The 222,800-nt window shown below is 63.8% G+C and carries 219 protein-coding genes and 2 tRNA genes (1 of these 221 running past the window's edge); 102 read left to right on the top strand and 119 right to left on the bottom strand.

The genetic code is table 11. From position 1 onward, the window contains the following. Together AC07OK_RS13545 and AC07OK_RS13540 are read left to right on the top strand one after the other, a co-directional pair. Positions 1 to 2,027: the 3' portion of an ABC transporter permease gene (locus AC07OK_RS13545; RefSeq protein WP_494690782.1), read on the top strand. Its footprint begins 364 nt before the window's first position; 2,027 of the gene's 2,391 nt are visible here — the last part of the coding sequence; its start codon lies beyond the left edge, outside the window; it ends in the stop codon at positions 2,025 to 2,027. A 13-nt stretch (positions 2,028 to 2,040) separates the two neighbouring features. Then, positions 2,041 to 4,470: an ABC transporter permease gene (locus AC07OK_RS13540; protein WP_494690781.1), complete on the top strand. Its 2,430-nt coding sequence runs from the start codon at positions 2,041 to 2,043 to the stop codon at positions 4,468 to 4,470. A gap of 68 nt (positions 4,471 to 4,538) precedes the next feature. Here the strand turns inward: AC07OK_RS13540 and AC07OK_RS13535 are convergent, their stop codons facing one another. Beyond that, positions 4,539 to 5,396: an FKBP-type peptidyl-prolyl cis-trans isomerase gene (locus AC07OK_RS13535; RefSeq protein ID WP_494690780.1), complete on the bottom strand. Its 858-nt coding sequence runs from the start codon at positions 5,394 to 5,396 to the stop codon at positions 4,539 to 4,541. 117 nt (positions 5,397 to 5,513) lie between these two features. After that, entirely contained in the window at positions 5,514 to 7,394 is a 1,881-nt protein-coding gene (locus AC07OK_RS13530) for a potassium transporter Kup (protein ID WP_494690779.1), read from the bottom strand. Between the two features lie 227 nt (positions 7,395 to 7,621). Here AC07OK_RS13530 and rarD point away from each other — a divergent pair, with 227 nt between their 5' ends. Continuing rightward, positions 7,622 to 8,497 carry an EamA family transporter RarD gene (gene rarD, locus AC07OK_RS13525; RefSeq protein WP_494690778.1) on the top strand — a complete coding sequence of 292 codons (876 nt, stop codon included), beginning with the start codon at positions 7,622 to 7,624 and terminating at the stop codon, positions 8,495 to 8,497. Positions 8,498 to 8,579: 82 nt separating this feature from the next. After that, positions 8,580 to 10,247, top strand: coding sequence for an energy-dependent translational throttle protein EttA (gene ettA, locus AC07OK_RS13520; RefSeq protein WP_116991210.1), 1,668 nt, complete (start codon positions 8,580 to 8,582; stop codon positions 10,245 to 10,247). Positions 10,248 to 10,300: 53 nt separating this feature from the next. On the opposite strand, the gene AC07OK_RS13515 is transcribed toward ettA, so the two are convergent. Both AC07OK_RS13515 and AC07OK_RS13510 read right to left on the bottom strand, forming a co-directional pair. Then, on the bottom strand, positions 10,301 to 10,888 hold the full coding sequence (locus AC07OK_RS13515; RefSeq protein ID WP_494690777.1) for an outer membrane beta-barrel protein: 588 nt from the start codon (positions 10,886 to 10,888) through the stop codon (positions 10,301 to 10,303). Between the two features lie 183 nt (positions 10,889 to 11,071). Next, complete coding sequence (locus AC07OK_RS13510) at positions 11,072 to 11,677, bottom strand: alpha-ketoglutarate-dependent dioxygenase AlkB family protein (RefSeq protein WP_494690776.1); 606 nt, start codon at positions 11,675 to 11,677, stop codon at positions 11,072 to 11,074. A gap of 43 nt (positions 11,678 to 11,720) precedes the next feature. Here AC07OK_RS13510 and AC07OK_RS13505 point away from each other — a divergent pair, with 43 nt between their 5' ends. Next, the gene (locus AC07OK_RS13505) at positions 11,721 to 12,308 is read left to right on the top strand and encodes a putative pterin-binding protein (RefSeq protein WP_494690775.1); all 588 of its coding nucleotides are present in this window, start codon (positions 11,721 to 11,723) and stop codon (positions 12,306 to 12,308) included. A 3-nt stretch (positions 12,309 to 12,311) separates the two neighbouring features. Here AC07OK_RS13505 and AC07OK_RS13500 read toward each other — a convergent pair whose 3' ends face one another. The 6 genes from AC07OK_RS13500 to AC07OK_RS13475 form a co-directional block, all read right to left on the bottom strand. Next, positions 12,312 to 12,674 carry a hypothetical protein gene (locus tag AC07OK_RS13500; RefSeq protein ID WP_026334793.1) on the bottom strand — a complete coding sequence of 121 codons (363 nt, stop codon included), beginning with the start codon at positions 12,672 to 12,674 and terminating at the stop codon, positions 12,312 to 12,314. A gap of 235 nt (positions 12,675 to 12,909) precedes the next feature. Beyond that, on the bottom strand, positions 12,910 to 13,734 hold the full coding sequence (locus AC07OK_RS13495; RefSeq protein WP_494690774.1) for a Rossmann-like and DUF2520 domain-containing protein: 825 nt from the start codon (positions 13,732 to 13,734) through the stop codon (positions 12,910 to 12,912). Next, the gene (locus AC07OK_RS13490) at positions 13,734 to 14,351 is read right to left on the bottom strand and encodes a DUF924 family protein (RefSeq protein WP_494690773.1); all 618 of its coding nucleotides are present in this window, start codon (positions 14,349 to 14,351) and stop codon (positions 13,734 to 13,736) included. The genes AC07OK_RS13495 and AC07OK_RS13490 overlap by 1 nt, the downstream gene beginning before the upstream one ends. A 9-nt stretch (positions 14,352 to 14,360) precedes the next feature. After that, the gene (locus AC07OK_RS13485; protein ID WP_494690772.1) at positions 14,361 to 15,107 is read right to left on the bottom strand and encodes an MgtC/SapB family protein; all 747 of its coding nucleotides are present in this window, start codon (positions 15,105 to 15,107) and stop codon (positions 14,361 to 14,363) included. A 24-nt stretch (positions 15,108 to 15,131) separates the two neighbouring features. Continuing rightward, a complete protein-coding gene (locus AC07OK_RS13480; RefSeq protein WP_494690771.1) occupies positions 15,132 to 15,389 on the bottom strand; it encodes a hypothetical protein in 258 nt (85 codons plus the stop codon). Further along, the gene (locus AC07OK_RS13475; RefSeq protein WP_494690770.1) at positions 15,386 to 17,200 is read right to left on the bottom strand and encodes an aminopeptidase P family protein; all 1,815 of its coding nucleotides are present in this window, start codon (positions 17,198 to 17,200) and stop codon (positions 15,386 to 15,388) included. The genes AC07OK_RS13480 and AC07OK_RS13475 overlap by 4 nt, the downstream gene beginning before the upstream one ends. Before the next feature lie 208 nt (positions 17,201 to 17,408). On the opposite strand from AC07OK_RS13475, the gene AC07OK_RS13470 reads away from it, so the two are divergent. Beyond that, the gene (locus tag AC07OK_RS13470) at positions 17,409 to 17,621 is read left to right on the top strand and encodes a hypothetical protein (protein ID WP_494690769.1); all 213 of its coding nucleotides are present in this window, start codon (positions 17,409 to 17,411) and stop codon (positions 17,619 to 17,621) included. 398 nt (positions 17,622 to 18,019) lie between these two features. Here the strand turns inward: AC07OK_RS13470 and AC07OK_RS13465 are convergent, their stop codons facing one another. After that, the gene (locus AC07OK_RS13465) at positions 18,020 to 18,709 is read right to left on the bottom strand and encodes a Crp/Fnr family transcriptional regulator (protein ID WP_217941407.1); all 690 of its coding nucleotides are present in this window, start codon (positions 18,707 to 18,709) and stop codon (positions 18,020 to 18,022) included. A 139-nt stretch (positions 18,710 to 18,848) separates the two neighbouring features. On the opposite strand from AC07OK_RS13465, the gene AC07OK_RS13460 reads away from it, so the two are divergent. The 9 genes from AC07OK_RS13460 (at position 18,849) to AC07OK_RS13420 (ending at position 28,121) form a co-directional block, all read left to right on the top strand. Further along, positions 18,849 to 20,795, top strand: coding sequence for an AMP-binding protein (locus AC07OK_RS13460; RefSeq protein WP_494690823.1), 1,947 nt, complete (start codon positions 18,849 to 18,851; stop codon positions 20,793 to 20,795). Between the two features lie 21 nt (positions 20,796 to 20,816). Continuing rightward, positions 20,817 to 21,650 (top strand): ABC transporter ATP-binding protein, encoded by an 834-nt coding sequence (locus AC07OK_RS13455; RefSeq protein ID WP_116991432.1) that lies wholly within the window; start codon positions 20,817 to 20,819, stop codon positions 21,648 to 21,650. Between the two features lie 2 nt (positions 21,651 to 21,652). After that, positions 21,653 to 22,549 (top strand): branched-chain amino acid ABC transporter permease, encoded by an 897-nt coding sequence (locus AC07OK_RS13450; RefSeq protein ID WP_217941699.1) that lies wholly within the window; start codon positions 21,653 to 21,655, stop codon positions 22,547 to 22,549. Positions 22,550 to 22,568: 19 nt separating this feature from the next. Next, positions 22,569 to 23,627, top strand: a complete 1,059-nt coding sequence (locus AC07OK_RS13445; RefSeq protein WP_116991223.1) for a branched-chain amino acid ABC transporter permease — start codon at positions 22,569 to 22,571, stop codon at positions 23,625 to 23,627. Positions 23,628 to 23,661: 34 nt separating this feature from the next. After that, positions 23,662 to 24,972: an ABC transporter substrate-binding protein gene (locus AC07OK_RS13440; protein ID WP_494690768.1), complete on the top strand. Its 1,311-nt coding sequence runs from the start codon at positions 23,662 to 23,664 to the stop codon at positions 24,970 to 24,972. After that, the gene (locus AC07OK_RS13435; protein WP_494690822.1) at positions 24,972 to 25,820 is read left to right on the top strand and encodes an ABC transporter ATP-binding protein; all 849 of its coding nucleotides are present in this window, start codon (positions 24,972 to 24,974) and stop codon (positions 25,818 to 25,820) included. The genes AC07OK_RS13440 and AC07OK_RS13435 overlap by 1 nt, the downstream gene beginning before the upstream one ends. A 20-nt stretch (positions 25,821 to 25,840) precedes the next feature. Then, positions 25,841 to 26,188, top strand: coding sequence for an MmcQ/YjbR family DNA-binding protein (locus tag AC07OK_RS13430; RefSeq protein WP_494690767.1), 348 nt, complete (start codon positions 25,841 to 25,843; stop codon positions 26,186 to 26,188). A gap of 6 nt (positions 26,189 to 26,194) precedes the next feature. Beyond that, positions 26,195 to 27,451 carry a phenylacetate--CoA ligase family protein gene (locus tag AC07OK_RS13425; RefSeq protein WP_494690766.1) on the top strand — a complete coding sequence of 419 codons (1,257 nt, stop codon included), beginning with the start codon at positions 26,195 to 26,197 and terminating at the stop codon, positions 27,449 to 27,451. A 100-nt stretch (positions 27,452 to 27,551) separates the two neighbouring features. Further along, the gene (locus AC07OK_RS13420; RefSeq protein WP_494690765.1) at positions 27,552 to 28,121 is read left to right on the top strand and encodes a hypoxanthine-guanine phosphoribosyltransferase; all 570 of its coding nucleotides are present in this window, start codon (positions 27,552 to 27,554) and stop codon (positions 28,119 to 28,121) included. Positions 28,122 to 28,124: 3 nt separating this feature from the next. On the opposite strand, the gene AC07OK_RS13415 is transcribed toward AC07OK_RS13420, so the two are convergent. Beyond that, on the bottom strand, positions 28,125 to 29,315 hold the full coding sequence (locus tag AC07OK_RS13415) for a tetratricopeptide repeat protein (protein ID WP_494690764.1): 1,191 nt from the start codon (positions 29,313 to 29,315) through the stop codon (positions 28,125 to 28,127). A 77-nt stretch (positions 29,316 to 29,392) separates the two neighbouring features. On the opposite strand from AC07OK_RS13415, the gene AC07OK_RS13410 reads away from it, so the two are divergent. After that, entirely contained in the window at positions 29,393 to 30,493 is a 1,101-nt protein-coding gene (locus AC07OK_RS13410) for an AraC family transcriptional regulator (protein WP_494690763.1), read from the top strand. Between the two features lie 78 nt (positions 30,494 to 30,571). Beyond that, positions 30,572 to 32,041 (top strand): amidohydrolase family protein, encoded by a 1,470-nt coding sequence (locus AC07OK_RS13405; RefSeq protein ID WP_494690762.1) that lies wholly within the window; start codon positions 30,572 to 30,574, stop codon positions 32,039 to 32,041. Here the strand turns inward: AC07OK_RS13405 and AC07OK_RS13400 are convergent, their stop codons facing one another. The 3 genes from AC07OK_RS13400 to AC07OK_RS13390 all read right to left on the bottom strand — a co-directional run bounded on the left by AC07OK_RS13400 (position 32,042) and on the right by AC07OK_RS13390 (position 34,240). After that, the gene (locus AC07OK_RS13400; protein ID WP_494690761.1) at positions 32,042 to 32,995 is read right to left on the bottom strand and encodes an NAD(P)H-dependent flavin oxidoreductase; all 954 of its coding nucleotides are present in this window, start codon (positions 32,993 to 32,995) and stop codon (positions 32,042 to 32,044) included. A 109-nt stretch (positions 32,996 to 33,104) separates the two neighbouring features. Beyond that, positions 33,105 to 34,013: an MBL fold metallo-hydrolase gene (locus AC07OK_RS13395; RefSeq protein WP_494690760.1), complete on the bottom strand. Its 909-nt coding sequence runs from the start codon at positions 34,011 to 34,013 to the stop codon at positions 33,105 to 33,107. Further along, the gene (locus AC07OK_RS13390) at positions 34,010 to 34,240 is read right to left on the bottom strand and encodes a DUF1289 domain-containing protein (protein ID WP_494690759.1); all 231 of its coding nucleotides are present in this window, start codon (positions 34,238 to 34,240) and stop codon (positions 34,010 to 34,012) included. Before AC07OK_RS13390 ends, AC07OK_RS13395 begins: the two co-directional genes overlap by 4 nt. 87 nt (positions 34,241 to 34,327) lie before the next feature. Between AC07OK_RS13390 and AC07OK_RS13385 the strand changes: the two genes are divergently transcribed. The 4 genes from AC07OK_RS13385 to AC07OK_RS13370 all read left to right on the top strand — a co-directional run bounded on the left by AC07OK_RS13385 (position 34,328) and on the right by AC07OK_RS13370 (position 36,909). After that, a complete protein-coding gene (locus AC07OK_RS13385) occupies positions 34,328 to 34,741 on the top strand; it encodes a CopG family transcriptional regulator (protein WP_494690758.1) in 414 nt (137 codons plus the stop codon). 33 nt (positions 34,742 to 34,774) lie between these two features. After that, positions 34,775 to 35,962 carry an extracellular catalytic domain type 1 short-chain-length polyhydroxyalkanoate depolymerase gene (locus tag AC07OK_RS13380; protein ID WP_494690821.1) on the top strand — a complete coding sequence of 396 codons (1,188 nt, stop codon included), beginning with the start codon at positions 34,775 to 34,777 and terminating at the stop codon, positions 35,960 to 35,962. Between the two features lie 86 nt (positions 35,963 to 36,048). After that, on the top strand, positions 36,049 to 36,606 hold the full coding sequence (locus tag AC07OK_RS13375) for a TetR/AcrR family transcriptional regulator (protein WP_494690757.1): 558 nt from the start codon (positions 36,049 to 36,051) through the stop codon (positions 36,604 to 36,606). A 15-nt stretch (positions 36,607 to 36,621) separates the two neighbouring features. Further along, a complete protein-coding gene (locus AC07OK_RS13370; RefSeq protein ID WP_494690756.1) occupies positions 36,622 to 36,909 on the top strand; it encodes a YciI family protein in 288 nt (95 codons plus the stop codon). Position 36,910: 1 nt separating this feature from the next. Here AC07OK_RS13370 and AC07OK_RS13365 read toward each other — a convergent pair whose 3' ends face one another. From AC07OK_RS13365 to AC07OK_RS13345, 5 genes are read right to left on the bottom strand one after another with little or no spacing between them, the layout of a single operon-like run. Next, positions 36,911 to 38,044, bottom strand: a complete 1,134-nt coding sequence (locus AC07OK_RS13365) for a response regulator (protein WP_494690755.1) — start codon at positions 38,042 to 38,044, stop codon at positions 36,911 to 36,913. Between the two features lie 13 nt (positions 38,045 to 38,057). After that, complete coding sequence (locus tag AC07OK_RS13360; protein ID WP_494690754.1) at positions 38,058 to 41,120, bottom strand: hybrid sensor histidine kinase/response regulator; 3,063 nt, start codon at positions 41,118 to 41,120, stop codon at positions 38,058 to 38,060. 12 nt (positions 41,121 to 41,132) lie between these two features. Continuing rightward, the gene (locus AC07OK_RS13355; protein WP_217941425.1) at positions 41,133 to 41,339 is read right to left on the bottom strand and encodes a cysteine-rich CWC family protein; all 207 of its coding nucleotides are present in this window, start codon (positions 41,337 to 41,339) and stop codon (positions 41,133 to 41,135) included. A gap of 7 nt (positions 41,340 to 41,346) precedes the next feature. Beyond that, complete coding sequence (locus AC07OK_RS13350; protein ID WP_217941426.1) at positions 41,347 to 41,592, bottom strand: zf-HC2 domain-containing protein; 246 nt, start codon at positions 41,590 to 41,592, stop codon at positions 41,347 to 41,349. 36 nt (positions 41,593 to 41,628) lie between these two features. After that, positions 41,629 to 42,204 (bottom strand): sigma-70 family RNA polymerase sigma factor, encoded by a 576-nt coding sequence (locus AC07OK_RS13345; RefSeq protein ID WP_217941427.1) that lies wholly within the window; start codon positions 42,202 to 42,204, stop codon positions 41,629 to 41,631. Between the two features lie 145 nt (positions 42,205 to 42,349). Between AC07OK_RS13345 and argB the strand changes: the two genes are divergently transcribed. Together argB and AC07OK_RS13335 are read left to right on the top strand one after the other, a co-directional pair. After that, a complete protein-coding gene (argB, locus tag AC07OK_RS13340) occupies positions 42,350 to 43,243 on the top strand; it encodes an acetylglutamate kinase (RefSeq protein WP_020704010.1) in 894 nt (297 codons plus the stop codon). Positions 43,244 to 43,297: 54 nt separating this feature from the next. Further along, positions 43,298 to 43,372, top strand: a tRNA-Thr gene (locus tag AC07OK_RS13335). Between the two features lie 21 nt (positions 43,373 to 43,393). Here AC07OK_RS13335 and AC07OK_RS13330 read toward each other — a convergent pair. Then, positions 43,394 to 44,281 carry a TraB/GumN family protein gene (locus AC07OK_RS13330; RefSeq protein WP_494690753.1) on the bottom strand — a complete coding sequence of 296 codons (888 nt, stop codon included), beginning with the start codon at positions 44,279 to 44,281 and terminating at the stop codon, positions 43,394 to 43,396. Between the two features lie 58 nt (positions 44,282 to 44,339). Here AC07OK_RS13330 and AC07OK_RS13325 point away from each other — a divergent pair, with 58 nt between their 5' ends. The 3 genes from AC07OK_RS13325 to pabB are packed head-to-tail and all read left to right on the top strand — an operon-like array spanning position 44,340 to position 47,543. Then, complete coding sequence (locus tag AC07OK_RS13325; protein WP_494690752.1) at positions 44,340 to 45,068, top strand: pyrimidine 5'-nucleotidase; 729 nt, start codon at positions 44,340 to 44,342, stop codon at positions 45,066 to 45,068. Positions 45,069 to 45,109: 41 nt separating this feature from the next. Continuing rightward, a complete protein-coding gene (slmA, locus tag AC07OK_RS13320) occupies positions 45,110 to 45,703 on the top strand; it encodes a nucleoid occlusion factor SlmA (protein WP_494690751.1) in 594 nt (197 codons plus the stop codon). Further along, entirely contained in the window at positions 45,693 to 47,543 is a 1,851-nt protein-coding gene (pabB, locus tag AC07OK_RS13315) for an aminodeoxychorismate synthase component I (protein ID WP_494690750.1), read from the top strand. The genes slmA and pabB overlap by 11 nt, the downstream gene beginning before the upstream one ends. A gap of 73 nt (positions 47,544 to 47,616) precedes the next feature. On the opposite strand, the gene AC07OK_RS13310 is transcribed toward pabB, so the two are convergent. Next, the gene (locus tag AC07OK_RS13310) at positions 47,617 to 47,976 is read right to left on the bottom strand and encodes a DUF1428 domain-containing protein (RefSeq protein WP_494690749.1); all 360 of its coding nucleotides are present in this window, start codon (positions 47,974 to 47,976) and stop codon (positions 47,617 to 47,619) included. A gap of 120 nt (positions 47,977 to 48,096) precedes the next feature. Here AC07OK_RS13310 and AC07OK_RS13305 point away from each other — a divergent pair, with 120 nt between their 5' ends. Next, a complete protein-coding gene (locus tag AC07OK_RS13305) occupies positions 48,097 to 48,870 on the top strand; it encodes a substrate-binding periplasmic protein (RefSeq protein WP_494690748.1) in 774 nt (257 codons plus the stop codon). Here the strand turns inward: AC07OK_RS13305 and ftrA are convergent. Continuing rightward, a complete protein-coding gene (ftrA, locus tag AC07OK_RS13300; protein WP_494690747.1) occupies positions 48,867 to 49,823 on the bottom strand; it encodes a transcriptional regulator FtrA in 957 nt (318 codons plus the stop codon). The two genes, AC07OK_RS13305 and ftrA, sit on opposite strands and share 4 nt — an antisense overlap. A gap of 97 nt (positions 49,824 to 49,920) precedes the next feature. Here ftrA and AC07OK_RS13295 point away from each other — a divergent pair, with 97 nt between their 5' ends. Next, on the top strand, positions 49,921 to 50,346 hold the full coding sequence (locus AC07OK_RS13295; RefSeq protein WP_494690746.1) for a rhodanese-like domain-containing protein: 426 nt from the start codon (positions 49,921 to 49,923) through the stop codon (positions 50,344 to 50,346). A 119-nt stretch (positions 50,347 to 50,465) separates the two neighbouring features. Here AC07OK_RS13295 and AC07OK_RS13290 read toward each other — a convergent pair whose 3' ends face one another. Together AC07OK_RS13290 and AC07OK_RS13285 are read right to left on the bottom strand one after the other, a co-directional pair. Next, positions 50,466 to 50,723, bottom strand: a complete 258-nt coding sequence (locus tag AC07OK_RS13290; protein WP_494690745.1) for a hypothetical protein — start codon at positions 50,721 to 50,723, stop codon at positions 50,466 to 50,468. Between the two features lie 80 nt (positions 50,724 to 50,803). After that, a complete protein-coding gene (locus AC07OK_RS13285) occupies positions 50,804 to 51,406 on the bottom strand; it encodes a glutathione peroxidase (protein ID WP_494690744.1) in 603 nt (200 codons plus the stop codon). A 206-nt stretch (positions 51,407 to 51,612) separates the two neighbouring features. Between AC07OK_RS13285 and AC07OK_RS13280 the strand changes: the two genes are divergently transcribed. Further along, a complete protein-coding gene (locus AC07OK_RS13280) occupies positions 51,613 to 52,635 on the top strand; it encodes an extracellular catalytic domain type 2 short-chain-length polyhydroxyalkanoate depolymerase (RefSeq protein ID WP_494690743.1) in 1,023 nt (340 codons plus the stop codon). Here AC07OK_RS13280 and gabD read toward each other — a convergent pair. The 4 genes from gabD to AC07OK_RS13260 are packed head-to-tail and all read right to left on the bottom strand — an operon-like array spanning position 52,632 to position 58,075. Next, positions 52,632 to 54,086: an NADP-dependent succinate-semialdehyde dehydrogenase gene (gabD, locus tag AC07OK_RS13275; RefSeq protein WP_494690742.1), complete on the bottom strand. Its 1,455-nt coding sequence runs from the start codon at positions 54,084 to 54,086 to the stop codon at positions 52,632 to 52,634. The two genes, AC07OK_RS13280 and gabD, sit on opposite strands and share 4 nt — an antisense overlap. Positions 54,087 to 54,098: 12 nt before the next feature. Next, positions 54,099 to 54,941, bottom strand: a complete 843-nt coding sequence (locus tag AC07OK_RS13270; RefSeq protein WP_494690741.1) for a polyphosphate kinase 2 family protein — start codon at positions 54,939 to 54,941, stop codon at positions 54,099 to 54,101. Between the two features lie 12 nt (positions 54,942 to 54,953). Next, positions 54,954 to 56,564 carry an NAD(P)-binding protein gene (locus tag AC07OK_RS13265; protein ID WP_494690740.1) on the bottom strand — a complete coding sequence of 537 codons (1,611 nt, stop codon included), beginning with the start codon at positions 56,562 to 56,564 and terminating at the stop codon, positions 54,954 to 54,956. Beyond that, entirely contained in the window at positions 56,564 to 58,075 is a 1,512-nt protein-coding gene (locus AC07OK_RS13260; RefSeq protein WP_494690739.1) for a polyamine aminopropyltransferase, read from the bottom strand. The genes AC07OK_RS13265 and AC07OK_RS13260 overlap by 1 nt, the downstream gene beginning before the upstream one ends. A 65-nt stretch (positions 58,076 to 58,140) precedes the next feature. On the opposite strand from AC07OK_RS13260, the gene AC07OK_RS13255 reads away from it, so the two are divergent. Genes AC07OK_RS13255 through speD form a run of 5 tightly spaced genes read left to right on the top strand, consistent with a single transcriptional unit; the run spans position 58,141 to position 61,611 of the window. Then, complete coding sequence (locus AC07OK_RS13255) at positions 58,141 to 58,527, top strand: DUF350 domain-containing protein (RefSeq protein ID WP_494690738.1); 387 nt, start codon at positions 58,141 to 58,143, stop codon at positions 58,525 to 58,527. 15 nt (positions 58,528 to 58,542) lie between these two features. Beyond that, the gene (locus AC07OK_RS13250) at positions 58,543 to 59,571 is read left to right on the top strand and encodes an SPFH domain-containing protein (protein WP_494690737.1); all 1,029 of its coding nucleotides are present in this window, start codon (positions 58,543 to 58,545) and stop codon (positions 59,569 to 59,571) included. After that, a complete protein-coding gene (locus tag AC07OK_RS13245; RefSeq protein ID WP_494690736.1) occupies positions 59,571 to 61,037 on the top strand; it encodes a DUF4178 domain-containing protein in 1,467 nt (488 codons plus the stop codon). The genes AC07OK_RS13250 and AC07OK_RS13245 overlap by 1 nt, the downstream gene beginning before the upstream one ends. Then, positions 61,034 to 61,216 (top strand): hypothetical protein, encoded by a 183-nt coding sequence (locus AC07OK_RS13240; protein ID WP_492923053.1) that lies wholly within the window; start codon positions 61,034 to 61,036, stop codon positions 61,214 to 61,216. Before AC07OK_RS13245 ends, AC07OK_RS13240 begins: the two co-directional genes overlap by 4 nt. After that, positions 61,213 to 61,611, top strand: a complete 399-nt coding sequence (speD, locus tag AC07OK_RS13235; protein WP_494690735.1) for an adenosylmethionine decarboxylase — start codon at positions 61,213 to 61,215, stop codon at positions 61,609 to 61,611. Before AC07OK_RS13240 ends, speD begins: the two co-directional genes overlap by 4 nt. Here speD and AC07OK_RS13230 read toward each other — a convergent pair. Both AC07OK_RS13230 and AC07OK_RS13225 read right to left on the bottom strand, forming a co-directional pair. Then, positions 61,604 to 62,074: a hypothetical protein gene (locus AC07OK_RS13230; RefSeq protein WP_494690734.1), complete on the bottom strand. Its 471-nt coding sequence runs from the start codon at positions 62,072 to 62,074 to the stop codon at positions 61,604 to 61,606. The two genes, speD and AC07OK_RS13230, sit on opposite strands and share 8 nt — an antisense overlap. A 131-nt stretch (positions 62,075 to 62,205) precedes the next feature. Beyond that, positions 62,206 to 62,835 (bottom strand): glutathione S-transferase family protein, encoded by a 630-nt coding sequence (locus tag AC07OK_RS13225; protein ID WP_494690733.1) that lies wholly within the window; start codon positions 62,833 to 62,835, stop codon positions 62,206 to 62,208. 80 nt (positions 62,836 to 62,915) lie between these two features. On the opposite strand from AC07OK_RS13225, the gene AC07OK_RS13220 reads away from it, so the two are divergent. From AC07OK_RS13220 to AC07OK_RS13205, 4 genes are all read left to right on the top strand, one after another. Beyond that, positions 62,916 to 63,725, top strand: a complete 810-nt coding sequence (locus AC07OK_RS13220) for a DUF6597 domain-containing transcriptional factor (protein ID WP_494690732.1) — start codon at positions 62,916 to 62,918, stop codon at positions 63,723 to 63,725. Continuing rightward, complete coding sequence (locus tag AC07OK_RS13215; RefSeq protein ID WP_494690731.1) at positions 63,722 to 64,570, top strand: PhzF family phenazine biosynthesis protein; 849 nt, start codon at positions 63,722 to 63,724, stop codon at positions 64,568 to 64,570. The genes AC07OK_RS13220 and AC07OK_RS13215 overlap by 4 nt, the downstream gene beginning before the upstream one ends. A gap of 228 nt (positions 64,571 to 64,798) precedes the next feature. After that, positions 64,799 to 65,851, top strand: coding sequence for a ribosome small subunit-dependent GTPase A (gene rsgA / locus AC07OK_RS13210; protein WP_494690730.1), 1,053 nt, complete (start codon positions 64,799 to 64,801; stop codon positions 65,849 to 65,851). Positions 65,852 to 65,923: 72 nt separating this feature from the next. Next, on the top strand, positions 65,924 to 66,151 hold the full coding sequence (locus tag AC07OK_RS13205; protein ID WP_494690729.1) for a DUF433 domain-containing protein: 228 nt from the start codon (positions 65,924 to 65,926) through the stop codon (positions 66,149 to 66,151). Positions 66,152 to 66,173: 22 nt separating this feature from the next. On the opposite strand, the gene tet is transcribed toward AC07OK_RS13205, so the two are convergent. Then, entirely contained in the window at positions 66,174 to 67,364 is a 1,191-nt protein-coding gene (tet, locus tag AC07OK_RS13200) for a Tet(A)/Tet(B)/Tet(C) family tetracycline efflux MFS transporter (RefSeq protein ID WP_494690728.1), read from the bottom strand. Positions 67,365 to 67,559: 195 nt separating this feature from the next. On the opposite strand from tet, the gene AC07OK_RS13195 reads away from it, so the two are divergent. Both AC07OK_RS13195 and AC07OK_RS13190 read left to right on the top strand, forming a co-directional pair. Beyond that, on the top strand, positions 67,560 to 68,114 hold the full coding sequence (locus AC07OK_RS13195) for a hypothetical protein (protein ID WP_494690727.1): 555 nt from the start codon (positions 67,560 to 67,562) through the stop codon (positions 68,112 to 68,114). Between the two features lie 38 nt (positions 68,115 to 68,152). After that, positions 68,153 to 69,034, top strand: coding sequence for a helix-turn-helix transcriptional regulator (locus tag AC07OK_RS13190; RefSeq protein WP_494690726.1), 882 nt, complete (start codon positions 68,153 to 68,155; stop codon positions 69,032 to 69,034). Between the two features lie 94 nt (positions 69,035 to 69,128). Here the strand turns inward: AC07OK_RS13190 and AC07OK_RS13185 are convergent, their stop codons facing one another. The 15 genes from AC07OK_RS13185 to AC07OK_RS13115 form a co-directional block, all read right to left on the bottom strand. Then, positions 69,129 to 69,359, bottom strand: a complete 231-nt coding sequence (locus tag AC07OK_RS13185; protein WP_494690725.1) for a hypothetical protein — start codon at positions 69,357 to 69,359, stop codon at positions 69,129 to 69,131. Between the two features lie 84 nt (positions 69,360 to 69,443). Next, positions 69,444 to 69,866 (bottom strand): F0F1 ATP synthase subunit epsilon, encoded by a 423-nt coding sequence (locus AC07OK_RS13180; protein WP_026334777.1) that lies wholly within the window; start codon positions 69,864 to 69,866, stop codon positions 69,444 to 69,446. Between the two features lie 60 nt (positions 69,867 to 69,926). Then, a complete protein-coding gene (atpD, locus tag AC07OK_RS13175; RefSeq protein ID WP_026334776.1) occupies positions 69,927 to 71,327 on the bottom strand; it encodes a F0F1 ATP synthase subunit beta in 1,401 nt (466 codons plus the stop codon). Between the two features lie 29 nt (positions 71,328 to 71,356). Then, positions 71,357 to 72,232, bottom strand: a complete 876-nt coding sequence (atpG, locus tag AC07OK_RS13170) for a F0F1 ATP synthase subunit gamma (protein ID WP_020703974.1) — start codon at positions 72,230 to 72,232, stop codon at positions 71,357 to 71,359. 60 nt (positions 72,233 to 72,292) lie between these two features. After that, entirely contained in the window at positions 72,293 to 73,834 is a 1,542-nt protein-coding gene (gene atpA / locus AC07OK_RS13165) for a F0F1 ATP synthase subunit alpha (RefSeq protein WP_020703973.1), read from the bottom strand. A gap of 62 nt (positions 73,835 to 73,896) precedes the next feature. After that, complete coding sequence (locus AC07OK_RS13160; protein ID WP_494690724.1) at positions 73,897 to 74,442, bottom strand: F0F1 ATP synthase subunit delta; 546 nt, start codon at positions 74,440 to 74,442, stop codon at positions 73,897 to 73,899. A gap of 2 nt (positions 74,443 to 74,444) precedes the next feature. After that, positions 74,445 to 74,915: a F0F1 ATP synthase subunit B gene (locus tag AC07OK_RS13155; protein ID WP_020703971.1), complete on the bottom strand. Its 471-nt coding sequence runs from the start codon at positions 74,913 to 74,915 to the stop codon at positions 74,445 to 74,447. A 42-nt stretch (positions 74,916 to 74,957) separates the two neighbouring features. Then, a complete protein-coding gene (gene atpE, locus AC07OK_RS13150; RefSeq protein WP_008443432.1) occupies positions 74,958 to 75,233 on the bottom strand; it encodes a F0F1 ATP synthase subunit C in 276 nt (91 codons plus the stop codon). A gap of 62 nt (positions 75,234 to 75,295) precedes the next feature. Further along, positions 75,296 to 76,096 (bottom strand): F0F1 ATP synthase subunit A, encoded by an 801-nt coding sequence (gene atpB / locus AC07OK_RS13145; protein ID WP_116991268.1) that lies wholly within the window; start codon positions 76,094 to 76,096, stop codon positions 75,296 to 75,298. A gap of 21 nt (positions 76,097 to 76,117) precedes the next feature. Next, entirely contained in the window at positions 76,118 to 76,483 is a 366-nt protein-coding gene (locus AC07OK_RS13140) for an ATP synthase subunit I (protein ID WP_036622994.1), read from the bottom strand. A gap of 291 nt (positions 76,484 to 76,774) precedes the next feature. Beyond that, a complete protein-coding gene (locus AC07OK_RS13135) occupies positions 76,775 to 77,662 on the bottom strand; it encodes a ParB/RepB/Spo0J family partition protein (protein WP_494690723.1) in 888 nt (295 codons plus the stop codon). A 9-nt stretch (positions 77,663 to 77,671) separates the two neighbouring features. Further along, positions 77,672 to 78,442, bottom strand: coding sequence for a ParA family protein (locus AC07OK_RS13130; RefSeq protein ID WP_026334773.1), 771 nt, complete (start codon positions 78,440 to 78,442; stop codon positions 77,672 to 77,674). A gap of 111 nt (positions 78,443 to 78,553) precedes the next feature. Then, positions 78,554 to 79,204, bottom strand: a complete 651-nt coding sequence (rsmG, locus tag AC07OK_RS13125) for a 16S rRNA (guanine(527)-N(7))-methyltransferase RsmG (RefSeq protein WP_494690722.1) — start codon at positions 79,202 to 79,204, stop codon at positions 78,554 to 78,556. Then, entirely contained in the window at positions 79,201 to 81,132 is a 1,932-nt protein-coding gene (gene mnmG, locus AC07OK_RS13120; protein WP_494690721.1) for a tRNA uridine-5-carboxymethylaminomethyl(34) synthesis enzyme MnmG, read from the bottom strand. The genes rsmG and mnmG overlap by 4 nt, the downstream gene beginning before the upstream one ends. A gap of 168 nt (positions 81,133 to 81,300) precedes the next feature. Beyond that, positions 81,301 to 82,065 carry a sulfite exporter TauE/SafE family protein gene (locus AC07OK_RS13115; RefSeq protein WP_494690820.1) on the bottom strand — a complete coding sequence of 255 codons (765 nt, stop codon included), beginning with the start codon at positions 82,063 to 82,065 and terminating at the stop codon, positions 81,301 to 81,303. 145 nt (positions 82,066 to 82,210) lie between these two features. Here AC07OK_RS13115 and AC07OK_RS13110 point away from each other — a divergent pair, with 145 nt between their 5' ends. Further along, on the top strand, positions 82,211 to 83,377 hold the full coding sequence (locus tag AC07OK_RS13110) for an iron-containing alcohol dehydrogenase (protein WP_494690720.1): 1,167 nt from the start codon (positions 82,211 to 82,213) through the stop codon (positions 83,375 to 83,377). A 3-nt stretch (positions 83,378 to 83,380) separates the two neighbouring features. Here AC07OK_RS13110 and AC07OK_RS13105 read toward each other — a convergent pair whose 3' ends face one another. From AC07OK_RS13105 to AC07OK_RS13070, 8 genes are all read right to left on the bottom strand, one after another. Further along, on the bottom strand, positions 83,381 to 85,438 hold the full coding sequence (locus AC07OK_RS13105) for a 3-hydroxybutyrate oligomer hydrolase family protein (RefSeq protein ID WP_494690719.1): 2,058 nt from the start codon (positions 85,436 to 85,438) through the stop codon (positions 83,381 to 83,383). A 120-nt stretch (positions 85,439 to 85,558) separates the two neighbouring features. Then, complete coding sequence (locus AC07OK_RS13100) at positions 85,559 to 86,542, bottom strand: branched-chain amino acid ABC transporter permease (protein ID WP_494690718.1); 984 nt, start codon at positions 86,540 to 86,542, stop codon at positions 85,559 to 85,561. 10 nt (positions 86,543 to 86,552) lie between these two features. Next, positions 86,553 to 87,437, bottom strand: a complete 885-nt coding sequence (locus tag AC07OK_RS13095; RefSeq protein ID WP_494690717.1) for a branched-chain amino acid ABC transporter permease — start codon at positions 87,435 to 87,437, stop codon at positions 86,553 to 86,555. 92 nt (positions 87,438 to 87,529) lie between these two features. Next, entirely contained in the window at positions 87,530 to 88,738 is a 1,209-nt protein-coding gene (locus AC07OK_RS13090; protein ID WP_494690716.1) for an ABC transporter substrate-binding protein, read from the bottom strand. Between the two features lie 63 nt (positions 88,739 to 88,801). Further along, the gene (locus AC07OK_RS13085; protein WP_494690715.1) at positions 88,802 to 89,509 is read right to left on the bottom strand and encodes an ABC transporter ATP-binding protein; all 708 of its coding nucleotides are present in this window, start codon (positions 89,507 to 89,509) and stop codon (positions 88,802 to 88,804) included. Further along, positions 89,509 to 90,279: an ABC transporter ATP-binding protein gene (locus AC07OK_RS13080; RefSeq protein WP_332852705.1), complete on the bottom strand. Its 771-nt coding sequence runs from the start codon at positions 90,277 to 90,279 to the stop codon at positions 89,509 to 89,511. The genes AC07OK_RS13085 and AC07OK_RS13080 overlap by 1 nt, the downstream gene beginning before the upstream one ends. Positions 90,280 to 90,402: 123 nt before the next feature. Next, positions 90,403 to 92,031, bottom strand: a complete 1,629-nt coding sequence (locus AC07OK_RS13075; protein WP_494690714.1) for a GMC family oxidoreductase — start codon at positions 92,029 to 92,031, stop codon at positions 90,403 to 90,405. A gap of 29 nt (positions 92,032 to 92,060) precedes the next feature. Then, positions 92,061 to 93,098: an NAD(P)H-dependent flavin oxidoreductase gene (locus AC07OK_RS13070; RefSeq protein ID WP_494690713.1), complete on the bottom strand. Its 1,038-nt coding sequence runs from the start codon at positions 93,096 to 93,098 to the stop codon at positions 92,061 to 92,063. Between the two features lie 389 nt (positions 93,099 to 93,487). On the opposite strand from AC07OK_RS13070, the gene AC07OK_RS13065 reads away from it, so the two are divergent. The 3 genes from AC07OK_RS13065 (at position 93,488) to AC07OK_RS13055 (ending at position 97,963) form a co-directional block, all read left to right on the top strand. Then, complete coding sequence (locus AC07OK_RS13065; RefSeq protein ID WP_494690712.1) at positions 93,488 to 96,280, top strand: bifunctional diguanylate cyclase/phosphodiesterase; 2,793 nt, start codon at positions 93,488 to 93,490, stop codon at positions 96,278 to 96,280. Positions 96,281 to 96,611: 331 nt separating this feature from the next. Next, complete coding sequence (locus tag AC07OK_RS13060) at positions 96,612 to 97,319, top strand: 5'-methylthioadenosine/adenosylhomocysteine nucleosidase (protein ID WP_494690711.1); 708 nt, start codon at positions 96,612 to 96,614, stop codon at positions 97,317 to 97,319. 2 nt (positions 97,320 to 97,321) lie between these two features. After that, positions 97,322 to 97,963 (top strand): formylglycine-generating enzyme family protein, encoded by a 642-nt coding sequence (locus tag AC07OK_RS13055; protein WP_494690710.1) that lies wholly within the window; start codon positions 97,322 to 97,324, stop codon positions 97,961 to 97,963. Between the two features lie 55 nt (positions 97,964 to 98,018). Here the strand turns inward: AC07OK_RS13055 and putA are convergent, their stop codons facing one another. Beyond that, a complete protein-coding gene (gene putA, locus AC07OK_RS13050; protein ID WP_494690709.1) occupies positions 98,019 to 101,672 on the bottom strand; it encodes a trifunctional transcriptional regulator/proline dehydrogenase/L-glutamate gamma-semialdehyde dehydrogenase in 3,654 nt (1,217 codons plus the stop codon). 212 nt (positions 101,673 to 101,884) lie between these two features. On the opposite strand from putA, the gene AC07OK_RS13045 reads away from it, so the two are divergent. Beyond that, complete coding sequence (locus tag AC07OK_RS13045; protein WP_008443393.1) at positions 101,885 to 102,340, top strand: Lrp/AsnC ligand binding domain-containing protein; 456 nt, start codon at positions 101,885 to 101,887, stop codon at positions 102,338 to 102,340. Positions 102,341 to 102,396: 56 nt separating this feature from the next. Then, complete coding sequence (locus AC07OK_RS13040; protein WP_494690708.1) at positions 102,397 to 103,962, top strand: methyl-accepting chemotaxis protein; 1,566 nt, start codon at positions 102,397 to 102,399, stop codon at positions 103,960 to 103,962. Here AC07OK_RS13040 and AC07OK_RS13035 read toward each other — a convergent pair whose 3' ends face one another. Further along, positions 103,963 to 104,931: a LysR family transcriptional regulator gene (locus tag AC07OK_RS13035; protein ID WP_494690707.1), complete on the bottom strand. Its 969-nt coding sequence runs from the start codon at positions 104,929 to 104,931 to the stop codon at positions 103,963 to 103,965. 170 nt (positions 104,932 to 105,101) lie between these two features. On the opposite strand from AC07OK_RS13035, the gene AC07OK_RS13030 reads away from it, so the two are divergent. Further along, entirely contained in the window at positions 105,102 to 105,383 is a 282-nt protein-coding gene (locus AC07OK_RS13030) for a hypothetical protein (protein WP_229224665.1), read from the top strand. A gap of 67 nt (positions 105,384 to 105,450) precedes the next feature. Here the strand turns inward: AC07OK_RS13030 and AC07OK_RS13025 are convergent, their stop codons facing one another. The 5 genes from AC07OK_RS13025 to AC07OK_RS13005 form a co-directional block, all read right to left on the bottom strand. Beyond that, positions 105,451 to 106,044 (bottom strand): chalcone isomerase family protein, encoded by a 594-nt coding sequence (locus AC07OK_RS13025; protein ID WP_494690706.1) that lies wholly within the window; start codon positions 106,042 to 106,044, stop codon positions 105,451 to 105,453. A gap of 132 nt (positions 106,045 to 106,176) precedes the next feature. Beyond that, positions 106,177 to 106,434, bottom strand: coding sequence for a YfhL family 4Fe-4S dicluster ferredoxin (locus tag AC07OK_RS13020; RefSeq protein ID WP_494690705.1), 258 nt, complete (start codon positions 106,432 to 106,434; stop codon positions 106,177 to 106,179). 12 nt (positions 106,435 to 106,446) lie between these two features. Continuing rightward, the gene (gene coaD / locus AC07OK_RS13015; protein WP_026334762.1) at positions 106,447 to 106,944 is read right to left on the bottom strand and encodes a pantetheine-phosphate adenylyltransferase; all 498 of its coding nucleotides are present in this window, start codon (positions 106,942 to 106,944) and stop codon (positions 106,447 to 106,449) included. Positions 106,945 to 107,052: 108 nt separating this feature from the next. Then, positions 107,053 to 107,709 carry a 16S rRNA (guanine(966)-N(2))-methyltransferase RsmD gene (gene rsmD, locus AC07OK_RS13010; RefSeq protein ID WP_494690704.1) on the bottom strand — a complete coding sequence of 219 codons (657 nt, stop codon included), beginning with the start codon at positions 107,707 to 107,709 and terminating at the stop codon, positions 107,053 to 107,055. Between the two features lie 53 nt (positions 107,710 to 107,762). Further along, positions 107,763 to 108,644: a DUF6279 family lipoprotein gene (locus tag AC07OK_RS13005; RefSeq protein ID WP_494690703.1), complete on the bottom strand. Its 882-nt coding sequence runs from the start codon at positions 108,642 to 108,644 to the stop codon at positions 107,763 to 107,765. Positions 108,645 to 108,684: 40 nt separating this feature from the next. On the opposite strand from AC07OK_RS13005, the gene glmU reads away from it, so the two are divergent. Continuing rightward, positions 108,685 to 110,049, top strand: coding sequence for a bifunctional UDP-N-acetylglucosamine diphosphorylase/glucosamine-1-phosphate N-acetyltransferase GlmU (glmU, locus tag AC07OK_RS13000; protein ID WP_494690702.1), 1,365 nt, complete (start codon positions 108,685 to 108,687; stop codon positions 110,047 to 110,049). A gap of 371 nt (positions 110,050 to 110,420) precedes the next feature. Here glmU and AC07OK_RS12995 read toward each other — a convergent pair whose 3' ends face one another. Beyond that, positions 110,421 to 110,873 (bottom strand): Lrp/AsnC family transcriptional regulator, encoded by a 453-nt coding sequence (locus AC07OK_RS12995; protein ID WP_494690701.1) that lies wholly within the window; start codon positions 110,871 to 110,873, stop codon positions 110,421 to 110,423. Between the two features lie 139 nt (positions 110,874 to 111,012). Between AC07OK_RS12995 and glmS the strand changes: the two genes are divergently transcribed. Next, the gene (glmS, locus tag AC07OK_RS12990) at positions 111,013 to 112,842 is read left to right on the top strand and encodes a glutamine--fructose-6-phosphate transaminase (isomerizing) (protein WP_494690700.1); all 1,830 of its coding nucleotides are present in this window, start codon (positions 111,013 to 111,015) and stop codon (positions 112,840 to 112,842) included. Positions 112,843 to 112,956: 114 nt separating this feature from the next. Here the strand turns inward: glmS and AC07OK_RS12985 are convergent, their stop codons facing one another. The 3 genes from AC07OK_RS12985 to AC07OK_RS12975 all read right to left on the bottom strand — a co-directional run bounded on the left by AC07OK_RS12985 (position 112,957) and on the right by AC07OK_RS12975 (position 115,884). Then, complete coding sequence (locus AC07OK_RS12985) at positions 112,957 to 114,216, bottom strand: gliding motility protein GldB-related protein (RefSeq protein ID WP_494690699.1); 1,260 nt, start codon at positions 114,214 to 114,216, stop codon at positions 112,957 to 112,959. 153 nt (positions 114,217 to 114,369) lie between these two features. After that, positions 114,370 to 114,876 (bottom strand): hypothetical protein, encoded by a 507-nt coding sequence (locus tag AC07OK_RS12980; protein ID WP_494690698.1) that lies wholly within the window; start codon positions 114,874 to 114,876, stop codon positions 114,370 to 114,372. Positions 114,877 to 114,927: 51 nt separating this feature from the next. Next, positions 114,928 to 115,884 (bottom strand): LacI family DNA-binding transcriptional regulator, encoded by a 957-nt coding sequence (locus AC07OK_RS12975; protein ID WP_494690697.1) that lies wholly within the window; start codon positions 115,882 to 115,884, stop codon positions 114,928 to 114,930. Between the two features lie 291 nt (positions 115,885 to 116,175). On the opposite strand from AC07OK_RS12975, the gene AC07OK_RS12970 reads away from it, so the two are divergent. The 9 genes from AC07OK_RS12970 to AC07OK_RS12930 all read left to right on the top strand — a co-directional run bounded on the left by AC07OK_RS12970 (position 116,176) and on the right by AC07OK_RS12930 (position 128,131). After that, entirely contained in the window at positions 116,176 to 118,677 is a 2,502-nt protein-coding gene (locus AC07OK_RS12970) for a TonB-dependent receptor domain-containing protein (protein WP_494690696.1), read from the top strand. Positions 118,678 to 118,743: 66 nt separating this feature from the next. Beyond that, entirely contained in the window at positions 118,744 to 120,765 is a 2,022-nt protein-coding gene (locus tag AC07OK_RS12965) for a kojibiose hydrolase (RefSeq protein ID WP_494690695.1), read from the top strand. A gap of 70 nt (positions 120,766 to 120,835) precedes the next feature. Beyond that, positions 120,836 to 122,809 (top strand): hypothetical protein, encoded by a 1,974-nt coding sequence (locus tag AC07OK_RS12960; RefSeq protein ID WP_494690694.1) that lies wholly within the window; start codon positions 120,836 to 120,838, stop codon positions 122,807 to 122,809. A gap of 67 nt (positions 122,810 to 122,876) precedes the next feature. Continuing rightward, positions 122,877 to 124,106: an ABC transporter substrate-binding protein gene (locus tag AC07OK_RS12955; protein WP_494690693.1), complete on the top strand. Its 1,230-nt coding sequence runs from the start codon at positions 122,877 to 122,879 to the stop codon at positions 124,104 to 124,106. Continuing rightward, a complete protein-coding gene (locus AC07OK_RS12950) occupies positions 124,103 to 125,002 on the top strand; it encodes a carbohydrate ABC transporter permease (RefSeq protein WP_494690692.1) in 900 nt (299 codons plus the stop codon). The genes AC07OK_RS12955 and AC07OK_RS12950 overlap by 4 nt, the downstream gene beginning before the upstream one ends. Continuing rightward, on the top strand, positions 124,999 to 125,823 hold the full coding sequence (locus AC07OK_RS12945) for a carbohydrate ABC transporter permease (RefSeq protein WP_494690691.1): 825 nt from the start codon (positions 124,999 to 125,001) through the stop codon (positions 125,821 to 125,823). Before AC07OK_RS12950 ends, AC07OK_RS12945 begins: the two co-directional genes overlap by 4 nt. Before the next feature lie 12 nt (positions 125,824 to 125,835). Next, on the top strand, positions 125,836 to 126,945 hold the full coding sequence (locus AC07OK_RS12940; RefSeq protein ID WP_494690690.1) for an ABC transporter ATP-binding protein: 1,110 nt from the start codon (positions 125,836 to 125,838) through the stop codon (positions 126,943 to 126,945). Between the two features lie 85 nt (positions 126,946 to 127,030). Beyond that, positions 127,031 to 127,420, top strand: a complete 390-nt coding sequence (locus AC07OK_RS12935) for a YybH family protein (RefSeq protein WP_494690689.1) — start codon at positions 127,031 to 127,033, stop codon at positions 127,418 to 127,420. Positions 127,421 to 127,483: 63 nt separating this feature from the next. Further along, positions 127,484 to 128,131: a TMEM175 family protein gene (locus AC07OK_RS12930; protein WP_494690688.1), complete on the top strand. Its 648-nt coding sequence runs from the start codon at positions 127,484 to 127,486 to the stop codon at positions 128,129 to 128,131. A gap of 7 nt (positions 128,132 to 128,138) precedes the next feature. On the opposite strand, the gene AC07OK_RS12925 is transcribed toward AC07OK_RS12930, so the two are convergent. The 4 genes from AC07OK_RS12925 to AC07OK_RS12910 form a co-directional block, all read right to left on the bottom strand. Next, entirely contained in the window at positions 128,139 to 128,819 is a 681-nt protein-coding gene (locus tag AC07OK_RS12925; protein ID WP_494690687.1) for a Fe2+-dependent dioxygenase, read from the bottom strand. Positions 128,820 to 128,887: 68 nt separating this feature from the next. After that, a complete protein-coding gene (locus AC07OK_RS12920) occupies positions 128,888 to 131,263 on the bottom strand; it encodes a catecholate siderophore receptor Fiu (RefSeq protein WP_494690686.1) in 2,376 nt (791 codons plus the stop codon). A gap of 216 nt (positions 131,264 to 131,479) precedes the next feature. Then, a complete protein-coding gene (locus AC07OK_RS12915; protein WP_494690819.1) occupies positions 131,480 to 134,989 on the bottom strand; it encodes a response regulator in 3,510 nt (1,169 codons plus the stop codon). Between the two features lie 91 nt (positions 134,990 to 135,080). Continuing rightward, entirely contained in the window at positions 135,081 to 135,827 is a 747-nt protein-coding gene (locus tag AC07OK_RS12910) for an alpha/beta fold hydrolase (RefSeq protein ID WP_494690685.1), read from the bottom strand. Positions 135,828 to 136,071: 244 nt separating this feature from the next. Here AC07OK_RS12910 and AC07OK_RS12905 point away from each other — a divergent pair, with 244 nt between their 5' ends. Genes AC07OK_RS12905 through fnr form a run of 3 tightly spaced genes read left to right on the top strand, consistent with a single transcriptional unit; the run spans position 136,072 to position 137,571 of the window. Then, the gene (locus tag AC07OK_RS12905) at positions 136,072 to 136,251 is read left to right on the top strand and encodes a YgaP family membrane protein (protein ID WP_494690818.1); all 180 of its coding nucleotides are present in this window, start codon (positions 136,072 to 136,074) and stop codon (positions 136,249 to 136,251) included. Then, positions 136,248 to 136,766, top strand: a complete 519-nt coding sequence (locus AC07OK_RS12900) for an RNA polymerase sigma factor (RefSeq protein ID WP_494690684.1) — start codon at positions 136,248 to 136,250, stop codon at positions 136,764 to 136,766. Before AC07OK_RS12905 ends, AC07OK_RS12900 begins: the two co-directional genes overlap by 4 nt. 46 nt (positions 136,767 to 136,812) lie before the next feature. Further along, entirely contained in the window at positions 136,813 to 137,571 is a 759-nt protein-coding gene (gene fnr / locus AC07OK_RS12895; RefSeq protein ID WP_494690683.1) for a fumarate/nitrate reduction transcriptional regulator Fnr, read from the top strand. Between the two features lie 7 nt (positions 137,572 to 137,578). On the opposite strand, the gene AC07OK_RS12890 is transcribed toward fnr, so the two are convergent. The 11 genes from AC07OK_RS12890 to AC07OK_RS12840 form a co-directional block, all read right to left on the bottom strand. Beyond that, the gene (locus AC07OK_RS12890; RefSeq protein ID WP_494690682.1) at positions 137,579 to 138,112 is read right to left on the bottom strand and encodes a FixH family protein; all 534 of its coding nucleotides are present in this window, start codon (positions 138,110 to 138,112) and stop codon (positions 137,579 to 137,581) included. Between the two features lie 9 nt (positions 138,113 to 138,121). Then, positions 138,122 to 139,507 carry a cytochrome c oxidase accessory protein CcoG gene (gene ccoG, locus AC07OK_RS12885; protein WP_494690681.1) on the bottom strand — a complete coding sequence of 462 codons (1,386 nt, stop codon included), beginning with the start codon at positions 139,505 to 139,507 and terminating at the stop codon, positions 138,122 to 138,124. Next, positions 139,504 to 140,436 carry a cytochrome-c oxidase, cbb3-type subunit III gene (gene ccoP, locus AC07OK_RS12880; protein WP_494690680.1) on the bottom strand — a complete coding sequence of 311 codons (933 nt, stop codon included), beginning with the start codon at positions 140,434 to 140,436 and terminating at the stop codon, positions 139,504 to 139,506. The genes ccoG and ccoP overlap by 4 nt, the downstream gene beginning before the upstream one ends. After that, positions 140,429 to 140,593: a cbb3-type cytochrome oxidase subunit 3 gene (locus tag AC07OK_RS12875; RefSeq protein ID WP_332852647.1), complete on the bottom strand. Its 165-nt coding sequence runs from the start codon at positions 140,591 to 140,593 to the stop codon at positions 140,429 to 140,431. Before AC07OK_RS12875 ends, ccoP begins: the two co-directional genes overlap by 8 nt. Before the next feature lies 1 nt (position 140,594). Continuing rightward, positions 140,595 to 141,221: a cytochrome-c oxidase, cbb3-type subunit II gene (ccoO, locus tag AC07OK_RS12870; RefSeq protein ID WP_494690679.1), complete on the bottom strand. Its 627-nt coding sequence runs from the start codon at positions 141,219 to 141,221 to the stop codon at positions 140,595 to 140,597. A gap of 14 nt (positions 141,222 to 141,235) precedes the next feature. After that, positions 141,236 to 142,663 carry a cytochrome-c oxidase, cbb3-type subunit I gene (ccoN, locus tag AC07OK_RS12865; protein ID WP_494690678.1) on the bottom strand — a complete coding sequence of 476 codons (1,428 nt, stop codon included), beginning with the start codon at positions 142,661 to 142,663 and terminating at the stop codon, positions 141,236 to 141,238. Positions 142,664 to 142,760: 97 nt separating this feature from the next. Continuing rightward, positions 142,761 to 142,916 (bottom strand): cbb3-type cytochrome oxidase assembly protein CcoS, encoded by a 156-nt coding sequence (gene ccoS, locus AC07OK_RS12860; protein WP_494690817.1) that lies wholly within the window; start codon positions 142,914 to 142,916, stop codon positions 142,761 to 142,763. Next, the gene (locus AC07OK_RS12855) at positions 142,916 to 145,423 is read right to left on the bottom strand and encodes a heavy metal translocating P-type ATPase (protein WP_494690677.1); all 2,508 of its coding nucleotides are present in this window, start codon (positions 145,421 to 145,423) and stop codon (positions 142,916 to 142,918) included. Before AC07OK_RS12855 ends, ccoS begins: the two co-directional genes overlap by 1 nt. Then, the gene (locus AC07OK_RS12850) at positions 145,402 to 146,163 is read right to left on the bottom strand and encodes a sulfite exporter TauE/SafE family protein (protein ID WP_494690676.1); all 762 of its coding nucleotides are present in this window, start codon (positions 146,161 to 146,163) and stop codon (positions 145,402 to 145,404) included. Before AC07OK_RS12850 ends, AC07OK_RS12855 begins: the two co-directional genes overlap by 22 nt. Positions 146,164 to 146,170: 7 nt before the next feature. Further along, a complete protein-coding gene (gene hemN, locus AC07OK_RS12845) occupies positions 146,171 to 147,604 on the bottom strand; it encodes an oxygen-independent coproporphyrinogen III oxidase (RefSeq protein ID WP_494690675.1) in 1,434 nt (477 codons plus the stop codon). A 2-nt stretch (positions 147,605 to 147,606) separates the two neighbouring features. Continuing rightward, a complete protein-coding gene (locus AC07OK_RS12840; RefSeq protein ID WP_494690674.1) occupies positions 147,607 to 149,238 on the bottom strand; it encodes a methyl-accepting chemotaxis protein in 1,632 nt (543 codons plus the stop codon). Positions 149,239 to 149,357: 119 nt separating this feature from the next. On the opposite strand from AC07OK_RS12840, the gene AC07OK_RS12835 reads away from it, so the two are divergent. Beyond that, positions 149,358 to 150,143, top strand: coding sequence for a glutamate racemase (locus AC07OK_RS12835; protein ID WP_494690673.1), 786 nt, complete (start codon positions 149,358 to 149,360; stop codon positions 150,141 to 150,143). Here AC07OK_RS12835 and AC07OK_RS12830 read toward each other — a convergent pair. Together AC07OK_RS12830 and AC07OK_RS12825 are read right to left on the bottom strand one after the other, a co-directional pair. Continuing rightward, entirely contained in the window at positions 150,140 to 152,218 is a 2,079-nt protein-coding gene (locus tag AC07OK_RS12830) for an EAL domain-containing protein (protein WP_494690672.1), read from the bottom strand. The genes AC07OK_RS12835 and AC07OK_RS12830 overlap by 4 nt on opposite strands. A gap of 91 nt (positions 152,219 to 152,309) precedes the next feature. Beyond that, positions 152,310 to 153,248 (bottom strand): DUF808 domain-containing protein, encoded by a 939-nt coding sequence (locus AC07OK_RS12825; RefSeq protein ID WP_494690671.1) that lies wholly within the window; start codon positions 153,246 to 153,248, stop codon positions 152,310 to 152,312. Positions 153,249 to 153,397: 149 nt separating this feature from the next. Between AC07OK_RS12825 and AC07OK_RS12820 the strand changes: the two genes are divergently transcribed. After that, positions 153,398 to 154,039, top strand: coding sequence for a LysE family transporter (locus AC07OK_RS12820; RefSeq protein WP_494690670.1), 642 nt, complete (start codon positions 153,398 to 153,400; stop codon positions 154,037 to 154,039). A gap of 88 nt (positions 154,040 to 154,127) precedes the next feature. Beyond that, positions 154,128 to 156,089 (top strand): DUF6600 domain-containing protein, encoded by a 1,962-nt coding sequence (locus tag AC07OK_RS12815; protein ID WP_494690669.1) that lies wholly within the window; start codon positions 154,128 to 154,130, stop codon positions 156,087 to 156,089. Positions 156,090 to 156,351: 262 nt separating this feature from the next. Here AC07OK_RS12815 and AC07OK_RS12810 read toward each other — a convergent pair whose 3' ends face one another. Next, a complete protein-coding gene (locus AC07OK_RS12810) occupies positions 156,352 to 156,837 on the bottom strand; it encodes a phage regulatory CII family protein (RefSeq protein ID WP_494690668.1) in 486 nt (161 codons plus the stop codon). 86 nt (positions 156,838 to 156,923) lie between these two features. On the opposite strand from AC07OK_RS12810, the gene AC07OK_RS12805 reads away from it, so the two are divergent. The 4 genes from AC07OK_RS12805 to AC07OK_RS12790 all read left to right on the top strand — a co-directional run bounded on the left by AC07OK_RS12805 (position 156,924) and on the right by AC07OK_RS12790 (position 159,708). Further along, on the top strand, positions 156,924 to 157,727 hold the full coding sequence (locus tag AC07OK_RS12805; protein WP_494690667.1) for a hypothetical protein: 804 nt from the start codon (positions 156,924 to 156,926) through the stop codon (positions 157,725 to 157,727). 1 nt (position 157,728) lies between these two features. Further along, a complete protein-coding gene (locus AC07OK_RS12800; RefSeq protein ID WP_494690666.1) occupies positions 157,729 to 158,514 on the top strand; it encodes a DUF2491 family protein in 786 nt (261 codons plus the stop codon). Between the two features lie 26 nt (positions 158,515 to 158,540). Continuing rightward, positions 158,541 to 159,353, top strand: coding sequence for a hypothetical protein (locus AC07OK_RS12795; protein WP_494690665.1), 813 nt, complete (start codon positions 158,541 to 158,543; stop codon positions 159,351 to 159,353). A 79-nt stretch (positions 159,354 to 159,432) separates the two neighbouring features. Continuing rightward, the gene (locus tag AC07OK_RS12790) at positions 159,433 to 159,708 is read left to right on the top strand and encodes a DUF493 family protein (RefSeq protein WP_494690664.1); all 276 of its coding nucleotides are present in this window, start codon (positions 159,433 to 159,435) and stop codon (positions 159,706 to 159,708) included. On the opposite strand, the gene AC07OK_RS12785 is transcribed toward AC07OK_RS12790, so the two are convergent. Then, positions 159,709 to 160,608: a transcriptional regulator GcvA gene (locus AC07OK_RS12785; protein ID WP_494690663.1), complete on the bottom strand. Its 900-nt coding sequence runs from the start codon at positions 160,606 to 160,608 to the stop codon at positions 159,709 to 159,711. 122 nt (positions 160,609 to 160,730) lie between these two features. Here AC07OK_RS12785 and yfcF point away from each other — a divergent pair, with 122 nt between their 5' ends. The 3 genes from yfcF to lipA are packed head-to-tail and all read left to right on the top strand — an operon-like array spanning position 160,731 to position 163,079. Next, a complete protein-coding gene (gene yfcF / locus AC07OK_RS12780; protein WP_494690662.1) occupies positions 160,731 to 161,360 on the top strand; it encodes a glutathione transferase in 630 nt (209 codons plus the stop codon). 14 nt (positions 161,361 to 161,374) lie between these two features. After that, positions 161,375 to 162,061, top strand: coding sequence for a lipoyl(octanoyl) transferase LipB (gene lipB, locus AC07OK_RS12775; protein ID WP_116991328.1), 687 nt, complete (start codon positions 161,375 to 161,377; stop codon positions 162,059 to 162,061). A gap of 31 nt (positions 162,062 to 162,092) precedes the next feature. Beyond that, positions 162,093 to 163,079 (top strand): lipoyl synthase, encoded by a 987-nt coding sequence (lipA, locus tag AC07OK_RS12770; RefSeq protein WP_494690661.1) that lies wholly within the window; start codon positions 162,093 to 162,095, stop codon positions 163,077 to 163,079. A gap of 219 nt (positions 163,080 to 163,298) precedes the next feature. On the opposite strand, the gene AC07OK_RS12765 is transcribed toward lipA, so the two are convergent. After that, positions 163,299 to 164,312, bottom strand: coding sequence for a hypothetical protein (locus tag AC07OK_RS12765; protein ID WP_494690660.1), 1,014 nt, complete (start codon positions 164,310 to 164,312; stop codon positions 163,299 to 163,301). A gap of 277 nt (positions 164,313 to 164,589) precedes the next feature. On the opposite strand from AC07OK_RS12765, the gene AC07OK_RS12760 reads away from it, so the two are divergent. From AC07OK_RS12760 to AC07OK_RS12745, 4 genes are read left to right on the top strand one after another with little or no spacing between them, the layout of a single operon-like run. After that, entirely contained in the window at positions 164,590 to 164,826 is a 237-nt protein-coding gene (locus AC07OK_RS12760) for a type II toxin-antitoxin system Phd/YefM family antitoxin (protein ID WP_494690659.1), read from the top strand. Continuing rightward, positions 164,826 to 165,203 (top strand): type II toxin-antitoxin system VapC family toxin, encoded by a 378-nt coding sequence (locus tag AC07OK_RS12755; RefSeq protein WP_494690658.1) that lies wholly within the window; start codon positions 164,826 to 164,828, stop codon positions 165,201 to 165,203. The genes AC07OK_RS12760 and AC07OK_RS12755 overlap by 1 nt, the downstream gene beginning before the upstream one ends. A gap of 58 nt (positions 165,204 to 165,261) precedes the next feature. Continuing rightward, entirely contained in the window at positions 165,262 to 165,531 is a 270-nt protein-coding gene (locus AC07OK_RS12750) for a type II toxin-antitoxin system Phd/YefM family antitoxin (protein WP_494690657.1), read from the top strand. Then, positions 165,528 to 165,614, top strand: coding sequence for a hypothetical protein (locus AC07OK_RS12745; RefSeq protein WP_494690816.1), 87 nt, complete (start codon positions 165,528 to 165,530; stop codon positions 165,612 to 165,614). Before AC07OK_RS12750 ends, AC07OK_RS12745 begins: the two co-directional genes overlap by 4 nt. Before the next feature lie 11 nt (positions 165,615 to 165,625). Here AC07OK_RS12745 and AC07OK_RS12740 read toward each other — a convergent pair whose 3' ends face one another. The 5 genes from AC07OK_RS12740 to AC07OK_RS12720 all read right to left on the bottom strand — a co-directional run bounded on the left by AC07OK_RS12740 (position 165,626) and on the right by AC07OK_RS12720 (position 171,856). Next, positions 165,626 to 166,747, bottom strand: a complete 1,122-nt coding sequence (locus AC07OK_RS12740) for a HupE/UreJ family protein (protein WP_494690656.1) — start codon at positions 166,745 to 166,747, stop codon at positions 165,626 to 165,628. Beyond that, positions 166,744 to 167,919 carry a tetratricopeptide repeat protein gene (locus AC07OK_RS12735; protein ID WP_494690655.1) on the bottom strand — a complete coding sequence of 392 codons (1,176 nt, stop codon included), beginning with the start codon at positions 167,917 to 167,919 and terminating at the stop codon, positions 166,744 to 166,746. Before AC07OK_RS12735 ends, AC07OK_RS12740 begins: the two co-directional genes overlap by 4 nt. A 60-nt stretch (positions 167,920 to 167,979) precedes the next feature. Next, positions 167,980 to 168,222 carry a hypothetical protein gene (locus tag AC07OK_RS12730; protein WP_494690654.1) on the bottom strand — a complete coding sequence of 81 codons (243 nt, stop codon included), beginning with the start codon at positions 168,220 to 168,222 and terminating at the stop codon, positions 167,980 to 167,982. Further along, entirely contained in the window at positions 168,219 to 169,745 is a 1,527-nt protein-coding gene (locus AC07OK_RS12725; RefSeq protein ID WP_494690653.1) for a DUF4331 domain-containing protein, read from the bottom strand. Before AC07OK_RS12725 ends, AC07OK_RS12730 begins: the two co-directional genes overlap by 4 nt. 95 nt (positions 169,746 to 169,840) lie before the next feature. Then, positions 169,841 to 171,856, bottom strand: a complete 2,016-nt coding sequence (locus AC07OK_RS12720) for a TonB-dependent receptor (RefSeq protein ID WP_494690815.1) — start codon at positions 171,854 to 171,856, stop codon at positions 169,841 to 169,843. Positions 171,857 to 172,001: 145 nt separating this feature from the next. On the opposite strand from AC07OK_RS12720, the gene AC07OK_RS12715 reads away from it, so the two are divergent. Genes AC07OK_RS12715 through AC07OK_RS12695 form a run of 5 tightly spaced genes read left to right on the top strand, consistent with a single transcriptional unit; the run spans position 172,002 to position 175,164 of the window. Next, on the top strand, positions 172,002 to 172,589 hold the full coding sequence (locus AC07OK_RS12715) for a sigma-70 family RNA polymerase sigma factor (protein WP_494690652.1): 588 nt from the start codon (positions 172,002 to 172,004) through the stop codon (positions 172,587 to 172,589). Next, positions 172,586 to 173,290: an anti-sigma factor gene (locus AC07OK_RS12710; protein ID WP_494690651.1), complete on the top strand. Its 705-nt coding sequence runs from the start codon at positions 172,586 to 172,588 to the stop codon at positions 173,288 to 173,290. Before AC07OK_RS12715 ends, AC07OK_RS12710 begins: the two co-directional genes overlap by 4 nt. A 57-nt stretch (positions 173,291 to 173,347) precedes the next feature. Continuing rightward, positions 173,348 to 173,770 (top strand): PaaI family thioesterase, encoded by a 423-nt coding sequence (locus AC07OK_RS12705; protein WP_494690650.1) that lies wholly within the window; start codon positions 173,348 to 173,350, stop codon positions 173,768 to 173,770. A 10-nt stretch (positions 173,771 to 173,780) separates the two neighbouring features. Continuing rightward, positions 173,781 to 174,254 (top strand): group I truncated hemoglobin, encoded by a 474-nt coding sequence (locus tag AC07OK_RS12700; protein WP_494690649.1) that lies wholly within the window; start codon positions 173,781 to 173,783, stop codon positions 174,252 to 174,254. 19 nt (positions 174,255 to 174,273) lie between these two features. Beyond that, positions 174,274 to 175,164 carry a DUF3034 family protein gene (locus AC07OK_RS12695; RefSeq protein WP_494690648.1) on the top strand — a complete coding sequence of 297 codons (891 nt, stop codon included), beginning with the start codon at positions 174,274 to 174,276 and terminating at the stop codon, positions 175,162 to 175,164. An 11-nt stretch (positions 175,165 to 175,175) separates the two neighbouring features. On the opposite strand, the gene cynS is transcribed toward AC07OK_RS12695, so the two are convergent. The 6 genes from cynS to AC07OK_RS12665 form a co-directional block, all read right to left on the bottom strand. Beyond that, positions 175,176 to 175,619: a cyanase gene (gene cynS, locus AC07OK_RS12690; RefSeq protein ID WP_494690647.1), complete on the bottom strand. Its 444-nt coding sequence runs from the start codon at positions 175,617 to 175,619 to the stop codon at positions 175,176 to 175,178. Positions 175,620 to 175,689: 70 nt separating this feature from the next. Further along, a complete protein-coding gene (locus tag AC07OK_RS12685; RefSeq protein WP_494690646.1) occupies positions 175,690 to 176,205 on the bottom strand; it encodes a peroxiredoxin family protein in 516 nt (171 codons plus the stop codon). A 50-nt stretch (positions 176,206 to 176,255) separates the two neighbouring features. Next, complete coding sequence (locus AC07OK_RS12680) at positions 176,256 to 176,906, bottom strand: BON domain-containing protein (protein ID WP_494690645.1); 651 nt, start codon at positions 176,904 to 176,906, stop codon at positions 176,256 to 176,258. After that, positions 176,899 to 177,495 carry a phosphoheptose isomerase gene (locus AC07OK_RS12675; protein ID WP_020703882.1) on the bottom strand — a complete coding sequence of 199 codons (597 nt, stop codon included), beginning with the start codon at positions 177,493 to 177,495 and terminating at the stop codon, positions 176,899 to 176,901. Before AC07OK_RS12675 ends, AC07OK_RS12680 begins: the two co-directional genes overlap by 8 nt. A 57-nt stretch (positions 177,496 to 177,552) precedes the next feature. Further along, positions 177,553 to 177,903 (bottom strand): YraN family protein, encoded by a 351-nt coding sequence (locus AC07OK_RS12670; RefSeq protein WP_494690644.1) that lies wholly within the window; start codon positions 177,901 to 177,903, stop codon positions 177,553 to 177,555. A 7-nt stretch (positions 177,904 to 177,910) separates the two neighbouring features. Then, on the bottom strand, positions 177,911 to 179,344 hold the full coding sequence (locus AC07OK_RS12665) for a penicillin-binding protein activator (RefSeq protein ID WP_494690643.1): 1,434 nt from the start codon (positions 179,342 to 179,344) through the stop codon (positions 177,911 to 177,913). A gap of 10 nt (positions 179,345 to 179,354) precedes the next feature. On the opposite strand from AC07OK_RS12665, the gene rsmI reads away from it, so the two are divergent. Further along, positions 179,355 to 180,263, top strand: a complete 909-nt coding sequence (rsmI, locus tag AC07OK_RS12660; RefSeq protein WP_494690642.1) for a 16S rRNA (cytidine(1402)-2'-O)-methyltransferase — start codon at positions 179,355 to 179,357, stop codon at positions 180,261 to 180,263. Here rsmI and AC07OK_RS12655 read toward each other — a convergent pair whose 3' ends face one another. Continuing rightward, on the bottom strand, positions 180,264 to 180,890 hold the full coding sequence (locus AC07OK_RS12655) for a hypothetical protein (protein ID WP_494690641.1): 627 nt from the start codon (positions 180,888 to 180,890) through the stop codon (positions 180,264 to 180,266). It abuts the gene before it with no gap. A gap of 123 nt (positions 180,891 to 181,013) precedes the next feature. On the opposite strand from AC07OK_RS12655, the gene AC07OK_RS12650 reads away from it, so the two are divergent. The 3 genes from AC07OK_RS12650 (at position 181,014) to AC07OK_RS12640 (ending at position 186,548) form a co-directional block, all read left to right on the top strand. After that, positions 181,014 to 181,090 (top strand) — tRNA-Pro (locus AC07OK_RS12650). Between the two features lie 337 nt (positions 181,091 to 181,427). Continuing rightward, a complete protein-coding gene (locus tag AC07OK_RS12645; protein ID WP_494690640.1) occupies positions 181,428 to 184,193 on the top strand; it encodes a TonB-dependent receptor in 2,766 nt (921 codons plus the stop codon). Further along, positions 184,194 to 186,548, top strand: a complete 2,355-nt coding sequence (locus tag AC07OK_RS12640; protein ID WP_494690639.1) for a beta-galactosidase — start codon at positions 184,194 to 184,196, stop codon at positions 186,546 to 186,548. A gap of 12 nt (positions 186,549 to 186,560) precedes the next feature. Here AC07OK_RS12640 and AC07OK_RS12635 read toward each other — a convergent pair whose 3' ends face one another. The 11 genes from AC07OK_RS12635 to AC07OK_RS12585 all read right to left on the bottom strand — a co-directional run bounded on the left by AC07OK_RS12635 (position 186,561) and on the right by AC07OK_RS12585 (position 198,684). Continuing rightward, positions 186,561 to 187,472 carry a hydroxymethylglutaryl-CoA lyase gene (locus AC07OK_RS12635; protein WP_494690638.1) on the bottom strand — a complete coding sequence of 304 codons (912 nt, stop codon included), beginning with the start codon at positions 187,470 to 187,472 and terminating at the stop codon, positions 186,561 to 186,563. Position 187,473: 1 nt separating this feature from the next. Then, the gene (locus AC07OK_RS12630; protein WP_494690637.1) at positions 187,474 to 188,406 is read right to left on the bottom strand and encodes a 2-hydroxyacid dehydrogenase; all 933 of its coding nucleotides are present in this window, start codon (positions 188,404 to 188,406) and stop codon (positions 187,474 to 187,476) included. Between the two features lie 11 nt (positions 188,407 to 188,417). Continuing rightward, the gene (locus tag AC07OK_RS12625; protein WP_494690636.1) at positions 188,418 to 190,454 is read right to left on the bottom strand and encodes an acetyl/propionyl/methylcrotonyl-CoA carboxylase subunit alpha; all 2,037 of its coding nucleotides are present in this window, start codon (positions 190,452 to 190,454) and stop codon (positions 188,418 to 188,420) included. Between the two features lie 64 nt (positions 190,455 to 190,518). Then, positions 190,519 to 191,568, bottom strand: coding sequence for a biotin synthase BioB (bioB, locus tag AC07OK_RS12620; protein WP_494690635.1), 1,050 nt, complete (start codon positions 191,566 to 191,568; stop codon positions 190,519 to 190,521). Between the two features lie 17 nt (positions 191,569 to 191,585). After that, on the bottom strand, positions 191,586 to 192,368 hold the full coding sequence (gene bioD, locus AC07OK_RS12615; protein ID WP_494690634.1) for a dethiobiotin synthase: 783 nt from the start codon (positions 192,366 to 192,368) through the stop codon (positions 191,586 to 191,588). A gap of 1 nt (position 192,369) precedes the next feature. Continuing rightward, positions 192,370 to 193,554, bottom strand: coding sequence for an 8-amino-7-oxononanoate synthase (gene bioF / locus AC07OK_RS12610; protein ID WP_494690633.1), 1,185 nt, complete (start codon positions 193,552 to 193,554; stop codon positions 192,370 to 192,372). Between the two features lie 2 nt (positions 193,555 to 193,556). After that, positions 193,557 to 194,897, bottom strand: coding sequence for an adenosylmethionine--8-amino-7-oxononanoate transaminase (gene bioA / locus AC07OK_RS12605; protein ID WP_494690632.1), 1,341 nt, complete (start codon positions 194,895 to 194,897; stop codon positions 193,557 to 193,559). A gap of 13 nt (positions 194,898 to 194,910) precedes the next feature. Then, positions 194,911 to 195,696 (bottom strand): enoyl-CoA hydratase/isomerase family protein, encoded by a 786-nt coding sequence (locus AC07OK_RS12600; RefSeq protein WP_494690631.1) that lies wholly within the window; start codon positions 195,694 to 195,696, stop codon positions 194,911 to 194,913. Positions 195,697 to 195,698: 2 nt separating this feature from the next. Continuing rightward, positions 195,699 to 196,568, bottom strand: coding sequence for a dienelactone hydrolase family protein (locus AC07OK_RS12595; protein ID WP_494690630.1), 870 nt, complete (start codon positions 196,566 to 196,568; stop codon positions 195,699 to 195,701). 13 nt (positions 196,569 to 196,581) lie between these two features. Then, positions 196,582 to 198,204 (bottom strand): carboxyl transferase domain-containing protein, encoded by a 1,623-nt coding sequence (locus AC07OK_RS12590; protein WP_020703867.1) that lies wholly within the window; start codon positions 198,202 to 198,204, stop codon positions 196,582 to 196,584. A gap of 45 nt (positions 198,205 to 198,249) precedes the next feature. After that, positions 198,250 to 198,684, bottom strand: a complete 435-nt coding sequence (locus AC07OK_RS12585; RefSeq protein ID WP_494690629.1) for a YchJ family protein — start codon at positions 198,682 to 198,684, stop codon at positions 198,250 to 198,252. A gap of 166 nt (positions 198,685 to 198,850) precedes the next feature. Here AC07OK_RS12585 and AC07OK_RS12580 point away from each other — a divergent pair, with 166 nt between their 5' ends. Both AC07OK_RS12580 and murQ read left to right on the top strand, forming a co-directional pair. Beyond that, complete coding sequence (locus AC07OK_RS12580; protein WP_008443158.1) at positions 198,851 to 199,591, top strand: GntR family transcriptional regulator; 741 nt, start codon at positions 198,851 to 198,853, stop codon at positions 199,589 to 199,591. A gap of 10 nt (positions 199,592 to 199,601) precedes the next feature. After that, on the top strand, positions 199,602 to 200,483 hold the full coding sequence (murQ, locus tag AC07OK_RS12575) for an N-acetylmuramic acid 6-phosphate etherase (RefSeq protein ID WP_494690628.1): 882 nt from the start codon (positions 199,602 to 199,604) through the stop codon (positions 200,481 to 200,483). A gap of 6 nt (positions 200,484 to 200,489) precedes the next feature. Here the strand turns inward: murQ and AC07OK_RS12570 are convergent, their stop codons facing one another. Then, a complete protein-coding gene (locus AC07OK_RS12570; RefSeq protein ID WP_494690627.1) occupies positions 200,490 to 200,996 on the bottom strand; it encodes a GNAT family N-acetyltransferase in 507 nt (168 codons plus the stop codon). Then, on the bottom strand, positions 200,993 to 201,283 hold the full coding sequence (locus AC07OK_RS12565) for a type II toxin-antitoxin system TacA family antitoxin (RefSeq protein ID WP_494690626.1): 291 nt from the start codon (positions 201,281 to 201,283) through the stop codon (positions 200,993 to 200,995). The genes AC07OK_RS12570 and AC07OK_RS12565 overlap by 4 nt, the downstream gene beginning before the upstream one ends. A gap of 64 nt (positions 201,284 to 201,347) precedes the next feature. On the opposite strand from AC07OK_RS12565, the gene AC07OK_RS12560 reads away from it, so the two are divergent. The 7 genes from AC07OK_RS12560 (at position 201,348) to AC07OK_RS12530 (ending at position 207,724) form a co-directional block, all read left to right on the top strand. After that, positions 201,348 to 202,616, top strand: a complete 1,269-nt coding sequence (locus tag AC07OK_RS12560) for an MFS transporter (RefSeq protein ID WP_494690625.1) — start codon at positions 201,348 to 201,350, stop codon at positions 202,614 to 202,616. A 42-nt stretch (positions 202,617 to 202,658) separates the two neighbouring features. Further along, on the top strand, positions 202,659 to 204,311 hold the full coding sequence (locus AC07OK_RS12555; RefSeq protein WP_494690624.1) for a glycoside hydrolase family 10-like protein: 1,653 nt from the start codon (positions 202,659 to 202,661) through the stop codon (positions 204,309 to 204,311). A 17-nt stretch (positions 204,312 to 204,328) separates the two neighbouring features. Beyond that, the gene (locus AC07OK_RS12550) at positions 204,329 to 205,228 is read left to right on the top strand and encodes an N-acetylglucosamine kinase (protein ID WP_494690623.1); all 900 of its coding nucleotides are present in this window, start codon (positions 204,329 to 204,331) and stop codon (positions 205,226 to 205,228) included. A 22-nt stretch (positions 205,229 to 205,250) separates the two neighbouring features. Continuing rightward, a complete protein-coding gene (locus tag AC07OK_RS12545) occupies positions 205,251 to 206,126 on the top strand; it encodes an N-acetylmuramoyl-L-alanine amidase (protein ID WP_494690814.1) in 876 nt (291 codons plus the stop codon). A gap of 17 nt (positions 206,127 to 206,143) precedes the next feature. Then, on the top strand, positions 206,144 to 206,755 hold the full coding sequence (locus AC07OK_RS12540; protein ID WP_494690622.1) for a M15 family metallopeptidase: 612 nt from the start codon (positions 206,144 to 206,146) through the stop codon (positions 206,753 to 206,755). A 91-nt stretch (positions 206,756 to 206,846) separates the two neighbouring features. Then, entirely contained in the window at positions 206,847 to 207,221 is a 375-nt protein-coding gene (locus tag AC07OK_RS12535) for a type II toxin-antitoxin system TacA family antitoxin (protein ID WP_494690621.1), read from the top strand. Then, positions 207,218 to 207,724, top strand: a complete 507-nt coding sequence (locus tag AC07OK_RS12530) for a GNAT family N-acetyltransferase (RefSeq protein WP_494690620.1) — start codon at positions 207,218 to 207,220, stop codon at positions 207,722 to 207,724. The genes AC07OK_RS12535 and AC07OK_RS12530 overlap by 4 nt, the downstream gene beginning before the upstream one ends. A gap of 3 nt (positions 207,725 to 207,727) precedes the next feature. On the opposite strand, the gene AC07OK_RS12525 is transcribed toward AC07OK_RS12530, so the two are convergent. Continuing rightward, positions 207,728 to 208,705, bottom strand: a complete 978-nt coding sequence (locus AC07OK_RS12525) for an aldo/keto reductase (RefSeq protein ID WP_217941552.1) — start codon at positions 208,703 to 208,705, stop codon at positions 207,728 to 207,730. An 83-nt stretch (positions 208,706 to 208,788) separates the two neighbouring features. Between AC07OK_RS12525 and AC07OK_RS12520 the strand changes: the two genes are divergently transcribed. Beyond that, positions 208,789 to 209,712, top strand: coding sequence for a LysR family transcriptional regulator (locus AC07OK_RS12520; RefSeq protein WP_494690619.1), 924 nt, complete (start codon positions 208,789 to 208,791; stop codon positions 209,710 to 209,712). A gap of 10 nt (positions 209,713 to 209,722) precedes the next feature. Here AC07OK_RS12520 and AC07OK_RS12515 read toward each other — a convergent pair whose 3' ends face one another. Together AC07OK_RS12515 and AC07OK_RS12510 are read right to left on the bottom strand one after the other, a co-directional pair. After that, a complete protein-coding gene (locus tag AC07OK_RS12515) occupies positions 209,723 to 210,691 on the bottom strand; it encodes an aspartyl protease family protein (RefSeq protein ID WP_494690618.1) in 969 nt (322 codons plus the stop codon). A 10-nt stretch (positions 210,692 to 210,701) separates the two neighbouring features. Beyond that, a complete protein-coding gene (locus AC07OK_RS12510) occupies positions 210,702 to 211,595 on the bottom strand; it encodes a LysR family transcriptional regulator (RefSeq protein ID WP_494690617.1) in 894 nt (297 codons plus the stop codon). A gap of 116 nt (positions 211,596 to 211,711) precedes the next feature. Between AC07OK_RS12510 and AC07OK_RS12505 the strand changes: the two genes are divergently transcribed. Beyond that, positions 211,712 to 212,404: a glutathione S-transferase family protein gene (locus AC07OK_RS12505; RefSeq protein ID WP_494690616.1), complete on the top strand. Its 693-nt coding sequence runs from the start codon at positions 211,712 to 211,714 to the stop codon at positions 212,402 to 212,404. 2 nt (positions 212,405 to 212,406) lie between these two features. On the opposite strand, the gene AC07OK_RS12500 is transcribed toward AC07OK_RS12505, so the two are convergent. Together AC07OK_RS12500 and AC07OK_RS12495 are read right to left on the bottom strand one after the other, a co-directional pair. Next, positions 212,407 to 213,960 carry a D-alanyl-D-alanine carboxypeptidase/D-alanyl-D-alanine-endopeptidase gene (locus AC07OK_RS12500; RefSeq protein WP_494690615.1) on the bottom strand — a complete coding sequence of 518 codons (1,554 nt, stop codon included), beginning with the start codon at positions 213,958 to 213,960 and terminating at the stop codon, positions 212,407 to 212,409. Positions 213,961 to 213,971: 11 nt separating this feature from the next. Next, positions 213,972 to 215,210 (bottom strand): nucleoside recognition domain-containing protein, encoded by a 1,239-nt coding sequence (locus tag AC07OK_RS12495; RefSeq protein ID WP_494690614.1) that lies wholly within the window; start codon positions 215,208 to 215,210, stop codon positions 213,972 to 213,974. Positions 215,211 to 215,318: 108 nt separating this feature from the next. Between AC07OK_RS12495 and AC07OK_RS12490 the strand changes: the two genes are divergently transcribed. Continuing rightward, on the top strand, positions 215,319 to 217,043 hold the full coding sequence (locus tag AC07OK_RS12490) for an ABC transporter substrate-binding protein (RefSeq protein WP_494690613.1): 1,725 nt from the start codon (positions 215,319 to 215,321) through the stop codon (positions 217,041 to 217,043). Between the two features lie 20 nt (positions 217,044 to 217,063). Next, complete coding sequence (locus AC07OK_RS12485; protein WP_494690612.1) at positions 217,064 to 217,981, top strand: YihY/virulence factor BrkB family protein; 918 nt, start codon at positions 217,064 to 217,066, stop codon at positions 217,979 to 217,981. A 337-nt stretch (positions 217,982 to 218,318) separates the two neighbouring features. On the opposite strand, the gene AC07OK_RS12480 is transcribed toward AC07OK_RS12485, so the two are convergent. From AC07OK_RS12480 to AC07OK_RS12470, 3 genes are all read right to left on the bottom strand, one after another. Next, positions 218,319 to 218,669: a gamma-glutamylcyclotransferase family protein gene (locus AC07OK_RS12480; RefSeq protein WP_494690611.1), complete on the bottom strand. Its 351-nt coding sequence runs from the start codon at positions 218,667 to 218,669 to the stop codon at positions 218,319 to 218,321. Between the two features lie 94 nt (positions 218,670 to 218,763). Further along, positions 218,764 to 219,009 (bottom strand): DUF1272 domain-containing protein, encoded by a 246-nt coding sequence (locus AC07OK_RS12475; protein WP_494690610.1) that lies wholly within the window; start codon positions 219,007 to 219,009, stop codon positions 218,764 to 218,766. Between the two features lie 39 nt (positions 219,010 to 219,048). Further along, positions 219,049 to 219,228 carry a hypothetical protein gene (locus AC07OK_RS12470; protein ID WP_494690609.1) on the bottom strand — a complete coding sequence of 60 codons (180 nt, stop codon included), beginning with the start codon at positions 219,226 to 219,228 and terminating at the stop codon, positions 219,049 to 219,051. A gap of 121 nt (positions 219,229 to 219,349) precedes the next feature. On the opposite strand from AC07OK_RS12470, the gene AC07OK_RS12465 reads away from it, so the two are divergent. The 5 genes from AC07OK_RS12465 (at position 219,350) to arsH (ending at position 222,720) form a co-directional block, all read left to right on the top strand. Further along, complete coding sequence (locus AC07OK_RS12465) at positions 219,350 to 219,820, top strand: Lrp/AsnC family transcriptional regulator (RefSeq protein ID WP_494690608.1); 471 nt, start codon at positions 219,350 to 219,352, stop codon at positions 219,818 to 219,820. 110 nt (positions 219,821 to 219,930) lie between these two features. After that, entirely contained in the window at positions 219,931 to 220,245 is a 315-nt protein-coding gene (locus AC07OK_RS12460; RefSeq protein ID WP_494690607.1) for an ArsR/SmtB family transcription factor, read from the top strand. Beyond that, a complete protein-coding gene (locus tag AC07OK_RS12455; RefSeq protein ID WP_494690606.1) occupies positions 220,242 to 220,724 on the top strand; it encodes an arsenate reductase ArsC in 483 nt (160 codons plus the stop codon). The genes AC07OK_RS12460 and AC07OK_RS12455 overlap by 4 nt, the downstream gene beginning before the upstream one ends. Next, positions 220,724 to 222,004, top strand: coding sequence for an arsenic transporter (locus AC07OK_RS12450; RefSeq protein ID WP_494690605.1), 1,281 nt, complete (start codon positions 220,724 to 220,726; stop codon positions 222,002 to 222,004). Before AC07OK_RS12455 ends, AC07OK_RS12450 begins: the two co-directional genes overlap by 1 nt. An 11-nt stretch (positions 222,005 to 222,015) precedes the next feature. Beyond that, entirely contained in the window at positions 222,016 to 222,720 is a 705-nt protein-coding gene (gene arsH / locus AC07OK_RS12445; RefSeq protein ID WP_494690604.1) for an arsenical resistance protein ArsH, read from the top strand. Positions 222,721 to 222,800: the final 80 nt, after the last annotated feature.

The following is a 222,800-nucleotide window of genomic DNA, read 5'->3' as shown; positions in this document are numbered from 1 at the left end:
GCACCATGTTCGGCATCGTCGCGCTGCAGGGCGACCTGGGCGCCGCGCTGGCGCAGCCCGATGGCCTGGCGTTGACGCGGACCGGCGCACAGAAACTGTTCGGCGCCAATCCGGCGATCGGGCAAACCGTCCGCGTCGACGGCACGGTATTGCAGGTACGGGCGCTGATGCCCGATCCGCCGGCCAACAGCAGCCAGCAGTACGAGGCATTGGTCGGCACCGGCAGCAGCGCCTGGCCGGAGCGCGAAACCGCGATCAGCGAATGGGGGCGCGGCATCGTCTACATGAAACTCAAAACCGGCGCCTCGATGCCGGCTTTGACGGCGCTGCTGCAGGAGGCCAGCGAGAAAGCGCCGGCCAATCAGAGGGTGAAAAACAGCTCGTTGGGCAAAGGCCTGAACGGCCGCAACGTCGCCGATATCAGCCTGCTGCCTTTGCACGACGCCTACTTCGACGAAGGCCTGGCCAACAGCCGCGCGGGCGAGCAGTACGGGCAGCGCAGCAGCGTCTTCGGGCTTGCGGCGGCGGGTTTGCTGATCCTGCTACTGGCGGCGATCAACTACATCAACCTGGCGACGGTGCGCACCCTGCGCCGCCAGCGCGAGATCGGCATCCGCAAGCTGCTGGGCGCCAGCTCGGCGCGGGTGGTGCGCCAGTTCCTCAGCGAGGCGGCGCTGACATCCGTGCTGGCGACCATCGCCGGCCTGGTGCTGGCGTGGCTGCTGCTGCCGACCTTCGCGGAGCTGGTGAATCGTCCGCTGGCCGGCATGTTCACGCCCACGCGCTGCGTGATCGCACTGGCGTTCGGCCTGTTCATCGGCGTGTGTGCCGGCGCCTATCCTGCCTGGCTGGCGCAGCATGCGTTGCCCGGACCTGCGCTGGCTGGCCGCGGCAACAGCGAAACCGCCGCCGGCCTGTGGGTGCGGCGCGTGCTCACCGTGCTGCAGTTTTCCAGCGCGATGGCGCTGTCGGCGACGGCGCTGGCGGTCGGCTGGCAGACGTACTTCGCCACCCACGCCTCGCCGGGATTCGATCCCGCGCACCTGCTGGTACTCGACCTGCCATCCGATGCGGAGGGCAAGCAGGGAGCTGTCGCGTTCATGGAGCAGCTGGCCCGGCTGCCGCGCGTTGAAGGCGTGTCGTCCATTTCGGAGGCGGTGGGCCGCGACGGCATGAAGCTGACCAACACCGTGACCACCAGGGACGGCCGCGAGATACCTCTGGAGGGCAAGAACGTCAGCGCCAACTGGTTTGAAGTGAGCCGCCTGCAGGCGCTGCACGGACGCCTGTTCAGCGCATCGCAGGATGTCGACTATGGCAAGGCCCCGCGTGTGGTGGTCAACACCGCCGCCGCGCTGGCGCTGGGGTATGCGGCGCCGCAGGACGCGGTCGGCCAAGTGGTACCGGGCGGCATGGAGATCGTCGGTGTTGCGCCTGACGTCCGCTATCAGGGACTGCACCAGCCATCGAAGGCGATCGTCTATTTCGTCCGTCCCGGCGGCGTGCTGACGATACGCACCAGCGACAACCTGGAGACGGCGTACAGCGAGATCGAGCCGTTATGGCGCCGCCACTTCCCCAACGCCATCATGGAGATGAAGACGCAGCAGGCCGTGCTCGAAGAACGCTACGCCACCGAAGCGCGGCTGATCCGGATACTGGCCGCCACCAGCGTGATCGCCATCGCCCTGGCGGCCTTCGGCATCTATGTGCTGTCGGCCTACAGCGTGCAGCGCAGCCGGCGCGAGATCGTGATGCGCAAGCTGCACGGCGCCGGCCGCGTCGACATCGCGCTGATGATGGGCCGCGAATTCTCGGCGCTGGTGGGCGCCGGTGCGCTGATCGGCCTGCCGTTGGCGGCGGTGGCCATCCAGCGCTACCTGGCCACCTACACCGAGCATGCGCCCATCGGCGTCTGGACGCTGGCGGCGGCACTGGCGATGGCCCTTCTGGTGGCGCTGCTGGCCACCACCCGCCATACGGCGACGGCCTTGCGCATGTCGCCCGCATTGGCACTGCGCGACTAAATCGGAGACTGACATGAAAACTAGCGACTTTCGCATCGGCTGGCGCCTGCTGCTGCGCCATCCACTGCATTCCGCCGTGGAGATACTGGGACTGGCGACCGGCTTCGCCGTCTGCTTTCTGCTACTTGGGTTTGTGGCCTACTCCTTCAGCTACGACAGCGACGTGCCGCAGCGCGAGCGCGTGTTCGTCATCAAGCACCGGCTGAACTTCATCCCGCAGCCGCAATGGATGGAATACACGCCGTTCGCGCTGCGCGAGGTGGCGCTGCGCAGCGGCGTGCCGCTGGAGGCCAGCGCCTGGTGGCCGCGCCAGACCACGCTGCAACTGCACGGACGCATGCAGCAACTGGAGGTCACGGCGGTCGACCCGGCATTCCAGTCCATCAGCGGCCTGCCGGCGCTGGCCGGCGACCTGCGCGCGGCGTTGACCCAACCCGACGGCCTGGCCGTAACGCAGCAGACCGCGCTGCGTCTGTTCGGCGCCACGCAGGCGCTGGGACGCACCATCGAGATCAATCGCCAGGCGCTGCAGGTACGGGCCGTGCTGGCGGACCGTCCGGCCAACAGCACGCTGCAATTCAACGCGCTGGTCGGCGTGGGCAGCGCGTTGTGGCCGGAGAAGGAGCGCCAGGACGCGCTGTCGAACTGGATGGGCATCGGCGGCCGCATCTACGTCAAGACCGGCCAGGGCGTCAGTCCTCAGGCCTTGCAACGGGCGCTGCAAGATGCGATCGACCACGCGCCGTGGGCCAGCCTGGCCACGCCTGAGATGAAGGCGGCGCTGGGCCAGCGCAAGATGGTCGATGTCGGCCTCGGTCCGCTGGCCGACGCCTACTTCGACCGCAGCGTCGCCAACACCATGGGCACCGGCCCGCGTGGCGACATGCGCGTGGTGCTGGCGCTCGGCGCCACCGGCTTGCTGATACTGCTGCTCGCCGTGGTCAACTACGTCAACCTGGCGACGGTGCGCACCTTGCGCCGCCAGCGCGAGATCGCGGTGCGCCGCGTGCTTGGCGCCAGCACGCGCCAGCTGCTGGCGCAGTTCATGGCCGAATCAATGCTGCTGTCGGTGGCCGCCGCCGCGCTGGGCGTGCTGCTGGCGTGGCTGCTGCTGCCGCTGGCCTCCGACCTGCTGGAGCGCCGCCTGGACGGCATGTTCACGCCGGCGGCGATCGGCGTGTGCCTGCTGGCCGGCGCCCTGGTCGGCACGACGGCCGGCGTCTATCCGGGCTGGCTGGCGCGCGGCGTCGACATGGGCATCACCCTGGCCCACCGCAGCGGCGAGACCGCCGGCGGCATGTGGCTGCGCCGCAGCCTGACGGCAGTGCAGTTCGGCGCGGCGATGAGCATGGGCAGCGTGGCATTGGCGATCTTGTGGCAGACGCAGTTCGCGGCAAACGCGCCGCCGGGCTTCGATCCCGAGCCGCTGCTGGTGGTGGAGATGGCGGAGAACCTGCGCGACAATCCCGCCGCCCGCGCGCTGCGCGACGCCATTGCGCAACTGCCCGGCGTGGCCGGTGTGGCGGACAGCCGCGACGTGCCGGGCCGCGACGACCAGACCGGCACCCACGGCAGCACCACGGTCAAGCGTGTGGACGGCAGCAGCGCATCGCTGTCGGTGCATTTTGTCGGGCCGGATTTCTTCAACGTCTATGGCCTGAAGGCCCTGGCCGGACGCCTGTTCGACCCGCGTATCGAAGCAGCGGCCGGCGACGGCGAGCAGAACGTCGTGCTCAACCAGGCGGCAGTGCGGGCGCTGGGCTGGTCGTCCGCGCAGCAGGCGGTGGGCCAGCGCATCGGCGGCACGCAGTTACGCATCGCCGGCGTGACGCCCGACCTGCTCTGGGAAACGCTGCGCGATCCGGTGCGGCCGACCATGTACCAGATCACCAAGGACAATCAACTGCTGACGGTGCGCATGCGCGCCGCGCCGGATGCGCACAGTCGCGCCGCGCTGGAGCAGGACATCGCCTCCGCCTGGAGCCGCTACTTCCCGGCCAGCGAGCCGGTGCTACGCCGGGCCGGCAGCTACTACGCGCAGGCCTATGCCGACGATGTGCGCATGGCCAGGCTGCTGGCCTGCGCCACGGCGGTGGTGTTCGCGCTGGCTGCCTTCGGCATCTACGTGCTGGCGGCGCACAGCGTGCAGCGCCGCGCGCGGGAGATCGTGCTGCGCAAGCTGCACGGCGCCGGCCGCAGGGCGATCGCGGTGCTGGTCAGCCGCGAGTTCCTGCTGCTGACAATGGCCGCCGCCGCGGTCGGGCTGCCGCTGGCGTGGCTGGCCATCGAGCGCTATCTGGCGGGCTTCGCGGCGCGCACGCCGCTGGGCGGCTGGGCGCCGGCGGCGGCGCTGGCGTTCACGCTGCTGATCGTGGCGCTGGCCACCGCCCGCCACACGCTGGCGGCGATGCGCATCGCACCGGCGCAGGCGCTGCGCGACTAGGCTCCTGAACAAAAAAGGCCGGTTCCCACTACAGGGGAACCGGCCTTTTTCATTTGTATCCGACCCGATTACTTGACCGAGACAAGTTGCAACTGGAAGATCAACGTCGCATTCGGAGGAATCGGGCTTTTGCCGGCAGCACCATAAGCCTGGTCAGGCGGGATGGTCACGGTGCGCGTGCCGCCAACAGCCATGCCGATGACGCCGTTGACGAAGCCTGAAATATTACCGGTGCCGGTGGTCAGAACCAGCGCATAGGGATCGGCAGGCGCCGCATTGGCGTCGAACTGCGGGCCCTTGTGATCGGCGCGTGTGCCGTCATACACCCAGCCGATGTAACGCACAGTCACGGAGCTTCCGCTCACGGCAACCGCGCCGGTGCCAGGCACGTCATTGACTATTGTCAGCGCCGTCGGCGGCGGGTCGTTCGGGATGACGATGCCCGGGATGACGTCGACCAGCTCAAAATCGTAGACCATCGGCGAATTGGCGGGAATCGCCGGATAGATGCCTGTCGCGGCGCGCGTGGCGGCGCCGTACACCAGGTTGGCCGGCAGGATCGCGGTGCGCTTGCCGCCTATTTTCATGGCGGCGACAGGGGCTACGCCGAGGATGGACTGGTCCCAGCCCACCACTACCGCGCCCAGGCCCACCGTGAACGGCGAAGCCGGCTTGCCGGTATCGACCGAGCTTTCCACTTTGGCGCCTTTGAAATCGGCCTTGGTCGAGTCATACAGGTAACCGGTAAAGTTGATCACCACAATGTCGCCCGACTTCGGGGCGGCGCCGGTGCCGACCACGGTATCGGTCAGTTTGAACGCTGGCTGCACCACCACCACCGCCACCGGCGCTTTCGAACCGCCGCCGCAGGCCGTCAGGGCCGCTACACAGGCAACGGCAGCAAAATATTGAAACATCGATTTCATGATTACCTTTGATGAGTATTCGTATTGGTCGCACATTCGGAGCAGAAGTTTAGCAGACCATGCCGCTTCCGCTCCGGGCGCTACATTCGGTTACATCTTTTAGCGCCGTGTGTGTGCTTAAATTTCCACTTGCGTGCCAAGTTCGATCACGCGGTTGGTGGGAATCTGGTAGTAGTCGGCGGCGCCGCGGGCGTTGCGCGACATCGTCACGAACAGGTGTTCGCGCCAGGTCGACATGCCGGCGCCAGGGGTCGAGATCACCGTCTGGCGGGCGATGAAGAACGAGGTCTCCATCATCTCGAACGGCAGGCCGAGGCAATCGCACTGGGCCAGCGCCTTCGGAATATCCGGTTCGTCCTTGAAGCCGTAGTGGACGTTCACCTGGTAGCACTGGTGGCCCAGGTCCGTGACCTTGACCTGCTCGGCCACCGGCACGAACGGCTCTTCCACCACGTGCACCGTGAAGAACACCACGCGCTCATGCAGCACCTTGTTGTGCGACAGGTTGTGCAGCAGCGCGTGCGGCACGCCGTCGCTCTCGCCGCGCAGGAAGATGGCGGTGCCATAGACCCGCGTCGGCGGCGCCACGAACAGCGAGGCCAGGAAGTCTTCCAGCGGAATCGCGTGCTTCTGCAAGTTCTGGAACACCAGCTCGCGGCCGCGCTTCCAGGTCAGCATCACCGTGAACAGGATGATCGCCAGCAGCAGCGGGAACCAGCCGCCGTGGAACAGCTTGAGCGAACTGGCCGAGAACAGCAGCAGGTCGATCACGATGAAGAAGCCGGTGGAAGCAAAGCACACCCACAGCGGCAGGTTCCAGCGGAAGCGGATCACGAAGAAGGTCAGGAAGGTGGTCGCCAGCATGGTCGCCGTGACCGCGATGCCGTAGGCGCCGGCCAGTTTCTCCGACGAGCCGAAACCGACCACCGCCATCAACACCACCGCCAGTTGCAGCCAGTTGACGATCGGGATGTAGATCTGGCCGATCTCGGTGGCCGAGGTGTGCAGCACGCGCATGCGCGGCAGCAGGCCCAGGGCGATGGCCTGCTTGGTCATCGAGAAGGTGCCGGAAATGGTGGCCTGCGAGGCGATCACCGTCGCCAGCGTCGACAGCGCCACCAGCGGGTAGACGCTCCAGGCGCCGAGCTGCTGGAAGAAGGGATTGGCGATCGCTTCGGGATGGGTCAGCAGCAGCGCGCCCTGGCCCAGGTAGTTCACCGCCAGCGACGGGAACACGATCATGAACCAGGCGAAGCGGATCGGCCGCGCGCCGAAGTGGCCCATGTCGGCATACAGGGCCTCGGCGCCGGTGAAGGCCAGCACCACGGCGCCCAAGGCGACGAAGGCGATCATGCGGTTTTCAAACATGAAGCGCAGCGCGTGCAGCGGGTTCAGCGCCCAAAGGATCTGCGGCGCCTGCACGATGTTGACCAGGCCCATGACCGCCAGCGCGGCAAACCAGACCACCATCACCGGGCCGAACCAGCGACCGATGCCGGCCGTGCCGTGGCGCTGCACCGCGTACAGCGAGACCAGCACGATGATGGTCAGCGGCACGATGTACTGTTCCAGCCCCGGCGTGGCCACTTCCAGACCCTCGATCGCGCTCAGCACCGAAATGGCCGGCGTGATCACGCTGTCGCCGTAGAACATGGTGGCGCCGATCACGCCCAGCAGCATCAATGGATAGTGCCAGCGCGGCGCCTTCTTGGTGACCGAGTTCAGGGCCAGCGCCATCAGCGCCATGATGCCGCCCTCGCCGCGGTTGTCCGCGCGCAGCACCAGGCTGACGTATTTGAGCGAGACGATGGTCGTCAGGCCCCAGAAAATCAGCGAGATGATGCCCAGCAGGTTGAACTCGTTCAGGACCAGGCCGTGTTCGGGATCGAAGATGGTTTTGAGGGTGTAAAGGGGACTGGTACCGATATCGCCGTAGACGATGCCTACCGCAGCCAGCGTCAGAGCGACGAGGCTGCTTTTCTTATGTTGCTCGGTCAAGATTGCACCTGTTGTTGTTTTGGTGCATTGCACAATAGGATAAGTATTTGCAAAAGGCAAGGAGATTTTCGCATGGAAGGGCGTTCCAAAAATTCAATATCGCCAGTGTACGCTGGTGCGGCCTGAAGCGCGAGTTTGGCGACGGGCGCGGCGGCAGGCCCGGCAGCGGCGGCGCGCCATTTCGGCGATAATGGCAGACCTTGCCCTCCGCCCCGCCGTCCGCCCCCATGAACATAGGTATTGTTTACGCCACATTCGCGTTCTTTTGCTGGGGCTTGTTCCCGTTGTATTTCCACGCCATCGGCGAGGTGCCGGCGATGGAAATCCTGGCGCACCGCATGCTGTGGTCGCTGTTGTTCCTGGGCCTGGTGCTGACCGCGCGCCAGCAATGGAAGTGGCTGCCGAAGGTGCTGCGCAATCCGCGCGTGCTGGCCAGCTTTGTCGCCTCGGCGCTGCTGTTGACGGCTAACTGGTACGTCTACATCTGGTCGGTCAACAACGGCCATGTCATCGATTCCAGCCTGGGCTACTTCATCAATCCGCTGGTCAATGTACTGCTGGGACTGCTGGTGCTGAAGGAAAAACTGCGCCGCGGCCAGTGGATCGCCATCGGCGTGGCCACCAGCGGCGTGCTGTGGCTGACCTGGTCGGCCGGCCAGGTGCCGTGGATCGCCCTGATTTTGGGCTTCACCTTCGGCGGCTACGGCCTGCTGCGCAAAACCGCCGCGCTGGCGGCGCTGGAAGGCCTGTCGCTGGAAACCATGCTGCTGTTCCCGCTGGCGCTGGTGTATGTGGTGTGGCTGACCTGGCACGGCCATAACACCTTCATCAACACCCCGTACGACAGCACCCGCTGGCTGCTGGCGGCGGCCGGGCCGATCACCGCGATACCGCTGGTGATGTTCGCGGCCGGCGCGCGCAAGATCCCGATGTCGGTGCTGGGCCTGCTGCAATACCTGTCGCCCACCATGCAGGCGCTGCTGGGCGTGTGGGTGTTCCATGAAAGCTTCCCGCCGGCGCGGCTGATCGGCTTCGCCATCATCTGGAGCGCGTTGGCGCTGTATGTGGCCGAGGGGCTGTGGGCCGGCAAACGCGCTAAATAGTGGGCGGACGGCGGGATTTATCGTATCCTGTCGTCCTTCCTTGCGTTTCTACGCAATTAAAAAATTCTTACTGAGATTCTCAATGGCAAATTACGTCTACACCATGAACAAGGTGGGCAAAATCGTCCCGCCCAAGCGCCAGATTCTGAAAGATATTTCGCTGTCCTTCTTCCCGGGCGCAAAAATCGGCGTGCTGGGCCTGAACGGCTCCGGTAAGTCGACCTTGCTGAAAATTATGGCAGGCATCGACACCGACATCCAGGGCGAAGCCGTGCCGATGCCGGGCCTGAACATCGGCTACCTGCCGCAGGAACCGCAGCTCGATCCCGAAAAAACCGTGCGCGAGGAAGTCGAATCGGGCCTGGGCGAAGTGTTTGAGGCGCAAGCCAAGCTGGAAGCCGTGTACGCCGCCTATGCCGAGGAAGACGCCGACTTCGACGCCCTCGCCACCGAGCAGGCGCGTCTGGAAGCGATCATCTCGACCTCCGACGGCGGCAACCTGAACCTGCAACTGGAAATGGCCGCCGACGCGCTGCGCCTGCCGCCTTGGGACGCCAAGATCGGCGTGCTGTCCGGCGGTGAAAAGCGCCGCGTGGCGCTGTGCAAGCTGCTGCTGTCCAAGCCGGACATGCTGCTGCTCGACGAACCGACCAACCACTTGGACGCCGAGTCCGTCGATTGGCTCGAACAGTTCCTGCTGCGTTTCCCCGGCACCGTGGTCGGCATCACCCACGATCGCTACTTCCTCGACAACGCCGCCGAATGGATTTTGGAGCTGGACCGCGGCCATGGCATCCCGTGGAAGGGCAACTACTCGTCGTGGCTGGACCAGAAGTCCAACCGCCTGAAGCAGGAGGAGTCGACCGAGTCCGCGCGCCAGAAGGCGCTGCAGAAGGAATTGGAATGGTCGCGCCAGAATCCGAAGGCGCGCCAGGCCAAGTCCAAGGCCCGCCTGGCCCGCTTCAACGAGCTGAGCGAGTACGAATACCAGAAGCGCAACGAGACCCAGGAGATCTTCATCCCTGTGGCCGAGCGTCTGGGCAATGAAGTGATCGAGTTCAAGAACGTGTCGAAAGCGTTTGGCGACCGCCTGCTGATCGACAACGTGTCGTTCACGATACCGCCGGGCGCCATCGTCGGCATCATCGGCCCGAACGGCGCCGGTAAATCGACCCTGTTCAAGATGATTGCCGGCCTGGACAAGCCGGACAGCGGCGAAGTGGTGATCGGCCAGACCGCCCGCATCTCGCTGGTGGACCAGAGCCGCGATACGCTGAGCGACAGCAAGAGCGTGTTCGAGGACGTCTCCGGCGGCGCCGACATGCTCAGCGTCGGCCGTTTCGACATGCCGTCGCGCGCCTACCTGGGCCGCTTCAACTTCAAGGGTTCGGACCAGCAGAAGATCGTCGGCAACCTGTCCGGTGGTGAACGCGGCCGCCTGCACCTGGCCAAGACGCTGCTCAAGGGCGGCAACGTGCTGCTGCTCGATGAACCGTCGAACGATCTGGACGTGGAAACCCTGCGCGCGCTGGAAGATGCGCTGCTGGAGTTCGCCGGTTCCGTGCTGGTGATCTCCCACGATCGCTGGTTCCTGGACCGTATCGCCACCCACATCCTGGCGTTCGAAGGCAACTCGCAGGTTACCTTCTTCGACGGTAACTATCAGGAATACGAAGCCGACAAAAAGAAACGCCTGGGCGAGGAAGGTGCGAAACCAAAACGCATCCGCTACAAGCCACTGACCGTGTAAACGACGAAGGCCACCTCGATGAGGTGGCCTTTTTTCATGGTGGTGAACCGAACTTAGAAGTTGTAACGCACGCCAGCGGTGATCGCGCCGTTTTTGCGGCCCAGGTCGACGTTGTTCTTGCCGTAGTTTTCATACTCCAGCGAGACTTTCACGTTCTTGTTGATCGCATACTCGGCGCCGACCGAAGCATACAGCGCGCTCTTGTTGGCGTCGCCGTTGACGGAGGCGATGCCGGTGGTGGTGACGTCGTTGTGGTTGCGCGCCACGCCCAGCTTGCCGAACAGGGCGACCTGCTCATTCACCGGGAAGGTGCCCTTGCCTGCAACATAGAACGAGTTGGCCTTGGTCTGCACATGGCCGGCTGCGCCGCCCGTCGTGTAGTCATAACCTTTCTTGCCGAAGTCGGTATAACCGCCCTCAACCGCCCAGGTCTTGTCGATGTTGTAGCCGGCGTAGATCTTGCCGGTCGCCTTGTCGCCACTGCGGTCGGAAACGCTGGTAGCGTTCGGCACGTCGAACTTGTAGTGGCTGCCCACGACACCGGCGCCGATGTAGGCGGTGCCCGCGTCATCGGCGGCGTAAGCGGAGGTGCCAGCCAGGGCGGCAGCGGAAGCAACTAATGCGAACAGAATTTTTTTCATGGTCTTGGATCTTTCAGCAAAATGAGTGTTGGACTTGCTTGGGATCGCAGTTCTCTGAATTGCGATGGAGCCAAGATAGCACTCACGCCAACACCTGTCCGCACCGATTTAGTAAGAAGTGTGACAGGATGTAAGCCAAATAAAGACCGGCACAAATCGGCTTCTACCAAACTTAAGAGACGCTTAAGGTTCGCGCAGAATATGGCGGAAAGTGAGGTTGATGCGCGGCCCGCGCGCGCCGCGTTCCTTGTTGATGCCGTGCAGCCAGTGCTGCTGCAAGCTGCCCGCCATCAGCAGCAGGCAGCCGTCGCCCAGCGCCAGCTTGAGGGTTTTCGGCAGGCGCCGGTGCTTGAGGATGAAGGTGCGCGGCGCGCCAAAGCTGACCGAGGCGATGGCCGACTGCGGCCCCAGCTCGCGCTCGTCGTCGGCATGGAAGCCCATGCTGTCGCGTTCGTCGCGGTAGTAGTTCAGCAGCACGCTGTTGAACTGGCGGCCGGTGGCCCGCTCGACTGCCTGTTTGATGTGCAGCTGCAAGGTCGTGAACGGCAGCGGATGGAAGGTCTTGCCGGAATAACGGTAGCTGGCCTCGCCATGCCAGGCCGTCAGTCGCGGTTGCATATGCAATTTGCCCCAGACCTGGACTTGTTCCGCGCGCCAATCGGTTTCGTCGAGCAGGCGCCGCATGGCCTCGGGCGGCGCCAGGTCCAGCGCCAGCCGCTGCTGGAACCACAGTTCGCCATCCTCGATCGGGATGGGCATCAAGGCGCTGTCGTCGGCAAATAAGTCCATGCGCGTTATGATACCGGCACTACGTCAGACAGGAGAACCTCGTATGCAAAAACGCCAGTTTCTGGGCCGCGCCGCGTTGGCCGGCATGGCCGCCGCCGCCCTGCCCGCCTCGCAAGCCGCCGCCGCGAACAACGCCGGACCGGCGCTGTTGACCGTGACCGGCGCCGTCGGCAAGGTCAACCGCGGCCGCTTCGATCCGGTGCGCGACCAGATGATGCACAAGCAAAAACTCAGCTTCGACAAGGCGCACGCCTTCGACTTCGCCGCGCTGGCCGCGCTGCCGGCCGTCACCATCGAGCCGACGCTGGAATACGACGGCAAGCCGCACACGCTGCGCGGCCCGCTGCTGCTGGACGTGATGAAGGCGGCCGGCGCAACGCTGGGCGACGGCGGCAAGCTGGTGTTGCGTGCAGTGGATGGTTATGCGGCCACGGTCACCGTGGCGCAGGCGCGCGCGCAGCGCTACATCGTCGCCACCCATCTGGATGGCGCGGCGATGGCGCTGGGCGGATTGGGTCCGCTATGGGCGATCTACGATGCCGACAAGGTCCCCGAGATGGCCGCCAAGCCGCTCGCTGAACGGTTTGGTTCCTGCCCGTGGGCCTTGTATCACATCGAGGTGCAAGCCTGAGGCTTAGGCGTAGGCTTCGGCCAGGGTCATCACTCGCGGAGCGATGGTGATGCCGATGCCGGAAAACAGCGCAGTGATGGCGGCCATATTGGCTTCCATCTCTTCAGCTTTCCAGCCCTGGAACAAATCGGTGCCATCTTTTTGGAAGTGCAGGTCCAGCACCTTGCCGCGGTCCTTGTGGGTGTAGCCGCCGCTGTAGGTGTTCTTGAAACCCATCGCCGCCAACGCCGCCAGCACTTCGGCCGGAGGATTGTCCGGATCGGTGGCCATGAACACACCAAAAGTCTTGCCGGGTGGTTTGGCGGCGATATCTACGTCGTAAATCCCTGGCGCTTTCGTGACGGTCGTACTCTTCAGAAATAACATGTTCTTACCCCTATCCTATTGGTGCGCCGGCTTCGTGCTTGATTCTTCAAGAAAACATTCCAAGGAACAAGCTTATTGCTAATTCCGAGGTTTGTCGACTAATCCCGCCACTTATTTGTGAATTCGTACCAATAAAACTGCAACGCTCACTCCCGGGAAAAGCATACACCTACTTAAAATATAGTTGTTAAGTAGTAATTTGCAAGGAGATAAGAGGCGTAGCCGTCGCAGCGGCTCATTTCTGCCGTTTTCGGCGCGCCAGGTCGGCCGTGGGCGCCACCAGCGCCCGGTAAAGTTCGCCGGTTGCTCTATCCCACTGATCGACCGCCCGTTGTTGGCGATCCACAGTGACCATGTCGCCGCGCGCGATCGGACCGCTGAGCGCGGCGGCGGCGCCGAGCCGGAAAACATTGGCCATCGACTCGGTGGCCAACGGCTGCGCCATCTGGCGCGCCACCGTTTCCGGAATGCCGGCCGCCATGTAGGCGCGCAAGGCGGCGTCCAGCACCGTCACCAGGTAGTTGCTGGCGAAGACGGCGGCGGCGTGATACACGGTCTTGGCCGAGGCGTCGATCGCCACCGGCTGCGCGCCGATCGCCTGCAGGGCAGGCGTCAGCACGGCCAGCGCGGCGGCGTCGCCCTCGATGCCGCAGAAGGTGCCTGAAAATTGGGCAGCCACCGCCGCCGGATCGGCGAAGCTGCGGATCGGATGGACGCTGGCGACCAGCGCGCCCGCATCGCGCGCGGCCTGCAACTGGCCGGACGCCAGCGCGCCGCTGCAATGGAACACGATGCTGCCTTGCAGCGGCGTCGCCTGCGCCAGCGCGGCACAGGCGCCGGCGATCTGGTCGTCGCCGACGGCCAGCACATGGATGTCGGCCGGCCGCAATTGGTCGTAGCGCTCCACCGGCGCACCGCTGCCAATGAAATCTACGGCGGCCTGCGCCGAGGCGGCGGAACGCGTCAGCACCTGCTGCACCAGGAAACCACCCTGTGTCGCCAGCAAACGTCCCAACACGCGGCCGACATGGCCGGCGCCGATCAGGTTGAGGGTCGCCATCAGAAACCGGAGCCCGGCTGTTGCAAGAACGCCTGCTCCTCCGGCGTCGACGCGCGGCCAAGGATGGCGTTACGGTGCGGGAAACGGCCGAAGCGGCGTATCACCTCGCGATGGCGCTCGGCGAAATCGAGCATGCCGGCGATGGCCTGGCTGGTGGCCGGCGGCGTCGTATCGCGTCCGGCGTCCGCCATGCGGGTGTACAGGGCCACGGCCTGCTCCTGCATCGCCATATCCTCGGCGTGCTCAAACGGCAGGTAAACAAAAGCGCGCTGCAAGGGCGGCAGCGTCAGGTCCTGCTGCGCCTCGACCATATTAAGCGCCGCCTGCAAGGCTTGCGGGTCGCCGGCGAAGGCCAGCGGCGTGCCGCGGTGGACGTTGCGGCAAAACTGGTCCAGCACCAGGATGCGCGCCAACGCGGACTGCGGGCCTTCCTCGTCCCACGCATGCAGGCCGACGGCCAGCGCCTGCTCGATCAGCGGGCCGAATCGACTGCCGATCTCGCGGTCGAAATCGTCGTTCTTCTGGAACCACTCGCGGCGCGTTGCGTCGGCGGCCTGCCCTGGGGCGGGCTGGAACCAGAAATCGAATACTGCCCTGGCTTGTTCGTTCATGCTCATGTTCGTGTTTTAGTTACGTGCGTGCGACAGTTGGAAACTGTGGATACCGTCGAATTGCGCCAGCTCGGCCGACAGCACCGACATCGGCGCGCCGCTACGCTTGCTCAGCGCGATGGCGACGAAGCGCCATTCCTGCATGCCGCCGTCGCTGCCTATCATCAGCGAGCCGCCGGCGATTTCATAGCCGCGTTGAAGCGCCATCGCGCGCAGCGCCGGCTCTTGCGGCAGATAGCCGGCCTTGAAGCGCATGGTGATCGCGATCGCATGCCGGGACGGCAGCCAGGCTTCCAGCTTACTCAAAAAGATCATCGAGCCGGCGCACAGCACCGCCAGCCCCATCGCGCCGAGATAGAAGCCGATACCGACCATCACGCCAATCACCGACGAGGCCCAGATCGAGGCCGCCGTCGTCAGGCCGCTGATATTAAAGCCTTCGCGCATGATGACGCCGGCGCCGAGGAAGCCAATGCCGGTGACGATGCCTTGCACGATGCGGGTCGGATCGGAGGTCAGGACGGTGTGGCCAGCTTGGCCGCCGAACCAGTCGCCTGGATAGCCGCCGATCACCGTCAGCGCGGCGGACGCCATGCATACCAATCCGTAAGTGCGCATGCCGGCGGCGCGGCCGTGATACGAACGCTCGTAGCCGACCATCAGGCCTAACAACAGCGCACCGACCAGATTCAGCAGAATCACGCCATTGATGGCGATTTCGTGGGCGGACCAGTAGGCAAACAGGTATTCAATCGGTGGCATGCGTGGTCTCTTTCAGTGGTGACGCTACGGTGTTTTTTTAACGAGCTGTTTTTCGAACGCGACATCGAGCTTGCTGACGCGCCGGGGCGGCCCCGGCGAAATGCCGTTGACGAAGGCGACGAAATCGTCGAGCTCCAGCGGCGCGCACAGTGGCGGCTGGCCGGCGCCCTCGGTCAGGAAGAAGTGGCCGCTGCCGGTGCGCGACATCGAATACTTGGGATTACCACTACGAACCTTGAGACGGTCGACGGCCGTCGTGGCCCGGGTTGCGCGGCCGCTCATAGCGCCTCCGTGCGGGTTTCCAGCCAGGCCAGCGCGGCGCCCGACAGCAGCGGGCGCAAACGCTGGCGCACCGTGGCGTGATAGTCGTTCAGCCAACGTTTCTCGTCGTCGCGCAGCAGCGAGGGCTCGATGCAGCGGGTGTCGATCGGGCACAGGGTCAGCGTCTCGAAATCGAGGAATTCGCCGAACTCGGTCTGTCCCGCAGGACGGTTCAGCACCAGGTTTTCAATCCGGATGCCCCACTTGCCGGGCCGGTACAGGCCCGGTTCTATCGATGTAATCATGCCTGGCTCCATGGCGGTGTGCGGCTCCGGCATCGCCGATTGCGAAATCGACTGCGGGCCTTCGTGCACGTTGAGGAAGTAGCCGACGCCGTGGCCGGTGCCGTGGCCGAAGTCCATGCCTTCGGCCCACAGCGGCGCGCGGGCGATGGCGTCGAGCATCGGCGATTTGGTCCCGCGCGGGAAGCGCGCCGAGGACAGGGCGATCACGCCCTTGAGCACCAGCGTGAAATCGCGCCGGTGCTCGCCCGTGATGGCGCCCACGCCGACCACGCGGGTGATGTCGGTGGTGCCGCCCAAATACTGGCCGCCGGAGTCGATCAGCAGCAGCCCGTCGCCTTCGATGACGGAATGGTGGGCCTCGGTGGCGCGGTAATGCATGATCGCGCCGTTGGAGCGGAAGCCGGCGATGGTGGAGAAGCTGGGGCTGACGAAGCCCGGCCGGCGTGCGCGTGCGGCCGTGATTTCACGGTCGATCGCCAGTTCGGTCAGCGCTGGGCGCTGCGGATCGGCCAGCGTTTGCTCCAGCCAGGTGAAGAATTCGCACAGGGCGGCGCCGTCCTGCTCCATGGTGGCGCGCACATGCGCCGCATCGGCCTCGCTTTTCTTCGATTTGGCGAAGGTGGTCGGGTTGATCGCCTCGATCACCTGGACCGTGGCCGGTATCCACTGGCGCGTGCCGTAGGTCAGGCGGCGCGGATCGATCAGCAAGGTACTGTCGGCAGGCAGTTCGGCCAGCGCGGCGGCGGCCGATTGGTAGGACGCGACATCGACGCCATCCTCCGCCAAGATGGCGCGCAGCGCCGGCGAAACCTTGCCGTCGGCGACGAACAAGGTGGCGCGGGCCGGCCCGATCAGCGCGTGCGACAGGAAAATCGGGTTGTAATTGACGTCGGCGCCGCGCAGGTTGAACAGGTAGGCGATATCGTCCAGCGTCGAGATCAGGTGGTTTTGCGCGCCCAACTGCTGCATCGTCGTGCGCAAATTGACAAGTTTTTCAGCGCGGGTTTGGGACGCGAACGGCGGCAGATGCTCGTACACCGGTGCGGCCGGCAGCGCGGGGCGGCCGGTCCAGACTTGATCCAGCAGATCGAAATCGGTGCGCAACGTGACATTTTTCGCGCGCAGCGCCGTTTCCAGCAGCCGGGCAATGGACAGGCCGAGCACCGCGCCGTCGACCGCAGCCGTCTGGCCGGGCGTCAGGGTCGCGGCCAGCCAGTCGACATATTGCACGCTGGCGCCGGAGGTTAGTTTCATCAGCGCAATACCAGTACCGGCCAATTGCTGCTCGGCCTGGGTCCAGTAACGGGCATCGGTCCAGATGCCGGCAAACTCCGGCGTGATAATAAAAGTGCCGACCGAGCCGGTGAAACCCGACAACCACTCTCTGCCCTGCCAGCGGGCCGGCAGGTATTCGGACAAATGGGGATCGGCGGAAGGCACGATCAGGGCGTCGATTTGTTGTTGGCGCATCGCAGCGCGCAACAACGCCAGGCGCTCGACGAAGTGGGAGATATCTGGAATATGCATGGCTGAGGTCAATTTCCGTTGCGCCGCCGATGCGGCATGGCTTGTCGCCATGATACCGCGATTGCCGAAGGTACAGGTTTAGAACTTTGATTTTCCGTCCCACAGACGGCGAATCAAAAGGTTTTAATCGCTCTGCCTGTTTCGCAATACACGGAAAATCCGTGATGCCAATTTATCTGCGTGTGCGACAACTGACATGCGGCCGACCATGGCGAACCTGGAAAAAAAAACAGCTTCCGCGAAAGCGGGAAGCCATGCCGAATATCCCACGTCCCGATGTTTGGATTCCCGCTTTCGCGGCGATCCGTCGATGCGGAGAACGCTTTACTTTGGCGAAATCATCCTGAATCTATTTTCGACAGCGGAATATAAGCGACCAGCTGCGCTGAAAAATACGATGGGGTGGCTTCGCCAGAATTAACCGGAATTTATAACGAACGAAGAAGCTTACCTGTCGCAATGATACTTGCGGAACTGGTTGAAATATCAACCGGACGCCGCATATCAATAATAAAAAAAATCGTTGCTTGTATTCAATTTAATATAGCCGCCCCGATGAAACAACGTGGCGTCCATAACTCTTGGCTATCCCATTATGAAAACCTTCTTCGCAGATTTTCTACTGCCTTTGCGCCACGCGCCGCCGCAGCGAGCCAGGGCTTAACGGCCGCGCTGCGGCGGACAAAAGCTGGAATTTGGCACAAACACGCCAATAATTAGCATGAACAAGGGGCGTAAGTGCGCCTTTCGGTGCTCAAGGGCACAGCCGGATCAGGGTTGCGATGAGTGTTCCCCCCAAGAGCTTGAGGTTCCGCGAAGTCAGGCCTCGTAGCGGCGCAGGCCTTCGAGATCGAGTATGCGGATGCCGCCGTAATCAAGACTTAATAAGCCTTGTTTCTCAAGCAGCTGCAACGCCTGATTGGCGCGTTGGCGTGAGGCGCCGGATAGCAGGCCCAATTCCTCCTGCGATATCTGCACCAGTTTCTCCAATCCCGGATAAAGATGGGAATTAAACATGGAAACCAGGCAGCGCGCCACGCGGGTATCCGGATTTAATAAGCGGTCATTTTCCACCATGCCAATAAACTGTCCCAGCCGCTCATTCAACTGCATCAATAAAAACCGCGTGAATGGCAAACTGGTATCGAGCAACCAGTGAAAAGTCGACATCGGCATACGGGCGATACGGCTATCGCGCAATGCCATCGCGTCGTATTTCAGTATCTCCCGCTTTAATACCGAACCCTCGCCAAACCAGCCGCCGGGTGGTACGCCGGTAAATGACACGCTTTTACCGGCCGCCGAGAAATTCGTCATCTTGACCATGCCTTCCATAATCCCCAGCCAATGCTCGACCATTTCTCCCTTGCGGCAAACATAACCGCCCTTTGGAACAAAAGTTTCAAAGGTCTCGGACTCCACACGCGCCATTTGTTCAGGCGTCAGACCCTGGGCCCAGATCGCGGTGCGCAGTGATTCCTTGAGGGTAATTTGATGTCGATTAGGCATTATTGCAACGCAATATGGAAAGTTCGGTCAAATGTCGCCGAAAAGACAACCTGACTGTCAGCGGCACGCTAATATCATCACATAAAAAGGCTGCCGTATCAGAAGTTTAACAAGTACGAGCAAACAGCAACAGGAGACACTGGTGCATACACAGAACGAGACGTTCCCGCGCTGGCTGCTGACCCATGGTCAGCTCCGCCCAGGGAAACCCGCATTCCGGGAAAAATACCTGGGCATCTGGCAAAGCTGGACCTGGACCCAGGTCAACGACGAAGTCCGGGCGCTGGCCTGCGGCTTGGCCGCCATCGGCTTCCAGCGCGGCATGAACCTGGCCATCATCGGCGACAACCGCCCCCGCCTCTACTGGTCGATGCTGGCCGCGCAATGCCTGGGCGGCGTGCCGGTGCCGCTATACCAGGACGCCCCGGCCGCCGACATGGCCTACGTGCTGGAAAACGCCGAAATCCGCTACGCCATCGTCGAAGACCAGGAACAGGTCGACAAGTTGACGGAATTGCAAAGCCTGTACCCGCACATCGAACACGTGGCCTACGACGATGAGCGCGGCATGCGCCACTACCGCCAGCAAGGCCTGCTCTCCTTCGCCCGCCTGCAGGAACTGGGCCGGGACTGGGACAAGGCCAATCCCGGCATGTTCGACGCCGCCGTCAAAGCCGGCAAGGGCAGCGACAACGCCATCATCCTGTACACCTCCGGCACCACCGGCAAGCCGAAAGGCGTGTGCCAGACCCACAGCGCGCTGATCGCGGCCGGCACCGGCGGCGTCGGTTTCGAGCATCTGACCGACGAGGAAGACATCCTGTCCTACCTGCCGATGGCCTGGGTGGGCGATTGCCTGTTCTCGTTCGCGCAGGCGATGACGGCCGGCTTCACCGTCAACTGCCCCGAATCCGGCGACACCGTCATGACCGACATGCGGGAAATCGGCCCTACTTATTACTTCGCCCCGCCGCGCGTGTTCGAGAACATGCTGACGACCGTGATGATACGGATGGAGGACGCCGGCGCCATCAAGCGCCGCATGTTCCATCACTTCATGGCGGTGGCGCGCCGCAGCGGCGCCGCCATCCTGGACGGCAAGCCGGTGCCGCTGTCGGACCGCCTGGCCTACGCGGTCGGCAAGGTGCTGGTCTACGGCCCGCTGAAAAACGTGCTGGGACTGTCGCGCGTGCGGGTCGCCTACACGGCCGGCGCCGCAATCGGCCCGGACCTGTTCCGCTTCTACCGCTCCATTGGCGTCAATCTGAAGCAGTTCTACGGCTCCACCGAAACCTGCGCTTATATATGTCTGCAGCCGGACGGCCAGATCAAGTTCGACAGCGTCGGCCTGCCGGCGCCCGGCGTCGAAGTCAAATTGGCGGACAACGGCGAGGTCTTGGTCAGGTCGCCAACATTGATGGACTGTTACTACAAGCGCCCCGACGCCACCAGCGAAGCGATCGACGCCGAAGGCTACTTCCACACCGGCGACGCCGGCCTGTTCGACCACGAAGGCCACCTGAAGATCATCGACCGCGCGGCGGACGTGGGCAAGATGAACGGCGGCGCCATCTTCGCGCCCAACTATGTGGAGAACAAACTCAAGTTCTTCCCCTTCATCAAAGAGGCGGTGGTGTTCGGCGACCGGCGCGACGAGGTCTGCGCCTTCATCAATATCGACATGGAAGCCGTGGGCAACTGGGCCGAACGGCGCAGCATCGCCTATTCCGGCTACACCGACCTGGCCGCGCACCCGCAGGTGTATGGCCTGGTGCGCGACTGCATCGAGCAGGTCAACGCCGACCTGGCGGCCGAGCCGATGATGAGCGACACCCAGATCCACCGCTACCTGGTGCTGCACAAGGAGCTCGATCCCGACGACGATGAGCTGACCCGCACCCGCAAGGTGCGCCGCAAGTTCATCGCCGAGAAGTATGCGGTGCTGATCGAGGCGCTCTACAACGGCAAACAGTCGCAGTACATCGAAACGCAGGTCAAGTTCGAGGATGGACGCAGCGGGCTGGTGGCGGCGGACCTGAAGATCGAGTCCTGCAAGACTTTCCCTGCCATCCAGGCGGCGGCCTAGGTCGGAATGGAGGAAACGACCATGCAAATGAACGAACCAGACACCCACTTCGGTGCGGATGCAGACCCCGGCCGCCGGAAAATCGGCCCGGTGATCCTCGACCTGAAAAACATCTCGCTGTCGTTCGGCGGCGTGAAGGCGCTGACCGACATCTCCTTCGACGTCAAGCAGCACGAAATCCGCGCCATCATCGGCCCGAACGGCGCCGGCAAAAGCTCGATGCTCAACGTGATCAACGGCGTGTACCGCCCGCAGCAGGGGGAGATCATCTACCGCGGCGAACACCGCAAGAACATGGACTGCCACGCGGCCGCCAAATCCGGCATCGCCCGCACCTTCCAGAATATCGCGCTGTTCAAGGGCATGACGGTCCTCGACAACATCATGACCGGCCGTAACCTGAAGATGAAATCGAACTTCCTGATGCAGGCCCTGTACTGGGGCCCGGCGCGGCGCGAGGAGATCGCCCACCGCGTCAAGGCGGAGGAGATTATCGACTTCCTGGAGATCCAGGCGATCCGCAAGACGCCGGTGGGCCGCCTGCCCTACGGCCTGCAAAAGCGCGTGGAGCTGGGCCGGGCGCTGGCCGCCGAGCCGGAGATCCTGCTGCTCGATGAACCCATGGCCGGCATGAACGTCGAAGAGAAACAGGACATGTGCCGCTTCATCCTCGACGTCAACGACCAATTCGGCACCACCATCGTGCTGATCGAGCATGACATGGGCGTGGTGATGGACATCTCGGACCGCGTGGTGGTGCTCGACTACGGCAAGAAAATCGGCGACGGCACGCCCGACGACATCCGCTGCAACCAGGACGTGATCAATGCCTACCTTGGAAAGGCCTGCGAATGAACGTGAATTTTTTCTTTGAGGTGCTGATCGGCGGCCTGCTGTCCGGCGTGATGTACGCGCTGGTGGCGATCGGCTTTGTGCTGATCTACAAGGCCTCCGGCGTGTTCAACTTCGCCCAGGGCGCGATGGTGTTCTTCGCCGCGCTGACCTGCGTCGGCATCGTCGACAAATTCGGCGTGTCGCTGTGGGTGGCGATCCCGCTGACCATCGTCATCATGATCCTGCTCGGCATCGCCATCGAGCGCGTGGTGCTGCGGCCGCTGGTGAACCAGCCGGAGATCACGCTGTTCATGGCCACCATCGGCCTGGCCTTCTTCATCGAAGGACTGGCGCAATTGATGTGGGGTTCGCAGGTGCACAAGCTGGACTTGCCGATCGAGGACGTGCCGTCCGAATACCTGATGAACAAATTTAACATCCTGGTCTCGCAGTTCGACATCATGGCGGCCGCCGTCTGCGGCCTGCTGGTGACCGCGCTGGCACTGCTGTTCTCCAAGACCAAAGTGGGCCGCGCACTGCGCGCGGTGGCGGACGATCACCAGGCCGCGCTGGCCGTCGGCATTCCGCTGCAGCGCATCTGGGCGGTGCTGTGGGCGGTGGCCGGGCTGGTCGCGCTGGTGGCCGGCCTGCTGTGGGGCGCCCGCAATGGCGTGCAGTTCGCGCTGACCTTCGTGGCGCTGAAGGCGCTGCCGGTGCTGATCCTGGGCGGCTTCACGTCGATGCCGGGCGCGATCGTCGGCGGCCTGATTATCGGCGCCTCCGAAAAAATGGCCGAGGTGTATATCGGCCCGCTGGTCGGCGGCGGCATCGAAGGCTGGTTCCCGTATGTGCTGGCGCTGTTGTTCCTGCTGGTGCGGCCGGAAGGCCTGTTCGGCGAAAAAATCATCCGCAGAATCTGAGAGAGTAAAGGTAAAAACGATGCTCTACCGCGAAGCAGGACAATTTAAAACCAGCTATCAGGCCGACAGCCAGATCTTCCCCATCCTGCAGGACCGCATCGCGCTGTTCGCATTGCTGGCCGTGGCGATCGTGGTGGTGCCGCTGTTCGCGTCGCCGTACGCCTTGTCGGCGATCCTGATCCCCTTCCTGATTTTCTCGCTGGCCGCGCTGGGGTTGAACATCCTGACCGGCTACGCGGGCCAGCTGTCGCTGGGCACGGCGGCCTTCATGGCGGTCGGGGCCTTCGCCTCGTATAACTTCCTGGCGCGGCTGCCAGGCCTGCCGGTGCTGCTGGCCTTTGTGCTGGGCGGCTTGAGCGCGGCGATGGTCGGCATCGCCTTCGGCTTGCCGTCGCTGCGGATACGCGGCTTCTACCTGGCCGCCTCCACGCTGGCCACGCAGTTCTTCGTGGTGTGGTGCCTGACCAAGATCCCCTACCTGACCAACTACAGCAGCTCCGGCGTGATCACCGCGCAGAAGATCGCCATCCTCGGCTACCAGTTCGACACGCCGAGCCGCAAATACCTGCTGGTCCTGGGCGTGGTGGCCGTGATGGCACTGCTGGCCAAGAACATGATCCGCTCCAACGTGGGCCGCTCGTGGATGGCGGTGCGCGACATGGACGTGGCGGCCGAGGTGATCGGCTTTCGCCTGATGCGCACCAAGCTGCTGGCCTTCGCCGTCAGCTCCTTCTACTGCGGCGTGGCCGGCGCGTTGTACGCCTATGCCTACCTCGGCACGGTGGAGCCGGAAGCCTACAACCTCGACCTGTCGTTCCGTATCCTGTTCATGGTGATCATCGGCGGCGTCGGTTCGGTGCTCGGCTCCTTCCTGGGCGCGGCGTTCATCGTGCTGCTGCCGGTGTTCCTGAATATTTTCGCGCACAGCCTGGCGCTGCCGACCAGCGTGGCGTCCAACCTGGAGCTGATGGTGTTCGGCGCCCTGATCATATTTTTCCTGATCGTGGAGCCGCACGGTCTGGCGCGTTTATGGCAAATCGGTAAAGAGAAACTGCGTCTGTGGCCATTCCCGCACTGAGCACATACAAAACAATAACCTGGAGGAGTAGACAATGAAGCGCATCGCATCCCTGGTACTTGGACTCACACTGGCATCATCCATTCCGGCATGGGCGCAACCCGCCGCCGCGGACCAATACGTCGCCCTGCCCTCGTATCGCGTAGGCCCTTATGCGGCGGGCGGTTCCGGCTTCTACGGCGGCATCATCGACTACTTCAACCTGGTCAACCTGGCGGGCGGCGTCAACGGCGTCAAGATCTCGTGGGAAGAATGCGAAACCGAATACAACCCTTCGCGCGGCGTCGAATGCTACGAACGCCTGAAGACCAAGAACGGTGGCGCCACCTTGGTCGAACCGCTGTCCACCGGCGTCGCCTACGGCGTGCTCGATCGCCTGCCGACCGACAAAATTCCGATGACGATGATCGGCTACGGCCGCTCGGACGCCGCCAACGGCAAGGTCTTCCCCTACGTATTCCCGCTGATTACCAGCTACTGGAACCAGGCCGCCGCGATGATCAAATACCTCGGCGACAAAGACGGCGGCATGGACAAACTGAAAGGCAAGAAGATCGCCTATCTGTACCACGACTCGGCGTTTGGCAAGGAACCCTTGCCGGTGCTGGAGGCCTTGTCCAAGCAGTACGGCTTCGACCTGATCAAAATTCCCGTCACACCGCCGGGCACCGAGCAGCAATCGCAGTGGCTGCAAATCCGCCAGGCCAATCCGGACCACGTGATCCTGTGGGGCTGGGGTGCGATGAACGCGGTCGCCATCAAGACCGCTCAACGCAACGGCATCCCGCGCGAGAAAATGCTGGGCGTGTGGTGGGCCGGCTCCGAAGAAGACACCGTGCCGGCCGGCGACGCCGCCAAAGGCTACAGCGCGATGACCTTCAACACGCCGGGCAACTACCCGGTGATGGACGAGATCCACAAAAAACTCTACGACGCCGGCAAGGGCAACCTGGCCGACCGCAGCCGCATCGGTTCCGTGTACCACATGCGCGGCGTCAGCGCGGCCATCCTGTGGGTGGAAGCGATGCGCACCGCGCAGGATAAATTCGGCAAGGGCAAACCGGTCACCGGCGAGCAAATGCGCTGGGGCCTGGAGCACCTGAACGTCGACGAAGCGCGCCAGAAAGCCATCGGCGCCTTCGGCATGCTGCCGGTGGTGAAGACCAGCTGCGACGACCATGAAGGCTCGGGCGCGGTCAAGGTCCAGCAATGGGACGGCAAGAAGTGGAACGCCATCACGCCGAACTGGATCGTCGGCGACAAGGCATTGACCCGCAAGCTGCTGGAGGAAAGCTCCGCAGCCTACGCGGCCGAGAAAAAACTCACCCCAGCCTGCGCAAAATGATGACAGCCGCCAGCACCGCCTCCAGCACGACGGCCGCTCCGGCGGCAGCGCCCTACCTGTCCGTAAACAACGTGGAAGTGATCTACGACCACGTGATCCTGGTACTCAAGGGCGTGTCCCTGCAGGTCCCGCAGGGGAAGATCGTGGCCCTGCTGGGCGCCAACGGCGCCGGCAAGTCGACCACGCTGAAAACCATCTCCACGCTGCTGCGCGGCGAGCGGGGCGACGTCACCAAGGGCGAAGTCCAGTTCAAGGGCGAACGCATCGACCAGCTGACGCCCAATGAACTGGTGCGGCGCGGCCTGTCGCAGGTGATGGAGGGGCGCCACTGCTTCGGCCACCTGACCATCGAAGAGAACCTGCTCACCGGCGCCTACACCCGCAGCGCATCGCGGGCGGAGCTGAAGGAATCGCTGGAGAAGGTCTACCACTACTTCCCGCGCCTGCGCGAGCGGCGCGGCAGCCAGGCCGGCTACACCTCCGGCGGCGAGCAGCAGATGTGCGCCATCGGCCGCGCGCTGATGGCCAAGCCGTCGATGATCCTGCTGGACGAGCCGTCGATGGGCATCGCGCCGCAGATCGTCGACGAGATCTTCGGCATCGTCAAGGACTTGAACAGCAAGGAGAACGTCTCCTTCCTGCTGGCAGAGCAGAACACCAGCATCGCGCTGCGCTACGCGGACTTCGGCTACATCCTGGAGAACGGCCGCGTGGTGATGGAAGGCGCGGCCTCCGAACTGGCCAGCAACGAAGACGTCAAGGAGTTCTACCTCGGCGTTTCGGGCGCCGGTCGCAAGAGCTTCCGCGACATGAAGTTTTACCGCCGCCGCAAACGCTGGCTGGCCTGAGGAACAAAGGACAACACCGCATGAATATCAAGCAGGCCAAGGCCTTGTGCCGCACCTTCCCCGGCGCGACCGAGGATACCAAGTGGGGCGCGGATCTCGTGTTCTCCGTCGGGACGAAAATGTTCGCCGTCACTGAGTTGGACGACAAGGCCAAGGGCATCAGCTTCAAGGTGGACGACGACCGCTTCCTGGAACTGACCGACCGTCCCGGCATCATCCCCGCGCCCTACCTGGCGCGGGCGAAGTGGGTGCGTGTCGACGATTTAAAAAACCTCAGCGACGCCGAAGCCAAAGAACTGCTGACGCGCTCTTATGAACTGGTGTTCGGCAAACTGACCAAGAAGCTGCAACGCGAAATACAAGGATAAACAATCATGGCCGATACCTACGACAGTCTGGAAACGCGCTCGCCCGAACAACGCGAACGCGAACTGATGTCACGCCTGCCGCAGCTGGTGGCGCGCGCCAAGGCCGCCGCCGGCTGGTCGCGCATCCTGCACGACGTCAACGCCACCGACATCAACAGCCGCGCCGCGCTGGCGACGCTGCCGGTGACGCGCAAGTCCGAGCTGCACGCCTTGCAGAAACAGCAGGCGCCGTTCGGCGGGCTCAATACCACCCCGGTCGGCCAGCTGTCGCGCGTGTTCATGTCGCCCGGCCCGATCTTCGATCCAGAGGGACGCGGCCAGGACTGGTGGCGTTTCGCGCGGCCGATGTATGCGGCCGGCGTGCGTCCCGGCGGCCTGCTGCAGAACTGTTTCTCCTACCACTTCACGCCGGCGGCTTTCATGGTCGAAGGCGGCGCCGCGCGCATCGGCTGCGCCGTGATACCGGCCGGCGCCGGCCAGACCGAGATGCAGGTGCAGGCCATCAGCCACTTGCGGCCCGATACCTACATCGGCACGCCGTCCTTCCTGAAGATCATCATCGAAAAGGCGAAGGAACTGGGCGCGGACGTCAGCAGCATCCAGAAGGCCTTGATGTCCGCCGAGGCGCTGCCTGAATCGCTGCGCAGCTGGTTCATCGGGCACGGCGTACCGCACGTGCTGCAATGCTATGCCTCGGCAGATATCGGCAGCATCGCCTATGAAACGCAGAGCGGCGGCGTTCGCGATCCCGGCATGGTGCTGGACGAGGACCTGATACTGGAAATCGTCCGCCCCGGCACCGGCGATCCCGTGCCGGATGGCGAAATCGGCGAAGTGGTCGTCACCCTCTTCAATCCTGACTACCCGCTGATCCGCTTCGCCACCGGCGACCTGTCGGCGATCCTGACCGACGTGCCGCCCTCGCCATGCGGCCGCACCAACACCCGCATCAAAGGCTGGATGGGCCGCGCCGACCAGACCACCAAGGTGCGCGCGATGTTCGTGCATCCGTCGCAGGTGCACGACGTCACCCGCCGCCATCCGGAAATCGTCAAGGCGCGGCTGGTGGTGTCCGGCCACATGGCGCAGGACGTGATGACGCTGCACTGCGAAGTGGCCGATCCGTCCAGCGCCTCCAGCGCCGTCGCCATCACCGAATCGATACGCGACCTGACCAAATTACGGGGTGAAGTGCGGTTTGCCACCATCGGCAGCCTGCCCAACGACGGCAAGGTGATCGACGACGTGCGCGATTACACCTAAGCTGCGCGTAGTTGTGGTGGAAAACCAACGGCATGCGGCGGGACGGGATATGGCGGATAATAGCGAACTTACCCCCTGTTTTTAGAAGCCGACGAAGATCATGCAAGACTTCCACCACACCCGCGCCCGCGCCCTGCTCGAGAACGCGGAAGAACTGTTCAGCAAGGCAGACGTCGACCAAGCCGTCACCGCGATGGCCGACACCCTCAACGCCCGCTTCGACCGACCGGACAGCGAATCCTTCCCGCTGGTGCTGGGCGTGATGGGCGGCGCCGTGGTCTTCACTGGCAACCTGCTGCCGCAACTGACCTTCCCGCTCGAATTCGACTACATCCACGTCAGCCGCTACGGCGACGACGACAAGGGCGGACAGGTGGTCTGGAAAGTGGTGCCGCGTTCGAACGTGGCCGGCCGCGTGGTCATCGTGCTGGACGATATCCTGGACGAGGGCGAAACGCTGGCTCACGTCAAACAGCGCCTGCTGGACATGGGTGCGTCCGAGGTGGTGCTGGCCGTCTTCGCCGACAAGGCGATCGGCAAGGCCAAGCCGTGCAAGGCCGACATCGTCGGCATCACCATCCCCAACCGCTTCGTGGTGGGTTTCGGCATGGACGCCTATGGCTACTGGCGCAACCTGCCAGGCCTGTGGGCCATCCAGACCGAGAACTAAGCCTTACGGCCGCAGGCCGTAAGCGTCGACGAATTTGCGGACGCCGTCAGGGTGTTCGCGCTTCCACGCCTCGAACTCGGGGCGCCAGGACTCCTTGTACTGCAACAGCATCAACGCGGTTTCCAGCTGGCCGGCCTTGGCCAGCATGCGCATGGTCTTCAGGTTCGGATCGGTGACTTCGCCGACGCCGTTGGCGGCCAGTTCGTCGGCCACCTGCATCGCGCCCTGCCATGACGCCAGTTCGATGGCGAAGGGCTGGTCGGCTACCTTGTCTTCGCGGTTCTTGCCACGGATATTCGCCTCCTTCATGGCGAGCATCAGCCATACCGCGCCGTCGGGGCTTTTTTGCGCGGCCGGGCCACCGAACGCTTCGTTCAGATTGACGGTGAACTTGCCGGTCGCCGGGTCCATCATCGTGCTGGCCTTGCGCTTCATTTGCAGCGCCGTCAGCGGGGTGCCGCTGGCCGCGCGCAGGGACGCCAGCTTGTCCCAATTGGGTCGCTGGCTGGGCTGCGCGGCGATGCCACTCAACAGCGCAGATTCGGCAGCCGCCCGTTTGCCCTGATGGGCCAGCGCATCGGACAGGAAACGCCACGCCTGGCCGTTCAATGGCTCCAGCACAGCGGCCTTGCGGAACCAGGCTTCCGCTTCCGGCATATTCTTCTGCACGTAAAAGGTATCGCCGATATACACCAGCACCGACGAATACCGCGGGTCCAGCTTGGCCGCCTGTTCGTATTTGGCGCGCGCCTCTTCCAGCTTGTGACCTTGGTACAGCACCTCGCCTTCCTGCGTCAGCTTCCAGGCTTCGGGCGTCGGCACGTGCAGCGGAGACTCCTTGTCGTCCAACAGTGAGCGCAGCACCTCCTGCGCCAGCGGGTCCTGGGCATCCAGGCCCAATGCCTGGCGCGCCGCGCCTTCCGATTGCTGCCGCAGCTTGGCCGCGTTGTCGCCGCTGGCATTCAACGAGGCCATTAACAACACATGGGCGATGTGCGATAGCGGCGTCGATGCCGCCGGATCGGCTTTCATCGCTGCTGAAAATTTGTTCAACGCGTCCTGGTACTTGCCCTGCGCAGCCAGCACCGAGCCGTCCTGCACCAGCGGCTGGGCTGCCTCGTTGGGCTGGACTGTGGCATAGGCATGGGTGCCGACCAGCGCCAGCAACAACGTCAAAATGCGAATTTTTTTCATCGGGCGAGCTTCACTAATTGATAAGATTGGAATTAGTATAATTGCTTTCGCCCTCGGAAAATGGCAGCATCGACGGAATGTACAATTTGATACTTTCGTGGCTCTTTCTTCTGGCGATAGGCCAGGCCTTCCTGATGACGGCGACGCTGCTCAGCGTGCGCCAACCGGAGATGCGCACCGCCAACCGGCTGTTGTCCGCGCTGCTGCTGGTGTTCGCGGCCATCATCGGCCATAACTGGCTGGGCCTCAACCACCTCTATCAGCAGTATCCGCACAGCGCGCTGGCCATCGTCACCCTGGGGCTGGCGGTCGGACCGCTGCAATATCTCTACCTGCACGCGATGCTGTCGGACCAGCCTTTGGGCCGGCGCGCGCTGCTGCACTTCGTGCCCTTCGCCGTCGCCACGCTGGCGATGACACCGTTCTACCTGCGCTCGGCCGAAGAGAAGCTGGCGTGGATGCATCAATGGCATGGCTGGCCGTGGTACCTGAGCGTGGCGGGACTGGCCAAGCTGGCCATCCTGCTGACCTACATCCGCGCCACCTACCGGCTGGTGGGCCGGGTGCCCGCCGATTCCGACCTGGTGCGCGACCTGCGGCGCCTGATGGGGATGTGGCTGGTGAGCGCGGCGCTGAGCATCGTCGCGCTGGCGATGGCGGTGCTGGATGTGGAGTGGCCGCTGTCCACCGACGCGATGGACGGCATTTCGCTGATGCTGTTCGTGTTCGCGACCGCGTTCACGGCAATGCGGCTGCCGCTGGGTTATCGTCCGCGCGCGCTGCCGCCGCCCAAACAACGCTACGCCAGCAAGCAGTTATCCACCGCCGACCGCGATGCCTTCCTCGCGCGCCTGAACGCCTGCATGGAACAGGAGCAGCCCTACCGCCACGGCGAATTGAAGCTGGAAGACCTGGCCGCGCAGGTGGCGATGACGCCGCACGAACTGTCCCAGCTGATCAACGAGAACTGCGGCGCCAATTTCGCCGATTTCCTCAACCGCCACCGCGTGGAAGCCTTGAAACAGGCCTTGCAGGGCCCCGAGCAAGCCAGCGCCAGCATCCTCGATCTGGCGATACAGTCCGGATTTAACAGCAAAAGCGCGATGAACCGCGTATTTAAAAAGCAGACCGGCATGACGCCGGGCGAGTTCCGCGACCAGGCCAAAACACCCGCGTAGCAGGTGCCAAATCATCATTTGAGACGCAAAACGCGGTGTGCGACGGCACACTGGGCTCTTCTCAACACGGAGCTTCACATGAAAACCACCCGCATTCTGGCTAGCCTTTCCCTCCTCCTCTGCGCCCAGGCCTGGGCCGGCCAGCAGACCTGGATCACCAACGTCAAGCTGGTGTCGCCGGAAAAGCTGGACCGCATCGAGACCGGCAGTGTGCTGATCGAGGACGAACGCATCGTCCGCGTCGAACGCGGCGCCGGCAAAAAAGCCCCGGCCGGCGCCCGCCGCATCGACGGCAAAGGCCAGTACCTGACGCCCGGCCTGATCGACTCGCACGTGCACCTGTTCTCGGTCCCCGGCATGAGCTTCGAGCAGGCCGACCAGAAGAAGACCATGGCCGCCGAATACTTCGCGCAGATGCCGCGCTCCTTCCTCTACTATGGCTACACCACGGTGATCGACCTGGCCGCCGGCAGCCGCGAATTCATCGACCGCGTAAAGGCCACGCCGTTGCACCCGGACGTCTACGACTGCGGCGCGCCGCTGGTATTCGCCAACGGCTACCCCTCGTCCTACGCGCCGCCGCAGAGCCGCTTCGAGATGTTCTCCAACTTTATCTACGACCCGGCGCAGGCCGACAAGATCCCCTCCCGCTTCAAGCCGGAGGACTACACCGCCGCCAAGGGCGTGGCGCGGGTCAAGGCCGATAACGCCATCTGCGTCAAAACCCACTTCGAGCACGGCTTCGGCACCATGCACAACCTGCCGGTGATGAGCCCCGGGGTGTACGCGGATGTACGGACGGCCGCCAGCAAGGACGGCCTGGTGCTGGTCACCCACGGCAATTCGTTCGAGGCACAGACCTTCGCCGTCAACGGCGGCGTCGACGTGCTGGCGCACGGCATGTGGCACTGGGGAACGATGGACAAGGAAAGGGAACTGCCGGCCGAGATCAAGCAGCTGCTCGACCAGATCGCCGAGCGCAAGATCGGCTACCAGGCGACGATGCAGGTGCTGTATGGCCTGAACGCCTACTTCGAACCGGCCTACCTGAACCACCCGGCGCTGGCCAAGCTGCTGCCGCCGGCCATGCTGGCCTGGCTCAAGACGCCCGAAGGCCAATGGTTCAAGCAGGAGCTGGCGGAAGATGAAACCGATGCGGCGGTGTTGAAGGGCATGGAAGCGCCGCTGCGCCGCCAGCAGCAGGTGGTAGCCTACCTGGCCAGCAAGGACGCCAACTTCGTGTTCGGCACTGATACGCCGTCGTCGCCGACCTACGGCAACATCCCCGGCCTGAACGGCTACCTGGAGATGCAGGACCTGCACCAGGCCGGCCTGTCGCTGGCGCAGCTGTTCAAGGCGGCCACCATCAACAACGCCCGCACCTTCAGGATCGATGCGCAGGTGGGCACCATCGAAGCGGGCAAGGTCGCGAACCTGGTGCTGATGAAGATGTCGCCGCTGGCCGATATCCGCGCCTATGACAGCATCGACACCGTCTGGGTACGCGGCAAACAGGCTGCTCGCGGCAGCCTGTCGGTCAAACAGTAATTACAGCGCCAGGCGTGCGCGCGCGGCGTCGTATTCCTGCTTCAGGCGCGCCACCATGTCGGCGGTGGTTGGCACGTCGTCCATCAGGCCCACGCCCTGGCCTGCGCCCCAGATGTCGCGCCAAGCCTTGGCGCTGGCCGAACCGAAGTTCATTGAGCTCTTGTCGGCCTGCGGCAGCGCTTCCGGGTCCAGGCCGGCGGCGACGATGGATTTTTTCAGGTAGTTGCCGTGCACGCCGGTGAACAGGTTCGAATACACGATGTCCGCCGCAGTCGATTCCACGATCGCATTGCGATAGTCGTCGCTGACGTTCGATTCCTGCGTCGCCAGCCAGCGCGAGCCGATGTACGCGAAGTCCGCGCCCATCGCCTGAGCCGCCAGGATCGCATCGCCGGTGGCGATGGAGCCGGACAGCGCGATCGGGCCCTTGAAGAATTTGCGGATCTCGCCGACCAGCGCGAACGGCGACAAGGTGCCGGCATGGCCGCCGGCGCCGCTGGCCACCAGGATCAGGCCATCGACGCCCGCTTCCAGCGCCTTCTGGGCATGGCGGATCGAGACCACGTCGTGCAGGACGATGCCGCCGTAGCTGTGGATCGCGTCCAGCATCTCTTTCGGCGGCGCGCGCAGCGAGGAGATGATGATCGGGATCTGGTGCTTGACGCAGACTTCCACGTCATGCGCCAGGCGGTCGTTCGACTGGTGCACGATCTGGTTGACCGCGATCGGGCCGACGCGCTTGTCCGGATTGGCGGCCTGGAATTCGGCCAGCTCTTTCTGCAAATCGGTCAGCCACACGTCCAGCAGCTCGGCCGGGCGGGCGTTCAGCGCCGGGAAGGAGCCGACGATGCCGGCCTTGCACTGCGCCGCGACCAGGGCCGGGCCGCTGGCGATGAACATCGGGGATGCGATAACTGGGAGGGTAAGGTTTTGCAACGCTGCTGGCAGGGCCATGGCGAACTCGCTGTCGGTGAGTTAAGGAAAATCGATTATAGATCGAAAATAGTACGACCGTGCCGAAACTAGGCGGCTTCCTCTATATTTCCTGGCGACTACTCCTCAACTACTCATTGAGTAAGTACTCACCCTCGATACGAGCCGCAGCGGCGCGCACCAGCTGGCCGACCGCCCAGGCGCCAACCTGCTCCGGCGTCTGCTTCAGGAAGTTGGTGTTGGCCTTTTCAAACACCGGCATCGCCATCAGCAGCGGCGGCACGTCCGCCAGCGGGATGCGCTGGCGCTCCAGCAGCAGGAACTTCAGCAGCACCTTCAGCGCGTTCTGCGCGTTGCGCACCGGATCGGCCTCCAGGTACTCCAGCCGCGAACGGGCCCGCGCCAGCGCGCCGGCCACGTCGTCGAACGGCTTGCCGTGGCCGGGGATCACCAGCCGCACGTCCAGTCCTTCGATCACGTCCAGCGTGGCGCGTTCCTCGGCGAAGCCGGACTGGCCGTCGAGCTCCGGGAAGATGATGCCGAAGCCGTTTTCCCACAGCGCGTCCGCCGAAATCAGCAGCCGCTCCTGCGGGCAGTAGAAGATCAGCGAATGCGGATCGTGGCCGGGCGCGCCCAGCGCCTGCCATTCCATGTCCGCCAGTGTCAGCACGTCGCCGGGGGCGATGGTGGCGTCGAAGGTGAATCGCTCGCAGCGCTGGCCGGTGGCCTTGAAGCTGAGCGCCTCCACGTCCCAGCGCCGCACCTTGTCCGCCTCGGCCACCGGGATCGAGGTGCGGCTGCCGAAATGCGCCTGCAAGGTGGCGTTGCCACCGCAATGGTCGGAGTGCAGATGGGTGTTGACGATCTGGTCGAGATGGCGGCCGTGCAGCGCATGGCGCACCAGCGCCAGCGTTTGCGGCGCGTGGCTCAGGTAACCGGTGTCGATGATGGCCGTGTCGTGGCGGCCCAGCAGCATCACGTTGTTGGACGACAGCCAACCCCGTTCAAACACCTGAATGGTATCGGGGAGCGCGTTCATTCGTCGTCGAAGTTGATTAATTGTTCACGACGGCGGATTTCCGCCCACACGCCGCGCTTGTAGTCGTCGTCCGCCTTGGACCAGGCGATGATCTCCGGGATCGTGCGCATGCAGCCCATGCAATACAGGCGGTCGGCGTCCATTTTGCACAGGCTGACGCAGGGCGACGGCACCGGTGTGGCCAATTCCGGCGCACCGGGGGAAATTAGGTTAGCTGGTTCACTCATGCCGCCATTATGCCCGCGAACGCGCTTGACTTGGTGATTTTCAAGTCTATACTACCATCCATGTAGATGGTAACCGGATGGAGACTCATGGCAAAGCAAGAATTAAAACTGAAGACCGCTGAATCGGAAAAGATCACGATCAACCTCGGTCCTATCGACCTGGGACAAATTGACCTGTTGGTGCAGGAAGGGTTTTATTCCAACCGCACCGACTTGATACGCACAGCGATCCGCAATCAGTTGAACCAGCACGCCGACGTCGTGAAACAGACGGTGGCGCGCAAAAGCCTGGTACTCGGGATGCAGCACTATTCGCGCGCCGACCTCGAAGCCACCCAGGCGGCGGGACAGCGGCTGCAAATCCAGGTACTGGGGTTGGCCAGCATCGCCAGCGACGTTTCCGTCGAACTGGCGCTGGCGACGATTGAATCCATCTTCGTATTGGGATCGCTGCACGCCAGCGCCGTGCTCAAAACCGCACTGGCAAAACGCATCCATTAAGGGAGCATCATGAAATTACCGTTGTTTTCACACATGCGCGAAGCGGCGCAAAAACTGATGAACAGAAGCGCATCGGCCGCCATCCAGCAGGCCATGGACAGCCTGCGCGGACATCCGTCCATGCGGCCGGCCGCGCCGGCGCAACCGGCGATGCGCGACATCAATCCGCCGCCACGGCCCACCGTGGAAGCGGCGCCCGAAGTCACGGCCAAGGCAGCGCCGCCGTCCGATGGCGCCAGGCCGAATCCGGCCACGCATCCGACCGAGTTCGCGCAGGATATGCTGAACCGCATGGGCATCAAGGTCGACCTGCAAGCCAATATCGACCGCGCCATCGATGTCGGCGCCATCATGCATCCGGCGCCGGAAGTGGCCTTGCCGGACGGCGCGCAATTCATCAAGAGCAGCTACACCAACCACGCCGGCACCCGCAACTACAAGCTGTACATCCCGGCCAGCTATCACGGTCAGGCGATGCCGCTGCTGGTGATGCTGCACGGCTGCACCCAGAACCCCGACGATTTCGCCGTCGGCACGCAGATGAACCAGGTGGCGGAGGAAATGGAGTGCTTCGTGGTCTATCCGGAGCAGACCGCCAACGCCAACCAGAGCAAATGCTGGAACTGGTTCAGCGCCATCGACCAGCAGCACGGCCAGGGCGAACCGTCCATCATCGCCGGCATCACGCAGCAGATCATCGACGACTACCCTGTCAACGAACGCCAGGTGTATGTGGCCGGCCTGTCGGCGGGCGGCGCGATGGCGGTCATCGTCGGCACGCTGTACCCGGAACTGTTTGCGGCGGTGGGCGTGCATTCGGGGCTGCCGTTCGCCTCGGCGCAGGACCTGCCGTCGGCGCTGACCGCCATGAAGCGCGGCGTTGCCACGCCGCGCAAGGCCGGCGACGGCTCGCAGCCCATCATCGTCTTCCACGGCGACAGCGACAACACCGTCCATCCGCGCAATGGCGAACAGGTGATCGAACAGCTGCTGCACAGCCAGCAGGGCAAACAGTCGGTGCAATCGGGCAGCGTGCCGAATGGCCACCGCTACACGCAGACCACCCACACCAAGGCGGACGGCACGCCGATCGGCGAGCACTGGGTAGTGCACGGCGCCGGCCATGCCTGGTCCGGCGGCAACGGCAGCGGCACCTACACCGACGCCAAAGGCCCGGACGCCAGCCGCGAGATGCTGCGCTTCTTCCGCACCGTCAGCTAAGCTTTTTAACAACATTCATATTGCGACAGTAGGACAATTGTCCTACAATCTCCCGACAACTCAAGCAACGGGAGGCGTGAGCACGAATGGGTACGCGCAAGCAGATCGTGGATGCCGCGAACCGGCTGTTCTACCAGCAAGGGTATGAACGGACGTCGTTCGCGTCCATCGCCGAAGCCGTCGGTATTTCTCGCGGCAATTTCTACTATCACTTCAAGACCAAGGACGAGATCCTTGAGGCGGTCCTCCAGGCGCGCCTGGGGGACACGCGCGCCATGCTGGCCGGCTGGACCGAAGCTGCGGCCACGCCCCTGGAGCGCGTGTTCCGCTTCGTCGACATCGTGGTGACCAACCGCGGCGATATCGAACTTTACGGGTGCCCGGTCGGGACCCTGAGCAGCGAGCTCGCCAAGTTGGGCCATCCTTCGCGCGCGCAGGCCGTGGGCATCTTCGGCGTCTTCCGCGATTGGTTGGGGGAGCAGTTCAAGGAACTCGGCCACTCGGCCAACGCCGACGATCTCGCCCTGCAGGTGCTGGCGTTCAGCCAGGGAGTCGCGACGCTGTCGAACGCTTTCGGCGATCGCGATTACGTGGAGCGCGAAGTGGACCGGCTGAAGACCCGGCTCATGTCACTCGACACTTAACCAAGGAGTAACCACATGTACATCATCCTGCTTCGCTTCTCTGCCAATAAAAGCCAGGCGCCCGCGCACATGGCCGCCCATCGTGAATGGCTGCAAAAAGGAATCGACGATGGCGTATTCCTTCTGGCCGGCAGCATCCGCCCCGGACTGGGTGGCGCCATCCTGGCCGCCGGGCCGGCGCCCGAGGCGCTGCAAGCCCGCATCGACCAGGACCCGTTCGTGGTCCACGACATCGTCAAGGCCGAGATCCTCGACATAGCTCCCAACCACACCGTCCCCGGACTGGCGTTGCTGGCCGAATGACTCAACCGCTAAAACGTTCGATCTTCGCGCGGTTCTGCTCCATGTCGTGATCGGAATCCGCGTAGCGTTTGGCGATGTCGATGAAGTCCTGCTGCAGTTCCAGGAAGGCGTCGACCATGTCGGGATCGAAGTGCTGTCCCCGTCCCTCGATGATGATGGCCACCGCCGCCTCGTGCGACATGCCGGCCTTGTAGACGCGGCGGCTGATCAGCGCGTCGTACACGTCGGCCACCGCCATCAGGCGCGCGGAGATCGGGATGTTGTCGCCGCTCAGGCCTTCGGGATAGCCGCTGCCGTCCCATTTCTCCTGGTGGCCGTAGGCGATCTCCTTGGCGAACTTGAGGAAGTCCACCTCCAGACCCAGCTCGCGCTCGGCCTGGCGGATCGCGTCGCGGCCCAGCGTGGTGTGGGTTTTCATGATCTCGAACTCGTTGCCTTCGAAGCGGCCAGGCTTGAGCAGGATGCGGTCCGGGATGCCAACCTTGCCGATGTCGTGCAAGGGCGCGGACTTGAACAGCAGCTCGATGTTCTTGTCGGTCAAAAAATCGCTGAAGCGCGGATTGGTGCGCAGCTTTTCCGCCAGCGTCTTGACGTAGTGCGCGGTGCGGCGGATATGGTTGCCGGTTTCGCTGTCGCGCGTCTCGGCCAGCGAGGCCATGGTGTGGATGGTCACATCCTGCAAGGCGACGATCTCGCGCGTACGCTTTTCGATTTCGGTTTCGAGGAAGTTGTTCTGGTCGCGCAGGAAGTCGTGCACCCGCTTCATCGACAGCTGGGTCTTGATGCGCGCCTGCACGATCGGCGCGGAGATCGGCTTGGTGATGTAGTCCGCCGCACCCAGGCTCAGGCCGAGCTGCTCGTCCACCGCCTCGCTCATCGCGGTGACGAAGATGACCGGAATGTCGCGCGTGGCGGGATTGGCCTTGAGCGCCTTGCAGACATCGTAGCCACTCATCCCCGGCATCATCACGTCCAGCAGGATCAGGTCCGGCTTGGATTCGCCGTTGGCGATCTTCAGGGCGCGCTCGCCGTTGACGGCGATCTTGGTGCGGTAATCGTCTTCCAGCACGGCGCACAGCAGATCGATGTTGTCCGGGATGTCGTCGACCACGAGGATCGTAGGTTTTGCGTTCATCGGCATTCTCTCTTCACAAGGCGATGTTCAATGCATCGGCGGCGGCCTTCAATTCATCCAGCGCGCCTTCAAAATCATATTGTCCCAGCATGCGCCGCATCTGGCGCGCATGTTCCGCCTGTCCGGCGGCGCTCAGCGCGCCACACAGTCGGTCCAGCAGCTTGACGGCGGCGCCGTCGTCCTGCGCCAGCAGGCGCGCCATCGCGTGCACCTGCGCCGCCAGTTCGGCCATGTCGACCGCCTGCGCGGCCGGTGCAGGTTCGGCGGCATCGGCGGCCGGCTTGCCGTCCAGCGACATCGCCATCGCAATGCGCGCCACCAGATCGTTCAACTCGCCCGCCATGTCGGCGATGGCTTCGTCGCGGCCCTTGGTCGCGCCCATCGCCAGCATCTGCTCCACCTTGCCGGCCGCGTCGGCCATGCCGCCGGCGCCGATATTGCCGGCCAGTCCCTTGACAGTATGCGCCTCGCGCGTGGCGCCGGATAAATCGTTGTTTTCGATGGCGGTGGCGATGCGCTGCATGGCGTCGATCTGGGTTTCGACAAAGCGCGACAGCAGCTTGCGCATCAGCTTAACATTCCCGCCCACCCGCTGTAGCGCGGCTTCCATGCGCAGGCCGGCCACCATCGGCAGCGACTCGTCGCGGGCCGCGCCGGGCGGCGTCTCGGCCTCCACTTCCGGCGCCAGCGGATTCTTCACCGTGACCCAGCGCGCCAGCGTCGTGAACAGCTGCGCCACGTCGATAGGCTTGGCGATGAAGTCGTTCATGCCGGCGGCCAGGCACTTCTCCTTGTCGCCGACCATGGCGTTGGCGGTCATGGCGATCACCGGCAGGTTGGCATGGCGCGCATCCTCGCGCAGCTTGCGGGTGGCGTCGTAGCCGTCCATCACCGGCATCTGGCAGTCCATCAGCACGCCGTCGTAGTCGGCCACGGCGATTTTCGCCAGCGCCATCGCGCCGTTGACGGCGATGTCGACGCGGATGCCGGCGTCGCTGAGGATCTGCTGCGCCACTTCCTGATTGACTTCGTTGTCCTCCACCAGCAGCAGGTAGGCGCCGCGCATCGCCTCTTCGGCCGCCATGTAGTCGGCGCGGCGGCGCGTGCTGCGGCAGCGGCTCAAGTCCTTGCCGAACACGGTGGAAATCGAATCGAGCAGCGTCGACGCGCTGACCGGCTTGTTCAGCATGGCGTCGATGGCGATGCCGCGCGCCTCGTCCATCAACACGTCGCGGTTGTAGGCGGTGACCATGATGAAGGCCGGCGATTCCGCGCCGGCTGCCGTGGCTTGCTCGCGGATCGCCTGCAGCGTCTCCAGGCCGTTCATGCCGGGCATTTGCCAGTCCAGCAGCACGATATTGAATGGCCGGCCTTCGCTGCGGGCCTGCGCCACCATGTCGACGGCGCGCCGGCCGCTGTCGGCGCAGGCGGCGTTGAACTGCATGGTGGCCAGCATGCCCATGAAGATTTCGCGGGCGCTGGCGTTATCGTCCACCACCAGCGCGCGCAGGCCGGAGATGTCCGGCAGCGGCAGCGGCGCCTCGACGGTGGCGACGCCGAATACCGCCGTGAAGTAGAAGGTGCTGCCGACGCCGGGCTGGCTTTCCAGCCCGATCTCGCCGTCCATCAGCTCGACCAGGCGCTTGCTGATGGTCAGGCCCAGGCCAGTGCCGCCGTGGTGGCGCGTGGTGGAGGTGTCGGCCTGCGAGAAGGCCTGGAACAGGCGCGCCTGCTGCTCCGGCGTCAGGCCAGGGCCGGTGTCGCGCACCTCCACGCGCAGGCGCACGCGCTGGTCGGGCAAGCGCTCCTGCACGTGGATCGTCACCACAATCTCGCCCTGCTGGGTGAACTTGATGGCGTTGTTGGTCAGGTTGATCATCACCTGGCCGAAGCGCAGCGGATCGCCGACCAGCGCCTGCGGCACGTCCGGCGCCACGTCGAACAGCAGCTCCAGGCCCTTGTCCTGCGCCCGCATGACGGACAGGTCGGCGATATTCGCCATCACGTCCTCGACGTAGAAATCGACCTGCTCGAAGGCCAGCTTGCCGGCCTCGATCTTCGAGAAATCCAGGATGTCGTTGATGATGCCCAGCAGGTTCTTGGCCGCGCCTTCCACCTTCTCCAGGTAGTTGCGCTGCTTGGGCGTGAGGTCGGTTTGCAGCGCCAGGTGGGTCATGCCGATGATGCCGTTCATCGGCGTGCGGATCTCGTGCGACATATTGGCCAGGAAGTCGGACTTCATCTTGGTCGCGTCCTCGGCCACCGCCACCGCGCGGCGCAGCTGCTGTTCGGCCGCCAGGCTGGCCGTCATCAGCTTCAGGGCGTGCAGCAGTTCGCCCGTCTCGTCGTGCGAAGTCACTTCGATCACGGAGCTCAGGTCGCCCTGGCCGACCCGCTTGGCGATGCCGATCGCCGCCTCCAGCGGCCGCGTGATCGAGCGCGCGGAAAAGCCGAAGCCTATCCCCACCAGCACCGCCGCGCCGCCCATCAGCGAAATCAGCATCAGCGAAAAGTTGATGTCGGCGCGCGCGCGCTCGGCGCTGGCCATCACCTGGCTTTGCTGCAGCTGGCCCAGGATCCGGATCTGCTCCAGCAGGTGATCCAGCGCCGGCAGCGCGATCGCGTTCATTTTTTCCTCGGCCTGGTCGCGGTCGTCGGCCTCCACCATGTCGGCCACGGCGATGAAGGTGTCGTAGTAGGCGGCGCGCGCCTGCTTGACCTGTTCGATCTGCGCCCGCGCTTCCGGCGTGGCGTCCAGCCTGGCCAGCAGTTCCAGCTGGGCGTCGATATCGAGCTTGATGCGGTCGATGCGGCTGTAGCTGTCGACGCGGTGCTTCTGGTCCTTCTGGATGATCAGCGTGATGATGCGGGTCGCCGCCTCGCGCGATTGCGTATCGATGGCGTTGATGGCTGCGCTGGCGGCCCAGTCCTGATGCAGGATATGGTCGCTCTCGCCGCGGATGGCATAGATGCGGCTCACGCCCACCAGGATCACGCCTATCATCAGCAGGATCAGGATGATGTAGCCGCTGCTGATGCGCGCGCGGATACCCATGTCGCTAAAACGGCGCATCATGCTTCCTTCAGGCTAGCCGGCCGGTTTGGGATGGTCGGCGGGTTGGTCCAAAATATGCTGTTTCAGACAATCCGGGCACCAGCAGCTGGCGCCCGGCGCGGACGGCACCGGCAGCGAGGCCGGCAAATACGTGCACCAGCAGGGCTGCGCCGGCGCCGACGGATCGGCGTCCACCATGGCGCAGCTGAATTGGGCGCCGCAGCGCGAACAGGTGCTCATGGCGCCCTTACGTGTGAGGATGTTCCGCGTGCTCGTCGTCGTCCAGCGGCGGCGGGCTGTCGTCGGGGAAGCGGTGCATGGCCGTGCGCAGCAGCGACATCTGGCCGTTGAACCGGGTGCAGGCGTCGCACACCATCAGGTGCAGCCGCATGCGGGTGCGTTCGATGAAGGACAAATCGCGGTCCATCCCCTCCGACACCAGCCGGTGTACTTCGCGGCAGGTCGGTTTCAAGCCGGTTTTATGTGGTTCCATGGTCGCAGACAATAAGTGAGGCGGTCAGTGGCGCGGTCACGTGGCCTGGCGGTTGCCAAACCAGTTCAAGTCCAGGCATTCGCGCAAGCGCATCCGGGCCCGGTACAGGAGCACCCATGCATTAGACGTTGTAATCGCCAGTTCCTTACAAATTTCGTCGGTTTCCAGCTCCAGCCATTCGCGCATCATGAAAATGCGGGCGGTCTTGGCGGGCAGCTTTTCCAGGCAAATCTCCAGCACCTTGAAGAAATCCTTCTGCTCCAGCGTCGCATCCGGATCGCCCCAGGCCAGCGGCTGTTCGCGGGTGTGGCCGTCGGCCTTGAACAGCGCGTCGATGGCGTCGTCCTCGGACTGGTCCTCGGCGGTGTCGATCTGGCGCTCGCGCGAGCTGGCGCGCAGGCAGTCGATGATCTTGTACTTCAGGATCCCCGTCACATAGGTGCGCAGGGAGGACTGTCCGTTGAAGCGTTCGGGTTTTTCCAGCACGGCGATCAGCGCGTCCTGGACCGCGTCTTCGGCCAGGGCCTGATTCCGTATTTGCAATTGTGCAAATCGAACAAGCAGGGGGCGCATGACTTCCAACTGGCGGTGAAGGGTATCGATAGGGCTCATATGACGGCCAGCGTATCGGATGATCTCTGAAAATACAACCGGATAGCCCTATAATGCATGGTTGATTGCAGCTTCACGCTGTAAAATTGCACAAAATTTTCTAACCGGACTCGCCATGACCCAACTAAGCAACCTTAACTTAGGCATGACTGACGACTTGACCGCGGTGGCGCCGCAGATCAAGGCGCAGATCCTGGCTGAAGCCCTGCCCTACATCCGTAATTTCCATGGCAAGACGATTGTCATCAAATACGGCGGCAACGCAATGACCGACGAGCGCCTGAAACACGGCTTCGCCCGCGATGTCATTTTGCTCAAACTGGTGGGCATGAACCCGGTCGTGGTGCACGGCGGCGGTCCGCAGATCGACAACGCGCTGAAAAAAATCGGCAAGCAAGGCACTTTCGTGCAGGGCATGCGCATCACCGACGAAGAAACCATGGAAGTGGTGGAGTGGGTGCTGGGCGGCGAAGTCCAGCAGGACATCGTGATGCTGATTAATCACTACGGCGGCCAGGCGGTGGGCCTGACCGGCAAGGACGGCGGCCTGATACGCGCCAAGAAGATGGCCATGCCGGACAAGGACAATCCGGGCCAGTTCCTCGACATCGGCTTCGTCGGCGAGATCGACGCGATCAATCCGGCCGTGGTCAAGGCGCTGCAGGACGACGCCTTCATCCCGATCATTTCGCCGATCGGCTTCGGCCAGGATGGCCAGGCGTACAACATCAACGCCGACGTCGTCGCAGGCAAGATCGCCGAGATCCTGAAGGCTGAAAAGCTGATCATGATGACCAATATCGCCGGCGTGCAGGACAAGCAGGGCAACCTGGTGACCGATTTGTCGGCGCGCGAGATCGACGAGATGTTCGCCGACGGGACGATTTCGGGCGGCATGCTGCCTAAAATTTCATCAGCCCTGGACGCGGCCAAGTCGGGCGTCAACACGGTTCACATCATCGACGGGCGAATTGAACACAGTTTATTGCTCGAGGTGTTGACCGAACAGGCTTTTGGCACTATGATCCGGTCTCACTGAAAAAACGGCGATGCACTTTTAGCCGCGATTTCAAGTGCATCGTCATACCAGTACGCCCTTTTAGCTCAGTGGTAGAGCACTCCCTTGGTAAGGGAGAGGCCACGTGTTCAATCCACGTAAAGGGCACCATCTCTGCAGCACCCTCCCCGCTTAGTAAATCCGCTCTACCGTCATGCCGCGTTTGCGCAGCAGTTCCGGCACGCTGCCGTTACCGATCAAATGCAGTATGCCGATCGCCGCCACGCTATTGTTATCGCGCGCCATCAGCTTGGCCATGCCGTCGGCCAGCGTCGGATTGCGTCCGTCCAGCAGCACCTTCTGCACGAAACGGCCGGAAAAGCTGTCGTCCATCTCGGCCTTGAGCGCCAGCGCGTCCAGCCCAATGACATCGGCCTTGCGCCAGGCGTCGGCGATCTCGCGCGCCTGGTTGGCCTGCTCCTTGTCCTCGATGCCGGCGATGGCCTCCTGCAGGAACACCAGCTGCTCGGCGGCGCTCATCTGGTCGAACAGGGCCATCTGGCTCTCGGCCGATTCCAGCTCGACCACTTTCTGGCCGCGCCCGTGCGCCTGTCGCGACAAATGGGCGTCCACCGCCAGCGCCGCCTCGTAGCCCTGGGCCGAGAACTCGCTCACCGTCAGCAGGCTGGCCAGCAGCCAGGGCTTCATCGCCGCCACGGTCTCCGGCTCGATGTTGTACTGCTTGAGCAGGCGGTCCAGCCGCTGGCGCCAGTCGGCCGACAGCTCCGGTCCCGCCGGGCCGCCCCTGACCAGCATGCCGTGGCGCTGCACGGCGCGCATCAGCGGCTGCTGGTCGCCCAGCGGATCGATCTCCAGCGCCAGCACCGGCGCCTTCTTCAACGCGGCCGAGATGCGCGGCTCCAGCGGATAGAAATCGGCCGCGCCAACGTGGATAGTGCCGAACAGGTAAAGTGTATGTCCGCCCTGCTGCACCTTGAACAAGGCGCCGTGGTTGGGGGCTTGCACCTTGTCGGCGGCCCACGCCGGCATGAACGTGAAACTGAACAAAGTCCAGAACATCACTATAATCTGGCGCTGTATGGCTTCCCGCATGGCTTCCTTAGATGACTGACTTGAAGTGAACATTATTACTCGCAACGCCCCGGTGTGGCTATTCGATCTGGATAACACGCTGCACAACGCCTCCCACGCGATCTTCCCGGCGCTCATGGCCAGGATGAACGCCTACATCGCCCATGTGCTGGGCGACGGCGTCACGCCCGCCGGCGCGGACGCCGTCAACGCCGCGCGCACGCTGTACTGGCGGCGCTACGGCGCGACCATGCTGGGATTGGTGAAGCACCATGGCGTCAAAGCGGCGCACTTTCTCGACGAAACCCATCGCTTCGACAGCCTGACCGACATGATCCGCGCCGAACGCGGCCTGCGCCAGCTACTGCGCCGGCTGCCCGGCCGCAAAATCCTGCTGACCAACGCGCCGCACCGCTATTCGACACAGGTGCTGCGCCATCTGGGCTTGCAGCGCCACTTCAGCCACCACATCTCGGTCGAATCGATGAAGGTGCACCGGCAAATGCGGCCCAAGCCGTCCAAGCTGCTGCTGCGCAAACTGATGCGCCGCCACGGACTGACGCCGCGCCGCTGCGTGCTGGTCGAGGATACGTTGGCCAACCTGCGCAGCGCCCACGCGCTGGGCATGCGCACCGCGTGGGTCACGCAGTACCTCGAAGTGGGCGACGCGGTCGGCCTGGCGCATCCGCAAAAAAGGTTAATTCGCCCCGCTTATGTCGATGTCAAAGTAAAATCTGTCAGGAATTTGCCGGCACGCCTGCATCACCTGCGCTGAATCAAATAGTTACACACCCATTCACTTATCCGCGAGATCACATGGCAAGCAACCCGCCGGGCCAGCGCCGCATGCAAATTTTGCAGGCGCTGGCGGAGATGCTGGAACAACCCAAAGGCGAGAAGATCACCACCGCGGCGCTGGCGCGCAAGCTGGAGTTTTCCGAGGCCGCGCTGTACCGGCACTTCGCCAGCAAGGCGCAGATGTTCGAGGGGCTGATCGAGTTTATCGAGTCGTCGGTGTTCGGCTTGATCAACCAGATCGCCGAGCGCCAGAACGACGGCCTGGCGCAGGCGCGCGACATCCTCGGCATGCTGCTCAACTTCGCCAGCCAGAATCCCGGCATGACGCGGGTGCTGACCGGCGAGGCGCTGGTGAACGAGGACGAACGCCTGCAACTGCGCATGAACCAGTTCTACGACCGCGTCGAACTGGCGCTGAAGCAGGCCTTGCGGCTGGCCGTGACCGAAGGCCAGGCGCACGAGGCGGAAGTGGCCGCGCGCGCCGGCATGCTGGTGAGTTTCATCATCGGCCGCTGGCACCGATACGCCAAGAGTGGATTCAAGAACAACCCGGCGCAGGACGCGCCGCTGCAAATAGCCCTGTTGCTGCCGTACGTAGAAGATGAACGCTGAATGCTTTGCACTGCTCGATGACGCCAGCCCGGAAGGTACGCAAACTCCGGGCGCGCGTTCGCGCCTGTACACCGGCCACACCGGCACCCTGCGCTGCGACGACATCGGCCAGTGGCCGCAGCTGCTGGAGCAGATGCAGGCGGCGCTGACGCGCGGCGAATACGCCGTCACCGTGTGCAGCTACGAGCTGGGCGCGGAGCTGCTGGAGCTGGACGCCTCCGCTCCCCGTGCCGCAGATGCCCCGCCGCTGGCGCAGATCCTGCTGTTCTCGCACTGCGCCCAGCTGTCGTCGGACGAGGTGGGCGACTGGCTGGCGGCGCGCTCCTTCCCGGTCGACCGTCCGTCCGGCATCGCCAACGTCCGCGCCAACATCGACCAGGAAGCCTTTAGCGGCGCCCTGGCGCGCATACACGACTACATCGAGGCCGGCGATACCTACCAGGTCAATTACACGTACAGGCTGCGTTTTGACGCCTTTGGCAGCATCCACGCGCTGTACGCGCGCCTGCGCGGCCGTCAACCGGTGCCCTACGGCGCGCTGGTGCGGCTGGAGGACGGCACGGCCATCCTGTCGCTGTCGCCCGAACTGTTCGTGCGCCACGAGGGCGGCGTGCTGACCGCGCGCCCGATGAAGGGCACCGCGCCCGCCGCGCCGCCATCGCAGCCGGCCGAAAACATCCTGCGCGCCACCACGCTGGCCGCCGATCCGAAGAACCGCGCCGAAAACCTGATGATCGTCGACCTGCTGCGCAACGACATCGCCCGCATCGCGCGGACCGGCAGCGTGACGGTGCCCGCGCTGTTCGAGGTGCACCGCTACAGCAGCGTGCTGCAAATGACGTCCACCATCATCGCCCAACTGCGCGACGACGCCACGCTGGCCGACATCTTCACCGCGCTGTATCCGTGCGGCTCGATCACCGGCGCGCCCAAGCGGCGCACGATGGAGATCATCCGCGAGCTGGAGCCGGACCCGCGCGGCATCTACACCGGCGCCATCGGCTGGTTCGATCCGCGCAAGGATGGCAAGGTGGGCGACTTCTGCATGTCGGTGCCGATCCGCACGCTGACGCTGCAGGCGCCGGACAGCCCGAACGGCGCGCGCCGCGGCGAGATGGGCGTGGGCGCAGGCATCGTCTTCGACAGCGACGCGCAGGAGGAATACGCCGAATGCCAGCTGAAGGCGCGCTTCCTCACCGGCCTGAAAAACGACTTCGAGATTTTCGAGACCATGCGCGCCACGCGGGCGGACGGCGTGCGCCATCGCGCGCGCCATCTGAAGCGGCTGGCGGCATCGGCGGCCTGCTTCGGCTACGCCTGGGACGCGGCGGCGGCCGACGCCTACCTGGACACCGCCTGCGCGATGCTCGATGCGGGCGTCGACTACCGGCTGCGATTGGCGCTCAGTTCAGCGGGCGCGTTCTCGGTGCAGCATGCGCCGCTGGCGCCGTTGACGGAACCGGTCCGCGTGCTGCTGGCGCCGGACGCCACCGAGTCCGGCGACCTGTTCCTGCGTCATAAGACCAGCATCCGCAGCCGCTACGACGCCGCCTGGCGCGAGGCCGAAGCGCAGGGCGCTTTCGATACGCTGTTCTTCAACGAGCGCGGCGAGCTGACCGAAGGCGGCCGCACCAGCGTCTTCGTGCGCGTGGACGGCCGCTGGCTGACGCCGCCCCTGAGCAGCGGCGTGCTGCCCGGCGTGATGCGCGGCGTGCTGCTGGACGATCCGCAGTGGCAGGCCGGCGAAGCCGTCATCACGCGCGCGATGCTGGCGGCGGCCGATGAAATCATCGTCTGCAACGCACTGCGCGGCGCCATGCGAGCCGTCCTGGTCAACTAAGAGCGCCACGCCAATCGGGATAGGCCGAGCGGAAGTAGGAAAATCTCGGCCTGGCTGGACCGGCGCCTCAGCATCACAGGTCGATCATCATTTCGAAGCCGCCCCAGACCATGCGCTTGCCGTCGAACGGCATGTTTTTCGGATCCATGAAGTGGGCGATGCGCGGGTCTTTCATCACCTTCTCGTTGATCTCGTCGCGCGCGGCGCGGTTGGCGTAGACGATCCACGAAAACACCACGGACTCGCCATCCTTCAAATCGACGCTGAGCGGGAACGACGTCACCTTGCCAGGCGGGACATCGTCGCCGATACATTCGCGGAATTCGAGCGCGCCGAATTCCTTCCAGACCTTGCCGCATTCAAGCGACATCTTCTTGTACGCATCAACATTTTCCTTCGGCACCGGAATCACAAAACCGTCTACATAGGACATGGCTGTCTCCTTCTCAGTTTGGAAATTCAGGGTAGCCAAATATGGCCGATTTGACAAGCAGTGCCGTGCGCGCCGTTGAATGGGGTAAGCTTGGATACCAAAGAAAATTGGGAGAGCTGCATGACGATCAACGCGGGCCGACTGTTTGCCGTTGTGGTACTCGCTGGCATGCTGGCGTCATCGGGACTGGCACGGGCCGCCCCGCTGATCCGCCTGGGCTCGGACGATTGGTGTCCGTTCGTGTGCGCGGTCGACGGCAAGCCGCCCACTGGCTATCTGGTGGAACTGACCGCGCTGGCGATGGCGCTGGAAGGGTATCGGGCGGAACCGGTGCTCATGCCGCTCAACCGCGCCATCACGCAAACGGCGCATGGCGATATCGAAGGGGTGTACGCGCCGCCGATCGATCAGCGCCTGCGCCTGAGCGCTCCCCTGGCGCAGTCGCGGGCCTGCTTCTACACGCGGGCAGGCGACGACTGGACATTCCACTCCATCGGCTCGCTCAAAAGACTCGTGGTCGGCGTGATCGACGACTACGGCTACGACGACGGGGCGATGGATGCCTATATTGCCGAAAACCGGCATAAACCGTCCCTCATCGCGCTCGCCTTCGGCGCGTCGGCCGGCACCACCAATGTGCAGAAATTACTGGGCGGACGCTATCGTGTGGTGCTGGAACATGCCGCCGTCATGGCGCAATTGAGCAAACGGCTCGACGTGGCCGACCGCGTCCGCCAGGCGGGCTGTCTCGACCACGAACTGCCCCTGACCATCGGCTTCGCGACGCAGGACATGCGGGCCGACACCTGGATCCGCGCGCTCGCCGACGGCATGCGCAAGCTGGAGGCTTCCGGCGAGCTGAAGGCGCTGCAAAAGCGCTACAAGATCGACTAGATCGTGGGGGCGAAGCGGCGGCGGTAGGCGCCCGGCGTGGTGGCGGCCAGGCGGCGAAAGTGGTGGCGCAACGATTCCTCCGACCCGAAGCCGGCGCGCTCGGCGATCTGCGCCAGCGGCACGTCCGGCACTTCCAGCATCTCCTTGACGATGGCGATACGCTCGCGTATCAGCCATTCGACCGGGCCGAGGCCGGTGGCCTGCTGGAACTGGCGCTGCAGGGTGCGCGGACTCATGGCGGCGCGTTCTGCCATGCTGCTGACGGTGTGCGGCTGTTCGGGATGGCTGCGCAGCCAGTCCATCAGCCGCGACAGGCGGCCCTGCTCGCCCTGCGCCATCGGCCGCGGCAGGAACTGCGCCTGGCCGCCTTCGCGATGCGGCGCCACCACCAGCCGCTGCGCCACCAGGTTGCCGACCTTGGCGCCGTAATCCCTACGCACCAGATGCAGCAGCATGTCGAGTCCGGCGGCCGAACCGGCGGCGGTGATGATTTGGCCGTTGTCCACGTACAGGTCGTCGGGCTGGACCTGGATCTGTGGATAACGTTGCGCCAGGCGGTCGGCGTAGCGCCAATGGGTGGTGGCGCGCTGGCCGTCCAGCACGCCGGCGGCGGCCAGCACGAACACGCCGGAGCAGATCGAGCACAGGCGGGCGCCGCGACGGTGGGCGGCGCGGATCATGTCCAGCACGGCCGGCGGCGGGACCTCGTCGGCGTCGCGCCAGCCGGGGATGACGATGGTGTCGGCCCGTTCCAGCAGCTCGGGCGCGTATGGCGCCTGCACGGTGATGCCGCCGGCCGCGCGGATAGTGCCGGGTTCGACGGCGCAGACGGCGAAGTCGTACCAGTCCACCTCCAGCTCGGGGCGCTCCAGCGCGAACAGTTCGACCGTGCAGCCGAACTCGAAGGTGCACAGGCGGTCGTAGGCCAGTGCGACAACCAGATGTTTTTTCATGACGTAATCTTAACGCAGAATGGCAGATGCGCCACTGCCGGCGACGGCGACGGCGTCGCACAATGGCGTCACTGTCCACTCATTGAAGGAGATCACGATGTCCGCCAAGTCCCTCGTCGCCGCCATACCCGCCGCCGCCAGCAGCGACGCGCTGGCCCGCTTTGAAGCCAGCTTCAGCTACGAAACCGACTGCTGGGACGTGCACGATGCGCTGACCAACGGCCCGCAGGATTTCGTCTTGCTGGATGTGCGCGGCACGGAGAAATACGCGGCCGGCCACGTGCCGGGCGCGCTGGACCTGGCGCACCGCAAGATCATCGGCTCCAGGCTGGCCGAGTTCCCGGCCGACACGCTATTCGTGGTGTATTGCGCCGGCCCGCACTGCAACGGCGCCGCCCGCGCCGCCGTCCGGCTGGCGCAGCTGGGCCGTCCGGTCAAGCTGATGCCTGGTGGGATTACTGGTTGGATAGATGAGGGCTTCGCCCTCACGACAACGGCGCAACCACATCCAGCCATTGCGTGATGGCATGCGGTGCACTCGCATTCATGCGCATATCAAAGAGGATTTGGCGCTTTGCACGCACGTGCGCCGTGGTAAAGGCATGCAGTACCGGGGTCAGTTCCGTGACCCCATTCCCGTTATTATAAAACTTCCACAAACTTCCCATCTTTGAAATAGCCTCTCGCGGTCCGGCCGTCGAGTTCGCGGATCACCAGATTGGGGTCTTGCGGATCAGCACTGAAAATTGGCGTGCCAGGCTCAGCGAGCACATCGGCTAGTGTGATCACGGCGCGCCTGCCAAAGTTGCGCGGTCGTACCAGTTGATGGGCTGTCGACGGTTTGGTCCGGAGGGTAATGCTGCCAACCGAGATATCAAGCAAGTCGCTATTGCGCGCCATGGCGCCTCCACTCTGACGATTGAGCCGCCGGGGCAGCCACTACTGGTAGACCCCGGCGCTGCTCAAAAGTTCAGCACAACTTACATCGCCAGCGCTTTTTCCACCGCGCCAACCAACTGCTTGTCGCTAGGCGTGACTTTGCTGCCGAAGTTTTCCACCACCTTGCCGTTGCGGTCGATCAGGTATTTATGGAAGTTCCAGGCCGGCGCCTTGCCGGTGATTTTGATCAGGTTGGCGAACAGCGGATTCGGCTCCTTGCCCGACACCACCGACTTGGCGAACATCGGGAACTTCACGCCGTAGGTGTTGTAGCAGAAATCGGCGATCTCCTTGCTGCTGCCCGGCTCCTGCTGGCCGAAGTCGTTCGACGGGAAGCCCAGCACCACCAGGCCCTTGCTGCCGTACTTGGCGTACATCGCTTCCAGGCCTTCGTACTGGCTGGTGAAGCCGCAGTAGCTGGCCGTGTTGACCACCAGGATCACCTTGCCGGCGTACTGGCACAGGTCCTGCGGCGACTCGTCCTGCAGGCGCTTGAAGGTCTGCTTGAGGATGACCGGACAGCTGCCCGCCGCAGCGGCCGGGGCCGCCATCGGCGCGGCGGCGGGCGCCTGCGCAAACGCGGACGCGCTGGCCAGCAACGTCAGCGAGGAAAGCAGGCATAACTGGGCAAAGGTCTTGGACATGGTGATGGGCCGAAAAAGGGAAAAAACCATTCTATGCCAAACGCCAACACCCTGCTTGCCGAGGCTGTGAATAACAATTTTATGCCCCGCGCACGATTGAGCGAAATTAAGAAAATGACACTCCCCTGCTCCACACTCGATTCCAGATCCGACGCGAGGAGACCGTGATGAGAATACTGTGTTTGCTGTGTTTGCTATGTCTGCTAATGGGCACTGCCCAGGCGCAGGTGGCGCCACTGCCGAATATGACGACCACCCAGGTCACGGTTTCCGGCCTCTCGTCCGGCGCCTACATGGCGGTGCAGTTCGAAGTAGCCTTCTCGGAAACGGTGCGGGGCGCCGGCATCATCGCCGGCGGGCCGTACTTCTGCTCGCAGGGCAGCGTGTTCACCGCCACCACCAGTTGCAGCTGTACCAGCGAGCTGTTCACCTGCCGCGTGCGCCCCGGCGCCACCCGCATCAACGACCTGATCGCCTTCACCGACTGGTTCGCCGGCGGCGGCAGCATCGACCCCACCGCCGCGCTGGCCGGCCACCATATCTGGATGCTGTCCGGCAGCGCCGATACCGTCGTGCCGCAGGCGGTGATGACCGACCTGTACTTCTACTATCGCCACTATGTCGACGCCGACCACATCTCCTACACCCGCACCTTGCCGGCCGAGCACGCGATGCCGACCGACCAGTACGGCAACACTTGCAGCACGCTGGGCACGCCCTACATCAACAACTGCGGCTACGATGCGGCGGGCGAGCTGCTACGATGGCTCTACGGCCCGCTCACGCCGCGCAACAACGGTACGCTGAGTGGCCGCCTGATCGCCTTCGACCAGTCGGATTTCCTGACGCTGCCGAGCTGGCACGGCATGGCCAGCACCGGTTATCTATACGTGCCCAAGGCCTGCGACGGCAACAGCGGCGCCGGATGCAAACTGCACGTGGCCTTCCACGGCTGCCTGCAAGACCTGGACAGCATCGACACCACCTTCGTCGAACACGCCGGCTACAACGCCTGGGCCGACAGCAACAAGATCGTGGTGCTGTATCCGCAAGCGTCGGCGATCTACCCGTACACCAATCCCAACGCGTGCTGGGACTGGTTCTCCTATGACGATCCGCGCTTTGCGCAGAAATCCGGCCACCAGATGGCGGCCGTCAAGGGCATGGTCGACCGGCTGACCGGCGTGGCGCCGGCCACCGTGCTGGTGAGGCTAGGCGCGCAGGACTAGATACCGCCGAGGCAGATGTATTTGATGACCAGGTAGTCGTCCAGCCCGTAGTGCGAGCCCTCGCGCCCCAGGCCCGACTGCTTGACGCCGCCGAACGGCGCGATCTCGTTGGAGATCAGGCCGGTGTTGACGCCCACCATGCCGCTCTCCAGCCCTTCCGCCACGCGCCAGATGCGGCCGATGTCACGCGAATAGAAATAGCTGGCCAGGCCGAATTCGGTGTTGTTGGCCAGTTCCACGGCCTGTTCGTCGGTCGTGAAGCGAAACAGCGGCGCCAGCGGGCCAAAGGTTTCCTCGGTGGCGACGATCATGTCGCTGGTGACGTCGGCGATCACGGTCGGCTGGAAGAAGCTGTGGCCCAGCGCATGGCGCTTGCCGCCTGCCAGCAGGCGACCGCCCTTGGCCAGCGCATCGGCCACGTGCTGCTCAACCTTTTGTACCGCCTTCTCGTCAATCAGCGGGCCTTGCGTCACGCCGTCTTCCGCGCCGTTGCCGACCTTGAGCTTGGCCACGGCGGCCACCAGCTTTTCAGCGAACTGCTCGTACACGCCGTCCTGCACGTAGATGCGGTTGGCGCAGACGCAGGTCTGGCCGGCGTTGCGGTACTTGGAGGCCAGCGCGCCCTCCACCGCCGCATCGAGGTCGGCGTCGTCGAACACGATGAAGGGCGCGTTGCCGCCCAGTTCCAGCGACAGCTTCTTGATGGTCTTGGCGCTCTGCTCCATCAGCAGGCGGCCCACCGCCGTCGAGCCGGTGAAGGTCAGCTTGCGCACGGTCGGGTTGGACGTCATCTCCGCGCCGATGTCCTTCGGCGTGCCGGTCACCACGCTGAACACGCCGGCCGGCACGCCTGCGCGTTCGGCCAATACCGCCAGCGCCAGCGCGCAATACGGCGTCGATTCGGCGGGCTTGAGCACCATCGGACAACCGGCGGCCAGCGCCGGGCCGGCCTTGCGGGTGATCATCGCGATCGGGAAATTCCACGGCGTGATGGCGGCGCAGACGCCGATCGGCTCCTTGGTCACCACCAGGCGGCGGTCCGGCCACGGCGAGGCCAGCGTTTCGCCGGACACGCGCTTGGCTTCCTCGCCAAACCATTCGATGAACGATGCGCCATAGGCCACCTCGCCGCGCGACTCGGCCAGCGGCTTGCCCTGCTCCGCCGTCATCAGCTGCGCCAGGTCTTCGGTGTTTTCCAGGATCAGGTCATTCCACTTGCGCAGGATGACGGCGCGTTCCTTGGCGCTCTTCTTGCGCCACGCAGGCCACGCGGCGTTGGCGGCGGCGATGGCGCGGCGCGTCTCGGCGGTGCCCATCAGCGGCACAGTGCCGAGCTGCTCGCCGGTGGCGGGATTGGTCACGGCCAGCGTGGCGCCGTTGTCGGCATCGCTCCACTCGCCGTTGATGTAGGCCTGCTGGCGCAGCAGGCTGGGATCTTTAAGTTGCAACATGGGTAAGCTCCTTTATTCGACGGTGAACGAGGACAAATCGGGATGCGGCTCGGGATACGCCAGGTCCATGCCTTCCAAGGTCTCCAGCAGCAGGCTGGCGACCACCAAATTGCGGTGGGTCTTGGAATTGGCAGGCACCACATACCACGGCGCATGCGGCGCGTTGGTCTCGCGGATGGCCTGTTCGTAAGCGCGCTGGTACTCGCCCCATTTCTTGCGCTGTTCGACGTCGGCCGGATTGAATTTCCACTGCTTGTCGGGATCGTCCAGCCGCTCCTGCAAGCGCTGGCGCTGTTCTTCCTTAGAGATGTGCAGGAACACCTTAACGATCACCGTGCCCGTCTCCGCCAGCATGCGTTCGAAATCGCGGATCTGCGCGTAACGGCGCTGGCATTCCTCGCCGTCGACCATGCCCTGCACCTTGGTGATCAACACGTCTTCGTAGTGGCTGCGGTTGAAGATCGCGATCTCGCCCTTGACCGGTACTTGCTGATGCACGCGCCACAGGTAGTCGTGCGCCAGTTCGTTGTCGGTCGGCTGCTTGAAGGCGGCGGCGCGTATGCCCATCGGGCTGATGCCGCTGAACATGGCGCGTATCGTGCCGTCCTTGCCGGCGGTGTCCATGCCCTGCAAGATCAGCAGCACCTTCTGCTTATGCTGCGCATACAGCTTGTCCTGCAAGGCGCCGATGCGGTCGAGCAGCGCGGCGATGCGCTTGCGGTCCAGCGTCTTGGCCTTGGACTTGCTCAGTTCCGGGTTGGCGGAGCGGCTGGAAAAAGCCGCGTCATCTGCATATTTATCGTGCAGTTTCAGCTTGGCGGAGGCGCCGAAGCGCTGGCGGGCGTTATGTGTCATGGGATCAGCTTATCACTTTGCGGCAAGGGTTGCGGCGCGATAGCCCCACCATGCTGCTTCCTCGAATACCGAGAAGCCCGACAGGTCGGCATGCGCGAACAGAATGGGGCCATCCACCTCACGCAGCGCCTTCATGCCGGCGTTGCTGCGGAAGTTGGGCCCCGGCGACGCCATCGCGTGGCCGCGCAGCGTGATGTCGACCCGCTCGACGCAGGAGGCGAACTGCGATCCGTAGGCTTCCTTCAAGTCGGCGCTGGCCAGCGCCAGCAGCTCCTCCGGGCTGGCCGCCTCCAGCCAGCGCCGGGCGGCGGCGGGCTTGCGGTCCGACAGGGCGACATAGGCGCTGAAGACCGTCTTCTCCGGCGGCCGCACGCGGATGTCCTGGTGCGTCGAGACGACGAAGCCCAGTCCCGGCTCGCTGTACACCACGTTGTCCCAGGACAGCGGCTGGCTGGGGCGCTCGTCGGGGAAGCGCTTGAGCAGGAAGTTCGCCACCATCCACGGCGCGTAGTCGGGTATGTGTTTGGCCGGGTCGAAGCCGTAAGCGGCGATGTTATCCACCACCCGCGCCGCGACATAGGTGGGCATCGCGCAGATCGCCTTGCGGGCGCGGACGACGTAGGTGGACGGCTTGCCGTTTTCCAGCTTGAAGCACAGCGCCTCGACGCCGTCCGCCGTGGTCTTCAGCGACACCACGGTGCCGGCCTTGCGCTGGACGCCGGCCGCGCGCTCGATGCCGGAAGCGAGCGGCTGCAAGCCTCCCGGCCAGGTGAGCCAGGCGCCGTTGCCGGCGTTGGCGGCCTGGCCCCAGCGGCTGCAGTAGTAGTGCAGCCCGGCCCAGGCCGAGACCTGGTCGTAGCGGGTGCCGTAATCGTCGCGGCAGCAGTAGTTCAGGTACCAGTGCAGCGTCGGCGACTTGTAGCCGTTCTGCTCCAGCCACTGCTTGAGCGTGATGCGGTCCAGCGCCTGCCACTGCGGATCTTCCGACGACAGCACGGTCGGGAACACGAACACGCGGCGGCCGTCGGCGCCGTGGGTCTGGCGCAGCCGCGTCACCTCGGCGAAGAAGCGCTTGTGCTCATCGCGCTCCCATTGCGGCACGCCATCGGTGGGAATGAAGCCGTCCTGCCAGTGGCCGTTGAACAGCAGCCGCTCTTCCGGCCCGTGCAGGATGAAGCGCTCGTCGTAGTAGGGCTTCTCGGCCATCGCATCTTTTTGAATGATGCCCAGGTCGGCCAGGATCTCGCGCACATGCACCGATTCCGGCGACGGCAGCGGCAGGTAGTGCGCGCCGGTCGGATATTCAAGGTCGCCGAAAGCGCCGCCGGCGGCGTTGCCGTGCGGCTGCGGGCCGTCGATCATCAGCACGTCGGTCTTGCCTAGTTTTTTCAGCTTCCACGCGGCGGTCAAGCCGGCCACGCCGGAGCCGAGGATGGCGATGTCGGTGTGGATAACTTCCGATGGCGGCGGCAAGGCGCGGCGGTCGCGCAGGAAGTGGCCCTCGTCGCGGCCCGGATAATGGACCGTTGGCGTGATCTCCTGCCAGCGATGAAATCCTGCCACGCTGCCCGCCGCCACCACGCCACTGGCGCCGGCCCATACGAGGAAGGAACGGCGCAGCATCAGCGTATCACCCTGCGCCAGTCCTGCTCGAACTCGTGCACCAGCGACTGCGTGTTGAGGCGATTCGGCTCCATCGGCAGCGCCTTCATATCCGGCGGGAAGATGAACATTTCACGCGTGGTGTCGGCGTTCAGGTAACGCATCGGCAGACGGTATTCGGTGGGCGGCTTGTAGTCCGCCTGCGGCGTGGCGAGGATGAAGCCCCATTCGCCGAACGACGGCACGTAGGCGTGATACGGATAGGTCTTCAGGCCGACTTCGCGCAGCGTGGCGTCGATGGTCCAGTAGGCGTGCGGCGCGAAGAACGGCGACGTCGATTGCACCACCATCAGGCCATTGGCCGCCAAATGCTTCTTCACCATGCCGTAGAACGGGACCGAGTACAGCTTGCCCAGCGCGAAGCTGGACGGATCGGGGAAGTCGACGATGACGGCGTCGAACATGTCATCGCTGTGCTGCAGCCAGATCGCCGCGTCGGCGTTGATGACGCGCACGCGCTTGTCGCTGAAGGAGCCGTGATTGAGCTTGACCAGCTCTTCGCGCTTGGTGAAGGCGCCCGTCATCGCCGGGTCCAGGTCGACCAGCGTGACCTGCTCGACGTTCGGATAGCGCAGGATCTCGCGCAGCGCCAGGCCGTCGCCGCCGCCCAGCACCAGCACGCGCCGCGCCCAAGGCAGCGGTTGCAGCACCGGATGCACCAGCGCCTCGTGATAGCGGTACTCGTCACGCGAGGAGAATTGCAGGTTGCCGTTGATGTAGAGGCGCAGGTCGTCCTTCCAGCGCGTGATCACCAGCCGCTGGTAAGGCGTGGTGGTGGCGTACACGATCTCGTCGCCGAACAGGCCATGCTCGCCCCAGTAGGTCATCTTGTCGGCGAAGGCGAAGCCGAAGATCAGCACGCACATCACGCTGGCGGCGCGCAGCATGCGGCCGCTGACGTTTTTCAGCTCTGTGCGAAACGCGGTAATTGTCCACAGGGCGACGCCCACATTCAACATGCCGAACAGGAAACCGGTGCGCACCAACCCCAGATACGGCGCCAGCACCAGCGGGAACAGCAGCGACACGGCCAGCGCGCCCAGGTAATCGAAGGTCAGCACGCGGCTGACCAGCTCATTGAATTCGGTCTTGCGCTCGTTGAGCGCGCGCATCACCAGCGGCACTTCCATGCCGACGAAGGCGCCGATCAGGAACACCATCACGTAGAGCAGCGTGCGGAACGGCGCCGCCATCCACGAGAAGGTCAGGAACAGCACCGCCGCCGACAAACCGCCCACCAGGCCGACCGCCAGCTCGATATCCACAAACCGCGACAACACATCCTCATCCCTGACATACTTGGAAAAGTGCGCCCCCACGCCCATGGCGAACAGGTAGCAGCCGATGATGGTGGAAAACTGCAAAATGGAATCGCCCAGCAGGTAGCTGGACAGGGCGCCGGCGATCAGTTCGTAGGCCAGGCCGCAGGAAGCGACGACGAAGACGGACAGGATGAGAATCTTTTTGGTCATTTAGCTATTTTTGCACTAATATGTTTGAGCGTTAGCAAGTTAACCACTTTAACCCAAGGTGCGCCGTGCCCGCCATCCTAAACTACCTGATTCACCTTTTGCTGGCCGCCGTGCTGCTGGCGATATTTTTCAAAGCCTACACGTGGATGACGCCTTTCGACGAGGTGCTGCTGATACGGCAGGGGAATTTCGCCGCGGCGCTATCGCTGGGCGGGGCCCTGATAGGTTTTTCCATCACCATCGCTTCGGCGCTGGTGCATACTGCCGATTACCGGGAGTTCTCCGCCTGGGCGCTCGGCGCGATGGTGGTGCAGATGCTGGCCTATGCCATCACCACGCGCGCGCTGAACATGGCGAAGGACCAGATCGAAGGCAACAACGCGGCCTTCGGCGGCCTGCTGGGCGCGATTTCCATCTCCATCGGCGCCATCAACGGCGCCTGCATTTCCTAATTAGCGAGGACCATCATGGGCTTAGGCAGCTTTATCAAGAAGCAGTTTATAGACGTACTTCAGTGGAACGAGGAAGTCGACGGCGTACTGGCGTGGCGTTATCCGATGCAGGACCAGGAGATCCAGAACGGCGGCGTGCTGGTGGTGCGTGAATCGCAGATGGCGGTGTTCGTCAACGAAGGCCAGATCGCCGACGTGTTCGGCCCCGGCACCCACAAGCTGACCACGCAAACCCTGCCGGTGCTGACCAACCTGAAAAACTGGGACAAGCTGTTCGATTCGCCGTTCAAGTCGGACGTCTATTATTTCAGCACCCGCGTGCAGACCGGCCGCAAATGGGGCACGCAGCAGCCGATCACCATCCGCGACAAGGACTTCGACATGGTGCGCGTGCGCGCCTTCGGCATGTACTCGTACCGCGTGGCCGATCCGCGCCTGTTCTTCAAGGAGATCAGCGGCACCCGCGAGGCCTACACCCGCGACGAGGTGGAAGACCAGCTGCGCGGCATCCTGATGGCGACCATGGCCAGCTCGCTGGGCAGCGCGCAGGTGCCCTTCCTCGACATGGCGGCCAACCAGGCGCTGATGGCGCAGCAGGTCAAGGGCGACCTGGCCACGGCGTTCGGCCGCTACGGCATCGGCCTCGATGAATTCAACGTCGCCAGCGTCAGCCTGCCGGAGGAACTGCAAGCCGCGCTGGACGAGCGCATCTCCGCCGGCATGAAGGGCGGCATGAGCGCCGACAAGATGGCCGGCTTCACCAAGTACCAGGTGGCCAGCGCGATTCCGATGGCGGCGCAGAACGAGGGCGGCATGGCCGGCATCGGCGTCGGCCTGGGCGCGGGCGTGCAACTGGGCCAGGTGATGGGCCAAGCGCTCGGCGCGACCCTGGCGCCGCAGGCTGCCGCAGCGCCAGCAGCACCGGCCGAGGACTCGATCGAGGCGCGGCTGGAAAAACTTAAAGGTCTGCTCGACAAGGGCTTGATCTCGGCTACCGACTACGACAGCACCAAGGCCGAACTGCTGAAAAAACTGATCGGCTAATGCAAATCGTTTCCTGTCCCAGCTGCGGCGCGGAAGTCAAATTCCGCTCGCACGCCTCGGTTATGGCTGTCTGCGAGTTTTGCAGCACCAGCGTGCTCAAAGACGCCGACTCGGTCAAGGACCTGGGCAAGATGTCGTCCGTGCTGGAGGATTACTCGCCGATCCAGATCGGCACCACCGGGATACTCGGCAAGCGCCAGTTCACGGTGGTCGGCCGCATCCAGCTGCGCTATGCGGCCGGCATGTGGAACGAGTGGTATCTGCTGTTCGATGATGCCGTCACCTCGTGGCTGGGCGATTCGTCCGGCATGTACACCGTCACCGCGCAGTACAAGGGCGAGGGCGAGTTGCCGGCCTTCGAGCAGCTGCAGCCCGGCCAGAGTTACCCGATCAACGGCGCGCCCTACATCGCCGCCGAAATCCGCACCGCCGATTGCATCGGCGGCCAGGGCGAGCTGCCGTTCAAGGTCGGCGAAGGCTACCAGGCCAAGGTGGCGGACTTCCGCCGCGGCGGCGAATTCATCACGCTCGATTACTCGGATGCCCCGCGTCCCGTGGTCTACACCGGCGTGGCGGTCACGCTGGAGAGCATGAAATGCCAGCTGCTGCGCGACGACGACACCATCCAGCGCGCGGCCGGCCGTTATCGCGGCAAGCTCGATGCGCTCGATTGCCCGTCCTGCGGCAGCGCGATCAAATACATCCCCGGCGTGACGGCGACGCTGGTGTGCCCGGCCTGCCACGCGCAGATCGACGCCGCCAGCCCGAAGGCCGAAGTGCTGGCGGCCGGCGAGCGCGTGGCCGCCGTGCCAATGACGATAGAACTGGGCGCGACCGCCAGGATCAACAACCAGGACTTCACCATCATCGGCATGATGCGCCGCGCCGACGACGAAGGCACGCAGTGGAACGAGTACCTGATGTACGGCACCCGCGCGGGCTTCTCGTGGCTGGTGGAGACCGACGAGGGCTGGTCCGGTTCCAACGTGATGGCCGAGTGGCCGGCACGCTATGCGCCCGGCGCGCAGACGGTGGTTGTGGATAAGTCGCAGTTTTCCCGCCTGTACGATTACGGCTCGGTGGTGACCTTCGCGGCCGGCGCCTTCAACTGGCGGGTGGCGGCGGGCGACCGCACGCGCGTGGAGGAATTTTCCGCCGGCCAGATCCGGCTGGCGTCCGAAACCACGGACCAGGAGATGACGTGGTCGCGCTCCTCGCCGGTATCGGCCGACCAGCTCAAGGCCTGGTTCGGCGACAAGTTCAAGGGCCGCGTGGGCGCGCCGGCGGCGGCCAAGGGCGGCAAGCGCCGCTACCGCGACACCGCCAAATACATCATCTGGTTCATGCTGGCGATTAATGCGATCCCGCTGCTGATGAATTTCTCCGGCACCTGGTTCCTCAGCCTGGTCGGCGCGGCGGCGATCTACCTGCCTGCCTGGTTTATGGATAACGAGGACAAGTCATGAGCAAATTCTTCATCTACGCGATCATCGTTTCGGTGGTCACCTCGGGCAGCAGCTGGATGCGCGCCGTGAGCGGCAGCAGCAACTACGGCAGCGGCTACCGGGGCAGCACCTGGAGCTCGAACACCGGCGGCGGCGGCGGCAGTTACGGCGGCGGCTCCGGCGGCGGAGGCCACAAGTGAAACGCGAAGCACTCCCGGACCCGGCGCAGCCGGTGGTCCACCAGCCGGCCGGCACCCATCTGCTGGCGGACCTGAGCGGCATCGCTGCTGAAAAACTGGGCAATTGCGCCGAACTGGACGCGCTGCTGCGCTCGGCGGCCGAGGCCGCGCACGCGCACGTGCTGTTCAGTCATTTTCACGGATTTGGCGAAGGCCAGGGCGTGACCGGCGTGGTGTTGCTGGCGGAATCGCACATCACTATCCACACCTGGCCCGAATGCGGCTTTGCGGCCGCCGACATCTTCATGTGCGGCAGCGCGCAGCCCGAGTTAGCGCTCACCATCATCGAAACGGCCTTGCAGCCAGCCTCCAGCCGCATCAACACGGTGCGGCGCGCGCCTCCCGCGATCAGTTGACCCGGGCCGCGCTCTGGCTGGGCGACATCAACTTCAGCGGTACTTCCTCCAGCGGCGTGCTGGCCGCCATGGTAGGCGCGGCCAGCGGGCGCACGGTCACGACGATGTTCGACGGGTAATTAAAGCCGGCGCCGGTGCTGCGGTCCACGAAGTAGCCAATGCCGCCGCCGAGCAGGATATTGCCCCACACAGCGCCATTGGCCTTGGATACCGCCGCCGCATTGCCGACGTAAGCATCCTTCTTGCAGTCGATCGCCAGGTCGCCGGTGCTCTTGTGGACCACCACGCTGGCCGGGCTGGTCAGGAACCAGCTGCCGGCATCATTGCTCAGGGTGCAGCCGAAACCGGCCACTTCCTTGCTGTCGAAAATCGTCGTCACCAAGACCGGCTGCATCTTTTCACCGATCACCGATGCGCAACCGGTCAAGGCCAGGACGCCTGACAGAGCAAGTAGTGTCTTCATGTATTTTCCCTCGTGGACCCAGTGTCCAACAAATTATCACTCAGGAAATAGAAGATGACAATCTGCAATTTTCAAAGGAACGCATAGTGAGGCTTTTTCGTCATGTCCATGGTTGATGGCCGGGCGCCGTTTCAGGCGGCGGCCTGGGCGGCGGCCAGTTCGCCGTCCTTGGCGTTGGCTGCGGCAAAGGCAGGCCGGCTCGTAACGCGCGCCACGTACTGCTCGATCACCGGCAGCTTGGGCAGCAGCTCGTAGGCGCCCATCCAGCCCATCGACGAGGCCCACAGCACGTCCAGCGCGCTGAACTGCTCGCCCAGCAGGTACGGGCCCTTCGATAGCTGTTCGATCAGCGTGTTGAACATGGTGTCGAAGTCGCCGTAGTGGCAGGACGCCTTGTCGGCCGGCGTGTTTTTCATCCACTTGTCGACGATGGCCGGCTCGAAGCAGCTGCCGTAGAAAGCCATCCAGCGCAGGTACGGCCCGCGCAGCGGATCGCCCAGCGGCGGTGCCAGCTTGGCGTCCGGGAACAGGTCGGCCAGGTACAGGTAGATCGCTACCTGCTCGGTGATGACGGCGTCGCCGTGGCGGATCGCCGGCACCTTGCCCATCGGGTTGACGGCCAGGTAGGCCGCTGCGCGGTTCTCGCCCTTTTTCATGTTCATCACGTGCAGGTCGTAAGGTGCATGCAGCTCTTCCAGCAAGGTCATGACGCCGGTGGAGCGGGAATACGGGCAGTGGTACAAAGTCAGCAGTGGTGCCATGTTATGTCTCCTGTCGATGGTGAAGAAACGCCACGATAACTCTTGCTATGATGGGGGTCTTGTAGAAACGCGAACATTGTATGCACACCGTGACGAGCCGGCCCAAGGGCGTGGTCAATCCCGCCGCAGCCGAAAAAATCTTCCGCCTGGAACGCTACCTGCCCGCCCCCGACCTGGCGCCTTTCGTCGAGTACTTCTGGCTGGTGGCGTGGCAGTTGCCCGAAGGCGTGGTCCACGTGCAGCGCACCCTGCCCTCGCCATGCATCCACCTGGTGTTCGACGCCGGCCGCACGGCGGTGTTCGGGGTGATGACGGGTGCGTTCGAATATACGCTGAGAAACAGCGGCCGCATCCTGGGCGTGCGCTTTTTGCCGGGCGCCTTCCGCAGCTTCCTGAAGCGGCCGGTGCAGTCGGTGACGGATCGCGAAATACCGCTGTCGGCGCTGTTCGATTGCGACGACGCGCAAGCCGAGCGCAGCGTGCTGACCGCGCCCGACGACGCCGGCATGGTGGAGGCGGCCAGCGCCATCCTGCGCCGCGCCCTGCCCGTGCCAGATCCGCAGACCGCGCGCATCGCGCAGATCCTGGATGCGATCCAGCACCATCCCGAGATCACGCAGGTGCGGCAGCTGGCGGATCACACCGGCATCAGCGTGCGCCGCCTGCAAATGCTGTTCAAGGAGTACGTGGGCGCCACGCCGAAATGGGTGATACGCCGCAACCGCCTGCTGGACGCGGCCGACCAACTGTCGCACGGCAGCGAGATCGACCTGGCCTCGCTGGCGCAGGCGCTGGGCTATTACGACCAGGCCCACTTCACCACCGATTTTGAAAAACTGGTCGGCAAGCCGCCCGCCGATTACCGCCGCAGTTGCAAGGAGCAAGCATGAGTCGTCGTTTCAAGCAGGTCGATGTCTTCACCACCTCGCCGTTCATGGGCAACCCACTGGCAGTGATCCTGGATGCCGAAGGACTGAGCGACCAGCAGATGCAAACCATCGCCCGCTGGACCAATTTATCCGAGACTACTTTCGTACTGCCGGCCACCGATCCGGCCGCCGACTACCGGGTGCGCATCTTCACCACGGCGGAAGAGTTTCCGTTCGCCGGCCATCCGACGCTGGGCACGGCCTACGCGCTGCTGGAGGCGGGACTGCGCCCCAAAACACCGGGTGTGCTGGTACAGGAGTGCGGCGTCGGCCTGGTGCCGGTGCGCGTCGCCGATAACGCCAGCCTGGCGTTCCGCGCGCCGCAGGCCACATTGGCGGCGCTGGATGCCGGCCTGATGCCGCTGCTGCATACCGCGCTCGGTACCGCTGCGCTGACCGAAGGCCAGCCTCCGGTCGTGGTGAATATCGGCATACGCTGGCTGGTCGTGCGGCTCGATGCCGCGGCCGATTGCATGGCTGCGGCCTTCAACGCGACAGCGATCGCTGAACTGGTGCGGCGCGCCGGCAGCGACGGCGTGACGGTCTACGGCCCGCATCCGTCCGGCGGCCCGGCGGACTACGAAGTGCGCGCGGTGTGCGTGGAAAACGGCGCGATGATCGAAGACCCGGTCACCGGCAGCGCCAACGCCTGCATCGCCCGGCTGCTGACCGGCCCGGACTACACCGTGCGCCAGGGCACGGCGCTGGGCCGCGATGGCCGCGTCACCGTCAGCTACCTCGACGGCGAACCGTGGATAGGCGGACGGGTCGTCACAGTCATCGACGGCGTGATGAAACACAATTGACTGCCCCTCATCCAGATGAGACACTGTGCGCCTTACCCAACCACAGGAGACCATAAAATGTACCAAGTAGATACTGCCCTCCTGTCGGCTGCCTGATTACGTCGGGACTCCCCCCTGTAGTGTGTTGATCCGCGCGTACTCGCGCAGCTGACTTCCCGTATTCGCCACCCATTCGCTTGATCGCGAAGGGTATCGCTCGCCTTACCGGAATCAGGAAACACAACCACCATGATCGACATCGATTTTGAATCGCTGCGCCTTATCGGCTTAACGCAAACCATCGCCAGCCAGCTTTATCTCTTGCACGACGCCCCGGCCAACGCCCAGCTGGTGCGCATCACCGAAATCCAGCGCGACTGGCTCACCGCCCACGACGGCCAGGCCGAGTTCCGCGCGCGCGTGCTGCCGGTGCTGCACGACGCAGCCCTGGCCGTCGGCGACTGGGTGCTCAGCACCACGCTGGCGCACGATGAGCGCTGGCTCAGCGCGCTGCTGCCGCCCACCACCCACATCGCCCGGCGCGGCAACGACGGCCGCCATCACAGCCTGGTCAGCAACGTCGACACGGCGCTGCTGGTGATGGGCCTGGATCACGACTTCAACCCGCGCCGGCTGGAACGCTACCTCGCCATCGTCAAGACGGCGGGCGTGGAGCCGGTGGTGGTGATGAGCAAGGCCGACATCGGCGACGATGTGGAGGAACGCATGGAGCTGCTGCGGCAACGCCTGCCCGCCAGCATTCCGCTGCTGGCCGTGAATACGCTCAGCGACGACGCGGCGGCGCAACTGGCGCCGTGGCTGGGCGTGGGGCAGACGCTGGTGCTGTTGGGGTCTTCGGGCGCTGGCAAATCCACGCTAACCAATACGCTGACGCAGGCCGGCCAGCAGACCGGCGGCGTGCGCAAGGGAGACGGGCGCGGCCGGCATACCACCACGTCGCGCTCGCTGCACCTGTGCGACGGCGGCGCCTGCATCATCGATACGCCCGGCCTGCGCAGCTGGCAACCCGATGCCGACGAGGCCAGCCTGACGGCCGCCTTCGAAGACATCGACGCGCTGGCGGCGCAATGTCAGTTCCGCGACTGCCGCCACGCCGCCGAACCCGGTTGCGCGGTGCGCGGCGCGGTCGATGAGGACCGTCTGCTGAACTACCACAAGCTCTTGCGCGAGGCGCGCCGCAGCCAGCAAACCCCGCTGGACCGCATCGCCGAAGTCGCCAAATGGAAAGTGATGCAGCGCGCCGCCGTGGCCCGCTCGAAGGACAAGCTCGGCAAACGTTAACAGACGTTTGACGCCGCAGCAGATCGACTATACTGCCTTTAGGTATAGTCGATCGACAGAGCAGGAGGACGTATGAGCCAGCAAGTCATCCATCGTGATCCGGAGATTTATAGCGGCGCCACGGTGTTCGTGGGTACTCGCGTGCCACTTTCGACACTCTTTGATTATTTAAAAGCCGGAGAGTCCCTTCAAGGTTTTCTTTCCGACTATCCATCGGTCTCAAAGAGCGCAGCGATCGCCGCACTAGTGATCGCGGAACAATGTGCAGACCGACAATGCGCAATTGAACTGACGCTCTAGCGGCCATTGGCCACCTAGATAGCTACGATGGTGACGATGCGACGGGCTTGCGCAGCAACACCGGCAGGCACAGCACATACAGGCCGGCGCCGATCAGCCACACCAGGCCAGGAAAGCTGCCGCGCGACATGAAGTAGATCGTGCTGATCGCCACCGGCCCAATCACCGTCGCCAGGCTGGCCGTGCTGGCCAGTACGCCTTGCAGTTTTCCCTGCTGCTCCGGGCCAACGCTGGCCGACACCAGCGACTGCAAGGCCGGCGCGCCGATGCCGCCAAGGCAGAACAAGGGCATCAGCGCGAACGCCATCCAGCCTTGGCTGGCCAATGCGATCAATATGTAAGCGGTGCTGTCGGCAGCTATGCCAACCATCAATGCGCGGCGTTCGCCCCAGCGTTCCGCGATCGGTCCGACCACGAAGGCCTGTGCCAAGGCGTGAAACGCGCCGAAGCCGGCCAGCGAGATGCCGATGGTCAGCGAGTCCCAGGCGAACTTGTCCTCGCCGTACAGCACCCAGACCGTACCGCCGATTTCTCCGATCAATACCAGCACGCCGGAAGCGCCGATCAGCGGCAGCAGCGACTTGAAGCTGGCCGCCCAGCGCAAGTTGGCCAGCGGATTAAAGGACATGCGTTCGGCAGGCGCGGCGTCGGCCGCGCGCGGCGTGTGCGACTCGCGCACCACCAGCAAGGTCAGCACCAGATTGACGGCGTTCATCGCGGCCGCAGCCAGGAACGGCGCCCTCACCCACCACGCACCGAGCAAGCCGCCGATCACCGGGCCGATGATGAAGCCGATGCCGAAGCAGGCGCCCAGCTGGCCGTAGCGGCGCGAGCGCTGGTCTTCCGGCGTGACATCGGCGATGTAGGCCGAGGTGACGGCCATGCTGGCGCCGCTGATGCCGGCGATCGCGCGGCCGACGAACAGCAAGGCCAGCGACGGCGCCATCGCCATGAACAGATAATCGACCACCGCGCCCGCCAGCGACAGCAGCAGCACCGGCCGCCGGCCGATGCGGTCGCTCAGCACGCCAAGCACCGGCGAGAAGATGAACTGCATCAGCGCATACAGCCCGGTGAAGGCGCCGAAGCGCCAGCCCAGCTCGGACGTATGGCCGACATCGCGCATCAGTTGCGGAATGATGGGCATCGTCAAGCCGATGCCGATGGCGCTCAGGACAACGGTGGACAGTATGGTCAGCAGCGCTCGGTTCATGGGGCTCTTTGCAGGATGTAGCCGGCGATTGTATGTCGGTGGGATTCACACCGCTGTGGCCGCTGTCACAAACTACCAGCGTTCCGTCCGAAACAGCAATTTCGGAATAGTCCCGACAACTGCCGAACAGCAGGAAAGCCTGGCTGACGTGAAAATCTCCACGCCATCCAATCTTCCCACATCAGGAGCCGCAGCATGGAACAGAAGACCCCTGCCATCATCATGCTGCACCGTGGCACGCCACGGTTGCAGCCCTGCCACGACGGCGCCGTGTTGGGCTGCTTCACCGAGGCCGGCCGGCGCGGCAACCATGTTTCACTGCGGGCTTATCCGACCACAGCTGGCGCGCGCGCAGCGCAGGCGGTGATAGCGCAAACCGAGCAGACGATGCTGTTGCAGGCACCCGATCGCATGCACGCGCTCCCGCTTCTGCCGCCAGGCGATCCGTTGCGCGAACCGCGCTGCAAGCGCGGCGTGGTGCTGGTCCACCTGTTCCACGGCGCGCGCTTCGAGCGAATCGACGAGCTGGTGGACCGTTACCGCGGTGCCGGTGTGGTCGAGGCGGGCCTGTTGGCGGCGATCGATACCGATTGCGTCGTCTGGATCGCCATCGCGCAAGACATGCAGGCGCTGGCCGCCCTGCACCCTGCCCTGCGCGCGACCGAGGCTGCGTTGGATACCCATTCCGAGCTGCTGCTGCTGGAGCCATGTGCCGCGTCATGCCTGCGCTGGATCGGGGTAAAGCAGTGATATGCTTACAAGGTCGAAGCCAATGGAGATACCAAGCCATGCTGGACCGCAGCGCCATGCAGGAGATGAATCGCGTACTCGATGTCGCGCCGCGCGTGCGTCCCGACAAGTACGGCCATGGCGCCTGCATCACCGAGCGTTGGGCCCACAGTGGCTTTACGTCCCATGTCGATCCGATGGCCGACCATGTGGTGATGACCTACTACGGGGCGCCGCAAAGAATCGAATGGCGCGACGGCAACCGCTACCAGCAAGGTGTTACGCGGCAGAAGTCGATCACGCTGATCCCCAGCGGCCACGAGGCGGCCTGGATGATCGCCGGCGAAATCGAGGTCTCGCATGTTTATTTTTCGGACGCGCGCCTGCAAACCTGCGCCGAGGCAATCGGCTATCGCGGCCCGGCGGTCCAGCTGCTGGACCGGGTGGCGCTGCCCGATCCCACCGCAAGTGCCTTGCTGGAAATTCTTTCTTCCGAAGCCTGCCGCGACGACGCCGGCAACGGCCTGTTTGTCGAGCAGGCGGTCGACCTGCTGTGCATGCACTTGGTGCGCGCGCACTTAACCACCTGCCGGGACGAAGGCAAGCGCGCCAAAGGCTGCCTCGCGAACTGGCAGGTCCGCCGCGTGACGGAATATTTGCTGGAGCGGCTGGACGAGGAAGTCCGGCTGGATGATCTGGCGAAGCTGGCCGGCTTGTCCCGCTTCTACTTTTGCGCCGCCTTCCGCCGCAGCACCGGCTTGACGCCACACCAGTGGCTGGTCAGCCAGCGCATGGCGCGCGCCCGTGCACTGGTGGCCGATCATTCGATACCGCTGACCCAGGTCGCCTTGGCCGTAGGCTACCAAACCCCATCCGCCTTCGCCGCCGCATTCCGACGGACCGAAGGGATGAGCCCCACGGAATATCGCCTGCGCTGCTGAAACCCCCGCAGCCTTTTCCAGTTTAACCCTGACAGAAGAGAACCATATGCCGATCACAAGAAGTTGCCACTAAGAGCCTGGCGGCGGGGCCAGTTCAGCAATAACAAAAATAGATGGCTTTCACCAAGGCTGCGTGCTCCGGCGCAATGGCTCCAGCCAGCCATTGATCCAAACGCGCCAACAGGCCTTTTACCCCGGCACCATTGCTGGACACTTGCTCAGCCTGCTCAAGCAGGCGGTGCTGGTACGCCGAGGGAACATAGGTCCGGATCAGAAGCGCCAGATTGGCGTTGAGTTCATCAAGTGTCATCAACTGTTGTGTCATGGTTTGATGGTACTTGATTGTTCATATACTCGACGTAAAAAAAGGCAGCCGAGGCTGCCTTTTTGCTGTGATGCTATGCGTTGCTTAGTGCTTGGCGCGCAGCTTGGCGATCGCCGCCAGCTGGCCGATGGCCGCTGCCAGTTCGGCTTGCGCTTTCGCGTAGTCGATACCAGACGAGTTGTTCGCCAGCGCTTCTTCGGCACGTTTCTTGGCCGCCGTCGCTTTGGCTTCGTCCAGATCCTTGCCGCGAATCGCGGTATCCGCCAGCACCGTCACGGCGCCCGGCTGCACTTCCAGCAGGCCGCCCGCGACGAAGACAAATTCTTCCTCGGCTTGACCTGGTACCTGGATGCGCACCGCGCCCGGACGGATGCGGGTGATCAGCGGCGTGTGCTTGGGGTAGATCCCCAGCTCGCCCTGCTCGCCCGGCAACGCGACGAATTCGGCTTCGCCCGAGTAGATCAACTCCTCGGCGGAAACCACGTCCACGTGTATAGTGTTTGCCATGTGTGTCCTGTCGGTGTGATGCAGCCCCGCTCGCGCGGGGCCGCAATCGAAACTCAATGATTAGTTGAGCTTCTTGGCTTTTTCGATAGCTTCGTCGATCGTGCCGACCATGTAGAACGCTTGTTCTGGCAGGTGATCGAGTTCGCCGGAAGCGATCATTTTGAAGCCCTTGATCGTGTCTTTCAGCGAAACGTATTTACCTGGCGAACCGGTAAACACTTCAGCAACGTGGAACGGCTGCGACAGGAAACGCTGCATCTTACGTGCGCGTGCCACCAGCAGTTTGTCTTCCGGCGCCAGTTCGTCCATACCCAGAATCGCGATGATGTCGCGCAGTTCTTTGTAGCGCTGCAGGGTCATCTGTACTGCGCGGGCGGTGTCGTAGTGCTCTTGACCGACGACCAGCGGATCCAGCTGGCGCGAGGTCGAGTCCAGTGGATCGACCGCAGGGTAGATACCCAGCGAGGCGATGTCACGCGACAGGGCGACGGTCGAATCCAGGTGACCGAAGGTGGTTGCAGGCGAAGGATCGGTGTAATCATCCGCTGGAACGTAGACGGCCTGGATCGAGGTGATCGAACCGGTCTTGGTCGAGGTGATGCGCTCTTGCAGACGGCCCATCTCTTCGGCCAGGGTAGGCTGGTAACCCACTGCGGAAGGCATACGGCCCAGCAGTGCGGACACTTCGGTACCGGCCAGCGTGAAGCGGTAGATGTTATCGACGAAGAACAGAACGTCCTTGCCTTCGTCACGGAACGATTCCGCCATGGTCAGACCGGTCAGCGCGACGCGCAGACGGTTGCCTGGTGGTTCATTCATCTGGCCGTAGACCATCGCCACTTTGGAGTTCTCTGGATTTTCCAGATCGACCACTTTGGCATCGGCCATCTCGTGGTAGAAGTCGTTACCTTCGCGGGTACGCTCGCCCACGCCGGCAAACACGGAAACACCCGAGTGCGCCTTGGCGATGTTGTTGATCAGTTCCATCATGTTCACGGTCTTGCCGACGCCGGCGCCGCCGAACAGGCCGACTTTACCGCCTTTGGCGAACGGGCACACCAGGTCGATCACCTTGATGCCGGTTTCCAGCAGCTCTTGCGATGGCGACAGTTCGTCGTACGCCGGAGGCGCGCGGTGGATCGACGCGGTCTGCTCGTGCGACACCGGGCCGCATTCGTCGATCGGGTTGCCCAGCACGTCCATGATGCGACCCAGGGTCGCTTTGCCCACTGGCACCATGATTGGTTTGCCGGTGTTCTGGATCATCATGCCGCGGCGCAGGCCGTCGGACGAACCCAGAGCAATGGTACGGACCACGCCGTCGCCCAGCTGTTGTTGTACTTCCAGGGTCAGCTCGGAGCCAGCCATTTTCAAGGCATCGAATACCTTAGGCATCGCGTTGCGTGGAAACTCTACGTCCACCACAGCGCCGATACACTGAACGATTTTGCCATCAGCCATGTTCGTTCCTTCTATATAGTTTAATTCGTTTAAACCGCAGCCGCACCGGCGACGATTTCGGAAAGTTCTTTGGTAATCGCAGCTTGGCGGGTTTTGTTGTAGATCAGCTTCAATTCGCCGATCACGCTGCCAGCGTTGTCGCTCGCAGCCTTCATCGCCACCATACGCGCCGATTGCTCGGACGCCAGGTTTTCCGCCACCGACTGGTACACCAGCGCTTCAACATAGCGCTCCAGCAGCTCATCAATCACGGTCGCAGCATCCGGCTCGTAGATGTAATCCCAGTTGTGATTACCCGCGTCGGCCTGCGTCTTCGCGGCTGGCAGTGGCAGCAACTGCTCCACTACCGGCTCTTGCTTCATCGTGTTAATGAACTTGGTGTAGCACAGGTAGACTGCGTCGACTTCGCCGTTCTGGAATTTCTCGAGCATGACCTTGACGGGTCCGATCAGTTTTTCCAGGTGCGGCGTGTCGCCGATCTGCGTTACTTGCGCAACGACAGGAATGCCCACGCGATTCAAAAAACCCAAACCTTTGTTACCGATAGCTACCGCGGCAATCTTGTTGCCGGCTGTTTCCAGCTCACGGGTTTTCGCCGTCACCATGCGCAGCACGTTGGTGTTCATGCCGCCGCACAGACCTTTGTCCGTGGTGACGACGATGAAGCCAACCGCCTTCGCCTGTTCCTTTTGCTCTTCAGCCAGGAACGGGTGGGTGTATTCCGGATTTGCGGTAGCCAGATTAGCGGCGATATTGCGAATCTTCTCACTGTAGGGACGGGCGGCGCGCATGCGATCCTGCGCTTTGCGCATTTTCGATGCGGCGACCATTTCCATCGCCTTGGTGATCTTCTTCGTATTTTCTACGCTCTTGATCTTGCCACGTATCTCTTTGCCTGCTGCCATGAGTCCTTACTCCTTCTGCGCTGCAGGCGATCCAGGGTTCAACCGGGACCGCCGTTTAGCTTAATATGCGCCGGATTTCTTGAAGTCGGCAATGGCGGCCGACAGCGCTGCTTCGCCGTCTTTGTCCAGTTGCTTCGATGCTTCAATCTTGGACAGCAGGTCAGCTTGCTTGGTCTTCAGGTAGCCGTGCAGGCCAGCTTCGAACGACAGCACTTGCTTGACCGAGACATCATCCAGGAAGCCCTTGTTCACTGCGAACAGCGAAGCGGCCATCAGGGAGATCGGCAGCGGCGAGTACTGAGCCTGCTTGAGCAGTTCGGTCACGCGGGCACCGCGGTCCAGCTGCTTGCGGGTCGATTCGTCCAGGTCGGAAGCGAACTGCGCGAACGCAGCCAGTTCACGGTACTGCGCCAAGTCGGTACGGATACCGCCGGACAGGTTTTTGATGACCTTGGTCTGGGCGGCGCCACCGACGCGCGACACCGAAATACCGGCGTTAATCGCAGGACGGATACCGGCGTTGAACAGCGAGGTTTCCAGGAAGATCTGGCCGTCGGTAATCGAAATCACGTTGGTTGGCACGAACGCCGAAACGTCGCCAGCCTGGGTTTCAATGATCGGCAGTGCGGTCAGCGAGCCGGTCTTGCCTTTGACTGCGCCGCCGGTGAAGGCTTCGACGTAGTCGGCGTTGACGCGTGCTGCGCGTTCCAGCAGACGGCTGTGCAGGTAGAACACGTCGCCTGGGTAGGCTTCGCGGCCTGGTGGACGGCGCAGCAGCAGCGAGATCTGACGGTAGGCAACTGCTTGCTTCGACAGGTCATCGTACACGATCAGGGCGTCTTCACCGCGGTCGCGGAAGTATTCGCCCATGGTGCAGCCGGAGTAGGCCGAGATGTACTGCATCGCAGCCGATTCCGACGCGGTGGCGGCGACGACGATGGTGTATTCCATCGCGCCATGCGCTTCCAGCGAACGCACGATGTTTTTGATCGTCGAGGCTTTCTGACCGATAGCCACGTAGATGCAGGTCATGCCCTGGCCTTTTTGGTTGATGATCGCATCAACCGCCACGGCGGACTTACCAGTTTGACGGTCGCCAATGATCAGCTCGCGCTGGCCACGGCCAATTGGTACCATCGCGTCGATCGACTTCAGACCGGTCTGCATCGGCTGCGAGACGGACTCACGGGCGATAACGCCTGGAGCGATCTTTTCGATTGGCGAGGTCAGCTTGGCGTCGATGGCGCCTTTGCCGTCGATCGGCTGGCCCAGGGCGTTGACCACACGGCCACGCAGTTCAGGACCGACCGGCACTTCCAGAATGCGGCCGGTGCACTTGACCGTGTCGCCTTCGGAGATGTGCTCGTAAGCACCCAGAATCACGGCGCCGACGGAGTCACGCTCCAGGTTCATCGCCAGACCAAAGGTGTTACCAGGGAATTCCAGCATTTCGCCCTGCATCACGTCCGACAGGCCGTGGATGCGGACGATACCGTCGGCGACGGAAATAACCGTGCCTTGGTTGCGTACTTCAGCGCCGCCATCAAGGCCTTCGATACGGCTCTTGATCAGCTCGCTGATTTCAGATGGGTTGAGTTGCATACTAACTCCTAAAAGTGTTTCTCTCAGCTTGCGCGAGGGGAAGAATCTGTTCTAAGCGGCGCTTACGCGACCAGCGCAACGTGCAATTGCTGCAACTTGGCGCGGACCGACGTGTCCAGCACCTGATCGCCAACAACGACGCGCACGCCACCGATCAACGCTGGATCCACGGTCACGACCGGGTTCAGCTTGCGGCTGAATTTCTTCTCCAGCGTGGCGACCAGCTCGCTCACTTGAGCCGAGCTCAGGTCGAAGGCGCTGGTGATGTCGGCGTCTGCCGCACCTTCCGTGGCGTTTTTCAACGCCAGGAATTGCGCGCCGATTTCCGGCAGCAGACTGATGCGGCCATTGTCGACCAGCATCGCCAGGAAGTTTTTCGCTTCCGTGTTCAACGGCGACTTGACCAGTGCCGACATGGCGGCGCTCACATCGCTAGCCGAAGCTTTCGGGTTGCGGGCGAATGCTTGCACCTCGGGGTGGGCACCGATCTGGGCCAGTTCGGCCACCAGTTCGGACCACGCCGCGAGGTTGAACGATTCCTTACCTGCTTGGGCTACGCGGAACAAAGCTTCCGCGTAGGGACGGGCGACGGTTGCGTTTTCTGCCATGATTACAGCTCGACAGACAGGCGCGACAACAGATCGGCGTGGGCCGACGCGTTGATTTCGCGCTTGAGGATTTGCTCGGCGCCCTTCACAGCCAGGTCAGCCACCTGAGCGCGCAGCGTGTCGCGCGCTTTGGCCAGTTGCTGATCGGCGTCGGCCTTGGCTTGCGCAATGATGCGGTCCGCTTCGGCTTGTGCATTTGCTTTGATTTCTTCTGCCACCAGTTGCGCGCGCTTTTCAGCGTCGGCAACGCGTTGCGAAGCTTCTTCGCGTGCACCTGCCAGCGCTTCGCTGGCGCGCTTCTCAGCCACTACCATCGCTTGCTGGCCTTGGTCGGCCGCAGCCAGACCGTCAGCGATACGCTTGGCACGCTCATCCAACGCTGCATTCAGCGATGGAAATACGAACTTCATCGAAACCCAGACCAACACCGCGAAGGTGATCATCTGACCGATGAGAGACATATTGATGTCCATACCTTTGCTCCTAACTAAAAGTTTCTCCTAGAAGGGAGCGAATTAATGTGCCGCCAGAACAGCTGCCAGGAACGGGTTGCTGAAGGTGTACAGCAGAGCAACGCCGACGCCGATCATCGAGATCGCATCCAGCAGACCAGCGATAACGAACAGCTTGGTTTGCAGTTGTGGCATCAGTTCAGGTTGACGAGCCGAAGCTTCCAGGAATTTGCCGCCCAGAATTGCGAAACCGAGTGCGGTGCCGATAGCGGCCAGGCCGATGATGATTGCTGCGGCCAGAACGGTCATGCTTTGTACTTGTGCGATCAGAGCTTGCATTGAATTTCTCCTAAGATTTTAAAAAAGACTACAGATACTAAAAAGTTAAAACGATTTGTTGCTTAATGTTTCTCAACCGCAAGGCTCAGATACACAACAGTCAACGCCATAAACACAAACGCTTGCAGGGTCACCACCAGGATGTGGAAGATAACCCAAGGACCACCCAGCAGCCACTGCGCCCACCATGGCAGCAGAGCGATCAGAATGAACAGCAGCTCGCCGGCGTACATATTGCCGAAGAGTCGCAGCGACAGCGACAGTGGCTTAGCCAGCAACTCGATCATCTGGAAGGCGAAGTTGACCGGAGCCAGCACGACGGCCATGAAGCCGTGGGCGTGGAACGGAGCGGTCAGCAACTCTTTACCCCAGCCGCCGAGACCTTTGGCTTTGATCGAGAAACCAATAATGCACAGCATGACGCCGAACGACATGCCGAAAGTGTGGTTGACGTCCGCGGTCGGCACGACACGCAGTTTGTGGACGCCAGCGTAGCCAAGAATCTTGGGCAGCAGATCGACCGGCAGGAAGTCCATCGCGTTCATCAGCCAAACCCAGCAGAAGATCGTGATAGCCAGCGGTGCGATGACCTTGCTCTTGGCGTGGAATGCGGAATTGACGACTTCGTTCACCAGCTCCATGACGGCTTCGACGAAGTTTTGCAGCTTGCCCGGCACACCGGCGGTCGCACGGCGCGAGGCCATGTAGAACACGCCGAGGAAGATCATGCCCAGAACGGCCGAAACCCAGAACGTGTCCAGGTTATAGGCGCCGTCGGCAGACTTCAGGTGCGACAGGTGATGCTGAATATACTCAATGGAGGTGGGCGCTTCGTGTGCCCCTACAGCGTTTTCTGTGGTCATAAAAGTATTAGATTTTGGTGATTAAATTGCGAGCAGTGAAAACCAATAAGCTAAGGTTGCCACCGCGAAACCCAAGATCAGCCATAACCAAGAGGCCGACTGAAACAGCGCCAGTGCCAAAACAAACAGCACTACCGTGATAAATATTTTCACTACTTCGGCGCGTACATGCGACCGGAAAGCTTTTTTAGCGTCATTTGTTCCGCCCGCAACAATCATCGCGTACATCAGACTCCCGATGACTGCGATTGCTCCGCCATAGGCGGCCGACCAAGCTTTGAGCACTCCACCCAAGTTCCAGGCGAGCAAGGCGAATCCAGTGGCGATGGCCAGCTGGAGGGCGACGACTTTAAACACCGGCTTGGAAATACTCGTCGAATCATTCATCTGGCGAGCTCCCTGAAAAGCCGATAAAACCCAAAGACACGGGATTATATGTGTCTTTACTGTATCACGTCAAACATTGCTGCACCGCAGCAGAGCAATTGGTGCACGAAAGCGACGCTTTTATAAACAATTCCAAGCCGGTTGCACCAAGTTGGAACCAGTTAAGCGTTTTCGTCTTTTATTGGCTCCAACGCAACATCGGGGGTCAAGTCTGACATTCGGACACGAGCTCTGCCGTAACAGCGCAGTTACGGCAGAGCTCGTGTCCGAATGTCAGACTTGACCCCGGGTTTAGGCGCGCAGGCGGGCGAGGACGCCGTCGAGGATGTCGAGGTCGGCGAAGTCGATGATCATCTGACCACGGCCTTTGGTGCCCATCTTGAACACCACCGGCGTGGCCAGCTTGTCGGACAGCTCTTCTTCCAGCCGCACGATGTCGCCGGACTTTTCTTTCTGGCGCGCTTCGGTCGGCGAGGCTTTTTGATCCTCGATAGTTTTTGCCACCAACTTTTCAGTTTCACGTACCGACAACCGTTTGGCGATGACCATATTGGCCAGGTTGATCTGCGTGGCCGCATCCACCGACAGCAAAGCGCGGGCGTGGCCCATGTCGATATCGCCGGCCATCAGCATGGTCTGCACCGGATTCGCCAGGTTCATCAGGCGCAGCAGGTTCGAGACGGCGCTGCGCGAACGACCAACAGCCGTGGCCGCCTGCTCGTGGGTGAAACTGAAGTCGGTGATCAGGCGATGGATGCCCTGCGCCTCTTCCAGCGGATTCAAATCCTCGCGCTGCATGTTTTCGATCAGCGCCATCGCGGCGGCGGCCTGGTCGTCCACGTCGCGCACCAACACCGGGAGCACTTCCAGGCCGGCGATTTGCGCGGCGCGGAAACGGCGTTCGCCGGCGATGATCTCGTACTTGATGGCGCCGGTCAGCTTGTCGCTGCCGACCGGACGCACCAGGATCGGCTGCATGATGCCCTGGGTCTTGATCGACGCGGCCAGCTCCTGCAAGCCGCCCTCATCCATACGGGTACGCGGCTGATATTTGCCGGCCTGCATTTGCGTGACCGGGAGTTCGGACGGCGTGTTGGCGTCCGCAGTGGTGATGTCGCCGTCGCCGCCGAGCAGCGCGTCCAGGCCGCGACCGAGGCCTTTGAGTTTTTTGGTTGCCATGTGATTGCCTTACATTTTCTTGATGCGCTTGACCATCTCGGCGCCGAAGGCGATATACGCCTGCGCACCCTTGGAGGATGGATCGAAGGTGACGCCCGGCAGGCCGTAGGACGGCGCTTCGGCCAGGCGTACGTTGCGGGGGATGATGGTTTTGAAGACCTTGTCGCCGAAGTGCTGCTCCAGCTGGGCCGACACTTGCTGCGACAGCGTCATGCGCGGATCGAACATCACGCGCAGCAGGCCGATGATCTTCAGGTCCGGGTTCAGGTTGGCGTGCACCTTCTTGATCGTGTTGACCAGGTCGGACAGGCCTTCCAGCGCGTAGTACTCGCACTGCATCGGGATGATGACGCCGTGCGCGGCGCACAGGCCGTTCAGGGTCAGCATCGACAACGCCGGTGGGCAGTCGATCAGGATGAAGTCGTACTCCTTGTCGACCAGCGCCAGTGCGTCCTTCAGGCGGCGCTCGCGGTTCTCCAGCGAGACCATCTCGACTTCGGCGCCGGCCAGCTCGCGGTTGGAGGGCAGCACGTCGAACTGGCCCGGCTCCGAACGCTGGCGCGCGGTGGCCACGTCAGATTCGCCCAGCATCACCTCATAGGTCGATGCGGCCAGTCCCGCCTTGTTGATGCCCGCGCCCATCGTGGCATTGCCTTGTGGGTCCAGGTCGACCAGCAGTACCCGCTGGTTCAGCTTTGCCAATCCGGCGGCCAGGTTAACCGTCGTGGTAGTCTTACCTACGCCACCCTTTTGATTTGCTACGCAAAAAATTTTCGCCATGTATTTCTTTGGGTTGTGCTTCTTAATTATTTATACTATTAAAACGATATAAACGATTTATACTGTTTATACGGAATAAACCGTATAAACCGTTTATATCGTATAAATCATTTATACAGTTTCGGCTTGGATGAAAACCAGGTGGCGCTCCGCGTCCAGCCCCGGCACTTCTAAAGGCTCCAGTTTCTGCACTTTCCATGGCTCTGGCAGTCGCTCCCGCTCCTCCGCCGGCGCCGTGCCTTTCAGGGCGATGAATCGCCCGCCCTCTTGCAGCAGGTGCCCCGACCAGTTGACGAAGTCGGAAAGGTCGGCGAAAGCCCGCGAGGTGATGACGTCGAACTTGGTCTTCACTTCCAGCTGCTCCACGCGCTTGGTGTACACCGTCACGTTGGCCAGGCCCAGCTCCGCCTTCACCTGGTTGAGGAACGCGGTCTTCTTGTGCACCGTGTCGATCATCGACACTTTCATGTCCGGACGGCTGATCGCCAGCACCATGCCCGGCAGCCCGCCCCCTGCTCCCACGTCCAGCACGTTCTGCGCGCCGGCGAAGGCAGGCACCGCCGCCAGCGAATCGAGCACATGCAAGGTGACCATCTGCATCGGATCGCGCACCGAGGTCAGGTTGTACACCGAATTCCACTTGTTCAGCAGCGCCAGGTAGTCCAGCAACTTCTCCACCTGGTCGTCGCCTAGGCCCAGCTTCAGACTGTTGATGCCTTGTTTTAAAACATCCGCAATAGCTACACGGTCAAACACCTTCATTGAACAGCCTCATCTTTTTGATTCAAAAAACCGCCGAAACCGGCCTTCTTCAGGTGCACCAGCAGCAGCGAAATCGCCGCCGGGGTCACGCCGGAGATGCGCGATGCCTGGCCCAGCGTTTCCGGACGCTGCGCGTGCAGCTTCTGGCGCACTTCCACCGACAGCGCTGTGATGTCCAGGTAGTTGAAACCTTCCGGCAATTTCAAGTTTTCGTAGTGCTCGTGGCGCTCGACTTCCTTGGTCTGGCGGTCGATATAGCCCGAATATTTGAGCTGGATTTCCACCTGCTCGCGCACCGCTCCGTCGGCCACGCCGGGACCGGCCAGCTCGCGGCCGTCGATACCGGACAGGCTCATCAGCTTGTCGTAGTCGACGCCGGGACGGGCCAGCAGGTTCGCCAGCGAGTACTCGCGCTCGATCGCCTGGCCGATAACGCGCTCGGATTCGGCCGCTTCCAGGATGCGTGGATTGACCCACGTGGAACGCAAACGCTCCAGTTCGCGCGCGACGGCTTCGCGTTTGGTCTCGAATGCCTGCCACTGCGCATCGCCAACCACGCCCAGTTTGCGGCCGATTTCGGTCAGGCGCATGTCGGCATTGTCTTCACGCAGGCTCAGACGATACTCGGCGCGGCTGGTGAACATGCGGTACGGCTCCATCACACCTTGCGTGACCAGGTCGTCGACCATCACGCCCAGGTAGGCTTCGGAACGGGCCGGCGTCCAGGCTTCGCGGCCCTGGGTTTGCAGCGCGGCGTTGATACCGGCCAGCATGCCCTGCGCCGCCGCTTCTTCGTAGCCGGTGGTGCCGTTGATCTGGCCGGCGAAGTACAGGCCGCCTACGGCCTTGGTTTCCAGCGATGCCTTGAGGCCGCGCGGGTCGAAATAATCGTATTCGATGGCGTAGCCGGGACGCAGGATGTGGGCGTTTTCCATGCCCTTCATCGAGCGCACCAGGGCGATTTGCACGTCGAACGGCAGGCTGGTGGAGATGCCGTTTGGATAGAATTCGTTGGTCGTCAAGCCTTCCGGCTCCAGGAAAATCTGGTGCGATTCCTTGGACGAGAAGCGGTGGATCTTGTCCTCGATCGACGGGCAATAGCGCGGGCCGACGCCTTCGATGACGCCGGTGTACATCGGGCTGCGGTCCAGGCCGGCACGAATGATGTCGTGGGTCTCGGTGTTGGTGTGCGTGACCCAGCACGGCATTTGCGCAGGGTGCATGGCGGCATTGCCCATCACCGAGAACACCGGCACCGGATCGAGGTCGCCCGGCTGTTCGGTCATCAGCGAGAAGTCGATGCTGCGGCCGTCGATGCGCGGCGGCGTGCCGGTCTTCAGGCGGCCTTGCGGCAGCTTCAGTTCCTTCAGGCGGGCCGACAGCGAGATCGCCGGTGGATCGCCGGCGCGACCGGCCGAGTAGTTCTGCAGGCCGACGTGGATCTTACCGTCGAGGAAGGTACCGGCGGTCAGCACGACCGCCGGCGCCAGGAACTTCAGGCCGATCTGGGTGACGGCGCCGATCACGCGGTCGCCCTCCACCATCAGGTCGTCGACCGCCTGCTGGAACAGCCACAGGTTGGGCTGGTTTTCCAGGCGCGAACGGATGGCTTGCTTGTACAGGATGCGGTCGGCCTGGGCGCGGGTGGCGCGCACGGCAGGGCCCTTGGACGAGTTCAGGATGCGGAACTGGATGCCCGACTCATCGGTGGCGATGGCCATGGCGCCGCCCATGGCGTCGACTTCCTTGACCAGATGGCCTTTGCCGATACCACCGATGGAGGGATTGCACGACATCTGGCCCAGCGTCTCAATGTTATGCGTGAGCAGCAAGGTCTTCTGACCCATGCGGGCCGAAGCGAGGGCCGCCTCGGTGCCGGCGTGACCACCACCGACGACGATGACGTCGAATTTTGTAGGAAATAGCATGTTGGAATTGGTTAAAGCGAAGGGATCAAGGTCAGATTATAGAGTCTTTTTGTGGCTGCGACTTTTTTAAGCAAAAAAATACTGTTGAATTGTTCCACGTGAAACATTGAAAAGGGGCCCTTATCGTTCCCAATAAGAGCCCCATTTTTTGTTCCACGTGAAACAGTGTCACCACCGCAACCATGCATCGTAGCCAGTTTTCAGGATCAATATCGTCACCACGACCAGGAACAGCTTGCGTACAAAACCACTGCCATGCTTCATCGCCATGCGCGAGCCGATGATGGAGCCGGCGATCTGGGCCACCGCCATCGTCGCGCCCAACTGCCAGATCAGGTGGCCGCTGTAGCCGAACCAGACCAACGCGGCAAAGTTGCACGCGACATTGACGACCTTGGCCACGGCCGAAGCGCCGAGGAAGTCGAAGCCGAAGATACGCACAAACAGGAACACCAGGAAGCTGCCGGTGCCGGGGCCGAAGAAGCCGTCGTAGAAGCCGATGCCGGCGCCGATCAGCAGCGCCAGCGTCTGCTCCCTGGTACCCGAGTGGATGGGCGCATGCACGCTGCCGAAGTCCTTCTTGGCGAAGGTGTAGATAGCCACCGCCACCAGCACCACCGGCAGCAGCAGGCGCATGAACTCGGCTGAGACCTTGGTCACCGTGTAAGCGCCAAGGAAGGCGAAGATCAGCGCGGCCAGCGCGGCCGGCGTGGCGACCGACCAGGCGATGGCAACCCGGCGCGCATAGCTGACCGCCGCGACGCTGGTGCCGAAGATGCTGGCCAGCTTGTTGGTGCCGATCAGCGTGGCGGGCGCCATGTTGGGAAACACCGAGAACATCGCCGGGAGCTGTATCAGTCCCCCGCCCCCAACCACTGCGTCCACCAAGCCTGCACCGAACGCCGCCACTCCCAACACCAGATAATCGACCATCACCTTGCCATCCTTAACGATTGCGAAGGCTACATTGTACGGAAGAAATTCGGAGCGGCTTATGCACATCCTGCATAGGCCACGGCAGGCACGAGGCCCCGGCATGAGGTAAGCTTCACGTGAAATCCACCACCCTGGAACCGCCATGACCGACTTCCCAGCGTTCGCCTTCAGCACCGTCGCCCACATCGTTTCCGAGCTCGGCGCAGCCGGACGGTTGGGTGAGCATATCGTCCAGCGCTTCCCGGCGGCCAGGCGCGCCCTGCTCGTCACCGATCCCGGCTTCCTGGCGACCGGCCTGGTCGAGACTCCAGCCGCCAGCCTGCGCGCCGCCGGCTTAGCGGTGGAGATCTATTCCAAGGTCGTGGCGGATCCGCCGGAACAGGTGGTGCTGGATGCCGTGGCGGCTGCCCGCAAGCACCGGGCCGACATCGTCATCGGCCTCGGTGGCGGCAGCTCGATGGACGTCGCCAAGCTGATCGCCGTGCTGGCCGGCAGCGACCAGCCGCTCAGCACCATCTACGGTATCGGCAACGTGCAGGGCGCGCGGCTGCCTTTGGTGCAGATTCCAACCACCGCCGGCACCGGCTCGGAGGTCACCAACATCGCCATCGTCACCACCGGCACTACCACAAAAATGGGCGTCGTCGCGCCGCAACTCTATGCCGATCTGGCATTGCTCGACGCCGAACTGACCATCGGCCTGCCGCCCATGGTCACCGCCGCCACCGGCATCGACGCGATGGTGCACGCCATCGAGGCCTACACCAGCCGCCACAAAAAGAACCCGCTGTCCGATATCTTTGCGCGCAAGGCGCTGGGCCTGCTTTCGGCCAACCTGATCCGCGCCTGCGAAAACGGCCGCGACCTGGCGGCGCGCCAGGCCATGCTGCTCGGCGCGATGTTGGCGGGACAGGCGTTTTCCAACGCGCCGGTGGCGGCGGTGCATGCGCTGGCGTATCCGATCGGCGGCATATTCCACGTGCCACATGGGCTGTCGAACTCGCTGGTATTGCCGCACGTGCTGCGCTTCAATGCGCCGGAGGCGGCCACGCTGTATGCGGAACTGGCGGAGATCGTCGTGCCCGAGGCCAGCGGCAGCGTCGAGGCGAGGGCGGAGGCGCTGGTTGTTGCGATGCAACAAATAGCCACCATCACGGGGATAGAGCGGACCTTGCAGCAGGTGGGGATCAAGGAAACGGATCTGGACCGGCTGGCGGACGACGCCATGCTCCAGACCCGCTTGTTGGGAAACAACCCCCGTACCGTCACGCGCGACGATGCGAGGGCGATCTACGCGGCAGCGTTGTAGGCCTTAGTTCGGCACATCGACCGTGGTCCCGCTGACCGTGATGGCGTTGGCGCCAGGCGCGGCGGCGATCGGCGGCACATTGGCCACGGTGATCAGCGTCGTGTTATCAGCGCGCGGCACCGTATGCACCACCTGCGACGGCGGCAACGCCACGGCCGAGCTGCGCAGGTTGGCCAGCATCGCATCCAGCGCGCGGAACAGGTAGACATGCAGCGGTACGATATTGGCCGGCAGCGCGTTGGTGAACGAGTCGAAGTGGTTGGCGTTGGTCACCTCGATGTAGCGCAGCTTGCTCGCCCCACCCTCTGCCGATGCGTTCAGGCCTACATAGGAACGTGAAGCAAAGTTGACCGGAATCAGCGTATCGCTGCGTCCCTGCACGATGATGGCCGGCTTGCCATGCAGATTGCCGGTCGCCGCCACCTCCGCCATGCCCGCCTTCACGCGCGCGCTCTGCGCTGCCAGCGTCCCGCTCAGGGCGCCGCCGGTGACGGCGTCAACCCCCGTCGCGAGCGAACGCAGGCACAGGAAGCCGTCCAGCGACTGGTCCGCCAGCGTGCTGCTCGGCGACACGCCAAGACTGTAGGCCTTGGCGCCGCCCACCGAATTCTCATAGACCACGCTGCCGACGATGCCGCTTTGCGTGGCGAAACTGCTGGCCTTTTGCGCCGCCGTGAAGGCCACCGGCGCGCCCGTCGCATCGGTCGCGGCGAACGAGAATCCGCACACCTTGTCCGTCACCGAGAATTTGCCGTAGGCGTTGGCATACGTCACCGCCACCAGGATGTTGGTGCCGGCGTGCGCCGCTTGCAGCACATCAGAGTCCACCAGCCAGCCGTAAGCCTTCAGGCGGGCCTTGGCGTCGGCCTGCTGCGACGGCAGGTCGGCGCCGGTCAGCAAGCCTTTGGCGGCCAATGCCGTGCAGCGGCCTGGCGCGGCAGCGGTGGAGGCGATGCACGGCTGGTACAGCGCGGCGTAGGTCGAGTAGTCGAACAGCGCCTTGCCCTGCCCCGTCACGTTGACGCCGCCCTGGCGCACCGTGTAGCCGGTGGCGGCCTTGGGCTGCACTTGCGGCTCGGTGGCCGCCACGCCCCCAATCAAGCCCTTGGTGTCCTGTTCCGCAGCGAGCAGGGCCGAACCGGCGCCGTTGGAAATGCTGGAGGCAATCGTTACCGTGTTCTTCGGCGTCAGGCGCACGATGTGGCTCTTATTGTCCTTGGCCAGCACGCCGTACTTTTCGTTCAGCACGTAGAAGGCGAATTCCAGCGATTGCAGCGTGACCTTGCCCCAATCCTTTTCCGGGTTCTGCTGCGAGTGCGCGTGCTTGAAGGCGATGCGCGCCGGCGACGAGGAGGCGAACGCGGCGCGGTCGGCATCACTCAATGCCGGTGCGAAGATGGCGTTCTTGCCGGCCGCGGTGCGGCTGGCGCGCACGCCGTTCTGCAGGTTCACGCTGTCGTCGTCGAAAGTGTAGAGGCCGGTGCCGCTGCCCTTGTCGGCGTAGGCCACGGCGCAGTTGTTCTTCAGGCCCCATTCGCCGGCGCTGCCGATGGCGCCGTACACGCCGCGCGATCCGCTCGAGGTGCCGGTGACGATGCAGGGATTGTTGATGTCGAAGCCGGTAGGTATCTGCACCATCAACGTGACGTTCTGGTTGCCCGTGCCGTCGTCCGAGTAGGCGATGTACTCGGTGCCGCCGATCATGCCCTGCCCCGATCCGACCGCGCCCTTGGCGTCCACGTTCGGGCCGTACAAGCTGCCGTAGCCGCTGTTGACGTTGATGTCGAGCACGGCGCGGTAGTTGGCGAAGATGGCATTGCGGCGCAGCTCGGCGGCGGTGGGATTGGCCGGGTCGGCATAGGCAGGCGTGGCGCCGGCCAGGCCGGTCGCGCCCAGGCCGGCGGTCAGCAAATCGTCGGTGGCGCCGTCGTAGGTCTTGCTGCTGATGGTGCCCAGGTACGCCGGCAGCACGTTCAAATCCTCGGCCGTGTCGTGTTCATTGGCACCGCAAGCGGTCAGCGCAATGCCGGCCAGCGCCAGCGTAATTTTGTTGATATGCATGTCATCCTCTATGTCGATAAAAGTTACAGACGGACTACTCCCACTCGGGCCGGCGGCCAGACGAAACTAACTACCGATGAAAAAAAAACGCCGGACAGAACGTCCGGCGTGTGTGCTACATCAAGCTGGCTTTTTGCCGTTGTTGAAGGCGAACTTGGCGACGATCTCGCCGACGATGCCGCGCCGGAACAACAGCACGCAAACGATGAAGATAAAGCCGATCACCATGTTGACCGCTTCGCCGATGGTGTTGAACCATTCGATGCCGGTATGGGCGACCATGAAGATGCCGAAATCGCCCAGCTTGTTTTCCAGCGCGATGATCAGGATGGCGCCCAGCATCGGACCGGCAAACGTGCCCATGCCGCCGACCAGAGTCATCAGGATCACCAGGCCCGACATGCTCCAGTGCACGTCGGTCAGCGTTTCGAAACCCTGCACCAGCATGTTGGACGCGCCGGCCAGGCCGGTCAGCGCGGCCGACAGCACGAAGGCCAGCAGCTTGTACTTATCCACATCGTAGCCCAGCGAAATCGCGCGCGGCTCGTTTTCCTTGATCGCCTTCAGCACCTGGCCGAACGGCGAATGCACGGTGCGCACGATCAGCATGAAGGCCAGCACCGCCACACCCAGCACGAAGAAGTACAGCGCGGTATCGTTGGACAGGTCGACCAGGCCCAGCAATTTTCCACGTGGAACACCTTGCAGGCCGTCTTCGCCGCCGGTGAACTCGCCGGCGCGCAGCGCGCCGAAGTACACCATCTGCGCCAGCGCCAGCGTGATCATCGAGAAGTAGATGCCTTGGCGGCGGATCGCCAGCGCGCCCATCACCAGGCCGACCAGCGCGCCGGCGACGACGCCGGCCAGCAGGCCCAGCTCGACCGGCCAGCCCCACATCTTCATCGCGTTGCCGGCCACATAGCCGGCGGCGCCGAAGAAGGCCGCGTGGCCGAACGACAGCAAACCGGTAAAGCCGATCAGCAAGTTGAAGGCGCTGGCGAACAGCGCAAAGCACAACAGCTTGGCCAGGAAGATCGGATAGCCGATAAACGGCGCCGCCAGCGCGACGGCGAAGGCGATCAGGTAACCTATATTTTTGTTCATCTACGGCCTCTTATTTTTCTTTGCCGAACAAGCCGGCAGGACGGATCAGCAACACGATGACCATCACCAGGAACACCACCGTCGACGAAAACTCGGGGTAGAACACCTTGGTCAGGCCTTCGATAATGCCCAGGCCGAGACCGGTCAGGATGGAGCCCATGATCGACCCCATGCCACCGATCACTACAACGGCGAATACGACGATAATCAGGTTCTGACCCATCAGGGGCTGCACCTGGATCACCGGGGCCGCCAGCACCCCTGCAAAGCCCGCCAAAGCGACGCCGAAGCCGTAGGTCAGCGTGACCATCAGCGGCACGTTGATGCCGAAGGCTTCCACCAGCTTGGGATTCTCGGTACCGGCGCGCAGGTAGGCGCCCAGTTTGGTCTTCTCGATGACGAACCAGGTCGACAGACACACCGCCAGCGACGCCACCACCACCCAGGCGCGGTAGTTCGGCAGCACCATGAAGCCGAGGTCGGTCGCCCCGGCCAGCGCCTCCGGCACCTGGAACGGCTGGCCGGACACGCCGTAGAACGAGCGGAACACGCCTTCGACCAGCAGCGTGATGCCGAAGGTCAGCAGCAGGCCGTAAAGATGGTCCAGCTTGTAGAGCCAGCGCAACATGGTCTTTTCGATGATGATGCCGAACACGCCGACCACCAGCGGCGCCAGCACCAGCATCACCCAGTAGTTCAGGCCGAGGTAGGCCATGCCCATCCAGGCGACAAACGCGCCCATCATGTACAGCGCGCCGTGCGAGAAGTTAATCACGTTCAGCAAGCCGAAGATCACCGCCAGGCCGAGCGACAGCATGGCATAGAAGGAGCCGTTGACCAGGCCCAGCATCAGCTGGCTCATAATCATGGGCAAGGGGTAGCCGAATATTTCCATGAGATCACAATATAAAGATCGCCGTCCCGGACGGGCAGGCGTGGCACCAGAAAAAGACCGGGCAAGGGCGCCCGGCCTGTGTACAACTCAGCTTATTTCCACAGGGAGCATTTGGTTTCCGCCTTGGTGGCGTACGCCTGGTCGCCCGGAATGGTGGCGACGACCTTGTAGTAATCCCATGGATATTTCGATTCCGACGGCTTCTTCACTTCCATCAGGTACATATCGTGCACCATGCGGCCGTCCGGACGGATCACGCCGTTCTTAGCGAACATGTCGTTGATCTTGTTCGCCTTCAGGTAGGCCATGACCTTGTCGGTGTCGTCGCTGCCGACGGCCTTGACCGCCTTCAGGTAGTTGGCCGCCGCCGAGTAGTCGGCCGCTTGCAGCATCGACGGTTCCTTTTTCATCTTCTCGAAGTAGCGCTTCGACCAGGCGCGGGTGTCGGCGTTCGCATCCCAGTACCAGCCGTCGGTCAGGTACATGCCCTGGGTCAGGTTCAGGCCCAGCGAGTGCACGTCGTTGATGAAGATCAGCAGGCCGGCCAGTTTCATTTTTTTGGTGATGCCGAACTCGTTGGCGGCCTTGATCGAGTTGATCGCGTCGCCGCCGGCGTTGGCCAGGCCCAGGATCTGCGCGCCCGACGACTGCGCCTGCAGCAGGAAGGACGAGAAGTCCGACGCCGACAGCGGATGCTTGACCGCGCCCAGCACCTTGCCGCCGTTGGCTTTCACCACTTCTGCGGTATCTTTTTCCAGCGACTGGCCAAAGGCGTAGTCGGCGGTCAGGAAGTACCAGCTCTTGCCGCCCTGCTTGACGATGGCGCCGCCGGTGCCGCGCGCCAGCGCGATGGTGTCGTAGGCGTAGTGGATCGTGTACGGCGTGCATTCCTCATTGGTCAAACGGGCCGAGCCGGCGCCGATCGAAATGAAGACTTTCTTCTTCTCGGCCGCGACCTTGGCCATGGCCAGGTTGGCGCCCGAGTTGGTGCCGCCGATCAGCAGGTCGACGCCCTGCTGGTCGAACCATTCGCGCGCCTTGGAGGCGGCGATGTCGGCCTTATTCTGATGGTCAGCGGAGATGAACTCGACCTTTTTACCGGCGATAACCACGCCGGCGTCGGCAATCGCCATCTTGATGGCCTCGGCACCGCCGGCGCCGTCGATGTCCGTGTACAGGCCGGACATGTCGGTGATCAGGCCGATCTTGATGGTGTCGCCGGAAACCTGGGCTTGGGCAGCAAAGGACAGGCCGAGTGCGCACACGGCGGTGGCTGCGATGGTGATGGCTTTAAGTTTCATTTTGTCTCCGTTGGTTCAAGAAGTAGTGTTATTGCTTATTTTTTTACACTTGCCTTGCAAACTTCAGACACCCAGAAGCTCGGTCAACACCGGCATCTTGGCGCTCAATTCCGATGCAACAAAGGTCTCGACGATCTGACCGTGTTCCATCACATAAAACCGGTCCGCCAGCGGGGCGGCAAACCGGAAATTCTGTTCCACCATGACGATGGTGTAGCCCTTGGCCTTGAGCGTGGTGATCATCCGGGCCAGGCCCTGCACGATGACCGGCGCCAGGCCTTCGGAGATTTCATCGAGCAGCAGCAGGCGCGCGCCGGTGCGCAGGATGCGCGCCACCGCCAGCATCTGTTGCTCGCCGCCCGACAGGCGGGTGCCCTGGCTGTGCTTGCGCTCTTCCAGGTTGGGGAACATCGCGTAGATTTCCTCGACCGACATGCCCTTCTGGCCGGTCGCCAGCTGCGGCGGCAGCATCAGGTTTTCCTCGGTCGACAGCGACGAGAATATGCCGCGCTCTTCCGGGCAATAGCCGATGCCGAGGTGGGCGATTTTATGCGTCGGCATGCCGATCGCCTCCTCGCCGTTGACCTTGATCGAGCCCTTGCGGGCGCCGGTCAGGCCCATGATCGCGCGCAGCGTGGTGGTGCGGCCGGCGCCGTTGCGGCCCAGCAGCGTGACCACTTCGCCGGGCTGCACCGTCAGGTTCACGTCGTGCAAAATATGCGATTCGCCGTACCAGGTCTGCAGGTTGGTAATTTCCAGAGCGGCCGTCATCAGTGGGCTCCTTCCAGTACGGCGGCTTCGGTACCCATGTAGGCTTCCATCACTTGTGGATTACTTGAAACTTCGGCGTAAGTGCCTTCGGCCAGCATCGCGCCGCGCTGCAAAACGGAGATCTTGTCGCAGATGCCGGACACCACTTTCATATTGTGTTCGACCATCAGGATGGTGCGGCCGGCTGACACTTTCTTGATCAATTCCGTCACGCGGTGCACGTCTTCGTGGCCCATGCCCTGGGTCGGTTCGTCCAGCAGCATCAGCTCCGGTTCCATCGCCAGCGTGGTGGCGATTTCCAAAGCGCGCTTACGGCCGTAAGGCATATCGACGGTGACGGTGTCGGCGAATTCGGTCAGGTCGACCTCGGCCAGCAACTGCATGGCGCGGTCGTTCAACTTGCTCAGCGACCGTTCGCTCTGCCAGAAATTGAAGCTGGTGCCGAGCTGGCGCTGCAATCCGATGCGGACATTCTGCAGCACCGTCAGGTGCGGGAACACCGCGGAAATCTGGAACGACCGGATCACGCCCATGCGGGCGATCTGCGCCGGCTTGGCGGCGGTGATGTCCTTGCCGTTGAAGAGGATCTGGCCAGAAGTCGGCACCAGGAATTTGGTGAGCAGATTGAAGCACGTGGTTTTACCGGCGCCATTGGGGCCGATCAGCGCGTGGATGTGGCCGCGCTGCACTTTTAAGTTCACATCATTGACCGCGGTGAATCCCTTGAATTCCTTGGTCAGATGCTTTGTTTCCAAGATAACGCCGGACATCCTGTCTCCTTGTTATTCTTTTCAAACTACTAAATTTTTTTAGATCATACACAGTAACAAATTGGCTAACAATACAGTATAACTACGGTCCGCTTTTGATCTAGGCCTAGCGGGCACAGGGTTTCATTTCCACTCTGAACGGATCAGTTCTGAAGCTTTCTCTGCGATCATGATGGTGGGAGAGTTGGTATTTCCGGAGGTTATGAACGGCATGACGGAAGCGTCCACCACGCGCAGTCCGTGTACGCCAATTACACGCAGCGCGCTGTCCACCACGGCGGTCGGATCGTCGGCGCGGCCCATTTTGCAGGTGCCTACCGGATGGAAAATCGTGGTGCCGATTTCGCCTGCCGCCCGGGCCAATTCTTCCTCGGTGCGGTATTGAATGCCGGGCTTGTATTCTTCCGGCGCGTAGCGTTGCAAGGCCGGCGCGGCGACGATCTGGCGCGTCAAGGTCAGGGCGGCGGCGGCGACTTTGCGGTCTTCCGGCGTGCTCAAATACATCGGCGAAATTTTCGGCGGGGCATATGAATCGGCGCTGGCGATGCGCACATGGCCGCGCGAGGTCGGCCGCAAATTGCACACGCTGGCCGTGAATGCGGGGAAGGCGTGCAGCGGTTCGCCGAACTTTTCCAGCGACAGCGGCTGCACGTGATATTGCAGATTCGGCGTGGCCTGCGCGGCGTCCGAACGGGCAAAAGCGCCCAGCTGCGAAGGCGCCATCGACATCGGACCGCTCTGGAACATCGCATATTCGAGGCCGATTTTCATCTTGCCGTACCAGCTGGCGGCCATCGTGTTCAGCGTGCGCGCACCACCGCCGAGCTTGTAGATCATGCGCAGTTGCAGATGGTCCTGCAGGTTTTCGCCGACGCCGGGCAGATCGGCCAGCGGCTCGATGCCATGCTGGCGCAAGCTGTCGGCCGCGCCGATGCCCGAGCATTGCAGAATTTGTGGAGAACCAACGGAGCCAGCCGCCAGCAGGGTTTCTTTGTCGGCGGTGGCGTTGAATTGCGTGCCGCCGCCGGTGAAAATCACGCCCTTGCACACCGGACCGCGATCGCTCATTTCGATCTGCAAACGTTCCACGTGGCAGCCGGTCATGATGGTCAGGTTGGGCCGCATCGACACCGGTTTCAAAAACGCCTTCGACGTATTCCAGCGGATGCCGCGTTTTTGATTGACGTCGAAATAGCCGCAACCGGCGTTGTCGCCGCGATTGAAGTCGTCCACTTTCTGGATGCCGACCTGCTCCGCCGCATCACGAAACGCGTCCAGGATTTGCCACGACAAGCGCTGCTTTTCCACCCGCCACGGACCGCCGGCGCCATGCAATTCGGAAGCGCCGCCGTGATAATCCTCGCTCTTTTTAAACAGCGGCAGCACCGACTCCCAGCGCCAGCTGTCATCGCCGGTCAGCTCGGCCCAGCGGTCGTAGTCGCTGCCCTGGCCGCGCATGTAGATCATGCCGTTGATGGAGGAACTGCCGCCCAGGACTTTGCCGCGCGGGTAGAGCAAGCTGCGCCCACCCAGGCCCGGATCGGCTTCGGTGCGGTACATCCAGTCGGTCCGCGGATTATCTATGCAATGCAGATAACCAACGGGAATATGGATCCACACATAATCATCTCGTCCACCCGCTTCGATCAGCAGGACATTCGCGTTTCTGTTCGCGCTCAGCCGGTTTGCCAACACGCAGCCCGCCGAGCCTGCACCAATAATGATGTAATCGTAAATGCCTGCTGATTCCAAAAACTTCTCCTCCAAGAGTGCTGTTTCGGTCAGGCGGCCGCTATCTCCGCCAGCAATGTTTCAACCAGTCTTGCCGCCGGCATCGGCCGGGCGCGCGCGACGCCGGTGCCGCACCACAGCGACATCAATTCCGTCTCGCCGCGCTTGCCCGCTTCCGCCCGGATGGCGCCGGTCAGTGCGTTTTGTATCGGATAGGCCGGGATTTGTTTTTCCACCGTAGCCATTTCAAGCATGAATCGGTTCTCCAGGCCGCGTGCATAGCGGCCGGAAAAGGTGCGCGTCAGCCGGGTCGGATGATCGCCGGCCGTCAGCAAACGCTGCTTGTAAATCGGATTGATCGACGATTCGTCGCACACCAGGAACGCCGTGCCCATTTGCACCGCCTGGGCGCCGCCATCGAGCGCGCGCTTGATATCGGCGCCATCCATGATGCCGCCAGCGGCGATCACGGGAATATGCACCGCCTCGACGATGGTCGGCAGCAGCTCGAAAGTGGTCAGTTTGGCGTCTTCCTGCGCGCCGATGAAGGTGCCGCGATGGCCGCCGGACTCGGTGCCGGAAGCGATCACCGCATCAGCGCCCCTGCTCTGCCAGGCCAGCGCCTCGTCGGCGTGGGTGATGGTGCCGATGACGAAAATACCGGCGTCATGCAGGCGGCGGATCTGCTCGGTGCTGAGGATGCCGAAGGTAAAACTGGCCACGGCAGGACGCAATTCAATCAGCGCTTCAAACTGGGCGGCAAAGTCTTCGCACCATTTGGCGGGCATGGGCACTTCGGTCCAGCCCAACGACGCGGCGATCGGCTTCAGCCATTCCATGGCGCGGGCAACTTCGTCCGGATCCGGCTTGGGGGTTTCCAGCACGAAGAAATTCAGGCAAAACGGCTTGTCGGTCAGGGCGCGGATCTGTGCGGTCTGAGTGCGGATGATGTCCGGCGAAAGTAAGGAGCAAGCCAGCGAACCCAATCCGCCTGCATTGGAAACCGCAGCCACTTGCGCGGGGGTGTTATTGCCGCCGGCAGTCGGTCCCTGGATGATGGGATGAGGAAAAATTGATGTCAAATTCATCGGATTTCTCGCATAAAGTGGCGTTTACGACATGTGGATAAGTCTATGGATATCCACAGGCACGAAATGTGAGTAAACAAAAAATTTTTGGGGACGCTTTTTCTTATCCCAAAACAGTTCTTTGCTCATACACGGCTTTCTCGCCCGCTTATGCAGCCCGTAAACGCCTGATTTTAATCCAAAATGAGCACTTATCCACAGAAAAGTGTCTGCGTTAACAACTACTACTATTTTTATATATACATCTTTAGAGTAAACCATAAACCCAAAAACCACAGGCGCACGGGCCTGAACGGCCTGATACCCCATTGGAACGGAAATAAGATTTCACCAACATCTGCTTTCCCCTATACTGGATTCGCAAACAAACAGCCCCTGGCGGAGACATTTTGTCCTCACAGCGCAAAAATATGCGGTCGCCGGCTTATCTGCGCTTTCGGCGACGTCTGATCACCGGCCTTTTCCTCATGGCTGCGCTTGCCATTGCTGTGGTCGTTTCTCAATTCCGCACCGCCTACGTCGAACGCGAACTCGCCGTCAAAACCCAGACCGAGCACTACGTCAAAGCGATGGAAGCGCATGTGCTGTACTCGATACAGTCCATCGACTTGTCGCTGATGGGATTTGCCAACGCCATCAAAGTCCTGACTGCTCAACAAAGACGCTCACCCGAAACAATGTCGGAATTGTTGTCGTCGCGCGGTTCAGGCTTCAACAGCGAATACTGGATCAGTTTCCTCGATACAAAAGGCGAAGCGGTCGCCACCTCAACTGGCAACAACATTTCCGGCACAAAATACGGAGATCGCGATTACTTCAAAGCCCATCTCGATGTCGCCATGCGTGGCAAATTGTTCATTGGCGTACCGGCAATAGGACGACGCAGCAACCAACGGCTGCTTTTTCTCAGCCGTCGAGTGGAAAGCTCCAAGGGTGAATTCCTGGGAGTGATCGTTGCGCCCCTCAACGTCAACCGCTATGTCACGGTCTTTGAAAATTCGCGCTTCAGTTCCGATATCTCGATCACGCTGATGCACAGCGGCGGCAAAGTGATCGCTGGCGTACCCAATTTCGAACAAACATTTGCCCGCGACCTGGGACCGACCGACCTGTTCGACAACGTACGTCGCGCCAGTTCGGGCACTTTCAAAACCGTCAGCAATGCCGACAGCCTCACCCGCGTGTTCAGTTATCGGGTATTTGAAAACCTTCCCTTGATCATCGTCGTAGGCAGCAACGATTTGGAATCGGCCAGACTGCTCCAGCAAAACTACCTGATTGCTGGCGCTGGTTTAATCATGTTGCTGATACTGATGGCAGGTGCCGGTCATTTTTCGCTGCGCACCTACACCAAGCAGGAAGAACGCGAGCTACGCTTTCGCGCCTTGTACGCCGCCAGTCGCGAAATGGAGCAAAAGCTGCTGGCCAACGAAGAAGAGCGCAAGAAAAACGAAGAATCCATGAAGCTGGCAGCCCTGCTTTTCCAAAATAGCGGCGAAGGCATGATGGTCACCGACGCCGATGGACGCATATTGACCGTGAATCCAGCCTTCTCCCTGCTGAGCGGCTATACGGAGAAAGAAGTCATCGGCCACCGAGGCTATGAATTGACGACCAACCGGCAGGACATCAACTTCTTCACCCGCATGTTCGAATCGATCGCCCAAACCGGACAATGGGAAGGCGAACTCTGGCACCAGCATAAAGACGGCGATGACTACCTGGTCGCGATGCGCTTCAACACCGTCTACGATGAAGTGGGCAATCCCTTCCGCTATGTCGCGCTGTTGAGCGACATCACGAAGAAGAAAGCATCGGAGGAGTTGATCTGGCGCCAGGCCAATTTCGATGCGCTGACCGGTTTGCCGAACCGGCGCATGTTCCACGAGCATCTGCGCCAGGAAATGAAAAAAACCGACCGCTCCCATCTGCCGATGGCGCTGGTTTTCATGGATCTCGACCACTTCAAGGAAATTAACGACACCCTGGGCCATGACAAAGGCGACTTGCTGCTTAAAGAAGTGGCAAGCCGCTTGTCCAGCACCGTGCGCGGCACCGATACGGTCGCGCGATTGGGCGGCGACGAATTCACCATCATCCTCAGCGAGTTGCATAACGCCGGCGATGTGGTCCGTACAGCCCAGGAAATTCTTAAGCAAATGAGCACGCCGTTTAATCTGGGCAATGACGGCGACAAGCATATTGCCCGTATTTCGAGCAGCATCGGCATCACGCTCTACCCTGAAGACGGCGCCGATGCTGAAACTTTAATCAAAAACGCCGACCAGGCCATGTACGCAGCCAAGCAACAGGGCCGCAACCGCTTCAATTATTTCGCTCCGTTCATGCAGGAAGCCACGCGTGTGCGCATGACCCTGGTCAATGAATTGCGCGAAGCGGTCAATCACAACGAATTGCGGATCTTGTTCCAGCCAATTATCGACCTGGCCAGCGGCAAGATTTGCAAGGCGGAAGCGCTGGTGCGCTGGCAGCACCCGGTGCGCGGACTGCTCAATCCTGCTGAATTTATCAGCATCGCGGAAAGCAGCGGCATGATTGTCGGCATCGGCGACTGGGTTTTCAAGCAGGCGGCACAGGAAGTGCAGAAATTACAGGCACTGGGTTTGCCTGATTTCCAGGTCAGCGTGAACAAATCGGCCTGGCAGTTCCGTGACGACGGCAGCAACTACCAGCAATGGCTGGAATTTCTCCAGGAACTGCACCTGAATGCCAACAGCATCATCATCGAAGTGACGGAAAACTTGCTTTTGGACACCGCGAACTCGGTTTCGGAGCGGATGTTGGCTTTCCAACATGCCCATATGCAGATTTCGTTGGACGATTTCGGCACCGGCTACTGCTCGGTGGCGTTTTTAAAGCGTTTCGATATCGATTACATAAAGATCGACCCAACTTTTGTCTCAAATCTGTCCAGCGGCACCGACGGCATCGTACTTTGCGAGGCAATTATCGCCATGGCGCACAAGCTGAACATCAAAGTAATCGCCGAAGGCATCGAAACACCTCAACAACTGGCGGCTCTGACAGCCGCTGGATGCGATTTAGGGCAGGGATACCTGATTTCCAAGCCGATTTCGGGCGAAGAACTGGAAAAACAGATCAAAAGCGAGCAGGCACCTGTGAATAACTCGCTGGATATCCACAGGACGACTTGTGAGTAAGGATGAAGTTGTCCAAGGGCCGCCATTTTATACAGAATTGCTCCTGAACTGGTACAGCGTTTATGCAAGCGCTTATCTTTCTCGTAAACGAATGATTTGTAAACGTATACATGACTTATCCACAGGCTTTTGGTCGTTTACTATTACTACTATTTTTATATAAATCTTTTGTAAACTACTAAACCCGTAAAACGCGAATCTGAAGGCCTGCTCGTGTTTTGAAAACACTCCTGACCACAAAAAACGTCTTAAAATCGATCGTTTTTTGTAAACTGCTGTGGACAAGCAGTACGAAATCCACAGCCTCCACCTTTACAAACCAAGGAAAACTATGCGTTTAGGCATCATCAGCGCTTTAGCTGAAGAACAGCACGGGCTGATAGAAGCCCTTGAGAGCCCCTACAAGCTCGTCCACGGCATGCGGGAGTACACGGGTGGGAAACTCTGGGAAATCGACGCTGTGTGCGTTCTGTCGCGTATAGGCAAGGTTGCAGCAGCGATGACAGCTTCCATCCTTGTGGAAAAGTTCGGAGTTACCCACATCGTCTTCACCGGGGTTGCTGGAAGCGGGGATAAAAATGTACAAGTCGGGGATATCGTCGTCGCTGAAGAGCTGGTTCAGCATGATTTCGATGCCAGCCCGCTTTTTCCACAGTTTGAGATCCCGCTGACAGGCTTGTCGCGCTTCGCGACCGACACTGCCCTGACCCAGCGATTGGCTGTCGCAGCCGCACAAACCACGCGGGTACACCGGGGATTGATCGCCAGTGGTGACCAATTCATAGGCAAACTGGCCCAAATTCAGGCGCTGAAAGCCGCTTTGCCTGATTTATTGGCAGTGGAAATGGAAGGCGCAGCGGTGGCGCAAGTGTGTTTCGAGCTGGGCATTCCGTTTGCCATCATCCGCACGATCTCGGACAACGCCAATGACGATGCGGCCGTCGATTTCATGCATTTCATCAAAACCGTGGCTTCGCGTTACGCTTTTGAGGTGATTGAAAACTTCTGCAAGGCCGCTCATCCAGCGGAAAATACGTAGAAATGGTGATCGTTCCGGCTGGGAGCATCGCCATGCGGGATGATCGAACCGGTCGCGCATGGGTGGTTGAACTTCCATCGTTTGCGATCGGCCGTTATCCTGTCACGCAAGCCGAATATGCGGAGGTCAGCGGCGCCTGGCCGGCATCCCACGATTCCCCGCACAGCCCGGTGGAAAACGTCTCCTGGATCGACGCCGTCCGGTTTTGCAATACCTTGTCGGCTCGCGCAGGATTAAGCGCATGTTACGAACTTCATGAAGACAGCGCCACTCGCATTCCCGGCAGTGACGGCTATCGCCTGCCCACCGAGGCGGAGTGGGAATATGCATGCCGTGCCGGAACCAACGGACCATGCTATGGCAAGCTCGACGACATCGCCTGGTATCGGGAGAATTCCGGCGGCCGTTCCTGTGTGGTGGGCCTGAAGCAGCCCAATCTGTGGGGACTGCACGATATGCTGGGCAATGTCTGGGAGTGGTGCGAAGACCAATACGATCCCGAGGTCTATGGCCTGTATCGGGTATTCCGGGGCGGTGGCTGGTCGGACGCCGAACGCGGCTGCCTGGCGACGAACCGCCGCCGCAGCCATCCCACGTATGCCATTGACGACCTCGGATTCCGCCTCGTCAGATCGCAGGCGTAAAAAAAAGGGCCAGGTTTTATCCCGGCCCCCAAAACAACAACAGGTGATCGTTACTTTATGCGTCCAGCGTCATCAGGCTGGCGTTGCCGCCGGCTGCCGTCGTATTCACGCACAGAGCGCGCTCAGCGAGCAAACGCCACAGGGGGATGGCGCCATCCTCGTTGGTGTCGATCAAGCCCACCAGCGCCCCGCTACGGGCCGCCAGCGAGGTGCGCAGGCCGGCGACCAGCATCGTCTCCACCAGCGCGATCTGGAAATCGCCAGCGAAGCTGTCCAGGGTGCCAACCACCTGGACGCGGTCCTTGACCGCTGCCGGCAGGTCCGCCGGCAGCAATTTGGACGATTCCGCCGTCAGCAGCGCAATATTGCCGGTCGCCAGCGTCGCTGCGATCTGGTTCAGCAGGCCGGCTTGGGTAGCGGCCGCGCACACCACGGAACCGCGCGCGACCAGCGCCAGCGTGTTGCGTTCACCGGTCGGGCCAGGCAAGACGGTCACGCTGCCCAGCATCGTGGTGCGGCCGTATTGCTCGGCCAGGGTTGCGGCGCGTTCGTGGCCGTGTGTTTTTGACCAGACTGCCAGTGCATCCAGGCCTGGCGTTGCTTGGCTCTCGTGCTGGGCGCTGGTAATGGCGCCGCGTTGCAGACGTTTCAGGTACAGCGGACCGCCGGCTTTCGGGCCGGTGCCGGATTTGCCTTCGCCGCCGAACGGTTGCACACCGACCACTGCGCCGACGATGTTGCGGTTGACGTAGATATTGCCGACATGCGCGCGCGAGGTGATGTAGTCGATGGTCTCATCGATGCGCGAGTGTACGCCCAGCGTCAGGCCGTAGCCGCTTTCGTTGATCTGCTCAATCAGCTTCGGCAGATCGGCGCGTTTGTAGCGGATCACGTGCAGCACCGGGCCAAACACTTCCTGCGTCAGTTCGGACAGCGAGCGGATTTCCAGCACGGTTGGCGGCACGAAGGTGCCGGCCGCGGTCACGCTGGCAGGCAGGTCCAGCGAGAAATAGTTCAGTGCGGTCGCCTTCAGCTTGTTGATGTGCGCCAGCAGGTTTTGCTGGGCTTCGGCGTCGATCACCGGGCCGATATCGGTCACCAGGCGGTCCGGGCAGCCGACTTTCAGTTCCTGCATCGCGCCCTTGAGCATTTTGATGGTCTTGTCGGCGATATCTTCCTGCAGGAACAATACGCGCAGCGCCGAGCAGCGTTGGCCGGCGCTGTCGAAGGCCGACGAAATCGCGTCCTGCACCACCTGTTCCGGCAGCGCCGACGAATCGACGATCATGGCGTTCTGGCCGCCGGTCTCGGCGATCAGCGGGATATCGGCGTTTTCAGCGACGGCGCGCTTGGCCAGGGTGCGGTTGATCAGCTGCGCCACTTCGGTCGAGCCGGTGAAGATCACGCCTTTGACGCGCGCGTCGGCGGTCAGCGCGGCGCCGACCACTTCGCCGCGGCCCGGCAGGAATTGCAGCGCGGCTTGTGGAATGCCCGCTTCGTGCAGCAGCTCGACGGCGCGGTGGGCGATCAGCGGCGTTTGCTCGGCCGGCTTGGCCAGCACCACGTTGCCGGCCGCCAGCGACGCGGCCACCTGGCCGGTGAAGATCGCCAGCGGGAAGTTCCAAGGGCTGATGCAGGTCACCGGACCCAGCGCTAGGGTGTTGGTCGAGCCATGCACTTCGCCGGCGTAGTAGCGCAGAAAGTCGACCGCTTCGCGCAGCTCGGCGATGGCGTTCGGCAGCGATTTGCCGGCTTCGCGGATCGCCAGGGTCATCAGTTCCATGGCGTTGGTTTCGAACAGGTCGGCGGCGCGGTTCAGTGCGGCGGCGCGCAGCGACGGTTCGGTGGTCTGCCAATCCATGGCGAAATTGCTGGCGCTGGTCAGCGCGGTTTCCACGTCGGCGGCGCTCGCTTCCACCAGTTGGCCGACGATGTCGCTCCGTTGCGCCGGGTTGGTCACGTCCTGCGTCGGCTGGCCGGTGCTCAGGCCGCCAGCCAGCAAAGGCGCGGCGCGCCAGCTGCGCGGCACGGCCAGTTCTGCCGAAATTTTACGCAGCACGTCTTCATTGGCGAGGTCGAAACCGGCCGAGTTCTTGCGGTCGCCGAACATGTCCAGCGGCAGGGCGATGCCGGTGTGCGGCAGGCCGCCCTGTTCGCGCGCCTGGGCGACCGGGTCCTTGACCAGCGATTCGACCGGGATCGCTTCGTCGACGATCTGGTTGACGAAGGACGAGTTGGCGCCGTTTTCCAGCAGGCGGCGCACCAGGTAGGCCAGCAGTGTTTCGTGGGTGCCGACCGGTGCGTAGATGCGGCACGGCTTGTCCAGATTGTTTTTGCCGACCACCTGGTCGTACAGCGATTCGCCCATGCCGTGCAGGCACTGGAATTCGTAGTCGGTCACGCCGTCGCGCTTGGCCCAGGTGTAGATCGTCGACAGGGTTTGCGCGTTGTGGGTGGCAAACTGCGGATAAATCACGCCGGTCGAAGCCAGCAGCTTTTGCGCGCACACCAGGTAGGACACGTCGGTGTAGACCTTGCGGGTGTAGACCGGATAGCCGCTCATGCCGTCGACCTGGGCGCGCTTGATCTCGGCATCCCAATACGCGCCCTTGACCAGGCGCACCATGAACTTGCGGCCACTGCGCTTGGCCAGGTCGATCAGGAAGTCGATGACGAAGGGGCAACGCTTCTGGTAGGCCTGCACGACGATGCCGATGCCTTCGAAACCGGCCAGCTCGGGGTCGTAGGCCAGCGCTTCGACCAGGTCCAGCGACAGTTCCAGGCGATCGGCCTCTTCCGCATCGATGTTCAGGCCGATGTCGTAGTGCTTGGCCAGCAGCATCAGTTCGCGCACGCGCGGCAGCAGTTCTTCCATCACGCGGCTACGCTGGGCGCGGCTGTAGCGCGGGTGCAGCGCCGACAGTTTGACCGAAATGCCGGGACCGTTCTTGATGCCGCGGCCGTTCGAGGCCTTGCCGATCGCGTGGATCGCGGTTTCGTAAGAGGCGTAGTAATTCTTGGCGTCGGCCTCGGTCAGCGCCGCTTCGCCCAGCATGTCATAAGAATAACGATAGCCGCGCGCCTCGTTGGATTGGCCGTTCTTGATCGCCTCATCGATGGTCTGGCCGGTGACGAACTGGTTGCCCAGCATGCGCATCGCCAGGTCCACGCCTTTGCGGATCAGCGGTTCGCCGCCCTTGGAAATGAGCTTGGTCAGCGCCGAGCCCAGGCCGGTTTCGCTGCTGGTGGACACCAGCTTGCCGGTGATCAGCAGACCCCAGGTGGCGGCGTTGACGAACAGCGAAGGCGATTCGCCCAGGTGCTTGCGCCAGTCGCCCTTGCTGATTTTGTCGGCGATCAGGCGGTCGGCGGTGGCGTTGTCGGGAATACGCAACAGTGCTTCGGCCAGGCACATCAGCGCCACGCCCTCTTCCGACGACAGCGAAAACTCGTGCATCAGGGCGTCGACGCCGGAGGCGCGGGTGCGCTGTTCGCGCACCGAGCTGACCAGTTTATGTGCCAATTGCTGGGCCTGTTGCAGGGTGCCGGCGTCGTTGTTCTTGATTTGTTCCAGCAGCCATTGAACGGCGCTGACTTCGTCACGGCGATAGGCCGCCGTCACTGCTGCGCGCAGGGGAATCGGGTCGCGCAGGATTTCGGCCTGCATGGCGGCGAAAGGGGTAAAACCGGTGGCTGCTGCTGCTTGCATTGATTACTCTCAGAAGGAAAATTTGGGCGCAGCTGATTACAAAAAAACGCTCTGCCTGCAAGTGCCGGCGAGCGTGAATCTGAGTCAACTGCTGATGATTCGATTGTAGTGTGATTTCTTCTGGATTAATTCTGGTATTGCAGGGGACTAGCAATAGATTGTTTTTAGTGCGACAATTTAACCAAATAATATTTATTTGGGAGTTCCCGGAAATGTTAGACAAGATCAGCAAAAAAATCTTGATGGAATTGCAGAGCGATGGCCGCATCAGCAATGTGGAGCTGGCGGCGCGGGTGAACCTGTCACCAGCCGCTTGCCTGGAACGCGTGCGCAAGTTGCACGAATCCGGCTACATCATGGGCTACACGGCCCAATTGAATCCGCAGCTGCTGGATGTGTCCCTGCTCGTCTTCATCGAAGTGGTGCTCGATCGCACGACACCCGAAGTGTTCGACGCCTTCAAACACAGCGTGCAGGTGATACCGGAAGTGCTGGAGTGCCATATGGTTGCCGGCGGCTTCGACTATCTGGTCAAAGCCCGCGTCAAGGACATGGCGGCCTACCGCGAATTCCTGGGTAAAACCCTGCTCCAGAAGGGCGTACGCGAAACGCATACCTACGCCGTCATGGAAGAGGTGAAGAATACCACCAAGTTACCCATAAAATAGCATCAGGGAAATAAATTAGTCGAGACGCCCAAGGCGCCTGGTAAAACGGGGGACAGATGAAGCTTTTGCAGCACAAGCTGGTGCAACGTGGATTGTGGATTTTGGGCGCGACGGCTGGTGGTACCTGCCTTGCATATTTGTTCAAGCTGACGGTTGGCGACGGCGCCGCGCTGGCCTATACGGCGGCCCCGGCGGCGCTGACCGGGGCCTTGCTGGCCCGGTGGGCCGCCGGCCTGAATCAGGACGAGGGCGGCGTGCGCCGCTTCGCCCAGGTGGTCGGCGACGAAATCGACGCCATCATGATCGGCGCGGCGGAAACCTCGTATTTCGTCGATTCGGTCAAAAAGAAAATCGAACTGGACGTCGGCACGGCCGAGGTGATCGTGCGCAGCGCAGCCCACAACGCGCAGGCCACCGCCGCCATTGCCGCCAATGCCGAGCGCGCCGCCAAGATCGCCGCCCAGGTGCGCGGCGAGACGGTCGCTGGCCGCACCGAGGCCGATCACGGCTTGCAACGCATCAATACGGCGCGCCAGGATGCGCAGACCGCGGCGGCCGTCATGGCCAGCCTGCAGACCAATTCCCGCAAAATCTACGGCTTTACCGAAGCCATCAGCGAAATCTCGGCCCGCACCAACCTGCTGGCGCTGAATGCGGCCATCGAGGCGGCGCGCGCTGGCGAACAGGGGCGCGGTTTTGCCGTGGTCGCCAGCGAGGTGCGCCAGCTGGCGCTGCGCACCAAGGAAGCCACCGACGAAATCAGCACCATGGTGCGCGAGATTAATCAGCAGGCCGAACAGGCCGCCACCGGCATGAATTCGCTGGCGCTGAAGGTCAGCGAAGCGGCCGGCAACGTCGAAACGGTGCATGGTTTGCTGGGCAACATCGAGCGGTCGTCGGGCGTGTCGGAGGAAGAGATCGGCGAGATCGCCCGGGCGTCGCGCGAACATGTCGCCACCACGGAAGAAATCGCCACGGCCATCGCCAGCATCCGCGACAGCCTGTTATCCACAGAGAAGGAATTGCCGCGCGCCGCCAGTTCGGCGATGGCGCTGGCGGAACGGGCTGAAGTCATCACCGGCGCGCTGGGGGAATCGTCGATCGTCACCTCGCACGATGCGATCCGCATCGCCGCGCAGCAGGCGGCCGAGCAGGTGGGACGGATTTTCGAGGCGGCTGTCGCTTCCGGCAAGATCACGCGCGATGCGTTGTTCGACCGCGGCTACACGGCTATCCCGAACACCGACCCGCCCAAGCACAAGACCCGCTTCGACGATTTCACCGACCGGGCGCTGCCGCAGTTGCAGGAAGGTTTGCTGGCGGCCATGCCGCAGCTGGCCTATGCCGGCGCTGTGGATAACAACGGCTATTTCCCGACCCACAACAAGAAGTTTTCGCAGCCGCTGACGGGCAATTACGACGTCGATATGGTCAACAACCGCACCAAGCGCATCTTCAGCGACCGCACCGGCAAGCGCTGCGGCGCAAACACCAAGCCCTTCCTGCTGCAAACCTACAAGCGCGATACCGGCGAAGTGATGCACGACTTGTCGGCGCCGATCTATGTGAACGGCAAGCACTGGGGCGGTTTCCGCATCGGCTACCGCTCCAGCCACCAGTAATCAGTAGGTATCGTTTTTGGGCGCCGTGCCCGGCGCGGTGCGCTGGGCCACGGTGTTCATGCCCTCCAGGTGCATGCGCAGCCACTTGTGGGCCGGGCTGCGGGCATCGCGCTCGTGCCACAGCATGTCCAGGTGCACGGCCGGCAAGGTGAACGGCAATTCCTTGGAAATCAGCGCGTCGGTCATGCCGGTCGAGGCGATCAGGTGGCGCGGCAGCACGGTGATCAGGTCCGAATTGGCCACCACGCGGCCGGCGGTGAAGAACTGGTTCACCGTCAGCAGGATGCGGCGCTCGCGCTGGATTTGCGCCAGCGCCTCGTCCACCAGGCCGTGCGCGCGGCCGGAAAAACTCACCAGCAGGTGATTGGCCTTGCAATAGTTGTCCAGGTTCAGCTCGACCTTGGACAGCGGATGGTCGCGCCGCATCACGCACACATAATGTCCCGAATACAGCCGTTCATGGCGGATCGGCGAGCCGGTCTCATATGATAGCTGCGCCGCCACGCCGGGGAAGAAGCCCACCGCCAGGTCGATATCGCCGCGCAGCAGCATCGGCCGCGGCTCGCGCGTGGTCAGCGGCACCATGCGCACGTTGACGCCCGGCGCTTCGCTCTCGATCGAGCGCATCAGCGACGGCAGCCAGAAGGCGGCGGTGGCGTCGGCCATCGCCATGCGGAAGGTGGCGTGGGCGGCCGAGACGTCGAAGGTTTCCGGCGCCACCGCCGCTTCCAGGCTGGCCAGCGCGCTGCGCACCGACGGCCACAGCGCCTCGGCGCGCGGGGTCGGCTTGACGCCGTAGGCGGTGCGGATCAGCAATTCGTCGCCCAGGCTCTCGCGCAGGCGCTTGATGGCGTTGGAGACGGCGGGTTGGGTCATGGCCAAATGGCCGGCGGCGCGTGTCAGGTTCTGCTCTGTCATCACGGCGTCGAAGACGCGTAACAAATTCAAGTCCAGCGTCAAAAAGCTCATGTCGGCTCGGGATGTGGGGTTGGGATCGGTACAGTATCGAGAAATATGGATTTCACGTCAATAACAAGCATCCCATTCACCAAACGAATAATTGTTATCGGGGAAGTAAATTGGATACTTATGTTGCGCTGCACTATAGTTACACTTGATTCTAAATGCAGTGCTACAACATGTCTACCATCATCTCAATCGTACAAAATTTTTCCTTGGTCGCCGCCGGTGAGCTGGCGCTGGTCAGCGGCGCCGTGTGCGCGCTGATCGTCCTGTTCAAACCGCTGCTGCGCGGCCTGGCGCGTGCCGCCATGCTGGTTATCAAGCCGAAGCGCAGCAAGGAAGAGCAGCTGCAGCGCCGCCAGATGCGCGATGCAATGATGCTCAAGCGCATGCTCAATGCGATGGAACGCGATCCCAGCCACGCCGCCGAACTGCGCGCCATGGCCGCGCGTGCCTAAGACGAATCTGCCTAAATAATAAGCAGCGGTACCGAGGGGATCACCCCGCCGGTACCGCGCCGCAGCATTACTTCTCGCCCAGCAGGGCAGGTTTCAGCGAGCTGTCGACCGGATGGTCGCCCAGCCAGATGCGCAGCACGGCGTTGTAGAACGCCATGTCCGGCATCAATTCCCCGATTTTCTTACCGTTCAGATAACACTGCGTGCCCTCGCCCGGGGTCCAGTCCAGCAGCATCTGGTCGCCCTTTTTCAGCGCCTGGATCTGTGCGAACACTTCGCCGAACTTCATCGTTTGCGGCGCGATCTTGCTGCGTTCGTTCTTGTCGGTATTGTTGTTCAGGCCTTCCAGGAAGGCTTTGCCGAAGTCTTCCGAGCTCACTTCGCGCAGCATCGTGATCGACACGCGGCGCGGGCCCTGGGTGGCCAGCACGTCCGGCACGGAGGTTTTCTTTTCGGTCAGGTACAGGCCGGCGGCGTAGACCTTGAAGATGACCTTGGTGCGCAGACCGGCGCCGTTCAGCTTCAGTTCTTTGCCGGCAACGCTGATGGTGTCGTCGAATTTAACGCCGGCCACTTCCACGGCGGCAAAGGCGGGCAGGCTGAAGCTGCCCGCCAGGAAGGCGGCCGCCATCAGGCTCTTGATGATATTTCTGCGATTCATGAGTTGTCTCCGAGGATGATAGATGCCAGCATCTCGCCCGCGATGTAGGCGTTGCTGGAATATACCACCGGGAGTCGCGCAAAAACGCGTGGCGGCGCAATTTGGCCGCACGGTCATGCTTTTTTAGGCTCGTCAGGCCTTGCTGGCGGCTTGCAAACGGTCGAATTTGTCGCGTAATTGCTCTTCGGACTCGCGCCAGGCGGGATTGAAGGGAATGCAGCTGACCGGGCACACCTGCTGGCATTGCGGCTCATTGAAATGGCCGACGCACTCGGTGCATTTGTCCGGATTGATTTCGTAAATTTCGGCGCCCATGTAGATCGCGTCGTTCGGGCACTCAGGCTCGCAAACGTCGCAATTGATACAGTCGTCGGTGATCATCAAGGCCATGATGGAACTCGCTTATTGCTCGGCGGCGGCGTTGGCGGCAATTTTCTTTTGCAGCCAGCGGTCGACCGATGGGAAAACAAACTTCGACACGTCACCGCCCAGCACCGCGATCTCGCGCACGATGGTGCCGGAGATGAACTGGTATTGGTCGGACGGCGTCAGGAACAGGGTTTCGACGTCCGGCAGCAGGTAGCGGTTCATGCCCGCCATCTGGAACTCGTATTCGAAGTCGGACACGGCGCGCAGGCCGCGCACGATGACGCGGGCGTCATGCTCGCGCACGAAATCCTTCAGCAGGCCGGAGAAACTCTGGACCTTGACGTTGGGATAGTGGCCCAGGACTTCGTTGGCGATGGTCAGGCGCTCTTCCAGCGAGAAGAACGGTTTCTTGTTCTTGCTGTCGGCGACACCCACCACCAGCGTGTCGAACAGACCGGATGCGCGACGCACCAGATCTTCGTGACCACGGGTCAACGGATCAAAAGTTCCTGGATAAACGGCTACTACCATCGCGGCTCCTTGCAGTGCACCAATATAGAACGCGCATTATGCCTGAAAATCCCTGTTTGCCTTAATTTGGGGCTGCTTGAAGCCCTTTTAGCGGCAAATGCGGGCCGTTCAAGCTGCCGTTTGCTTGTGCTTTAATAAATGGAAGAACACCATCCCGGCCTTGTCCGCCCGCAGCACTTCCCACGGCGCCATCCACTCCGGCGCATCGCCCTCGTCGAACGCCAGCGCCATGCCGGATTCGGCGTAGATCAGGCCGCCCTCTTTCAAGATGCGCGTGCACAACGGCAGGCAGCGTTCGAGGAACTCCTGCTGGTAGGGCGGATCGAGGAAGATCAGGTCGAATTTCTGGCCGCGCATGGCGGCCGACTGGGCCACGGCCAGGGCGTCGGCGCGCATGATCTGCACGTTCTCGGCTTTGAGCTTGGCCTTGATGTCTTCCAGCTGGCGCACCACCGGCACCACGGTGTCGATCATCGTCACCGCTTGCGCACCGCGGCTGGCCGCCTCGAAACCCAGCGCGCCGCTGCCGGCGAACAAGTCCAGCACCTGGGCGTCGGCCCAATTGCCGTCGCGCTGGTGATTGATCCAGTTGAAGACGGTTTCACGCACGCGGTCCGGCGTCGGCCGCAGGCCGGAGGCGCTCAGCACCGGCAGCGGCGTGCGCTTCCAGGCGCCGCCGATGATGCGCACCTGGTTGCTGTGCTGGGGACCGTGGACCGGTACTTTGGCTGGTTTCGCGGGCTTGTTGGCGGGCTTTTTTGGCATGTGGCTGTGTTCTAAGTCATTGATTCAACAGGAGCCACTATACCATACGGGCCTTAGCGGGGTTCCGCCGCCAGGTTGTTGAAGTCGTCGATCCAGCCTTGCATGCGCTTCTGCGCGTGAGCTTTCTGGGCCGGCGTGGCGATCTTGATGACGGTTAAGACTAGCTGCGCCGTGGAAGCTTCATAAGCGTCGAAGAATTGCTTGCGCTCGGAGTGTTCGAGGCGGTCGAAGGAGTCTTTGATCAGCGCGTGGATCAAGGCCATCGTCGCTTCCTTGTTCAGCTTTTCGCGCTGCACCTTTTGCACCAGCGTCAGAATGTTTTTCTGCCGGCGCATGCGCTCGTCCAGCCAGATGTCGTTGTCCAGCGGGCGCGCATCGGAAGCCTTGCGGATCTGCGCTTCCTGCTCGGCGCTGAAGTTGCCGAACCATAGCTCGAATTGCTCCATCGATTTTTTATAGCGGAACTTCAGTTGCGCGTCCGTGTCGCCCTTCATGTTTTTCTTACGGAACTCGGCGTTATTGGCGCTGAACTTCTTATCCAGCGCGGCGATCTGTCCGGGTTGCAGCGAGCGCACCAGGTCCGCCAGTTCCGGCAGCGCCTTGAACAGCAGCAGCTGGGTACGGCTCTTGACCTCGTCGTAGTCGCCCACCAGATCGGCCGCCGTCGGGTTGCCGGCCAGCTGGCGCTGTCCCGTTTGCAGGATTTGCACGTAGTCGTGCAGCTGGGTCTTGCGATGCCAGCGGAACAGCTCGTCAATATCCTTCTTGACCCAGCCTTTTTGATCGGCATTGAAGTCGACGTAAGCGTCCAGCCACCAGTACAGCAGTGTATCGCCGTGGTTATAGACCAGGCGCAGCGAGCTGCATCCGGCCAGGACCACCATCAGCACGATCAGGAAAAGGCGGCGCAGTGCGCGGTTGTAGTTATCTGGCATGTTAAACTTTCGCTTTGATTAACTCTGTGATTTGGCACCTATGAACGTAGTTATCCTCGCAGCCGGCATGGGCAAGCGCATGCAATCCGCGTTGCCGAAAGTGTTGCATCCGCTGGCGGGCAAGCCGCTGTTGTCGCACGTTCTGGATACGGCGCGCAGCTTGTCTGCCAGCCAATTATGCGTGATTTACGGACATGGGGGCGCTGCGGTGCTGGAGATGCTGGCCGCGCAGCCGGAAAAGGTTGCCACCGCACTGCAAGAACCGCAGCTGGGCACCGGCCATGCCGTCATGCAGGCCTTGCCTGAACTGGACGACAGCGCCGCCACCCTGATCCTGTACGGCGACGTGCCGTTGACCACTTCTGCCTCGCTGCAAGCGCTGGTGGACGTGGCCGGCAACGACAAGCTGGCCATCCTGACGGTGGTGCAGGACGATCCTACCGGGCTCGGCCGCATCATCCGTGAAAATGGCAAGATTGTGCGCATCGTCGAGCAAAAAGACGCGAACGAAGCCGAACGTGCCATTAAAGAGATCAATAGCGGCATTCTGGTCGTGCCCACCGCGCGCCTGAAGCAATGGCTGGGCGCGCTGAAGAACAACAATGCCCAGGGCGAGTACTATCTGACCGACATCGTCGCCATGGCGGTGGCGGACGGCGTACCTGTGGTGTCGGCCCAGCCGTCGGCCCAGTGGGAAGTGGCCGGCGTGAACAGCAAGGTGCAATTGGCCGAACTGGAACGCATCCACCAAGGCAATATCGCCCTGAAATTGCTGGAACAGGGCGTGACGCTGATGGACCCTGCCCGCCTCGACGTGCGCGGCGAACTGATTTGCGGCCGCGACGTCACCATCGACGTCGGCTGCGTGTTTGAAGGCAAGGTCGAGCTGGCCGACGGCGTGCGCGTCGGACCGCACAGCGTGATCATCAATTCCCGCATCCTGGCCGGCGCGCATATCAAGCCGTTCTGCCATATCGAAGAGGCGGTGGTGGGGGAAGTGTCCATCATCGGCCCGTATGCGCGCCTGCGTCCCGGCACCGTGCTGGCGGAGGATGTGCATGTGGGTAACTTCGTCGAAATCAAGAACGGTCAGATCGCCGCGCACAGCAAGGCCAACCACCTGGCCTACATCGGCGATGCGACGATAGGTTCGCGCGTCAATATCGGCGCCGGCACCATCACCTGCAACTACGACGGCGTCAACAAGTCCCGTACCGTGATCGAAGACGACGCCTTTATCGGCAGCGACAGCCAGCTGGTCGCTCCGGTGACCGTCGGCAAGGGTGCGACGCTGGGCGCAGGCACCACGCTGACCAAGGATGCGCCGGCCGGCAAGCTGACGATTTCCCGCGCGCGCCAGATCACTGTGGAGGGCTGGAGCCGCCCGGTCAAAAAACCGAAGTAATAGCACAGCACTCAACGCCAAACCGGGATACGTCCCGGTTTTTTTATTTGTGGATAACAATGTGGAGAAGCTTGCGCATAAGCCCTGAGGAAGTGGCGTATAAGCCCGGGAAAACTGCGGGACAACTTCCCTTGCATCAAAAAAGTGACCGCTTGCCACGGCCTGCAGCCGCGATCTACCTTGGGCTGTGGATAAGCCTGTGGGAAATCATGTGAGTAAGGCAGGATAACTTTTTACTGTGGATAAGCTTGGGTATAAGTCAGTGTAAAGCCCTGGGAAAAGCCATGGAAAACGCGGGAAAACATTTCCTGCGTTTTGCCCGGTGTGGATAAGCCTGTGCAAAAGCACCTGAACAAGGCGGGGATAAGTGGCTAAACCGCGATCCGCGTCTCGAATTTGCTGCGGAAAGTGGAAAAGTAGGCTTTGACATTGCGCACATTGGTCTGCGTGACGAACAGGCGGTGCGCCAGCGCGTGATAGGCCGGCATGTCGGCCACCTGGACGATCAGCACGAAGTCGGGCCCCGGCGCCACCCGGTAGCATTGCAACACGGCCTCGTCGGCCGCCACGTGGGCTTCGAACTCGGCCATGCGCTCGGCGGCCTGGATATCCAGTGAGATTTCCACGATCGCCGTCAGGCTGGGCCCGACCTTCTCCGGCGCCACGATGGCCACCTGGCGCTGGATCACCCCGCTCTCGGTCAGATGCTTGACCCGGCGCAAACAAGTCGGCGCGGAAACATGGACCGCCAGCGCCAGCTCGCTGTTTGTTTGCGACGAATCAACTTGCAGCGCATTCAAAATGCGACGATCCACTTCATCCATAAAAATAATCCTAAAAAATGAAATAATATTTCACGCTTTCAGCGTAATGAAAGAATATTCCAAAATATACAGGATTTAGAAAGCATATTTCAGAAGTACTGCTCTAGCATGGCTACACTTATTTTTAGCGAGGTTTTCTATGTGCGGCATCGTCGGCGCGGTAGCGCAACGCAACATCACTCCCATCCTGATCGAGGGCCTGAAGCGCCTGGAATACCGCGGCTACGACTCCTGCGGCGTCGCCCTGCACGTGGATGGCCAGTTGCAGCGTTCGCGCAGCACCTCGCGCGTGGCCGACCTGGAAAAGCAGATCGCCGAAGTCGGCATGCAAGGTTTCACCGGCATCGCCCACACCCGCTGGGCCACGCACGGCGCGCCGGCCTCGCACAATGCCCACCCGCACTTCTCGCCGACCACCGAACAGGCGCGCATCGCGCTGGTTCACAACGGCATCATTGAAAACCACGACGAATTGCGCGCCGAACTGACCGCGCTCGGCTACGTCTTCCAGAGCCAGACCGACACCGAAGTGATCGCCCACCTGGTCGACCATATGTACAACGGCGACCTGTTCGACACCGTCCAGCAAGCCGTCAAGCGCCTGCATGGCGCCTATGCGATCGCCGTGTTCTCGCGCGAAGAGCCGCACCGTGTGGTCGCCGCGCGCCAGGGCTCGCCGCTGATCGTCGGCCTGGGCCAGGGCGAGAATTTCGTCGCTTCGGACGCGATGGCGCTGGCCGGCACCACCGACCAGATCATCTACCTGGAAGAAGGCGACGTGGTCGACCTGCAACTGAGCCGCACCTGGATCGTCGACGTCGACGGCAAGCCGGTCACGCGCGAAGTCAAGACCGTGCAGGCGCACACCGGCGCGGCCGAGCTGGGCCCATACCGCCACTACATGCAGAAAGAAATCTTCGAGCAGCCGCGCGTCATCGGCGACACGCTCGAAGGCGTCACCGGCATCATGCCGGAACTGTTCGGCGACGGCGCCTACAACGTCTTCAAGCAGATCGACCGCGTGCTGATCCTGGCCTGCGGCACCAGCTACTACTCCGGCCTGACCGCCAAGTACTGGATCGAATCGGTGGCCAAGATCCCGGTCAATGTCGAGATCGCCAGCGAATACCGCTATCGCGACAGCGTGCCGCACCCGAACACCTTGGTGGTGACGATTTCGCAAAGCGGTGAGACCGCCGACACCTTGGCCGCGCTCAAGCACGCGCGCAGCCTGGGCATGGAACACACGCTGACGATCTGCAACGTTTCGACCAGCGCCATGGTGCGCGAGTGCAAACTGGCCTACATCACCCGCGCCGGCGTGGAAGTGGGCGTGGCCTCGACCAAGGCCTTCACCACCCAGCTGGCCGCGCTGTTCCTGCTGACCTTGTCGCTGGCCCAAGTCAATGGCCGCCTGAGCGAAGAGGAAGAAGAGCAGCACCTGAAAGCCATGCGCCACCTGCCGGTAGCGATCTCCGCCGTGCTGGCGTTGGAGCCGCAGATCATCGCCTGGTCGGAAGATTTCGCCCGCAAGGAGAACGCGCTGTTCCTTGGCCGCGGCATGCACTACCCGATCGCGCTGGAAGGCGCGCTGAAGCTGAAAGAGATTTCGTATATCCACGCCGAAGCATATCCAGCGGGCGAACTGAAGCACGGCCCGCTGGCGCTGGTGACAGAAGAAATGCCGGTCGTCACCATCGCCCCGAACGATGCGCTGATCGAAAAGCTGAAGTCCAATATGCAGGAAGTGCGTGCGCGCGGCGGCCAGCTGTACGTGTTTGCCGACGTCGACTCGCGCATCACCTCGGGCGAAGGCGTGCATGTGATCCGTCTGCCGGAGCACTATGGTTTGCTGTCGCCGATCCTGCACGTGGTGTCCTTGCAGCTGCTGGCCTACCACTCGGCGCTGGCACGCGGCACCGATGTGGACAAGCCGCGTAACCTGGCGAAGTCGGTTACGGTTGAGTAATTTGACGGCAGTCACGTAGACTCAGCTTCGGCCAACAAAGACGTAGCGAAAACGCCGACCCCATAGAGGTCGGCGTTTTTTATTTAAGTCGCATGTTCTTGCTGTAAGGCGCGGTTATTGCGGCCGTTGGTAACCGCTGTCGGCCAGCAGGCGCTCGAAGTCCCTGGCGTTGAGGATGTCGACGATGGCCTGCTTCTTGTCCTTGGCGTTCTGGTAGTAGGCCTGGCAGATGCGGAAGCCCATGAAGTAGCCCAGGTCGGCCGGACGTCCGCTCGCCTCGTTGGCGCCGCCGTACAGCCATTTGCTCAGGTCGCTGCCCTGCATGGCGACGAAGAATTCCTGCTTCAGTTCCGCCTCGTGCGCGTAGCCGTAGGCGTAGAGTTTTTCGTTGAAGTTGCCTTGGACGACCAGCGAGGCCACGAAGTCGGCGCCGCCCTCCTTGATGGCGTGGCCCAGCAGATTTTGTGGCGACATCTTTTGCTGGAAGTGCATCAGCTCGTGGGTAACAAGCGACGGCATCAGCGCAAAGGAATTGATGCCGTTTTTGTGCCACGGCGTCAGTTCGTCGGTCGGCACGCCCGGCGCCATGGTGAACATTTCAGTGCCGATCAGCAGACCATCCTGCGAGGCGGTGCCACCGGAATTCATGGTGCCGATCAGGAAGTACACATCGGGAAAGGTCGCCTTGTCGTACATGCTCTTGAACTTGCGCATCGCCGCGCGCACCGCAGGTTCCGACTGGTTCACTTGCAGCGTCAGCGGACGGATCGCCGCGTAGTATTTGGGCCGCTTGCTGATGGTGGCGTACAGGTTGGCGCCGCTGACGATACGGTGCGCGACAAAGCCCTGCAGTCCGACACTGCCGGCGTCCAGGTACTGCTGGTCGAGCAGCTGCGCCGGCGCGCTGGACGCCGGCAGTTGCTCGTAGACTTTCCAGAAGCGGTCGATGTCGTTGGTGATGAATTTGAATTGCCCGGGATCCGCGTGCGCGGCCTGGTAGGCCTCTTCGTTGGCGATGGCGCGCTTGACGATGGCCGGCCAGCGCGGGTTGCCGCGCAGGGGCGCAAGCTCGGGGTCCTCGTTGAGCACGTCGGCCAGCCGCATGCCTTCGGCCACGCCGCGTTCCAGTGCGGCCAGCGCCTCCGCGTGGTTGCCAGTCTTGAGGTAGGCGTCGGCCAGGAAGTACATCAGCGTGGCGTCGCGATAGCCGCCCTCGCGCGCGGCGCGGTAAGCGCTGATTGCCGCCGCGTAGTCCTTCTTCTCCAGCGCGGTGCCGGCGGCGTTGGCCAGCAGGCGCGGCGATTGCTGCGCCTGCGCTGCGCACATGGCGGCGGACAGGCACAGGGTCGCGCTCAGTAAAGTGCTCAGTTTCATCAGGTGTCTCCTTGGATTTGGAGACGCCATGATAATTGGTTAAACCACAAGGTCGAGGCCGCGACGACGCACTGCAATTTGGCGGGAATAGAATGCGGAAAAGGCGACACGAGCGTTTTTTCTCTAGTGCCGCTTCCGGTAGGCGACCGGGCGCTACTGCCCGCCGCAGGCCACCGACGACCCGTCGGGCGAAGCCTGGCAGAGCGGCGCCGCGCCGCCGCAGGCGACCTGGTGGCCGTCGGCCGAGTGCTCGCAGAATGGCGCCTTGCCGCCGCAGGCGACGTTTTGGCCATTCGCCGACTTCTCGCAAAACGGCGCGGCGCCGCCGCAGGCCACTTTGTCGCCGTCCTTCGATTTGGCGCAGAACGCCGCCGCGCCGCCGCAGGCGACTTGCTTGCCGTCGGACGAGGTCTCGCAGAAACCGGCCTTGCCGCCGCAGGCAACCGCGCTGCCGTCGGACGATTTCTGGCAGAACACGGCGGCGCTGCCGCAGGCCACCGACTTGCCATCCGGCGAGCTCTGGCAAAACGGCGGGCCGCCGCCGTTGGCGCTGCCGCTGGACTGCGCCGGCCCGGACTGCGGCACGATGGCGACGCAACCGGCGAATAGCAAGGTGGCAATCAGGGTCAAGCTGGAACGTACTGCCTGCGAAATGCGCATGGTTATCCTCAGGGTGGTTGTTGATCTTTTGCTATTGTACCCGTCCGTGCACTACGCCGGCCGCGTGCATACCGCGGTGGTGGCGCCCAAATGCAGTCGCACCGGCACCACGATTTCGCGCAGCGGTCCGCCGTCGATCAGCTGTTCGGCCAGGGTGATGGCTTCCACGGCGATGCGTTCGATGTCCTGCACCACTGTGGTCAACTCGTATGGCAGACCCGGCAGGCCGTCGAAACCGACCACCGACACCTGCTGCGGCATCTGCAAACCCAGGTCTTCGAGCGCGCCGATGGCGCCTATCGCCATTTCGTCGCTGGCGCAGAACAAGGCGGTGAAGCGCAAGCCGCCCTCCCATGCGCGGCGCACGGCGCGATAACCGCCCAACACCGAAAACTGCCCGTCCAGCTCCAGCTCCGGGCGCAGCGCGATGCCGGCCGCCGTCAGCGCCGTGCGGTAGCCGTGGCGGCGGTCGACGTCGGACTGCTGCGCGGTCGGCATGCCGACAAAGCCTATGGTTCGGTGGCCCAGTTCCAGCAGGCAGCGGGTGGCGGCCGCGCCGCCGCCGGCGTCGTCCGGCACGACAAAGGCTGCGTTCGGTTGATGTCCCAGCACCACCGCCGGCACCTTGCGTTGGGCCAGCAGCGCAAGGCGCTCCTGCACCGCTTCGGTGTTATGCAGCAGCACCGCGTCCGGCAGGCGGGCATAGGTTTCCAGCGGCGCGCTCATCTCGACGAAGCGGGTGCCCCGCTCGCCGGCCACTTGCACCAGGGCGCGCCAGAACAAGGTGAAATAAGGGCCGAAGCCGCCCTTGCTGAGGGAAATGCCGACGCTGTGGCGCGAACGCCGGCTCAATTCGCGCGCGGTCGGATCGGGCGAGTAGCCGGAGGCGTCCATCGCGGCCAGGATGCGTTGACGGGTTTCTTCGGCCATGCGGCCCTTGCCGTTCAGGGCGCGGCTGACCGTGCCCTTGGACAAGCCGAGATTCAATGCAAGTTGGTCCAACGTCATCTTCACTGCGCTTCCCCCGGCCCTGGCATGGCATCCAAAAGCGGCATGATACCGCCATTTGCCGGTTTCGCCGCATGTGTTGCTAATTGCATCGTTGAAGCGGAATGAATTGCAAATAAGTTTGGAACGCTGCATAATTATTTCGTTGCGCAACCGGTTGCGCACATAAGAAGCACCGGTTGCTCAATCGATAATTTCGGAAAATGCCTCAACCCGTCAGTGCCGATCACCGCCATGCCGCAGCGACCGCTTATACAGTTATAGTTAAAAAGATAATAGACGGAGACAAAAATGAAGAATCACAAGCGTTTTTTGCTGTCCACCATCACGCTGGCCGTTTGGGCGTTGACGCACCAGGCACAGGCGCAGGAAGTCGCCCCTGCCGCTGACAACACCCCCAGCGGCGCCGACCAGGGCCGGGCCGACGACAAGCTGAACCAGGTAGTGGTCACCGGCAACACCTCGCTCAAGCGCACCGTGCGCGAAAGCTCGGTGGCCGTCACCAGCGCCGACCGCGCCGACCTCGACCGCAAGGCGCCGCGCAGCACCGCCAGCGCGCTGGAACTGATCCCCGGCATGATGGTCGAGGACTCCGGCGGCGAAGTGTCCAACAACTACACGGTGCGCGGCCTGGCCGGCGGCGGCCAGAACTTCGTCCAGCTGTCCGAGGACGGGCTGCCAGTGTTCTACCATCCCGGCCTGGCCGACACCGTCCTCAAGCAGGAATTGTCGATCGACCGCATGGAAGCGGTGCGCGGCGGCACCTCCGGCATCCTGACGGTCAACGGCGCCGGCGCCACCGTCAACTTCATCACGGTGCGCGCCAAGGATGCGCCGGAGGGCGCGATCCGCCTGACCGGTTCCGACTATGGCACCAAGCGCATCGACCTGCGCTACGGCGGCGCGCTCGGCAACGGCTGGTACGCCGGCTTCGGCGGCTTCTACCGCACAGCCGACTCGGTGCGCGACATCGGCTTCACCGCCGACCACGGCGGCCTGCTGCGCGCCTATGTGGGACGCAAATGGGGCGACGGCGAATTCAGCGTCAATCTCAAGCTGGTCAACGACCACAACACCTTCCTGCTGCCGACCCCGTTCCAGAATCCGTCCAATCCGCAGCCGGTGCCTGGCTTCAACGGCAACTACGGCACCTTGCTGAGCGCCGACAACGGCGTCCAGGCCGGCCGCAATTCCAATGGCGTCCAGACCAACGACTTGAACGACGGCGTCGCCACCAAATCGACCTCGATCGGCTACAACTTCGAACAGCGCCTGAACGACGCCGTCACGGTGCGCTCCAAGGGCCGCTACACCGACTTCAAGAACGACTTCAACGCGGTGTTCACCTTCGACAACAACAGCATGCGCTCGGCCGCCGACCGTCTGAACCCGGCCACCAACGGCGACATCAAGGCCATGCTGGCGCGCTTCCCCGGCACCACGGCGGCCATCCGCGGCGTGGCCAGCGGCACCGTGTACGCCGGCGCCAATCTCGCCAACGTCAGCGGCAACGGCCTGCTGACGGATAACATCTCGGCCAAGAACCGCGCCTACCGCCAGAACTTCGTCAACGACCTGAGCGTCACCTGGAGCGCGGCCGGCAACAGCCTGACCGCCGGCCTGCTGACCATCGACCAGGATGAACAGGGCGGCAACGACGGCAACACCCGCTTCCTGGGCGAGGTGAGGAACAACCCGGCCCGCCTCGACATCGTCGCCATCGACGGCGCCGGCAAGGTGGTCGGCCAGCTGAGCGACAAGGGCGTGCTGGAATACAACCCGTGGGGCGTGGGCCTGAGCCGCTCCTCGCTGTCGTCGCAGAACCTGTACCTGAACGACGAGTACCAGTTCAACGAGCGCCTGCGGGTGGACGCCGGCATGCGCCTGGAGCACTTCCACTACCGTGTATGGCGTCCGCAGGGCTCGACCGTGGCGATCCCGGGATCGAGCAAGCCGGACGGCAGCGACGCCGACAACATCATGGTCAACAACACCATGCCGGCCTTCAACGGCCAGTACGACTACGTCGACAACGGCGCCGCCAACCACAGCTCGGCCACGGCCGGCGCCAACTACCTGATCAACGACAACCTGGCGGCCTATGCGCGCTATTCGCAAAGCTACCAGGCCAACAACGAGAATCCGGTGACCCACATCAGCTTTGGCGAACTGGGCGCGCGCTACCAGCGGCGCGGCTTCTCCGCCTCGCTGACGGCGTTCCGCACCAACTTCAAGAACTACCAGTTCAGCCGCCTGCTCGAGGGCGACAGCCTGGAAACCAAGATCGGCGGCGACATCATCGTCAACGGCCTGGAATACGAGCTGCAATGGAAGCCGCTGCGCTACGCCCGGGTCAACCTGACCGGCGTGGTGCAGAAATCGTCGATGAACATCAAGAGCGTCAGCGGACCGTCGGCCTCGACCATCAACACCGCCAACCTGGGCTCGCATCCCGAGCGCTCGCCAGACCAGAACTACACCATCACGCCGGCCCTGCTGCTGCCGGATAACAAGGGCGAGGTCTACCTGTCGTACCACCAGATCGGCAAGCGCTACGCCGATGCCGCCAACTCCTTCGTGCTGCCGGCCTACCACACGGTGGACCTGGGCGGGAGCTACCAGTTGACGCCGACGCTGGCGCTGAACGTGAGCGTGCAGAACCTGACCAACACCATCGGCCTGACCGAGGGCAATCCGCGCGCCGGATTCACCGAAGTCGCCGGCGGCAATTATTTCTTTGCCCGCGCCATCCTGGGCCGCAATATGCAGTTTAGCCTGACGGCATCGTTCTAAATGTGCGTCCTTGGCCGGCTGGCGCCCGCGTCAGCCGGTTTTTTTTCCCGGCGGAAGAATCCATCCATGATGAAATACCTCAGCATTGCAGCGTTGCTGCTCGGTTCGGCGGTTCAGGCCGGCGCACAGGACGATTGGACCATCGTCGCGTCCGCCATCGATCCGGCCCATTATCACGGCGTGACGCTCGCCAATGGCATGCTCGGCCTGGTGTCCTCGGCCGAACCGATGCAGATCGGCGAAGTGGTCCTCAACGGCGCCTTCGATACCTACGGCCGCGGCCGGGTCGACAACATCCTGAAGGGCTTCAACTTCATGAACGTCAAGCTCGACGTCGATGGCCAGCGCGCCGACGCCGCCCACGTGTCGGGCCTGCGGCAAACGCTGGACATGAAGCGGGCGCTGCTGGTCACCGAGTTCGACCTCAAGGACACGGTCCACGTCAGGCACAGCATCGCCGCCCTGCGCCAGCTGCCCTACACCGCGCTGGCCACGGTGGAGATCACGGCGCGGCGCGCCACCACGGTCACGCCGTCGGCGCTGATCGCGGCGCCCGACATCCTGCGCGACGTCAAGAACCTGTACGCCCAGATCGACCGCCCGCACGCGCGCATTCCGCTCATGAGCTCGGTGGGCAAGAGCCCGTCGGGCCGGCACACCATCGCCGCCGCCGTCAGCTTCATCTTCGAGCCCGGCGTCCAGCCGGAGCTGGTGCATGAGGACGGCGACTACAACAGCCATGCGACCAAATTCAGCCGGACGCTCAAGGCCGGCGAGACGTTGCGCTTCTCGGTGGTCGGGTCGATGCTGACCTCGGCCCACCTGGCCGACCCGCACAACGAGGCCGAGCGCCTGACCGTGTACGCCGCGCTGCAGGGGCGCGAGCGGCTGATGGCGGCCCACCTGCGGGCCTGGGACCAGTTGTGGCGCAGCGATATCGTCATCGACGGCGATCCGCAAACCCAGCGCGACATGCGCCTGGCGCTGTACTACCTGTATTCGTTCGCGCGCGAAGGCACGGCCTTCAGCCTTTCGCCGATGGGCCTGTCCGGCCTGGGTTACAACGGCCATGTGTTCTGGGACGCCGAGCTGTGGATGTTGCCGCCGCTGCTGGCGCTCCAGCCCGAGCTGGCCAAATCGATGCTCGAATACCGTTTCCAGCGCCTCGGCGCGGCGCGCGAGAACGCCCGCAACCACGGCTACCGCGGCGCCATGTTCCCCTGGGAGTCGGCCAGCGAGGGCCACGAGGTCACGCCGGTGCCGGCGCTGACCGGACCGTTCCAGCAGCACATCACCGGCTGCGTCGGCTGGGCTTTCTGGAAGTACTACCAGGTCACCCACGACAAGCAGTGGCTGCGGGAGCGCGGCTATCCGATGCTCAAGGAAGTGGCCGACTTTTGGGCCAGCCGGGTCGAACGCCAGGGCCCGGGCCGCTACGAGATCAACAACGTGATCGGCGCCAACGAGTGGCAGGAGAACATCGACAACAACGCCTTCACCAACGGCATGGCGATCACCGTGCTGCGCTACGCCGGCCAGGCCGCGCGCGAACTGGGCATCGCGCCCGATCCCGACTGGGAGCTGGTGGCCGCCAACATCCCCATCCTGCGTTTCGCCGACGGCACCACCCGCGAGAACGCCAGCTACGACGGCGTGCCGATCAAGCAGGCCGACGTCAACCTGCTGGCCTATCCGCTGGCGATCGTCAGCGACCCGGCCCGCGTCGCCCAGGACCTGGCCTACTACGCACCACGGCTGGCGCCGGAAGGACCGGCCATGGGGTTGTCCATCGTCGCCACGCTGTACGCCCGCGCCGGCCAGACCGAGCAGGCGTACGCCACCTTCCAGCGCAGCTACCAGGGCCTGCGTCTGGCGCCGTTCGGAGTGCTGGAGGAATACCCCGGCGGTGGCAACCCGTATTTCGCGACCGGCGCCGGCGGCACCTTGCAAGCGCTGCTGTTTGGCCTGGGCGGCTTGCATATCGACGACCAGGGCATAGGCCAGCGCAAGACCGCGCTGCCCAAGCGCTGGAAGAAGCTGGAGCTGCGCGGCGTCGGTGTCGACCGTGCGACGTTTACCCTGCCCTAGGCCCGGCATCCATTTTTCCGGCCGGCGTGCGCGCCGGCCGATTTTCCCCACCCGTTTTTGGAATCCCCCGATGGAACAGATCCACCCGCTGCCCGACCCCGCCGAACCCGCCCTGCGCTTCTCGCTGCCGGAGGGCTTGGTCGCCAATGAATTCCTGCGCCAGGGACCGGTCGCCGCCCACCTGCTGCTGAGCTCCGGCACGGAGCCGCGCCTGCTGGCCGCCTTCCCGGCCGGCAATAGCGCCACCGGCCTGTGGTTCAAGCCGGACGGGGCGCCGCTGCAGTGGAGCGGCGCCGCGCAGATCCAGGCGGTGCAGGGCCGCGACGACCAGGGCCGCCCGCTGTACGGCATCACCACCGAGATCGCCGTCGACCGCGCCATGCTGACCGTCGACCGCGCCGTGCTCAGTTCGGCGCGCGTGTTGCGCGACTACCAGCACGACAGACGCCTGCCGCTGGGCCTGCACAACGCCATCGACTTCACGGCCGACAGCGTGCGCTGGTCGCGCGACCGCCTGGACGGCGCCGCCGGCTACGCCATCGGCCTGGAAGTGCTGAACGGCCGGGTCGACACCGACGCCCACGGCCGCATCACCCTGAGCGCGGTGGCCGGCCAGAGCCTGCGTTTGCGGCTGACCGCGCTGTCGGGCGAGACCGCGCTGCAGCCGCTGCCGCCCGCCCAGCTGTTGCGCGATCCGGCGGCCGGCACCCTGCGCGCGCGCCAGAGCCTGGCCTTCCTCAGCTACCGCGACAAATTGCTGGCCGGCTCGTGGCGCTTCAACACCTATTTCGGGCGCGACACGCTGATGTCGCTATTGCTGCTGATGCCGGCGCTGACGCCGCAGGCCGTCGAAGCCGGGCTGGCGTCGGTGCTGGACCGGCTCGACCCGCACGGCGCCGTCGCCCACGAGGAAGACATCGGCGAGTGCGCGCTGCTGCACGGCGGCGGCGGCGCCCCGGTGTACGACTACAAGATGGTCGACGACGATTTCATGCTGGCGCCGGTGGCCATGGCCTATCTGCTGCAGCAGTCCGGCGGCGCGGCGCAGTGGCTGGCCGGGCCCGGCGCCGACGGCCAGCCGCGCGGCGCGGCGCTGTGCCGCAATTTCCAACTGGTGCAGCAGCTGGCCGGCGCCTATGCGCGGCGGCCGGGCATCGACACGCTGATCCACCTGAGACCCGGCCATGTGACCGGCGACTGGCGCGACAGCGCGGATGGCCTGGGCGGCGGCGTCGTCTCGTACAACGTCAACGCCATCCTGGTGCCGGCCGCGCTGCGCGCCATCGCCGCGCTGCACGCCAGCGGCCTGCTGGCGCCCTACCTGGACGACGACTGCGCCGCGGCCGCGCTGGCGCAGTTGTGGGAAGACCAGGTGCCCGGCTACTTCACGGTGCGCCGCGGCGCCGACGCGGCGCGCGCCAGCGTGCGCGCCTGCGCCGCCGAACTGGGCGTCGACGCCGCGCCGGCCCTGGCCAGCCTGGGCGTCGGCGAGCTGGCGTTCAACGCCATCGCGCTCGACGCCCAGGGCAATCCGGTGCCGGTGCTGCATTCCGACCTGGGCTTTGCGCTGATGCTGCAGCGGCCGCCGGCCGAACTGATCGAGCGCGAACTGGCCGCCGTCATGCGGCCCTTCCCGGCCGGACTGATGACCGGGGTCGGCATGCTGGTGGCCAACGGCGCCTATGCCGACGCCGCGCTGCGGCCGCTGTTCGGACCGGACCGCTACCACGGCGCCGTGGTGTGGTCGTGGCAACAGGCGCTGCTGGCGGCCGGCCTGGCGCGACAACTGGTGCGCGGCGATCTGCCCGACCGCACCCGCGCCTTGCTGGCCGAGGCGCAGCAGGCGCTGTGGGCCGTCATCCTGCCGACCCAGGCGCAGGGCAATTCCGAGCTGTGGTCGTGGACCTGGGCGGACGGCATCTACCACATGCAAGCGTTCGGACCGGGCGCCGCCACCGCCGACGAATCGAACGCGGCGCAGTTGTGGAGCACGGTCTACCTGGCGGTCCGGCCGCCATTGGCCGCCAGTACAATGGTCGCGTAGCAGTGCGTCTCATGCCGTCCACCACCATGCGCCGATCACGGCCACCGCAGTACCAGGAGACCAAGCAATGAACCATATACCAGGCCGCCTGCGCGCGGCCGCGCTGTGCGCCGCGCTGGCGATGGCGGCGCCGGGACGGGCCGCCGAGGCGGTCACGGTGGCCGTCTGGGGCTCGTCGCCCGCCGAGGTGGCGGCCTTCGACCTGGCCGCCGCCGCCTTCACCGACAGCACCGGCATCGCCGTGCGCAAGCAGGTGATCGAGGACAAGTACCAGGACGTGCTGAAGTCGCGCTTCGCCGCCAACAACCCGCCCGATGTGTTTTACCTGGACGCGTCCGAGGCGCCGGTGCTGATCGAAAGCGGCGTGCTGGAGCCGCTGGAACTGGGCGCGGCCGACCAGGCCGATTTCTACCCGCAGTTTCTGCAAGCCTTCCGCGGCCGCGACGGCAAGCTGTACGGCCTGCCCAAGGATTACTCGACGCTGGCGCTGTACCTGAATCCGCAGCTGTTGAAGCAGGCCGGCTACCGTGCGGACGACGTGCCGCGCGACTTCAACGGCTTGATGCGCTTTGCCCAGACCTTGCAGGCGCGCCTGCCGCGCGGCGTGGCGGCGATGATCATCGAGAAGGACTTGGCGCGCCATCTGGCGGCACTGGAAACCTCGGGCCAGCCGCTGATCGGCGCCGATGGCCACGCCCACTTCACCGGCAACGCGGTGGCCTACGCCTATCTGAACCAGCTGGTCACCGGCCACGTGCTGAAATACCTGTACTCGCCCAAGGACGACCTCGGCGCCGACTGGCCGGGCGCCGCCTTCGGCACGCGGCGCGCCGCGCTGATGATGGAGGGGAACTGGGTGCAGCCGGCGCTCCGGCACGACTATGGCGACGTGCCCTTCATCGCGCGCGAAATGCCGACCGTGAACCAGCGCAAGCAGACCATGGCCTTTGTGGTCGGTTATGCGGTGCCGCGCGGCGCCAGGAACAAGGCGGCCGGCCTGCGCTTCGCGCGCTACATGACCGGACCCGGCATGCGCTTGTGGGCCGCCACCTCGGGCACGCTGCCGACCCGGCGCAGCGTGGAGGCGGCCATGCAGGTGCGCAGCGCGCCGGCGCTGGCGGCGCACGTGGCCGGCGCGGCCTATGCGACGGTGTGGTCGCGCGGTATCGAACTGCCGGTGCTCAACACCAATTTCGGCAACCAGTTCCTGGCTGCCTTCAACGGCAACAAGGCCCTGCAGCAGGCGCTGGAGCAGGCCGAAGCCGTCTCCAACCGTGAAATCGAACGCCAGCGATGATGCCCTCCCTGCCCAAAATCCCGCGCGGCGCCAGCATCAGCGCCTATGCCTTCCTGCTGCCGGCGCTGCTGGTCATCAGCCTGTTCACGCTGGCGCCGATCGGCTATGCGCTGTTTGTCTCGGTGCAGAAGATGGACCTGGTGTCGGGGCGCCACAGCTTCGTCGGCCTGCGCAACCTGGCGTATCTGGTCGAGGACGACAAGTTCTGGGCTGCCTGCCGCAACACCATGACGTACGTGGCGGTGGTGGTGCCGTTGCAGACGGTGATCGCGATGGCGCTGGCCTGCGCCCTCAACGGCAAGATCCGTTTCAAGCGCAGCTTCGTCACGCTGCTGTTCCTGCCGACGCTGACCTCGTCGGCGGCGATGACCATGATCTTCATGTGGCTGTTCAATAACAACGGCCTGGTGGTGCAGTTCCTCCAGCAGCACTTCGGCCACAGCATCAATTTCCTGGGCGATCCCAAGTGGGCGCTGGGCATCATCATGCTGATGAACGTGTTCTCCACCATCCCCGGCTACATGGTGGTGTTCCTGGCCGGCCTGCAGGAGATCCCGGCCGCGCTGTACGAGGCCGCGCTGCTGGACGGCGCCGGTCCGGTCAGCCGCCATTGGGAGATCAGCGTGCCGCAGCTGATGCCGATCACCTGCTATGTGCTGACGATGGGGCTGATCGGCTGCTTCCAGGTGTTCGACCAGGCCTTCATCCTGTCCGGCGGCGAGGGCGGGCCGGAGAACGCCACGCTGACCTTCACGCTGCTGATCTACCATTTCGCCTTCAAGAACTACAACACCATGGGCCTGGCGTGCGCGCTGGCGGTGGTGCTGACCGCGATCATCTTCTGCGCCACGCTGATCCTGAACCGCTTTGTGCAACCGAATGGAGCCAACCGATGAGCCGCCGTTCCTATTCCGCCGGCGCGCTGTACGCGGTGCTGGCCGGCTACAGCCTGCTGACCCTGGCGCCGTTCGCCTGGGCCGTGCTGACCTCGCTCAAGAGCAGCCGCGAGATCGCCGGCGCCGAGCACGTCTTGCCGCAGGCGCCGACGCTGTCGGCCTACGAGATGATCCTGCACGGCCCGTTCTACCAGTGGCTGTGGAATTCGTTCACGGTGGCGCTGGCCGTCACCCTGCTCAACGTGCTGTTCAACACCATGGCCGGCTACGCGCTGGCGCGTTTCCGCTTCCGCGGCCGCGGCCTGCTGTTCCAGACCCTGATGCTGCTGGTGATGGTGCCGAGCCAGGTGACCATGATCCCGGCGTATATGATCGTCGCGCGCATGGGCCTGGTGGACACCCATTTGTCGGTGATCCTGACCTCGGCCGTGTCGATCGCCTACATCTTCATGATGCGCCAGTTCTTCATCAACTTCCCGGTTGAAATCGAAGAGGCGGCCACCTTGGACGGCTCGGGGCCGTTCCACCGTTTCTTCCACATCGTGCTGCCGATGGCCAAGCCGGCGCTGGCCACCCAGGCCATTTTCGTCTTCATGGGCATCTGGAACGAGTTCATGAAACCGCTGCTGTTCATCTCCAGCGTCGACCGGTACCTGCTGACGCAGGGCTTGAACGCAGTGGCCAAGCAGTACGCCAAGGCGTCTTCGTGGAACCTGATCATGGCCGGCTCGGTGATCTCCATCCTGCCCATCCTGATCCTGTACATCGGGCTCAACCGGCACTTCCTGAACATCAACGACCAGTCCAGCGGCATCAAGTAAAACGAGAACCCCATGACGCAAGTTAGCCTCAACCATATCGCGCTGGCCTACAACGGCCAGCACGTCCTCAACGACATCAACCTGGACATCGCGCCGGGCGAGTTCTGCGTCTTCATCGGTCCTTCGGGCTGCGGCAAATCGAGCCTGCTGCGGCTGATCGCCGGACTGGAGCCGGTCAGCGCCGGCACCGTGACCATCGACGGCCGCACCATCAACGACGTGCCGCCGGCGCAGCGCCAGATCGCCATGGTGTTCCAGAGCTACGCGCTATACCCGCACATGTCGGTGTACGACAACATGGCGTTCGGCCTGACCCGGCAAAAGCTGGACAAGGCGGAGATCGAGCGCCGCGTGATGGAGGCGTCGCGGATACTGCAACTGGACGAGCTGCTGGCGCGCAAGCCCGGCGCGCTGTCCGGCGGCCAGCGCCAGCGGGTGGCGATCGGCCGCGCCATCGTCAAGAAACCCAAGGTGTTCCTGTTCGACGAGCCGCTGTCCAACCTGGATGCCTCGCTGCGGGCCCAGACCCGGCTGGAGATCGCGCGCCTGCATCGCGAGCTGCATACGGCCAGCATGATCTACGTGACCCACGACCAGGTGGAGGCGATGACGCTGGCCGACAAGATCGTGCTGCTGCGTCCGGCCGCCGAAGCGCCGGGCCAGTCCAACGTGGCGCAGATCGGCACGCCGCTGGAGCTGTACCATCATCCGGCCAATCTGTTCGCGGCGCGTTTCATCGGCACGCCGGCGATGAATTTCCTGAGTGCCAGCCTGGCCGGCGTGACGCCGCAGGGCATCGTCGCCACCCTGCGCGGCCGTGCCTGCGAGGCCGCGGTCGATGGCGCCGACCTGGCGCCGGGGGCCGCGCTGACATTGGGCATCCGTCCCGAGCACCTGGTGCTGGGACAGGGCGAGTGGCAAGCGCAGATCGTCCACGTCGAGGCGCTGGGCGAGCACAGCTATGTGCATCTGCGATGGGCGGACGAGCAGCCGCTGCTGGTCGCCAAGACGCAGGACGACAGCCTGCGGGCGGGCGCGACGGTGGCGTTCTCGCTGCCGGCGGCCTCGCTGCATGCCTTCCGCGACGATGGCCTGGCCTTGCGCAGGCTGACGGGCAAATAGCTGGTCCGGCGCACCGCTGACGAGCGCTCCATGCTAAGCTTTTTGGCATCAGGCCAGGCTGGGCCGTACTCGGAGAGGAATCACCATGCAGACCCCGGAATCTGACACCCGCGCCGCCGAGGCGGCCCTGAGCGACTGGCACCGCGCGCTGGAGCTGCATGACTGGGGCGCGGTCGACGCCGGGCTGAGCGCGGAATTCCTCATGATCGAGCAGGACCGCATCCTGGACAAGGCCGCCGTCATGGCGCTGCTGACGTCCAGCGCCGCGCTGGGCCGGCAACGGGCCGGCCTGCACGGCTTCCGCACCCAGGCGCACGGCGATGTCGCCTGGACCACGGTCAGCAACGACGCCGTCTGGATCGCCAGCGACGGCGTGGAAACGCCCTACGGTTTTCTGGAAACGGCGGTCTTCAAACGCGACGGCGACGCCTGGCGGATCGACCGTTACCACGCGACCCGGCTGGCCAAGCGCTGAAAGTTGCAATTTCCGCATATCGCGGCAAAAATGGCTGCTGTTCAATTAACAACAGGATCAGTGATGACAGATTCAAGCCATGACGGCCAGCCGCAGATGAGCAAACACCGTATCGAAGCCCTGGTGGACGGCATCTACGCCGTCGCCATGACCTTGCTGGTGATCGATTTGCGCCTGCCCGAACATGCCCATCTGGCCAGCGAAGCGGCGCTGCAGGGCGCGCTGGTCGGCCTGATCCCCAACCTGATCTCGTGGCTGGTCAGCTTTTTCGTGCTGGCGATATTCTGGATCGCCAACCACCGCCTGTACAGCTACGTGCGGCATGCCGATCCGGGCCTGCAATGGTTGACCATACTCAGCCTGTCCGGCGCCTCGCTGCTGCCGTTCGCCTCGGCGGTCAACGGCCAGATCGCTTCGATGACGGGACAGCTGGTGTATTCCGGCGTGATGATCTGGCTCAGCGTGTCCACCTTGCTGGTGGCGCGCCACATCTACCGCCATCCCGGCCTGTGCCTGCATCCGATGAGCATAGGCGCCTACCGCGCGACGATGGTGCGCGGCTTCGGCGTGATGCTGATCGCGACGCTGGCGCTGCTGATCGGCTACGTCGCGCCGGGCAAGGCCAACTTCGTGTTCATGCTGATGTCCACGCTGCGCCCGCTGGGCGCGCGCATCGAGCGCCGCTACGCGCGCGCCGCCGTCGCCGCCTGAGCCGGGCCTAGACCTCGCTCCACTGCCGCAGCAGGTTGTGGTAGTGCCCGGTCAGGCCGACCAGTTCCGGGCAGTCGCCGAGGCGCGCGCGCAGGCTCTGGATGTTCTGGTCCAGCTCCAGCAGCAGGCTGCGGCGCATATCGTCGCGCACCATGCTCTGGGTCCAGAAGAAGGAACAGACCCGCGCCCCGCGCGTGACCGGCACGACCCGGTGAATGCTGGTCGACGGATACACGATCAAGTCGCCGGCCGGCAGCTTGACCTCATGCTCGCCATACGCGTCGGTGACGATCAGCTCGCCGCCGTCGTAGTCCTCGGGATCGCTGAGGAACAGGGTCGACGACACATCGGTGCGCAGCCATTGCCCGCTGGCGGTCACGCGGCGCAGCGCGCCGTCGACATGGGCGCCGTAGTGCTCGCCACCGGCGTAGCTGTTGAACAGCGGCGGACAGGTGCGCAGCGGCAGCGTCGCCGCGAAGAACAGCGGACTGGCCGCCAGCGCCGCCAGCACCTGCGCGCCCAGTTCCTGCGCCAGCGCCGAGTCCTCGGCCAGCTGGCGGTTCTGCTTGACCCGCGCGCCCTGGGCGCCGACCGTGCCGCGGCCGTCGACCCAGTCGGTCTGGTCCAGCCGGCGCCGCATGGCGGCCACCTGTTCGCGGCTCAGTACGCCGGGGATGTGCAGCATCATGGGAAAACTCTCCTTGAAAAAAAAAGACCCCGCCGGAATGGGCGGGGCCTGCGGTGAGAAGCTGAAAATTAGAACTTGAAGTTGGCGGTCAGGCTGGCCGAGCGCGGCGCGCCCGGGGTGTAGCGGTAGCCCGACTTGTTGATCGCCTGGACGTACTGCTTGTCGGCCAGGTTGTAGACGTTCAGGCGCAGGTCGACGTGCTTGTTGATCGGGTAGGAAGCCATGGCGTCATACACCCAGTACGAGTCGGCGAAGGCCGGGGTGCCGACCGCGCCGTCGGTGCCGCGCATCAGCTTGTCGCTGAAGCGGGCGCCGCCGCCGATTTGCAGGCCCATCGGCAGCGTGTACGAGGTCCACAGCGTGAACGCCTGTTTCGGCGTGTAGCTCAGCAGGTTGTCGCCGGAGGCGGTCACCACCTTGCCGGACACCACCTGGGTCGACATGCGGGTGTAGCCCGCGCTGATCAGCCAGCTGCGCATGAGCTCGCCGGTCACGCCCAGCTCGATACCCTGCACGCGCTTTTTGCCGGTCTGGAAGAAGTTGGCGGCGTTGTTCGGGTCGACCTCGATCTCGTTGCGCACGTCGGTGCGATAGGCCGCGGCCGATAGCGACAGTTTCTGCTTGAGCAGATCCCACTTGGTGCCGAGCTCGTAGTTGGTGGTGATTTGCGGATCGTAGTTCGGGTTGGCCGAGCTGTTGGCGGCCGAGCTCAGCGTGAAGTTGGTGCCGCCCGGCGGCGCTTTCGACGTCGCCACCAGCGCGTAGACGCTGCTGTCGGCGGTCGGCTTGTACAGTGCCGACAGTTTGCCGTTGAGCAGGTTATCCGAGGCCGTCAGCGAGTTGGCCAGCAGCGTGCCGACCGGGATGGTTTGCGGCGTGGCCGCAGCCTGCACGGTCACGCCGTTGTAGGTGGTGTTGTAGTGGTCCAGGCGCACGCCGGCGTTGAAGATCCACTGGTCGCCCAGCTTGGCGGTGTCGAACAGGTACACGCTTTCGGTGTTGGTGCTGCCGTCGCCGCGGGCGCCGTTGCGCACCAGGCTGACCTGGGCTGGCGTCACCGGCTGGCTGGAATCCGGATGGTAGATGGAAACCAGCGGCAGGCCGGTCGCGCCCGGCGCGTTGACGTTGGTGTAGTTGGTCTGCTTCTCGTTGATCAGCTCGACACCTGCGACGACCGTGTGCTTGAGCGCGCCGCCGTCGAAGTCGGCGGTGACGGTGGTCTGGTTGGTGATGATTTCGTTCAGCTGGTCTTTATAGTTCAGGTTGGTGCGCGCCATCATCCAGCTGTCCGGGTTCGAACCGGCGACGACGTTGCGCAGGTTGGCGCCGGTCGACATGAACGAGGTCAGCAGATAGTCCTGCTTGGTGCGGCCGTAGCGGGTGGTGCTTTGCAGCTTGGCGCCGCCGGCGAAGTCATGCTCGATGCGGGCGGTGAACATGTCGGCCTTGACCTTGTCGAAGTCCAGCACCGAGCCGTAGAAGTTCTTCGGATCGACCGCTTTGGCGCCAGCCATGAAGGCGAAGCTCGGGCCCAGCACCGGCGGCGTGGTGCCGGAGGCCGGCTTGAGGACGACCGGCGCCGGCGGGGTCCAGCCCGGCAGGCCGATGGTCAGCACGCCGCCGTCGGGGATGTTGTCCTGGTCGACGTGCAGGTAGTTCAGGTAGACGCGGGTCGGGCCGTTCAGGCCGAAGGCGACCGACGGCGCGATCGCCCAGCGCTTGTTCTTGACCACGTCGCGCGCCGGATTGCCGCTGTCCTGGTCGAGCAGGTTCAGGCGGAAGGCGGTGCCGGTGTCGGCGTTGATCACCTTGTTCAGGTCGGCGGTGGCGCGCTTCTGGCTGCCGCTGCCCACCGTGAGCGAACCCATGTAGGCGTCTTCCAGCAGGGGTTTCTTGCTGACCAGGTTGATGGCGCCGGTCGGCGAGCTGCGGCCGTTGTCGGTGCCGGCCGGGCCCTTGAGCACGTCGATCTGTTCGATGTTGAAGGTGTCGCGCGAGATCGAGCCGACGTCGCGCACGCCGTCCACGTAGATGCTGCCGGAGGCGTCGAAGCCGCGCATATAGATGCCGTCGCCGGTGGTGGTGCTGCCGTTTTCGCCCAGGAAGAAGGCGCCCACGCCGGGGGTGTTGCGCAGCGCTTCGGTCAGCGTGACGGCGCCCTGCTGTTCGATCAGCTCTTTCTTGATGACCGTCAGCGACTGGGCGGTGTCGACCAGTTTCTCGGTGTACTTGGCGGACGAGGCCTTGTCGGCCTTGAAGTCGTTGATGACGTCGCCACGCACCTTGACTTCCTGCAGGGTCTGGTTGCTGCCGGCCACGATCACCGGGTCGGCGCCGGCGTCGGCCGCATGGGCGGCGACCGGCAGCAGCATCACGGCCAATGCCGCGCTCATCTGTTGATTGAAGCGCGATTGCGCGTGTTTGCGACTCTTAATCATTTGCATCTTTCTTCCGAGAATGTAGGCGGCTGGCTGCGCTGGGCTACTGCGTTCTTGCGTCTGGCTGCCGGATCATGGCGATTTCATGCGGAGGATTGTAACAATGAAGTGAGTAGATGTAAATGCGAATTGTTATCAATAGCGTTTAGTTATGCGAACAACGGCGGCGCCCCGGGCGCTGGCCGGGGGCGCGCAATGCGACCGGTGGGTCGCGGCGGGCGTTCAGGATTGTTCGGTGTCGAGCCAGGCGCGGGCGTGCGCCAGTGTCTGTTCCAGTTCGGCGCGGACGGTTTGATAGCGCTGCTCGAGTTCGTCGTCGCGCTGTTCGTTGATGGCGTTTTCCGCCTCGACGGTGGCCTGGATCAGGCGCTTGGCGCCCAGCACGCCGACCGCGCCGCGCAGGCTGTGGAACAGGCGGGCGGCGTCGCGCAGCCGCCCTTCCTGCAGCGCCAGGCCGGCCAGGTCGGCCGGCTCCATGCCGGTGTCGATGGCGCCGCGCACCATCTTGAGCATCACGGCGCGGCCCTTGGCGTCCTTGCCCATCACCCGCACCAGACTGTCCATATTGAAGACGGCGGCCTCGCCGGACGCGGCCGGGACCGGCGTCGGCGCCTGGGCTGGCGCCGGCGTTGGCGCGGCGGCGGCCATGTCGGCCAGCAAATCGTCGGTGGCCGGCGTCGCCGGGGCCGGCAGGTGGCGCTGCAGCACCGCCAGCATTTCGTCGACCTCGATCGGCTTGGGGATGAAATCGGTGATGCCGGCCTCCTGGCTGCGGTGGCGCTCGGAGCCCAGCACGCCGGCCGTCATGGCGATGATGGGCAAGGTCAGGCCCAGCTGCTGGCGCAGGATGCGGGTGGCGGTGAAACCGTCCATCACCGGCATCTGCATGTCCATCAGCACCAGGTCGTAGCGGCTGGCGCTGGTGCGCAGCAGGTCGACCGCCTGGCTGCCGTCGCCCACCACGTCGAGCGTCGCGCCGGCGTGCTCGAGGATGCCGCGCGCCACCACTTGATTGAGCGCATTGTCTTCCACCAGCAGGAAGTGGTGGCCGGCCAGGCTGCCGGCGATGCCGGCCTCGGCCACCGCCTGCGGCAGGCCGTCGATCTTGGCCGCCAACGCCTGGTGCAGCGCGTCGAACAGGTTGGAGCTGGTGATCGGCTTGACCAGCACCACGTCGGCCTCCGGCGCGTTGGAGATTTCCTCCGCATGGTCGCGGGCGAAGGCGTTGACCATCACCACGATCGGCTGCTTGCCGCCGCCGGCCGCCTCGCGGATGCCCTTGGCCGTGGCCAGCCCGTCCATGCCGGGCATGTGCCAGTCGGCCAGCACCACGTCGTAGGTCTGCTTGGCCTGCTGGCTCTGGCGGTAGCGGTGCAGCGCGGCCGCGCCGGAATCGACCTCGTCGGCCTGCCAGCCCCAGGCACGGATCAGCTTGGCGATCACTTCGCGGCTGGTGCGGTTGTCGTCGGCCACCAGCAGGCGCAGCTGGCCCAGCGCCGGCTTGCGGCGCTCGTCCGGCAGCTCGGGCAGCACCTCGAACGGCAGGCTGAACCAGAAGCGGGTGCCCTGGCCCTGCTCGCTGTGGACGGCGATCTGCCCACCCATCAGCTCGATCAGGCGCTTGGTGATGGCCAGCCCCAGGCCGGTGCCGCCGAAGCGCCGCGTGATGCTCTGGTCGCCCTGCGAGAAGGCCTGGAACAGCTGCGCCAGCTGGGACTCGGTCATGCCCATGCCGGTGTCGCGCACCTCGAAGCGCAGCAGCGCGTGGTCGGCGTCGCGCGCGCTGAGCTCGATGCTGACCACCACCTCGCCGTGCTCGGTGAACTTGATCGCGTTGCCGGCCAGGTTGACCAGGATTTGCTGCAGCCGCATGGCGTCGCCGCGCAGCTGGCGCGGCACCGCCGGGTCGACGCTGATCGCCAGCTCCAGCTCCTTGTCGCCGGCGTTCATGGTCATCAGGGTGGCCAGCGAGTTCATGGTGTCATCCAGCGCGAAGGCCACCGGCGACAACTCCATGTGGTTGGCCTCGATCTTGGAAAAATCCAGCACGTCGTTGAGGATGCCCAGCAGCGACTGGCCCGACACCCGCACCATGCTCAGGTATTTGCGCTGCTGCGGCGTCAGCGGCGTGTTGCCGAGCAGGTAGACCATGCCTAGCACCGCGTTCATCGGCGTGCGGATTTCGTGGCTCATATTGGCCACGAACTCGCTCTTGGCGCGGTTGGCGGCCTCGGCGCGGTCGCGCTCGCGCTCCAGCTCGGCGGCGCGCGCCTCCACCTCCAGCGCCAGCCGGTGGCGCTCGGTGATATTGGAAATCACCGCCAGCACCTTGGTGCCTTGGTCGGTGCGCACCGCGCTCAGGTTGACTTCGATCGGGAATTCGCTGCCGTCGTGGCGCAGGCCGTACAGCACCGCGCCGTCGCCCATGCGCACCGGCTCGGCGCTGAGGCGGTCGGCAAAGAACTTCACGCGGTGGGCCGCGTGCTGGCCGCGCAGGCGTTCCGGCACCAGCATCTCCAGCGGCTGGCCCAGCACCGCCGCGCGCGGGTAGCCGAAGCAGCGCTCGCCCTCGCGGTTGAAGGTTTCGATGCGGCCGTCGACGCCGACCACCACCATGGCGTTGGGCGCGAACTCCACCAGGCTTTGCAGGCGGGCGTCGGCCGCCAGCCGCTCATGCATCAGGTCGTTGAAGGCGCTGGTCAGCTGGCCGACCTCGTCTTGCGCGTAGGTGGGCAGCGGCGTGAAGCGGCTGGGGTTGTCGCGCAGGACGACGATGGCGTCGCGCAGCTTGATCAGCGGCGCCAGCAGGCGCAGGGTGAGCCAGCCGATCAGCGCGGCCGCGGCCAGCGAGGCCAGGCCGCTCCACAGCAGCAGCCGGTACAGCACGCCGTTGAAGGGTTCGAACGCTTCCTCGGCCGGCAGCGAGGCCGCCAGCACCCAGTCCACCGACTTCAGCGCCTTGTAGCTGTTGAGGGTGCGCTGGCCGGCGCCGTTGATGCTGTCGACCGTGCCTTCGAAATCCTGCTCCAGCGCGCGCGTGGTGGCGGCGTTGGCGTGGGCCTGGCGCGGCTGCAGCATGCGGCTCAGGTCGGGATGCAGCACGTACACCGGCGTCGCCGTGCGGGTCAGCGCGAAGTAGTAGCCGGTGCGGCCGACCTTGGCGTTGCGCAGATGGCCCAGCAGATTGTCCTTGTACAGCCGCAGCACGCCCACCAGTACGCACACCACCTCGCCATGGGCGTCCAGCACCGGCGCCACCATCTGCACGATGGGCTGCTTGCCGGCGCGGCCAAGCAGCGGTTCGGTGATCATCGGCTTGCGGGTGCGCAGCACCGTCTTGAAGTAGTCGCGGTCGGCCGCTTCGATGCCGACCCGGGTCGGCACTTCCGGCAGGTCGGCGACGATCGTGCCTTGCGGGCTGAGCACCAACAGGTCGTCGAACAGCGCCAGCACCGCGCGGTCCTGGTAGTAGGCGCGCAGCTGGTCGGCGGAGCGGGCGATGGCGGGCGGCTGGTTGCGCGCCGAGACGGTGATGATATCGAGCAGCATCAGCAGCTTGTCGTCCAGCTCTTCGGCGGTGCGGTTGATCAGCGCCGTCTGTTGCGTGAACAGCACTTTGGTGTAGTCGTCCTGCATGCGGTGGGTCTGCACCACGGTCACCAGCGCGATCATCAGGACCGAGGTGATGCTGGTGGCCAGCGCAACTTTAGTCTTGATGCCGGGTGACTTCATGTCGTCCTTGGAGGCGAGGTCGGGCGGAGTATCGGAGAAATGCCAAACAGACAGCAAATTCTCCTATCAAAGCCCGGCCTTGGCAACAGGATTAACGCTGAGCAGCGGCAATGATCACTTCCGCCACCTTGGCCGGCTGCGACAGCATCGGCACGTGGCTGGTCTGCAGCGTGACGGTGGTGGCGTTCAGCTTCCTGGCGAACGCCTGTTGCAGCGCCGGCGCGATCATGCGGTCGTTGGCGGCGGCGATGTAGTAGCTGGGCTTGGTTTTCCACGCCGCCACAGTGGTGACGTCGCCGAAGGCCTTGGAATTGATCGGGCCCTGGGTGGCGGCGATCAGCGCGGCGGTGGCCGGGGACACGTCCTGCGCGAAGTTCTTGCTGACCGAGTCGGCCGGCAGCCACAGGTAGCCGGCGGCGTCGGCCTGCAGGCTGGCGATGCCCGGCGGCACGGCGTAGTCCTTGCCCAGGTTGGCCGAGGCCTCGCCCTCGGACGGCGCGAACGCGGCCACATACACCAGGGCTTTGATCTTGTCGCTGGTGCCGGCCTGGGTGATGACGGTGCCGCCCCACGAATGGCCCACCAGCACCACTTTGCCGGTCTGCGCATCGACCACGCGCTGGGTCGCGGCGACGTCGTCGGCCAGCGAGGTCAGCGGGTTTTGCACGGCCACCACCTTCAGGCCCTTCGCCTGCAGCAGCGGGATGACCTTGTCCCAGCTGGAACCATCGGCGAAGGCGCCGTGGACCAGTACGACGGTGGTGTCGGTGGCCGGGGTGGCGGCGTGGGCGCCCAGTGCGGAGGCCAGCAGTGCGGTAGCGATCAGAGTGCGTTTCATGATGTGGTCCTTATGGTTGAGTAGTGAGCTATCAAATAGTGTGCTACTTGATGTGATGAACTATAGCTCGCAATTTAATAGTGTGCAAGATAATTATTTTAAATAATTTGTGATAATTTTGCCGCTGCGCGAATCCAAACGGCCTGCGCCCGCCTCTTAGCTGCCGAGGGATTTCCTCTGCAACGAATAGGAGTGCACTATGTTCTATGTCAAAAATGTACCGAACTGGGAACGCGCGCTGCGCGTGGTGGCCGGCGTGATCGCGGCCTGGGCCGGCATCGCCCTGCTGGGCGGCCAGTGGGGGCTGGTGCTGGCGGCGTCGGCGGCTGGCATCGTCGCTTCCGGCCTGTTCGGCTTCTGCCCGATGTGCGCGCTGGTCGGCCGCCGCCTCGACAAGGCGGCCAAACAATCTGGAGGACTATGAGCCTGGCAGTACAACACTTACCGGTGCTGGACGCCGCCCATCGCGGCGATCCGGCGGCGCTGGCGCAACTGCTGCGGCTGTGCCAGCCCGACATCCGCCGCTACGCCCAGCGCAACTGCCTGGTCGGCGACGTCGACGACGCCGTGCAGGAAGCCTTGCTGGTGCTGTCGCGGCGGCTGTCGTCGGTGCGCATGCTGGCGGCGTTTTCCGGCTGGCTGTTCCAGGTGGTCAGGCGGGAGTGCCATCGGCTGGGGCGCGCCGCGCTGGGCCACGACCCGTGGGACGACGAGCGCGCCGAGCAGTGGCTGGCCAGCCAGGACACGGCCGGCCTGCGGCTGGAACTGGTCAACGCGCTGGAATCCTTGCCGGCCGATTACCTGCAGGTGGTGCTGTTGCGCGATTTCGCCGAAATGTCGATCGCCGAGATCGCCGCCGACGTCGGCCAGAGCAACGCCGCCGTCAAGAGCCGGCTGCACCGGGCGCGCAGAATGGCGCGCGAATACCTGATCGGCTAACTGCGGCATAGTCCGGAAATGACGTCCAAAGGTCTAGAATTGGGCCATGATACGAGAACTTCCCTCGCTGGTCTTGCCCAGCGCCAGCATCGAAAACCTCAAGGCCAGCTGCGCGACCTGCAGCATGCACCAGTTGTGCTTGCCGATGGGGCTGGACAACAATGATATGAACCGGCTGGACCAGATCATCGGCCGCCGCCGCAAGGTGGCGCGCGGCGCGCCGCTGTTCCGCATCGGCGACACCTTCCAGAGCCTGTTTGCGATACGGCTGGGCCATTTCAAGACCTACCAGGTCAACCGCGACGGCGTCGAGCAGATCACCGGCTTCCAGATGGCCGGAGAATTGCTGGGCATGGACGCCATCAGCGCCGACCTGCACCACTGCACCGCGCTGGCGCTGGAAGACAGCGAAGTGTGCGAGATCCCCTTCGACAGCCTGCAGCAGTTGCTGGCCGATATGCCAACCTTGCTGCGCCACTTCCACCGCATGATGAGCCAGAAAATCACGCGCGAGCAAAGCGTGATGCTGTTGTTGGGGAATATGCAGGCGACCCAGCGGTTTGCCGCCTTCCTGGTCAACCTGTCGTCGCGCTACGAGACGCGCGGTTATTCGCCGCACACCTTCCAGCTGCGCATGTCGCGCGAGGAGATCGGCAACTATCTCGGCCTGACGATCGAGAGCATCAGCCGCCTGCTGTCCAAATTTAAGAAGCAAGGCTTGCTGCGCGTGAGCAACCGCGAGATCGAGCTGCTGCAACCGGCGACGCTGAAGGCGATCACCGCCGGTACCCAGACCTGCGCTTAGTTGCCGGCTAATTATCGGCGGGCTCAGGCAGGTCAGCCTGCAGCGTCACCTGGCGTTGCGCCGGCCAGATCCAGGTGCCGGCCAGCCTCCAGTCGCGCTGCTCGCCTTCGATCAGCACCACCCAGCGGCTGCGCTCCAGCATCGGCAGGTTGATCTGGAACGCGCCGAATTCATCCGGCTGCACCACCAGCTGGATATCCTTTTCCGGCAACGTCGCGTGCGACAGGTGCACGAACAGCCGTTCGGTTTTGCCCTGGTCGCTGGCGGTGCGGCGCAGCTGGCCGCTCAGCGTGCCCTGCGTGGCGTCATAGCCTATCACCGCCGACAAGCCCAGCGATGACGCCAGGCGGTCGCGCCGCAAGTCCTGGTTGATGGCCTTGCCCTGCTTGTAGTAGTCGCCCACCACTAGCGCGTCCTGGCGCGAATAGGCCAGCCAGCCGGTGTAGGTCGCGGCCACCACCACCACGGCCGGGCCCAGCATCAACAGCCACGGCCAGCGCTGCTTCCACCACGGCGTTTGCGTCATGATCGATACGTTCATTGCGTCCCCTTAGCGCGGCACGAAAAACACCGCATGTTCCTTCACGTGCAACGACGGCTGGTCGACTGCGGTCAGTTCAATCTCGATCTTGTTCGAACCCGGATTGCCGGCGCCGTGCGCGCTGCGCAGGCGGATCGGATAGGCCTTGGTCTCGGTGCCCTCCAGCCGCACCAGCTCCGGCGTCACCTGCGCCAAGGTGGGTATGCCGCTGACGCGGATGCGGTAGGTGTGTGCCTGCTCGCTGGTGTTCATGATCTGCAAGCGGTAGACGTTTTCGATCATGCCCTCTTCCACCTCGCGCCCCATGGCGCCGCGGTCGCGGATCACGTCCAGCTTGAGCGGCGTGCGCAGCCACAGCGCCGTGCCGACCGCGACCACGATCAGCGCCAGGATGGCGGCGTAGATCTTCACCCGCGGGCGCAGCGTGCGCTGGCGGATCTCGGTCGGCGTGTAGTGCATCAGCAGCGCGCGCTCGGTGCTGTAGCGGATCAGGCCGTGCGGCTGGCCGATCTTGTCCATCACGCCGTTGCAGGCGTCGACGCAGGCGGCGCAGCCGATGCACTCGTACTGCAAGCCCTGGCGGATGTCGATGCCGGTCGGGCACACCTGCACGCACAGGCTGCAATCGATGCAGGAGCCGCCGTTGACTTCTTCCCGTTTCGACAGCGGCGCGCGCGGTTCGCCCAGTGCGTTGTCGTAGGTGATGATCAGCGTGTCGCGGTCGAACATCGAGCTCTGGAAGCGGGCGTACGGGCACATGTATTTGCACACCTGTTCGCGCAGCCAGCCGGCGTTGCCGTAGGTGGCCAGGCTGTAGAACAGCACCCAGAACCATTCCCACGGGCCGAAGCTCAGCGTCAGCACCTCGTTGCCGAGGAATTTGATCGGCGTGAAGTAGCCAACAAAAGTGAAGCCGGTCCACAAGGCCACCGCGCCCCAGGCCAGGTGCTTGGCGGTTTTTTTTGCGAACTTGGCGGCCGAGGGTGGCTGCCGGTCCAGCGCCATGCGGGCGCTGCGCTTGCCTTCGATCCGGCGTTCTATCCACAGGAAGATTTCGGTATAAACCGTTTGCGGACAGGCGAAGCCGCACCACACCCGCCCGGCCACCGCGGTGGCCAGGAACAGCAGGTAGGCGCAGATGATCAGCAGCGCCGCCAGGTAGATGAAGTCCTGCGGCCACAAGACCAGGCCGAAGATGTAGAACTTGCGCGCCACCAGGTCGAACAGCAGGGCCTGGCGGCCGTTCCACTGCATCCACGGGGTGCAGTAGAAGGCCAGCTGCGTCAGCCAGACACACAGCCAGCGCAGCCGGGCGTAGCGGCCCGAGGTTTCTCGCGGATAGATTTCCTCGCGCGCCGCATACATCTTGATCACTTGTGGTGCAGGATCGTTCATTTTGATGCCGTGACGGGTTCAGTTTTAAGCTGCGTGACGTCGTTCGACAAGCTCCATACGTAGGCGGCCAGCACGTGCACCTTGGCGTCGCCGAGGAAGTCGTCGAATGCCGGCATGGTGGTGCTGCGGCCCTTGCGGATGGTTTCCATGATGGTCTCGGCGCTGCCGCCGAATAGCCAGACCTTGTCGGTCAGGTTGGGCGCGCCGATGGCCTGGTTGCCGGTGCCGCCGGCACTGTGGCAAGCCATGCAGGCGCCGAACTTGTCCTTGCCGAACACGGCCTTGATCGGGTCGTTGGTCGAGCCGGACAGGCTCAGCACGTAATGGGCGACGTTCTCCACTTCCTTGTCCGAGCCCAGCGCGGCGCCCATAGCCGGCATCACGCCGGTGCGGCCGTGCAGGATGGTTTCCTTGATGGTCTCGGGGGCGCCGCCGAACAGCCAGTCCTTGTCGGTCAGGTTGGGGAAGCCCTTGTTGCCGCGCGCGTCCGAGCCGTGGCACTGCGCGCAATAGGTCAGGAACAGGCGTTCGCCGATGGCGTGCGCCTTGGGATCGGCCGCCACCGCCTTCAGGTCCTGCTTCTGGTATTGCGCGAACAGCGGACCGTAGTCGGCGTCGGCCTGCTTCAGCTCGGCCTGGTACTGGCCCGAGGATTTCCAGCCCAGCTTGCCGGCGTAGCTGCCCAGGCCGGGATACAGGAACAGATAGGCCAGCGCGAACACGATGGTGATGTAGAACAGCCACATCCACCAGCGCGGCATCGGCGTGTTCAGCTCGCTCAAGTCCTCGTCCCAGACGTGGCCGGTGGTTTCGCCGGCCTTGCCCTTGATCTTCGATTGCGAGTACAGCAGGATGCCGCAGCCGGCGATGCCGAGCAGCGTCAGCACCACGATGTACATGTCCCAGAAGCCGTTGGTAAAATCAGCCATGACGGTTCTCCTCGTCGTCGAACGGCAGCTGGGCCGCCTCGGCGAAATCGGCTTCCTTGTTGCTGATGAAAGCCCACCACAGGATGCCGGCGAACGTGATGAAGGAAATCACCGTCATCACGCTGCTGGCGCGGTCAAACAGGTTCTCAATAGCCATGCTAGTTCCTCGTCTTGATTAATGTGCCCAGGCCCTGCAGGTAGGCGATCAGGGCGTCTTCTTCGGTCTTGTCCTTCAGCTCGGCCGGGGCGGCGGCGATCTCGGCGTCGGTGTAGGGATCGCCCAGGCGCTTCAGGGCCTTCATCTTCGGCACTATGCCTTCCGGCACCAGCGCGGTCTGCGCCAGCCACGGATAGTTCGGCATATTCGATTCCGGCACCACGTCGCGCGGATGGGCCAGGTGGGTGCGGTGCCATTCATCGCTGTAGCGGCCGCCCACGCGCGCCAGGTCGGGCCCGGTGCGCTTGGAGCCCCACTGGAACGGCCGGTCGTAGACGAACTCGCCGGCGACCGAGTAGTGGCCATAGCGTTCGGTCTCGGCGCGGAACGGCCGTATCATCTGCGAGTGGCAGTTGTAGCAGCCTTCGCGCACATAGATGTCGCGGCCCGCCAGGCGCAGCGGCGAGTACGGTTTCAGGCCGGCGATGGGCTCGGTGGTGGACTTCTGGAAGAACAGCGGCACGATCTCGACGGCGCCGCCGACGCTGACCACCAGCGTCACCAGCGCGATCAGCAGCCAGGGGTTTTGTTCAATCCACGCATGGGTAAACTTCGGTGAAAATTTCATGCTTTGCTCCGATATCAGGCGTGGCCGGCGGCAAGCGCGGGAATGCGCTCCACGGCGGTCTCGCGGTTACGCAAGGTCATCCAGGTGTTGTAGCCCATCACGCACATGCCGCTCAGGTACAGCAGGCCGCCGAAGAAGCGCACCACGTAGTACGGATAGGTGGCTTTGACGCCTTCGACGAAGGTGTAGGTCAGGGTGCCGTCGGCATTGACCGCGCGCCACATCAGGCCCTGCATCACGCCGGCGATCCACATCGCGGCGATGTACAGCACGATGCCGATGGTGGCGACCCAGAAGTGCAGGTCGATCAGCTTGGTGCTATACATTTTTTGCTGGCCGGCCAGACGCGGCAGCAGGTAGTAGATCGAACCCATGGTGATGAAGCCGACCCAGCCCAGCGCGCCGCCGTGGACGTGGGCGATGCCCCAGTCGGTGTAGTGCGACAGCGCGTTGACGGTCTTGATCGACATCATCGGACCTTCGAAGGTGGCCATGCCGTAGAACGACAGCGAGACGATCATGAACTTCAGGATAGGGTCGGTGCGCAGCTTGTGCCAGGCGCCCGACAGGGTCATGATGCCGTTGATCATGCCGCCCCAGCTCGGCGCCAGCAGGATCAGCGAGAACACCATGCCGATCGATTGCGTCCAGTCCGGCAGCGCGGTGTAGTGCAGGTGGTGCGGGCCGGCCCACATATAGGTGAAGATCAGCGCCCAGAAGTGCACGATCGACAAACGATACGAGTACACCGGACGTTCGGCCTGCTTGGGAATGAAGTAGTAGACCATGCCCAGGTAGCCGGCGGTCAGGATGAAGCCGACCGCGTTGTGGCCGTACCACCATTGGATCATCGCGTCCTGCACGCCCGAGTAGGCGGAGTACGATTTGAACAGCGTGGCCGGCATGGCGGCGGCGTTGACCACGTGCAGGATGGTCACGGCGATGATGTAGCCGGCGAAGAACCAGTTGGCGACGTAGACGTGCTTGACCTTACGCGTCAGCAGCGTGCCGAAGAACACCACCGCGTAGGAAACCCACACCACCGCGATCAGCAGCGCGATCGGCCATTCCAGCTCGGCGTATTCCTTGCCGCGCGTGAGGCCCATCGGCAGCGTGATGACGGCGCTGAGGATGACCGCCTGCCAGCCCCAGAAGGTGAAGGCGGCCAGCTTGTCCGAAAACAGCCGCACCTGGCAGGTGCGCTGGACCACGTAGTAAGAGGTGGCGAAAAGTCCGCTGATGCCGAACGCAAAGATGACGGCATTGGTGTGTAAAGGCCGCAGACGGCCGTAGGTCAACCATGGAATGTCCAGGTTCAGCGCCGGCCATGCCAACTGGGCGGCGATAATGACGCCGACCAGCATGCCGACGATACCCCAGACCACGGTGGCGATTGCGAATTGCTTCACAATCTTGTAGTTGTAGTTCTGTGCAAGGTCCACTTGAAGTTCTCCCAAGAACGCTTTGATGATGTGTATCAAAGGTTACGTTTGCGAGACTCAAAAATCCTTGATGTGAATCAAAATTTCCCAGATCAAGTCAATCCAGTGGCGGCTTGTCATCGTCCTGCAGTACGCGCAGCGCCGGGCCGACCAGGTCGTCGAACTGGCCGCCGTCCGAGGCGCTGAAGAACACCCACAGCGCGGCAAACACCAGGATCACGCTGAGCGGGATGAGCAGGTAGAGCGCTTCCATCATCGTCCCCTTCTGAGGCGCAGCGCGTTGGCCACCACCACGGCCGAGCTGAGCGCCATGCCGACGCCGGACAGCCACGGGTTGAGCCAGCCCAGCGCCGCCGCCGGGATCGCCACCGCGTTGTAGACGCTGGCCCAGCCCAGGTTCTGGCGGATCACGCGCATGGCGCGGGCCGCCACGCGGGCGCTGTCGGCCACCGCTTCCAGGCGGCCGCACAGCAGCACCGCGTCCGCGTGGGCTTGCGCCAGCGCGGCGCCGGCGCCCATCGCGAACGAGACGTCGGCCGCGCTGAGCACGGCGGCGTCGTTGATGCCGTCGCCCACCATGGCCACCACCGCGCCCTTCTGTTGCAGGCCCTTGACGAAGGCCAGCTTTTCATCGGGCAGGTAGCCGCCGATGGCGGTGGCGATGCCGAGCTGGTCGCCGACCTGGCGCGCCAGCTGGTCGTGGTCGCCGCTCAGCAGCACCACGGTCTTGCCGGCCTGGCGGAAATAATCGACCGTGGCCTGGGCGTCCGGCCGCAGGGCGTCGTGCAGGTGGAAGCAGGCCAGCCACTGGCCGTCGACGCCGAGGTAGACCGGGGTCACGCCGCTGCCGGCGTCGTGCGGCGGCGCTGTGCCGCTCAGTTCGGCGACGAAGCTGGCGCTGCCCAGCCGGTACAGACGGTTGTGCAGCACGCCTTCGATGCCGCGGCCGGGGGCTTCGACCGCCACCACCGGCTGCCAGTCGGCGCGCGCGCCGCCCTGGGCCGCCGCCGCCGCGTTGACGATGGCGCGCGCCAGCGGATGGGCGCTGCCGGCGTCCAGCGCGGCCGCCACCTGCAGGCAGAACTCGGCCTGCATCAGGGCCAGTTGCACGATCTCCTGCAGCATCGGCCGGCCATAGGTCAGCGTGCCGGTCTTGTCGAACACCACGTGGGTGGCGCGGTGCAGCGTCTCCAGCGTTTGCGGGCCGGTGATCAGCACGCCCTGGCGCAGCAGGCGGTCGGTGGCGGCGGCCAGCGCGGTCGGCGTGGCCAGCGACAGCGCGCACGGGCACGACACCACCAGCACCGCGATCGCGATCGGCCAGGCGCGCACGGCGCTGTCGCCATCGAGCCAGTACCAGAAGCCGAAGGTGAGCACGGCGAACAGCAGCAGCGCCAGCACGAACCAGCCGGCCACCTGGTCGGCCCATTGCGCGATGCGCGGCTTGTCGCGGCCGGCGCGGTCGATCAGCTTGATCAATTGGGACATGGTGCTGTCGAGCGCCAGCCGGGTCACGCGCGCGAGGATCACGGCGCCGGCGTTGATGGCGCCGCCCGGCAGCGCGTCGCCGACGTCCTTGGCCACCGGCGCGCTTTCGCCGCTCAGCAGCGACAGGTCGAGCACGGTGCGGCCGTCGAGGATGACGCAGTCGGCCGCCACCGCTTCGCCCGGCTTGATCATGATGACGTCGTCCACCTCCAGCGCGGCGGCCTTGACCAGGGTGGCCGCGTGGCTGTCCGGGTAATCGGCCAGCAGCGTGGCCGAGGCCGGCAGCGCGTGCTGCAGGCGCTCCAGCGCGGCGCCGGCCTTGCGGCGCGCGCGCAGCTCCAGGTAGCGGCTGCACAGCAGCAGGAAGATGAACATCGTCACCGAATCGAAATACACTTCGCCCTGGCCGCGCACGGTGGCCGCCACGCTGCCGCCGAACGCGGCGGCGATGCCCAGCGCCACCGGCACGTCCATGCCCGGCGCGCGCGCGCGCAGGCTGGCCCAGGCGCCGCGCCAGAACGGCTGCGCCGAATAGCAGATGGCCGGCAAGGTCAGCAGCAGGCTGGCCCAGCGCATCAGCGCGGCCATGCTGTCGTCCAGCGTGCCGGACTCGGCCAGGTAGGCCGGCGCCACGTACATCATCACCTGCATCATCGAGAGGCCGGCCACGAACAGCTGGCGGCCCAGCGTCTTGGCGGCCTTGCGTTGCTGCTCGCCGTGGCGCAGCGCGTCGTAGGGATAGGCGGCGTAGCCGATCGCATGCAGCGCGGCCAGGATGTCGCCGGGCTGGCAGGCGTCCTGGCGCCAGCGCACGTACAGGCGCTCGGTGGCGACGTTGAGCTGGGCGCTGTCGACGCCGGGCAGCTTGGCCAGCCGCTGTTCGATCAGCCACACGCAGGCGGCGCAGCGGATGCCTTCCACCGCCAGCGTGGTTTCGCGGCTGTCCTCGTCGAGCGCGAAGCGCGGGTCGGCGTTGTCGTACAGGCGCAATTCCGGCGGCAGCATGTCGGCGCCCTCGGCGCTGGCGGCGTAGGCCGAGCGTTCGCGGTAGTAGGATTCCTGGCCCAGGTCGACGATGGTTTGCGCCACCGCCGCGCAGCCGGGGCAGCACATGGTGTGCGCCACGCCGGCGATGTGCACGGTCCACGCCGGCTTGACTGCGGCCGGCAGCGGCAGGCCGCAGTGGTAGCAGACGCTGGTACTCGCGCCGGCGTCAGCGTTGGCGGCCGCGCTTGGCGGCGCGATGCTGCCTATTGATGTGGTGTCAGGCATAGGGTGTCCATCCAGTCGGGAGCGATGCCGCCGGCCGCGCGCGCCAGGCCCAGCACGCCGAAGGCCAGCACCAGCAAGCCGCAGGCGATGCGCACGCGGCGTTGTTGCAGCGCGCGTTGCAGGCGGGCGCCGATCAGGCCGAGGCCGGTCAGCATCGGCAGCGTGCCCAGGCCGAAGGCCAGCATGACGGCGGCGCCGTCGCTGGCCGAGCCGCTCAGCATCGCGGTCAGCAGCACGCTGTAGACCATGCCGCACGGCAGCCAGCCCCACAACAGGCCGAGCGCGAAGGTCTGGTGCGGGTGGTTGGCCGGCATCAGCGATTTCATCATCGGCGCGATCGCCGGCTGCGCGCGCCGCCACAGCACGCGTCCGCCCTGCTCCAGCACGGCCAGGCCGCGCCAGGCATCCATCAGGTACAGGCCCAGCGCCACCAGCATCAGGTTGGCCAGCCAGTAGAAGCCCAGTTGCAGCCCGGCCAGCGAGGCGATGCTGCGCGCGCCGCCGGCCAGGCCGCCCGCCAGCGCGCCGGCCGCCATGTAGCTGGCGATGCGGCCGGCGTTGTACGACAGCACGCGCGGCAGGGCGCTGCTGTGGGCGATGACGGCGATCGGTATCACGTTGCGCGGCAGTGGCGCGGTGCTCACCGACAGCGCGCCGACGATGCCGCCGCACATGCCGATGCAGTGGACGCTGCCCACCAGCCCCACCACCATCACCGGCAATAACTGAAGTGCGTTCATGGCGCGTTCATATCGTCTTCGAGTAGCGCAGCGGCTGTGGGCCGTCGGCGCGCGGCAGGTTCAGGTAGCGGTCGAACACCATGCAGATATTGCGTATCAGCAGGCGCCCCTTCGGCGTCACGGTGATCCATTCCGGATCGACCTCCAGCAGGCCATCGTCCTCGAAGGCTTGCAGCTTTCCCAGCTCGGCCGCGAAGTACTGCTGGAAGCGGATCGGGTAAGCCTGCTCGATCGAAGCGATCGACAATTCGAAATTGCACATCAGCTTCTGGATCACGATGCGGCGCAGCAGGTCGTCGGTGTCGAGCTTGATGCCGCGCGTGACCGGTAGCTTGCCTTCGTCGAGTTTTTCGTAGTACGCCTCCAGCGTCTTCTCGTTCTGGCTGTAGGTGGCGCCGACCGCGCTGATGGCCGACACGCCGCAGGAAATCAGCTCGGCCTCGGCGCGCGTCGAATAGCCCTGGAAGTTGCGTTGCAGGCGGCCCTGGCGCTGCGCCACCGCCAGCTCGTCCTCCGGCTTGGCGAAGTGATCCATGCCGATGTAGACATAGCCGGCCGCGCACAGGCGGCGGATGCACAATGCCAGCAAGTCCAGCTTGACGGCCGGCGTCGGCAGGTCCTCGTCGGCGATGCGGCGCTGCGGCTTGAACAGGTGCGGCATGTGCGCATAGTTGTACAGCGCGATGCGGTCGGGGTTGGCGGCGATCACCTTGTCCAGCGTTTGCTCCATGCTGGCCATGCTCTGCTTCGGCAGGCCGTAGATCAGGTCGATGCTGATGGAGCGGAAACCGGCGGCGCGCGCGGCGTCCATCACGGCGCGGGTTTCCGCCTCCGGCTGGATGCGGTTGACGGCCTTCTGCACCTCGGGATCGAAATCCTGCACGCCCAGGCTGATGCGGTTGAAGCCCTGCGCGCGCAGCGAGTGCACGCGCTCCGCGCTGACGGTGCGCGGATCGATCTCGATCGAATACTCGCCCTGGGCGTCCGGCGCGAACTGGAAGTTGGCGTGCAGGTGCGCCATCAGGTCGCCCATCTGGCGGTCGCTCAGGTAGGTCGGCGTGCCGCCGCCGAAATGCAGCTGTTCGATCTGGCCCATGCCGGCGAACAAACGGCCCTGCATGTCGATTTCCTGCTTCAGGTAGCCGAGGTAGGTGGCGGCCTTGCTGTGGTCCTTGGTGACGATCTTGTTGCAGCCGCAGTAGTAGCAGATGGTGTCGCAGAACGGGATGTGGATGTACAAGGATAGCGGCCGCTGGCTGCGGCGCATGCGCAGGCCGGCCACCGCCTCCAGGAACTGGCCGTAGCCGAAGTCCTGCTGGAAGCGGTCGGCGGTCGGGTACGAGGTGTAGCGCGGGCCCGACTGGCTCAGCTTGCCGATGATGGCGGCGTCGAATTCGACGTTGGGGAAGGCGCCGCCGGCGTGGTTCTCAAAGGTATTCATGTTCAGGCCGCGAGTCGTTTCATGGTTTGTGGACGGCGAACTGGCGCGCGCAGCGTGTGCACCTTGCGGCTGCTGCCGAATTTGAACAGGCTGACCGCCTGCGTCAGGCCGCCCGCTTCCAGCGCCAGGCTGGCGGTGGCGGCGGCCGCTTCCTCGACCAGCGCGGCGTTCTGCTGCGTGACCTGGTCCAGGTGGGCGATGGCGGCGTTGACCTGGTCGACGCCGATGCTCTGCTCGTGCGAGGCCACCGAGATATCGTGCATGATGGCCGTCACCTGCTGCACCGAGGTCACCACTTCCTTCATGGTGGCGCCGGCGCGGTCGACCTGCAGCATGCCGTCGCTGACCTTGCCGACCGAGATGTTGATCAGGTTCTTGATGTCCTTGGCGGCGCTGGCGCTGCGCTGGGCCAGGTTGCGCACCTCGCCGGCGACGACCGCGAAGCCGCGTCCCTGTTCGCCGGCGCGGGCCGCTTCGACCGCCGCGTTCAGCGCCAGGATATTGGTCTGGAAGGCGATCCCTTCGATCAGGCCGATGATGTCGACGATCTTGCGCGAGGAAGCGTTGATCTCGTCCATGGTGGCGATGACGTCGGCGACGATCTCGCCGCCCTGCACCGCGACGTTGGAGGCGTTCAGCGCCAGCTGGTTGGCCTGCACCGAGTTGTCGGCGTTCTGCTTGACGGTGGCCGAGAACTGCTCGACGCTGGAGGCGGTTTCCTCCAGGCTGGCGGCCTGCGCCTCGGTGCGGCCGGACAGGTCGGCGTTGCCGGCGGCGATCTGGCGGGTCGCCACGGCCATGGTCTCGACATTGGTGCGGACGTCGCGGATGGTGGCGATCAGGTTGCTGTTCATTTGCTGCAAGGCGCGCAGCAGCTGGCCCACTTCGTCGGTGGATTCGGTGTCGAACGAGCCGGACAGGTCGCCGGCGGCGATGGCGCGGGCGCCTTGCAGTGCGCGCTCCAACGGTTTGAGCACCGAGGAACGGATGGTGTACCACAGGAAGACGTTGATCAGCAGGCCGGCGAAGGTGGTGCCGAAGATGGCGTAGCTGTTGCCGCCGCCGCCCATCAGCGCGGCCGCGCAGACGATCACCTGCAGCACGTTGACCACGCTGGTGGCCAGCCAGATGCGCATCGCCAGCGACACATGGCTCAGGCGCGACAGCAGCGTGCCGGCGCCGGAACGGATCACCTGGCCGTTCTTGATGCGGATGCCGTGCTTGCCGCCTTCGCGGATGGCGCGGTAGGCCTGTTCGGCGCTGTCGACCTGCTCGCGCGTGGGCTTGACCCGCACCGACATGTAGCCGGTGGTCTTGCCGCTGTCGCGGATCGGCGTGATGTTGGCGCGCACCCAGTAGTAATCGCCGTTCTTGCAGCGGTTCTTGACGATGCCGGTCCACGGCGTGCCGCCCTTGATCGAGTCCCACAGGTCGGCGAAGGCTTCGGCCGGCATGTCCGGATGGCGCAAGATGTTTTGCGGCGCGCCCAGCAGCTCCGCCTCGCTAAATCCGCTGATTTGCGTGAAATAGGGATTTACATAGACAATGTTGCCACTTAAATCAGTCTTGGAGACGATGGCCTGGTCGTCCAGGACTTCCACTTCACGGTTGCTGACGGGCTGGTTGTTGCGCATGTTGGGACTCCGATCGAATAATTGCTCTATCGCAATTGATCCGACCAGTTTACGTAGTCCGACGCGCAATTTTATTGATGTGGATCAAAATTCCCCGGATTGGGAAAGCTAAGGAAATCATGGAACTGCAACGCCCTATAGGAATTTTCGATGCCGGCATCGGCAGCTACGCCATCGTCGAACGGGTGCGGGCGGCCTTTCCGGCGCAGGACATCGTGTACTTCGCCGACCGCGCCAGTTTTCCCTACGGCGCGAAAACGCCGCAGCAGTTGCTGAGCGCGGTGCAAAGTGCTACCGAATATCTGCAGGCGCAGGGCTGCGTGGCGGTGGTGCTGGCGTCCAACGCGCCCAGCGTGGTGGTGCTGGAGCCGTTGCGGGCGGCGGTGGCGGTGCCGGTGATCGGCATCTTCCCGCCGGTGGCGGAGGCGGTGCGGCGCTCGGCCAGCGGCCGGGTGGCGGTGCTGGGCGTGCGGGCCATGGTGGGTAGCGCCGCCATGCAGGCCTATGCCGATGCCCATCGCGGCGACGGCCAGGTGCTGCTGGTGAATGCCTCGGCGCTGGTGGAGCTTGTGGAAAACTTCGCCTTTGTCCACAGGCCCGAAGCAACCCAGGCCGCCATCAGCGGCTTCATCGCCGAGCTGCGCACCGCCCATCCGCAGGTGGACGTGATGACGATGTCGTCCACCCACCTGCCGTGGCTCCAGCCCTTCTTCGTGGCGGCCGCGCCGGATGTGCAATTCCTCGACCCGGCCGACAGCGTGTTGGCCGAGCTGGCGCCCCACACCAGCGCCGGCGGTGGCCGCACGCGCTGCGTGGCGACCGCCAGCGCCGAGTTGAGTCTGGCTGACTTCAACACCGCGCTGCGCGCGCTGGGCACGCCCTTGCAGGCCGAGCTGGCGGCCTAGGCAGTCAAGGGGCGCAGCGTGCCGACCGCGTAGCCCTGGGCATAGTCCAGGCCCAGCTCGCGCACCACGGCCAGGGTCGGCTCGTCCTCGACGTATTCGGCCACGGTGCAGATGCCCATCACGTGGCCGACCTCGTTGATGGCCTTGACCATGGCGCGGTTGATGGCGTTGTTGGCGATGTCGCGGATGAACACGCCGTCGATCTTGAGGAAGTCCACCGGCAGCGCCTTCAGGTAGGCGAACGAGGACAGGCCGCTGCCGAAGTCGTCCAGCGAGAAGCGGCAGCCCAGCGCCTTCAGGCCGGCCATGAAATCCTGCGCCTTGATCAGGTTGGCGATCACGGCGGTCTCGGTGATTTCAAAGCAGATCTGCTCGGGCGCGATGCCGTGCTCGGCGAACTGCTCGATGATGTAGTCGTGCAGGCCCTCGTCGCTGAGCGAACTGCCGGACAGGTTGACCGAGTACTGGGCCGGCTCCGGCGGTTGTTCCCCCTGGCCGCTGTGGGTGCGCTGCACGTAGCGGCAGACGGCGCGTATCACCCAGCGGTCGATCGCCGTCATCATGTCGTAGCGCTCGGCGGCGGGGATGAAGGCGCCCGGCAGTATCAGCTCGCCCCTGGCGGGCTGGATGCGGATCAGCACTTCGTCGTGGGTCTCCTGGTGCAGGCCGAGGCCGACGATGGGCTGGGCGTACAGCCGGAAGTACTGGTGCTCGAAGGCTTCGTTCAGGCGCGACACCCACTGCATCTCGCCCTGCCGGCGCGCCAGCCGCAAGTCCGAATCCTGGTACAGGTGCACGCGGTTGCGGCCGCGTTCCTTGGCCAGGTAGCAAGCCTGGTCGGCGGCGATCAGCAGCTCGGTCATGGACTTGCTGTGGTGGTTGATCTCGACCAGGCCGATGCTCACGCCCAGTTCGAAGGTGTGGTGGTCCCACACGAAGCGGAAATTCTTGATCGATTGGCGCAGCTGGTCGGCGATCAGCAGCGCCTGGTCGGGCGGGCAGTGCGGCAGCAGCACGCCCAGCTCGTCGCCGCCGAGGCGGGCCAGGATGTCGCTGTCGCGCATCTGCGTTTGCAGCATCTTGGCCAGCAGTTGCAGCAACAGGTCGCCGGCGGTGTGGCCGCAGGTGTCGTTGACGATCTTGAACTGGTCCAGGTCCATGTACAGCAGCGCGTGCACGTGGTGTTCTTCCTTGGCGCTGTGCAGCACGGTGGCGATCTGCACTTCGAATTCGCGCCGGTTGATCAGGCCGGTGAGCGTGTCGTGGCTGGCGTTCCACGACAGCTGCTTGCTGAGCTTGCGCTCGTGGCTGACGTCGCGGAACACCACCACCGCGCCCAGCAGCTCGCCGCTGTCGGACCAGATCGGCGCGGCCGATTCCTCCACCGCGATGTGGCGGCCCTCGCGCGTGACCAGCTGGTTTTGCGACGACATGCCGATCGCCTGCCTGAGCCGCAGGCATTGCAGCGCCGCGTGTTCCGGGATGGGCGCGCCGACGTCGTCGATCAGCTTGAGCGTGGCCGAGATGTGCAGGCCGCGCGCCTGGTCCAGGGTCCAGCCGGTCAGCTGCTCGGCGATGTAGTTCAGGTAGTCGGTTTCGCCGTCGGCGTTGGTGGTGATCACGCCCTCGCCGATCGAGCGCAGCGTGACGGCGGCCAGTTCGCGCTGGCGCGCCGTGGCCTGCTCGTTTTCCTTGCGCTCGGTGATGTCCCAGACGATGCCCAGGGTGCCAACCGGCGCCTGCTGTTCGTCGCAGAACACGTGGGCCTTGGCGGCCAGCCAGTGGCGGCTGCCGTCCGGCCACGTCACCCGGTACTCGACTTCATAACCGGTGCAGCGGTCGACCGCGTTCTGCATGGTGTCGAGCAGCTGTTCGCGGTCTTCGGGATCGACGGAGAGTAAAAAAATGGAAAACGGCTGCGTCAGCTCGCCGGCCGGCAAGCCCAGCAGGCTGGTGCCGTCGCCTATCCACTTGACCGTGCTGTCGATGACCTTGCCGCCTGCCAGCTCGGAATCCCAGATCATCATCCGCGCCGCGTCCAGCGCCATGCGCAGATGCCGCTGCAAGTTCTCCATACGCTACCTCCTTCGCTGTTTGAGCGAAAAGGCGGCAGGGAGTTCCGTGGCTGGCGACAGTTTTTTTTGCAGCCAGCCTGTCGCGCCCGGATTATTTTTTCTGTTTAAATAGTTTTAATAGTTTTCCGCCCAGCAGCACCAGCGCCAGGGCCAGCGCGCCGGCGACGACGCCGGCCAGCGCGTCCAGCGTGACCGGCGTGGCCCAGGCCAGCAGCGGTCCCACCGTCGGCACCGCGGCGAACGCTTCGGCGGCGTGGTGGATCACGTCGTGGGCGCCGGGCAGGCCGTGGGTCAGGATGCCGCCGCCGACCATGAACATGGCCGCCGTACCCACCACCGACAACAGCTTCATCAGCTTGGGCGCGGCCGCCAGCAGCAGCCGGCCCAGCGCGCGCACGGCGCTGCCGCCGCGCTGGCTCAGGTAGAGGCCGGCGTCGTCCATCTTGACGATGCCGGCCACGATGCCGTACACGCCCACCGTCATCACCACGGCGATGCCGACCACCACCGTCACCTGTTGCGGGAAGCTGGCCCCGGCCACCGTGCCCAGCGCGATGACGATGATCTCGGCCGAGAGGATGAAGTCGGTGCGGATCGCGCCCTGGATCTTGTCCTTTTCCAGCGCCACCAGGTCGACGTCCGGATCGCTGACGGCGTCGGCCAGCTCGCCCAGGTGCTGGTCGACCTCGTCCCGGTGCAGCAGCTTGTGGGCGATTTTTTCGAAGCCTTCGAAGCACAGGTACAGGCCGCCGACCATCAGCAACGGCGTGATGCCCCACGGCGCGAAGGCGCTGATCGCCAGCGCGGCCGGCACCAGGATGGCCTTGTTCTTCAGCGAACCGAGCGCCACCGCCCACACCACCGGCAGCTCGCGCTCGGCGCGCACGCCGGCCACCTGCTGGGCGTTCAGGGCCAGGTCGTCGCCGAGCACGCCGGCGGTTTTCTTGGCCGCCATCTTGCTCATCAGGGCGACGTCGTCGAGGATGGTGGCGATGTCGTCGATCAGCGCCAGCAGGCTGGTGCCGGCCATCAGCGGTGCTCCCGCGGAGTAGGGGTCATATGGATTCCTTGGTTGATAAGCAATATTAACCGATGACGGGCCAGGCGGCGAGGCGCCAAGGCCGCTACAATGTACTTTGCCCCGCAGCATGGTGCTGCGGCTGACCGCACGGGACTATCATGAGCTTTGCTACCTGGATCACCTTTTTCATCGCCGCCTGCATCATCGCCGTTTCGCCCGGCTCGGGCGCGGTGCTGTCGATGTCGCATGGCCTGTCGTTCGGCGTGCGCCGCACCACCGCCACCATCCTCGGCCTGCAGAGCGGCTTGATGATGATCTTCTTCATCGCCGGCGCCGGCGTCGGCTCGCTGCTGCTGGCGTCGGAAGTGGCGTTCAGCGTGGTCAAGACGGTGGGCGCGCTGTACCTGATTTACCTGGGCCTGAGCCAGTGGCGCGCCAAGGTCAGCGTCGGCGCCCGGCAGGACCGCGCCGAGGTGGTGGTGCCGAGCGCCCGAAAACGCTTCCTGACCGGCTTCCTGACCAATGCCACCAATCCCAAGGGCATTATTTTCATGGTGGCGGTGTTGCCGCAGTTTATAACCCAGGGTTCGCCGCTGTTGCCGCAGTTGCTGATACTGGCGGCCACCATGTGCTGCATCGACCTGGTGGTGATGCACAGCTACGCCTTCCTGGCCTCGTCCATGCAGCGCTATTTCCGCGACGCCGGCGCCGTCAAGAAGCAGAACCGGGTGTTCGGCGGCTTGTTGATGGCGGTCGGCGCGGCCTTGTTCTTCGTCAAGCGGGGCGGCACAAGTGCCTGATTTGCCTGAGATGTGTAACCCGGTGTAATCCTGGTAGTCGAATTCCTCGCAGCAGCGTTAAATGATAAATATACAAGGAGACGCCGCCATGAGCCGCAAGTTGATCCAAATCGCCGTGCTGGCCACCCTGGCCGGCTTCAGTTCGTTCGCGCTGGCGGACCCGCCGGCAATGGTCGGCCGCATTTCCGCCGTGCAGGGCCAGGTCACGCTGGTCGGCGACGAGGAGCCCATGGCCGCCTCGCTGAACTGGCCGGTCACCGGGGCCAGCCACCTGACCACCGCCAGCGGCGCCCGCACGGAATTCCGCGTCGGCTCGACGGCGGTGCGGCTCGATGGCGATTCCGACCTGGAAATCATCGACCTGGACGACGAACTGCTGCACCTGCGCCTGAATTACGGCAGCGTCAGCATCCGCGTGCGCAGCCCGGAGCTGCTGCGCGATTTTGAGTTGAGCACGCCGCAGGCGCGCGTCACCCTGCTCGAACCCGGCTTGCTGCGGGTCGACGCCGAGCGCGTCGCCGACACCAGCCAGATCAGCATGCTGGCCGGCAGCGCGCGGGTGGACGGCGCCGGTTCATCGGTGACGGTCAGCCCCGGCCGCCATGTCGACGTCAGCAGCGTGGACGTCGGCACCAGCGTGGCGCGGCGCGACGGCTTCGATCTCTGGTCCGACGAGCGCGACCGCGCCGCCGAGGCGGTGGTCAGCAGCCGCTTCGTCTCCACCGGCATGACCGGCTACGAGGAACTGGACCGCAACGGCAGCTGGACCGAGAACGTCGAATACGGCGCGCTGTGGACCCCGCGCAATGTGGCGATCGACTGGGCGCCCTACCGCGACGGCCGCTGGATCTGGCTGGCGCCATGGGGCTGGACCTGGGTCGACAACGCGCCCTGGGGCTACGCGCCGTCGCATTACGGCCGCTGGGTGATGATCGAACGCCGCTGGTGCTGGGCGCCGGGACGGCCCGCCGGGCGTCCGGTGTGGGCGCCGGCACTGGTGGGCTGGGTCGGAGGCGAGCACTTCGCGCGCGACCATCGGCCGGGCCTGGGCTGGTTCCCGCTGTCGCCGCGCGAGCGCTACGTGCCGACTTACCGGGTGTCATCCGATCACGAGCGGCGCCTGAGCTGGACCCACAACGGCAAGCCGTTCGAGCCGCGCACTAGCGTGCCCGGCCAGGTGGAGCGGCGCGACGGCCTGACCGTGCTGCCGCGCGATCAGTTTGAAGGCCGTCATCGCAGCGTGCAGGTGCCGCGCGGACAGCAGGTGATACCGGCGGCCAGCCTGGCGGCGAGCGCCGCGCCGGTGGCGCCGCCGCAGCCATCCGTCGCGCGCACGCTGGACACCAACCGCGGCGGCTGGCAAGACCGCGACCATGACGGCCGCCCGGATCGTCCGGTGCGGGTGTTGACCGCGCCGTCGGTGCCGCAGCCGGCGCCGGTGCAGCCGGGCCGGGCCCAGACCACGACCTTGGCGCCGGGCCAGTTCGGCCATCCCGACGCGCCGCCGCAAACCATCCAGCCGAACGATGTGCGCATCGATGTGCGGCCGTACGGCCGGCCGGGCCAGACGCCGGGCACGCCGCATATCCAGCAAGCCAATCCGGTGCTGGCGCCGGCGCCGACGATCCAGCAGGCCAATCCGCCGATCGTGGTGACGCCGAACATCCAGAAAGCCAATCCGCCGATCACGGCGGCGCCGGTCGCCGCGCCCACCGTGCCGACGCCGTTCCCGGCCAACCGCGAACGTGACGATAATCGCCGTCCGTACCGGCAGCAGGAGGAGCGGCGCCCGGTGCAGCAACCGCAGCAGCAACCGCAACCGCAGCAGCAGCAGCAGATTCAGCCGCAGATTCAGCAGCAACCCTACCAGCCGCAGGCGCCGCAGATGCAGCCGCCGCCGGTCCAGCAGCAGCGCCAGCAGCCGCAAGCCCAGCCGCAGGCTCAGCCGCAACCACGGGAAAACCGCGACAGCGGCCGCGACAAGCAGCAGGAGCGCCGCAAGGAGGAAGGCAAGGAGCGCGGCGACAACCGGCATCAAAATCGCGAGTAACCGCCTGCTCCGGGAAATAGGTCGTTCAGGGAGCCAAAACAGCAGTTCATCACATTTGGATGGACTTTATCTATCGCAATGTATAACGTTGCAATATTGACAAACCCGGTGGGAAGCGTGAGAACAAGGATGGCAGCATCCGCCACGCAGGACCGTCGAGACTGTTCCCCTTTGCCCCAACTATTTTCCGGATTTTTCCCAATTTCCGAACCGAGAATAGTTTTTGCCAGCCCCCGGGCTGGCTTTTTTTTGGCGCGGCGCTTTAGCCCTGCTCCGCCTTCATGCGCAGCCGCGCCCGCCATTCGCCCAGCGCCGACAGCGCGCCCTGGAATTCGCGCTCGATCAGGTCGGCCTCGGCCGCCGTGACCTTGCCGTCCAGCAGCGCGGTCGACACCGCTTCCGCCACCGCCCCCACCTGACTCATCACCTTGCACACGGTCTGCGACAGGTCGTCGTCGCCGATGTTGGCCGGGGTCGGCACTACGAAGGCCGCCATGCCGTGGCGCATCAGCAGCGCGTGCAGCGGCAGGTGGGCGTCGGCCACGCCGGCGCGGTGGCACAGGTCCACCACCGCCGAGACTTCCTCGAACGAGGGGTAGTGCGAGGCGATGGTCGGCGCCAGTTTGTTGCGCAGGACGTTGACCGAGATGCCCATCGCCTGCGCCAGCGCGTCGATGCCGCCGGGGTAGCTGCGCGCCACTTTGTAGAGCGCGTCGTGTTGATTCATGTCCAGGTATTTGCGTGTCATGGTGAAGCGAGCCTTTTATTACCGATGCAGTCGCCGACGCGCGGCGCTATGCTGATTTTCATTCAACTTCTTTGCGAAAAGCCATCATGAAGTCCTTCCATACTGCGCTGTTACTGACGCTGTGCCTTGCGCTAGGCACCCATGTGCTGGCGGAGGCGCGAACGTCTTCACATTCTGGCACATCGTCGTCGTATAAAAGTGGATTTTCTTCACAAAAGAGCAACTCCACGCGGAGCTCGCCGGTCGCGCCGCCGGCCGGCCGCCAGAGCGGTCCCGGCGCGTTCGGCACGGCGCCCGGCTCGCCGGCCTCGGCCACGCCGCGCAACACCTCGGCCGCCTCTCGCGACCTCGACCAGAGCGCGGCCCAGGCCAACGCGCTGAAAACGCTGGACGCTCGCCGCGCCGCCGCCGCGCCGACCGCGCCGCCGCCGCTAAACGATACGGTTTCGCGGCAGCAGCCGTCGCCGGTGTATCAGGCGCCGCCGGTGTACCAGCAGGCGCCGATCATCGTGCAGCAGCCAAGTAACGGCCTGATGCATGGTGTGCTGGGCTTCATGCTGGGCCGAGCGATGAGCCAGAGTAATCAGCCGGTGTCGTACCCGACCGCGACGACGCCCGCCGCCGGCATCCCGGCCCCGGCCCCGGCCCCGGCCACGGCCGACAGCGGCGCCGCGCAAGCAGGCATGGTCAACGGTATGCCGGGACTGGGCGATCCGGTCCCGGCCGCCCGAGCACCGGCGCCGGCGCCGTCCTTCCTGGCCACGGTGGCGCGCTGGCTGGTCTGGTTGGGCGTGCTGGGCGTGATGGTGTGGGCGGTGGCGTACACGGTGCGCAAGCTGCGCCGCCTGCGGGCCGGTAACGCAACGAATTATTCATTTGAAAGGAATTGAGATGGGCTGGTCGGATGCATACAACTACCTGCGCAATGGCGCGGCCAAACTGGGCGGGGCCGAGGCGCCGCGCACGGACCAGGGCTTGCCGCTGGGGGCGCGCATCGGCAGCGTGATCCAGTTGCAGCAGTCGCCGCTGCTGCGGGCCGCCGGTGACGGCTCGCTGATCGCGCTGCCGGACGCGGGCGACAACCGCATCGTCGCGGTGTCGCAGATCCGGCTCAAGCAGAGCGGTGGCCTGTACCGCTACTACCTGGACACCGGCGATCGCGACACCAAGGAGAAGTTCCTGCAGGTGTACCAGGACGCGCAGGGCCAGGTGGCCGAGGTGATGTACTGCACCCAGCTGGCCCGCGTGATCCCGGAAACGGTGGAAGACCAGGAAGCCTACATGGGCCTGGCCGGCGCCGGCCTGGGCGACCGTAGCTACACGCTGTGGCGCGAGCAGCTGGGCGACGTCGGGCTGGACGAGGCCGATCTCGACCTGGTGTTCGGCGAGCGCGACGGCGTCGACTACTGGCGCGACGCCGGCGATCCGAACGCCGAGTTCGTCACGCCGTTCTCCGGCACCGAGACCCGGCTGGACGACGCCAGCGGCCGCACCGGCCTGCGCCAGGAAATGTACTTCATGCCGTATGTGCGCGAACTGCGCAACGGCGGCAACGAATATTTGCTGATCACGACTGAAATCATCAGCAGCGTGAACGGCGATGCATCAAAACGCGGGATCCATGTCGACTTCGTCATTGGCATCCCGGTTGAGCAGCAACGCGTCGTTATCCAATGACGCGCAACTTTTTAAGGACGACTGACATGAGCAACTTGAATGGCTGGGGTTTGACCGCGCGCTTGATTTCCAAACATTTTGGCGCGCTGGGCGACCGTGTTTCCGAAGCGATCGCCAATTTTGATCCGGAAACGGCCACCGAGGCCGACCGCGACCGGCTGGCCGACAGCCTGCGCCTGACCGCGCAAAAACTGGCCGCCGCCCGCAGCTCCTTCGACAAGGAAGCGGCCGACGTGGTCAAGCTGCGCCAGCTGATCGCCACCGACGAGCAGGCGGCCGGCACCCTGGCCGACCGCCTGGCCGCCGGCAAGATCTCGGAAGCGACCATCACCCTGTTCTGCGACGAGCTGGAAGGCAACAAGGCGCGCATGCCGCAGGAATTGCAGGAGGAGGCCGACGCCCGCCAGTACATGGACGAACTGCAAACCATCGTCGATGCGCTGTCCAAGCAGCTGGCCGATTTCGATTCGGCGGCGAAGAAGGCGATGCAGGCGCTGGCCTCGGCCCGCGCCCAGCAGGATTTGCAAAACCTGCGCGCCGAGCGCCAGAGCCAGCTGGCCGGGCTGTCCGGCATGCGCGGCAATTCCAGCGCGCTGAACGCGCTGACCCGCCGGGCCCAGGCCATCAGCAACGAGGCGGCCGGCATGAAGATCGTCACTGACATCGGCCAGCGCCCGTACGAGCAGGCCGCCGAGCTGGAGGCGATCCGCAAGTCGGTCAGCCAGCCCGGCGTCGCCAACGAATCGGCGCTGGCGCGCCTGCAGCGGCTGTCCGGCCAGCAGCCGGCGCAGCTGGCCGCGCCGCAGGAAACAGCCACCTTGGCGCTGGGCAAAGCGTAAGCCTGCGCTGAATTGGCTACAATAGAGGCCGGTGGCGTCGTGTTGACGCCGCCGGTTTTCTTTTTTGATTGGAATGAATATGCAAGCGATCCCGCCGTCAGAGTCCCTCATCGAGTATCCGAGCGACTTCCCGATCAAGGTGATGGGCCCGACTCATATCGATTTCGCCCCGACCATCGTGCTGGTGGTGCAAAAGCACGACAAGGACTTCCATGAAGGCAAGATGGAAGTGCGTCCTTCGCCCAAGGGCAACTACACCGGCCTGACCGTGACCATCCGCGCCGTCAGCCGCGAGCAGCTCGACGCGCTGTACAACGAACTGTCGGCTCACCCGATGGTGAAAATCGTCATGTAATCAAGCTTGCTGGCGCTGGAAGACGGCAATCTCCTCCAGCAGCCAGTCGCGAAACGCCTGCACCTGCGGCCGTCCGGCCGCGCCGGGCGGCGACACGAAAAAGTACTCGTCCGGGCACGGCGTGGCGGTATCGAACAGCCGCTTCAGCTGCCCGGAGGCGATTTCCTGCATCGCCACCACATGGCGCACCAACGCCACCCCGTTGCCGTCGGCGGCGGAGCGTATCAGCATCGACAAATCCTCGAACATCAAGCCGCCGGACGGCTCGGCCATGTCGACCCCGGCCGCGCGCAGCCATGGCGACCATGGCTCCACCGAGCGCAGCAGCGTATGCTGGCGCAGCTCATGCGGCGTGGCCGGCTGCTGCCCACCGCGATAGTGGGGACTCACTACCGGGTAGTAAACGTCGCCCATCAACCGCTGCACCACCAGCCCGGGATAGTTGCCGCGCCCGAAGCGGATGCCGACATCGATGCCGTCGCGCGCCAGGTCCTGCAACTGGCCGCTCGATTGCAGCACCACCTCGATATCCGGATACAGGTCGATAAACCGGCCCAGCCGGGGCGCCAGCCAGCGCGCGGCAAACGATGGAATCGAAGAAATCGTCAGCCGCTGGTTGACGCTGGAGGCCCGCATGGCGTCGGCCGCAGCGGTGATATCGGCAAAGGATTTGCCTAAAAACTGGGAAAACTTCAGCGCATCGCTAGTTATTTTCACCTGTCGGCCGTGGCGCACGAACAGCGGCCGGCCCAATTCCTCCTCCAAAGCGCGCACCTGATGGCTGATCGCGCCATGCGTCAGATGCAACTCTTCCGCCGCCCGCGAGAAGTTCTCGTGGCGTGCCGCCGCCTCGAAGGCGCGCAGTGCGGAAAAATTGGGCAGGCGGCGGCTGGCGCTCATCAGGTCGGCATACTGTGGATAACTATGTGAATAAAATTAGCTAGAATCACGAAAATATAACGTTATACAGGCGCTACGGCAAGGCTTACCATGTGAATAAATCTACTCTAGCGGGAGCCGCCATGCCTTTTGAACTGTACGTCGACAGCCTTTTCACCAGTCCTTACGCCATGTCGGCCTTTGTCGCGCTGACCGAAAAAGGCCTGCCGTTCACCGTCAAAACGGTGGACCTGGAAGCCGGCCAGCAGAAACACAGCGCCTACACGGCGCGCGCGCTGACCGCCCGCGTACCGGCGCTGGTCGAGGGTGATTTCGTGCTGACCGAGTCGACCGCGATCACCGAATACCTGGAAGAGAGCTTCCCGGCGCCGGAATACATCGCGCTGTACCCGAAAGACCGCCGCCAGCGCGCCCAGGCGCGGCAGGTCCAGGCCTGGCTGCGCAGCGACCTGCTGCCGGTGCGCGCCGAGCGGGATACGGAAACTGTATTTTTTGGCAAGGCTAGCCAGCCGCTGACGGAAGCCGGCCAGGCCGCCGCCGACAAACTGATCCACGCCGCCAGCCAGCTGGTGCAGGAAGGCCGCCCCAACCTGTTCGACAGCTGGTCGCTGGCCGACGTTGACCTGGCGCTGATGCTGAACCGCCTGATCCTCAACGGCGACGAGGTGCCGCAAAAGCTCAGGGACTACGCCGCCGGCCAGTGGCAGCGGCCGTCCATCCGCCAGTGGCTGGAGCGTCACCAGCCGGGCTGATTTATAATGTCGGCATGACGTCTCCTACCCCAACCGAGCCGGCGCTGATACGCCACCTCGGCCTCGCCGACTACGACAGCACTTTCGCCGCGATGCGCGCCTTCACCGACGCGCGCACGCCGGACACCCGCGACGAACTGTGGATCGTCGAGCATCCGCCCGTGTTCACGCTGGGCCTGGGCGCCGACCGCGGCCACCTGCTGGCGGGCGCGGACGCGATCCCGGTGGTGCAGACCGACCGCGGCGGCGAAGTCACCTTCCACGGCCCCGGCCAGGTGGTGATCTACATGCTGATGGACCTGCGCCGCAACAAGCCCGGCGGCAAGCTGTACGCCCGGCAATTCGTCAATAAAATCGAGCAGGCGATCATCAACGTCTTAGGCGCGTATAATCTCGTCGGTGAGCGCGTTGACGGCGCGCCGGGCATCTACATGGCCGGCGGACCGAAACAAGGCGCCAAAATCGCCGCGCTCGGCTTGAAGGTGCGCGGCAACGGTTGCACCTATCATGGGCTGTCGCTGAATGTGGCGATGGATCTGGCCCCGTTTTCCTGGATTAATCCTTGCGGCTATGCCGGGCTGGAAACAGTCGATATGCGCACCGTCGGCGCGACCGCAGTGTTGTCCGACGTGCAACAACAGCTGGCCGATGAGCTGATCAGCGTTCTGGCGCATGTGGCCGAACCCGCAGTACACGAATAACCAAACTTTGCCCGCGAGGGCACGCAGCCAAATGACTTCTGAAACCACCACCAGCGTTGCCCCGGCTTACAACCCAAGCGAAAAGCAAAAAGGCGCCAGCAAGACCGCGCGCATCCCGATCAAGATCGTGCCGATCGAGCAGGTCGAGCGCCTGAAGAAGCCGGACTGGATCCGCGTCAAGGCCGCCTCGGCGTCGACCCGTTTCTACGAGATCAAGGACATCCTGCGCGAGAACAAGCTGGTGACCGTGTGCGAAGAAGCGAGCTGCCCGAACATCGGCGAATGCTTCGGCAAGGGCACCGCGACCTTCATGATCATGGGCGACAAGTGCACCCGCCGCTGCCCGTTCTGCGACGTCGGCCACGGCCGTCCGGACCCGCTGGACAAGGAAGAGCCGTTCAACCTGTCGAAGACCATCGCCGAGCTGCGTTTGAGCTACGTGGTGATCACCTCGGTCGACCGCGACGACTTGCGTGACGGCGGCGCCGGCCACTTCGTCGAGTGCATCCAGCACACCCGCGCGCTGTCGCCGAAGACCCAGATCGAAGTGCTGGTGCCGGACTTCCGCGGCCGCCTGCAAAAGGCGCTGGACATCTTCAAGGACGGCCTGCCGGACGTGATGAACCACAACCTGGAAACCGTGCCACGCCTGTACAAGGAAGCGCGTCCGGGTTCGGACTACATGCACTCCCTGCAGCTGCTGAAGGAATTCAAGGACATGTACCCTGCGGTCAAGACCAAGTCCGGCATCATGGTCGGCCTGGGCGAGACCGACGAAGAGATCCTGCAAGTGATGCGCGACATGCGCGAGCACAACATCGACATGCTGACCATCGGCCAGTACCTGGCGCCGTCGAACAGCCACCTGCCGGTGCGTCGTTACGTGCACCCGGACGTGTTCAAGATGTTCGAAGCCGAAGCGTACAAAATGGGCTTTAAGCACGCCGCCGTCGGCGCCATGGTCCGCAGCTCGTACCACGCGGACGAGCAGGCGCATAACGTGCTGGCCGCTGTGTAAAAACTCGGCAACGCCGCAAAGAGCAAGCCCTCGCGAGACGGCTTGCTTTTTTTTCGTTGATCGAAATCAGAGGATTGTGATTTACATGCCTGCCATCATCTTTGTGCGAGCAAGACTGGAAATAGCAGTCCTGGAGTTAGATATGTCGACATGCGATATTGATGAAACGAAAATCACAAAACAATGCTATTGGAGTTTCTGAAAAAAGCGTGGCTTCGCTTACCAGAACCAATTTTGGCTATATATAATTTTTGCAATTACACTCGCAAGTATTCCAAAAATCCAAGCCCCTATATATTGCAACCAACCTTTTCTAACTTCGCCGCGAATTGTATTTCGTCTCGTTTGATCGAAATCAGTAAAGGTGATACTGGAGCCAAATGGAAGGTAAGCATCTCGTTCGACATATTGTTTTAAGAAAGTAAAAATCGTCAATAAAAAAACAAACGAAGCAATAGATTTAATAAAGAATTTAAAAATTGATTTATTTATGTCTGTATCTTGAAAATCTTTTATGGAGTCTATAAAAGTAATTGAGTGCCCAGCCCATACTAGTATCGATAAAATCATAAATATATAATAAGAATATATCGTTAGACTATCGAGATGCCGTTTCATAAACTTGCTTAATGCGGTTTCTTTTTTTATCAGGGTAGAGGTATGGTTCCTTAATAATCCAGCAATATCTGTCGCCCACGTTCTTTCAGTATGTTTAATACTATAATCAATCATTCCACCATCAAACCAGCGTCTTCGGTCAGGGTTTCTATGTTCAGGGCGAGTGACAAACATGATTTCTATTTCTTGCTTTTCCGGTGTGTCGTGCCCTCTGAATTTTATTAAATATGTAGCGTTCACTGCTACAGCAACAGGTGTGCATTGAGAAGTAGGGTGGTACGAAATAAAAGTCTCAATATTGTTATGCTTTACGCTTTGACCATCATCGTAAAAAACAGTAATTCCAAAATATGCCAAACTCGCATCATTCTGTTTTGACATTCTCTGTTCTAAGAGATGATATATGGTAGTTATTGACTTATGATCAATCTCAAAGACGCCCTCGGTTTCACCTCTAAGTTCTTCCGGTTTTCCAAGTAACCCAGACACAAAACTTGTGAAGTCTTTGACTTCGCAAGGTAAAACTACGTAATAAGGATCACCGCTATGTTTTTTAGTAATCTCCATATTTCCATCGCCGTTTTGACGATGACTGGGAATCAAATTATCAGTCACTGATCCGCTCCAATTCTTTAGGTGGTTATTTTTTTTGGGAAACTTTCAATGATAGTATGCCATTAAACATAACAAAGGTGCAAAAACTTTGTTGGTGGCTGCGGGTCGGGTTTTGACAGACTATTTTGAACTTGACGAAGTACTGCGCGCTCACCGCAGAGCCAGACCGGAAAACAGATTCCCGCAATGAAGCTTCTTTTTTGCTCAAGCAGTTCGCAATTGGCGCTTGCCTTCAGTAGGTCAGAGGTCTAGAGTAAGAAAAGTCTCTGGAGGTGATATGCCCATCATCGATATAGATCAGGCGAGCATGCAGCTTCCCAAGCTAGTTGATGACGCCAGCAAAGGAGAAGAAATCCTCATTGCCAAGGATGGCAGCCCTGTTGCCCGGCTGGTCCCTATCCGCAAGCCTGCCAAGGGTTTGAAATTCGGTAGCATGAAAGGCCGAATATGGATCGCCGATGATTTCGACGCACCGCTGCCGGACGATATTCAAGCGGCGTTTGAGGGAAAATAGTGGCACTTCTGCTCGACACGCATGTCTTGCTTTGGTGCTTGCAGGGGAACCGCAAACTGTCCAAGCCTGTGCGCACGCAGATAAATGCCTCTTCGGAAGTCTATGTCAGTAGTGTCTCGATCTGGGAGATTGCAATCAAAGTGGGTTCCGGTAAGTTGATGGTAAATATGGATCAACTTGCGAGTGAGATTACTCGTATCGGATTGCTGGAGCTAAGAATTTCGCATAAACATGCAGCCCGGGTGAGGCTGCTGCCTGCCATTCATCGCGATCCATTCGATCGCATGCTGGTCGCCCAAGCCATATGTGAACCCATGAAACTGTTGACCGCCGACCGCGTTTTGGCGTGTTATTCCGATCTTGTCGAGTTGGTCTGACTCTTCAGACAGACCAACCGCAGATAGACTGCGAAACCATCTGGCCGGGGGAGGCAATATGAATATCCTTACTTTTGGTGAAGCGCAGGCCAGCTTGGAAAGCGTAATGGACGAAGTTTGTAATGACCATCTCCCGACGGTGATCACTCGTGTCAGCGGTAAGCACGTCGTTATGCTGTCATTGGCTGATTTCAACAGCCTGGAGGAGACCATGTACCTTTTGGGATCGGCCAAGAATGCCTGCCGTTTGATGGCATCCGTTGCGCAGATCAAAGCTGGTAAATCCCAGGTTCGGGAACTGATGCACCATGAAAAACCAGAAAAATAGACCGCCAGCATCGGCTGGTCTACCTTCCTGACGAAGGTTGCATTTACGTGGCCGCGTGCCGCCATCACTACGACGACAAGTAAGCGGCATGCAATCAGATACTGATCAGCTTCAGGTCGAACGCGCGTTCGGCCAGCCACACCACCGCCACCAGCGCGATCACCGCCGAGCCGCCGGTCAGCAGGCGGCGGTAGAACCAGGTGCCGCGCAGCGCGAACGCCAGCGGCAGGAAGGCGGCGACGATGCACAGCTGGCCGATCTCCACGCCCAGGTTGAAGCCGAATAAACTGGTCAGCAGCGCACCCTGCGGCAGGCCCAGGTCGATCAGCACGCTGGCGAAGCCGAAGCCGTGGATCAGCCCAAACCCGAACGCGGCCACCGGCCGCCGGCCGCGGAACAGCGGATAGATGTTGTTCAGCGCCGCCAGCACCACCGAGGCCGCAATCGCCGATTCCACCCAGCGCGATGGCAGCGAGACCAGCGACAGGCTGGCCAGCGTCAGGGTCAGCGAGTGCGCCAGCGTGAAGGCCGTCACCACTTTGAGCACGTCGATGAAGGACTCGCGCAGGCTGGCCGACGGCGTGCCGCGCGCACCCAGCATCACCGCCGGCAGCAGCAGCGACAGCAGGAACAGGATATGGTCGTAGCCGATCCAGATATGCCACACGCCGTCCTTTACGTAAGCGCCGAACTGCCGCCAGCGGTCCGGCGATGTCAGCGACAAGGTCTGGCGCGCATGCGCGGGATCGAAAATCGCGGTGGATGTCGCGCCGTCGCGCGTCAAGCGCAGCAAGCCTTTGTGCTGCGGATCGAGATCGGCGAACAGCTGGTAGTTGATGGTCAGCGCCGTTACAGGGCCGGGGCAGATGGCGTGAAAACGCAGCACGCTGTAGGCGCCGTCGGTGTGATTGTCGACCAGCTGCTGGTCGGTGTCGACGCGGCAGGCGCCCTGGTCGGTGGCGATGCCCAGGCGCTCCAGCGCATACGCCGCGATCGCCGCATGCCGCGTGCGGATCTCGTCCCAGGTCAGCTTGCCGTCGCCATCCTGGTCCAGGCCGATGGCGAAATCCAGGTCGCGCAGCGCGATGTCCCACTGGCCGCTGATGCGTTCACCCTGCACCTCCAGCGACAGATAGCTGTCGCTGGGCTTGTGCGCAAAGGCTGGCAGCGCAACGCCGCACAGCAGCGCGAAAAATAGCATCAGGCGTTTCATCATGTTCTCGCTTGCAGTTGACGGATCAGGCGCGATGCGGCCACGTCCTCGGTGTGATTCAGCGCGACCCAATCCAGCACAGGCTTGGCGGCGCGGGCGTCGCGCGCCTGCACCGCCGATTCCAGATAGATGCGGATATCGGCGGCTTCCTTTTGCACTGCCCAATTCTTGCGCGCCAGCGTCAGCGCGGTGGCCGGATCATGGCGCAGCATCAGTTCAAAGCGCGCCTGTTCGCGCTGGTGCACGGTGTCGCCACGTTGGGCGGCGGCGTTGAAACGGGCCGCCAACTCCTTCACGTCCTCGGCCAACGCTACGTGCGCGTTGCCCTGCTGCTGCAACGCCAAAGCGCGGCGCAGCAGCAGCGCGTCGATGCGGGTCTGGTCCTTCAGCAGCGTGGCGACTTCGTTGGCGCGCTGTTGCTCCAGCAGGAAATCGGCATAGGCGCCCAGCAGGTAGCTGTCGCGCGGGCTCAGTGCCAGCGCGCGTTGGTAGCGCGTCTCGGCGATGTTGGCCGCGCCGCGCCGCTGCGCCATCTCCGCCAGCAGCGTCAGCGCCCATACCTGAAGCTCTGCAGGTGCGTTGTTGCTGCGCTCAAGCGTCAGCTCCAGCAGCTGCTCGCTTTTCAGGGAACGCCCGGTCGCCGCGCCGACGTTGGCGATGCAGGTGATGGTGATCAGTTCTATCGACAGCGCCGACAGATGCGCACAGCTGGCGGTGGCGCCGGCGTAGTCGCCTTGCACGGTTTGCACGGTGGCCTGCGTCAGCCACGCCTGCGCGTTGGCTGGATCGGCCGCCAGCACGGCCTTCAGATCATCCATCGCCGGCTTGAACTGATGGGTACTCTGCAGCAGCGTGGCCCGCAGCAGGCGCACCGGCGCCGGCGGCGACGACAGCCACCACCACGGCGCCAGCGCCGCCTGCGCGTAGCCGAGGTAGCGCGGATCGGTTTCGCTGCGGGCCAGGCCGATATAGCGTGTGGCGAGACTGGTGGCCAGTGCCATATCGTTGGGGTGCGCGTTCAACTCGCTGCGCATGCGGCGCAGTTCCTGCTGCACCGGATCGCCACGGCGCGGCAGCGTTTCGATCACTTGCTGGCCGCTGGCGGGAAGGTAAGGCGTCGCCTGCGCCGCCACCGCGGCGGCGCTCAGCAGCAACGCAAAAATTGACTTCTTCATGATGACCTCAAACGGTGGAAAGGGCGGCTACATTTCGCAGACGCCCTTATGCTGCAAGGCTTACTTGTATGCGACCGGTTCCGTATCTTCCGGCGCGGTGGCGACGACGCTGTCTGTCGCCAGTGGTTCGGCGGAGGTTTCGCTACCGTCGCCGATGATGGCCAGTACCGCCGAATAGAACGCATCGAGCATCACCACCGGTGGCGATGGTTGCGTGGGCACGCTCGGCGTGTGGTCTTCATAGTGGGTGCTGCCCCCGCATGCGCTGAGCACCAGCAACGCAATCAGGCCCAGGTACTTCATGGCGCGCTCCGGCTCGAAGGCACGGCGGAGGTTTGCGGCGAGCCTGGGATCGGCGTCTTCAGGTACGGGAAGGCGGCGGTGAAGTAGCTGTCGTCCAGGTAGGCGCCGTCGGTGAAGTGCAGGCCACCGGCTGGTGCGTCGGCGGGCGCGCAGCCCAGGTTCAGTGTGCACAGCTTGCCCATCACGACGCGCAGCGCGATGTCGACCACGTCGTCGCCAGGACGGCGGCCGTTGGGGAAGCCGGCATTGTCGCCGCCGATCACGCCCAGGCGGTTCTGCGCGCCCATCGCGACGGCCGGCGTCGACGTGTTCAGGCGCAGCATCTCGGAAGCGGTCACGGTGGCCGGCTGGTTCAGGCCTTTGACGCCGGTGAGGAAGGCCGCCACCAGGTCGTTGCGCGGGAAGTTGGTCGGCGCCTTGGCGCCGGCGCTGCCGTACAGGATTTCAATCAGCGCCGGCAGCGTTGGATTGGTCACGTAGGTCGCGAACTGCGCGTCGCCAGAAGGCTTGCTGCTGTTGAAGGTGTCCTTGTCCTTCAGGCCGATGACGACTTCATTCACCAACGGCATGCCGAGGCGCGAGACCTGGGTCCAGGCGCCGCCCTCCTTCGATGGCGCGCTGGAATTCGGCGTCGGGTTCAGCAGGCGCGCCTGGCGCACGCTGGCCGTGGTCCAGCCGCCGATCACGGGATCACTGCTGCCGGCCGCGGTCAGGCAGGAGGCGGCCACTTCCAGCTCGATCGAGGTCACGTTCTTGTCGGCCAGGTCGTCCCTGGCGGCCTTCTCGGCGTTGGCGCTGAATTCGGTGGCCGGGGCCTTGATGTTCACCAGGTCAAAGGTCTCGCCGAGGTTGACCACGAACGGGTCCTTGCGCTGGCCGACGAACATGCGCGCCGGCGTGCTGCAGCCGGGGATGTTGACGTTGTACATATGGGCGGCGGCATAGGCCGCGTAGTTCGGGATCGACTTGTTGCCGATGTTATCGAGCGGCTTGTCGAAGGTGCTGGCGCCGTCGGCCGCGTTGGTCACGGCGGCCTTGGTGCCGGTGCGGCGGTCGCCGCGCACCACGTTGACGGTGTAGGTCTCGCGCACGTTGGCGCCGGCAGCGTTGGGACCGGCGATGGCGCCGCCGTTGATCACCAGCGGTATCGACACCTGCTTGCCGCCGACGGTGAGCTTGGTGTCCTTGTTGGTGTTACTGAAGCGGAACTGGAAGGTCAGGTCTTCCTTGGCGTCGCCGTTGTTGTCGATGTGGATCTCGTACAGCGCGTTCGGGTCCATGGCGAAGAAGTTCGGGCCGCCGTAGGCATCCTGCAGCGGGATGTAGTTGGCGATCAGGGTGATGAAGCCGGCGCGGCCGGACTCGTAGCTGCGGAACATGTAGAAGTCGGTGCCGTCGACTTTGGGACTCTGCGTGACGAACGGCGCTTCGCGGTGGCTGGATGCCATGGCCGCTGGCGCGAATGCGCTTGCCACGGCGCCGATGACGGCGGCGCGCATCGCGTGTTTGACGATAGTTTGCATTTCGTTTTCTCCCCAATAGGTTGATCTGCCAGGTACTGCGTCTTGATATACGGTGCCGGATGCGCGCCGGATTCAAATTAGATCGGATTTATCGCTTAAAAATTCCTGTTCAGCGTCAGCCGCAGCGTGCGCGGCTCGACCGGATGGAAGTGCACGCCGCTGACGCCCTCCACCGGCTCGCCCGACAAGCGCGAGGCGTAGTAGTAATCGATGTCGCTGGCGCGGCGGTTGAACAGGTTGAAGCCGTCCAGCGTCAGCCTGGTCTTGCGGTCCAGCTGGTAGCTGATGCGGCCGTAGGCCAGCGTGGTGGCGGCGGAGCGCACGCTGTTGTCCTCGGTCAGCGGGCGCGGCCCGAAGTAGCGCAGCTCGAAGCCGCCGGACCAGCGGCCGATGTCCTTGACCGTCACGCCGAACGAGGCCACTTTGTCCAATGCCCCCGGCACGTGGTTGCCGGCCGGGTCGTTCCGGCGATAGCGTGCGCGCGAGGCCGACAGGTCGAGATCGAACAGCAGCCACGGCGCCGCGATGTAGTGGTTGCTCCACTCGATGCCGCGGCGGCGGCTGGGGCGGCTGGCCTCGGTGTCGCCGCTGTCGCCGGCGAACACCAGTTCGGAATCGATACCGAGCGTCCACAGCGACAATGAGCTTTGCAGGCCGGGCAGCCATTCGCTGCGCACGCCCAGTTCGGCGCCGCGCGTGCCCACCAGCGGCGTGGCCGGGTCGGCGGCCTTGAGCACGCCGCGCGCGTCGTTGCTGTGGAAGCCGGCGCCGTAGTTGACGAAGTACTCGGTTCGCTTCCACGGGCCGAAGATCAGCGACAGCTTGGGCGAGGCCTTGTGCGCTGCGGCGGCGTCGCCGTTGACGTTGAAACGGTAAGCGTCATAGCGCAGCCCGGCGATGCTGCGCAAGGCCGGCGACCAGTAGCTGGTGTTCTCCCAATACAGGCCGGCGCTGGCCTGGTTGACGCGGTCTTCGCTGACGGTGGCGATGCGCCGGCGCGCGACCGTGTGGTACAGGCCGAGCGGCGCGATGTGGTCGTAGCGCGTCTGCAGGCCGAACTTGTCGCGCATGTCCACGCCGGCAAATTGGCTGACCCAGGTTTGCGCCACATTGATGCCGGCCATCGTGCGGCGTTCGCTTTGCTGGAACTGGTCGCCGTTGACCGGATCGTTGAGCAGGTAGGTGAAGTCGCTGTACAGGTCCAGGCTGGAGCGCACCACGTAGGCCGACGCTTCGGTGATGCCGCCCTCGCGGCGCCGGTGCATGGCCCATGCGAGGCTGGTGCGCGAGGTGTCGCCGCCGTCGCCCGGATTGGCGCTGGCGTAGCGGTCCACGCGGCCGTCGTCGACCGCGCGCCGCGGCAACTGGTCGGTGGCGGTCCAGCGGTTGCGGTAGGCCATGGCGGTGATGTTGTAGCCGTCCTGCGCGTCGCCGCGCGTGTAGCGCAGCGTGGCGCTGGCCTTGCGCACCTGTTCCGGCGTCTGCCACGGGCCGTTGTTGCGGCTCAGCTCCAGCCCGTACAGCAGCGTGCCGCCGGCCGCCGCCAGCGAGTCGGCCAGCACGCCGCGCTGGTAGCCGTAGCTGCCCAAGGTCAGGCTGGCGGCACCGTGGGGCAGCCGGTCCGCGAGCCGGATGTGGGCCGCGCCGGCCGACGAGAAGTCGCCCTCGTCGGCGAAATAGCCGCCCTTCTTGTAGTCGATGCGCTGCACCAGCTCCGGTATCAGGAAGTTCAGGTCCGAGTAGCCCTGGCCGTGGGCGTGGCTGCGCATATTGACCGGCATGGCGTCGACATAGGTGGCGAAGTCGGTGCCGTGGTCGAGGTTGAAACCGCGCAGGAAGTACTGGTTGGCCTTGCCGTCGCCGCTGTGCTGGGTGACGATCATGCCGGGCACGAATTCCAGCAACTCGCCGGTGCGCAGCGCCGGGCGGCTGGCGATCAGGCTGGACGTGACCGTGCCCTGGCTGGCCGCGTCCGAGGTGCCGACCGCGTTGTCGTAGTGCGCCAGCACGATCACGCGCGCAGCCGCTGCGCCGTCGCCGCCCTCTTCGGTGGCGCAGGCGCCGGCCGCGACGACGGCGGCGACCAGTCCGGCGATGCCGTTCTTGATCATCATCCTGCTCCCGCCTTGTATTTTCGATGACCCATGTACGCGGCGGAGCCGTGATCGGATTCAAAATAAATTGGTGTTCGCGCCCGCGCGGGTATGGTATTTTTCTCACGCTTGCTACTTTTTCCTCACTTTCCGAAGGCCCGCAGTGTCAGACGCGAATACTCTCGATCCCCAGCAGTTGCGCCTCTGGCTGCAAGGTGCGGCCAAACGCGACGCTGTCGCCTTTCGTTCGCTCTACGACGCGACTTCGGCGAAACTGTTTGGCTTCGCGCTGCGTATATTGGTCAAGCGCGAACTGGCCGAAGAGGTGCTGCAAGAAAGTTTCGTCGCGATCTGGAACAACGCCGGCACCTATCAAAGCCATTTGGCCGCACCCATGACCTGGATGACGACCATCGTCCGCAACAAGGCTTTCGATCTGCTGCGCCGCAGCGATGTGACCACCGAAATCGACGGCGAACAGTTTGACAGCGAGGTGATCAATGCACTGCACGATCCCGCAGCCACGCCCATCGAGGCGCTGCAAATGAGCCGCGACGCCAAGGCCTTGGCCTATTGCATGTCGGCGCTGGAAGGGCTGCACCGGCAGGTGCTGGGCCTGGCCTTTTTCCATGACCTGTCGCACAGCGAGGTGGCGCAGCAGATGGCGCTGCCGATCGGCACCGTCAAGACCTGGATACGCCGCAGCCTCGACAAGCTGAAGACGTGCCTGGCCAAGGGGGAGCGCGCATGAACCTCCGCGACAACGCTCCGCTGCGCGACCAACTGGCGGCGGAATACGTGCTCGGCACGCTCAAGGGCGGCGCGCGCCGCCGCTTCGAAGGCCATCTGCACAACGACGCCGCGCTGCGCCGCATCGTCGTCGAATGGCAGGACCGGCTGGCGCCGCTGGCCGAGTTCTCCGGCGCGCAGCCGCCGCGCAAGCAGGTGTGGCAAGGCATCGAGCGCCGCCTGAACCTGCCGCGCGCGCATGCGGCATGGCAGTTCTGGCGCAGCGAGTCGGTGACGTTCTGGCGTTCGCTGGGCGTGGTGTCGACGGCCGTCGCGGCCTTGCTGGTGGTGACGATCAGTGTGCGCACCTTGCAGGCGCCGCAGCTCGACTACGTGGCCACGCTGACCGACGACAAGGCACAGACCGCGCTGCTGCTGACCGGCGACAGCCGCCACCAGGCGATGACGGTGCGCGTGGTGGGCGCGGCGGCGGTGCCGGGCGACAAATCGCTGGAACTGTGGGCGGTGCCGAAGTCGGGCCATCCGCGTTCGCTGGGCTTGCTGAGCGAGCGTGGCGAGCTCAAGCTGGCGATGACCAGCAAGGCGGTCGGCGACGACGTGGCGCTGCTGGCGGTCACGCTGGAGCCCAAGGGCGGCTCGCCGGATCCGAACGGGCCGACCGGACCGATCCTGTACAAGGGGAACTGGGTCCGGGTGATGTAGGGGGAAAGTTGCTATCATCCAGTGTCGGGCCCAGGCCCCCATTCGCCAAGGACACATATGGACGCCAGCAAGTTCAACCCGGAATATTTCAACAGCTTCGGCAAGGGTACGCTGCCGGACCTGCTGGGCATCGTCATCACCGATGTGCGCGAAGGCGAGATCGTGGCCGAGTTCGCGGTCACGCCGCAGCACCTGGCGCCGAACGGCTACTTGCACGCCGGTAGCGTGGTGACGCTGGCCGACACCGCTTGCGGCTACGCCTGCTTTTCGCATTTGCCGGAGGGTGGACAGAGTTTTACCACCATCGAGCTGAAGTCGAATCACCTGGGCACGCTGCGCGACGGCGTGGTGGTGGCGACCGCGAAGGCGGTGCACCTGGGACGCACCACGCAGGTCTGGGATGCCATCGTCAGCAACAAGGCGAGCGGCAAGACCATCGCCCTGTTCCGCTGCACGCAGATGATCTTGTTCCCGAAATAGGAGGCAAGGCATGCCGCATTTTTCCAGGATGGCCGGGCTGGGCCTGCTGTTGGCCGCGTCGCTGGCGACGGCGCAAACGCCTTACACCGATGACGCCACCTACGTCGGCCTCGGCGGCAAGGAGGGCATCCGGAAGATCGTCGACACCTTCATCCCGCTGGTGCTGGCCGATGCGCGCATCAAGGACAGCTTCGCCGACTTCGACATGGCGCGGCTCGGCGCGCGCTTGCAGGAGCAGTTCTGCGAGTTCGCCGGCGGCCCGTGCAGGTACACCGGCAAATACCGCGACCGGACGATGGACGGCGTCGGCACCGTGCGCGACATGGCCACTGTGCACCAGGATTTGCAGATCACCAATGCGATGTTCAACGCACTGACCGAGGACTTGCAGCTCGCGATGGAGCGGAACCACGTGCCCAGCCGCGTGGCGAACCGGCTGATCGCGAAACTGGCGCCGATGCAGCGCGCCATCGTGACCAAATGATGGCGCCGGGAGAACAACCATGAAGCACATCGTATCCGTACTGACCGTGCTGACCGCCGTGCTGGCCTGCGGCGGCGCGGCGGCGCAGGGCAAGCCGGACATGGGCAAGTTCCTCGCCACCGGCGGCGTCAGCCAGGTCGAAGGCGCGGGTGGCGGCGGCATCACGCCGTGGGCGCTGATCAGCGGCTACGGCACGCGCGACAGCTGGGGCGCCAACGCGCACTACACGCGCCTGGCCACCCAGGACTACAAGCTCGACAGCTACGGCGTGGCGCTGGGCATCGCCGACCGGCTGGAGCTTTCGCTGGCCAATCAGGAGTTCAAGGGTAGTCTGGCGCCGCTGAACCTGCTCAACATCAAGCAGGACATCCTGGGCGTCAAAGTGAAGGTGGCGGGCGACGCCGTCTACGAGCAGGACAGCTGGATGCCGCAGGTGGCGATCGGCATGCTGTACAAGCGCAACCAGGGTGTGGGCGGCTTGGGCGCGCTGGGCGTGAGCAATGTGATGCAACTGGGCGCCAGGGACGATCACGGCTACGATTACTACGTGGCGGCCACCAAGATCCTGTTCGAGCAGAGCTTGCTGCTAAACGGCACCCTGCGCGCGACCCGCGCCAATCAGATGGGCCTGCTGGGCTTTGGCGGCGACAAGGGGGATAGTATGCGGCTGATGCCGGAGGTGTCGATGGCCTACCTGGTCAACCGCAAGTTGGCGGTGGGCGCCGAGTACCGCCGCAAGCCGCACAACCTGGGCGTGGACAACGAAAAGGCGTACTACGACGCGTTCGTCGCCTGGTTCCCGAGCAAGAATTTTTCGCTGACGGCGGCGTATGCCGAGCTGGGCGACATCACCATCTTCAACCCGAAGAAACAGCACGGCTTGTACCTGTCGGCGCAAGCCGGCTTCTGACCCCAATGCCGTCAGTATGATTTGTAGGGCAGGAATTTGCCGCTCAGGACCACCTGCACGCGGTCGCCCTTGGGATCGGCTTCGCGCTGGATGTCCATCGAGAAGTCGATCGCGCTCATGATGCCGTCGCCGAATTCCTCGTGTATCAGTTCCTTGATGGTGGTGCCGTAGACGCTGACGATCTCGTACCAGCGGTAGATCAGCGGGTCGGTCGGCACCGCGGTCGGCAGCGAGCCTTTGTACGGCACGATCTGCAGCCACGCCGCTTCTTCGTCGGTCAGGCCGAACAGCACCTGCGCCTTGTCGGCCTGGGCGCGGTTGAAGGTCATCTGGCCCAGCAGCGCGGCGGTGGTCCACTCCTTGCTCTGGCCGAATTCGACGGCGAGCTCGGCCCAGCGCAGCTGCTTGGCGACTTTAACGGACAGGATTTTTTGGGTGACTTGGTTGCGATCCATGATGGGCTTTCCGGTGGTTGAGGAGAGCCCTAAGTGATGCAAGCGCCGTGCCAGACTTGACCCCCGTCGTTTAGCCGCGCAGTGATTCTTCCAGCAGCTTGTGCAGGGCGTCGAAGTCCGGTTCGCCCAGGTAGCGCTTGAGGATCTTGCCATCCTTGCCGATCACGAAGGTGGTCGGCGTCATCGCCACGTTGCCGTAGGCTTTGGCGGCCGAGCCGTCGGTGTCGAGCGCCACCTTGAACGGCAGCTGGCGGGTTTCGGCGTAGTTCAGCACGTAGTTCGGCGGGTCGTAGCTCATCGCCACGGCGACGAACTCCAGGCCCTGGCCCTTGAACTTGTTGTAGGTGTCGACCATCTTCGGCATCTCGCCCACGCAGGTGGTGCACGAGGTGGCCCAGAAATTGACCATCACCACCTTGCCGCGCAAGCTCTCCGGCGAAATCTTCTCGCCCTTGATGCTGACGAAGGTGATTTCCGGCGCGCTCTGGCGCTTGTTCAGCGACAGGTAGCCGCCAAAGCCGATGGCGCCGATCAGCACGGCGGCCAGCACCGGCTTGATCCAGCCGGGGGATTGCGTCTTTTGCATGATGGACTCAGGCGTGGAAGGAGAGGAGGCCATTATAGACCTCCTCCGGATTACGAGTTGGACGCCGACTTGCTCGGCTGCAGGCTCTTCCACTCGTCCTCGGTGATGTATTCGAACACCTTGACCACCTTGTTCACGCCGCTGACGCCGCGCGCCACGTCGGCGCCGATCTGGCCTTCGCGCTGGGTCACGCGACCCATCAGGAACACCACGCCGCGCTCGGTCACCACCTGGTAGGAGTTGGCCGAGATATCCTTCATGTCGACCAGGCTGGCCTTGACCTTGGTGGTGATCAGCGCATCGTTCGAGCGCGAGGTGTAGCTCGACGGGCCGGCGATTTCCAGCTCGTTGATCACCGTCACCACGCCTTCGATGCCGCGCAGCTCGCGCTCGGCGGCGGCCTTCATGGCCTCGTCGCGCACTTCGCCGGTCAGCAGCGCCCGGCGGTTGAAACTGTTGATGTTGGTATGACCCGCATCGCCGACGACGTTGTTGAGCTTGATGCTGCCCTTGACTTCGATCGCCCGGTCTTCCGTCTGCGCACCCAGGGTGCGGCGGTCGGTTGCGGCCAGCGTCCCGGAAATGGCGCCGCCCGCGACCAGCGCGATGCAGCCCGACAACGACGCCAGCATAGCGCCGCACAGCACGCTCATGGCCAGCGGCCGTTGTACTTTTTTCCAGATAACGCCGGGATTAGTCATTCGCATCTCCTCCGAATAGCGCGACGTCGATGCCGTCGCAAATGCAGTGTATGGTCACCAGATGGACTTCCTGGATACGGGCGGTACGGTCGGCCGGCACGCAGATGTGCACGTCGGCGTCGGTCAACATTTTGCCGATGGCGCCGCCGCCCTTGCCGGTCATGGCCACCACGCGCATTTCGCGCTCCAGCGCCGCTTCGATCGCCGCCATCACGTTGGCCGAGTTGCCCGAGGTGGAGAACGCCAGCAGGATGTCGCCGGCCTGGCCGAACGCCTGCACCTGCTTGGAGAAGATCTCGCGGTAGCTGTAGTCGTTGGCCACCGCCGTCAGGATCGAGGTGTCGGTGGTCAGCGCCATGGCCGGCAGCGGGAAGCGTTCGCGTTCGAAGCGCCCCACCAGCTCGGCGGCGAAGTGCTGGGCGTCGGCGGCCGAACCGCCGTTGCCGCACACCAGAATCTTATTGCCGTTGGACAACGCCGAGAACATCAGCTCGATCGCTTGCGCGATGTGCGGAGCGAGGACGGTGGCGGACTGGATCTTGAGTTCGGCACTTTCGTGGAAGTGCGAGAGTATGCGTTGATTATTCATAGTGTGCTGATTATAGTGCAGCCGCACAGCGGTCCGGACAAGCGCTGTTAAAAATGCTTACATTTCCAGCGCATTTTGTATCCATGACAACTTTTCGCCGTCGATGGCCACCAGATCGAAGCGGCATGGCGGCGGCTGGCGGTAGCGCAGCAGGTAAAACTGGGCCGCGTGGATCAGCCGCCGCTGCTTGGCCGGGGTCACGCTGGCGGCCGCCCCGCCGAAGCGGCTCGGGGCGCGGCGCCGCACTTCGACAAACACCAGGTGGGCGCCGTGCTGCATGATCAGGTCGATTTCGCCCACCTTGCACAGGAAATTACGCTCGACCAGCACCAGCCCGGCCGCGCTCAGGTGGGCCAGCGCCCGGTCTTCGCCGAGCCGGCCCAGCCGTTGTTGCGAGGTCTGCGGCATGGCGGCCTCACGGCGTGACCGGCAGCGGCACGCCGTTCTTATACACCGCCGGCTGCTCGATCCGCTCGAAAGCGGCCGCGCCCTGGCCGAAATCGATGGTCAGCCGGCCGGTCACGCCGTCCAGGTGGAAGCGGCCGGCGCGGTGGCGGCTGAGCTCGCGCGCCACCCGGTAGGCGTCGATGCCCAGCGCGTACAGGCGCTCGATGTCGGCGCTGTTCGATTGCAGCGGATGCGGATAGACCATCACCGCCGGATGGTCGCGCTGGATTTGCCACGGCAGGTCCAGCAGGCGCACGCCGTCCAGCTCCCGGGTCGGGCTGTTGCTGCCGCTGCCGGGGTTCAGCGCCGAGGTGCCGTAGATCGGCAGCGAGCGCAATTGCGGCGCCGGCGCCGGCACGGGCGGCGGCGGCAGCGCATCGGCGGTGCTGAAGGTGGGGTTGCTTGGCTCGCCGTTGAAGGCGTCGCCCAGGGCGCTGCGCAGCTGGCGGGTCTGGTCGGCGCTCATGGCCGAAAACAGCAGGCCGGGCGTATCGTCGCGCAGGCGGGCGCGCAGCTGCACCAGTTCCGGATCGCTGAGGTAGCCGTCGGGCGCGCTCAGCTCGACCATCTTGACCGGCAGGCCGTGGCGCTGCCACTGGGCGGCGAAGGCGGCCGCCACGCGGCGCTGCCACGGCGTGCTGGTGCTTAAAATGACGGCAGTGCTGCCGGGTAGGTCGGCGGCGGCCCACTGGGCGGCCTGGCGCGCTTCCTCCTCGATCGACAGGCCCATGGCCAGCATCAGCGGCGGCAGCGGCGCGGCGCCGGCCACGCCGTAGCCTTCCGGATAGTTCAGCGCGATGGTGGGCTTTTGCAGCAAGGGGCTGGCGGCGATGGCCGCCACGGCGGAGCGCGCCAGCGGGCCGATGATGATGTCGTCCTGCTGCTGGGCGCGGGCGTAGCTGGCCAGCACGTCCTGCGGCGCGTCGCCGGTTTCCACCACGGTGACGGTGATGTTGTCGCGGTCGCGCTCCCAGGCCGCCAGGAAGCCGGCCCGCACCGACGACGCGGCCAGGCCCAGCGTTTCGGAGCGCAGCGGCAGCAGCAAGGTCATGCGGATGGGCGCGTTGGACGGTTGCGCCGCCTCGTCGGCGGCGCGCGCCGGGCCGGGAGCGGCGTCCGGCGTGACGGTCAGGCCGGCGCCGGTCGGGGCGGACGGGGTGGTTCGGGCCGGCGGGGCCAGGCCCGGCAGCGTGACGGCGAAGGTTTCGGCGGGCGGCGGCGTCGGTTCCGGCGGCGGCTTGGGCAGCGACGCCGGGCGCGCAGGCGGCAGCAGCGGGGCCGCCGCACTTGTATTTGATGAGCCGGGCGCGCACAATCCTCCGGGCGCATTGCAGAACGGCGTGCTGCACGCACTGACCAGGGCCGCAACCGTACACAGCAGCGACAACCTCACACTATTCATCCTACCCCCAATGACCGCACAAGAATCCAGCTCCATCGCCACCCTGCCCGTGATGGGCGAAATGGCGCACCAGACCTATCCTAGCGCAACCTTGTACGTCGTGGCGACCCCGATCGGCAATGTGACGGATATCAGCCTGCGGGCGTTGCATGTCTTGAGCCTGGTCAACGCCGTGGCCTGCGAGGACACCCGCAACACCGCCCAGTTGATGACCCGCTTCGGCCTGCACAAGCCGCTGATCGCGGCCCACCAGCACAACGAGCGCGAAGTGGCGGAAACGCTGATCGCCCGCCTGCAGGCCGGCGAGCGCATCGCCCTGGTGTCGGACGCCGGCACGCCGGCCGTGTCCGATCCGGGCGCGCGCATCGTCGACGCGGTGCGGGCGGCGGGCTTGCGCGTGCTGCCGCTGCCGGGCGCGTCGGCGGCGGTGACGGCCTTGTCGGCCAGCGGCCTGGTGAACGATCAGTTCTACTTCGTCGGCTTCCTGCCGGCCAAGGCCAAGCAGCGCGAGAACTTCCTCGGCACCTTGCGCGCGGTGACCGCGACGATGGTGTTCTACGAGGCGCCGCACCGCATCCTCGATTGCGCCACGGCGCTGGCGGCGGTGTTCGAGCCGGAACGCCAGGTGGTGTTCGCGCGCGAGCTGACCAAGATGTTCGAGGAAATCCACCGCTGCCCGCTGTCCGAGGCGGAGGCGTGGATCAGGGCCGACGCGCACCGTGAAAAAGGCGAATTCGTGGTGCTGCTGGCCGGCGCGCCGGCGGCCGAGGATGAACAGGACGTCGAGGCCGAGCGCATCCTCAAGATTCTGTTGACCGAATGCTCGGTCAAGCAGGCGGCCAACCTGGCGGCGCTGATCACCGGCCGCAAGAAAAACGCGCTGTACGACCGCGCCCTGCAGCTCAAGGGCGACGAGTAATCAAAATTTGCAGCCGCTGTCCTTCTTGTCCAGCAGCCAGATGAGCGGGGACAGCAGGCCGGCGCCGGTGTTCTTGCAGTCGGAACGCTTGGCGCCCTGGATGTCGCGCGCCAGCTTGCTTTCCCGCTCGGGATACAACGGATGGTCTTCCAGCTGCGCCACCGGCAAGCCGGCGCGGGCCGGGTCCTTGGCGTTGGCTTCCTTGCGGGCGGTTTTCAGCGCCGCGTCCATGTCGAATTTCTTCGGTTGCAATTCCGGGTGCAAGGGATCGGGCGCTGGCGCCGGCAGCGTGATCGCCTGCGCGGTGACCGGGGCGGGCTCTGCGGCTGGCGCTGGCGGGCTGGCGCGCTTGACCAGCTGCGGCCGTTCGCGCTTGCGCGCTGGAGCAGGCTCCTGTTTCGGCTTGGGCGGCGGCTCCACCTTGGCCACGACCGGCTTGGGTGGCGCGGGCGTTCGCAGCCAGACCGTCATGGTCCTGGCCGGCCGCGGCGCCTCAGGCGCGGTCGGCGCCGCCAGCCGGTAGCCGAAGATCAGCGCCGCATGCAGCACCAGCGAGACGGCGATGCCCGCGCCTATCCCCGGCCGCCGCATCGGTGCGGGTTGGAATTGGGTGAACGTCGCGCTCATGGCTTTTTAGATAATTTGTGCACACCGCCATAATCTCACATTGAAAAAAAATCGCCATGGTACATACTGATTTCATAGTGACACTTGACGGATACTGGAGCAGCTTGTATTATGTTGCTTCTTCGGAGTGTGGCGCAGTCCGGTAGCGCACCTGGTTTGGGACCAGGGGGTCCAAGGTTCGAATCCTTGTACTCCGACCAAGATTCAAGAAAAAAGACTCAAGAGCTTCGGCTCTTGGGTCTTTTTTTTATGCTCCGCGCGTTCGCGCAGCCAGCGAGCTATACGAATAGTTCATAGATCCGGTTGAATATGCGATTGGTTGGCAAACAAGCACATGCGTAATATGAAATGAGCGCGGGGAAAACGCGCATACAAAAATTACGGAGAGACCATGCAACCGACAACGCTCAACTGGCCCATCGCCTGCTAGCTCGCCGCATCCGGCGAGCGCCTGTTCCTGACTATTAAAGTTTCGCGCCGTTCCAGGCAGGCACTCGCACATTCATTCATTCCTAAAAATAAAACACTGGAGACACAATGAAATTGAATACTTCGAAAACCATCATCGCCGCCGTCGTGGCTGAAATGTTGATGATGATGGGCGCGGCCGCGCAAACGTCGAGCGAGGCCAAGCCGCTCGATACCGGCCCCGTCGTCGTCGTCAGCGGCATCCGCGCCTCGCTGTCCTCGTCGCTGACCACCAAGCGCATCCAGGACGGCGTGGTCGACGCGGTGTCGGCCGAGGACGCCGGCAAATTCCCGGACACGAATATCGCCGAGTCCCTGCAGCGCGTTACCGGCGTGCAGATCCAGCGCAACAACGGCGAAGGCCGCTACATCTCCGTGCGCGGCCTGGGACCGGAGTTCAACAACGTGCTGGTCAACGGCCGCACCATGACCAGCGACACCGGCGGCCGCGAGTTCTCCTTCGACCTGCTGTCGTCCGACCTGATCTCGAAAGCGCTGGTCTATAAAACGTCGCAAGCCTTCCTGCCGGAGGGCGGCATCGGCTCGACGGTGGATATCCAGACCGCGCGTCCGCTGTCGGGCAAGCTGGGCCACACGTCGGTGGTCAATGTGTCGGACTCCTACGATACGAACTCCAAGAAGAACACGCCCAATATCAGCGGCATGTATTCCTTCGCCAACGAGAACCGCACCCTGGGCGTGACCGGCTCGCTCTCCTACACCGACCGCGCCTCCAAGCAAAACAAGGCCGTCAACGACGGCTGGAACTACCGCGACGTCGCCATGATCAACGGCGACCTCAACTCCAAAGGCTTGACGATGGCCGACGTGACCACCAAAAAGCTCTACATGCCGCAGAGCTATGGCTTCCAGCAGGAGAACGAAAGCCGCAAGCGCCTGGTCGGCAACCTGACGGTGCAATACAACCCGTCGTCGACCTGGAAACTGACGGCCGACGCCCTGTACTCGCGCCTCGACCAGAAGAACGACGTGATCGCGTTCAGCGACTGGAACAATCCCCAGCAGCTCGGCATCAAGACCGACGCCAACAACCAGGTCACCAGCTTCCTGCGGCCAGGCTCGATCTTCTACGCGAACAACCCGGCGCTGGCCGGCAGCGGCAAGCTGCTGGGCGAGGCCAACTCGAACGACATGATCGTCAAGGGCGGCGACCGCCTGTCCACCACGCAGGCGTTCGGCCTGAACTCGAAATGGGCGCTGGCGCCGGAGCTGAAACTGGAAGGCGATATCTCCAACTCGCGCACCACCTCCAAGTCGCCGAATATGTGGATCGTGGCCGGCATGGTGCCCAAGAACGGCGACGTGCTGACCTTCGGCAGCACCCCCGGTCTGGTGTTCGGCGACGGCATCGCCGATCCGACCGCGGTGCGCGCGCACGCCGTGTCGTACGGCGACATCCGCAATCTCGACGATTTGCAGGAAGGCCGTTTCAGCCTGGCCTGGAATCACGAGATGGGCTATTTCAAGGGCATCGATACCGGCATGGCCCACTCGCAGCGCAACGTGGAGCGCACGCAGTGGAACAACGACGCCTGGAATGCCTTCAGCGGCTACCACGTTGGCTTGCCGTCGTCCCTGTTCACGGTGACGCCGATGGATAATTTCCTGGGTAATGGCGCACAGATTCCAAGCGCCTATCTCCGATTTGATCCATACGAGTACATGAACTATCTGAACCAGCCGTCGCTGCTGGCGCAATCGAACGATCCGGCGCTGTACCTGGACAAGAGCAAGTACCCGAATGGCCCGATGGCGATCGACTACACCAAGCCGGACATGTGGGGCGTGAAGGAGAAAGTATCGAGCTTCTTCCTGGACTCCAAATGGGAAGGCGCCGGCTGGTCGGCCAATGCCGGCATGCGCGTGGTGCACGTGAACTCGGCGTCGACCGGCATCAGCCGCGTGCTGCTGTCGGCAACCAAGAGCCCCAACGACACGACCTATATCCTGAACTGGGGCCCGACCGCCGTCAACACCGTCACCAACAGCTACAACAGCTTCCTGCCGTCGGCCAACCTGAAGTTCGACCTGACGGCCGACATGATGCTGCGCCTGGCCGCATCGAAGACCGAGACCCGTCCTACCCTGAACCAGATGGGCGTCAGTAATTCCTACGGCGGCCGTTATGGCGATGTGCAAACCGGTGGCGGCAATCCCTATCTGAAGCCGATGCAGTCGAAGAACTACGACCTGTCGTACGAATGGTATCTGTCGAAGACCAACTACGTCAGCCTCGCTGTCTTCCGCAAGGACGTCTCCAACTTCCTGGAGACCAAGATGGTGGACATGAAGATCCCGCAGTACACGGAAGTGGTGCATGACACCCGCGTGCGCAACGGACAGGAAGGCAAGATCAAAGGCGTGGAACTGGCCGGCCAGTACGCCTTCGATGACAACATCTCCTGGCTGAAGGGCTTCGGCGTCGCCGCCAACTACACCTATGTGGACGCCAGCGCGACCCGCGACACCGACAGCGGAGCGCCGGCCTGCGGCTATCCCGGCTTGTCGCCGCAGTCGTACAACGGCTCGGTGTTCTACGAGAACGACAAATTCCAGGCCCGTGTGAGCTACAACTGGCGTAACCACTTCTCCGTCGATTGCGGCGGCGGCAGCACCCTGCCGCGCAACCGCGCAGCCTACGGTCAGACCGACGCCAGCCTGCGCTACAATCTGACGCCGAAGATGGCGCTCTACGCCGACTTCATCAACCTGGCCAACTCGCGGATGCATGAATATGCCAACAACGAAACGCAGTTCCTCACCCTGGAAGATGTCGGCCGCCGCGCCAACGTTGGCCTGCGAGTGGCGTTCTAAATGATGCGAGCGAACCTGCCTCGCCGCCGCCTGCTGCAAGGCGCCGCTGCCGTCGCCGGCGGCGCCCTGCTGCCGATCCACGCCGGCGCGCAAGCGGCGCCGCGCTTTGCGGTCGGCGCCAGCGATTTTCTCATCGACGGCAAACCGTTCCAGATCCGCTGCGGCGAAATGCACTTCGCCCGCGTGCCGCGCGAGTACTGGGGCCATCGCCTGAAAGCCATCAAGGCGATGGGCCTGAACACGGTGTGCGCCTATCTGTTCTGGAACTACCACGAGTGGCGCGAAGGGAAGTTCGACTGGAGCGGCCAGCGCGATGCGGTGGAGTTCTGCCGGCTCGCGCAGCAGGAAGGACTGTGGGTGATCCTGCGTCCCGGTCCCTACGCCTGCGCCGAGTGGGAGATGGGCGGCCTGCCGTGGTGGCTGTTGAAGAAGAATCCGGGCGACGCCTTCCTGCGCACGCGCGATCCGGCCTTTCTCGATCCGGCGCGGCGTTACCTGAATGAAGTCGGCCGCGTGCTCGGGACGATGCAGGTGACCCAGGGCGGCCCGATCCTGATGGTCCAGGTGGAGAACGAGTACGGCTTCTTCGGCGAAGACCTGGACTACATGCGCGTGCTGCGCCAGGCGCTGCTCGACGCCAGGTTCGACGTGCCGCTGTTCCAGTGTAATCCGACCAACGCGGTCGCCAAGACGCACATTCCCGGCATGCTCTCGGTGGCCAACTTCGGCAGCGATCCGGCCAGTGGCTTCAAGGCGCTGGCGGCGGTGCAGCAGGCGCCGTTGATGTGCGGCGAATACTACTCGGGCTGGTTCGACACCTGGGGCAATCCGCACCGCCGTGGCGACAACACCAGCGCCGTCATCGACATCCAGGCCATGCTCAAGGCGAACGGCTCGTTCAGCCTTTACATGGCGCACGGCGGCACGACGTTCGGCCTGTGGGGTGGCTGCGACCGTCCCTTCCGGCCGGACACCACCAGCTACGATTACGACGCGCCGATCAGCGAAGCGGGATGGATGGGCGCCAAGTTCAATGCCTATCGCGAAGGCATGCGGCCATTCCTGGCGGCGGGCGAAGTGCTGCCCGACGCACCGGCGCGCAATCCCGTCATGCGCATCGACGCCTTTGCGTTGAGCGAGTCGGCGCCGGTGCTGGCCAATCTGCCGGCGCGCACGATCAAGGCCGTGTCGCCGGAGCCGATCGAACAGTACGACATCAGCCGTGGCCTGGTCGCTTATCGCGTGCAGCTGCCGGCCGGTCCGGCGGGCTTGCTGGCCGCTGCCAAGGTGCGTGACCTGGCCTGGGTCTACATCGATGGCAAGCAGGTGGGAACGCTCGATACGCGCCATCGCCGCTTCTCGGTTGCCGTGCCGGCGCGCAGCAAGGCCGTGACGGTGGAGATCCTGCTTTACACGATCGCGCGGGTGAACTTTGGCCTGGAAGTCCACGATCGCAAGGGCCTGCATGGCCCGGTGACCTTCACCGCCAAGGACGGCGCCGCGCAGACGCTGGAGAACTGGGAAATCCGCGCCATTGATTTCGATGCCGACGGCGTGCTGCCGCCGCTGTCGTTCAAGCGTGGACGTGCCAAGGGACCGGCCTTCTGGCGCGGCGGCTTCGAGGCCGGCCGGCAGGCCGACACCTTCCTCGACATGTCAAGCTGGGGACAGGGCATCGTGTGGATCAACGGCCGCTGCCTGGGCCGTTACTGGAGCATCGGCCCGACGCAGACCATGTACCTGCCCGGCCCGTGGATCAAGAAGGGGCGCAACGAAATCGTGGTGCTGGACCTGACCGGCCCGCGCAGCGCGCGTATCGCCGGCCTGACGGAACCGATACTCGACCAGCTCAATCCAGAGCTGGATCTGGCGCGGCCAGCCAGCACGGTCAAGCCGGCGCTGGAAGGCGTCGCGCCAGCGCAGGCGGGCGAGTTTGCCGTCGGCGGCGCGACTCAGGATGTGCTGTTTGCGGCGCCGGTCAAGGGCCGCCAGTTCTGTCTTGAATCGCTGAGCGCCTTCGACGGCAAGCAGTACGCGGCGGTCGCCGAGATTTCTCTGCTGGGCAAGGACGGCAAGACCATCAACCAGCAATCGTGGACGATCGCCTACGCCAGCAGCGAGGAGTTGAAGAAGGAGGATGGTTCGGCGCTTAACGCGATCAACGGGCAGGCGTCGGATCATTGGCACACCGCGTTCTCCGGCGGGACCGGCCACCCGCACCAGCTGATCATCGATCTCGGTCAGCAGGTGGAGGTGGCGGGTGTGCGCTACATGCCGCGCCAGGGGCCTGACACCGTCACCGGGCGTATCAGGCAGTACCGCATGTACGTCGCGGACAAACTGGTCCGCGAGTGATGCTGGCGTAGCTTAGGCGGCGCGCTTGGCAGCGATGGCGTTGCCGGCGCGGCTGGCGCCTTTACGTCCCAGGAACTGCGAAATGAACTGGCCGGCGTCGACCACGATATCGAGGTCGATGCCGGTTTCAATTCCCAGTCCCTGCATCATGTACAGCACGTCCTCGGTGGCCACGTTGCCGGTGGCGCCCTTGGCGTATGGGCAGCCGCCCAGGCCCGACACCGACGAGTGATAAATCGTGATGCCCAGCTCCAGGCTGGCGTAGATGTTGGCCAGCGCCTGTCCATACGTGTCGTGGAAGTGGCCGGACAAGCCGTCCAGACGGAAGGCGCGGATCGCCGTCTCCATCACCGCCTGCGTCTTGCGCGGCGTGGCGACACCGATGGTGTCGGCGATGTCGATCTCGTCGCAACCCAGGTCGCGCATGCGGCCCACTACGTCGGCCACCGCATCCAGCGGTACTTCGCCCTGATACGGGCAGCCGAACGAGCAGCTGATGCTGCCGCGCAGGCGCAGGCCGTTGTCCTTGGCCGCTTTCGCCACGTCTTCAAAGCGCGCGATCGATTCGGCGATCGAGCAGTTGATGTTCTTTTGCGAGAACGCTTCCGAAGCCGAACCGAAGATCACCACCTCGTCCGCCTTGGCCGCCAGCGCCGCTTCAAAGCCCTGCATGTTCGGCGTCAGCGCCGAGTAGATCACGCCCGGCTTGCGTGTGATCGCGGTCATCACCTCTTTGCTGGTGGCCATCTGCGGCACCCACTTCGGAGAGACGAACGATGCCGCTTCGATGTTCTGGAAACCAGCGCTGGTCAGGCGGTTCACCAGTTCGATTTTTACCTCGGCGGGTACGCTCTCTTTTTCATTTTGCAGGCCGTCACGCGGGCCGACTTCGACGATCTTTACCTGTTTCGGCAAACTGTTCATGTCAATATCCTCTATTGCGGTCGACCACGCCGGCGACTGTTTCGCCTTTCGCGGTCTTGCGGATTTTTTCGGCGATCTGCTGCACGCTCTCGCGACGCAAGGTCAGCGCCGAGATGTGCGGCGTGATCGTGATGCGCGGCTCCTGCCAGAACGGATGCTGCGCCGGCAGCGGCTCGTTGCGGAACACGTCCAGCGTGGCGGCGGCGATGTGGTTGGACTTGATCAGCGCGAGCAGGTCCGGCTCGGCCACATGCGCGCCGCGCGCGACGTTGATCAGGTACGAACCTTGCGGCAGCTTGCCCATGTTGGTGCGGTTGAGCAGGTTGTTGGTGTCCGGCGTCAGCGGCAGCATGCAGACCAGCACGCGGCTGCCGCGCAGAAAGGTGTCCAGGCCATCGGCGCCGTGGAAGCACTGCACGCCCTGCATGTTCTTCTCGGTGCGGCTCCAGCCGCGCAGCGGGAAGCCGAACGGCGCCAGCGCCTCCAGCACGCGCGTGCCCAACACGCCCATGCCCAATACGCCGACCGAGAAATCTTCTTTCGGATGCTGCGGCAGCGGCAGCCACTGGCCGGCGCGCGCCTGGGTTTCATACTCGTCGAAGCGGCGGAAGTAGCGCAGCACCGAATAGGTCACATACTCCGCCATTTGCAGCGCCATGCCGGCGTCTTCCAGGCGGATGATGGGAATGTGCGGCGGCAGCGCGTCGCTGAATTTGAGCAGCGCGTCGACGCCGGCTCCGGTGACGAAGATCGCTTTCACCTGCGCCAGGTCCGCCAGCATCGCTTCCGGCGGCGACCACACTACCGCGTAGTCGCAGGCCGGGCTCTTTTCACCGACATGCCAGATTTCGACTTCGGCTTCCGGCAGATATTTGGCAAAGTCCTTGAGCCAAGGCTCGGTCTTGCCGTCCGCCCGATGTAAAAGAATACGCATGATGTCCCCCTTTACGCCGTCTTGAATGCCAGCAGCGGCGCACCGTCGGCCACCTGGTCGCCCACGCTGTACAGGATTTCGTCGACCACGCCATCGTGCGGCGCGGCGATGGTGTGTTCCATTTTCATGGCTTCCATGATGACCAGGGCGTCGCCCTTCTTCACTTCCTGCCCTTTGGTGGCCAACACCGCGACCACCTTGCCCGGCATCGGCGCGGTCAGGCGGCCGCCTTCGGCCTCGGTCTCGCCGGCATGCGCCATCGGATCGTTGTAGGCCAGCGGATAGTGCGCACCGTTGGTGAACACATGCAGCATGTCGCCGTCGCGGCGCACGGTGCCGTGCACGGCGCGCTCGCCCAGCTTGATGCTGAAATCGTTGCCGTCTTGCGACATCAGGCTCAGTACCTGCGGCTGCGCCGTGCCGACGCTGAACAGCCAGTCGGTGGCGCGGTAGCTGACGTTGACGCCGTACGGCTTGGCCGCCGCGAACTCGTCGCCGAACGACAGCGCGCGCACGTAGGGATGGTTCATGCGCCAGCCCAGCGCCTGGCCCCAAGGGTCGGCGGCGTTGGCGCCGGATTGCGCGGCGGAGCGGTCTTTCTCGGACTCGATCAGCGACACGGCGGCCAACGCCAACGCTGCATCCGGCGCGGCTTGCGCTGCCGGGAACAGCGCGTCGTGATTGCGTTCGATCAGGCCCGTATCCAGGTCGGCCGTCGAGAAGGCCTGGCCTTCGACCAGGCGTTTCAGGAAGGCGATGTTGGTGGCCAGGCCGACGATCTGGTACTGCGACAGCGCCTGCGCCATGCGGGCCAGCGCCTGCTTGCGGTCCGCGCCCCAGACGATCAGTTTGGCGATCATCGGATCGTAGAACGGCGAGATCGCATCGCCGGCGCGTACGCCGGAATCGATACGCACGCCGGCCGGCAGGTTGACGGCGCCGCCCAGTTCAAAGGCGACCGCGCCCGGCGTCTCCATGTGGCGCAGCGTGCCGATCGACGGCAGGAAGCCCTTCTCCGGATTCTCCGCGTAGATACGCGCTTCGATCGAGTGGCCGTTGATGGCCAGTTCGTGCTGCTGCTTGGGCAGCGGCTCGCCGGCGGCGACGCGCAGCTGCCATTCCACCAGGTCGGTCCCGGTGATCATTTCGGTGACTGGGTGCTCGACCTGCAGGCGGGTGTTCATCTCCATGAAGTAGAACGAACCGTCCTGGTTGGCGATGAATTCCACCGTGCCGGCGCCGACGTAGCCGACGGCCTTGGCGGCGGCGACCGCCGCTTCGCCCATCGCCGCGCGGCGTTCGGCCGGCATGTTCGGCGCAGGTGCTTCTTCCAGCACTTTCTGGTGGCGGCGCTGCACCGAGCAATCGCGCTCGAACAGGTAGATGCAGTTGCCGAGGGTATCGGCAAACACCTGGATTTCAATGTGGCGCGGACGCTGGAGGTATTTCTCCGCCAGCACCTTGTCGTCGCCGAAGGAACTGATCGCCTCGCGCTTGCACGATGCCAGCGCGTCCTTGAACTGCGCCGAGTTTTCGATCACGCGCATGCCCTTGCCGCCGCCGCCGGCCGAAGCCTTCAGCAGCACCGGGTAGCCGATCTTGTCGGCCTGCGCGTGCAGGAAGTCGGCGTCCTGCTGTTCGCCGTGATAGCCCGGCACCAGCGGCACGTTGGCCTTCTCCATCAGCTGCTTGGCGGCGGACTTTGAGCCCATCGCGCGCATCGCTGATGCAGGCGGGCCAATGAACACCAGTCCCGCTTCGGCGCAGGCGTCGGCGAATTCGGCGTTCTCGGACAGGAAGCCATAGCCGGGATGGATCGCTTGCGCGCCGGTGGCCTTGGCGACGGCGATGATTTTCTCGCCGCGCAGATAGCTTTCCTTGGCGGCTGCGGGGCCGATCAGCACCGCTTCATCGCATACTGCGACGTGCTTGGCGTTGGCGTCCGCTTCCGAGTACACGGCGACGGTCTTGATGCCCATGCGGCGCGCGGTAGCGGCCACACGGCAGGCGATTTCACCACGGTTGGCGATCAGTATTTTTGTAAACATGGTCTCTCTCTTTGCAGCTTGTGGCTGGAAGTTTTTTTATCGTGTGGTGGTACCGCAGGCTGGATCAGCAGCCGCACTTCTCCTTCGGTGCCGAGTCCAGCACGGCGCCGCGGGTTTTCAGGCCAAGTTTGTTCAACAGCGCGCGGTCGTCTTCCGCTTCCGGGTTGTCGGTGGTCAGCAGCTTGTCGCCGTAGAAGATCGAATTGGCGCCGGCCAGGAAGCACATGGCTTGCACCGCTTCGCCCATCTGGCGGCGGCCTGCCGACAGGCGCACGCGCGCCTTCGGCATCGTGATGCGGGCGACGGCGATGGTGCGCACGAATTCGAACGGGTCCAGCGGGTCCATGCCGTACAGCGGCGTGCCTTCCACCTGCACCAGGTGGTTGACCGGCACCGACTCCGGATACGGATTTAGGTTGGCCAGCTGCGCGATCAAACCGGCGCGCTGCAGGCGCGACTCGCCCATGCCGACGATGCCGCCGCAGCAGACCTTCAGGCCCGCTTCACGGATGCGGCCCAGCGTGTCCAGGCGGTCCTGGTATTCGCGGGTCGAGATCACGTTGTCGTAGAACTCGGGCGCGGTGTCGAGGTTGTGGTTGTAGTAATCGAGGCCGGCGGCCTTCAGGCGCTCGGCCTGTTTTTCTTCCAGCATGCCCAGCGTGGCGCAGGTCTCCAGGCCCAGCGCCTTCACCTCGCGCACCATCTCTTCGACCTTGTCCATGTCGCGGTCCTTAGGGCTGCGCCATGCGGCGCCCATGCAGAAGCGGGTGGCGCCGTTGTCCTTGGCCTGGCGGGCCGCATCGAGCACGGTGTCGATGTCGAGGATCTTCTTGGCTTCGACGCCGGTGTCGTAGCGCGCCGCCTGCGGGCAGTAGCCGCAGTCTTCCTCGCAGCCGCCGGTCTTGATCGACAGCAGCGTGGCCAGTTCGACGTCGCCCTCAGGGAAGTTGGTGCGGTGGGTTTGCTGTGCGCGGAACATCAGATCATTGAACGGCAGGTCGAACAATGCCATCACGTCTTCCAGCGGCCACGTCGCGGCGGGCGGCAAGGTGATGGCGGCCGTCGGACGGTGCAGCGAAACGGTTTTCGGTTCTTGGAGGGTGTTCTGGGACATCGTGTTTCCTTCTTCGTTCAAAGTTTGTTCTGAGCTGGCCAATTCGGCAGCTGCGTAAAATCGATATGGGCGGCGGCGGCTTGCGCGCCGGGTTCGGCCAGGCGCGGCACGCGGCCCAGCAGCGGTGCGCTGATGCGTTGCTCCAGCGCGGCGACGTTTTCGTCGGCGAAGGCCATGTCGTCCTGCGTTTCGTTGGCGACCCAGCCGGCCAGGCGCAGGCCGCGCGCTTCGATCGCTTCCACCGTCAGCAGCGCATGGCTGATGCAGCCCAGCCGCAGGCCGACCACCAGCACCACCGGCAGGTCGAGCTGCTCGGCCAGGTCGGCGGTGTCGAAATCGTCGTTCAGCGGTACGCGGAAGCCACCCACGCCTTCGACCACCGTGGCGTCGGAGGCGGCGTTGATCTCGACGTAGGCCGCCAGGATGGGCACCGGTGAAATCGTCACCCCTTCCAGCGTGGCGGCGATGTGCGGCGCGGCCGGCTCCTTCAGCAGGAACGGCGTGGTGATCGATTGCGGCAGGTGGACATTGCCGGCGGCGGCCAGCTGGTCGCAGTCGTCGTTGTGCCAGGCGCCGTCGCGCAGTTCGGCGCCGGCGGCCACCGGCTTCATGCCGCAGGCGCGCACGCCGGCCTGCACCAGCGCGTACAACATCGCCGATGAGATCAGCGTCTTGCCGATTTCGGTGTCGGTGCCGGTGACAAAACAGCTGAAACGCGGCGGCATGCCGGTGGCGGCGGGCGCAGGTTGCACCTGGGTGCGCGGCGCCTCCACGGCTATGACGGGATCGTCGAGACTCATATCAAGTCCTTTCCAATGCATTGATCGCGGCTATCAGTTTCGCGACTTCCATGCTGCTATGCCCTGCGGACAGCGTCACGCGCAGGCGCGAGGTGCCCGGGGCCACGGTCGGCGGACGGATGGTGCCGACCCACAGACCCTGTTCGTACAGGGCCGCGCCGGCGCGCATGGTCTCGGCATTATCGCCGATCAGGATGGGCTGGATCGCAGTCATCGAGGGCAGGCGCTGCCAGCGCTTCAGGCGCAGGCCATCGTCCAATTGTGCCACCAAAGCTTGCAGCTGTGCGCGGCGGTTGCGGCCTTCGTCGCCTTCCAGCAGCTCAAGGCTGGTCAGCAGCGCGTGCGCCAGCGCCGGCGGCGTGGCGGTGGTGAAGATGTAGGGGCGGGCCTTCTGGATCAGCGTTTCGATCACCGTCTCGTGCGCGGCGACGAAAGCGCCGCTGACGCCGGCCGCCTTGCCCAGCGTGCCCATATAGACCAGGTTGGGCGAGCGCAGATTGAAGTGTTCCAGCGCGCCGTGGCCGTTGTCGCCCAAGGTGCCGAAGCCGTGGGCGTCGTCCACCACCAGCCAGGCGCCGTATTGTTCGCACAAAGCCAGCAGCTGCGGCAGCGGCGCCAGGTCGCCATCCATGCTGAAGACGCTGTCCGTCACTACCAGCTTGGTAGCGGCCTTGGACGCGGCCAGCAGCTGGGCCAGCGCTTTTAGGTCGGCATGCGGGTAGACCTTGACGTTGGCGCGCGACAGGCGGGCGCCGTCGATCAGCGAGGCGTGGTTCAGCGATTCGGAGAAAATGTCGGCATCGCGGTCGGCGGCGGTCAGGCCGGTGACGATGGCCAGGTTGGCCATGTAGCCGGTGCAGAAGGTGAGCGCGCGCGGCGACACCAGATGGGCGCCGACGAATTCCACCAGCCGCTCTTCCAGCATGGCGTGGGCGCGACCGTGGCCGCTGATCAGGTGCGAGGCGCCGCTGCCGACGCCGTACATCGCCGCGCCTTCCTGCAGCGCGAGTTTGATGCTGCGGTGATTGGCCAGGCCGAGGTAGTCGTTGGTGCAGAAGGCCAGCAGTTCGCGGCCGTCCACCGATACGCGCGGACCGCAGGGCGTGTCGACCGTGCGGCGCGTGCGGATCAGGTCCTGTTCTGCCAGCGCCTGCAGCTGCTGCTTGAGTTGATTCAGCATTTCCATGGTCAGCCCGCCATCACTTTGTCGAACACGGCCAGCGTGTTGGCGGCCAGGCCGTCGATTTCCTCGTCGTTGAGGATATACGGCGGCATCATGTAGACGGTGGAACCGATGGGGCGCATTAGCAGCTCGTGCTCCACCGCAGTGGCGAAGAAGCGGCGCGAGAAGTCCGGCGTGGCGTCGATGGCGTCGAAGGCCCAGATCATGCCGCGCTGGCGGAAGTTGCGCACCTGCTGGTGCTGGGCCAGCGGTTGCAGCGCTGCGGTCAGGCGCGCGGCCTTCACGCGGTTGGCGGCCAGCACATCGTCTTCCTCGAAGATCTGCAGCGTCGCCAACGCGGCGCGGCAGGCCAGCGGGTTGCCGGTGTACGAGTGCGAGTGCAGGAAGCCGCGCGTGACGTCGTTGCTGTAGAAGGACTGGTAGATCTCGTCGCGCGTCATCACCAGCGACAGCGGCAGGTAGCCGCCGCTGATGCCCTTGGACAGGCACAGGAAGTCCGGCCACACGTCGGCCTGTTCGCAGGCGAAGAAGGTGCCGGTGCGGCCGCAGCCGACGGCGATTTCGTCGAGGATCAGGTGAACGGAATGGCGGTCGCACAGTTTGCGCACCAACTTCAGATACAGCGGGTCGTGCATCGCCATGCCGGTGGCACATTGCACCAGCGGTTCGATGATGATGGCGGCTATCTTGTCGGCGCGTTCGATGAATAGGCGCTCAACGTCGGCGGCGGCTTTGCGGGCCATGTCTTCGGCGGTTTCGCCATCCCCGGCGTTGCGGGCATCCGGCGACATCACCGTCTGCGAGGCGCGCAGCAGCGGGCCGTAAGCGTCCTTGAACAGGGCGACGTCGGTCACGGCCAGCGCGCCGATGGTCTCGCCGTGGTAGCTGCCCTTGAGGCAGACGAATTCCTGCTTGCCGCTCTTGCCGTTGTTGCGCCAGGAGTGGAAGCTCATCTTCAGCGCGATTTCCACCGCCGATGCGCCGTCGCTGGCGTAGAAGCTGTGGCCGAGCACATGGCCGGTCAGCGCCGACAGTTTTTCCGACAGTTCGATCACCGGTTCGTGCGTGAAGCCGGCCAGCATGGCGTGTTCCAGCGTGTCCAGCTGGTCCTTCAGCGCGGCGTTGATGCGCGGGTTGGCATGGCCAAACAGGTTCACCCACCAGGAGCTGATCGCATCGAGGTAGCGGCGGCCTTCATGGTCGTACAGCCACGCGCCCTTGCCGCTCTTGACCGGGATCAGGGGCACAGGGTTATCCAACTGCGCATGGTGCTGCATCTGGGTGCACGGATGCCATACGCTGCGCAGGCTGCGCGCGACCCAGTCGCTTTGTTTATTCAATTCCAAAACTGCTCCAAACTCAATTCAACCATGACGGTTTGCGCTTCTCCAGGAACGAGGCCACGCCTTCGCGGCCCTGTTCCGAGGCGCGGATATGGGCGATGCGCTCGGCGGTATCGGCCAGCAGCGCATCGTTGACGGTTTGCCCAACCACGTCGCGCACCAGCACCTTGGCTTGCTGCACGGCGTTCGGGCTGTTGTTGACCAGCGCCTTGACGATCTCCGCCACCTTGGCGTCGAGCGCGTCGGCGGCCACCACTTCGTGCGCGAAGCCGATGCGCAGCGCTTCCTGCGCGCTGAATCGCTCGGCGGTCAGGAAGTAGCGGCGCGACGCGTTCTCGCCCATGGCTTTGATCACATACGGCGAAATGGTGGCGGGGATCAGTCCCAGTTTCACTTCGCTCAGGCAGAAATTGGCCTGGTCGACCGCGACGATGATGTCGCACGCGGAGACCAGCCCCATGCCGCCGGCATAGCAATCGCCCTGCACCTTGGCCACCACGGGCTTGGGACACAGGTAGATCGTGCGCAGCATCTCCGCCAGTTGCAGAGCGTCGGCATGGTTTTCGGCGTGCGTGTAGCCCGCCATTTTTTTCATCCAGTTCAAGTCGGCGCCGGCGCAGAAGGCCGGGCCGTTCGCCGCCAGCACAATCGCGCGCAGGTCTTCTTCCGCACCGAGCTCGCCGAAGGCTTGCGTGATCTCGGCGATGGTGGTTTCGTTGAAGGCGTTGCGCACGTCCGGGCGGTTCAGCGTGACGGTGGCGACCTTGCCTTCGCGGCTGATGGTCAGCGTGGTAAAGCTCATCTCTAGTCCTTGATCGTGTATTTGATTTCGGTCGGCATGCCGACGCTTTGCAGGAAGCGCGTGGTCTCCGGCAGCCAGATGGCGACGCCGTCCGGGCTGGAGCTCATGCCGTGCGCGTCGCGCTTGAACGGTCCGTAGGCCACCAGCTGCACCTTGCCGCCGCCTGCGGTGTAGGCCGCGTACATATCGGCCGCCAGCGCGGGGCCGAAGTGCTGGTCGTTGGCGCCGTAGAACCAGATGCTCGGCGTGGTGCTGACCGCTCCGTAGGCCTTGAAGGCGTCGACCAGCGCGGCCTTCCAGTCGCAGTGCGAGCGGCTGTTGACGCCACCGGCGAAGTTGATAATGCCCTGCACGCCGCTGATGTTATGGCTGCCGGCGGCGATCGCCGTCAGGCCGCCGTGCGACTGGCCGGCCAGGATCACATGCTGCTGGTCCGCCCATGGCTGCTTCATCACGTAGGCCATCGCCGCGTACAGCGACGAGGCCTGGTCCTCGCCATTCTCCTTGGCGCGGCAGTGCGAGTTGACGTAGGTGCCGCCCGAGCCGGAAAAACCGAGCCGCATCGGGATTACCACCGCGTAGCCGCGCTTGACGAACTCGCGGCTGATGACCGGGTAGCGCGCCCGTTGCTGCTGGTGCGCGTCGCCGGCGGCTTTGCCGTGGTTCATGAACAGCACCGGAAACGGGCCGTCGCCCGGCGGTTTGTAGATGGTGGTTTGCAGGCCGATATCGGCGCCGGCTATCTTGGCGGGGATGGCGATGACCTGCTCGCCCATGCTCGCATCGACCACCGGCAACGGGCCGGCCTGCGCCGAGGCGCAAGCCGCCGCCAGCAGCAGCGCTGCCAGTCCGTGTCGGTATCGGGTCTGCATGGTCATCGTCTGCTTACATCCTGAAGACGCCGAACTTGGTGTCCGGGATTTCGGCATTGAGCGCGGCGGACAGGCCCAGGCCCAGCACCATGCGGGTGTCGGCCGGGTCGATCACGCCGTCGTCCCACAGGCGCGCGGTGGCGTAGTACGGGTGGCCCTGGTGCTCGTACTGGTCCTTGATCGGCTGCTTGAACGCGGCTTCTTCTTCTGCCGTCCACGAGCCGCCCTTGCCTTCGATGCCGTCGCGCTTGACCGTGGCCAGCACCGATGCGGCCTGGTCGCCGCCCATGACGGAGATGCGGGCGTTGGGCCACATCCACATGAAGCGCGGCGAGAACGCGCGGCCGCACATGCCGTAGTTGCCGGCGCCGAAGCTGCCGCCGATGATGACGGTGAACTTCGGCACGGCGGCGGTGGCGACAGCGGTCACCATCTTGGCGCCGTTGCGGGCGATGCCTTCGTTTTCGTATTTGCGGCCGACCATGAAGCCGGTGATATTTTGCAGGAACACCAGCGGGATCTTGCGCTGCGCGCACAGCTCGATGAAGTGCGCTCCCTTCAGCGCGGACTCGGAGAACAGGATGCCGTTGTTGGCGATGATGCCGACCTTCATGCCGAAGATGTGGGCGAAGCCGCAGATCAGGGTGGTGCCATAGCGCGCCTTGAATTCATCGAACTCGCTGCCGTCGACGATGCGGGCGATCACTTCGCGCACATCGAAGGGCTTGCGGGTGTCGACCGGGATCACGCCGTACAGTTCCTCGGTGGCGTACTTCGGTTCCGCCGCCTCGCGCAACGCGCCCTGCTGCGGCTTGGTGCGGTTCAGATTCGAGACGATGGTGCGCGCCAGCGACAGCGCGTGCAGATCGTTCTGCGCCAGGTGGTCGGCCACGCCGGACAAACGGGTGTGGACATCGCCGCCGCCCAGGTCTTCAGCGGTGACGACTTCGCCGGTGGCGGCCTTCACCAGCGGCGGGCCGCCGAGGAAGATGGTGCCCTGTTCCTTGACGATGATCGATTCGTCGCTCATCGCCGGCACGTAGGCGCCGCCGGCGGTGCAGGAACCCATCACCACGGCGATCTGCGGGATGCCCTTGGCCGACAGGTTGGCCTGGTTGTAGAAGATGCGGCCGAAGTGGTCGCGGTCCGGGAAGACGTCGTCCTGGTTGGGCAGGTTGGCGCCGCCCGAATCGACCAGATAGATGCACGGCAGGTTGTTCTGGTCGGCGATTTCCTGCGCGCGCAGGTGTTTCTTGACCGTGATCGGGTAGTAGGTGCCGCCCTTGACGGTGGCGTCGTTACAGACGATCACGCACTCCTGGCCGGCCACGCGGCCGATGCCGGTGATGATGCCGGCCGCCGGTGCGGCGTCGGCGCCGTTGGCGTCCTGGTACATGCCGTAGGCCGCCATCTGCGACAGTTCGAGGAAGGGCGTGCCGGGATCGAGCAGCATCTGCACGCGGTCGCGCGGCAGCAGTTTGCCGCGGGCGACATGCTTGGCCGATGCCGCCTCGCCGCCACCGAGGGCGATCTTGGCGACCTTGTCGCGCAGGTCATCGACGACGGCCTGCATGGCGGCCACGTTGGCTTTGAAATCCTCGCTGCGGGGATTGAGTTTGCTTTCGATCTGCGGCATTGCTTTTCCTTTTTCTGCGCGGTGTCTCCGCCGCGTCCTGATGATTTATTCTGGAAAACTACCGTCAACGTAAAACCAGCGCAGCCCGCCTTCGGCCGGCTCGCGGACAAAATGACTGATCTCGTGCAGGCGCTGCGCCCGGCCATTGGTCTTGAACCGGGCGACAAACTCCACCGTATCCCTGGTCGGGTCGGTGTCTCCTGCTTTACGTTGACGTAAACGTAAAGCAGATTTTACCTCAAGTCCCAGCCACTGCAATTTTTCTTCTTGGCTCATAATCGGCTCGGCCGGACGGGTGCTGGCGTGCCAGGTTGCCATCAGGTAGGGCTCGTTGCGCTGCACATAGGCGGTATAGCGCGAGCGCATCAGCGTTTCGGCGGTCGGCGGGATGGCCGCGCCGTCGATATACGGGCCGCAGCAGCTTGCCAGGGAGGGGCCGCCGCAGGGGCAGGCCGCGGGTGCGGTGGACTTCTTGGACATGAATTCAGGTGGTCGGGCTGGTGTGGCGATCCAGCATTATCCGCCAAATAGCCGCATTCCGCCGGGCTTGCCGTTATGCTATGTGTACAAATATTGTTATTTTCAACGTCCTGATGCGTACATGTTTTCTGTAACGCTATTACACTAGAGGCGTGAGGAGATTTGAATGAGCCAGACCAGTTTTGAATTCAAGGCGGATGCCAATGACAGTACGCCGCTGTACATGCAAATTGCCCGCAAATTAAGCGATGATGTGCATAACGGCCGCTACCAGGTGGACCAGGCGCTGCCGTCCGAACGGACCTTGTCGGAGTTGCTGAACGTGTCGCGGGTGACCGCGCGCAAGGCCATCGACCAGCTGGTGGACCAGGGATTGGTGGTGCGCCGTCGCGGATCGGGCAATTATATTGCGCCGCGCATCGAGCAGCCGCTGTCCAACCTGACCAGTTTTTCCGAACAATTGCAGCAGCGCGGCCACATCCCCGGTTCGCGCTGGCTCAAGCGCGCGGTGGTGACGCCGACGCCGGAAGAGCAGCTGAGCCTGGGCCTGTCGCCGTATTCCAAGGTGGCGCGGCTGGAGCGCCTGCGCCTGGCCGACGACGTGGTGATGGCGTATGAGGTGTCGGTGCTGCCGCAGACCGTGCTCAACGACCCGAACGCGGTCGGCGCCTCGCTGTACCAGTACCTGGAAAGCATAGGCCAGGCGCCGGCGCGCGCCTTGCAGCACATCCGCGCGATGAACGCCTCGGCCGAGCTGGCCAAGCAACTGGGTGTTCCCGAGGGGCAGGCGGTGCTGTACATTACCCGTATCGCCTATCTGGAATCGGGCGAGGCGATGGAGCTGACGCATTCGTATTGCCACAGCGATCACTATGACTTCGTCGCGGAGATGCGTCGCGCAACGTAACGCACAACCTATGCTAAAAACCGAAACGCCGAGTACGCAGCACGCGCAGCTGGATCAATATTCGGTTGAGGCATTGGTGGCGGCGTTGGTCGAGGACCAGACGCGCGCGCTGCGGGCGGTGCAAGCCGCCGAGCCCAGCATCACCGCCGCCGTGCAGTCGATGACGCCGCGCATCGCCGCCGGCGGACGGTTGATCTATGTCGGCGCCGGCACGTCGGGGCGGCTGGGCATACTTGACAGCGTGGAGCTGTTCCCTACTTTCTCCTGGCCGCACGAGCGCGCCATTGCCCTGCTGGCCGGCGGCCTCGGCGCCATGTTCGAGGCGGTGGAGGGGGCGGAGGATGATCGCGCCAAGGGCGCTTCCGATCTGCGGCTGCTCTATCCGGTCTACAACGACGTGGTGTTGCTGGTGGCCGCGTCGGGCACCACGCCATATGTGCTGGGCGCCTTGCAGGCGGCGCGCACGGTGGGCGCTTTGACGGTCGGCATCGCCAACAACGTCGGCACGCCGCTGACGGCGGGCGCCGATATCGGCATCACCATCGACACAGGCTCGGAAGTGATCTCCGGCAGCACGCGGCTGAAGGCGGGCACGGCGCAGAAGATCGTGTTGAACACCTTGTCGAGCGCCTTGATGGTGAGGCTGAACAAGGTCTACGGCAACCTGATGGTGGACATGCACGCCACCAATGCCAAGCTGGTCGAGCGCGCGGTGCGGCTGACCATGCACGCCACCGGCGTCGAAGCCGACGTCGCGCGCGGCGTGCTGGAGCGCTGCCAGTTCCAGGTCAAAGTCGCCATCGTCGCGCTGCTGAAAAACACCTCCATCGAAGAAGCACAAAACCTGCTCGACGCAACGGACGGCAATGTCCGCCGCGCCTTGAAGCCGTGATTATGTTTAGCTGCGGGGCGCCGTCATCGCTGCGGCTAAATCCGATAGCGTGATCATCAGCGTCAAAGTGTCCAGCGGCGAAACAGCGAAGCCGACCCGCTCGTAAAACGATTTGGCCGCAGGTGTCAGCGCGTGGGTAATGACGCCGCGGATGCCGATTGCTTCGGCGGCTTGCAGAATGCGATGGCTGGCATCGCGAACCAATGCGCGCCCAAGCATTTTTCCTTGCAGGCGTCGGTCGATGGCGAGGCGTCCGAGCAGCACGACTGGAATGGGATCAGGCATGTTGCGACGAAAAGATCCTGCGGCCGCGCTGGCGCTGATGGCGCTTGCCGCTAGCGCGTAATATGCGACAACGCTTTTCCCCTGGCAGATGACAAAGGTACGCGATGCGCCGCTCGCCTGATTTGGCATGGCGCGACGGTTAAGCCAAACATCCAGGCTATCGACTCCGCACGAAAAGCGATTGGTCGCATGTAGGCTGGTTATCGGCTCCGGTGACCGTATGATCATTTTTTGTCCCAAGGCGCCTTGGTTTGCATGGTTTTAAGCAAGTGTGCGTTGGGCGCAGGGGGCATGTCCAGCCTTGCCAGGAACTCCGCGTAGGCTTCTGGCGTTGCGATAATGTTGACTTGGTCCAGCAGTGCGTCGTCTGCTGCGCGCCGCAAGGCATCGAGGATGAAATCGTTGCGATTTTTGCCAGAGGCTTTGGCGGCGCGCTCGATGAGGTTGCGTTCTTCTGAACCCATGCGTATGGTGAGCGTTTCTGGCTTGCTTTGGGTATCGGCTGGCGTGGACATGTCTCGATCTCCGATGGCTGTCTGTATTGTAGTCCGAATTTTGCCGAACAAAATCGAAGGATGTATGGATCGAGCGCAACAACGCAGTGCCTGGGCTTGGGTGCCTAGTATTTCATTTAGCCAGGCTGTGCCCTACGTCGCGGTGATGATGTTGTCGACGGTGATGTACAAGAATCTCGGTGTGTCCAATACCGATCTGGCGTTTTATACCGCTTGGCTGTACCTGCCGTGGGTGATCAAGCCGTTGTGGTCGCCCATCGTGGAGCTGTTCGGCACCAAGCGGCGCTGGATCGTCCTGCTGCAGTTGCTGACCGGCGCGGCGCTGGCCTCCGTGGCGCTGACCTTGCACCTGCCCGAGTTCTTCCGCATGAGTCTGGCCTTGCTGTGGCTGATGGCGTTCAGCTCGGCCACCCACGATATCGCCTCCGACGGCTACTACATGCTCGGCCTGCCGACCCAGCACCAGCAGGCCGCGTTCGTCGGCGTGCGCAGCGCGTTCTACAAGCTGGCGATGATCTCCGGACAAGGCGGCCTGGTCTACCTGGCCGGCAAGCTGGCCACGTCCAGCGGCGATCCGGCATGGGCCTGGTCGGTGGTGTTCTGCTTGATGGCGGCCTTGATGCTGGCCTTGAGCGCCTATCACCAGTTGATCCTGCCCCGTCCCGATTCCGACCGCAGCCATGCCGGCGGCGGCGCGCTGTGGCAGGATTTCCTGCGCACCTTCCACAGTTTCTTCCAGAAGCCGGGCATCAAGGCCACGCTGGGCTTCCTGCTGCTGTACCGTCTCGGCGAGGCGCAACTGCTGAAGATGGCGGCGCCCTTCCTGCTCGATCCGCGCGCACAGGGTGGACTCGGCCTGAGCACCGAGACCTTCGGCGTGGTCTACGGCACCGTCGGCGTGTGCGCGCTGGTGCTGGGCGGCTTGAGCGGCGGCGTGGTGATTTCCCGCTTCGGCCTCAAGCGCAGCCTGCTGCCGATGGTGTTCATCATGCACGTGCCGGACCTGGTGTTCGTCTACCTGGCCATCGCGCTGCCGACCAACACCGTGCTGATCTCCGCCTGCCTGGCGGTGGAGCAGTTCGGCTACGGCTTCGGCTTCTCGGCTTTCATGCTGTACATGGTGCTGGTGGCGGACGGCGAGCACAAGACCGCGCACTACGCCATCTGCACCGGCTTCATGGCCCTCGGCATGATGTTGCCGGGCATGGTCAGCGGCTGGATACAGCAGCACCTGGGTTATCAACATTTCTTCATCTGGGCCTGCATTTCGACGCTGCCCGCGTTCGCCATGACGGCGCTGGTACGGATCGATGCAGAGTTCGGCAAGAAATAATCGCGCAGCGCATTACAATACGGTGCTCAACAGACTCGGGGAATGGTTTTGGTTTTTAATGCAAAGAAGCGGCTGACGCTGACCGCCGGCATGGCCGGCGCCCTGGCCGCGCTGCTGGACGGTTGTTCCAGCACACCGATCACGCCTGTCCCGCCCACCGGCGCCACGCCCCGCCCACCGGCGGCTGGCGTCCCTGCGCCGGCGGCGCCTTTCGATATGAACATGCCGCCGCCGGCGCCGCGCGAGTTCCGCGCAGCGTGGGTGTCGACCGTGGCCAACATCGATTGGCCCAGCCGCAGCAACCTGACCATGGCCAAGCAGCAGGCCGAAGCGCTCGCCATCCTCGACCGCGCGCAGGCGCTGAACCTGAACGCCATCGTGTTGCAAGTGCGGCCGAGCGCGGATGCGATCTACCCGTCCGAACTGGAGCCGTGGTCCGAGTTCCTGACCGGCCAGCAGGGCCGCGCGCCCGCCACCGCCTGGGATCCGCTGCAATTCTGGATCGAGCAGGCGCACGCGCGCGGGCTGGAGCTGCACGCCTGGTTCAATCCCTACCGCGCCCGCCACGCCACGGCCAAGTCGCCGCTGGCGCGCAACCACATCGGCAGCACCAATCCCGAGGTGGTCAAATCCTACGGCCGCTACCTGTGGATGGATCCGGGCGAGGCCGCCGCCTCGCAGCACACGCTGGACGTGGTGCTGGACGTGGTGCGCCGCTACGATATCGACGGCGTTCACATCGACGATTATTTCTATCCCTACCCGATCGACAGCGTCGCCAGCGCGGCCGGCCCGGAAGGCGTGGCGCTGGACGCCGGCGTCGGCCAGAAGCAGGAGCTGGAGTTCCCGGACCAGCCGTCGTGGCAGCACTATCTGCTGGGCGGCGGCACGCTGGACCGCGCCGGCTGGCGTCGCCAGAACGTCAATGCGCTGATCGAGGCGATGTACCTCGGCATCCACAAGGAAAAGAGCTGGGTGCGCTTCGGCATCAGCCCGTTCGGCATCGGCCGTCCGGACCGGCGCCCGGCCGGCATCGTCGGCTTCAGCCAGTACGACAAGTTGTATGCGGACGCCGAACTGTGGCTGGCCAACGGCTGGCTCGACTACCTGGCGCCGCAGCTGTACTGGCCGGTGGCGCAGGCGCCGCAGGCGTTCGACGTGCTGCTCGACTACTGGCTGGCGCAGAACACCCGCGCGCGCCACGTCTGGCCGGGCCTGTACACCAGCCGCATCGACAACAGCGCCAAGGCGTTCGCGCCGGAAGAGATCGTCAAGCAGATAGTCGTGACGCGCAGCCGCGCCGGCGTGCAGGGCCACCTGCACTTCAGCATCGCGGCGCTGATGGACAACCGCAAGGGCATCGCCGATCAACTGCGCACGCAGACGTACCAGACGGCCGCGCTGGCCCCGGCCAGTCCGTGGCTGGGCTCGGAGCTGCCGCTTGCGCCGAGCGTCGCCGTGCGGCGCGAAGGCAATGGCGTGGGGCTGAGGCTGTCCGCCGGCGCCGGCAAGCCGGTCGCGCATTACGCGATCTGGTCGCGCTACGGTTCGGAATGGCGCTTCGCGGTGGCGCCCGCCTCCCGTCCGGTGCTGCTGTTGCCGGACGACGCGACGGCCGGCGCGGCGCAGGCGGTGGTGGTCAGCGCCATCGACCGCCTGGGCAATGAAAGCGAACGTATCAGCGTCATGCGCTAACTAACACGGAGCGAAACATGGGCGAGCTGGGACTGGGCATCGACGCGGGCGGCACGCAAACCCGCTGGGCATTGGCCGACGCGGCAGGCGCGATCGTGGCCGAGGGCGCGGTGGCCGGCATGTCGGCCACGCAGATGGGCAACACCGCCGGCCGCGATGCGGTGCGCGGCATCTTCTCGATGCTGGCGACGCAGGTGCTGGCGGTGGGCAAGCCGCACGGCGTGTGCGCCGGCCTGACCGGCTTTGACGGCCTGGCCACGCTGCCCGCGCAATGGCTGGCGGAACTGCTGCAAGTGGCGCCGCCGGCGGTCGCGCTGCGCAACGACGTGGAAATCGCCTACCTCGACAGCTTCGCTCCCGGCGAAGGCTACCTGGTCTACGCCGGCACCGGCTCCATCGCCGCCTGGATCGCCGAGGATGGCGAGTTCCACCGCGCCGGCGGCCGTGGCGTCACATTGGACGACGGCGGCGGCGGCTTCTGGATCGCGCGCGAAGCGATGCGCCACATCTGGCGGCTGGAGGACGAGCAGCCCGGTGCGTGGCAGCAGTCGGCGATGGCGCGCGCGGTGTTCGAGCAGGTCGGCGGCAGCGACTGGGCCTTGTCGCGCCAGTTCATCTACGGCCAGGACCGGGGCGCCATCGGCCGCCTCGCCCTGGCCGTGGCCGCCAGCGCCGAGGCCGATCCGGTGGCGCGCGCCATCCTCGAACAAGCCGGCCAGGAGCTCGCGCGCATCGCGCTGGCGCTGGTGGGCCGCTACGGTCCGCGTCCGCTGGTGCTGAGCGGCCGGGCCGCCATGCTGCATCCGCTGATCGCGCAGGCGATGCGCGCGGCGCTGCCGCCGGAACTGTCGCTGCGGCAAAAAGAAGCACAGTCGCACCACGCTGCGGCCCGCATTGCTCTACACTCACGGAATTGAACCGCTGCCGAGACCGCCAATGATGAAGATCCTCCCGCTTGCCGCCCTGTCCACCGCCGTCGCCTTGCTGGCCGGCTGCGCCACCGCGCCGCCCGCCGGACCGCGCCTCGACACCACGCTGAGCGCGCGCAGCCAGAGCGACCGCATCAAGTACATCATCATCCACTACACGGTCAGCGACCTGCCGCGTTCGATCAAGATCCTGACCCAGCAGGAAGTCAGCGCGCACTACCTGCTGACCGATACGGAGCAGCCCTTCTTCTACACGCTGGTGGACGAGTCGCGCCAGGCCAACCACGCCGGCTTGAGCAGCTGGAAGATCTACAACCAGCTCAATTCGGCATCGATAGGCATCGAGATCGTCAATCCGGGCTTTGTCGAAACGCCGCAGGGCCGCGTGTACGCGCCGTTTCCGCAGGCGCAGATCGACCAGCTGATTTTGCTGTTGAAGCAGATCGTCGCGCGCCACGACATCAAGCCGGAAAACATCCTCGGCCACAACGATATCGCGCCGCAGCGCAAGCAGGACCCCGGTCCGATGTTCCCATGGAAGCAGCTGGCCGACGCCGGCCTGGTCGCGTGGCCGGAAGCGAGCCGCGTGGCGGCGCGCCTGCCGGGGTACCAGGAGCAGTTGCCGGACGTGGCATGGTTCCAGCGCAAGCTGGCCCAGCATGGCTACGCGGTGCCGCAGACGGGCGAGCTGGACCTGGCCACCCGCAATGTGATGGTGGTGTTCCAGTCCAAGTATCGGCAGTCGCTGTATGACGGCGTGCCGGATGCGGAATCGGCGGCCATTCTTGATGTGCTGACCAGCCCGCTGCCAGTCATGCAGATGGCGATCCCGCCGACCGTGATGCCGCCGCCGCAACCGGCGCCAGGCACCGTGCCGACCGAATAATCCGTTGGGAGCGCCGCATGGCTTTCACCATCACCTGTGAAGAAATTGCCGGCCATCCCGATTTCCGGCGTCTAGCCGGCATGGACGGCATCGCCGTCGAACTGCGCTACGCCACACCGGACAATTTTGTCGGCCGCGATTTGTATTCGCCGCTCGATTGCGCCTGGCTGCACAAGCATGCGGCGGCGGCGCTGGAGAAGGTGGTGGCATGGCTGGCCGAACGGCGGCCCGACTGCAAGGTGCTGGTGCTGGACGCCCTGCGTCCGCAGCGCGTGCAGGAGCAGCTGTGGCTGGCGCTGCAAGGCACGGAGCTGCTGGGCTACATCGCCGATCCCGAGCGCGGCTCGATCCATTCCTTTGGCATGGCACTGGACCTGACTTTGCTCGACGCGCAAGGCCGCGAGCTGGACATGGGCACCGGCTTCGATGACTTGTCCGAACGCTCGCATCCCGCGCTGGAGGCCAAGCTGCTGGCGCGCGGCGAATTGACCGCGCAGCAGATCGCCAACCGGCAATTGCTGCGCGACGCGATGTTCCAGGCCGGCTGGGTCGGCATCAACAGCGAATGGTGGCACTTCGATTGCGGCGACCGTTTGCAGGTGCGCCGCGACTACATCCGCGTACTTTGACAGCTACGGGTTTTGAGCGGGGCCATTGATATTGACATGTACGGCCATTGGCCGTATCTTTGGTGAAGGCTAAAATCGGGCTGATAGCCGTATGGCTTTGCAAGAAATTGCCGTGGAGGGCAAGCCAATGACGAAAACTACTTTAAAGCGAGCACAAGCTCAATCGGGCACTGCCGAGGCCTTTTCGTTGAGCGCACCGCTGAAGCGCGCGCGAATGGAGCTCAAGACCACTGATGCGGCAAAGGAGTTGCTTAGTCTGGCTGCGGCACTGGATGGCACGGATTTGACGGCGTTCATCTTGAATACCGCTATGGAAAAGGCTCGTAAGGTTGTGGCTGAACATAGGGCCATTATGCTCAGCAGAGACGGGCAGGAGGCGCTGGCCCGCTTACTGCAATCGGAACCTGGCCAACCCACGAAGGCGATGCGTGAGTTGATGTCCTTGCCGGATTTGAATAAGGCATGACTATCGGTTTTTCGAAGTACGATCCGAACCTTACTTACTCTGGTCAAAAGAAGTTTGATTGTGGACATGCGGTTATTAATAAGTTCGCGCATGACTCACTTAAATCACAAGTGAGAAAAGGAGTCTGTGTAGCCTATGTGCTTACCGATCAGTCGCAAGCGGGTCGATTTGTTGGTTTTTTCACGATAGGCCAGCACTCAATTGGTTTGCCTTCGCTCGCAGCACTTGCGCCCGGTTCGCTGCCCAAACAAATTCCGTGTACTCGACTCATTATGCTGGGTGTTGACAGCCAGTACAAAGGGCGGAACCTGGGCAAACAACTGATGAAAGAGGCTTTCAAGGCAGCCAAATTGGCTGCCGAGGCTGTCGGCTCGTTCGGTATGTATCTTGATGCCGATGCTGGAGCAGTCAGTTTCTACGAAGAATTGGGCTTTAGTCTATTGGAAGGTAATAAAAGCCCTGACCCATCGCCCATGTTCCTTCCAATGACGAGTATTCCCTAGCGGTCAGCGATCCACCATCGCCATGCGCTCCTTGCTGTAGCGCAGGCCGGATACCTGTTTCAGCGCGTTGTTCAGCACCGCCATCTCGGTCTCATCCAGCGTGATCTCCGCCGCGGCCACGTTCTGCTCCAGGAAGGTGCGACGGCGCGTGCCGGGAATGGTCACGATATCGTCGCCCCTGTGCATGGCCCAGGCCAGCGCGATCTGCCCCGGCGTGACCAGCCGATGATCGGCCAGCTCGCGCACGATGGCGGCCGCTTCCATGTTGCGGTCGAAGTTCTCCCCTTGCAGACGCGGATCCAGATGGCGGAAATCGCTGGGCGGATACTCTTCCGCGCGCTTGGCGGTGCCGGCCAGGAAACCCCGTCCCAGCGGGCTGAACGCCACCAGGCCGATGCCCAGTTCGCGCAGCGCCGGCAGCACGTCGGCCTCCAGGTTGCGCTCCCACAGCGAGTACTCGCTTTGCAGCACGCTGATCGGATGCACCGCATGGGCGCGGCGGATATTGGCCACGCCCGCCTCGGACAGGCCGAGGTAGCGCACCTTGCCTTCGCGGACCAGGTCGGCCATCACGCCCACCACGTCCTCGATCGGCACCAGCGGATCGATGCGGTGCTGGTACAGCAGGTCGAGGTAGTCGGTGTTCAGGCGGCGCAGCGAGCCCTCCACTTTTTCGCGGATATGGGCCGGATCGCTGGTCACGCCGACCGTCTTGCCGTCGCGGATGTCGAAGCCGAACTTGGTGGCGAGGATGACCTCGCTGCGGCGGCCGGTGAAGGCGCGGCCCAGCAGCGCCTCATTGTCGTAGGGGCCGTATTGCTCGGCCGTGTCGAAGAAGTTGACGCCCAGTTCCAGCGCCCGGTGCAGCGTGGCGACCGCCTCGGTCTGGTCGGCCGGCCCGTAGGTGTTGCTCATGCCCATGCAGCCCAAACCCTGCGCCGATACCGTCAGACCCTGGCTGCCTAAAGTGCGTTGTTTCATGATGACTCCTGCGTGTTGTGGTGCTTTTAGTATCGCGGCTGCACAAAAAATACACAATCCGCTTACAATGCAAAGCATTGTTGATGCAGCTGCAACGGTGGGGCGATGCGATGGAAATGTTGAAGGAAATGGCCATCTTTGCACAGGTGGTCGATAGCGGTGGTTTCTCGGCGGCGGCGCGGCAGCTGGAGCTGACCACGTCGGCGGTCAGCCGCCACGTGTCGCGGCTGGAGGCGCACATGGGCGGACGGCTGCTGCACCGGACCACGCGCTCGCTGTCGCTGACCGAGCTGGGGCAGCAGGTGCACGCCGCCTGCGTGCGTATGGTGAGCACGGCGCGCGAAGTGCATGCGCTGGCCGGCAGCTACAGCGCGCGGCCGAACGGCACGATACGCGTCAGCGCGCCCATCGTGCTGGGACAGGTGTGGCTGGCGCCCAAGCTGCCGGGCTTCCTGGCGCGCTATCCGGAGGTCAATGTCGAGCTGCAGCTGATGGACCGCAAGATCGATTTGATCGAGGAAGGCATGGACCTGGCGATCCGCATCGCGACCGAGCTGGCGCCGGGACTGGCGGCGCGCACGCTGGGGCCGGTGAGTTATGTGCTGGTGGCGTCGCAGCAGTATCTGGACGCGCATGGCGAGCCGCAATCGCCGCACGAGCTGCCGGCGCATCAATGCAGCTACCTGGGCTACGCGCGCTTCGGCGATGCGTGGAGTTTGCGGCGCGGCGGCGAGACGGCCAGCATCCGCGTGCCATCGCGGCTGACGATCAACAACAGCGCGGCCTTGATGGCGGTGGTGGAGGCGGGCGGCGGCATCGGCCTGGTGCCGGATTTCACGGCCCGCCCGGCGCTGGCGCAGCAGCGGGTGCGGCAGGTGCTGCCGGAGTGGATTTTCGACGAGCCGTATGCCGGCACGGTGCATGCGGTCTACATGCCCGGCCCGCATCTGGCGTTGAAGGTGCGGGCGTTTATCGACTATCTGGTGGAGCAAGGGTTGCCGGGATGAGGACGCGCGGTCAGGATTCGAAGCGCACGGTGTGTGCCACGTAGTTGAAGGTCACCTTGTATTTCTTCAGGAAGCCAACACCCAGCGATACGCCGGCGCCTATGGTGTCGGTGGCGGTGCCGAAGGTGGTGTACGCGGCCTTCAGGTCATGCACCTTCAGGCCGCCGACCGAAAAGGGCGGCGCCTTGCCGACCACGATGGATTGGGCGCCGCCATGTCCCATCGTGGGAACCGGCTTGGCCATGTCCATCAGGGCCTCGATGCCCAACGACTTGGCCGTTGCGGGGGTGATGATGATGCCATAGGTGCCGCCGGTGTCGATCAAGGCGTTCACCTGTTGTCCGGCCATGGTCAGCTTGATGATGGGGATGCCGGTGTCGAGCGCCATGGCCACGTCGTGGCGGGAGGTTGGCTGCGGCGTCTCGAAGTAGACTTCTTCGCGCAGGTAATCGATCACGATGGATTTCCCTTCCAGGAAAGTGCGGCCCAGCATGCCTGCGACGGGCATGCCCTCCGGCCCGCTCATTCCATCCATGCCGATCGACTGGAACAATACGGTTTTGGCGGGCTCGTGCCCGGCGCGCACATGGACCGTGTCGGTGTCGAAGGTGGTCGGTTTTGTCGTGCCGAAGGTGGACTGGGCCTCCGCGCTGGCGGTCAGCCTGAGTCCTATCGTCTTCGCATAATCGGTGTCGATGATCGATTCAGTTGTGCCGGTATCGAGCATCATCCATGCGTCCGGCTGATCGTTGACCGAAATCTTCAGGTAGACCAGACCTTTCTGGAACCTCGATGGCAGCGTATGCGCGTGCCCGGCCGCGCCGTAGGCCAGCGAAGAGGCCAGCAAGCAGGCTGCAGCGATGCAGGACGTGGCCAACGACAGCGCCGATTTGTGTGTGGAGGAGGTGAACATGACGCTAACGTACCATGCCGGTGCGATGGCGAATATCGTCACCGGCCGCAATAGACTATTCCACATTCCGACTGCATTAGACCGGCCCGCCGCTGTCCGCCAGCGCGCCGGCCAGGAAATCGGCGAAGGCGCGCACCCTGGCGACCTGTTGGCGATGCTGGGGCCAGACCAGATTGATCGGCAGCGGCGCAATTGCCCAATCAGGCAGCAGTGGACGCACCCGCCCCTCGGCCAGCTCCTGCTTCACCATCCAACTGGGGGCGTAGGCGATGCCCATGCCGTCGAGCAGCGCGGCGCGCACCACTTCCGAACTATTGCTCTGCAAGGCGCCAGTCACCGCGACCGCGACCTCGCGCCCGTCGGCGTGCGAAAAGTGCCACACGTTTTTGCTGCTCAATTCGGTGTACACAATGCAGCAATGCAGCAACAGCTCGGTGGGCGTCGACAGCGCCGCCGGATAGGATGTGCTGGCCATCAAGGTGCCCTGGCTGCGCCCGATGCCGCGCGCGATCAGCGCGCTGTCGGCCAGGTGGCCGATGCGCACCGCCATGTCGATGCCTTGCTCGACCAGATCAATGTAGTGGTCGTGCAAGCGCAGGTCGATCCGCACCGATGAGTGTTCCGCCAGGAAGCGTTTCACCAGCGGCATCAGGACCCGCAAGCCGAAGCCGACCGGCGCGGCGATGCGCATGGCCCCTTCCAGTCGATGCGTGCCATGACGCAGCTGCCGTTCCGCCTCCGCCACCTCGGCCACCAGCCGGCGCGCCTGATCGAAATAGCGGCGGCCATCGTCGGTCAGCGCCAGCGCGCGCGTCGAACGGGTGAGCAAGCGCACGCCCAGATGTTGTTCAAGCGCGGCCACCTGCTTGCTGATAGCGCTTTGGGTGGTGTTGCGTTCCCTGGCGACGGCTGAAAACGTCCCCGTTTCCGCGACGCGTACAAACACATGCATGGCAAGCAGGCGATCCATAGTCGGTTCCATTCATTCAAATCTGGAATGAATGTTAATCGTTTTTGCCGACTGTCACAGGCCGCAGGACTGACTTATCGTGACGGCTGATTTTCAACCATCTACAAGGATCGTCCATGATGAAGTTCTACTACCATCCGTCGCCCAACCCGGCCAAGGTTGCATTGTTTCTGGAGGAGAGCGCGCTGCCTTACGAACTGGTGCTGGTCGACACGCACCGGGGGGAGCAGCACCTCCCCGCCTATCTGGCCATCAATCCGAATGCCAAGACGCCGGCGCTGGTCGACGGCGCCGCGACCGTCTTCGACAGCAACGCGATACTGCTGTACCTTGCCGAAAAGACCGGGCGCTTCCTGCCCGGCACGCCCGTCGAACGCGCCGAGATGCACTCCTGGCTGATGTTCCTGGCCACCGGCCTGGCGCCGATGTGCGGCCAGTTGGGGCACTTCAAGTTTTTCGCGCCGCAGCCCAATGACTATGCCGTCAACCGCTATACCTTTGAAGCGTGGCGCCATTGGCGCATCCTCGACCAGCGCCTGAGCCAGCGCGCATACATGCTGGGCGATAGCTACACCATCGTCGACATGGCCGTATGGGGTTGGGCGCGAGTGATCCCGTTCGTGCTGGGCGAGCAGGCGTGGGCGGCGCTGCCCAACGTCAAACGCTGGTTCGACGCCGTCAATGCCCGTCCGGCCGCCCAACGTGCCGAGGCCTTGAAGGACGCCCAACCCTACAAGGCCGAATTTGACGCCGAAACTTTGGCGGCGCTGTTCCGTCACAATCTGCCAGGCGAAGCAGTGCCGACGTGAGCTTAAGGTCGCCCGTTGCGGGCCACCCAGTCGATCACGCCGTCCAGCACGGTGCGGCCGGCGCCGTTGGCCACGTGCTCATCGTTCAGGATGGCGACCACGATGCAGGGCTGGTTGTTGGCGTCGGTGACGTAGCCGGCGATGGCGATCACGCTCTTCAGGCTGCCGGTCTTGATGCGGGCGCGCAGTGCGGCCGGGCTGTCCTTGAGGCGCTTGCGCATGGTGCCATCGGTGGCGGCGATCGGCAGGCTGGACAGGAACTCGGGCATCCACAGGCTCTTCAGGCCCGCTTGCAGTATGCCCGCCAGTTGCGCCGGCGTGGCGTGCTCGGTGCGCGACAGGCCGGAGCCGTTGTCGAAGACCAGGCCGTTGGCGTCGATGCGCTGGTTTTGCAGCCAGCCGCGGATCGCGGTTTCGGCGCGCATCGGCGTGCTGGCCTGGCTGCCGTCGAGCGCGATCGGGCGGCTGCCCAGCACGGGGTCGGCTTGCAGGCTGCCCAGCATCAGGAACACTGTGCGGGCCAGGGTGTTGTCGGAAAATTTGTTGATGTCGCGTAGAATTTCCGGCAGCGGACGGGAGACGTGTTCGGCCAGCAGGCGGGTGGCCGGGGGCGACGTTGGCGCGTCGGCAGGCGCGGTCTCGGACGCTGCGTCGCTCGTGGTGGCCGAGGTAGTCACGCTGGCGGTTGGTGAGGCCGCTGACACGCTGGCCTCGCGCACGTCGCCGACTATGCTGCCGCCCAGCTTGCGCCAGGTGGCGCGCAGCAAGCGCTCCAGATAGTCGTGATGGTCCAGCACGTCGACGCTGGTCGACTTGATGCAGTTCTTAGGATAGCTGCCATGCAGCACCACCTCGATCTTATCGCCGCTGCGCGCAACGTCCGGCGAACGCCAGCCCTGCTCCCATGAAGCGCACGGCGCGTCGCTGAGCTTCATGTCCGAGCGGATGCTGACCTTGTCCATCTCCGGCATCATCACCAGGCCCACCTTGTTGCCGGTCGAGCGCATCTCCACTTTCAGCAGATTGGTGTTGGTCAGCAGCGCATCGGGGATCACGTTGTAGTAGGCCCACGGGAATTCGTCGAACGGCGGCTGGCCCACATCCGGCCGCGCCGGCTGGAACAGTTGACGGTCCAGGATCACATCGCCCTTGATCTTGCGGATGCCCTGGTTGCGCAGCGCTTGCAGCATGTGCAGCAGCACGTCCTCGTTGAGATCGACATCGCCGCCGCCGCGCAGGATCAGGTCGCCTTGCAGCACGCCGTTGACCAGCTCGGCGCTGGTGCGGAATTCGGTGCGGCCACGGAAGGCCGGCCCCAATTGTTCCAATGCCGTCATCGTGGTGAACAGCTTCATGGTGGAGGCCGGCTGCATGCTCTGCTGAGCGTTGTGCGAGACCAGCGTGGTGTCGCCGCGCAGCACGACGATGCCGGCGCCTTCCGGCGGAATATGCGCCGCTTGCAGCAGCGCGCTGATGGGCTCCGGCAGGTCGGCGGCGTGGGCGGTGCCGGCGGTGCTGGTAGCAAGCAGCGCGGCGAGGATGAGGCGACGGAACATGGCGACCTTGTTCAATGGAAGAAGACGTAAGAGACGAAGATGGCGGCGATGACGCCGGCCAGGTCGGCGATCAGGCCGCAGGAAATCGCGTAGCGTGTCTTGCGTATGCCCACCGAGCCGAAGTACAGCGCGACGATGTAGAAGGTGGTGTCGGCCGAGCCGTTGAACACGCAGGCCAGGCGGCCGACAAACGAATCCACGCCATAGGTGCGCATGGTGTCGATCATCATGGCCTTGGCGGCGCTGCCGCTGAGCGGCTTCATCAGCGCGGTCGGCAGCGATGGCACGAAATCGGTGTTGACGCCCAGCTGGCCGAACAGCCAGCTGAAGCCGTCCACCGCATAGGCGAACACGCCGGCGTTGCGGATCACGCTGATCGCCACCAGCATGCCGACCAGGTAGGGAATCACGGTGATCGAAGTCTGGATGCCGCCCTTGGCGCCTTCGATAAAGGCTTCGTAGACGTTGACCTTGCGCCGCAGCGCGCCGATGATGAAGCCGGCGATCACCACCATCAACACCAGGTTGCTGAAGACCTTGGAGAACAGTTCGATCTCGATCTTGGTCAGGTAGTGCGTGAAGTAAAACACCATGCCGGCGATGGCGGCCGTCATGCCGCCCAGCCAGCTCAGCACCACGCCATTGAACAGGTTGATGCGCTGGCGGATGGCGACGGCGATGATGCCGGTGACGGTCGCCACATAGGTCGCGATCATGCAGGGGATGAAGATGTCGGACGGATCGGCCGCGCCCAGGATCGAGCGCTGCGCCATGATGGCCAGCGGGATCAGGGTCAGGCCGGAGGTGTGCAGCACCAGGAACATGATCTGGGCGTCGGTCGGCTCGTCCTTGCTGGGGTTGAGTGTTTGCAGGCTTTCCATGGCCTTCAGGCCGAACGGCGTGGCGGCGTTGTCCAGGCCCAGCAGGTTGGCCGAGAAGTTCATCACCATGTGGCCGGTGGCCGGATGATTCTTCGGCACGCCCGGGAAGATGCGCGAGAAGAACGGTGCGATCAGCCGCGCCAGCAGGTCGATGGCGCCGGCCTTTTCGCCGATGTTCATGATGCCCAGCCACAGCGTCATCACGCCGGCCAGCGGCAGCGCGATGTCCATCACGGCGGCCTTGGCTGAGTCGAAGGTGCCGTCGATGATGCGCTTGAAAATTTCGGTGTCGCCCGTCAGGAGGAACTGCACCAGCGCGGCCGCAAAGCCGATCAGGAAGAAGCCGGACCAGATGTAATTGAGCGACATATCTAGAAATTTTCCTGAAAGCAGTGGGCGATTTGCAAAGTATAGCGGGTAAGCCTGTCAAAAAAGTTATAAGCTGCCGCTTTACGTATGCGATGTGGAAGGGACCTGATGCCCAAAAGTTATGCCGCAGCCCTGCTGGCGCTGGCGTTATCCTCTGGCCTCGCCGCTGCCGAGCCACCTGCTGCTGCGGTGCCCAAGGTCCTGCACGCCTTCCTGAGCACCGGCGAGACGGGCCTCGATCCGGCCGTGGCGTCCGATATCGCCAGCCTCAGCCTGCTGGAAAACCTGTTCGACCCGCTGCTGCGCTACGACTACCTGGCCCGTCCCGTCAAACTGCAAGCGAACACGCTGAGCGCCATGCCGACCGTGGAAGACAACGGCCTGAGCTACACCTTCCACCTGCGCCAGGACATCTACTTCACGCCCGATCCGGCCTTCAAGGGCGTGCATCGCCAAGTGACCGCGCAGGACTACGTCTACAGCCTGAAGCGCTTGTACGATCCGACGCTGAAGTCGCCGTGGCTGTTTCTGTTGGAAGGCAAGATCGCCGGCGACGAGGCGCTGAAGACCAAGTTCAGCTACGACAGCAACATCGCCGGCCTGCAAGCGCTGGACAAGTTCACCCTGCGCATCAAGCTCAACGCCGCCGATCCCAACTTCCTGTTCTACCTGGCGACGCCGTCCACCGCCGTGGTCGCGCGCGAGGTGATGGAGGCTTACGGCGCGCAGGCCGGCAACCACCCGGTCGGCACCGGCCCCTTCATGATGGGCCGATGGAAGCACAGCGACCAGATCACTTTGCTGGCCAACCGCGACTTCCGGCCGACGATGTTCCAGGGCCGGCGCCTGCCGCTGCTGGACCAGGTCGACATCAAGATCGTCGAGGAATACCAGTCGCGCGTGCTCGGCTTCCTGAACGGCGAATTCGATTTCCTCGAACAGCTGCCGGAATCGATGAAGGACATGGTGCTGGCCGCCGACGCCAAGCCGACCCTGAAACCGGCGCTGGCCAAACAGGGCATGGTGCTGTCGCCCTTCCCGGTGCTGCAAACCTACTACATGTGGATGAACATGGACGACCCGCTGATCGGCGGCTACAGCAAGGAGAAGCTGGCCTTGCGCCGCGCCATCGCGCTGGGCTACAACAGCGGCGAGGATGTGGTGCTGATGAAGAAGGGCCTGGCGCTGCCGGCCGCGACACCGCTGCCGCCGAACGTGCTGGGCTACGATCCGGCCTATCGCAGCCCGGTCGCCTACGATCCCGCGCTGGCCAACGCGCTGCTGGAACGCTACGGCTACCGCAAGGCCGCCGACGGCTTCCGTACCCAGCCCGACGGCAAGCCGCTGACCTTGGTGATGCACAGCGAATCGTCCACCGTCGGCCGCCTGCGCGACGAGCTGTGGCGCAAGAACCTGAACGCCATCGGCCTGAAAGTGGCTTTCAAGAGCGACAAGAAAACCGAGATCATCAAAGCCTCGCGCCTGGGCTCGGTGATGATGTTCGAGACCAACTGGGTCGCCGACTTCCCCGACGGCGAGAATTTCTACCAGCTGCTGTACGGCCCCAACAGCGGCCGCGCCAATTACGCCCGCTTCAACCTGCCCGCCTACAACCAGCGCTACGAGCAGAGCCGCAGCATGGGCGACTCGTCGCAGCGCACCGCGCTGTACGACGAGATGGCGCAGCTGATCCACGCCTACACGCCGTGGGTGCTGCTGACGCATCCGATTTCCGCCGACTTGCAGCAGCCTTGGCTGAAGCATTACCAGCGTCATCCGGTGGAGCTGACCAACTGGCGCTATCTGGACGTAGCCGCACATAACGCGCGCTGATCCATGCGTACAATGGCCGCATGAGACTATTTAACCGCAGGGCACTGTTGCACGTCAGCGCGCACCCGATGGACTTTCTGGTGCAATGCCTGAAGGGCTTCCGCGCCAATCAGGGCTTGCTGCTGGCGGGCGCGGTCGCCTATTACTCCCTGCTGTCGATCGTGCCGCTGGTGATGCTGGTGGTGGTCGCGTTGTCGCATTTCATCGCGCAGGACGAATTGCTGGCGACCCTGGGCCGCTACCTGAACTGGCTGGTGCCGGGACAAGCCCGGCCCATCGTGACCGAGGTCGGCCATTTCCTCGAACACCGCGACCTGATGGGCGGCGTGCTGGTGGTCAGCATGATTTTCTTCAGCTCGCTGGCGTTCACGGTGCTGGAAAACGCCATGTGCGTCATCTTCAAGCACCGGGTCGAGATACGGCGCCGGCACTTCCTGATCTCGGCGATCATGCCCTACTGCTACATCCTGTCGCTGGGTGTCGGCATGCTGCTGGTGACGCTGGTGGCGGGCAGCTTGCAGGTGTTGGGCGAGGAAAGCGTGCAATTCCTCGGCTACAGCTGGTCGCTGCACGGCATCTCCGGCGTGCTGCTGTACTTGCTGGGCCTGGGCGGCGAGGTGCTGGTGCTGACGTCGATCTACCTGGTGATGCCGGTAGGCCGCCTGTCACTGTCGCACGCGCTGATCGGCGGCGTGACCGCGGCGCTGCTGTGGGAACTGGCGCGCCACATCCTGGTTTGGTATTTTTCAACTTTGTCGCAGGTGAACGTGGTGTATGGCTCGATGACCACCGCCATCATCGTCATGTTCAGCCTGGAAATCGGCGCCACCTTGCTGCTGTTCGGCGCCCAGGTCATTTCCGAGTTCGAGCGGGTCGGCCGCCAACGCACGCTGCGCGAACCGGCGCCGATGACCACCCAAGCTACAGAAGTAAAATAATTTGTGCGTCGCACAAAAAACTGTGTTACACTACGTTCGTGGTTGAGGTTGTTGGGGAGGAATCCCGGAAAACAGTCCCACGTCCAAGAGGAGCGCCGCAGTTCGATATGTGTAAGACCGAACCGCAGTTGACGCAAACCCTGGAGTTGTAATTCCGAATACGATGGTCGATTTACACGTTGGGGGCACCACGCAGATAGCATGGGCGCCCGAGACTCTGGAGTCACTTTGCAGATAGCACTGGACACCGGCATACGATTAAAGCATTGGTAATACATTGGAACAAAGCCCGCTGAGATGCGGGCTTTTTTTTATTGCCCAGCCTTATTTCGAAAAGCTAGCCAAGAGAAGCAAGGCGAGCATCTACGTAGACCCAAGCTTGCTCCCCTGAAGCTAGCTTTGCCGAAACGCGCTTATAGGCATCGACTTCATATGCGTCAGCGTGTTCGAGTTCCGAGTCAGTGACTTCAAACACTGTTCCTTGCACCCGATCCCCTGCATTGTTACTAAGCCTAACGATAGGGTGGTGCGTCTTTCCGCTTGTGGCTACGACCTCTTGGTCTTCAATTTTCACCATAGACTGCGTAAAACCAAGCAGGAGATCTGCGTTCCCCACGAGGCGTCTTCCGAATGTGGCGAGCTGGACGCATTCTTGCTGCAAGGTTCCGTAGGAGAAGAGCAATGCCATGAGTATCCTTTCTGTTGGCGCGGACCTAAGTTTCGCGATGTCTAACGGATAGTTTATCGGCCAGCCACGCTGGCACTCGCGACCAACATGGCAGCTACCCCACCTTGGAACAGCCAGCAGGATTGTGCACACGCTGTACGGACGCGGGATTTTTGACGAGCTTGGCAAGCGAACGAGTGGGGCGTGCGACGAGTTCACCGCCACAGTTCGGGCATTTGGCCGAGAAAGTCGTTGCGCAGGCCTCGCAGAAGGTGCATTCGAATGAGCAGATGCGGGCGCCGGATCGCTCCGCGGGAAGGTCTTTGTCACAGCATTCACAGCTAGGTCTCATTTGCAGCATGGTGCTCTCCTCTGTTGTGGAATTTATTTTGATTGATGTTCATGACGCGATGGAAGGTGGCAAATACCTAAGACCGTCGATCGTACCCTGGTCCGCTTCGATCACCACCGTCGTATAGGAGTCGATACAGGCCATGATCGCGTCGCGCGGTCCGTTCGTCCAGGCAGCGCTGCCGTAGAATTGTTCCTGGCTCTGGCTGATTTCAATGACCTGCTGCATAGGCCTTACCTTGGCGATGAAAGATGGATATGATAGGGTTCGCCAGTGTTGTTAGCAACGCAACATTCATGGTTTTTATCGTGAAGAAGTGGGCAAATAACGGTTTTTTGAGAGGTTTTCTTTGAAATTTGTATTTGACGCCTATGATCGGAAAATTCTTGCTATTTTACAAACAGACGCACGGCTGAGCTATTCGGAGATCGGCCGAAGAATTCACCTTACCTCGCCAGCTGTCGCCGAGCGGGTGCGCCGGCTTGAGGAGGCGCACATTATCGAAGGCTTTACCGCGCGATTGAATTTGCGGGCGATGGGCTATAGTTTTGAAGCGTTTATCCATATCACGGTCGATTCGCACGATGCGCTCGATAACTGGGCCGCCTCGCACCCGGAAGTGCTGGCACTGCATGCAACGACTGGCAATCATTGCGCCCTGATCCGCCTTGCCGTCACTGGACCTGAACACCTGCAAACGCTGATTCAAGCGCTGGGAACCATCGGAAAAACAACGACTTCGATCGTCCTTTCCTCGCAATTAGAAAGCCGTCCGCGCTTGCCCGGGGATCAACTCCCGGACGCCGTGTCGTCTCTCTAAAGGCTGCAAGGCCTGTGCGGCAGCGGCGGTAGCCAGATGGGTCATCGTGTTGCCGCCAAATCATTTCGATATTATTTGAATTATCGAATCAATTGCGCTAGCATGGCGGCATGGATACTAAACAAGCTTTGGCGGCCCTGTCGTCGCTGGCCCAGGACAGCCGGCTGGCCGTGTTCCGCCTGCTGGTGCAGGTGGGGCCGGAAGGCATGGCGGCCAGCAAAATCGGCGAACGGCTCGATATTTCGCCGTCGTCGCTATCCTTTCACTTGAAGGAGCTGAGCCATGCCGGCATGGTCGGTTCGCGCCAGGATGGCCGCTTCGTCATCTACACGGCCGATGTGGGCGCAATGAACGGCCTGATCGGATTCCTCACCGAAAACTGCTGCGGCGGCCTGCCCTGCGGCGTCTCTGAATGCTCCCCATGAATGTTCTGTTTCTCTGTACCGGTAATTCCTGCCGCTCGGTGTTGAGCGAAGGTGTCTTCAATCATCTGGCGCCGGAGGGCTGGCGCGCGATCAGCGCCGGCAGCCAGCCTGCTGGTGCCTTGCACCCGCGCGCGGTGGCGCTGCTCACCCGCAAGGGGATTTCCACCGAAGGCTATTACAGCAAGTCGTGGAACGATTTGCCGGTGACGCCGGATATCGTCATCACCGTCTGCGGCAGCGCGGCCGGCGAGACTTGCCCTGCCTATCTGGGTCAGGTGCTGCGCGCGCATTGGGGCGTGGACGATCCCAGCCATGTGGTCGGCACCGACGAAGAAATCGAGACCGCGTTTGAACTGGCCTACCGCATCATCCGCGCGCGCATCGAGGCGTTCCTGGCGTTGCCGCTGGCGCAGCTGGCGGCCGACAAGGCTGCATTCAAGCTGGAGCTGGACCGCATCGGCGGCTTGAGCGTGGCCTGATGCTGGTCGCCTTCCTGATTTTCCTGGCGACGCTGACCCTCGTCATCTGGCAACCGCGCGGCTTGGGCATAGGCTGGAGCGCGGTGGCCGGCGCCTGCGTGGCGCTGCTGGCCGGCGTGATCCACGTCGGCGATATCCCCGTGGTGTGGCACATCGTGTGGAACGCCACCGGCACCTTCGTGGCGATCATCATCATCAGCCTGTTGCTGGACAAGGCCGGCTTCTTCGAGTGGGCCGCGCTGCACGTGGCGCGCTGGGGACGCGGCAGCGGCAAGCTGCTGTTCGCGATGTTCGTGCTGCTGGGGGCGGCGGTGTCGGCGCTGTTCGCCAATGATGGCGCGGCGCTGATCCTCACGCCCATCGTCATCGCCATGCTGCGCGAGCTGAAATTCTCGGGCAAGGCCATGCTGGCGTTCGTGATGGCGGCCGGCTTCGTCGCCGACACGGCCAGCTTGCCGCTGGTGGTGTCCAACCTGGTCAACATCGTCTCGGCCGATTACTTCAACGTCAGCTTCGCGCGCTATGCGGCGGTGATGGTGCCGGTGAACGTTGTCGCCGTGGCGGCCACCTTGGCGGTGCTGCTGTGGTTCTTCCGCCGCGATATCCCGGCGGACTACGATCTGGCGCAGGTCAAGCGGCCGGAAGACGCGATCCACGACCGCGCGACCTTCGTGACCGGCTGGTGGGTGCTGGGTTTGTTGTTGATCGGCTTCTTCTGGCTGGAGGATCTGGGTGTGCCGATCAGCGCCACCTCGGCCGTCGGCGCGGCCATGCTGTTGCTGGTGGCGGCGCGCGGTCATCGCATCTCGACGCGCGAGGTGATCGGCAATGCGCCGTGGCAGATCGTGGTGTTCTCGCTGGGCATGTACCTGGTGGTGTACGGACTGCGCAACGCCGGCCTGACCGACTACCTGACGGCGGCGCTCAACGCCTGCGCGCAGCATGGTGTGTGGGGCGCGGCGCTGGGGACCGGCTTTATCACGGCGATCCTGTCGTCGATCATGAACAACCTGCCGACGGTGCTGATCGGCGCGCTGTCGATCGACGCGTCCACTGCGCAGGGCGTGGTGCGCGAGGCCATGGTCTACGCCAACGTCATCGGCAGCGACCTGGGACCGAAGATTACGCCGATCGGCAGCCTGGCTACGCTGCTGTGGCTGCACGTGCTGGAAAACAAGGGCATCAAGATTTCGTGGGGCTACTACTTCCGCGTCGGCATCTGCCTGACCTTGCCGGTGCTGCTGGTCACGCTGGCGGCGCTGGCTGTGCGTTTGAACTGAGAGGGGGAAACATGGATCTGCCCAACATCAATCCAGCGCTGCTGGAGACGCCGACCCTGGACAAGCTGGCGCCGGTCGGCGACTTCGATCATCCGCCGCGCATCCTGATGCTGTATGGCTCGCTGCGCGAGCGCTCGTTCAGCCGCTTCCTGACTGAAGAGGCGGCGCGCATCCTTGAGCACTTCGGCGCCGAGGTGAAAATCTTCGATCCGACCGAGTTGCCGATGGCGGGCAGTATATCGGAAGATCATCCCAAGGTGCAGGAGCTACGCGCCTTGTCGCTATGGTCCGAAGGCCAGGTATGGTGCAGCCCGGAGCGGCACGGCGCCATCACGGCGGTGATGAAGAACCAGATCGACTGGATACCGCTGGAGCAAGGCGCGCTGCGTCCCAGCCAGGGGCGCACCTTGGCCGTGATGCAGGTATGCGGCGGATCGCAATCGTTCAACGTGGTCAACACGCTGCGGCTGCTGGGGCGCTGGATGCGCATGTTCACGATACCCAACCAGTCGTCGGTGCCGATGGCCTACAAGGAATTCGACGATGCCGGCCGCATGCGTCCTTCCGGTTACTATGAGCGGGTAGTGGATGTGATGGAGGAGCTGTACAAGATGACCTTGCTCTTGCGCGGCCGCACCGATTACCTGACCGACCGCTACAGCGAGCGCAACGAGCGTTCGGTGAAGTCGATCAACCGACAACTGGGAAAGATTTAACATGGGGGTCAAGTCCTGAACCTTCCCCTCAAATTTTGAAGATAGCGATTAACGATCTCAGCTCGCCAAGAGCGATGGTG

The sequence above is a fragment of the Duganella sp. GW821-FHT07G03 genome (genome assembly GCF_059418605.1).
This window is presented reverse-complemented; position numbering and strand designations above follow the sequence as displayed.

Coding starts and splice junctions, on each gene's coding strand:
- AC07OK_RS13540 (WP_494690781.1), top strand. CDS start 2,041: ATGAAAACTAGCGACTTTCGCATCGGCTGGCGCCTGCTGCTGCGCCAT.
- AC07OK_RS13535 (WP_494690780.1), bottom strand. CDS start 5,396: ATGAAATCGATGTTTCAATATTTTGCTGCCGTTGCCTGTGTAGCGGCC.
- rarD (WP_494690778.1), top strand. CDS start 7,622: ATGAACATAGGTATTGTTTACGCCACATTCGCGTTCTTTTGCTGGGGC.
- ettA (WP_116991210.1), top strand. CDS start 8,580: ATGGCAAATTACGTCTACACCATGAACAAGGTGGGCAAAATCGTCCCG.
- AC07OK_RS13515 (WP_494690777.1), bottom strand. CDS start 10,888: ATGAAAAAAATTCTGTTCGCATTAGTTGCTTCCGCTGCCGCCCTGGCT.
- AC07OK_RS13510 (WP_494690776.1), bottom strand. CDS start 11,677: ATGGACTTATTTGCCGACGACAGCGCCTTGATGCCCATCCCGATCGAG.
- AC07OK_RS13505 (WP_494690775.1), top strand. CDS start 11,721: ATGCAAAAACGCCAGTTTCTGGGCCGCGCCGCGTTGGCCGGCATGGCC.
- AC07OK_RS13500 (WP_026334793.1), bottom strand. CDS start 12,674: ATGTTATTTCTGAAGAGTACGACCGTCACGAAAGCGCCAGGGATTTAC.
- AC07OK_RS13495 (WP_494690774.1), bottom strand. CDS start 13,734: ATGGCGACCCTCAACCTGATCGGCGCCGGCCATGTCGGCCGCGTGTTG.
- AC07OK_RS13490 (WP_494690773.1), bottom strand. CDS start 14,351: ATGAGCATGAACGAACAAGCCAGGGCAGTATTCGATTTCTGGTTCCAG.
- AC07OK_RS13485 (WP_494690772.1), bottom strand. CDS start 15,107: ATGCCACCGATTGAATACCTGTTTGCCTACTGGTCCGCCCACGAAATC.
- AC07OK_RS13480 (WP_494690771.1), bottom strand. CDS start 15,389: ATGAGCGGCCGCGCAACCCGGGCCACGACGGCCGTCGACCGTCTCAAG.
- AC07OK_RS13475 (WP_494690770.1), bottom strand. CDS start 17,200: ATGCATATTCCAGATATCTCCCACTTCGTCGAGCGCCTGGCGTTGTTG.
- AC07OK_RS13470 (WP_494690769.1), top strand. CDS start 17,409: ATGGCGAACCTGGAAAAAAAAACAGCTTCCGCGAAAGCGGGAAGCCAT.
- AC07OK_RS13465 (WP_217941407.1), bottom strand. CDS start 18,709: ATGCCTAATCGACATCAAATTACCCTCAAGGAATCACTGCGCACCGCG.
- AC07OK_RS13455 (WP_116991432.1), top strand. CDS start 20,817: ATGCAAATGAACGAACCAGACACCCACTTCGGTGCGGATGCAGACCCC.
- AC07OK_RS13445 (WP_116991223.1), top strand. CDS start 22,569: ATGCTCTACCGCGAAGCAGGACAATTTAAAACCAGCTATCAGGCCGAC.
- AC07OK_RS13440 (WP_494690768.1), top strand. CDS start 23,662: ATGAAGCGCATCGCATCCCTGGTACTTGGACTCACACTGGCATCATCC.
- AC07OK_RS13435 (WP_494690822.1), top strand. CDS start 24,972: ATGACAGCCGCCAGCACCGCCTCCAGCACGACGGCCGCTCCGGCGGCA.
- AC07OK_RS13430 (WP_494690767.1), top strand. CDS start 25,841: ATGAATATCAAGCAGGCCAAGGCCTTGTGCCGCACCTTCCCCGGCGCG.
- AC07OK_RS13425 (WP_494690766.1), top strand. CDS start 26,195: ATGGCCGATACCTACGACAGTCTGGAAACGCGCTCGCCCGAACAACGC.
- AC07OK_RS13420 (WP_494690765.1), top strand. CDS start 27,552: ATGCAAGACTTCCACCACACCCGCGCCCGCGCCCTGCTCGAGAACGCG.
- AC07OK_RS13415 (WP_494690764.1), bottom strand. CDS start 29,315: ATGAAAAAAATTCGCATTTTGACGTTGTTGCTGGCGCTGGTCGGCACC.
- AC07OK_RS13410 (WP_494690763.1), top strand. CDS start 29,393: ATGTACAATTTGATACTTTCGTGGCTCTTTCTTCTGGCGATAGGCCAG.
- AC07OK_RS13405 (WP_494690762.1), top strand. CDS start 30,572: ATGAAAACCACCCGCATTCTGGCTAGCCTTTCCCTCCTCCTCTGCGCC.
- AC07OK_RS13400 (WP_494690761.1), bottom strand. CDS start 32,995: ATGGCCCTGCCAGCAGCGTTGCAAAACCTTACCCTCCCAGTTATCGCA.
- AC07OK_RS13395 (WP_494690760.1), bottom strand. CDS start 34,013: ATGAACGCGCTCCCCGATACCATTCAGGTGTTTGAACGGGGTTGGCTG.
- AC07OK_RS13390 (WP_494690759.1), bottom strand. CDS start 34,240: ATGAGTGAACCAGCTAACCTAATTTCCCCCGGTGCGCCGGAATTGGCC.
- AC07OK_RS13385 (WP_494690758.1), top strand. CDS start 34,328: ATGGCAAAGCAAGAATTAAAACTGAAGACCGCTGAATCGGAAAAGATC.
- AC07OK_RS13380 (WP_494690821.1), top strand. CDS start 34,775: ATGCGCGAAGCGGCGCAAAAACTGATGAACAGAAGCGCATCGGCCGCC.
- AC07OK_RS13375 (WP_494690757.1), top strand. CDS start 36,049: ATGGGTACGCGCAAGCAGATCGTGGATGCCGCGAACCGGCTGTTCTAC.
- AC07OK_RS13370 (WP_494690756.1), top strand. CDS start 36,622: ATGTACATCATCCTGCTTCGCTTCTCTGCCAATAAAAGCCAGGCGCCC.
- AC07OK_RS13365 (WP_494690755.1), bottom strand. CDS start 38,044: ATGAACGCAAAACCTACGATCCTCGTGGTCGACGACATCCCGGACAAC.
- AC07OK_RS13360 (WP_494690754.1), bottom strand. CDS start 41,120: ATGATGCGCCGTTTTAGCGACATGGGTATCCGCGCGCGCATCAGCAGC.
- AC07OK_RS13355 (WP_217941425.1), bottom strand. CDS start 41,339: ATGAGCACCTGTTCGCGCTGCGGCGCCCAATTCAGCTGCGCCATGGTG.
- AC07OK_RS13350 (WP_217941426.1), bottom strand. CDS start 41,592: ATGGAACCACATAAAACCGGCTTGAAACCGACCTGCCGCGAAGTACAC.
- AC07OK_RS13345 (WP_217941427.1), bottom strand. CDS start 42,204: ATGAGCCCTATCGATACCCTTCACCGCCAGTTGGAAGTCATGCGCCCC.
- argB (WP_020704010.1), top strand. CDS start 42,350: ATGACTGACGACTTGACCGCGGTGGCGCCGCAGATCAAGGCGCAGATC.
- AC07OK_RS13330 (WP_494690753.1), bottom strand. CDS start 44,281: ATGTTCTGGACTTTGTTCAGTTTCACGTTCATGCCGGCGTGGGCCGCC.
- slmA (WP_494690751.1), top strand. CDS start 45,110: ATGGCAAGCAACCCGCCGGGCCAGCGCCGCATGCAAATTTTGCAGGCG.
- pabB (WP_494690750.1), top strand. CDS start 45,693: ATGAACGCTGAATGCTTTGCACTGCTCGATGACGCCAGCCCGGAAGGT.
- AC07OK_RS13310 (WP_494690749.1), bottom strand. CDS start 47,976: ATGTCCTATGTAGACGGTTTTGTGATTCCGGTGCCGAAGGAAAATGTT.
- AC07OK_RS13305 (WP_494690748.1), top strand. CDS start 48,097: ATGACGATCAACGCGGGCCGACTGTTTGCCGTTGTGGTACTCGCTGGC.
- ftrA (WP_494690747.1), bottom strand. CDS start 49,823: ATGAAAAAACATCTGGTTGTCGCACTGGCCTACGACCGCCTGTGCACC.
- AC07OK_RS13295 (WP_494690746.1), top strand. CDS start 49,921: ATGTCCGCCAAGTCCCTCGTCGCCGCCATACCCGCCGCCGCCAGCAGC.
- AC07OK_RS13290 (WP_494690745.1), bottom strand. CDS start 50,723: ATGGCGCGCAATAGCGACTTGCTTGATATCTCGGTTGGCAGCATTACC.
- AC07OK_RS13285 (WP_494690744.1), bottom strand. CDS start 51,406: ATGTCCAAGACCTTTGCCCAGTTATGCCTGCTTTCCTCGCTGACGTTG.
- AC07OK_RS13280 (WP_494690743.1), top strand. CDS start 51,613: ATGGGCACTGCCCAGGCGCAGGTGGCGCCACTGCCGAATATGACGACC.
- gabD (WP_494690742.1), bottom strand. CDS start 54,086: ATGTTGCAACTTAAAGATCCCAGCCTGCTGCGCCAGCAGGCCTACATC.
- AC07OK_RS13270 (WP_494690741.1), bottom strand. CDS start 54,941: ATGACACATAACGCCCGCCAGCGCTTCGGCGCCTCCGCCAAGCTGAAA.
- AC07OK_RS13265 (WP_494690740.1), bottom strand. CDS start 56,564: ATGCTGCGCCGTTCCTTCCTCGTATGGGCCGGCGCCAGTGGCGTGGTG.
- AC07OK_RS13260 (WP_494690739.1), bottom strand. CDS start 58,075: ATGACCAAAAAGATTCTCATCCTGTCCGTCTTCGTCGTCGCTTCCTGC.
- AC07OK_RS13250 (WP_494690737.1), top strand. CDS start 58,543: ATGGGCTTAGGCAGCTTTATCAAGAAGCAGTTTATAGACGTACTTCAG.
- AC07OK_RS13245 (WP_494690736.1), top strand. CDS start 59,571: ATGCAAATCGTTTCCTGTCCCAGCTGCGGCGCGGAAGTCAAATTCCGC.
- AC07OK_RS13240 (WP_492923053.1), top strand. CDS start 61,034: ATGAGCAAATTCTTCATCTACGCGATCATCGTTTCGGTGGTCACCTCG.
- AC07OK_RS13230 (WP_494690734.1), bottom strand. CDS start 62,074: ATGAAGACACTACTTGCTCTGTCAGGCGTCCTGGCCTTGACCGGTTGC.
- AC07OK_RS13225 (WP_494690733.1), bottom strand. CDS start 62,835: ATGGCACCACTGCTGACTTTGTACCACTGCCCGTATTCCCGCTCCACC.
- AC07OK_RS13220 (WP_494690732.1), top strand. CDS start 62,916: ATGCACACCGTGACGAGCCGGCCCAAGGGCGTGGTCAATCCCGCCGCA.
- AC07OK_RS13215 (WP_494690731.1), top strand. CDS start 63,722: ATGAGTCGTCGTTTCAAGCAGGTCGATGTCTTCACCACCTCGCCGTTC.
- rsgA (WP_494690730.1), top strand. CDS start 64,799: ATGATCGACATCGATTTTGAATCGCTGCGCCTTATCGGCTTAACGCAA.
- AC07OK_RS13205 (WP_494690729.1), top strand. CDS start 65,924: ATGAGCCAGCAAGTCATCCATCGTGATCCGGAGATTTATAGCGGCGCC.
- tet (WP_494690728.1), bottom strand. CDS start 67,364: ATGAACCGAGCGCTGCTGACCATACTGTCCACCGTTGTCCTGAGCGCC.
- AC07OK_RS13195 (WP_494690727.1), top strand. CDS start 67,560: ATGGAACAGAAGACCCCTGCCATCATCATGCTGCACCGTGGCACGCCA.
- AC07OK_RS13190 (WP_494690726.1), top strand. CDS start 68,153: ATGCTGGACCGCAGCGCCATGCAGGAGATGAATCGCGTACTCGATGTC.
- AC07OK_RS13185 (WP_494690725.1), bottom strand. CDS start 69,359: ATGACACAACAGTTGATGACACTTGATGAACTCAACGCCAATCTGGCG.
- AC07OK_RS13180 (WP_026334777.1), bottom strand. CDS start 69,866: ATGGCAAACACTATACACGTGGACGTGGTTTCCGCCGAGGAGTTGATC.
- atpD (WP_026334776.1), bottom strand. CDS start 71,327: ATGGCTGATGGCAAAATCGTTCAGTGTATCGGCGCTGTGGTGGACGTA.
- atpG (WP_020703974.1), bottom strand. CDS start 72,232: ATGGCAGCAGGCAAAGAGATACGTGGCAAGATCAAGAGCGTAGAAAAT.
- atpA (WP_020703973.1), bottom strand. CDS start 73,834: ATGCAACTCAACCCATCTGAAATCAGCGAGCTGATCAAGAGCCGTATC.
- AC07OK_RS13160 (WP_494690724.1), bottom strand. CDS start 74,442: ATGGCAGAAAACGCAACCGTCGCCCGTCCCTACGCGGAAGCTTTGTTC.
- AC07OK_RS13155 (WP_020703971.1), bottom strand. CDS start 74,915: ATGGACATCAATATGTCTCTCATCGGTCAGATGATCACCTTCGCGGTG.
- atpE (WP_008443432.1), bottom strand. CDS start 75,233: ATGCAAGCTCTGATCGCACAAGTACAAAGCATGACCGTTCTGGCCGCA.
- atpB (WP_116991268.1), bottom strand. CDS start 76,096: ATGACCACAGAAAACGCTGTAGGGGCACACGAAGCGCCCACCTCCATT.
- AC07OK_RS13140 (WP_036622994.1), bottom strand. CDS start 76,483: ATGAATGATTCGACGAGTATTTCCAAGCCGGTGTTTAAAGTCGTCGCC.
- AC07OK_RS13135 (WP_494690723.1), bottom strand. CDS start 77,662: ATGGCAACCAAAAAACTCAAAGGCCTCGGTCGCGGCCTGGACGCGCTG.
- AC07OK_RS13130 (WP_026334773.1), bottom strand. CDS start 78,442: ATGGCGAAAATTTTTTGCGTAGCAAATCAAAAGGGTGGCGTAGGTAAG.
- rsmG (WP_494690722.1), bottom strand. CDS start 79,204: ATGAAGGTGTTTGACCGTGTAGCTATTGCGGATGTTTTAAAACAAGGC.
- mnmG (WP_494690721.1), bottom strand. CDS start 81,132: ATGCTATTTCCTACAAAATTCGACGTCATCGTCGTCGGTGGTGGTCAC.
- AC07OK_RS13115 (WP_494690820.1), bottom strand. CDS start 82,065: ATGGTCGATTATCTGGTGTTGGGAGTGGCGGCGTTCGGTGCAGGCTTG.
- AC07OK_RS13110 (WP_494690720.1), top strand. CDS start 82,211: ATGACCGACTTCCCAGCGTTCGCCTTCAGCACCGTCGCCCACATCGTT.
- AC07OK_RS13105 (WP_494690719.1), bottom strand. CDS start 85,438: ATGCATATCAACAAAATTACGCTGGCGCTGGCCGGCATTGCGCTGACC.
- AC07OK_RS13100 (WP_494690718.1), bottom strand. CDS start 86,542: ATGAACAAAAATATAGGTTACCTGATCGCCTTCGCCGTCGCGCTGGCG.
- AC07OK_RS13095 (WP_494690717.1), bottom strand. CDS start 87,437: ATGGAAATATTCGGCTACCCCTTGCCCATGATTATGAGCCAGCTGATG.
- AC07OK_RS13090 (WP_494690716.1), bottom strand. CDS start 88,738: ATGAAACTTAAAGCCATCACCATCGCAGCCACCGCCGTGTGCGCACTC.
- AC07OK_RS13085 (WP_494690715.1), bottom strand. CDS start 89,509: ATGACGGCCGCTCTGGAAATTACCAACCTGCAGACCTGGTACGGCGAA.
- AC07OK_RS13080 (WP_332852705.1), bottom strand. CDS start 90,279: ATGTCCGGCGTTATCTTGGAAACAAAGCATCTGACCAAGGAATTCAAG.
- AC07OK_RS13070 (WP_494690713.1), bottom strand. CDS start 93,098: ATGAATTTGACATCAATTTTTCCTCATCCCATCATCCAGGGACCGACT.
- AC07OK_RS13060 (WP_494690711.1), top strand. CDS start 96,612: ATGCGTTTAGGCATCATCAGCGCTTTAGCTGAAGAACAGCACGGGCTG.
- AC07OK_RS13055 (WP_494690710.1), top strand. CDS start 97,322: ATGGTGATCGTTCCGGCTGGGAGCATCGCCATGCGGGATGATCGAACC.
- putA (WP_494690709.1), bottom strand. CDS start 101,672: ATGCAAGCAGCAGCAGCCACCGGTTTTACCCCTTTCGCCGCCATGCAG.
- AC07OK_RS13045 (WP_008443393.1), top strand. CDS start 101,885: ATGTTAGACAAGATCAGCAAAAAAATCTTGATGGAATTGCAGAGCGAT.
- AC07OK_RS13040 (WP_494690708.1), top strand. CDS start 102,397: ATGAAGCTTTTGCAGCACAAGCTGGTGCAACGTGGATTGTGGATTTTG.
- AC07OK_RS13035 (WP_494690707.1), bottom strand. CDS start 104,931: ATGAGCTTTTTGACGCTGGACTTGAATTTGTTACGCGTCTTCGACGCC.
- AC07OK_RS13030 (WP_229224665.1), top strand. CDS start 105,102: ATGTCTACCATCATCTCAATCGTACAAAATTTTTCCTTGGTCGCCGCC.
- AC07OK_RS13025 (WP_494690706.1), bottom strand. CDS start 106,044: ATGAATCGCAGAAATATCATCAAGAGCCTGATGGCGGCCGCCTTCCTG.
- AC07OK_RS13020 (WP_494690705.1), bottom strand. CDS start 106,434: ATGGCCTTGATGATCACCGACGACTGTATCAATTGCGACGTTTGCGAG.
- coaD (WP_026334762.1), bottom strand. CDS start 106,944: ATGGTAGTAGCCGTTTATCCAGGAACTTTTGATCCGTTGACCCGTGGT.
- rsmD (WP_494690704.1), bottom strand. CDS start 107,709: ATGCCAAAAAAGCCCGCCAACAAGCCCGCGAAACCAGCCAAAGTACCG.
- AC07OK_RS13005 (WP_494690703.1), bottom strand. CDS start 108,644: ATGCCAGATAACTACAACCGCGCACTGCGCCGCCTTTTCCTGATCGTG.
- glmU (WP_494690702.1), top strand. CDS start 108,685: ATGAACGTAGTTATCCTCGCAGCCGGCATGGGCAAGCGCATGCAATCC.
- AC07OK_RS12995 (WP_494690701.1), bottom strand. CDS start 110,873: ATGGATGAAGTGGATCGTCGCATTTTGAATGCGCTGCAAGTTGATTCG.
- glmS (WP_494690700.1), top strand. CDS start 111,013: ATGTGCGGCATCGTCGGCGCGGTAGCGCAACGCAACATCACTCCCATC.
- AC07OK_RS12985 (WP_494690699.1), bottom strand. CDS start 114,216: ATGAAACTGAGCACTTTACTGAGCGCGACCCTGTGCCTGTCCGCCGCC.
- AC07OK_RS12980 (WP_494690698.1), bottom strand. CDS start 114,876: ATGCGCATTTCGCAGGCAGTACGTTCCAGCTTGACCCTGATTGCCACC.
- AC07OK_RS12975 (WP_494690697.1), bottom strand. CDS start 115,884: ATGACGTTGGACCAACTTGCATTGAATCTCGGCTTGTCCAAGGGCACG.
- AC07OK_RS12970 (WP_494690696.1), top strand. CDS start 116,176: ATGAAGAATCACAAGCGTTTTTTGCTGTCCACCATCACGCTGGCCGTT.
- AC07OK_RS12965 (WP_494690695.1), top strand. CDS start 118,744: ATGATGAAATACCTCAGCATTGCAGCGTTGCTGCTCGGTTCGGCGGTT.
- AC07OK_RS12960 (WP_494690694.1), top strand. CDS start 120,836: ATGGAACAGATCCACCCGCTGCCCGACCCCGCCGAACCCGCCCTGCGC.
- AC07OK_RS12955 (WP_494690693.1), top strand. CDS start 122,877: ATGAACCATATACCAGGCCGCCTGCGCGCGGCCGCGCTGTGCGCCGCG.
- AC07OK_RS12950 (WP_494690692.1), top strand. CDS start 124,103: ATGATGCCCTCCCTGCCCAAAATCCCGCGCGGCGCCAGCATCAGCGCC.
- AC07OK_RS12945 (WP_494690691.1), top strand. CDS start 124,999: ATGAGCCGCCGTTCCTATTCCGCCGGCGCGCTGTACGCGGTGCTGGCC.
- AC07OK_RS12940 (WP_494690690.1), top strand. CDS start 125,836: ATGACGCAAGTTAGCCTCAACCATATCGCGCTGGCCTACAACGGCCAG.
- AC07OK_RS12935 (WP_494690689.1), top strand. CDS start 127,031: ATGCAGACCCCGGAATCTGACACCCGCGCCGCCGAGGCGGCCCTGAGC.
- AC07OK_RS12930 (WP_494690688.1), top strand. CDS start 127,484: ATGACAGATTCAAGCCATGACGGCCAGCCGCAGATGAGCAAACACCGT.
- AC07OK_RS12925 (WP_494690687.1), bottom strand. CDS start 128,819: ATGATGCTGCACATCCCCGGCGTACTGAGCCGCGAACAGGTGGCCGCC.
- AC07OK_RS12920 (WP_494690686.1), bottom strand. CDS start 131,263: ATGCAAATGATTAAGAGTCGCAAACACGCGCAATCGCGCTTCAATCAA.
- AC07OK_RS12915 (WP_494690819.1), bottom strand. CDS start 134,989: ATGAAGTCACCCGGCATCAAGACTAAAGTTGCGCTGGCCACCAGCATC.
- AC07OK_RS12910 (WP_494690685.1), bottom strand. CDS start 135,827: ATGAAACGCACTCTGATCGCTACCGCACTGCTGGCCTCCGCACTGGGC.
- AC07OK_RS12900 (WP_494690684.1), top strand. CDS start 136,248: ATGAGCCTGGCAGTACAACACTTACCGGTGCTGGACGCCGCCCATCGC.
- fnr (WP_494690683.1), top strand. CDS start 136,813: ATGATACGAGAACTTCCCTCGCTGGTCTTGCCCAGCGCCAGCATCGAA.
- AC07OK_RS12890 (WP_494690682.1), bottom strand. CDS start 138,112: ATGAACGTATCGATCATGACGCAAACGCCGTGGTGGAAGCAGCGCTGG.
- ccoG (WP_494690681.1), bottom strand. CDS start 139,507: ATGAACGATCCTGCACCACAAGTGATCAAGATGTATGCGGCGCGCGAG.
- ccoP (WP_494690680.1), bottom strand. CDS start 140,436: ATGGCTGATTTTACCAACGGCTTCTGGGACATGTACATCGTGGTGCTG.
- AC07OK_RS12875 (WP_332852647.1), bottom strand. CDS start 140,593: ATGGCTATTGAGAACCTGTTTGACCGCGCCAGCAGCGTGATGACGGTG.
- ccoO (WP_494690679.1), bottom strand. CDS start 141,221: ATGAAATTTTCACCGAAGTTTACCCATGCGTGGATTGAACAAAACCCC.
- ccoS (WP_494690817.1), bottom strand. CDS start 142,916: ATGGAAGCGCTCTACCTGCTCATCCCGCTCAGCGTGATCCTGGTGTTT.
- AC07OK_RS12855 (WP_494690677.1), bottom strand. CDS start 145,423: ATGCCTGACACCACATCAATAGGCAGCATCGCGCCGCCAAGCGCGGCC.
- AC07OK_RS12850 (WP_494690676.1), bottom strand. CDS start 146,163: ATGAACGCACTTCAGTTATTGCCGGTGATGGTGGTGGGGCTGGTGGGC.
- hemN (WP_494690675.1), bottom strand. CDS start 147,604: ATGAATACCTTTGAGAACCACGCCGGCGGCGCCTTCCCCAACGTCGAA.
- AC07OK_RS12840 (WP_494690674.1), bottom strand. CDS start 149,238: ATGCGCAACAACCAGCCCGTCAGCAACCGTGAAGTGGAAGTCCTGGAC.
- AC07OK_RS12835 (WP_494690673.1), top strand. CDS start 149,358: ATGGAACTGCAACGCCCTATAGGAATTTTCGATGCCGGCATCGGCAGC.
- AC07OK_RS12830 (WP_494690672.1), bottom strand. CDS start 152,218: ATGGAGAACTTGCAGCGGCATCTGCGCATGGCGCTGGACGCGGCGCGG.
- AC07OK_RS12825 (WP_494690671.1), bottom strand. CDS start 153,248: ATGGCCGGCACCAGCCTGCTGGCGCTGATCGACGACATCGCCACCATC.
- AC07OK_RS12820 (WP_494690670.1), top strand. CDS start 153,398: ATGAGCTTTGCTACCTGGATCACCTTTTTCATCGCCGCCTGCATCATC.
- AC07OK_RS12815 (WP_494690669.1), top strand. CDS start 154,128: ATGAGCCGCAAGTTGATCCAAATCGCCGTGCTGGCCACCCTGGCCGGC.
- AC07OK_RS12810 (WP_494690668.1), bottom strand. CDS start 156,837: ATGACACGCAAATACCTGGACATGAATCAACACGACGCGCTCTACAAA.
- AC07OK_RS12805 (WP_494690667.1), top strand. CDS start 156,924: ATGAAGTCCTTCCATACTGCGCTGTTACTGACGCTGTGCCTTGCGCTA.
- AC07OK_RS12800 (WP_494690666.1), top strand. CDS start 157,729: ATGGGCTGGTCGGATGCATACAACTACCTGCGCAATGGCGCGGCCAAA.
- AC07OK_RS12795 (WP_494690665.1), top strand. CDS start 158,541: ATGAGCAACTTGAATGGCTGGGGTTTGACCGCGCGCTTGATTTCCAAA.
- AC07OK_RS12790 (WP_494690664.1), top strand. CDS start 159,433: ATGCAAGCGATCCCGCCGTCAGAGTCCCTCATCGAGTATCCGAGCGAC.
- AC07OK_RS12785 (WP_494690663.1), bottom strand. CDS start 160,608: ATGAGCGCCAGCCGCCGCCTGCCCAATTTTTCCGCACTGCGCGCCTTC.
- yfcF (WP_494690662.1), top strand. CDS start 160,731: ATGCCTTTTGAACTGTACGTCGACAGCCTTTTCACCAGTCCTTACGCC.
- lipB (WP_116991328.1), top strand. CDS start 161,375: ATGACGTCTCCTACCCCAACCGAGCCGGCGCTGATACGCCACCTCGGC.
- lipA (WP_494690661.1), top strand. CDS start 162,093: ATGACTTCTGAAACCACCACCAGCGTTGCCCCGGCTTACAACCCAAGC.
- AC07OK_RS12760 (WP_494690659.1), top strand. CDS start 164,590: ATGCCCATCATCGATATAGATCAGGCGAGCATGCAGCTTCCCAAGCTA.
- AC07OK_RS12750 (WP_494690657.1), top strand. CDS start 165,262: ATGAATATCCTTACTTTTGGTGAAGCGCAGGCCAGCTTGGAAAGCGTA.
- AC07OK_RS12740 (WP_494690656.1), bottom strand. CDS start 166,747: ATGATGAAACGCCTGATGCTATTTTTCGCGCTGCTGTGCGGCGTTGCG.
- AC07OK_RS12735 (WP_494690655.1), bottom strand. CDS start 167,919: ATGAAGAAGTCAATTTTTGCGTTGCTGCTGAGCGCCGCCGCGGTGGCG.
- AC07OK_RS12730 (WP_494690654.1), bottom strand. CDS start 168,222: ATGAAGTACCTGGGCCTGATTGCGTTGCTGGTGCTCAGCGCATGCGGG.
- AC07OK_RS12725 (WP_494690653.1), bottom strand. CDS start 169,745: ATGCAAACTATCGTCAAACACGCGATGCGCGCCGCCGTCATCGGCGCC.
- AC07OK_RS12720 (WP_494690815.1), bottom strand. CDS start 171,856: ATGATCAAGAACGGCATCGCCGGACTGGTCGCCGCCGTCGTCGCGGCC.
- AC07OK_RS12710 (WP_494690651.1), top strand. CDS start 172,586: ATGAACCTCCGCGACAACGCTCCGCTGCGCGACCAACTGGCGGCGGAA.
- AC07OK_RS12705 (WP_494690650.1), top strand. CDS start 173,348: ATGGACGCCAGCAAGTTCAACCCGGAATATTTCAACAGCTTCGGCAAG.
- AC07OK_RS12700 (WP_494690649.1), top strand. CDS start 173,781: ATGCCGCATTTTTCCAGGATGGCCGGGCTGGGCCTGCTGTTGGCCGCG.
- AC07OK_RS12695 (WP_494690648.1), top strand. CDS start 174,274: ATGAAGCACATCGTATCCGTACTGACCGTGCTGACCGCCGTGCTGGCC.
- cynS (WP_494690647.1), bottom strand. CDS start 175,619: ATGGATCGCAACCAAGTCACCCAAAAAATCCTGTCCGTTAAAGTCGCC.
- AC07OK_RS12685 (WP_494690646.1), bottom strand. CDS start 176,205: ATGCAAAAGACGCAATCCCCCGGCTGGATCAAGCCGGTGCTGGCCGCC.
- AC07OK_RS12680 (WP_494690645.1), bottom strand. CDS start 176,906: ATGACTAATCCCGGCGTTATCTGGAAAAAAGTACAACGGCCGCTGGCC.
- AC07OK_RS12675 (WP_020703882.1), bottom strand. CDS start 177,495: ATGAATAATCAACGCATACTCTCGCACTTCCACGAAAGTGCCGAACTC.
- AC07OK_RS12670 (WP_494690644.1), bottom strand. CDS start 177,903: ATGCCGCAGACCTCGCAACAACGGCTGGGCCGGCTCGGCGAAGACCGG.
- AC07OK_RS12665 (WP_494690643.1), bottom strand. CDS start 179,344: ATGAATAGTGTGAGGTTGTCGCTGCTGTGTACGGTTGCGGCCCTGGTC.
- rsmI (WP_494690642.1), top strand. CDS start 179,355: ATGACCGCACAAGAATCCAGCTCCATCGCCACCCTGCCCGTGATGGGC.
- AC07OK_RS12655 (WP_494690641.1), bottom strand. CDS start 180,890: ATGAGCGCGACGTTCACCCAATTCCAACCCGCACCGATGCGGCGGCCG.
- AC07OK_RS12645 (WP_494690640.1), top strand. CDS start 181,428: ATGAAATTGAATACTTCGAAAACCATCATCGCCGCCGTCGTGGCTGAA.
- AC07OK_RS12640 (WP_494690639.1), top strand. CDS start 184,194: ATGATGCGAGCGAACCTGCCTCGCCGCCGCCTGCTGCAAGGCGCCGCT.
- AC07OK_RS12635 (WP_494690638.1), bottom strand. CDS start 187,472: ATGAACAGTTTGCCGAAACAGGTAAAGATCGTCGAAGTCGGCCCGCGT.
- AC07OK_RS12630 (WP_494690637.1), bottom strand. CDS start 188,406: ATGCGTATTCTTTTACATCGGGCGGACGGCAAGACCGAGCCTTGGCTC.
- AC07OK_RS12625 (WP_494690636.1), bottom strand. CDS start 190,454: ATGTTTACAAAAATACTGATCGCCAACCGTGGTGAAATCGCCTGCCGT.
- bioB (WP_494690635.1), bottom strand. CDS start 191,568: ATGTCCCAGAACACCCTCCAAGAACCGAAAACCGTTTCGCTGCACCGT.
- bioD (WP_494690634.1), bottom strand. CDS start 192,368: ATGAGTCTCGACGATCCCGTCATAGCCGTGGAGGCGCCGCGCACCCAG.
- bioF (WP_494690633.1), bottom strand. CDS start 193,554: ATGGAAATGCTGAATCAACTCAAGCAGCAGCTGCAGGCGCTGGCAGAA.
- AC07OK_RS12600 (WP_494690631.1), bottom strand. CDS start 195,696: ATGAGCTTTACCACGCTGACCATCAGCCGCGAAGGCAAGGTCGCCACC.
- AC07OK_RS12595 (WP_494690630.1), bottom strand. CDS start 196,568: ATGCAGACCCGATACCGACACGGACTGGCAGCGCTGCTGCTGGCGGCG.
- AC07OK_RS12590 (WP_020703867.1), bottom strand. CDS start 198,204: ATGCCGCAGATCGAAAGCAAACTCAATCCCCGCAGCGAGGATTTCAAA.
- AC07OK_RS12585 (WP_494690629.1), bottom strand. CDS start 198,684: ATGTCCAAGAAGTCCACCGCACCCGCGGCCTGCCCCTGCGGCGGCCCC.
- AC07OK_RS12580 (WP_008443158.1), top strand. CDS start 198,851: ATGAGCCAGACCAGTTTTGAATTCAAGGCGGATGCCAATGACAGTACG.
- murQ (WP_494690628.1), top strand. CDS start 199,602: ATGCTAAAAACCGAAACGCCGAGTACGCAGCACGCGCAGCTGGATCAA.
- AC07OK_RS12570 (WP_494690627.1), bottom strand. CDS start 200,996: ATGATCATACGGTCACCGGAGCCGATAACCAGCCTACATGCGACCAAT.
- AC07OK_RS12565 (WP_494690626.1), bottom strand. CDS start 201,283: ATGTCCACGCCAGCCGATACCCAAAGCAAGCCAGAAACGCTCACCATA.
- AC07OK_RS12560 (WP_494690625.1), top strand. CDS start 201,348: ATGGATCGAGCGCAACAACGCAGTGCCTGGGCTTGGGTGCCTAGTATT.
- AC07OK_RS12555 (WP_494690624.1), top strand. CDS start 202,659: ATGGTTTTGGTTTTTAATGCAAAGAAGCGGCTGACGCTGACCGCCGGC.
- AC07OK_RS12550 (WP_494690623.1), top strand. CDS start 204,329: ATGGGCGAGCTGGGACTGGGCATCGACGCGGGCGGCACGCAAACCCGC.
- AC07OK_RS12545 (WP_494690814.1), top strand. CDS start 205,251: ATGAAGATCCTCCCGCTTGCCGCCCTGTCCACCGCCGTCGCCTTGCTG.
- AC07OK_RS12540 (WP_494690622.1), top strand. CDS start 206,144: ATGGCTTTCACCATCACCTGTGAAGAAATTGCCGGCCATCCCGATTTC.
- AC07OK_RS12535 (WP_494690621.1), top strand. CDS start 206,847: ATGGCTTTGCAAGAAATTGCCGTGGAGGGCAAGCCAATGACGAAAACT.
- AC07OK_RS12530 (WP_494690620.1), top strand. CDS start 207,218: ATGACTATCGGTTTTTCGAAGTACGATCCGAACCTTACTTACTCTGGT.
- AC07OK_RS12525 (WP_217941552.1), bottom strand. CDS start 208,705: ATGAAACAACGCACTTTAGGCAGCCAGGGTCTGACGGTATCGGCGCAG.
- AC07OK_RS12520 (WP_494690619.1), top strand. CDS start 208,789: ATGCAGCTGCAACGGTGGGGCGATGCGATGGAAATGTTGAAGGAAATG.
- AC07OK_RS12515 (WP_494690618.1), bottom strand. CDS start 210,691: ATGTGGAATAGTCTATTGCGGCCGGTGACGATATTCGCCATCGCACCG.
- AC07OK_RS12510 (WP_494690617.1), bottom strand. CDS start 211,595: ATGGATCGCCTGCTTGCCATGCATGTGTTTGTACGCGTCGCGGAAACG.
- AC07OK_RS12505 (WP_494690616.1), top strand. CDS start 211,712: ATGATGAAGTTCTACTACCATCCGTCGCCCAACCCGGCCAAGGTTGCA.
- AC07OK_RS12500 (WP_494690615.1), bottom strand. CDS start 213,960: ATGTTCCGTCGCCTCATCCTCGCCGCGCTGCTTGCTACCAGCACCGCC.
- AC07OK_RS12495 (WP_494690614.1), bottom strand. CDS start 215,210: ATGTCGCTCAATTACATCTGGTCCGGCTTCTTCCTGATCGGCTTTGCG.
- AC07OK_RS12490 (WP_494690613.1), top strand. CDS start 215,319: ATGCCCAAAAGTTATGCCGCAGCCCTGCTGGCGCTGGCGTTATCCTCT.
- AC07OK_RS12485 (WP_494690612.1), top strand. CDS start 217,064: ATGAGACTATTTAACCGCAGGGCACTGTTGCACGTCAGCGCGCACCCG.
- AC07OK_RS12480 (WP_494690611.1), bottom strand. CDS start 218,669: ATGGCATTGCTCTTCTCCTACGGAACCTTGCAGCAAGAATGCGTCCAG.
- AC07OK_RS12475 (WP_494690610.1), bottom strand. CDS start 219,009: ATGCTGCAAATGAGACCTAGCTGTGAATGCTGTGACAAAGACCTTCCC.
- AC07OK_RS12470 (WP_494690609.1), bottom strand. CDS start 219,228: ATGCAGCAGGTCATTGAAATCAGCCAGAGCCAGGAACAATTCTACGGC.
- AC07OK_RS12460 (WP_494690607.1), top strand. CDS start 219,931: ATGGATACTAAACAAGCTTTGGCGGCCCTGTCGTCGCTGGCCCAGGAC.
- AC07OK_RS12455 (WP_494690606.1), top strand. CDS start 220,242: ATGAATGTTCTGTTTCTCTGTACCGGTAATTCCTGCCGCTCGGTGTTG.
- AC07OK_RS12450 (WP_494690605.1), top strand. CDS start 220,724: ATGCTGGTCGCCTTCCTGATTTTCCTGGCGACGCTGACCCTCGTCATC.
- arsH (WP_494690604.1), top strand. CDS start 222,016: ATGGATCTGCCCAACATCAATCCAGCGCTGCTGGAGACGCCGACCCTG.